Raw genomic sequence first — 222,031 nt, forward strand, 5'->3', positions numbered from 1 at the left:
GCAAGCGCATCGGCCAGACCATCGACGCCTATTATCAGAAGCAGGACCTCAAGCCGCTGCGCGAGACCCTGAAGAAGATCTACGGCGAGGATGAAACCATCAAGTCGCTGAACGACAACGAGCTGGTCGAACTCGGCCGCAATCTGAGCCACGGCGTGCCGATCGCGACGCCGGTGTTCGACGGCGCCAAGGAAGCCGACATCGAGGAGATGCTGAAGCTCGCGGGCTTCGACGCCTCCGGCCAGTCGACCGTCTATGACGGCCGCACCGGCGATGCGTTCGATCGCAAGGTGACGATGGGCTACATCTACATGCTCAAGCTGCACCATCTCGTGGACGACAAGATCCACGCGCGTTCGATCGGTCCGTACTCGCTCGTCACCCAGCAGCCGCTGGGCGGCAAGGCGCAGTTCGGCGGCCAGCGCTTCGGCGAAATGGAGGTCTGGGCGCTGGAAGCCTACGGCGCCGCCTACACGCTGCAGGAAATGCTGACCGTGAAGTCGGACGACGTCGCCGGCCGTACCAAGGTGTACGAGGCGATCGTGCGCGGCGACGACACATTCGAGGCCGGTATTCCGGAATCGTTCAACGTGCTGGTCAAGGAAATGCGCTCGCTCGGCCTCAACGTCGACCTGCACAATTCCAAGGTGGGACCGGCGCCGACGTCGGAAGCGGCCGAGTAACGCTGTGATTTACGCCCGGCGCGAAAGCGCCGGGCCTTCGCGCTCCGCTCGGACGTTGAGTGGGGCGCGCGCTGAATAAAACTCTCGAATTTGCTGCCGGTGACGATCGGCACGCGAGGAGAAGACCATGAACCAAGAGATTATGAATCTTTTCAATCCGACGACGCCGGCTCAGGTCTTCGACCAGATCCGGATTTCGATCGCGTCTCCGGAGAAGATTCTGTCCTGGTCCTACGGCGAGATCAAGAAGCCGGAGACCATCAACTACCGTACCTTCAAGCCGGAGCGTGACGGCCTGTTCTGCGCGCGCATCTTCGGGCCGATCAAGGACTACGAGTGCTTGTGCGGCAAGTACAAGCGGATGAAGTACAAGGGCATCATCTGCGAGAAGTGCTCGGTCGAGGTGACGCTGTCGCGCGTCCGGCGCGAGCGCATGGGCCATATCGAGCTGGCGGCCCCGGTCGCCCATATCTGGTTCCTGAAGTCGCTGCCGTCGCGCATCGGCCTGCTGCTCGACATGACGCTGAAGGATCTCGAGCGGATCCTGTACTTCGAATACTACGTCGTTCTCGAGCCGGGTCTGACCGCGCTGAAGGACCGTCAGCTGCTGTCTGAGGACGAGTATCTGAAGGCTCAGGACGAGTACGGCCAGGACAGCTTCACCGCCATGATCGGCGCCGAGGCGATCCGCGAGCTGCTCAAGGGTCTCGAGCTCGAGAAGCTCGAGGCGACGCTGCGTGCCGACATGGCGGAGACCGACTCCGACATCAAGCACAAGAAGCTCGCCAAGCGTCTGAAGATCGTCGAGGCCTTCCGCGTCTCCGGCAACAAGCCGGAATGGATGATCATGACGGTCGTGCCGGTGATCCCGCCGGACCTGCGTCCGCTGGTGCCGCTCGACGGCGGCCGGTTCGCGACCTCGGACCTCAACGACCTGTATCGCCGCGTCATCAACCGCAACAACCGCTTGAAGCGGCTGATGGAGCTGCGTGCGCCTGACATCATCATCCGCAACGAAAAGCGCATGCTGCAGGAGGCCGTCGACGCGCTGTTCGACAACGGCCGCCGCGGCCGCGTCATCACGGGCGCCAACAAGCGCCCGCTGAAGTCGCTCGCCGACATGCTGAAGGGCAAGCAAGGCCGGTTCCGTCAGAACCTGCTCGGCAAGCGCGTCGACTATTCGGGCCGTTCGGTGATCGTGGTCGGTCCCGAGCTGCGCCTGCATCAGTGCGGCCTGCCGAAGAAGATGGCGCTCGAGTTGTTCAAGCCGTTCATCTACTCGCGGCTCGACGCCAAGGGTCTGTCCACCACGGTGAAGCAGGCCAAGAAGCTGGTCGAGAAGGAGCGTCCGGAGGTCTGGGATATCCTCGACGAGGTGATCCGCGAGCATCCGGTGCTGCTCAACCGCGCGCCGACGCTGCATCGCCTCGGCATCCAGGCGTTCGAGCCGGTGCTGATCGAAGGCAAGGCGATCCAGCTGCATCCGCTGGTCTGCGCCGCCTTCAACGCCGACTTCGACGGCGACCAGATGGCCGTGCACGTTCCGCTGTCGCTCGAAGCGCAGCTGGAAGCGCGCGTCCTGATGATGTCGACCAACAACATCCTGCATCCGGCAAACGGCCAGCCGATCATCGTGCCGTCGCAGGACATCGTGCTCGGCCTCTACTACGTCTCGATCATGCGCGAAGGCCTGCCCGGCGAGGGCAAGATCTTCGGCGACATGGCCGAGCTCGAGCATGCCCTGCATTCGAAGGTCATCCACCTCCATACCAAGATCAAGTACCGGTGGGAGAGCCTCGACGACGAAGGCAAGCTGACCAAGCGGTGGATCGAAACCACCGCGGGCCGCGTCATGCTCGGCAATCTGCTGCCGAAGAGCACCAAGATCTCGTACGACATCATCAACAAGCTGATGACCAAGCGCGAGATCTCGGGCGTGATCGACCAGGTCTACCGTCACTGCGGTCAGAAGGAGACGGTGATCTTCTGCGACCGCATCATGGCGCTCGGCTTCTACAACGCCTTCAAGGCGGGCATCTCGTTCGGCAAGGACGACATGGTCGTGCCGGCGTCGAAGTGGAAGATCGTGGACCAGACCCGTACGCTGGCGAAGGATTTCGAGCAGCAGTACAATGACGGCCTGATCACCCATGGCGAGAAGTACAACAAGGTCGTCGACGCCTGGTCGAAGGCCGGTGAAGAAGTCGCCAAGGCGATGATGAAGGAGATCTCGTCCACCAAGAAGACGGCGGCGGGCGCGGATGCCGACATCAACTCGATCTACATGATGGCGCACTCCGGTGCGCGTGGTTCGCCGGCCCAGATGCGCCAGCTCGCCGGCATGCGCGGCCTGATGGCCAAGCCGTCGGGCGAGATCATCGAGACGCCGATCATTTCCAACTTCAAGGAAGGTCTGTCGGTGCTCGAGTACTTCAACTCGACCCACGGCGCCCGCAAGGGCCTCGCGGACACCGCGTTGAAGACCGCGAACTCCGGCTACCTGACCCGCCGTCTGGTCGACGTCGCGCAGGACTGCATCATCACGCAGACCGATTGCGGCACCACGCTCGGCATCAAGATGCGCGCCATCGTCGACGCCGGCACGGTCGTTGCCTCGCTCGGCTCGCGCATCCTGGGCCGGACGGCCTGCGATGACGTGCGCGATCCCGCCACCAACGAGGTGATCATCAAGCGTGACACCTTGATGGAGGAAAGCCACGTCGATGCGATCCAGCAGGCCGGCATCCAGGAAGTGAAGATCCGCTCGGCGCTGACCTGCGAGCTGATCAACGGCATCTGCGCCAAGTGCTACGGCCGCGACCTGGCCCGCGGCACGCCGGTCAACCACGGTGAGGCCGTCGGCGTCATCGCGGCACAGTCGATCGGTGAGCCCGGCACGCAGCTGACGATGCGCACGTTCCACATCGGCGGCGCCGCCCAGCTCAACGAGCAGTCGTTCGTCGAATCGAACTTCGACGGCAAGATCGTGATCAGGAACAAGGCGATCGCGCGCAACAGCGAGGGTAGCCTGATCGCGATGGTGCGCAACATGGTCGTTGCGATCGTCGATGCCGACGGCACCGAGCGCGCAACCCACCGTATTCAGTACGGTTCGAAGATGCACGTCGACGAAGGCGACACCGTCAAGCGCGGCCAGCGCATCGCGGAGTGGGATCCCTACACCCGCCCGGTGCTCACCGAAGTCGAGGGCACGATCGGGTTCGAGGATCTGGTCGAAGGCCAGTCGATCTCGGAAACGCTCGACGAATCGACCGGTATCGCCAAGCGCGTGGTCATTGACTGGCGCACGACGCGCGGCGGCTCGGACCTGCGTCCGGCCATCGTGGTCAAGGGCAAGGACGGCAAGGTGCTCAAGCTCGCGCGTGGCGGCGATGCCCGCTACATGCTGTCGGTCGACGCCATTCTGTCGGTCGACATCAATGCGAAGGTGATGCCCGGCGACATCCTGGCGCGTATCTCGACCGAGAGCGCCAAGACGCGTGACATCACCGGCGGTCTGCCGCGGGTGGCGGAACTGTTCGAGGCTCGCAAGCCGAAGGATGCGGCGATCATCGCGGAGACCGCGGGAACGATCCGCTTCGGCCGCGACTACAAGAACAAGCGCCGCATCTCGATCGAGCCGATGGACAAGACCGAGGAGCCGCGCGAGTACCTGATCCCGAAGGGCAAGCACATCCACCTTCAGGACGGCGACATCGTCGAAAAGGGCGATTTCATCGTCGAAGGCAATCCGGCGCCGCACGACATCCTGGCGATCAAGGGCATCGAGGAACTCGCTGCCTATCTGGTCAACGAAATCCAGGAGGTCTACCGGTTGCAGGGCGTGCTCATCAACGACAAGCACATCGAGGTGATTGTCCGTCAGATGCTGCAGAAGGTCGAGGTCACCGATCAGGGCGACACCGACATGATCTCGGGCGAGCAGGTCGACAAGATCGAGTTCGACGCGCTCAACACCAAGGCCAAGGAGGAGGGCAAGAAGCCCGCCACGGGTACGCCGGTTCTGCTCGGCATCACCAAGGCGAGCTTGCAGACCCGCTCGTTCTTCTCGGCGGCGTCGTTCCAGGAGACCACGCGCGTGCTCACCGAGGCGGCGGTCAACGGCAAGATCGACCCGCTCGAGGGCCTCAAGGAGAACGTCATTGTCGGCCGCCTGATCCCGGCCGGCACCGGCGCCTCGATGGCGCGGATCCGCGAAGTCGCGGTCAAGCGCGACAAGCTGATCCTCGACGAGCGCGAGAAGCAGCAGGCGGCGATCGTGCCGACGGCCCCGGAAGCGGAGCCGCTGGCGCTGCCGCCCGCGGAATAGGCATCCGCAAGACTACGGTAGTCAACGAGAAGGCCGGCGTTCTGCCGGCCTTTTTGCTGCTTTCTTCTCTTGCTGCGGTGCAGGGACGCAGTTTGTTCATCTTCCCTTCAGGCAAAAAAGTGCCTTTGCTAGGGTGACTTAGACCGGCTGTTTGGCTCGTGCCGGAGACGACGGAATCGATATGCTCGACTTGGCGATTGTAGGCGGCGGCCCCGGGGGGCTGATGAGCGCCTGGTATCTGAAGCGCAAACTCGGCGACCTCTGCCGCATCACCATCTTCGAGGCGTCGAACCGCCTCGGCGGCAAGATCGTCACGCGCAAATTCGACACCGCGCCCGCGATGTACGAGGCTGGCGTCGCCGAGATCTACGATTATTCGATGACGGGACCCGACCCGCTGCGCGAGCTGATCCAGCATTTCGGCCTGCAGACGATCCCGATGGATGCCGAGCAGGTGCAGCTCGACGGCGAGCTGCTGGCCGACGTTCCCGGCATGCGCCGTAAATACGGCGCCAAGACCGCGGCCGCGATCGAGGCGTTCCGCAAGCGCTGCGCCGAGCTGGTGTCGCCCATCGAGTATTACGAAGGCGTCGGCTCCCACGACAACGAACATCCGTGGGCCTACAAGACCGCCGAGCAGATCCTCGACGAAGAGGTCGAGGATCCGACCGCCAAGCGGTTCTTCAAGGTGATGGCGCGCTCCGACCTAGCGACCGAGAGCCACAACACCAACGGCCTCAATGCGCTGAAGAACTACGTGATGGACGTCGACGGCTATATCGGCCTGTATTCGATCCAGAACGGCAACGAGCAGCTGATCGATTGCCTGCGCTCGGAAGTCAGCGCCGACATCCAGCTCAACCATCGCGTCCTCAAGGTCGGCAAGACCGAAGGTGGCCGCTACCAGCTCAACATGATGAACGGCAAGGGGCCGGAGACGCGCGACTTCGACCTCGTGCTGGTCTGCCTGCCGCACTCCTGGCTCGCGACCATGCGCTGGGACGGCGAGCAGCTGCGCAAGTCGATGGTCAAGCACGTCGCCTATTTCGATCGTCCCGCGCACTATCTGCGCGTCTCGATCCTGTTCGACGAGCCGTTCTGGGGCGAGAAGATCCCGGGCGCCTGGTTCATGTCGGAAGCGTTCGGCGGCTGCTGCGTCTACAATGAGGGCGCGCGCCACGACGTCGGCAAGCACGGCGTGCTGAACTGGCTGATCGCGGGCTCCGACGCGCTCGCCTTCGCCAATCTCAGCGACGAGGAGCTGATCGACGCCGCGCTGAAGTCGCTGCCGGCCTCGCTCGGAGATGCGCGCGCGCATTTCCTCGAGGGCAAGACCCATCGCTGGCTGTCGTCGGTCAACGCGCTGCCGGGCGGCCTGCCGGTGCGCGACGTCATGACCAATCATCGCCCCGATCCGAAGCAGCACCCCGGCATCGTGGTGGTCGGTGACTACCTGTTCGATTCGACGCTGAACGGGCTGCTGGATTCCTCCGATGCCGCGACCGACATCATCGTCACCGAGATGATGCGGCTGCGCCGCGCCCGCGCGCAGGACGAGGGCACCCTGTCCGACAAGATCGACCGCGACTATTTCGAGAATTATCGCGGCGCCGGTCCCTACAGCGAAGTCTGGCGCAACTTCACCGATCCGGCCTATCTGACCGACCTGATCAAGACGGTGTGGGGCAGGGCGAAGGGCTACAAGCTGCTGATCGCCGGCTCCGCCAGCGGCGAGCTGGTCGGCGCGTTGCGCGAGCGCGGCATCGATGCCTGGGGCATCGAGAACAACCGCTACATCCACGGCAAGACGCCGAAGGCGCTCAGGAAGTACAACAAGCTCGGCTCGATCGCCGACATGCCGTTCAAGGACGACGAGTTCGATTTCGTGTTCGAGACCTCGCTGTGCCATCTCGGCGAGAAGCAGGTCGTGCGCGGGGTGCGCGAGCTCAACCGCGTGGTGAAGACCGGCGTCGTGTTCGCGTCGGTGACCTCGGACATGGCGCCGGCGGTGATCGATCGCTACGACCTGTTGCGCGGCGTGAAGAAGCTCGGCACCTGGTGGGAATGGTCGGAACTGTTCTTCGGCAACGGCTTCGATCTGTCGATGCACCGCCGCGACTGCACCGATGCGCTGTGGACGTTGACGCTGGCCGCCAACAAGGGGCCGGGGCAGTGGTACGCCGACTCCGACAGCCTGCGATATTCCTTCTTCGACAAGGTCGAGGCCGACCTCGACGACTAGCGGCACCGACTGACCGCGCCGACCGACGACACCTGACGCAAGGCGATCGGCCTTGCGTCAACCAATCGTCAAATGGCGGCAGTGCTGTGATCGCGAATCCACGGCGACGTGCGGTCGCGCGCCGCGCGCGCCAAACGCTTTGCCGAATTCATTGTGATCGCATAGGATTGTACCGGCAGCGTTATCGGCTGCGGTTTCGATTTGCGGTCATGCCGGCCGTGGAGCATCGGTTGGTTTCATGGCGCCAAGACCTCCTGCATCAGACGATCCGAATCGATCGGCGGCGGATGATCCCGAGCTGAAGAAGAAGCCTGCGGCCGCGCCCGGACCGCCCGCGGCAGGCGCCTCCGCCAAGCCGGCTGCCGCGCCGGCCGACGACGAGGATGAAGAGGACGAGGACGACGAGTTCGAGCTCGATGACGATGATGACGAGGACTTCGTCGTCTTCACCGCCAAGGAAGCCGCCGGCGCGCTCTCCACGATCTTCGGCTTCGTCAGGCCGATCCTGGCCAACTACAGAAAGCCGCTCGCTTTCGTCACCATCGGCGTGCTGGTCGAGACGTTGTTCAACGTCATCATGCCGCTCAGCCTGAAATTCCTGATCGACGACGCGCTCGGCGAGGAGGATTTCGGGGCCCTCTACAAGATCCTCGGCGTGCTTGCGGTCGCCGGCATCGTCACCTCGATCATCGCGGTCTGGTACGAGCGCTGGGATGCCCGGCTTGGCGCCGGCATCATCGCCGACGTCCGGACGCGCATCTTCGAGCACGTCCAGAACCTGCCGTCGGCGTATTTCGCCCGCACCAAGCGCGGCGAGATCCTGTCGCGCTTCTCGATCGATCTGTCGGCCTTCGAGGGCTCGATCAAGACCTTCGCCAACAGCGCGGCGCTGCCGGGCTTCGAGCTGGTTGCCGGCATCATCCTGATGCTGTTCTTGAACTGGCAGCTTGCCGCGGTCGCCCTGCTGGTGTTTCCGATCACGCTGATCGGGCCGCGCATCCTGACGCCGAAGGCAGTACAGGCGAACTACGAGCAGAAGCAGAACGAAGCCGCGCTGCTCGGAATGGTGCAGGAGAACGTCGCCGCCCAGGCGGTGGTGAAGGCGTTCAACTTGCAGCGCCGCGCGCTCGGTTGGTTCACGTTTCGCAATCGCGACGTCCGCGCCAAGGCCGCGTCAGCCATGTTCCTGTCGACCATGGTGGAGCGCACCGTCACCATTTCGGTGCTGCTGCTTCACCTCGTGGTGCTGGCGATCGGCGCCTATCTCGCCACCAAGGGCCAGATCACGGTCGGCACCTTCGTGACCTTCGAGAGCGCATTCTGGGAGGTGTCCTACAACATCGCCCATCTGATGCATTTCATCCCGGTGTCGATCCAGTCGGCGGCGGCGGTGCGGCACATCCAGGAGCTGCTCGACGAGCCGACCCGCGGCGCCGACCGTCCCGGCGCGCCGGATCTGCCGCGCATCACCAACGACATCTCGTTCGACCGCGTCACCTTCCAGTATGAGGGCGCGCAGACGCCGGTGCTCGACAATCTCAGCCTCAAGCTCAACGCCGGCAAGAGTATTGCGATCGTCGGCCCCAGCGGCTCCGGCAAGAGCACGCTGATCAACCTGATCCTGCGGCTCTACGTGCCCGACGAGGGCCGCGTCGCCATCGACGGCGTCGACATCCGCCGGGTGACGCGCGAGTCGCTGCGGGCCAGCATGGCGGTCGTGTTCCAGGAGAACATGCTGTTCAACATGTCGATCCGCGAGAACATCCGGCTCGGCAAGGAAGGGGCCACCGACGCGGAGGTCGAGGACGCCGCGAAGAAGGCCGAGATCCATCGCTACATCATGGGCCTGCCGCAGCGCTACGACACGCCGGTCGGCGAGCGCGGCGATACCTTGTCCGGCGGCCAGCGGCAGCGCATCGCGATCGCGCGGGCGATCATCCGCAACCCGTCGGTGCTGCTGCTCGACGAGGCGACCTCGGCGCTCGACCAGACCACGGAAGCGGCGATCAACCGCACGCTGCTCAAGGTCGCCGAGGGCCGCACCATGATCTGGTCGACGCACCGTCTGACTTCGGTGGTCGAGATGGACGAGATCATCGTGATATCAGGCGGCCAGGCGATCGAGCGCGGCTCGCATGAGGAGCTGCTGGCGAGGGGCGGCGTCTATCGCAAGCTGTGGGACGACCAGGGGCACAAGCATCACGACGCGGACGACGAGGACGACGACGACGCGGACGATGATGACGACGAAGATGAAGACGACGAGGATGAGGACGAAGACGAGGAGGCGTGACATCCGCCACGCCGCTGACGACGTCCGAGAGCTACGCCCTGTCCGCGGCGTGCGGACGTTGCCGGAAGTGACTGGCCGGCCGGGTCGCTGACGCCGCTTGCGGGCGTTGCAGCCGGCGCAGCGAGCCCCGGCCGAGATAGCCGAGGAAGCGCGCCCAGCGCTGGGCCTGCCAGTAGGGTCCGCTGCCGATCGACACGTCGCGGAATTTGAATGCCTTGGCATTCGACCAGGCGTCGCATTCCGTCTTGACCGGATCGTTGTAGAACGCCGTGATCTTCTCCTCGCCCATGCCGTCGCTCGCGAGCCAGGCCGGGATGTGGACGTTGCAGAGCTGGGACACGTCGGTGAACACCTTGTCGGTCCCGGTGCCGGTGACAGGGCAGGTGCTGGCGAACGCGTCGCCGACCAGCACGACGCCGGCCTGCCGATAGCCGGTGCTGACATAGACGTCGGCGGGCCTGATCTTGATGTCGCCAGCGACGTCGAATTCGCCGGTGAGCCGGCCCAGCCGCGGAAGGGCGGCATTCAGCGTCTCGACCGGATTGCGCCGCATCGCGCGCAACCAGGGATCGTCGGCCTGGCGATAGGTGAAGAGGTTGGCGCGCATCCGGTTTCCGACCGGAAACAGCGTGATGTAGGGGATGCGGTCGCTCGGCCGCTCCGAGAAATAGGTCATGGCCGCGAACGGGAAGGCGGGGCGGCCCACGGGGACGAAATCGAAGCCGATCGAGATCGAGTGGCAGTGGCTGGTCACCAGCCGCTCGATGCCGAGCATCCGGCGCAGCCCGACATTCAGGCCGTTGGCAAGCACCACGAGGCGCGCGGAGATCTCCTCGCCGCCGGACAGCACCAGCCGCTGCCGCTCGGAGCTGGTCGCGACATTGACGACCTTGTCGTGGATGATTACCGCCGGCCCGGCGATCTCGGCCCGAATCGCGGCGATCAGAGCGTCGTACATGATGCCGTATTGCCGGCTTGGCTGGCGGTCGAGCAGGTGGCCGAATCGCGCGATCCAGTTCTCGCCATCCAGCGTCGCCGAGCGGAGCACGGATTCGGCAAGCCCGGTCCGGGCGAATCGCGCGAGCTGGAGGTCGCCGCTGATCTTCTCGACGCGGAAGTCGAACGGATAGACCTGATGCGGGTCGATCACGGCGGTCGGTATCCCGGCACGGCCGAGCATGGCGGCTGCCGTCGAGCCCGCAAGACCTCCGCCGATGATGGCGATGTCGGTGTACCGCATGAGAGACGCTTTCCGTGGCCGTAGACCGCGATTTTTGCGCTGCGAATGGCAAATAAAGGCTTAGTTTCGAAATTCGCCTTCGGATCCAACTTGGGGAGAATTGTTTCTAATCATATTTTACCCGGGTGTAATAAGATTCCGCGGATGGCTGGGAGATTCGGATAGGGGCGAGGCGAGGCGTGGAGGCTGTCATATTTTGGCGTCCGCCGAGCGTCGCGAAATGCGAAATATGCAAGCGCCAGAGGCGTTTCTTTGCTTGTCGTTTTGCTTGACTTCACTATCTCTCGATTATACAAGGCGCTCACTTAACGACAGGCGGTGAGCTACGCCAGCGTCGGAACGGAACACCCGAAGGCCCTTTTTCAGGCGCCGGACGGGCACCAACCTCGACGAATGCCGCTCAAACGCTGTCGATGATAGCTAGGCAATGCCAGGACGATTTTAGTTCTCTTGAGCACGTCCTCTTGAGAGTGAATTCGGATGCATGACCTCGGTAGCGGACCGGACAGCGAACGCTGAACGGTTCGGAATCGCGGTCCTCTGTGGCGTCGATGCGCTTTCCGCTCAGCGATGAGTGGTTGGCGCGATTTCGCTTTGCGCGGTGGTTTGTTCCGCGTCGAGCGGGCCGTGCGGGACGGCTAGTCCCGAGAAGAAATTTGCGGAGCCATTCAAGGTTTTCGCGCGAACTAAAGGGTGAAGGCTGCATGCCGACGATCAACCAGCTGATCGCAAATCCGCGTGAAGTGCAGAAGTCGCGTAAGAAGGTGCCGGCGCTGCAGCAGTCGCCGCAGAAGCGCGGCGTGTGCACGCGCGTCTACACCACGACCCCGAAGAAGCCGAACTCGGCGCTTCGTAAGGTCGCCAAGGTGCGCCTGACCAACGGCTTCGAGGTGATCGGCTACATCCCGGGTGAAGGCCATAACCTGCAGGAGCACTCGGTGGTCATGATCCGCGGCGGCCGCGTCAAGGACTTGCCCGGCGTGCGTTACCACATCCTCCGTGGCGTGCTGGATACCCAGGGCGTCAAGAACCGTAAGCAGCGCCGTTCGAAGTACGGCGCGAAGCGTCCGAAGTAAGCGGGAAACGATCAGATGTCGCGTCGCCATTCTGCTGAGAAGCGTGAAGTTCTTCCGGATCCGAAGTTCGGGAACGTCATCATTACGAAGTTCATGAACTCGGTGATGTACGCCGGGAAGAAGTCGGTCGCCGAAAACATCGTCTACGGTGCGCTCGGCATGATCGAGGCCAAGACCAAGCAGCCCCCGCTCGGCGTGTTCGAGCAGGCGCTGGAGAACGTGATGCCGACCATCGAGGTCCGCTCCCGCCGCGTCGGCGGCGCGACCTACCAGGTGCCGGTGGAAGTCCGTTCGGTGCGCCGTCAGGCGCTCGGCATCCGCTGGCTGATCTCGGCCGCCCGCGAGCGCAACGAGAAGACCATGACGGAGCGTCTCTCGGCGGAGCTGCTCGACGCCTCGAACAATCGCGGCAACGCGGTCAAGAAGCGTGAAGACGTGCACCGGATGGCGGAAGCCAACCGCGCGTTCTCGCACTATCGCTGGTAAGGCGAACAACGGAATTTAAGGAACAGTCTCATGCCCCGCCAACATGCCATCGAGGACTACCGCAACTTCGGTATCATGGCGCATATCGACGCCGGCAAGACCACGACCACCGAGCGCATCCTGTATTACACCGGCAAGAGCCACAAGATCGGCGAAGTGCACGAAGGTGCCGCGACGATGGACTGGATGGAGCAGGAGCAGGAGCGTGGCATCACGATCACCTCGGCTGCGACCACCGCGTTCTGGAACGGCAAGCGCCTGAACATCATCGACACCCCCGGCCACGTCGACTTCACCATTGAGGTCGAGCGTTCGCTGCGCGTGCTCGACGGCGCCGTTTGCGTTCTCGACTCCAACCAGGGCGTCGAGCCGCAGACCGAGACCGTCTGGCGCCAGGGCGACAAGTACAAGGTTCCGCGCATCGTCTTCGCCAACAAGATGGACAAGACCGGCGCCGACTTCTTCAAGTGCCTGGCCGACATCGTCGACCGCCTCGGCGCCAAGCCGATCGCGATCCAGCTGCCGATCGGCGCCGAGAACAACTTCAAGGGTCTCGTCGACCTCGTGAAGATGAAGGGCGTCATCTGGAACGATGAATCGCTCGGCGCCAAGTTCGACTATGTCGACATCCCGGAAGATCTGGTCGAGCAGGCCAAGGAATATCGCGAGAAGATGGTGGAAGCCGCCGTCGAGCTCGACGACGACGCTTTGGCTGCCTTCCTCGACGGCAAGGAGCCGGACGAGGCGACCCTGAAGCGCCTGATCCGCAAGGCCGTGCTGACCGGCGCGTTCTACCCGGTGCTGTGCGGCTCCGCGTTCAAGAACAAGGGCGTGCAGCCGCTGCTCGACGCCGTCGTCGACTATCTGCCGTCGCCGATCGACGTGCCCGCGATCAAGGGCACCGATGAGGACGGCAACGAAGTCGTGCGCCACGCGGACGACAAGGAGCCGCTGGCCCTGCTCGCGTTCAAGATCATGGACGACCCGTTCGTCGGCACCATCACCTTCTGCCGCATCTATTCCGGTATCCTGCAGTCGGGCACCGGCGTCATCAACTCGACCCGCGAGAAGAAGGAGCGGATCGGGCGGATGCTGCTGATGCATGCGAACAACCGCGAAGACATCAAGGAAGCCTATGCCGGCGACATCGTCGCGCTGGCCGGCCTGAAGGAAGCGCGCACCGGTGACACGCTGTGCGATCCCAACAAGCCGGTCATCCTCGAGAAGATGGAATTCCCGGAGCCGGTGATCGAGATCGCGATCGAGCCGAAGTCGAAGGCCGACCAGGAGAAGCTGGGCGTGGCGCTGGCCAAGCTCGCCGCGGAGGATCCGTCCTTCCGCGTGTCGACCGACCACGAGTCCGGCCAGACCATCCTCAAGGGCATGGGCGAACTGCATCTCGACATCAAGGTCGACATCCTCAAGCGCACCTACAAGGTCGACGCCAACATCGGCGCGCCGCAGGTGGCGTTCCGTGAGCGTGTCACCAAGCGGGTCGAGCACAGCTACACCCACAAGAAGCAGACCGGCGGTACCGGCCAGTTCGCGGCCGTCACCATCATCGTCGAGCCGAACGAAGCCGGTAAGGGCTACGAGTTCGAGTCGAAGATCGTCGGCGGCGCGGTGCCGAAGGAGTACATCCCGGGCGTCGAAAAGGGCCTCGAGAGCGTGCTGTCCTCCGGCGTGGTCGCGGGCTTCCCGATCGTCGACGTCAAGGTGCAGCTGATCGACGGCAAGTTCCACGACGTCGACTCGTCGGCGCTGGCCTTCGAAATCGCCACGCGCGCCTGCTTCCGCGAGGCGCTGCAGATGGGCAAGTCCGTTCTGCTCGAGCCGATCATGAAGGTCGAGGTGGTGACGCCGGAAGACTACACCGGTTCGGTCATCGGCGACCTGAATTCCCGGCGCGGCCAGATCCAGGGCCAAGACATGCGCGGCAACGCCAACGTCATCAACGCGATGGTGCCGCTCATGAACATGTTCGGTTACGTGAACAACCTGCGCTCGATGAGCCAGGGTCGCGCGACCTTCACAATGCAGTTCGATCACTACGCCGAAGCTCCGGCGAACGTGTCGGCTGAAGTCCAGAAAAAGTTTGCTTGATTGTCGTTGGTTAGCAGCTAACGACTGAACGGAGAGTCAAATGGCCAAAGCAAAATTCGAGCGTAACAAGCCCCACTGCAACATCGGCACCATCGGTCACGTCGACCATGGCAAGACCTCGCTGACCGCAGCGATCACCAAGGTGCTTGCAGAAACCGGCGGCGCGACGTTCACCGCCTACGACCAGATCGACAAGGCGCCGGAAGAGAAGGCGCGCGGCATCACGATCTCGACCGCTCACGTCGAGTACGAGACGCAGAACCGCCACTACGCTCACGTCGACTGCCCCGGCCACGCCGACTACGTGAAGAACATGATCACCGGTGCTGCCCAGATGGACGGCGCGATCCTGGTCGTGTCGGCCGCTGACGGCCCGATGCCGCAGACCCGCGAGCACATCCTGCTCGCCCGCCAGGTCGGCGTGCCGGCGCTCGTCGTGTTCCTCAACAAGTGCGACATGGTCGACGATCCGGAGCTGCTCGAGCTCGTCGAGCTGGAAGTCCGGGAGCTGCTCTCGAAGTACGAATTCCCGGGCGACAAGATCCCGATCATCAAGGGTTCGGCGCTCGCCGCCCTCGAAGACAAGGACAAGAAGCTCGGCCACGACGCCATCCTCGAGCTGATGCGCAACGTCGACGAATACATCCCGCAGCCGGAGCGTCCGATCGACCAGCCGTTCCTGATGCCGGTTGAAGACGTGTTCTCGATCTCGGGCCGCGGCACCGTCGTCACCGGCCGTGTCGAGCGCGGCGTGATCAAGGTCGGCGAGGAAATCGAGATCGTCGGTATCCGCGACACCCAGAAGACCATCGTCACCGGCGTCGAAATGTTCCGCAAGCTGCTCGATCAGGGCCAGGCCGGCGACAACATCGGTGCGCTGCTCCGCGGCACCAAGCGCGAGGAAGTCGAGCGTGGCCAGGTGCTGTGCAAGCCCGGTTCGGTCAAGCCGCACACCAAGTTCAAGGCTGAGGCGTACATCCTCACCAAGGAAGAGGGCGGTCGCCACACCCCGTTCTTCACCAACTACCGTCCGCAGTTCTACTTCCGCACCACCGACGTGACCGGTGTCGTGCATCTGCCGGAAGGCACCGAGATGGTGATGCCGGGCGACAACATCGCGATGGAAGTGCACCTGATCGTGCCGATCGCGATGGAAGAGAAGCTGCGCTTCGCGATCCGCGAAGGTGGCCGCACCGTCGGCGCCGGCGTCGTCGCCGCCATCATCGAGTAAGGGTGGATCGGTCAAGTTTGCAGCGGGTGGGTTCGCCCACCCGCCGCTCACCACTCGTTATTCGCTAGTAAGCGACGAAGAAAGAGATACGGCAATGAACGGCCAAAACATTCGCATCCGTCTCAAGGCGTTCGACCATCGAATCCTCGATACGTCGACCCGTGAGATCGTGAACACGGCGAAGCGCACCGGTGCGCAGGTTCGCGGACCGATTCCGCTGCCGACCCGCATCGAGAAGTTCACCGTCAACCGTTCGCCGCACGTTGACAAGAAGAGCCGCGAGCAATTCGAGATGCGCACTCACAAGCGCCTCCTCGACATTGTCGACCCGACCCCGCAGACCGTCGATGCGCTGATGAAGCTCGACCTGGCCGCCGGTGTCGACGTCGAGATCAAGCTCTAAGGTTTTGGATTTTTACGTCCGCCGCTTGCGGACAGAAAGACAGGAAGCACGCCGATGCGCTCCGGAGTGATCGCACAGAAGGTCGGGATGACGCGGGTCTTTACGGAGACCGGCGAGCATATCCCTGTGACCGTGCTGAAGTTGGGCAACTGCCAGGTGCTGGGCCACCGCACGACCGAGAAGAACGGCTATGTCGCGCTTCAGCTCGGCTCGGGCGCCCGCAAGACGGTGTACATGCCGAAGGCCGAACGCGGCCAGTTCGCGGTCGCCAAGGTCGAGCCGAAGCGCAAGGTCGCCGAGTTCCGCGTGTCCGAGGACGCGCTGATCCCGGTCGGCGCGGAAATCCAGGCGGACCATTTCGTGGTCGGCCAGTTTGTCGACGTGACCGGCACCTCGATCGGTAAGGGCTTCGCCGGCGGCATGAAGCGCTGGAATTTCGGCGGTCTGCGCGCCACCCACGGTGTGTCGATCTCGCATCGCTCGATCGGTTCGACCGGTGGCCGTCAGGACCCCGGCAAGACCTTCAAGAACAAGAAGATGCCCGGTCACATGGGCGTCGACCGCATCACCACGCTGAATCTGCGCGTGGTTTCGACCGACGTCGAGCGCGGCCTGATCCTCGTCGAAGGCGCCGTTCCCGGCTCCAAGGGCGGCTGGATCTCGGTGCGCGACGCCGTCAAGAAGCCGCTGCCGAAGGAAGCCCCGAAGCCCGGCAAGTTCAAGGTTGCCGGCGGCGAGGCTGCCGAGGCTTCGGCCGAGAAGGAGGGCGCGTGAGATGGAACTGAAAGTCACGACCCTTGAAGGCAAGGACGCCGGATCTGTCCAGCTCTCGGACGCGATCTTCGGTCTCGAGCCCCGCGCCGACATCATTCAGCGCTGCGTGCAGTGGCAGCTGAACAAGCGTCAGGCCGGCACGCACAAGGCCCAGGGCCGCGCCGACGTCTGGCGCACCGGCAAGAAGATGTACAAGCAGAAGGGCACCGGCGGCGCCCGTCACGGCTCGGCCCGCGTGCCGCAGTTCCGCGGCGGTGGCCGTGCGTTCGGTCCGGTGGTTCGCTCCCATGCGACCGACCTGCCGAAGAAGGTGCGCGCGCTCGCGCTGAAGCATGCGCTGTCGGCCAAGGCCAAGGACGGCGGGCTGATCGTGATCGACAACGCGCAGCTTGAGGCCGCCAAGACCAAGGCGCTGCTCGGTCACTTCTCCGGCCTCGGGCTCACCAACGCGCTGATCATCGACGGCGCCGAGCTCAACGCCGGTTTCGCGACCGCGGCCCGCAACATCCCGAACATCGACGTGCTGCCGATCCAGGGCATCAACGTCTACGACATTCTCCGCCGCCACAAGCTGGTGCTGACCAAGGCTGCGGTTGATGCGCTGGAGGCGCGCTTCAAATGAAGAACATCGATCCGCGCCACTACGACGTCATCATCTCGCCGGTCGTGACGGAAAAGGCGACGCTCGCCTCCGAGCACAACAAGGTGCTGTTCAAGGTCGCCGGCAAGGCGACCAAGCCGCAGATCAAGGAAGCGGTCGAGAAGCTGTTCGACGTCAAGGTGAAGAGCGTCAACACTCTCGTTCGCAAGGGCAAGACCAAGGTGTTCCGCGGCAATCTCGGCTCGCAGTCGGACACCAAGCGCGCGATCGTGACCCTGGAAGAGGGCCACCGCATCGACGTGACTACCGGACTATAAGGCGCAACGACGATGGCATTGAAAACCTACAATCCCACGACGCCGGGCCAGCGCCAGCTGGTCATGGTCGATCGTTCGGCGCTCTACAAGGGCAAGCCGGTGAAGACCCTGACCGAGGGCAAGCTCGGCAACGGCGGTCGCAACAACACCGGTCGCATCACCGTGCGCTTCCGCGGCGGCGGCCACAAGAAGGCCTACCGCACCGTCGACTTCCGCCGCGACAAGGTGGACATGCCGGCGGTCGTGGAGCGGCTCGAGTACGATCCGAACCGCACCGCGTTCATCGCGCTGATCAAGTATCAGGACGGTGAGCTGGCCTACATCCTGGCGCCGCAGCGTCTGGCAGCGGGCGACACCGTCGTCGCCGGCAACTACGTCGACGTCAAGCCGGGCAACGTCATGCCGCTCGGCAACATGCCGGTCGGCACGATCGTGCACAACATCGAGCTGAAGATCGGCAAGGGCGGCCAGCTGGCGCGTTCCGCCGGCACCTATGCCCAGATCGTCGGCCGCGACCAGGACTACGTGATCGTTCGCCTGAACTCGGGCGAGCAGCGTCTCGTGCACGGCCGTTGCCGCGGCACGATCGGCGCGGTCTCGAACCCGGATCACATGAACATCTCGATCGGCAAGGCCGGTCGTACCCGCTGGCTCGGCTGGCGTCCGCACAACCGCGGCGTCGTCATGAACCCGATCGATCACCCGCACGGCGGTGGTGAAGGTCGTACCTCGGGCGGTCGTCACCCGGTCACTCCGTGGGGCAAGCCGACCAAGGGCAAGAAGACCCGCACCAACAAGTCGACCAACAAATTCATTCTCCTCAGCCGCCACAAGCGGAAGAAGTAAGGAACGCCGGACATGGTTCGTTCAGTCTGGAAAGGCCCGTTCGTCGAGGGTTCTCTGCTCAAGAAGGCAGATGCCGCCCGCGCGTCCGGCCGTCACGACGTCATCAAGATCTGGAGCCGCCGCTCCACCATCCTGCCGCAGTTCGTCGGCCTGACCTTCGGTGTCTACAACGGCCAGAAGCATGTGCCGGTGGCGATCAACGAGGAAATGGTGGGTCACAAGTTCGGCGAGTTCTCGCCGACCCGGACCTTCCACGGCCACTCGGGCGACAAGAAAGCCAAGAAGGCTTGAGGAATAGACGATGAGCAAACCAAAGCGCGAACGTAGCCTCGCGGACAATGAGGCCAAGGCCGTCGCCCGCATGCTGCGCGTCAGCCCGCAGAAGCTCAACCTGGTGGCGCAGCTGATCCGCGGCCGCAAGGCGTCCGCTGCGCTCGCCGACCTGCAGTTCTCGCGCAAGCGGATCGCGGTCGACGTCAAGAAGTGCCTGGAATCGGCGATCGCCAACGCCGAGAACAACCATGACCTCGATGTCGACGATCTCGTCGTTGCCGAGGCGCATGTCGGCAACGGTATCGTGATGAAGCGTTTTGCTCCGCGCGGCCGTGGCCGTTCGGGCCGTGTGTTCAAACCGTTCTCGCACCTGACCATCGTGGTTCGTCAGGTCGAGGCCGAGGCAAGCGCCTAAGAAGGGCGCAGGAGAAGACGATGGGTCAAAAGATCAATCCAATCGGGCTGCGTCTCGGCATCAACCGGACCTGGGACTCCCGTTGGTTCGCCGGCAAGCAGGAATACGGCAAGCTGCTGCACGAGGACGTCAAGATCCGCGAGATCCTGCACAAGGAGCTCAAGCAGGCGGCCGTCGCCCGCATCGTGATCGAGCGTCCGCACAAGAAGTGCCGCGTGACGATCCATTCGGCCCGTCCGGGCGTCGTGATCGGCAAGAAGGGCGCCGACATCGACAAGCTGCGCAAGAAGGTCGCCGACATCACCTCGTCGGACGTCGTGATCAACATCGTCGAAATCCGCAAGCCGGAGCTCGACGCGACCCTGGTCGCTGAATCGATCGCCCAGCAGCTCGAGCGCCGCGTTGCGTTCCGCCGCGCCATGAAGCGCGCCGTGCAGTCGGCGATGCGTCTCGGCGCCGAGGGCATCCGCATCAACTGCTCGGGCCGTCTCGGCGGCGCCGAAATTGCGCGCATGGAGTGGTACCGCGAAGGTCGCGTGCCGCTGCACACGCTACGCGCCGACGTCGACTACGGCGTTGCCACCGCGTTCACGACCTTCGGCACCTGCGGCGTCAAGGTCTGGATCTTCAAGGGCGAGATCCTCGAGCACGATCCGATGGCCCAGGACAAGAAGATGGCCGAAGGCGACAGCACGCCGCGTTCGCGCCGCGACGCCGCTTGAGGCAAAGCAGGAATTTGAGGGCTTAAAGCCATGATGCAACCTAAGAAAACGAAGTTCCGGAAGGCGCATAAGGGCCGTATCCACGGCGTTGCGACCTCTGGCGCGACGTTGGCGTTCGGCCAGTTCGGCTTGAAGGCGATGGAGCCTGAGCGCGTCACCGCCCGTCAGATCGAAGCCGCCCGCCGCGCGCTGACCCGTCACATGAAGCGCGCCGGCCGCGTCTGGATCCGCGTGTTCCCGGACGTGCCGGTGTCGAAGAAGCCCGCCGAAGTCCGCATGGGCTCCGGCAAGGGTGCGCCCGAATTGTGGGTGGTCCGGATCAAGCCGGGCCGCGTGATGTTCGAGATCGACGGCGTGCCGGTGCAGACCGCGAAGGAAGCGCTGTCGCTCGCCGCCGCCAAGCTGCCGATCAAGACGCGCTTCGTTGCGCGCATTGCGGAGTAATCGCCATGGCCGAGATGAAAGTTGAAGACATTCGCGCGATGAGCGACGACCAGCGGGAAGACGCGGTCCTTAACCTGAAGAAGGAACGCTTCAACCTGCGTTTCCAGCGCGCCACCGGGCAGCTGGAGAACACGTCGCGGATGCGGGAAGCCCGCCGCGATATCGCTCGTATCAAGACCATCGCCGCGCAGCTGCGCGCGAAGAAGAAGTAAGGGGCAAGCCTATGCCGAAACGTACTCTGCAGGGCGTGGTCGTCAGCGACAAGCAAGCCAAGACCATCGTGGTGCGCGTCGATCGCCGCTTCACGCACCCGATCTACAAGAAGACGATCCGCCGTTCCAAGAACTACCACGCGCACGACGAGAACAACCAGTTCAAGCCGGGCGACATGGTCTGGATCGAGGAATCGAAGCCGATCTCGAAGCTGAAGCGCTGGACCGTGGTCCGGGGCGAACACAAGAAAACGGCCTGATTACTTCGGCCTGGCCGAAGTCATTCAGGGAAATTTTGAGCGCGCTAAAGCGCAGAAAGAGGACGAGGTGCATCAATGATTCAGATGCAGACCAACCTCGACGTGGCCGATAATTCAGGCGCACGCCGTGTCATGTGCATCAAGGTTCTTGGAGGTTCCAAGCGCCGCTATGCCACCGTGGGCGACGTTATCGTTGTGTCGATCAAGGAAGCCATTCCGCGTGGCAAGGTGAAGAAGGGCGACGTGATGAAGGCCGTCGTGGTTCGGGTCCGCAAGGACATCCGCCGCGCCGACGGTTCGGTCATCCGTTTCGACCGCAACGCCGCCGTGCTGATCAACAATCAGTCCGAGCCGGTCGGCACCCGTATCTTCGGGCCGGTGCCGCGCGAGTTGCGCGCCAAGAACCACATGAAGATCATTTCGCTCGCGCCGGAGGTGCTGTGATGGCTGCCAAGATCCGCAAGGGCGACAAGGTGATGGTGCTCACCGGCCGCGACAAGGGTCGCACCGGCGAGGTGTTCGAGGTGCGTCCGGACGAGAACAAGGCTCTCGTTCGCGGCATCAACATGGTGAAGCGCCACCAGAAGCAGACCCAGACCCAGGAAGGCGGCATCATCTCCAAGGAGATGCCGATCGACCTTTCGAACATCGCGTATGTCGGCAAGGACGGAAAGCCGACCCGCATCGGGTTCAAGATTCAGGCCGATGGCAAGAAGGTTCGTGTTGCCAAGAGCTCGGGAGCAGAGATCGATGGCTGATACAGCTTACACGCCGCGTCTGCGCGCGGAGTACGACAAGAAGATCCGCGGCATGATGACCGAGAAGTTCGGTTATGCCAACGTGATGCAGGTGCCGCGCCTCGACAAGGTCGTGCTCAACATGGGCGTGGGCGATTCCGTCAACGACCGCAAGAAGGCCGAGACCGCCGCCGCCGAGCTGACCCAGATCGCCGGCCAGAAGGCGATCGTGACCTATTCGCGGATCGCGATCGCGACCTTTAAGCTGCGTGAGAACCAGCCGATCGGCTGCAAGGTCACGCTGCGCAAGGCCCATATGTACGAGTTCATCGACCGCCTGGTGAACGTGGCGCTGCCCCGCGTCCGCGACTTCCGCGGCCTGAACCCGAAGAGCTTCGACGGCCGCGGCAACTACTCGCTCGGCATCAAGGAGCACATCATTTTCCCCGAGATCGACTTCGACAAGGTCTCGGAAGCGCGTGGCATGGACATCACGGTCTGCACCACCGCCAAGACCGACGACGAGGCGAGGGCCTTGTTGACCGCTTTCAATTTCCCGTTCCGGCAGTGAGTAGCTGAGCCAAAGCCACTCAAACGCGGATACCCAGGAGCCAAGCATGGCAAAGAAGAGTTCAGTCGAGAAGAACAACCGGCGCAAGCGGATGGCGAAGAACGCCGGCCCGCGCCGCGAGAAGCTGAAGGCGATCATCGCCGACAAGACCAAGCCGATGGAAGAGCGCTTCGCGGCGACGCTGAAGCTCGCCGAGATGCCGCGCAACTCGTCGCCGACGCGCATCCGCAACCGTTGCGAGCTGACCGGGCGTCCGCGCTCGAACTATCGCAAGAACAAGCTCTCGCGCATCGCGCTGCGTGAACTCGGCTCCAAGGGCCTGGTTCCCGGCCTCGTGAAGTCGAGCTGGTAAGGGGAGGGTCGGAAAAATGTCTACGCACGATCCGATCAGCGATCTCATCACCCGCATCCGCAACGCGCAGATGCGTTCGAAGTCCAAGGTCTCGAGCCCCGGCTCGAAGATGCGCGCCAACGTGCTCGAGGTGCTGAAGTCCGAGGGTTATATCCGCGGCTACGCCAGCGTCGAGCATGCCTCGGGGCGCAGCGAGCTCGAGATCGAGCTGAAGTATTTCGACGGCGAGCCCGTCATCCGCGAGATCGAGCGGGTGTCGAAGCCGGGCCGGCGCGTTTACGCCTCGGTGAAGAACCTGCCGCGCGTGAACAACGGTCTCGGCATTTCGGTGTTGTCGACGCCGAAGGGAATCATGGCTGACCACGAGGCGCGCGACGCCAACGTGGGCGGCGAAGTTCTCTTCACGGTGTTCTGAGGAAGGATATTGCGATGTCACGTATCGGCAAGCGGCCGGTGGCGATCCCGTCGGGTGTGACGGCGACTGTCGAGGGCCAGACGGTGAAGGTGAAGGGGCCGAAGGGCCAGCTTCAGTTCGTCGTGCATGACGACGTCGAGGTGAAGTTCGAGAACGGCCAGGTCAAGGTCGCTCCGCGCGTCAAGACCAACCGCGCGCAGGCGATGTACGGTACCGCGCGCGCGCAGGTCGCCAACCTCGTCGAGGGCGTCACCAAGGGCTTCGAGAAGAAGCTCGAGATCACCGGCGTCGGTTACCGCGCCGCGATGCAGGGCAAGAACCTGCAGCTCGCGCTCGGCTACAGCCACGACGTGGTCTACGCGATCCCGGAAGGCATCACCATCGCGGTGCCGAAGCCGACCGAGATCACGATCACCGGCAACGATCCGCAGCGCGTCGGCCAGGTCGCCGCCGAGATCCGCGCCTACCGTCCGCCGGAGCCGTACAAGGGCAAGGGCGTGAAGTACGCCAACGAATTCATCTTCCGCAAGGAAGGCAAGAAGAAGTAACGGAGCCGGTCATGTCACTCAAGGTTACGAATGCCCGGCGCAAGCAGCGCGTGCGCCTTGCGCTTCGCCGCTCGGCAGGCGGCCGTCCGCGGCTGTCGGTGTTCCGCTCGTCCAAGCACATCTACGCCCAGGTCATCGACGACCAGAAGGGCGAGACGCTCGCCTCCGCCTCGTCGCTGGAGAAGACCATGCGCGACGCCGGCAAGACCGGCGCCGACATCGATGCGGCGAAGGCCGTCGGCAAGCTGCTGGCGGAGCGCGCGGCGCAGAAGGGTGTCAAGGAAGTCGTGTTCGATCGCGGCGCCTACATCTATCACGGGCGCGTCAAGGCGCTCGCGGATGCAGCGCGTGAAGGCGGATTGAGCTTCTAAACGAATCGAACGATTACAAGGCAAGAGGCGCAAGGCCTCCTAGAGATTGGAAAACACCATGGCAGGTGAACGCGAACGCGGCGGACGCGAACGGAGCAGGGAGCGCGAGGAGCGCGACAGCGAGTTCGTCGACAAGCTCGTCCACATCAATCGCGTGGCGAAGGTCGTCAAGGGCGGCAAGCGCTTCGGCTTTGCGGCGCTGGTCGTGATCGGCGATCAGAAGGGCCGGGTCGGTTTCGGCCACGGCAAGGCGCGCGAAGTTCCGGAAGCGATCCGCAAGGCGACCGAATCGGCGAAGCGCAATCTGACCCGCGTCGCGCTGCGCGAAGGCCGCACGCTGCATCACGACGTCGCCGGTCGTCACGGCGCCGGCCGCGTCTATCTGCGTACCGCTCCGGCGGGTACCGGCATCATCGCCGGCGGCCCGATGCGCGCGGTGTTCGAGACGCTCGGCATCCAGGACGTGGTGGCGAAGTCGATCGGCTCGTCGAATCCCTACAACATGGTTCGCGCAACCTTCGACGCGCTGAAGCATCAGGATTCGCCGCGCTCGGTGGCTGCGCGCCGCAACATCAAGGTCTCCACCCTGCAGTCGCGCCGCGTCGGCGGCGACGCCGAAGTGGTGGCGGAATAACCCGCGCGACCAGCGCTTTCTGGAGTTCAAGACGATGGCCAAGGCCAGCAAGACGATCAAGGTCGAGCAGACCGGCAGCGCAATCCGCCGCCATCACTCGCAGCGTTCGACGCTGATCGGCCTCAAGCTCAACAAGATCGGCCGGGTTGCCGAGCTGCAGGATACCCCTGAAGTTCGCGGCATGATCAGCAAGGTTCAGCATCTCGTCCGCGTCGTCGGCGAGTAAGCAGAGATAAGGAGAAGGGCGATGAAGCTCAGCGATATCGCCGACAACGCCGGCTCGCGCAAGAAGCGCATGCGTGTCGGCCGTGGCATCGGTTCCGGCAAGGGCAAGACCTCGGGCCGCGGCGGCAAGGGCCAGACCGCGCGTTCGGGCGTCCGCATCAAGGGTTTCGAAGGCGGCCAGATGCCGATGCATCGCCGTCTGCCGAAGCGCGGCTTCAACAACATCTTCCGGCTCGACTTCGCCGAGATCAATCTCGACCGTCTGCAGGAAGCGATCGACAACAAGCTGGTCAACGCCAGCGAGACCGTGACCGTCGAATCGCTGGTCAAGGCCGGCGTGCTGCGCCGCGCCAAGGACGGCCTGCGGCTGCTGGGCCGCGGCGAGATCAAGACCAAGCTGACCATTGAGGCGCACGGCGCTTCCAAGTCGGCCATTGCCGCGGTCGAGAAGGCCGGCGGCTCGGTCAAGATCCTGGCCCCCGCCAAGGAAGAAGGCGAGGCGGCGTAACATCTGCGTCATTGCCCGCGCGCGGCGCGGGCAATCCGCAGATCGAATGATGGACTTATCGAGGCCGAGCACCAGATAATGTCCGGTGTCTGCCGACGGCCCCGATAGAACGAGTTCTTGGGGCGTCGGCGAAGCGGGCTCCGGGAGAAAGCCGAACATGGTCTCAGCAGCCGAACAACTTGCCGCCAACCTCAATTTCGGACAGCTGGCGAAAGCCGACGAGCTGAAGAAGCGCATCTGGTTCACCCTGGGTGCGCTGCTTGTTTATCGGCTGGGCACCTACATCCCGCTGCCGGGCATCGATCCCAACATCTGGGAGCAGGTGTTCCGCAGCCAGTCCGGCGGCATCCTCGGCATGTTCAACATGTTCGCCGGCGGCGGCATCCACCGCATGGCGATCTTCGCGCTCAACATCATGCCGTACATCTCGGCATCGATCATCGTGCAGCTGCTGACCACCGTGTCGCCGCAGCTCGAGGCGCTGAAGAAGGAAGGCGAGGCCGGCCGCAAGACGCTGAACCAGTACACCCGTTACCTGACGGTGATCCTGGCGCTGTTCCAGTCCTACGGCATCGCGATCGGCCTCGAAGGCGCCGGCAATGTGGTCAGCGACCCCGGCATGTTCTTCCGGATATCAACTGCGATCACCCTGACCGGCGGCACCATGTTCCTGATGTGGCTCGGCGAGCAGATCACCTCGCGCGGCATCGGCAACGGTATTTCGCTGATCATCCTGTCCGGCATCGTCGCCGAGCTGCCCTCGGCGCTCGCCAACATGCTGGAACTCGGCCGCCAGGGCGCGATGTCGACCGGCCTGATCCTGATCGTCATCGTGATGGCGGTCGCCGTGATCGCCTTCATCGTGTTCATGGAGCGTGCGCAGCGCCGGTTGCTGATCCAGTATCCGAAGCGCCAGGTCGGCAACAAGATGTTCGAGGGCCAGTCCTCGCATCTGCCGCTCAAGCTCAACACCTCGGGCGTGATTCCGCCGATCTTCGCCTCGTCGCTGCTGCTGCTGCCGACCACGGTTGCGAACTTCAACGCCGGCAAGGGGCCGGAGTGGTTCCAGTGGCTCACCACCCAGCTCAGCCACGGCCGTCCGCTGTTCCTGCTGATGTATCTCGCGCTGATCGTGTTCTTCGCCTTCTTCTACACCGCGATCGTGTTCAACCCGACCGAGACCGCGGACAATCTGAAGAAGCATGGCGGCTTCATCCCGGGCATCCGGCCCGGTGAGCGCACGGCGGAATATATCGACTACGTGCTGTCGCGCATCACGGTGCTCGGCGCGATCTATCTGGCGATCGTCTGCCTGATTCCGGAAATTCTGATTTCCTACGCTTCGGTCCCGTTCTACTTTGGCGGCACTTCGCTCCTGATCGTCGTCAGTGTGACGATGGATACGGTGTCGCAGGTGCAGGGCTATCTGCTCGCCCATCAGTATGAAGGGCTGATCAGGAAGTCGAAGCTCAGGGGAGGCCGCCGCCGCTGATCGCGGCGCGGCGCCAAACTCAAAACACAGGTGTGCGGACGTCGCCCACCTAGCCGGGGGGCGAAGCAGATATGAGATTGATCCTTTTGGGGCCGCCGGGCTCGGGCAAGGGAACCCAGGCGCAGCGGCTGGTGCACCGGCATGGCATCGTTCAGCTCTCGACCGGCGAGATGCTGCGCGCAGCCGTTGCCGCGGGCACGCCGGTCGGCCTGCAGGCCAAGGAGATCATGGCCAATGGCGGCCTGGTTCCCGACGAGGTCGTGGTGGGAATCATCGCCGACCGAATCGAGGAACCTGACGCCAAGAAGGGCTTCATCCTCGACGGCTTCCCGCGCACCGTGCCGCAGGCCGAGGCGCTGGACGACCTGCTCAGGAAAAAGCACCTCAAGCTCGATGCCGTCGTCGAGCTGCGCGTCAACGAGAGTGCACTGCTCGCCCGTGTCGAGAAGCGCGCCGAGGAGACCCGCGCGCGCGGCGAGGAAGTGCGCCTCGACGACACGCCGGAAGTGCTGACCAAGCGGCTGGCGCAGTACCGTTCGCTGACGGAACCGCTGATTCACTATTATTCGGAGCGGCGGAAGCTGCTGACGGTCGATGGCATGATGACCATCGAGCACGTCACCCGCGAGATCAACCGGATCCTGACCGCGCTCGGTGCGCTGGAACCCAAGGATCACGAGGATCACGCGCCCAGGGCGGCCAAAAAGGCCTCCAAGACGGCCAAGAAGGTCGCCACGAGGCCGGCCAAAAAGGCAGCCAAATCGGCCAAAAAGGCCGCGAAGGCGACTTCCAGGGCCGTGGGTGCCAGGAAGGCTGCGAAAAAGGCGGCCAAGACGAGTGTCCGCACCGCGAATGCCCGGAAGGGGGCAAAAGCTGCCAAGAAGGCCGCAAAAAAGCTCACGAAAAAGCGAGCTAAACGCTAGGAGCGGTTGACGAAACCGACATGAATCCTTTAATAAGCCCCGCATCCAAGTTGGATAGTTTTATGACGATGCCGGGCCCCGAAGGACATGAGGGGAAGGGCGTCGTGTTCGCGTTTGTGGACACAAGCCCGCAGAGAGCAAGAACTTGAGAAGCCCGTATCCGTGATGGAGCGGCGACAGGAGAGAAGTCCGTGGCCCGTATTGCCGGCGTCAACATTCCTACCAACAAGCGCGTCCTGATCGCGCTTCAGTACATCCATGGTATCGGCCAGAAGAACGCGGCCGACATCATCGAGAAGGTCAAGATCCCGCTGGACCGTCGCGTCAACCAGTTGACCGACCAGGAGGTCCTGCAGATCCGCGAAGTCATCGACCGCGACTATCTGGTCGAGGGCGATCTCCGTCGCGAGGTCGGCATCAACATCAAGCGGCTGATGGACCTCGGCTGCTATCGCGGCCTGCGTCATCGCCGCGGTCTGCCGGTGCGCGGCCAGCGCACCCACACCAATGCGCGCACGCGCAAGGGTCCGGCCAAGGCGATCGCCGGCAAGAAGAAGTAAGTTTTGCGAATTGCAGGTGGGGGGTAGCGAATCGAAAATTCGCTACTCGCCATTTGCGTTTTGAGGTGTAGCCGCTGGCACTACGGCGGCGTTGAGATCACAGGAAAGGTTTGAAATGGGCAAGGAAGCCACCCGCGTACGTCGCCGCGAACGCAAGAACATCGCCTCCGGCATCGCGCACGTGAATTCGTCGTTCAACAACACGACCATCACCATCACCGACGCGCAGGGCAACACCATCGCCTGGTCGTCGGCCGGCACCATGGGCTTCAAGGGCTCGCGCAAGTCGACCCCCTATGCCGCGCAGGTCGCGGCCGAAGACGTCTCCAAGAAGGCGCAGGAACACGGCATGCGCACGCTGGAGGTTGAAGTGGCCGGCCCGGGTTCGGGCCGTGAGTCGGCGCTGCGTGCGCTGCAGGCTGCGGGCTTCACCGTCACCTCGATCCGCGACGTGACCACGATCCCGCACAATGGCTGCCGTCCGCGCAAGCGTCGGCGCGTTTGATCTGTAAGTCGCGGGCGGCTTCTGGCCGCCCTGCGATGGTTTTTGGAATTGACCGCGCGGACTGTTCCGCGATCTCCAACGCCAGGTTCGGCCATTCGACGGGCCCAACGACTGGCACATGGGTGAACAAGTGACGATCCAGAAAAATTGGCAAGAACTCATTCGACCGAACAAGCTGCAGGTGACGCCGGGCTCGGACGCGAGCCGGTTCGCCACCGTGGTCGCCGAGCCGCTCGAGCGTGGCTTCGGCCAGACGCTCGGCAACGCGCTGCGCCGCATCCTGCTGTCGTCGCTGCAGGGCGCCGCGGTGCAGTCGGTGCATATCGACGGCGTGCTGCACGAGTTCTCCTCGATCGCCGGTGTCCGTGAAGACGTCACCGACATCGTGCTCAACATCAAGGACATCTCGATCAAGATGCAGGGCGAAGGCCCGAAGCGCATGGTCGTGAAGAAGCAGGGCCCGGGCGCCGTCACCGCCGGCGACATCCAGACCGTCGGCGACGTCACCGTGCTCAACCCCGACCTGCAGCTCTGCACGCTGGACGACGGCGCCGAGATTCGCATGGAGTTCACGGTCACGACCGGCAAGGGCTACGTCGCCGCGGAGCGCAACCGTCCCGAGGATGCGCCGATCGGCCTGATCCCGGTCGACAGCCTGTTCTCGCCGGTCCGCAAGGTCTCCTACAAGGTCGAGAACACCCGTGAGGGCCAGATCCTCGACTACGACAAGCTGACCATGACGATCGAGACCAACGGCGCGATCACGCCCGAGGACGCGGTGGCCTATGCCGCGCGCATCCTGCAGGATCAGCTCAACGTGTTCGTCAATTTCGAAGAGCCGCGCAAGGAAGTCACGCAGGAGATCATCCCGGATCTGGCGTTCAACCCGGCGTTCCTCAAGAAGGTCGACGAGCTCGAGCTGTCGGTGCGTTCGGCAAACTGCCTGAAGAACGACAACATCGTCTACATCGGCGACCTCGTGCAGAAGTCGGAAGCGGAAATGCTCCGCACCCCGAACTTCGGCCGCAAGTCGCTGAACGAGATCAAGGAAGTGCTGGCCCAGATGGGTCTGCACCTCGGCATGGAAGTGCCGGGCTGGCCGCCGGAGAACATCGACGAGCTCGCCAAGCGCTTCGAGGATCACTACTGATCCGTTTTCACCGTCGTGGCCGGAGAATCTCCGGCCACGATTTTTTTGCGGCACGATCCCGGAAAAGTGCGCAGCGGTTTTCCGACAAGGATCATGCCCAAACCAAGTAGCAAAAGCGCGACGTCGCGCTTTTGCGGGCGAACGCGGGATGCCCACCTGCACTTGTCGCTGAACCACCGCGACAGAATTGAAGAAGGAATAAGTCAATGCGTCACGGCAAGGTTCATCGGAAGCTCAACCGCACCGCCGAGCACCGGCGTGCGATGTTCGCCAACATGGCGGCCGCGCTGATCAAGCACGAGCAGATCGTCACCACGCTGCCGAAGGCCAAGGAGCTGCGGCCGATCGTCGAGAAGCTCGTCACCCTCGGCAAGAAGGGCGGTCTCGCCCTGCGCCGCCAGGCGATCTCGGAGCTGCGCGACCAGGACCAGGTCAAGAAGCTGTTCGACACGCTGGCGACCCGCTACAAGGACCGCCAGGGCGGCTACACCCGCATCATCAAGGCCGGCTTCCGCTACGGCGACAACGCGGCGATGGCCGTGATCGAGTTCGTCGACCGCGACGTCGATGCCAAGGGCCAGGACTCCGGTCCGGCCCAGGACAAGGAAGCCGAGGCGGCGTAAGCTGCTCTTGAGCGAGAGTTTTTGAAAGCGGCGCCTTCGGGCGCCGTTTTTGTTTTGCGTATCTGCCGTGCCGTGGTTGCGGCCGCGCTATAAAGCCCAAATATCTCCTGCGAACCCGACAGGAGAAGACCTCTTATGAAAATCGACCTTTCCGGAAAAACTGCGCTCGTGACCGGTTCGACGGCGGGCATCGGCAACGCCATTGCGAAGGGGCTGGCCGAGACCGGCGCCGATGTCGTCATCAACGGCCGCAGCCAGGCCAAGGTCGATGCGGCGGTTGCCGCGATCGCCAAGGCGGTGCCGGGTGCCAAGGTCCGCGGCATCGCGGCCGACGTCTCGACCGCGGCCGGCTGCAAGGCGTTGCTGGCGGCGCTGCCGGAGGTCGACATCCTCGTCAACAATGCCGGCATCTTCGAGCCGAAGGGCTTCTTCGACATTCCCGACGAAGACTGGAGCCGTTTCTTCGAGGTCAACGTGATGTCGGGCGTGCGGCTGTCGCGCGGCTACATGCAGGGCATGCTGAAGCGCAACTGGGGCCGCATCGTCTTCATCTCCTCGGAATCCGGCCTCAACATCCCGACCGAGATGATCCACTACGGCATGACCAAGACTGCGCAGCTTGCGATCGCGCGCGGCCTCGCGGAGCTGACCAAGGGCACCGCCGTGACCGTCAACTCCGTGCTGCCCGGACCGACGATGTCCGAGGGCGTCGAGACCTTCGTCAAGGATCTCGCCAAGCAGAACGGCCAGTCGGTCGAGGAGGCGGCCGCCAACTTCGTCAAGCAGCACCGCCCGACCTCGCTGTTGCAGCGCTTTGCCAGCACCGAGGAGATCGCCAACCTCGTGGTCTATGTCTGCTCCAAGCAGGCCTCGGCGACCAATGGCGCCGCACTGCGCGCCGAAGGTGGCATCGTCAATACGATCGCGTGAGGCCGCATGCCGGCCTATGTGATCTCGGAGGTCGAGATGCGGAATGCTGCCGCGTTCGAGGCCTATCGCACGCTGGCGGCGAAGACCATCGAGCAATATGGCGGACGCTACGTCGTGCGCGGCGGTGCGGCTGAAGTGGTGGAGGGCGGTCCAGCGCCGAACGCCATTGTCATCGTCGAGTTTCCGACGATGACGCGTCTGCGCGAGTGGTACGCGTCGCCGGAATACGCCGAGGCACTGATGCATCGGCGCACCGCGCTGGAGCGGCGGTTGTTGTTCGTCGAGGGCGTGCCGCCAAGCTAGCCCTTGGCACCATCCAGAAACTCGCTGAACCCTGCCGGACGGTAGGGGCCGAAGCAGATCTGCTCCAGCACGCCGATTCCGGTCTGGCTGCCCTGGCGGGCGCGCACCACCTGTTGCACGTGCACGTTCTCACGGGCAAGCGGATCGAGCGTCAAGGGATCGAACGACTCGCCGCCGATCTCGAGCTCGCCCTTCCACATGCCCTGGCCCCATTGCGGATGACCGTAGCCGAGGCCCTTCATCTGGAATTTCAGGATCGGATCGAGCGCGATGGTCGAGGTATGACCGTCGATGTCGACCAGGTCGATTTCAGCCGATTGCGCGAGCCGCGTGTTCGGCACGTATTTGACGCGGTGCCGCGCGGTCGCCATGCGGCGGTCGAGGCCGTCGACGACGCCGGGAATCTCGGCCTCGCTGCGGTAGAGCGGCGCAATGATGCCTTCGCGGACCAGCGCCTCGCCCTGCGTCCCGTCGAAGAAGATGGCGTGCGAGATGTGGTCGTCCCAGACCAGCGGCGCCCAGAGGAAGAACACGCTCGGCGGCGGCATCGGCGCGCCCCCGATATCGCGTTCGCCGACGTTGCGCACGCCCCAGGAGCGATCCTTGGTGCCGTAGCACGTGCGATCGTCGACCTTGATCCCGCCGTCGGGGTGGTGCACGACCCCGCTCCAGCGGCCGAACTGGTCGAACCGGGTCGAATCCATCGCGCGGCGGTCGCCCGACCAGAGCGTCTGGCGGGCTTCCTGGATCGCTGCCGTGCGCGCGGAGAAGGTCAGGTCGCAGGCAAGGCCGGTGGCGTTGTCGTCGAGCACGACGCGGGTCCGCAGCATCGGTTCGAGCACCTCGAGCCGGAACGGACCGACCTGCATCTCGGTGCGCTCGATCGGCGCGCGCCGCGAACCGTAGAAGCAGTGCTGCCGTCCGCCGCGCTCCACCACGCTGAAGGCGCAATCGAGGATCTTGCGATGCGGGTAGATCGCAATGCCGATGCCGAAATAATACCCACCGTCGGCGGTGTAGCCATTGAACCAGGTCCGATCATAGACGTTGCGGTCGCTGGTCGAGGGAACCGCGATCGGCTCGGGCGTCTGGTGGATGGGGAAGTCGTCCAGTTTGTTGAGCACGCCGATCCCTTTCGATATTAGCCCCGCCAATATGAAAAACTGTCGTGGTCCAGGGCTTGCGCGCAGGCGCCGCGGGTCATCTTCAGGAACAGTGCGTCGCCGCGCTCGGAGCGCTGCACGCTGAGGGCGGAGACGACGCCCATCATGATGCCATGCAGCGTGTAGCGCCGGTAATCCCGCCAGCACTGATCCCAGCCATAGTCCCGCACGCCGCGGCGGATCAGCTCGGAATGATAGAACCGCACCAGATCGGCTTCATGAAGCCGCCGTTCGGACGGATCGATCCCGGCCGACAGGAAATACGCCACGTCGACGATGCCTGGCCCCACCGTCAGCGTCTGCCAGTCGAGCGTCGCCATTGGACTTGTGTTGCCGCGTACCTCGAACAGCATGTTGTCGAGCCGGAAATCCGCATGCTGCAACGTTCGCGGCGTCGATCGATCGGACTGGTAGCGCGGGATCGCGTCCGGAAGCCGGTCGATCAGGTCGAGGAATTCCGGCTCGATCACACCGTGATATCGCTCCTTGTAGTGACCGATAATGGCGGGCAGCACCGCGCGCAGGTCCCTGCGCCGGCTTGCGGCTACCGTGAAGCATTGCACGGCGTCGAGCGTCGGGTCGTTCCACCGGGGCGCATGCAACGCGGCGGCCTCACGCATCGCGGTCAGGCAGTCGGGAATCGCGCATCCGGCGAGCTGGTCGCCCGGGCGAGCGGGCGCGAGGTCTTCCAGGATGAGCGTGAAGTCGTCGGTGGCCGGATCGATCTCGGCGAGGATAGGCCGCGGGGTGTGAATGTCGACCGTGGCGGCCAGCTCGCGATAGAAGGCGACCTCGCGGACGTAAAGCGTGTGCGCGGAACCGGAACGGCGGCTGTCGGCATCCGTGGCCGGGAATTTGCCGACGACGCTTGCGGGCGCGTTCAGCTCATCGCCGTCATAGGTCAGGTGAAATCGGTAGCTGTCGGCGACGAGGCCATTGCCGACCGCCTTGCAGACGAGATCGACGATCCTGACCTGGTCGATCACGCCGGCTGCGCGCAGCGCCCGCGTCATCCACTCCGGATCGATCCGCGACGGATCGGCCGTGAGCAAACTCATCGGTTTCCTCCCATCCCCGTGCGCCACCACCGTTCCGGCCGGGTCTTGCACGGCTGGATTGAGGACGGGGTGATCGTTGCGCAAATCATACAGGCGCTAGCGGCTTTGGCAAAAGCCACCAGCCGGCCCGTGGGGATATCTCGGGAATTGCGTGGTCGCGTAGGGCGGGTTAGCGTCGGCGTAACCCGCCGCTTCTGGTGGGATGGTGGATTACGCCTCCGGCTAATCCACCCTACGCATTTGTGCCTACCAGCCTTCCAGCACGATCTTGCCGCGCGACTTGCCGCTTTCCAGCAGCGCGTGCGCGCGTTTGAGATTGGCGGCGTTGATGGTGCCGAAGGTCTGGTCGAGGGTGGTGCGCAGCACGCCCTTGTCGATCAGGTCGGCAACGTCGTTGAGCAGATGATGCTGCGCGATCATGTCAGGGGTCTGGAACGACGAGCGCGTGAACATCGATTCCCAATGCACCGACACCGCCTTGCCCTTGAACACGGCGACGTTGAATTCGGCGGGATCGTCGATCAGGCCGAACTTCCCCTGCGGCGCGATGAAATCGGCGATCGACTTGTAGTGCTGGTCGGTGAAGGTGAGGCTGGCGACGAGGCCGATCGGCGGCAACTTCAGTTTCTCGATCTGCTCCTTCATCGGCTGCGAGTGATCGATCACCGCGTGCGCACCGAGATCGAGGCACCACTTCTGAGATTCCGGCCGCGTCGCAGTCGCGACCACCGTCAGCCCGGTGAGGCGGCGCGCCAGCTGGATCAGGATCGAGCCGACGCCGCCGGCGCCGCCGGTGATCAGCAGCGTGCGCGGATCGAGGCTCTTGCCCGGCACCGCGCCGAGCCGGTCGAACAGCAGCTCCCAGGCGGTGATCGAGGTCAGGGGCAGGGCGGCGGCCTGCGCGAAGGACAGCGACGCCGGCTTGTTGCCGACGATGCGCTCATCGACCAGATGAAATTCCGAGTTGGTGCCCTGGCGCAGGATCGAGCCTGCGTAGAACACCTCGTCGCCGGGCTTGAACAGGGAAACGTCGGGCCCGACGGCATCGACCACGCCGGCCGCATCGAAGCCGAGGATCTTGTAGCCGCCGTCGGTCGGCGCTGCGCGCTTGCGCACCTTGTAGTCCACCGGGTTGGCCGAGATGGCCTTCACCGCGACGCGGATGTCGCGCCCCTTGGGTTCGGGCTTGGCGATCTCGAAATCGACGAGCGAATCCGCCGCCTCGATGGGCAGCGATTTTTGGTATCCGACGGCCTTCATGCCTGGTCTCCGTGATGGGCGATTGCCTGCCGTGTTACCTGTCGCGCTGGCGTCCTTTTGGCAAGTACTGTAAAATCAGGGAACTAGTCCCTGTTTGTATACTATTGGGAAATATCCGATGAAACGGAAGAATTTTGCGCGCCGGCCGGGTTGCGCGGTCGAGGCCGCGCTCGACCTGATCGACGGCAAATGGAAGGGCGTGATCCTGTATCATTTGCAGGCCGGCACCCAGCGCTTCGGCGAGTTGCGGCGGCGGATGCCCGGCATCACCCAGCGCATGCTGACCAAGCAGCTCCGGGCGCTGGAGGACGACGGCCTTGTGATCCGCAAGGTCTACGCCGAGGTGCCGCCGCGGGTCGAATATACGCTCTCCGAACTCGGCGAGAGCCTGCGTCCGGTGATCGATATTCTGAAAGCCTGGGGCGAGGGCCATCAGGAACGGCTGTCCTGCGCGCCGGCACCCGAGGTCGTCGTGAAGAAGAAGCGCGCGGCCTGACAATCTGCAGTGGAGAAGGCCGGGAGCGTTGTCGCTTCCGGCCTTCCATCGTTGACGACAGTTCAGATCGCCTCAGAACGCGACCTGCGTGCGCAGCGCGACGGCGTCGAACTTCGAACCGGCATCCACGGGTGAGGTCGCCGAGGCCTGCTTGGCGACGTCGCCATGCAGGTAGTTCAGCATGAAGCGGACGTTGTTGTTGACGTACCAGTTCAGCGCGGCGGTGTAGACGGTCTGCCGTCCACCGGCGACGCCGACGGCCTGGCCGACCTGGTCGTTGAGGTTCATCTGGCTGACGCGGCCCGCAATCTCCCACGCGCCCCAGCCGCCGCCGGCCAGCGAGAACGGATCATGCGGCTTGATACCGCCATAGGAGGCCGTTGACGAGTTGTAGGCGTGGTTCTCGCCGGTCAGCACGTAGCCGACCTGCGCGTATCCGCCGTCGAATTTCAGGCTCGGCGCGCCGAACGGCGGCAGCCCGGTATTCGCGGTGCGGTCGATGTTGAACCAGTAGTATTCGCCCTGCGCGATGAACGGACCGTAGGTCGCCGCCGCCTCGACGCCGTAGACCTGCGCGCCGGAGACGTTGGCGATCGCACCGGTCGAGATCAGTGTGGTCGGATCGATGCGCAGCTCGGGCCGGTCGCTCAGGGTGAGGGTCTGCGCCTGCGTCAGCTGGTTGCGCGGCGGCTGCACCAGCCATTCGGCATCGGCGCCGATATGCACCGAGTAGTCCTTGCCGCTGATCGGATTGCCGGCGACGCGGACCACCGCGCCGTACTGCTCGGATGATCCGGCCGGGGTGACGCTGGAGGCCGAATGAATCTGGCCGGTGGTCGGTCCCGTGGCATAGCCGCCGAGCCAGAGCTGGTCGTTCCACCAGCGGGTACCGATCGCGGAACGGAAGTCGCCGGCCGCGACGTTCTGCGCGATGATGCCGGCCGAGGCGCGCTCCATGAACAGGATGTCGTTGGAGCTGGTCGATTCGTCCATGGTCCAGAGCAGGTCCATGATGCCGGCTTCGATCGCCATCTTGCCGCCAAACGGCTTCAAGCCCGTGTAGCTCAGATAGGCATTCTCGACGCCGGAGGTGCCGCCGCCGGGCAGCGAGCCCGCGGCCGCGCCGCCGAAGCCGTCGGACGAGCCGCCGAAGTCGTAGATCAGCGCGTAATTCCAGTCGCCGAAGAATTTGCCGACGATGCCGATGCGGGCGCGGCGGAGGTTCTCGCCGCTGTCGAGCTTCTGCGGCGAGGTGGCTGCGGTGTTCGGACGATAGTCGTAGCCGCCGACATCCCAGTGCACGCGGCTCGTGATCGCAACGCAGTTCTGTTCATCCGCAGTGCAGATCGTCGGCCGGTTGTTCGGCAGCGTCACCACGACGCCCGACGGCGCGACCGGGCCCTTGACCGGGATCGCGGCGTTGGCGCTTGCGACCCGAGCGGCCTTGGCGTCCGCCGCCTTCGCATTGGCGTTTGCGCTGGCCGCGGTCGCGGTATTGGCATTGGTCTGCTTCTGCAACTTGTCGAGCTTCTGCTCGAGCATCTTGAGCTGCTGCTTCAGCAGCGCGATCTCCGCGTCGCTGCCGCCTCCGGCCGATTGCGCATAGGCCGGCGAGGCGGCGAGCGCCCCCGCAAGGCCGATGGCGATTGCACCAACTTTTGTCGCACCCATTGTGCACCCCTGTTGTGTTTGAATTCCCCACTCACTCACTGAAACGTCCTAGGAGTTGATCGTGACTGACACACGACAGCGCCGCCTGGCATCGCAGTTCCGCTTGTTGTCCGCAGGCAACAAGCGGAGCGGCGCAGTGAGATGACAGTCATCATAGATGCTTGGCGGCGCGCTTCAACGCAGCTCGGGCCGGTTTTGCACCGGTCCGTCGGGGGCCAGTTATCCGGCCGGGCGCCCTTCAATTGCCCGGCGAACACGCCTATATTCCGGCGTTTCCACGAGAGGTGAGAATGCTCCGACCCGTCCGCTTCGCTGCCATATCCGCTCTGTGCACATTGGCTTTCATGGGGAATCATTCCCCGGCCGCAGCTCAGGACCGTCGCGTCCCGGCCTCGCAGGCCGAGCTCCAGTTGTCCTATGCGCCGATCGTGCAGCGGGTGCAGCCGGCGGTGGTCAATGTCTACGCCGCCAAGACGGTGCAGAACCGCAATCCGTTTCTGGACGATCCGATCTTCCGACGCTTCTTCGGCGTCCCGGGGCAGCAGCCCGAGCAGATGCAGCGTTCGCTCGGCTCCGGCGTGATGGTCGACGGCTCGGGCCTCGTGGTCACAAACAATCACGTGATCGAGGGCGCCGACCAGGTGAAGGTCTCGCTCGCCGACAAGCGCGAATACGAGGCCGAGATCGTGCTGAAGGACAGCCGCACCGATCTTGCGGTGCTGCGGCTGAAGGGGACCAACAAGGAGAAGTTCGCCACGCTCGACTTCGCCAATTCGGATCAGCTGCAGGTCGGCGACGTTGTGCTGGCGATCGGTAATCCGTTCGGCGTCGGCCAGACCGTGACGCACGGCATCATCTCGGCGCTGGCGCGTACTCAAGTCGGGATCACGGATTATCAATTCTTCATTCAGACCGACGCCGCGATCAATCCCGGCAATTCCGGCGGCGCGCTGGTCGACATGACCGGGCGGCTCGCCGGCATCAACACCGCGATCTTCTCGCGCTCCGGCGGCTCGCAGGGCATCGGCTTTGCGATTCCCGCCAACATGGTGCGGGTGGTGGTGGCCTCCGCCAAGAGCGGTGGCAAGGCGGTGAAGCGGCCGTGGCTCGGCGCGCGGCTGCAGGCGGTCACGCCGGAGATCGCGGAGACATTGGGGCTGAAGCTGCCGACCGGCGCGCTGGTCGCCAACGTCGCGCCGAACAGCCCGGCGGCGAAGGCCGGGCTCAAACTGTCCGACCTGATCGTCGGGATCGACGGCACGCCGATCGACGATCCCAATGCGTTCGACTACCGCTTCGCGACCCGTCCGCTCGGCGGCAACGCGGAGATCGAGGTGCAGCGCGCCGGCAAGCCGGTGAAGCTCACCGTGCCGCTGGAGACCGCGCCCGATACCAACCGCGACGAGATCGTGCTGACCGCGCGTTCGCCATTCCAGGGCGCCAAGGTCGCCAACATCTCGCCGGCGCTGGCCGATGAGCTGCATCTCGACGCCGGCGCCGAGGGCGTCGTCGTCACCGAGCTCGCCGATGACGGCACCGCCGCCAATGTCGGCTTCCAGAAGGGCGACATCATCCTCGCGGTCAACAACGAGAAGATCGTGCGCACCGGCGACCTCGACAAGGTATCGAAGGCGGGCTCGCGGATCTGGCGCATCACGCTGGTGCGCGGCGGCCAGCAGATCAACGTGACACTCGGCGGATGAGCCCTAAACAACCTCGCGAGGCAAGCAACCTGTTCGCCGCGGCGGGGATGGAGCAGGACGCGCCACACCCGCTGCCGGACCGGCTGCGTCCGCGCACGCTGGCCGACGTGGTCGGCCAGGACCACATCCTCGGCCCCGACGGCGCGCTGACCCGCATGCTGGAGACGCGCACGCTGGGCTCGCTGGTGTTCTGGGGCCCGCCCGGCACCGGCAAGACCACGGTGGCGCGGCTTCTGGCCGACGCCACCGAGCTGCATTTCGAGCAGATCTCCGCGGTGTTCTCCGGCGTCGCCGACCTGAAGAAGGCGTTCGATGCCGCGCGTGCCCGGCGCGAGACCGGCAAGGGCACGCTGCTGTTCGTCGACGAGGTGCACCGGTTCAATCGCGCGCAGCAGGATTCCTTCCTGCCCGTGATGGAGGACGGCACCGTGGTGCTGGTCGGCGCCACCACCGAGAACCCGTCCTTCGAGCTCAACGCGGCGCTCTTGTCGCGTGCCCGCGTGCTGGTGTTTCACTCGCTCGACACCGCGGCGATCGAAAAGCTGTTCGCCAATGCCGAGAAAATCGAGGGCAAGGCGCTGCCGCTCGATGCGGAGGCACGCGCCGTGCTGGTGCGGATGGCCGACGGTGACGGCCGCGCCTCGCTGACATTAGCCGAAGAGGTCTGGCGCGCCGCGCGCAAAGGCGAGGTGTTCAATGCCGAGCAGTTGCAGGCGATCCTGCAGCGCCGCGCCCCGATCTACGACAAGTCGGCCGACGGGCACTACAATCTGATCTCGGCGCTGCATAAATCGGTGCGCGGCTCCGATCCGGATGCGGCGCTGTATTATCTCGCGCGCATGCTCGATGCCGGCGAGGACCCGCTGTTCCTGGCGCGGCGCGTGGTGCGCATGGCGGTCGAGGACATCGGCCTCGCCGATCCGCAGGCGCTGGCGGTCTGCAACGCCGCCAAGGATGCCTATGATTTCCTGGGCTCGCCGGAGGGCGAGCTCGCGATCGCGCAGGCCGTGGTCTATCTCGCCACCGCGCCGAAATCGAACGCGGTCTACACCGCGTTTGGTGCGGCGATGCAGACCGCAAAGCGGGGCGGCTCGCTGCTGCCGCCGAAGCACATCCTGAATTCGCCGACCAAATTGATGAAGTCGGAAGGCTACGGCTCCGGCTATCAATATGATCACGACATGCCAGACGCGTTCTCCGGCCAGGACTATTTCCCGGAAGCGCTGGGACGCCAGACGTTCTACGATCCGCCCGACCGCGGCTTCGAGCGCGAGATCCGCAAGCGGCTGGACTATTGGGCGCGGCTGCGCAAAGAGCGGGGCGGGAGCTAGGCCGCGTACTCATACCGCGTGAATCGATGTCCGCTTGTCCCCCAAGAGCGGCGCGAAAGCGGACGTTGCCGAACTTCCGAGAAGGGCCGGGAGCTGACGTTCAGGCCGCACAATTGCGCCGGCCGGCATACACGAGCCGCCGCTGATTACGGTCGGGCTACTCGCTATTCGGGTAGCCCGGCGAGGCGCAATGGCGTGACGAATGCGTCGAGATCCTTCTGGTGCCGGTAAGGCAATCGCTGAGCCCAGCGACTGGCGGTCAGATTGGGGTGGTTGACCAACATTTTCCTTACCATGACGCGCGCCTCATCCTCATTACCGAGGTTCCAGAGCGCCGCCACAAGAACCGATTGCACGGTCAGCCAGCGTGGCTTCTCACTCAGGACGCGGGAGGCAATGTCTCGCGCCGCAACAAGATCGCCGAGGTGAAACTTCCCCCGCGCCGCGTCGACCATCGATTCGTGGCGGCTAAGTGGGCTGAGCCGCTGCGCCTGCTCCTCATATTGGACGGCTTTTCGGAAATCGCCAGCATAGCTGTGAAACACAGCTGCCATATGATAGGAGCCCGCGCTGTTGGGGCAGAGGGCAATCGCCTTCTCTCCGGCAGCAACGGCATCGTCGTGGCGGCGTTGATACAGGCGCGTATAACCCAGCGTCACGTATGCTTCATCACTGTTCGGGTCGACTGCCAGAGCACGAGCCGCGCACCCCAGTGCCGCTTCGTAGGTTGTCGCCTCGTCCTTTTCCCAACCAAAGCGCGCCTGGTCGGTCAATGTGAACCCCAACAGACCAAGCGCCGGCGTAAAAGCGGGGTTGATCTCCAACGCCCGTTCGAGCTCGCTGCGTGCTTGTGCATGAGTGTGCTTGGCAAAGTTGACGTATAGGGTTCGACCCTTGAGGAAATGCTCGTACACTAACGGGCTGCCAGAGCGTTTGCGCCACACCCGCACCTCTTCGCCAAACGTCAACCGGACCTCGAGCGCGGCGACGATGTCCTGCGTTATCCGGTCCTGAAGCTCGAACACGTCGTCGAGGTCGCCCTCGAAACGGTCTGCCCAGACGTGGCCCCCGTTCAGGCTGTCGATCAATTGTGCCGCCAATCTCACTCGATTGCCGGCTTTGCGAACGCTCCCTTCCAGCACATAGCGAGCGCCGAGCATTCGGCCGATTTCACGGATGTCCCGAACCTGTCCTTTGAACACGAAACTCGAATTGCGGGCAATGACCAGCAGCTCCTGAATCTTCGACAATGTGGTCAGCACGTCTTCAGCGATACCGTCGGCAAAATATTCTTGCTCGGGGTCGCCGCTCATATTCTGGAACGGCAGCACGGCGATGGAAGGCTTGTGTGGGAGTGGAGGGGCCGCACTTGGCCTCTCGGTCGACGTGCTATGCGCTTCCGCGCTTACCGCGTAAGCGCGGACCGGCTTGGTGATGTTCTTGAGCTGCTGCTCGCCGCGATCCTCGAAGCCAATGTCCAGCTTGCCTTCGACCTCGCTGTGGACCTTGCCAGAGATCAGGATGCCGCCCGGATCGGCAACGCTTTCGAGCCGGGCCGCGATGTTGATCCCTTCACCGTAAACATCGCCCTGCTCGTCAACGATCACGTCGCCGAGATTGATGCCGATCCTCAGTTGAAGGGTGCTTTCGTGTGAGGCGAGGTGTTCCTGAATTTCCAGCCCGCACTTAACGGCCGATAGCGGGCTCGCAAATTCGGCGAGGATGCCGTCACCAGTGGTCTTGATGAGGCGGCCCCCATGGCAGCCGAAGCTAGGCTCGATCACCTCCCGCCTGAGCCGCCCGATTTTCGTATAGGTGGCCTCTTCGGCCCGTTCCATGAGCGCGGAATAGCCGACAACATCCGCGGCCAAGATGGCCGCCAACCGCCGTTGAACGTGCTCTTGGGGCAAGCCCGCCCCCTGTTCAAGATTAATTAGCGGGCATCAAATCACACCAATGGGTTGCTCCGCCAGCTTCTTTCCGGACCGGAAGTGGTCACGGCCGGGCCAACCCGCACTACACCAGAAGGCAATACCCTCGGGTGACGGCTGTGCTCCGAAAAACAGGACCGCCCATTGCCGGGGACCGGAGCAGGCGTTCGCCATCGGGCAGTCACGCGTGGTGTTAGTCGCGCTTCGGCGCGCGGCGACTGTGGTGTTGTGGAAGGCGGGACGCAACACCACAGTTCCGGTTCGGGTCAATTGCCGCCCATAGCGACCGAACCGGGGGATTTCCGCTTCACCTCGAAGAGCCGACGTCGCCAATGGTCATGCAGATCGTCAGCTATGGGCCAATTCCGGACCTCGAGCCTTACTAGGGATCTCGTTGGAGCCTGAACACTGTCTGCAGGAGTCCCTTCACCGCCTCGCGGGCCGCAGCTGCAGCGGCTTCGTTGTAACTGATGTAAGGATCGGTCTGTACGCAAGGGTCCGCGTACGTAAACGGCTCGCCGGTCTCGGCATTTATGATGATGCCGAGAGGCTGTTCCTTCAACTTACACGCACGTACAGTCTGCGCCCCCTTCAATACGGTCGGTGTCTTCGGTGCGAGCGGGTTATCGAAGACGTGGTGTGCGCCAGGGAATTCGATCAGCCTGGCGTCCTTGCCGGCGGCGCGGAGGCGTTCGAAATAGGAACGGCAAGGAGCTACTGGGTTATAGTCGTCTGCCGTGCCATGGAACTGTCGGATGGGCGCCGTGCTGACTTCGGTGTCGCCGATGATCGCGATACTGCATGACGCATAGAACGGAATGTACGCCGCAAATTCGATGCCTGGATGCCAAGTCTGCTGGAAGCGCGTAAAGCTGGCAGCCAGCACGGCTTGTCCGCCGCGCGAGAACCCCATCGGCACAATGCGTGTCGGGTCGATCCTGGGATGATCGATGAGCACGTCGTAGGCCCGGTACACATCCAGCACCATGTTGAACCGTCCGAGTTGTTCCTGATCGGGATTTACGTCGACCAAACCACGTCCGGAGAAGCTGTCGATCACGAAGGACGCGATCCCCATCTCATTGAAGTACTTCGCCCAGAATTCCTCGCGAGAGCCTGTGCCTCCCGACCCATGTACGAGGATGACCGCCGGCAAACGGTCCGAAGCGCCTCGCGGCAGCCGCAACTCCCCGGCGAGCGTGACGGCCTTTCCGTCCTTGTCGCCTGTGAGAAACTGTTGATCCGTCAGTGTCAGGCTTTCGAACGAGCGCAATTCCCTGCGTGCCACCAAGTCATCGAGTGCAGGCATAGCGCCCTCCCAGATTGTTTGCCTCAGCTACGCACTTACAACTATGTGTTCGGCGGCTATTGATAAAGACTGGGGGCTCGGTTGCGTTGTGTGCATGGGGTATTGCGGCTCAGCCTCCATGTTGGGCAGTCGGCGCAAAATGGTGACCGAATGTCTGCTCGGGGTCATGAACGACAAAACTCAAGGTAAGCATATAGGTCCGCTTTCGGGTGCATAGCGACCAGTTGAGCCTGACAGCCGAGCCATTGACAGGCTCGCCGCCAACTACCTTGCATTTGTTCAACCCGCGTCGATCCGGTTGTGGCTGCGCCTTAATGAGTCCGCGTCCTAGACGAGAGGCTGCGGCCGCGAATAACGCGCGTTCCCGTTCCCGCCCGCTAGCGTGGGAGCGTCAGTTGCAGAAGCCCGCAAATGTGCACGGCCCTGGGCGAGGGACACTTGCGCGACTTCGGAATATTAGAAATGTATCCCTGAGTTGCCCGACGTGTCAAGTTGCTTGATCGAATGCCGGCCCGCGCCGGCTACTTTGCATGGGGTTGTTTTCGATTTTTTGGCAGCGCCCGCTGCGACGGCCCATAACTTCATAGTGCTCTAGCGCGTCACTTGACGCTCTTCACGAAGTCCAGAATCTCATTCGTCAGCCGCGTGTCCGGCGTGTTGATCGCGTAGACCTCCGACGTGTGGCTGTGCTGCGGCAGCATGAAGCTGCGGGCGCAGCCGCTCGGCCGCTTGCAGCTGGCCTGCTTCAACAGTTCGAACTGCTCGACGAAGCGCGGCGGATCGAGCTCGGCGGCGGTGATCAGGAACGGGATCGGGCTTGCGATCAGGCCCTGCAGCGAGGAGCGTTCAGCGTAGCGCGACGGGTCGGAGCCGTAATAGGCGAGCTCGGCATCGCCGGCGGGCGAAGCGGTCAGATCGTAGATGCCCGACACCATGATCGCGCCGGCAAGGCCGCCGCCCTTCACCTTGTGGAATTCGCTGTGGGAGACATAGCTCGCGACATGGACCGCGCCGGCCGACTGGCCCATCAGGAAGATGCGCTTGGGGTCGCCGCCGCGGGCGGCGATGTTCTCCGAGACCCACTGCACGATCGCGCCCATGTCTTCGGCGCCTGCCGGCCACGGAGAGGCCGGCGCCAGGCGGTAGGTGGCATTGACGCCGACAAAGCCGCTCTTGGTGGCCCACAGCATGACGTTGTCGTAGAACGGGCTGCCGGGGTTGCGCTTGTTGCCGGCGACGAAGCCACCGCCGTGGATGTAGATCAGCACCGGCTGCGCCGCCGCCGACGAGTCGGGCGTGAACACGTCGAGCAGATGGCGGTCGGCGGGGCCATACTTGGCGTCGCGCTCGACCTTGACGCCCTGGTAGGGCTCCTTCTGCTGCAGCGGTCCGTAGAGCGCGGCCGTCTTGGGCGGGTCGATGACGCGGCCGAGTTCCAGCAGCTTCCAGGCCAGATCTTCCGGCATCGGGCTTTGCTGGGCCAGCGCGGGGCCCGTGAGCAACAGGGCCGCCGCCAAAGCCGATACTGCCAGTCTCATTCCAGGGTCCCCCTCGATTGCGTGCGCGGCCGAACATGGCCGATGTTGCGCCGGATTGGTACCGATTCGCCGTGACGATTCGCGGCAATTGCGCTAGGCACAATGCAGGTCTGGAGCCGAAAAATCACCATGAGCCGCCGCATCAAGAGAACCACATCGCCGGGCGATCGCGCCAAGGGGCGTGACAAGGGCCGTGACTGGGACCGCGCAGGCGATCGTGGCAAGGAGCGCACCAAGACCGGGTCGGCGCAACGCAGCCGCAAGCCGGACGATCGCAAGTCCGGTGAGCGCAAGTCCAGTGACCGCAAGTCCGGCGAACGTCCGTTCGCGCACCGTGCGCCGGCCAAGCCGCCGCGCTTCGCCGAGCCGCGCCGCGACCGCGAGGTGCGGGTCGAGCCCTCCGCTGCCAAGCAAGCGAACGAGCAGCAATTGCCGACCAAGGTGCAAACCGTCGTCGTCACTGCCGACGAGGACAACATGCGCGTCGACCGCTTCCTCGAGGCGCGGTTTCCGGGCCTGTCGTTCTCCCATATCCAGCGCATCGTCCGGAAGGGCGAACTCAGGGTCAACGGCAAGCGCGCTGATTCCAAGGACCGGCTGGAGGAGGGCCAAAGCGTACGGATTCCGCCGCTGCGGCTCGACACGCCGAAGACGTCAGGCACGCTGTCGGAGGCCGAGGCGAAGACGCTGCAGGCGCTGAAGGACATGACGCTGTACGAGGACGACGACGTGCTGGTGCTGAATAAGCCCGTCGGTCTCGCCGTGCAGGGCGGCTCCGGCATGACGCGCCATGTCGACCAGATGCTGGAGGTGATGCGCGACGCCAAGGGGCAGAAGCCGCGCCTGGTGCATCGTATCGACCGGGAGACATCGGGCTGCCTGCTGATCGCCAAGACGCGTTTCGCTGCATCGTTCCTCACCGGCGCGTTCCGTCATCGCTCCGCGCGCAAGATCTACTGGGCGCTGGTCGCCGGCGTGCCGAAGCCGAAGCAGGGCCGGATCTCGACCTACCTCGCCAAGGAGGAGAGCGAGGAGGACAGCATCATGCGGATCGCCGAGCATGGCGACGAGGGCGCAAGCCACGCCGTGACCTATTACGCCGTGGTCGAGGCCTCGGCGACCAAGCTCGCCTGGGTCTCGCTCAAACCGGTGACCGGCCGCACCCATCAATTGCGCGCCCACATGGCGCATATCGATCATGCCATCGTCGGCGACCCGAAATATTTCAACAAGGAGAACTGGCAGCTGCCGGGCGGCTTGCAGAACCGGCTGCATCTGCTGGCCCGCCGCATCGTGATTCCGCATCCACGCGGCGGCGTGATCGATGTCAGCGCGCCGCTGCCGCCGCACATGCTGCAATCCTGGAATCTGCTCGGGCTCGAGGCCGACCGCTTCGACCCGATCGAGAACGCGCCCGAGGAGTGACGGCGGACGCCGCCTCCCGATATCCGTCGCGGACAGCAAGAACGATCAAAGCGGCTCACTCTGCCGCGGCTATGTTGCCGCGCGCCGGGCACTGCCGGCATGCAACATCAAAGAGGCTGTCCATGACCGGGACCTGGCTACGCGTCGCGCTTTTCCTGATCGGCTCGGCTGTCGCTTCGGCGGCGGCGCATGCCGAGACCCTGGTGCTCCGCGGCGCCACGCTTTACGCATCGGCCGATGCTGCCGCGCTGCCGGATGCGACGATCGTGATTGCGGACGGCGTGATCAGCGCGGTCGGCAAGTCCGGCGACGTCAAGGTACCTTCGGATGCTCGCCTGATCGATTGTAACGGCAAGACGGTTGTTGCCGGGTTCTGGAACAGCCATGTGCACTTCACGGAACATGTCTGGCACAATGCCGGCGAGGCGCCGGCCGCGCCGCTGACGCAGCACATGCAGGAGATGTTGACGCGCTGGGGCTTTACGACGGTCTGGGACCTCGGCTCCGATCCACGGAACACGCTGCCGCTGCGCAAGCGCATCGCAGCAGGTGAGGTCGCCGGTCCCAACATCCTGCTCGCCGGCAACGTATTTCCCAAGGGCGGCCACCCGGTCTACCTGCCGCCCGAAATTCAGCTCCCCGAAGCTGCGACGCCCGAGGAGGCGGCGAAGTGGGCGCGCGACTGGCTCGCGATGGGCGAGGACGGCATCAAGCTGTTCACCGGCGCGTTCATGGGCGACAAGCCGGTCATCAACATGGACCCGGCGATTGCCAAAGCAGCCGTCGATATCGCGCATGCGCAGGGCAAGCCGGTGTTCGCGCATCCGCAGAACAAGGTCGGCGTGGAGACGGTGATCGCGTCCGATGTCGACGTGCTGGCGCACACGACGCCCAGCGAGCGCAGCTACACGGATGACCAACTGGCGCGGTTCAAGGCGCAGGGGACTGCGCTGATTCCGACGCTGGGGCTGTTCACCACCGTCGTGCTGGATCCCAACGTCACAAATCGTCTGGTCGCGGCGACCGTCAATCAGCTCAAGCAGTTCTCGGAGAATGGCGGCACCGTGCTGTTCGGTACCGATGTCGGCTTCACCAAGCAATACGACACCGCGCAGGAATTCCAGCTGATGCACCGCGCTCTGTCGGAACGCCAGGTGCTGGCCTCGCTGACGACCAATCCGGCGCGGTTCTTCAAGGCCGCGAAGAAGGGCAAGGTCGAACAGGGCTTTGACGCCGATCTCGTGGTGCTCGACGGCGATCCGCTCAGCGACGTCGCCAATCTCGCGAAGGTGAACAGCACGATCCGCGCGGGTCACGTGATCTATCAGAAGCCGTGATGGCCGTCGGGTGAGCGGCCGCGTCGATCTATTTGGCAGGAAGGCGCAAGGTGGCGAGATCCGAGCCGACAATCGTCGTGCCGGTGAATCCGCCTGCCTCAGCGGCGGCGCGGTAGTCCGCCTCGGTGAGCGCGCCGCCGGGCACCTTGTAGGGGCCGTGGTGCGTCGCCCCGACTTGCGGCGCGAGGTGGGTCAGCATCAAATATTTGGCGCCGGCGCGCTTTGCCATGGCGCCAAGGTCGGGCGTCAGGCTCTGGCGATAGAAGACGGGCGGCGGCATGCCGCTATCGCGGTCCGGACCCATCACCGGATGCATGGTCGAGTGCACGATCACGTCGGCGCCTTGGGCCAGCTTCTCGACTTGCGCTGACGTCGACGTCGGGCGCGGCGGGGCCACACTGTCATTGCTGGCATCGCCGCCGATCACGACGCTGCCGGCCGGCGTGTCGACGCGATAGGAAGCATGGCCTGCGACGTGGGTCGAGCGGATCGCGCTGACCCTGACGTCGCCCTTCGACCAGATCACCTGCGGCTCGTCCTTCGGCTCGAACGTGACGAGATGCACGAGCTCCGCTGGTCCGCCCGCCAATCGTCGCTTGTCCTCTGAAACCCGCTGCGCGATTTCGCCGGATTGAATGAAGGCGTCGCCGATATGCGCGACAAACTTGCCGCAGCTCAAGGTGAAGCCGAGCGGTGAGGGTGCATCGCTGCTGCAGACGACATCGACCTTGGCCCCGCCGGAACTCCAGTTCCAGCGCGCGAGCAGCAGGTCGACGAGGCCCTCGGTGTGATCCGAGTGCATATGCGTGAGGAAGACGGCGTCGATCTCGCCGGGATCGACGTTCAGTTGCGACAGCCGCAGTTCGGTGCCGCGGCCTGCGTCGAACTGCAGCTTCAGCGTACCGCAATCGGCACTGTCGTCGCCGTAGCGCACAAGCGTGCCGGCGCCCGCAACGCCATTGAGCAAGGCGGGACCGCTCATGGTGCCTGTCAAGGTGACGGTCAGGCAGGGCGCCGATTGGGCGGGAAGCGGCAGCAGCAGCCAGATCAGGGCCAGCAAGGGTATCGGCAGAATGAGGCGCCGCATGTGGTCGGCTCCCGCGTTGTTCCGGTGATCAGCGAGACTGCCAAAGCCGGCGCCACATCACAACGCTCGCTGCGCGGCATCGAGGTGTTGTGATCACGCGGCCCGTTAGTCCCACCGCACGGTACGACGCGCTCAAAGCATCAGCTTGTAGCCGAGATGGCTGCCGACGAATCCCAATCGCTCATAGAAGCGGTGCGCGTCGGGGCGCGCCTTGTCGGTGGTGAGCTGCACGAGATCGCAGCCTCTCGCTCTGCATTGATCGATCGCCCACTCGAACATCTGCTGCCCGACGCCCGAACTGCGATGCGTCTCGGCAATCCGGACCGCCTCGATCTGGCCGCGCCATGCGCCCAGGCGCGCCATTCCGGGAATGAAGCTGAGCTGAAGGGTCCCGATCACCGCGTCGTTCAGGGTTGCCACGGCCAGCAATTGGTTGGGATCGGCGAGGATGGCATCGAATGCGTCGACATATCGCGGGTTGGGCGGCGAGCTCGGATCCTCGCGCTGCTGCCCCAGGACGTCGTTGGCGAGGAGCGCGACGATAGCCGGAAGGTCGGCGGGCTGAGCCTGGCGGAAAACGATTGATGTCATTGAACAGGATTTCCAGAGACGAGGTCGGTGTCGCACGTTACAGGCTCGCGCAGGTCATGAACATCCAGCCCGGCGCAAACGAAATCCGCCGGCCTTTCGGGCCGGCGGATTGTTGTTGCGCAAGGTGCGGTCGTCAGTTGTTCCAGTTGCCGCCCTGGTCGTTGCCGTCACCGTGGTGATGGCCGCCACCGTCGAAGTCGAAGAAGTCGAACAGGTCGCTGAGCGCCGGGCTGTTGACCGGAACATAGGGATTGCCGGGCGTCGCAACCGGGTTCGGGTAGTTGTCGCGGCTGCGGTGCGTGATCGGCTCCAGGCGCCAATTCCGCTCGATGAATTTGATGATCGAGACGTGATCGGCATATTCATGCGAGATGTGGCCTTGCCGCAAGAACGGCGACACCACGATCAGCGGAATACGGGTGCCGTCGCCGAAATAATCGAGCGGCTGCACATAGCCGGAGTCGAAGTAGCCGCCGCCTTCGTCGAAGGTGATGAAGATCGCGGTGTCCTTCGCATAGTCCGAGGCCTGGACCTGGTCGACGATCTTCTTGGTGAAGCCCTCGAACAAATTGAGCTTGGAGGACGACGGGTGACCGTCGGTGAAGCCGCTCGGCTTGACGATGGAGACCGCCGGCAGCGTGTGCTTGGAAAGGTCGGAGTAGAGATCAACCGAATCCTTGATATGGGCTGCGACCTGGTCCGGGTGCGACATGATCGAGGTGTCGTACTGGAACGGGTTGCAGATGTTGCAGTACTCGTCGGCGTTCGGACCGGCTACGCCCCAGTTAAGCTGGTAGGGATCGTTGACGTAGTTGTTCCACTGGTCGCCGTAATACTTCCAGGAGATGTTCCGCTCGTTCAGGCTGTCGCCGATGCTCTTGCGGGTCGACGGCGGAATCGTGAACGGGGTGTTGGACGGATTGGTGTCGGTGTAGGCGTTCTTGCCGTTGCCGAAGTAACCGGGATTGTAGTTGTTCAAGAGATAGTAGTGGCCCGGTTCGCAGTTCGCGTTGATGTGGATCCCCTTCAGGTAGTCCAGGATCGGCTTGACGCCGGGCTGGCCCGGATCCGAGCAGTCGCTGTAGGAGCCGCCGCCGGACACCGGGCTCGTCTGGAAGGGCGGCGGGAAGCCGCCATTGCCGCCGGCGCCGTAACCGTCCTCGGTGTACCAGTTGTTGGTGCCTGAAGCCGGATTCGGATTCTCGATCTGATGGACGATGCCGGCGTCGGGCGTGCCGCCGAACACCTGCGTGCCGTTCGGCGGCACGGCGGCGTTGCCGTAGGTGTCGCTGAAGTAGAGCATGTCGGCATGGCCGAACATGATGTGGTTGGCGCCGGTGCCGCCGTTGACGGACTGGTGGAAGTTGTCGCTCATCGCGTATTTCTGCGCCAGCGACGTGAAGTAGGGCACGTCGCCCTTCTGCACGTTGTAGAAGCCGAGCGCCGTCGAGCCTTCACCCGTGGTCGTCGCCGTCGGCGAATAGTCCGTGGAGAAGTTGGAGGGCTGCGCCGCGCCGTTGGCGCCGGCGCCGACGGTCACTTCGACCCAGGCGAACAGATTGCCGCCGCAGCCGGACGGATTGTCGCGGCTCGCCGCCGAGTGACTGCAGTTGAGCTGCTGCCACATCTGGTAGAAGCGATGCACCGGGCTTGCCGAATAGGAGTCGTAAGGCATCGCATCGGTGTTGGTGAGCTGGAACGGTCCGGCCGGCAGCGCGCTGACATTGGTGATGCGCTGGTCGGGGGTCTGCGAGGTCTGACCGGTGCCGCCGGACAGCAGGAACTGATAGTACTCGGACGGCAGGCCGGATTCCGACTGCTGCGCCAGCACGAGCGACGCCTCACAGGTGGTGATCGGCGAGCTGCCGCATTTGTTCGGGATGTAGGAGACCTTGGGGCCGCCGACCAGCGGAGCCGGCAGTTGATCCTTGGGGAAGTTCTGCTTCGGCGGGCTCAGCAGGAAGGCATCGTTCAGGCCGGTATCCGTCGCTGCCTGCTGGTGCGCCTTCTCGAAATTGGGCCCGGGGATCGCGTTCTTGTTGTGATCGAGCTTGACGATGCCCTGCGAGAGCAGGTTGAACACGCTCTGGTCGTGCCGTTCGGGCACGTAGGTCGCGAACACGTGGTCGAAGCTGCGGTTCTCGCCGATGATGACGATCACGTGCTTGATCGGCGAGCGGGTCCCGTGTCCACCGTGATGATCCCAGTCCTGCGCAAGCACCGGGCCGGCGGTGAACTGGCCTAGCGCAAGTGCGCTGAGGGTGAGGCGGCAACCTTGCAGCCAACGTGACTTGTGCCTGTCGCGCATTAAAGCTCTCCTTTTTGCTGGTTGAGCGGCTTGGTGGAACTTGCGGTGTCGCGCGGCACGACCTTGATCCGTCCCATCATGCCGCCGTCTTCATGCTCGAGGACGTGGCAGTGGTAGACGAAGGTGCCGACGATGTTGGGATCGCGAAAATCCATGCGCAGGCGCACGCTCGGATATTTCAGCATCCGGGTGTTGTAGTAGGGGACGTTGACGGTATCGCGCAGGAACGGCTCGTTGACTGCGACGCCGGACCAGTCGCGCAGCTGGAAGTGAAGCTGGTGGATGTGGAAATCATGCAGCTCCATCGAGCGGTTCTCGATGATCCAGTCCTCGACGTCGCCCTGCCTCACGGTGATGTCGGGAATGTCCGATTGCGGATCGAACGGTTTTGGCGTCTCGCCATCGAGGGTCATGAAGAACTTGGTCGGGCTGTTCGGATCGTTCGGGTTCTCCGGCTGTTCGGAGAAGAACAGTTTTCTGACGCGCACCGGCGCGACGTTCCCGACCCACGGCCGCTCTGGTTTCGGAAGCGGCTCGGCGTGAGCTGGCAGCGCAGCCTGCGGCTCGCCGGCATTGGCCGAGGCCGTGATCGCCAGCAGCGCGCGGTTGGGGTCGTTCTCGCCGGCGGGTCCAGTGTCGACCGCGCGCGTCACCAGCAGGGCCGAGCTGCCGGCCGGCGGTCCTTCGACGATGAATTCGGCGCGCGAGCCCGGCGGCAGGCCGATATGGTTGACCCATTGCACTGGCGGCGAAGGGCTGCCGTCGAACTGTAGCGGCACGCCATCGAGTCCGACGATACCGATCTGTTGCGGCGTGCGGTCGACCAGCAGCGCGAGGTTGAGATAGGTGATCGCGGACGCGTTCAGCACACGCCAGAGCTGCCGCTCGCCCGGCTTCATCGTCAGCCTGGCCGGCGGGTAGGTCGGATAGGGCACCGGCACGAAGTTGACCGAGAGGTCCTTCGACGGTTTGCCGAAGCCGGTGCCGGAGTTGGCGACGTCACCGTCATTGTCGAGCTGGCTCTTGGTCATGACCGGCTCGAACTTCGACGGCGGCGCGTCGGGATTGACGAGATCCTGGTCGCGGATCACGAGCACGCGCTCGGGCAGGCCGGCAAGCTGTGGATCGGCGCGTTCGATGCCCTCGATGATGATGGCGCCGGAGGCGCCGCCGAGCACCTGCGTCTTGCTGAAGCCGTGCAGATGCGGGTGATACCAATAGAGGCCGGGCGGTGCGTCGTCCGGAATCCGCAGGCGGTATTCGAACGGTGCGTCGTCGGGCTGGATCGAGGTCTTCAGCACGCCATCCTGATGGCAGACCGGCGGCACGGTCAGGCCATGGAAGTGCAGATTGGTCGAGATCGGCGTCATCGCGCCGCTCGCGCAAACATCGGCCTGTTTTCGCGTCGTGCAGATCGGCGCGCCGGCGAGCGGGCGGTCGATCGCAGGCGTTGTCGTATCAAGGTCGACGAGGTCGTTCTTGAAATGGATGACCAGCTGATCGCCCGGCCTCACGCGCAGGGTCGGCGACGGCTTGCCGTCCGGTGTCAGATAGCAATAGCGGCTCGTTCCATCAGGCAGCTTCTGATCGTGGATGCCGAGGTCGGTTTCCAGCATGCCGTCGCGGCTGCGCAACTCGGCAGGTTCATCGATCGCGCTTCCGGGCTCGGGCCGTGCGCAGACATCGCGTTGCGTTTGCGGCGCATCCTGAAGGCCGGTTGCGCCGAGCCACGCCATCGCGCCGCTCGCAGCAAGCCCGAGGCAGGCCGCGGCGATGACACAACAAACGGTCGAAAGTCGTCGTGCCACGCCGCCCTGCCAATACGTCGACACAGGCGCGCAAACGCGCACGGACGCCTCACGTGACGTCAGTCCACGTCTTGCGACCGCAATGGTCGACAAATGCTTCTGTTTGGTATCGGGACGCTAGCCGCGCGTTGTTGCCGGAATCTGGCAGGTTCTTAACACGCAGATGACAGAAACTTGCGGCACTTCGACGCGGAGCGAGCGTGCGATGTTCAAACTCGCTGAGCGATCAATCGGATGGATCATTCACGGACCGAATTGCGGAGAAAGCAGGACGCGAAGGCAACCCTCAGATATTTTTCCGTCGCGATCCTGTCGCCTGTCCGGAACCAGGGCAGGGCACGGTCTGACGAACACACGTTGCCCGTGCACGGGACGTGCCGGCCCCGGCAATTTGCGAAGCGGTTCAAAGCGGTCGAATGGGCGAGTCGGTTTGGCTATCCAAACGGACCGCTTTGATTTCGTCGCATGATCTTGAGCGTGAGCAGGACTGCTCCGAGCACAAGAAGCAGGACGCCAACAACGCTTGTGCTCGTGGATTCGAACGTCACACCCACCGCGGTCAACAAGCAGCCAAGAACGATAGCCAAAAGCCCACCAAGCTTCTTTACGAGCAGAAACTGTCCGTCGCTTGCGCGCGCCACCATGATCAACCTCACTCTGCAAGTGATGCGGGCATTCCACCATCGCCGCGTGCCGGTGTTGTTCGGACAGGCAGCAGGTTCACATCCGCACGCGACGATCGTACTCTCGCGCGCCAACGATGGAAATCGCTCGTTGGTGATCCATGACTTCTCTTTTGATTCAATTGCGCCACGGGCGATTGGGCAGCGCTGCTGACATGGCGGCGCTAACGTCGCAGCAGTCGATGAAAATGGCACAACTTGCATAGTGCTGTAATTCTGCGACGCGCAACGCGTTCAGCCCATTTGTCGTAAAGTGCGCCAGACCAACGCAAGCATTGTAAATGCTGTAGGAGCGGATCGTTGACTCCGTGTTTTTTTGGGCGCCTACTTTGGGTTGCCGACTAGAAGACCTGAAGCAGTAAGGTCGAAATCCGGAAGGAGAGCCAATGTGGCGACCTTCGATCGCGGAACAAGCGGAGCGGCCTTTCATCTCGACGGGGCACTTGCCCGATCCCGAGATGGTGCAGGAGCTCGTGTCTCAGGCTCACCTGCGCTTCAAGTCGAACAGCGAAGGCTGCAACTCGCAGGTCTACCCGGCGCTGGCGAGGGTGCCGAGTGAGCTGTTCGGCGTCTGCGTGGCCGGCACCGGCGGACCCGTGCACGGCGCCGGCGATATCGATTACGAATTCTCGATCATGAGTGTATCGAAACCATTCGTGTTCGCGCTGGTGTGCGAGGCGATCGGCCCCGAAGAGGCCCGCGCAAGATTGGGCGCGAATGCGACCGGGCTTCCGTTCAATTCGCTGGCGGCGATCGAGCACGGCGCCGGGCGTACCAACCCGATGGTGAATGCGGGCGCGATCGCGACCACGAGCCTGGTGCCAGGCTCGAGCCCGGAGGAGCAATGGCAGTTCATTCATGACGGCCTGTCGCGCTTCGCGGGCCGCAAGCTTTCGCTCAATGAGGAAGTTTACGCATCGGCTTCGGAGACCAATTTTCGCAATCGAAGCATCGCGCGGCTGTTGGAGAGCTATGACCGGATCTACTGCGACGCCAAGCAGGCGACCGATCTTTACACAAGGCAATGTTCGCTGAATGTGAGCGCCAGGGATCTCGCCGTGATGGGCGCGACGCTGGCTGATGGTGGGGTCAATCCGGTCACCAGGCAACGGGTGGTCGATGCGGCCGTCTGCCATTATGCGCTGGCCGTCATGGTTACCGCCGGATTGTACGAGACGTCAGGCGATTGGCTGTACGACATCGGTTTGCCCGGCAAGAGCGGCATCGGTGGCGGCATCGTCGCCGTGGCTCCGGGAAAAGGTGGCTTCGGCACCTTCGCTCCGCTACTGGATGCAGCCGGCAACAGCGTGCGAGGGCAGCTCGCCGCGAAGTTCCTGTCGCAGAGACTGGGTATGGATCTGTTCGTGTCCCAACCGGACGAATGAACAACAGCACACTCCAGGGATCGGTCGAGCTGTCGCTCGATCGATCGCAAGGCCGGGAAGGTTGGAGGACGCGATGGCAACGCAAGCTATCTCGATCGGCGACATTCAGCAGGACGAACATGCATCATGGGTACCCATGATCGCGATTGCGTGCGGTCAGATGATCATGTCGTTCAACGTCGCATCGCTGCCGGTCGCCATGGGAGGAATGGTGGCGAGCTTTGGAGTGGCGCCGACCACGGTCGCGACCGGGATCGTGGCCTACTCGATGCTGGTGGCCGGGTTCGTGATGCTTGGCGCGAAGCTCGCACAAAGGTTCGGGGCGGTGCAGGTCTTTCGCGCTGCCGTCGTACTTTTCCTGATAGCGCAGATCGCGATGACGTTCAGCCCCACGGCCTCCGTCATGATTTCCGCTCAGGCGCTTTGCGGCGCCGCGGGCGCGGTGATCGTGCCGTCGCTCGTCGCGCTGATTGCCGAGAATTATGCCGGGCGCCAGCAGGCGACGGCCCTTGGTGCGCTTGGCTCGGCGCGGGCTGCCGCCGGCGTGCTGGCATTTGTCATCGGCGGGCTGCTCGGGACCTATATCGGCTGGCGCCCTGCGTTTGCAATTCTCATCGCTGCCTCGGCGATCGCTTTCGCGCTGAGTTTCCGTCTGCGGCCGGACCGCGGGCGCCCGGATGTTCAGATCGATCTGATCGGCGTCGCGCTTGCCGCGAGCGCAATCATTTTCATCAGTTTCGGATTCAACAATCTGAATGGATGGGGCGTGATCCTGGCGACCGCCAACGCACCGTTCGACGTGCTGGGCGTTTCGCCGGCACCGATCCTGATCGTCCTCGGCATTGTGCTCGGGCAGGCATTCCTGATGTGGACGCATCGGCAGCAAGCCGCAGGGAGGACGCCGCTGCTGGCGCTGGAGGTGGTCGATTCGCCGGAGGAGCGGTGTGCCGTCTACGCGCTATTCGCGGTCGTGGCGCTGGAGGCCGCCCTGAACTTTACGGTGCCGCTCTATATCCAGATCGTGCAGGGACGATCGCCGATCGCGACCGCGATTGCGATGATGCCCTTCAACCTGACCGTGTTTGTCGCGGCGATGCTGATCGTCAATCTCTACGACAAACTGACGCCCCGCCAGATCGGACGCTTCGGCTTCGGCCTCTGCACCGTCGCGTTGCTGTGGCTCGCGTCCGTTGTGCGCAACGACTGGAGCGCGATTCCCGTTCTGTTCGGACTCGTGCTGTTCGGCATCGGCCAGGGCTCCCTGGTGACGCTGCTGTTCAACGTTCTGGTCACGGCCTCGCCCAAGCAATTGGCCGGGGATGTCGGGTCGGTGCGCGGAACCACACAGAATCTGGCGGCTGCGGTTGGCACCGCAGTGGCCGGAGCTCTTCTCGTCGGTCTCTTGAGCACGATCGCGCTCGGCAGGATCGCGGCCAGTCCGGTGCTGACCAAGGAGCTTCAGAGCCAGGTCGATCTCAGCAACATCACCTTCGTCAGCAATGACCGGCTGCGCAGCGTGCTCGAGGGCACCAGCGGTACGCCGCAGCAGGTCGAGGAAGCGGTCCGCGTCAACACCGAGGCGCGGCTGCGCGCGCTGAAGATCGGATTGCTGATCATGGCCGGCCTCGCTCTGCTCGCGGTCATTCCCGCAGGCCGGCTGCCGAATTACCGGCCGGGAGAAATACCTGACGACGGAGCGACAGGCGAGGGCGAGCGGTCGGCCTGATTGGATGCTGGCCCCACCGCAGGAAGCTCTCGGCAACAACTGCGAGGAGCCGGGCATGGAAGAAATGGAATGCATGACCGTGCCGTTGCTGCTTGGGATTGAGGGAGGACGAGATGGCCACCTATGAGAACAGTTCCACGATGCTCCGCGGCCTGCCTGGCCCGCCTCTATGGGTCTGCGTACTGCTCGGCCTCGTCATGATCGGCGCGGGCCTGCTGGTCCTGGGGGATGTCGTGCTTTTCACGGTGATCAGCGCCATCTTCATCGGCTGGACCGCGGTCGTCGCCGGTGCGTTCGAGATCGTGCACGCGTTCTGGACCAAGGGCTGGGGCGGATTCGTCTGGCAGCTTCTGCTTGGGGTGCTCTACCTTGCATGCGGCATCGTCCTGCTCAGCCAGCCGGTGGCGAGTGCGCTGCTCCTGACCTATGCTCTCGGCCTCATGCTTTTGATCTCCGGGATTGTGCGCATGCTGGTCGGCATCGGCCATCGGCAGCAGTCCGGCTGGATCATGCTGGCATCCGGGGTGTTTGGCGTCCTCGCAGGCCTCGTCATTCTGACCGGGTTTCCGGTCACCGGGCTGTGGGTGCTCGGGTTGCTGCTGGGGATCGATCTGCTGTCTCATGGCGTGGGATGGCTGACCTACGCGTTGCAGCCTGCCGCCAGGACGGCTCGGTAGGCCGTCAAGGAACTGCAATCAACCATCCTCTGGTCCCGCACACAGCGAGATCAATGACGGTCTCGAACGAGGTCTGATCGGCGGAGAGTGGACATGTCAGGTTTGAGCAAAAGCGTCTTCGTTTCGGCACTGGCTGCGTTGATCGGGGCAGGCCTCGCTGGCTCGCCGCCCGCGCGCGCGCAGCAGGACGCCGGCGTGCTGTTCCAGAATGTCCGCATTTTTGATGGCAGGAATGGCGCACTCTCGGCACCCTCCAATGTGCTGATCCGGAACAACAAGATCGAGATAATTTCGACCGCGGCGATCACGGCCGACGCCCAGGTGATCGCCGGCGACGGACGGGTGCTCATGCCCGGGCTGATCGATGCGCATTGGCACGCAATGCTCGTACGCCCGACGCCGGCGTCCGCAATGGCCAACGATATCGGCTACACCAACCTTCTTGCGGCCGCGGAGGCAACAGCCACGCTCATGCGAGGCTTTACCACCGTTCGCGATATGGGCGGACCGGCGTTTTCCCTCAAGCGGGCGATCGACGAGGGGCTCGTCGTCGGTCCGCGCATCTACCCATCCGGTGCCATCATCACCATCACCGGCGGCCATGGCGACTTTCGGCAGCTGTCCGATCTGCCCAGAACGATCGGCGGCATGCTCAGCCGCATGGAGCGGATAGGCGGCAGCATGGTCGCGGACAGCCCGGATGAAGTCCGCGTCCGCGCGCGCGAGCAGCTCATGCAGGGAGCGACGCAGGTCAAGCTCACGGCGGGCGGCGGGGTGGCGTCGCCGTTCAGTCCGATCGATGTGTCAACGTTCACCGAACCGGAGCTGCGCGCCGCGGTCGAAGCCGCCGAGAACTGGGGCACTTACGTCGCCGTCCACGCCTATACGCCGGTCGCGATCCAGCGATCGATCGCAGCGGGCGTCAAGGTTATCGAGCACGGTCACTTGATGGACGAAGCGTCGGCCCGCCTGATGGCGGACAAGGGAGTTTGGCTGAGCACTCAGCCCTTCCTCGATCCGTCGGGCGCCAGCGCCCTTGGACCTGCGGAGCAGGACAAGTTGCGCCAAGTCATTGCCGGCACCGACAGGGTCTACGGTTTTGCGAAGAAGTACAAGCTGAAGACGGCATTCGGCACCGACGTTCTGTTCTCGAAGGCGCTCGCTGACCGGCAAGGTGCCATGCTGACGACCCTTACGCGATGGTATACGCCGGCCGAAACGCTTGCGATGGCGACATCGACGAATGCCGAGTTGCTCAACCTGTCCGGGCTTCGAAACCCATATCCAGGCAGGCTAGGCGTGGTGGAGGAAGGCGCGCTGGCCGACCTTCTGCTGGTCGACGGCAATCCGCTCGACAACATCAAGCTGATCGAGGATCCGGCAAAGAACTTCCTGGTCATCATGAAGGACGGAAAGGTCTACAAGAACCTTCTCGGTGGTGACCGCAACAAATAGACGCGCCGTGATGACAGGACGGGCCGGGCGGTTGCGTCAAAGCAGTGGTGCGCATCGGGGCGAGACGGCTTGGCCGCTAGCGCCTGAACTGCACGAGAAACATCCACAGCGAATCGTGCGCGCTCTCGACGTCCGAAATCACCCAGCCGTCGGGACTGTTGACGACGATGAAGTTGAGCGTGACCGCGCGGCCTTCATTGTCGAATGTGACCGTTATGTCGGTCTTGTCGAACTGCCGGCGCGGAGTTGCGATCGAGATCGGACCGAGCCGCCAGGTCGGGCTCTGCACCAGGAAATCGTACGGCGCATCGTGCAGGGCGGTCCAGACGCCGCGCAGGGGGGCATCGAAGAATTGGCGTGCCGTTTCGTCGTCGCGCGGCAGGCCGTTGGAAAACGCCGGGCTGCCTTTTCCGTAATGGGCGTAGACGTTGCGGATCAGCGATTCCGGCGAGCGGAACCCGGCATCGGCGCGGGCGGCCCCGATGGCGGCCGCAACGAGCAGGAAACCGGCGAGGATTTGGGCGCGTTCCATGAGCTTTATTTGCCGTAGTCCCTGACATATCTTGCAGGGAAATCCTTCCGAACGAAAGCCGGCCGGCGCGATGCGCGAACTCTTCGACGACGTCCCTGAACAATCCCCGCTCGATCCGCAGGAGGCGGTGCGGCGCCATATCCGCACGCCGCAGCGCAAGCGGTTCTACACCAGCGCCGGCGTCGCCGAGGCCGACGGCGGATTTTCGGTCACGCTCGACGGCAAGCAGATCCGTTCGCCGTCCGGCAAGCCGATCGTGGTGCCGACCCGCGCCATTGCCGATGCGGTTGCGGCCGAATGGAATGCGCAGGGCGAGACCATCGATCCCATGACCATGCCGCTGACGCGGCTTGCCAACAGCGTGATCGAGGGGGTGATCGATCGCGTCGACGAGGTCGCCGACGATGCGGCCAAGTTCCTGGGCAGTGACCTCTTGTTCTACCGTGCCGGCCATCCCGAGACGCTGGTGGCGCGCGAGGCGCAGCAATGGGACCCGATCCTGTTCTGGGCCGCCGATGCGCTCGGCGCCCATTTCGTAATGGCCGAAGGGGTGATGCACGTCGGCCAGCCCGAGCCGGCGATCAGGGCGGCGCGCGCCGCGTTTCCGACTGATCCGTGGTCGGTCGCGGCACTCCATGTGGTGACGACGCTGACCGGCTCGGCGCTGCTGGCGCTGGCGCTGGCCCATGGCGTCCGCGACGAGGACCAGGTCTGGGCCGCCGCCCATGTCGACGAGGACTGGAACATCGAGAAATGGGGCGTCGACGAGGAGGTCGCCGCGCGCCGCGCCGCCCGGCAGGTCGATTTCAAGGCCGCCGCCGGCGTTCTCAGGGAGCTGCGGCCGGCTGCCGGTTAACGGGGGGTTTACGGCGCCGGGCTAGCCTGCGGCACGTCCCTCGCGTCTGGCCGAGACCTCCGACATGGCTATCGCCATCAATCCCGTGCTGCCGGTGCTCGCCTCGAAGGAGGCGGACAGCGTCGCGCCTGATCTCACGCTGGAGGCCGGTAGCGTCGTCAATGCGCAGGTGCTGAAGGTCCTGTCTGCCGATCTGGTGCGGATCGCGATCGCGAGCCTGTCGATCGACGTCCAGACCGAGGTGCCGCTGCAGCAGGGCCAGAACCTGCAGCTTGCGGTCTCGCAGACCAATGACGGCATCCGCCTGCAACTGGTCGGGCCGGGGGCCGACAGCGGCGATGCCGTGCAATTGTCGCCGGCGGCGACCAACGTCACCGCCGCTCCGCAACCCGTCGCCACGGCGCCCAAGGCTGCACTGACGCCGCTGGAGCGTGTCACCATCACGGCTGTGGCGCAGCATGCGGCCGCCGTGCAGGGCAGCCAGGCGCCGCTGTTTGCCAATCTCACGGCAGTCGCCGCGGCCAATCTGCCGCCGAAGTTGCAGGCCGCAATTGCACAGGTGCTGGCCCAGCAGACCGGCCTGACCGAGAATTTGAGCGGCGATGCCGTCAAGGCCGGCTTCCAGAAATCCGGCCTGCTGCTGGAGGCGACGCTCGCCTCGGGCGTAGCGCCGGCGAGCGGCAGCGTGCCCGACCTGAAGGCCGCGCTGATCGTGCTGCGCCAGGCGCTGACCTCGCTCGGTGCTGGCGATGCCGCAAGGCCCGCATCCACGTCGCTGCAGCAACCGGCGCTCGCCAGTGCCGGCACGGCGCCGAGCATTGTGCCGCCGTCGATGCCCGAGCTCGAGGTTCAGGAGATCTTGCTGCCGCAGGCGCGCGTGCCGGTTGCCGAAGATATCGCTCGCGGCGGCGCCACCGGGCTCGCTGGCGCACTCGCCGATGCGCTCGATGCCGGCCCGTCATCCGGCGGCGCGCTCAATCTCATCCAGGAAGCGCTGCACGAGCTCGGCAACCCGGCGCGGCAGGGTGCCGCATCGAGGGAGATGCTGCCCGGCGATGTGCCCGCGCGCGGCAGCACGCCGCCACCGCCGTTTCACGGCGCGCTGCCGTCGGCGCAAGCCGTTGCCGAGCCGTCGATTGCGTCAGGCACGCCGCTCGCTGCCGCCGCGCACCGCCTGTTGGAAAACACCGACGCGGCACTGGCGCGGCAGACGCTGCTGCAAATCGCTTCGCTGCCGGATCGCAGCGACGGCTCGCGTCCGCAGCTCGATGCCATGGTGCCGCGCTGGAATTTCGAGATCCCGTTCCTGACCCAGCAGGGCACGGCGATGGCGCAGTTCGAGATTTCCCGCGACGGCAGCGGCACTGAAGTCGAAGCCGCCAAGCGGGTCTGGCGGGCGCGCTTCACGCTCGACGTCGAGCCGGCCGGTCCGGTGCACGCGCTGGTCTCGCTGAACGGCGAGCGCACCTCGGTGCGGATGTGGGCCGAGCGTCCCTCGACCGCCGCGCAGCTGCGCGCCGGCGCCTCCGAATTGAGCCAGGCGCTGACCCGCGCCGAGCTCACGCCCGGCGATATCGAGATCCGCGACGGCAGCCCGCCGCAACCTGTGCCGGCACGCGCCGGCCACTTCCTGGACCGTGCCTCATGAGCGATGCGCAGAACCAGCTCGCGGTCGCGCTGCATTACGATCACGCCGGTGCGCCGCGCGTCGTGGCGAAAGGCAAGGGGGCGATCGGCGCCAAGATCATCGAGGTCGCCAAGGCCAACGACATCCCGATCGAGCAGAACGAGGTGCTGGCCGGCGCGCTCTCCAATGTCGAGCTCGGCGACGAGATCCCGGCCGAGCTCTACAAGGCCGTCGCCGAGGTGCTGGTATTCGTGCTGCGGATGTCGGGACGGGCGCGGTAGCTATAGCGTTTTCAAGCGAAGTGAGGACCGGTTCGCGCGAAGAAAACGCGTCAGACAAGAGAGCCTTATTGCCATCCTTTTACCACGATGGCATCCACCATCCTCATCGATGCGAACCAACCCAAGGTCCCCGTGATCCATCGCCGCCATGCGCTCGGTCTGTTCGCCGCCGCAGCCATCCTGCCGTCGCGCAGCTTTGCCAACGTGTCCTACCAGCGCAGCGAGTTTCGCGAGGACCTGCAAAAGCGGTTCTTCGATCTCGGCACCGAGGGCACCTTCGTCGGCTACAAGATCGAGGACTATCTGATCATCGCGAGCGACAAGGTTCGCTCGGGCGAGGGCAAATTGCCGGCTTCGACCTTCAAGATCCCGAACGCGCTGATCGCGCTCGAGACCGGCGTGGTGCAGGACCCGGACAAGGACGTCTTCAAGTGGGACGGCACGACGCGCAGCATTGAGGCCTGGAACAAGGATCACACGCTGCGCTCGGCGATCGCGGTGTCGGCATTTCCGGTGTTCCAGGAGATCGCCCGCCGGATCGGCGAGGAGCGGATGCAGAAGTATCTCGACATCATCGACTACGGCAACCGCGACATCGGCGGCGGCATCGATCAGTTCTGGGTCTCGGGCAATTTGCGGATCGATCCGGTGCAGCAGATCGACTTCCTCGACCGCCTGCGCCGCGGCGTGCTGCCGGTCGGCAAGCGGAGCCAAGAGGTGGTGTGCGACATCCTTCCCGTCACCAAAGTCGGCGACGCCGTCATTCGCGCCAAGACTGGCCTCACCGACAAGGAGCACGGCTCGCTCGGCTGGCTGGTCGGCTGGGCCGAGAAGGGCGGCGACGTCACGGTGTTCGCGATGAACATGGATTGCAAGACGCAGGCGCAGATCGACGCGCGGATGAGCGTCACGCAGCAATGCCTCACCGATATCGTCGCGCTGTGACGAGCTGATCCGCGTGTGCTGCGGCTGGTGGCCGCCGCGCTGCTCGACTAGCATCCTCCGATAAAATCATATGCGGAGGAAATCATGCAATCAGCATCCGTCTGGCTCTCGTCGCTCACGCTGGCCGCGGCCGGCGGCTGGCTCGCGGCCACGATGTTTTCGGCGCCGGCCACCAGCAAGGAGCCGCGTTTCCCGCAGCTCACAATGGATCAGCTGAGCGACCAGCAGCGGCCGCTCGGCGAGGCGATCATGAAGGTGTCGAGCGTCGGCATCGGCGGTCCCTACAATCCGATGATCAGAAGCCCGGTGCTCGGCCAGCGGCTCTATGATCTGTTCTATTATCTGCGCTGGCAGACCTCGGTGCCGACGCGGCTCAACGAATTCGCGATCCTGATCATCGGCCGGCAGTGGCGCTCGCAGGTCGAGTGGTTCGCGCACGCGCCGCTTGCCGCCAAGGCCGGACTGTCGGCTGACGTGATCGCCGAGCTGAAGGCCGGCAACCGGCCGACGAAAATGACCGACGACGAGGCCGTGGTGTACGATTTCGTCACCGAGCTCACCACCACCAAGAAGGTCTCCGACGAGACCTATGCGCGGGCGAAGAAGGTTTTCAACGACCAGCAGATCGTCGACCTCACCGCGGTCGCCGGCAATTACGTGATGGTCGCGATGATCCTGGCGATGGCCGAGGAGACCGTGCCGCCTGGCAAGGAGGAGCCGTTCAAGGTCGGCGAGAAGTAGGGCGCGGCCTCCGCTTCACCTTGCCCCGCGTGCGGGGAGAGGCAAAGGCCGCCTCCGGCGGCCGTTCTCAAGAACGCCGAAGCGGAGCTTCGGCTATGTCGCATCGCCAGATGCGATCCGGGTGAGGGGGACTCTCCGCGAACGCAGCTATCACCGAATGTGCGGAAGCAGCCCCTCACCCCAACCCTCTCCCCGTAAGAACGGGGAGAGGGAGCGCAGTGGCGATCGGTTCTGCTAGCGCCCGATCGCGCGTTGTAGCGCCGGCATCAGTTTCGGGTCGCGGCATTGCGCGACGTTGAAGCGCATGAAGCTTGAGGCTGATTGCGTGGTGCTGAACACGTTGCCCGGCGCCAGCACGATGTTGTCGGCGAGCGCCGCGCGCGCAACGTCGGCGGAGTCGCAGCCGTCGGGAAGGCGGCACCAGAGCTGGAAGCCGCCGCGCGGCATCAGCCACGGCTCGATGCCGATGCGCTGCAATTTCTCGCCGACGTCGCGGCGGGCGCGCGCGAGCCGCCGGCGCAGCTCCTCGACATGCTTGCGGTAGAAGCCGGTCGCGAGCACGCTGGCGATGATCTCGGTCGCGACCGCGCAAGGGCCGCCGAACCCGGTCGCGACCTGGAGGTCGGCGAGATCCTCGATCCAGTCGGCGCGCGCCGCGATGAAGCCGCAGCGCAGCGACGCCGACAGCGTCTTGGAGAAGCTGCCGATCCGGATCACGCGGTTCAGCCCGTCGAGCGCGGCGAGCCGCGCCGACGGCTCCGGCTCGAAATCGGCAAAGATGTCGTCCTCGACGATGGTGAGGTCGAAGGCTGCGGCCGCGTTCAGCACGCGGTGCGCGGTTTGCGGCGACATCGTCGCCCCGGTCGGATTGTGCAGTCCGGAGACCGTGATGTAGAGCCGCGGCCGCTCGGCTTCGAGCACCGCCTCGAAGCTTGCGACGTCCGGGCCCGATGGAGTGTAGGGCACGCTGACGAGCTTGACCTGATGGGCGCGCAGCAGCGCGCGGAAATTGAAATAGCAGGGGTCGTCGACCAGCACCGTGTCCCCGGGCCGCAGCAGGAAGCGGCAGATCAGGTCGATCGCCTGGGTGCCGGACATCGTGAGCAGCACCTGCTCGGGCGACACTTCGAGGCCCTCGTCGGCGAACCGCGCCATCAGCATGCGGCGCAGCGGCAGTGCGCCGCGCGTCGCGCCGTAATCGGCGAGCACCGCGTCCTCGGCCCGCGCCAGGCCGCGGAACGCGCGCCGCAGCGCCTCGGTCGGCATCCAGTCGGCCGGCAGCCAGCCGCAGCCCGGCTTCAGCGCGCCGCTCGCGGCGTCGAGCGATTGCCGCGACACCCAGAACGGATCGACGGCGCGGTCGCGCTGCGGCTGGTCCTTGGCCAGCGCGAGCGGCGGCAGCGCCGCGGACGAGACATAGAAGCCCGAGCCCGGCCGCGCCCGGATCAGCCCCTCGGCGGCGAGCCGGTCATAGGCCTCGACCACGGTCGAGGGCGAGACGCCCATGGTCGCGGCGAAGCTGCGGATCGAGGGCAGGCGGTCGTCGGCGGCGAGCGCGCGGCTCGCCACCTTGGCGCGGATCGCGTTCATCACGTCGGCGGTGCGGGTCGCCTTCGGCCCATTGGATGGCTGTCGCAAGTGTATGCCTACCTTCACCAATACAGTTTGTCCGTATTGTACTGATCCGTAGCTGCCTTGGCCAGCCTGCCGTCGCTATCTTCGCCCGCGACAGACGAGGTGTGCGATGAGCGATTCGAAGACATGGACAGGCGAGGCGAGCGGCGGCGCTTCGCTGGAGGGCTGGGGCAGCGGGCTGCTCGGCGTGATCATCTTCAGCGGCTCGCTGCCGGCCACCCGCGTCGCGGTCGCCGGGTTCTCGCCGCTGTTCCTGACCTCGGCACGGGCGGCGATCGCGGCCCTGCTCGGCGCCGTGCTGCTGGCGGTGCTGCGGCAGCCCCGGCCGCAGCGCAAGGATCTGGTGTCGCTGACCATCGTCGCCCTCGGCGTCGTGATCGGCTTTCCGCTGCTGACCGCGCTCGCGCTGCAGCACATCACCTCGGCGCATTCGATCGTGTTCATCGGGCTGCTGCCGCTGTCGACCGCGGTGTTCGGCGTGCTGCGCGGCGGCGAGCGGCCGAAGCCGCTGTTCTGGCTGTTCTCTTGCGTCGGCAGCGCGACGGTCGGGGCGTTCGCTCTGTCGAGCGACGGATCGGCGTCGCTGACCGGCGACTTGCTGATGGTCGCCGCCATCATCGTCTGCGGCCTCGGCTATGCCGAAGGGGCTGCGCTATCGCGCCGCCTCGGCGGCTGGCAGGTGATCTCCTGGGCGTTGGTGCTCTCGGTGCCGGTGGTGCTCGTGATGACCATCATGACGCTGCCGCCGAGCTGGCAGGGCATCGGCGTGCCGGCCTGGCTCGGGCTCGCTTACGTCTCTGTTTTCAGCATGCTGGTCGGCTTCGTGTTCTGGTATCGCGGGCTTGCGCTCGGCGGCATCGCCAGCGTTGGCCAGTTGCAGCTGTTGCAGCCGTTCTTCGGCCTCGCGCTGGCTGGCCTGCTGCTGCATGAGCCGGTCGCCTGGTCGATGATCGCGACGACCATGCTGGTCGTCGTCTGCGTCGTGTTCGCGCGCCGCTTCGCGTAACCTCAGCGAGCTCAGCTTGAACAGCGTCTGCAGGAAATCGCTGGCCGCCTTGCGGGCCTCGCGCGCGGTGGCCGGGTTGCCGCCGACAAGGCGAGCGAGATAGGCCTTGCAACTCGCCACCGGGTTATGATCGGCCGGCTTGTAAAGCGCGCACTAACCATGCCAAGCGCTAATTCGTGCCGCCGGCCGTGCGGTCCAGCAGTGTTACGGATCGGCTTTCAGTGATCCTTAAGCAGGGTTTCCCACCATGCGCGCCGACGCGACACGAGAGGGGCTGATGACCTTCAGGTTCATTGCGCCTGACGCGATCAGGTCCGCAAGCCAGCGCGCGCTGCTGGTGCATTGGGATCAGCTGTCGGCCGGCCGGCCATTTCCTGCTTTCGCCGAATTGAGGCCCGACCCGGCGATGCATGATCCCCGGCAACTCGTGGCATGGGCGGTCGAAGGTGAGGGACGCCTGCGCAAATTTCGCGCGATGTATCAGGGCGAGAACGTCGCCGAGGCGTTCAACTCGGCCTGGGCAGGCAAGACCATGGAGCAGGTGATCTCGATGTCGCTCCGGCGCATCACGCTCGGACCGGCCAAGGAATGTGCCGCGAGCGGCTGCGCGGTGTACATGGTGTTCTCCACCATCGATGCCAACGACCAGCAAGTCGATTGCGAGCGGCTGCTGCTGCCGTTCGGCGGCGGCAACAAGGTCGAGCACCTGCTGGCGTCGCTGCAACTGACCGTGTTCGGAAGCAGGCCCCGCATCGTCAAGCATTTCGACATGCAGGCGGACGTTCGGTTGCAGGGCAAGATCCGGTCCGGCTTCTCGGCGGTGACGAGCGCCGCTGCCGGCGGTGACAAGCGCAGGGCCGCCAGGCGCAACGTCGCGCGCGCGGCGCGGCTCAGCTTTGCCCGGCGCAGCATGACCTGCATCGTCCGCAACCTCTCCGCAACCGGCGCCGCGGTCGAGGCGACCGATCCCGCCGCGATCCCCGACAGCTTCCGTCTCGTGCTGGAGATGGAGGCGACCGAGCGGCGCTGCCGCGTCGTCTGGCGCAGGAAGGGCCGGATCGGCGTCCAGTTCAGCTGAGCTTTCCGATCCGCCCCAGATGGGTGTAGCCAAAGCCCGTAGAATATTTCAGCCCGTAGCCGAGCGCGCGGTCGATGCCGATATGAGCAAGCCAGATCATCGCGATCGAGAGCACCAGCGGTCCTTCGCCGGCAAAGCCCAGCGTCATCAGCGCCACCGGCGCCAGATAGGTGTGGGCGGCATTGTAGGCGATGGCGCCGGCCCGCGGGTTGATCAGGTAGGCGGCAAAGCTGATGTCCGGCACCAGGAACAGCAGGACGTAGACCAGCCAGGAACCCTCCCACTTGTAGTAGAGCACGGTCATCCCGACGAACAGAACCAGGCCCTCCAGCCGGAGCAGGGTGCGCACCCCGCCGGTCGCGGCGCCGGTCTCAGCCGTGGTCGTATCAGTCATCGCTGTCTCCCCAGATGTCGGAAAATCCTACCGTTTTGGCGCCTAAACCTGCCCACAAGCGCCTTTCCGGTTCCGAAATGGCCGTGCTAAAGCCATTCCGAACGAAGCGGACCCGGCTCGCGCCGGGATGCGGACTGTAGCTAACACGGGCGGAAACAAATGAAAGATATCCTCGACACCCTCGAAGAGCGGCGCGCCGGCGCCAAGCTGGGCGGCGGCGAAAAGCGCATCGAGGCGCAGCATGCCCGCGGCAAGCTCACAGCCCGCGAGCGGATCGAGCTCCTGCTCGACAAGGGCTCGTTCGAGGAATTCGACATGTTCGTCGAGCACCGCTCGATCGAGTTCGGCATGGAGAAGACCAGGATCCCCGGCGACGGCGTCGTCACCGGCTGGGGCACGGTCAACGGCCGCAAGACTTTTGTCTTTGCCAAGGACTTCACCGTGTTCGGCGGCTCGCTGTCGGAAACCCATGCGCTGAAGATCACCAAGTTGCAAGACATGGCGATGAAGGCGAGGGCGCCGATCATCGGCCTCTACGACGCCGGCGGCGCGCGCATCCAGGAGGGCGTCGCGGCGCTTGCGGGTTATTCCTACGTGTTCCGCCGCAACGTGCAGGCCTCGGGCGTGATCCCGCAGATCTCCGTCATCATGGGACCGTGCGCCGGCGGCGACGTCTATTCGCCTGCGATGACCGACTTCATTTTCATGGTGAAGAACACCAGCTACATGTTCGTGACCGGCCCCGACGTGGTGAAGACCGTCACCAACGAGGTGGTGACGGCGGAAGAGCTCGGCGGCGCCTCGGTGCACGCGACGCGGTCCTCGATCGCCGACGGCGCGTTCGAGAACGACGTCGATGCGCTGCTGCAGATGCGCCGGCTGATCGACTTCCTACCCTCGAACAATTCGGATGGTGTGCCGGAATGGCCGAGCTTCGATTCCATCGAGCGGGTCGACAATTCGCTGGATACGCTGATCCCCGACAATCCGAACAAGCCCTACGACATGAAGGAGCTGATCCTGAAGGTCGTCGACGAGGGCGACTTCTTCGAGATATCGGAGACCTTCGCCAAGAACATCGTCACCGGCTTCGGCCGCATCGCCGGCCGCACCGTCGGCTTCGTCGCCAACCAGCCGATGGTGCTGGCCGGCGTGCTCGACTCGGACGCCTCGCGCAAGGCCGCGCGCTTCGTGCGGTTTTGCGACGCCTTCAACATCCCGATCGTCACCTTCGTCGACGTGCCGGGCTTCCTGCCGGGCACCGCGCAGGAATATGGCGGCCTGATCAAGCACGGCGCCAAGCTCTTGTTCGCCTATTCGCAGTGCACGGTGCCGCTCGTCACCATCATCACCCGCAAGGCCTATGGCGGCGCCTTCGACGTCATGGCGTCGAAGGAGATCGGCGCCGACATGAACTACGCCTGGCCGACCGCGCAGATCGCGGTGATGGGCGCCAAGGGCGCGGTGGAGATCATCTTCCGCTCCGACATCGGCGACCCCGACAAGATCGCAGCAAGAACCAAGGAATACGAAGACCGCTTCCTGTCCCCCTTCATCGCCGCCGAGCGCGGCTACATCGACGACGTCATCATGCCGCACTCGACAAGGCGGCGGATCGCCCGGGCGCTGGCGATGCTGAAGGACAAGAAAGTCGAGATCCCCGCGAAGAAGCACGACAATCTGCCGTTGTAAGGGAGCGGGTGGGTTAGGCGAAGCCGTAACCCACCGTCTTCGTTTCGCGCGGTCCGCGGCGGGTTACGGCTACGCCCAACCGGCTTACAGGTTTCAGCATGATGACCGAAGACGAGCCGACCGACGAGATTTCCGAGATCGAGGCGCAGATCGAGGAGCTTGCCGAGAGCGCCGAACGATCGCGCAGGATCATTCTCGGGTCGAAGGTGGCGATTGCCGGCGGGTTCGTCTTGTTGTTCGCTGCGCTGCTTGGCCTGCTGGGCTCCGGCCAGACCGCAGCGCTCGGATCGATCGCGCTGGTGCTCGGCGGCATCGTGTCGCTCGGATCGAACGTCAGCACGTTGCGGCAGACCGAGGCCGCGATCAGCACCGCCGAGGCGCGCCGCGCGCGGCTGATCGGCAACATCGATCTGCGTCTAGTTCACGATGCACCAATGAAACTGATGTGATGGCTCGAGTGGGCGAGGGCGCGCGCATGATCGAGACGCCGCGCCTTCGACTTCGCCAAAGCTCGGACAGATCGTGTCGCGAGAATGTGGAAGCATGACTCACAGGTGGCGTAACAAACTCAGTGTCGTCCCGGCGAAGGCCGGGACCCATTACCACCGACGGTGATTGTTACGCGACGCTGGGGCCACAGCTTTACTCACCAACGCAACCCTGTGGTTATGGGTCCTGGCCTTCGCCGGGACGACGTGGTGGAGGAGCGGTGGGGCCTCGTTTCCTCTGGTGCCACGCCTGTGCATGCGAGCATCCAGCACGCCGCGGCCTCTCGGTTCAAGCACAGCCGTCTCTGGAATACTGGATCACCCGCTTTCGCGAGGGCTTTGCGAAAGTCGAACAGCTCGACGGGGCCGGACGGCTGTTGTTTGGGCCGGTTAGCGGCTGGACGGGCCAGCCATGATGGCGGTGCCTCGTTTGGTTAGGCGATGTGGGGTGGCGTCCTGGCCCATCGCTGGAGATTGATCGCGGTCGCGGCGAGCTGGAAAGCTGCGGCATTGCGTATCAGGCCCCGATAGCGGGCACGCGCAAGGCCGTAGACGCGCTTGAGCAATGCGAACAACGGTTCGATCGGCGCGCGTCGATGCGAGATGACCGCGTTACGACGCACCGCCCAAGGCCCCAAGCGAAGCCAGCGGTTGTGTCTGCGCATAATGCCGTCGCGAATATCCATCTGCTTCAGCCGCCCACGTCGCGCGATGGTATCGTAGGCTTTGTCAGCGTAGACTGTTGCCTCGTCGCCGCAGATCAGCTCGTCGGCGGGCACGGTGTCGTTGACATTGGCTGGCGTAAAGGCAAGGCGCCGGATGATGCGACTGCCTTGGTCCATCGCCACGTGCATCTTGTAGCCGAAGGCATATTTGCCGTCCGTCCTGGTCCAGGCGGCGTCAGGATCGTGAGGGCTTTTGACCAGCTTGCTGGCGGGGCGCCCGTCCGCATCCGGGGGCAAATCGGGATCCGGTGGTTCGGGCGGATTAACCGCCGAGCGGATCAGCGAAGCGTCAATCAATGTGCCGCGCTTCAAGACGAAGCCGGACTTCTCGATCTGCGCCGTAATCAGGGCAAAAGCGCGCTCCGCCAGCCCGCTCCTGGCCAGTTGTTCGCGGAAACGCCACAGCGTGGAATGATCCGGTACCGGCTCACTCAGCGACAGGCCCAGGAAGCGCCGGAACGACAGGCGGTCCACCAGCGCCTCCTCAAGGCCCGGATCGGACAACCCATACCATTGCTGCAGCAACAGCGCCTTAAACAGCGCCAGCGACGGGTAAGCGGGCGCTCCCATCGACCCGCTACGCAAGCCGCTCAGCAGCGCTTCAATCGCGCTCCAGTCGACCAGTTCCGATACTCGCTGCAAAGGCGCGTTGGCTCGAGCCGCGTCATTCACCAGCCCGTCGGTAAAGCTCAATTGACCAATCTGCCGCTCCGCCATCCGTTCCTCCGGCGAATCCTTCACCAAAGAGAATCATCCCGGCAGACTTCTGCAAAGCCCTCGCGAAAGCGGGTGATGACGCCATGCACGAAGTTTGAGAAGTGAATCGGTGTCGGTACCGCCATCCCGAGGAGCGCGTAGCGCGTCTCGAAGGATGCACGGCCTGGCTGGTGGCCGTGCATCCTTCGAGGCTCGCCCAGCGGCGGCAATTGCGCCGCAAGGCTCGCGCCTCAGGATTGCGGTACTGGCAGCAAGCGCGCCTGTTAGCTCGACGCCAACGGCACGTAGTCGTATTCCCCGACGCCTTGCAGAACCAAAAAAGTCAGCGACGTCGTGCCGGCGTTGGTGACGAGGTGAGGGCGGGTTGGGCGGACGGCATAGACCTCGCCAACCCCAAGGTTCACCTCTTCCTTCGGCTCCTGCAGGAACAGCCGCATCCGGCCCTCGAGCACGTAGAACGTGTCGGAGATGTTGCTGTGGGTGTGCCACGGCACCTTCTGGGTCGGCGAAAGCTGCAACTCCATGATGCGGAAGCCGGGGCGGGCGGCGTGCTGGGCGCGGCGCTCGACTTCGTAGAGGTGGCTGGCATCCTTGATCGGTTGTCCTGACTTCATGGCGGCCTCCCGGAGATGTTCTTGTGCCGTGATGCTAGTTCCGTTCCGTCGCGTGAGACATCATCGGAATTGGCATGACGGCCAAGATGAAGCGGCTGGTCGCCGACTTCAACCGTGACTGGCCGGAAGGGACGCGCACGCGCGATCTGCTGCTGCCAGTCGAGGAGGCTGTGGCGTCGTGATGATTGCGTGATGTCACAACGTTGCGAACGCAACCCTGCGACGTCGGGTTCCGCACGCGGTTCAGCGAGCGTTCAGGTCGCGGGGCAAAAACTGGTGCGGCAGTCGGTCCAACCCAGCAACAAAGGGAAACGCTCATGGAACGCCGGGACTTTCTGAAGATAGCCTTCGGTGTCGCCGCCGGTGCGGTCACGTTCGCCGCGACGGCCCAGGCGGCGCCACTCGCGCCGCTGCCGCTCAAGGGGGATGGGCGTTCGCCGGCGGGCAACGATGCACATCCGGCCGTCACCACGGGCGACGAGGTTGGTCGGCTGAAGCCCGAGGAGGTGCGCTGGCATCACCGTCACTGGGGTTGGCATCATCGGCACTGGCACCGCAGGCACTGGGGCTGGCGCCGCCGCCATTGGCGCAGGCGTCACTGGCGCCGCTGGTGATTGAACCGCGTGATGTTTGAGTGAGACGTATTTTCGAGTCCCCTCGTTTCGACGGAAAGGTCCTTTCATGAAAATGCTCGCTGCTTCCATGCTTGCGTTAGGTCTCACTCTGGCGGCGATGTCCGCGTCATCAGCGATGCCGGTGGCACCGCTCGATCAGGCGCAGGCCGCATCCGACAACGCCATTCGCGTCGCCGGTGGCTGCGGTCCGGGTTGGCATCGCGGTCCCTATGGCGGCTGCCGCCCGATGTATAATTGCCCGCGCGGCTGGCACTCGGGCCCGTTCGGCCGCCGTTGCTTCCGCAACTGGTAGGCCACAGGTCGCGGCGAGCACCATCGCTAACGCCCGCCGCGCTTGTCAAAAAAGAAAAACCCCGCGCGAGGCGGGGTTTTGTTTGCGCGAGCGTGCCGCGATCAGATCGGGCGGCAACGGCCGTAGCGCCAGGCGAAGCCGTACGGGCAGGCGCGGACGCGCGGCGCCACCACGACGGGGCGCTCGACCACGACCGGCGGGCGAACGACAACGGCGCCCGGAGCGACGACGACAGCGCCGCGGTTTCTTACGCAGCCGCCATAGGGGCCGCGGTGCCAGCCGGGGCCGCAGCCACCGGCAGCATCAGCGGCGCTGATGCCGGCGAAAGCGGTCGTCACCAAAACTGCTGCTGCAAAAAGATACTTCATGACTTCTCCTTCTTAATGGGCCGCGCGCTGCGGCACCGCAACAAACTTGAGATTACCGATTCGCCCGGCCGGATCATTGCAGAAGCCGTGCCCGATGTCGTCGACCATAATGTTGCGGACTGAATGCGACATGAATGTTGCGCATCACACCTGCGTCAGTGCGTCGCAAGCACGCTCAGCATCGTTTCAAAATATTTCGCAAGGCGCGCGTCGGACGAAGCGCACAGCGGCGAGCGCACCAAATGTATCGGAGAGCGAGACAAGCGAGACCGGAGCTTCGCGAATGGCCGTGACTTGAACGCGCGATCCTACTCGCCTGCGCCGAACAGCGCCGCGAACCGCTTCTCGCCGTTGCGCGAGAAATTGACGACACGGCTGCCCGGTGTCGTGTCGCGCGCGGCCCATTTCAATTCGGTGAAGCGGTCCATCATGGCCGCGCCCAGCGTGCCGGCGAGATGATGCCGCCGCTCGCTCCAGTCGAGACAGGCCTTGCACACCGGACGGCGCGGATGCGTCAGCGCGTCCGCGTCGATCTGCAACTCCTCGGCCATGAAGCGCTTGCCTTCGCCGGTCAGCTCGATCGCCTGCTTGCTCTGGCGCACCAGCTTCTGCCGCTTCATGCTGTCGAGCATCTGTACGCCGAGATCGCCGGCGAGATGGTCGTAGCAGATGCGGGCGCGGCGCAGCGCCGGATCCTTCGGTCCGGTGCGCACGCGCATATGGCCGGCGCGGGCGGCAATACCCTGCAGGCCCTCGAGCACATCGGCGACGTCGGGGTCGGAGAGGCGATAGTAGCGGTGGCGGCCCTGCTTCTCGGGCTCGATCAGCCCGCCGGCCTCGAGCTTGGCGAGATGCGAGCTCGCCGTCTGCGGCGTGATGCCGGCTTCCTGGGCCAGCTCGCTCGCGGTCAGCGCGCGGCCGGTCATCAGCGCGGTCAGCATGTTGCAGCGTGCGGGATCGCCGACCAGAGCGGCGATCCGGGAGATGTCGGGTCCTGCTTTCATAGTTCGATGATAGCCGAAGCATCGAGGTCGGGCAAGGCGATATGGTGGATGTCGGAAACTGATCGTCATTGCGAGCCACCCGGTCGGCGCGAAGCGCCGCCGGATGACAGGCTTCGCGAAGCAATCCATAGTTCCGCTGGCTCGGCATGGATTGCTTCGTCGCTGTCGCCCCTTGCAATGACGACAATCATTGGAGCTCCGCTAATGACCATCACCGTCTTCATCCGCTACCAGCTCGATCCGTTCAAGCGCGCGATGTTCGAGGAGTATTCGCGGAACTGGCTCTCGATCATCCCGCGCTGCGGCGGCGATCTGCTCGGCTACTGGATGCCGCACGAGGGAACCAACAACATCGCCTTCGCGCTGATCTCGTTCGAGAGCCTCGCCGCCTACGAGGCCTATCGCGCGCGGCTGCGCCAGGACGGCGAGGGCATGGCGAACTTCAACTTCGCCGAACAAAACCGCTTCATCCTCGCCGAGGAACGGACATTTCTGCGCAAGGTCGAGCTATAGTCGCTCGACAACAACAATGCGCGGAGGCGCCCATGATTGCCGTGATCTTCGAAGTCTGGCCGAAGGCTGAGCACCGGCAGCTCTATTTCGACCTTGCCGGCGAGCTGAAGCCGATCCTGCAGGAGATCGACGGCTTCGTCTCGGTCGAACGGTTCGAGAGCCTCACCGAGCAGGGCAAGTTCGTGTCGCTGTCATTCTTCCGCGACGAAGCGGCGGTAGAAGCCTGGCGCAACACGATCGAACACCGCCGCACCCAGGCCAAGGGCCGCGCACGAATCTTCGAGAATTATCGGCTGCGGGTCGCGAGCGTGATGCGGGACTACGGCTTGAACGAACGCGATCAGGCACCGAAAGATAGCCGCGCGGTGCACGAGCCGCATTGAAGCGTTTTCAAGCGAAGTGGATACCGGTTCGCGTGAAGAAAACGCGTCAAGACGAGAATCTGGAGCTTTGGTTTAATCAGAACCAAAGCTCTAGCAGCACGAGTTGCGCGTGCCTATCTGTGCGCGGCCAATGACCTCAGGGAGCGACCCATGCCACTGCCAACTGCTGACAAACGAGCCGCCTTCAAGAAGCTGCACGAGAGCGGATGCTTCATCATCCCGAACCCGTTCGATGTCGGCAGCGCCCGCGCCTTGCAACATCTCGGCTTCAAGGCGCTGGCCTCGACCAGCGCGGGCTTTGCCTGGACCATCGCCAAGGCCGACAACCGCGTCACGGTTGACGACGTCTGCGATCACCTCACCGCGATCTGCGCGGCGGTCGATATTCCCGTCAATGCGGACTTCGAAGGCGGCTTTGCCGTCGAGCCCGAGAAGGTTGCGGTCAATGTCGCGCGCGGCGTCAAGACCGGCGTTGCCGGGCTGTCGATCGAGGACTCCACCGGCGATGCCGCCAACGTGTTGTTCGAGCACAAGCTCGCGGTGGAGCGCATCAGGGCGGCGCGCAAGGCCATTGATGCTGACAACAGCGGCGTGCTGCTGACCGGCCGCTGCGAGGCGTTCCTGTGGGGCAAGAAGGACCTCAGCCTGGTGATCGAGCGGCTGCAGGCCTATTCGGAGGCCGGAGCCGACGTGCTCTACGCGCCGGGCATCTCGACCAAAGAGGAAATTTCCGCGGTCGTGAAGGCGGTGGCGCCGAAGCCGGTCAATCTCCTGATCGGCGGCGCGTCCGACCTGACGCTGCAAGCGGTCGCCGACCTCGGCGTGCGGCGGATCAGCGTCGGCGGCGCGCTGGCACGGATGGCCTGGACCGGCGTTATGAAGGCAGCGAAGGAAATGGCCGAGAAGGGCACCTTCACCGAATTCGCCAACGGTTATCCCGGCGGCGAGCTCAACAAGATGTTCAAGTAAGCCTGACGCGAAAAAAGCAGCGGGCCGCTGAGGCCCGCTGCTTGCGCCTGGTCAGTGTCGTCACGTGTCACTTCGCATTCTCGGCCGGCGGGGCGGCCGGCTTGTTCATGTCGGACTTGTTCATGTCAGACGGTGGGTTCGCCGGCTGTGCCGGCGCCGCGCCCGTGGTCACGCCGGGCTGGCTGTTCGGCTTCGGCGTCACGTCGCGCATGCCCGGGGGTGGCGCGGCCGGATTCGGATTGGCCGGCTGCTGCTGCGCGGTCTGCGTCGACGGCGTCGTGCCGGCCTCGTGCACCGACGTGTTGTTCAAGCCGTAGAACAGCGCGCCGAGCACCACGGCCACCGCAACTGCGAACATCGCGACCTTGGTGGTGCTGGCCGGTCCTTCCTGGAGTTCCGGATCCGGCTGCAGCTCGTTGTCCAGGCTGTTGAAGCGCGCCTGACGGCGGACCTCGTCCTCGGTCAGGTTGGCGCGATACGGATCGTCAGGGTTGTAAGCCATTGTAAAGTTCCTCCGTTAGCACCTCAAAGCTAAACGCAGGGGACAATGGCTGGCGCGTGAGGATGTTCCGCGCCAATGTTGCAACCTGTTCATGCAGGAACCGCCGATCCCTGGAGCGTTTTCGAGCGCTGCGGATACCGGTTCGCGTGAAGAAAACGCGTCAAAACAAGAATCTAGAGCCCCGTTCCGATTCGATCGGAACGGGATAGGCTCTAGGTTCCGAACCTGTTCCATGAGGCCTTTTCAATGTGGACCATGCCGCCCACCGATTCGGTGCTGCACGTGCTCTCGTTCATTGCCGTCGCGGCGCAGTCGATGACGGCGGCGCTGGCGGCCGGCCGGCGCAGCATGGATTGGGCCGGCGTCTGCATGTTGGGGGCGATCACCGCGCTCGGCGGCGGCACCATCCGCGACGTGCTGGTCGGGCATTATCCGCTGCTCTGGGTCAAGCACCCGATCTACCTTGCGGTCGCAGCCGCCGGCGCCTTCGCGACCATCCTGCTGGCGCGGCTGGTGCACCGGCTCAACCTCGCATTCCTGGTGCTCGATGCGATCGGGCTCGTGGTGTTCACCATGGCCGGCTGCGACGTCGCCTGGCAGGTCGACGCCTCGCTGCCGATCGTGATCGTCGCCGGCATGATCACCGGCTGCGCCGGCGGCGTGCTGCGCGACATCCTTTGCAACGAGGTGCCGCTGCTGTTTCGTAGCGAGCTCTACGCCAGCGTCTCGGTCGTGACAGGGCTGTTCTATGCGATCGGCGTCGGGCTGCACTTGAACGACCAGCTCTGGACCGTGCTGACCTTCGTGGTCGGCCTGACGTTCCGGATGCTTGCGATCCGATACCGATGGGAGATGCCGAAATTCGTATTCAATGCCGAGGAGGAGTGATCAACTATTTCGCCGTCCGCGCCTTAGCGACCTCGTCAGCCGTCACGGCCGGCGCGGCGTTGCCCCAGGAATTGCGGATATAGGTCGCAACGTCGGCGATCTCCTGATCGCTGAGCTTCGGATAGGCCGGCATCGAGCCTGAATTCGGCGCGCGCGGCGTGGTCAGGCTCTGAGCGCCGTCGAGGATGATGCGCAGCGTGCTCGCCGGGTTGGCTGACTGCAGGTTGGCGTTGCCGGGCAGTGGCGGATAGATCCGCGGCGCGCCGGAGCCGTCGAGCTCATGGCAGGAGACGCAGGCGCCGCGATAGATGCGCTCGCCGTTGCTCATCTGCGCCGGCGAGGGCGGGGTGACCTGCGGCTCCGGCGCGCCGGCGGGCAGGCCCTTCAGATAGACCGCGATCGTGCGCACATCGGTGTCGCTCATCTTCGAGGTCGAATTGACCACCACCTCGGACATCAATGGACCGGCATGGCTATGCCGGTTGCGGCCGCTCTGCAGATATTCGACGATGTCCTCTGCGCTCCAGGACTTCAGCCCGCTGCGCGCGGCGCCGTCGAGCCTTGGCGCGAACATACCCTGGACCATGCTGCCGCTGAGCGCCTGGTCGCGCCTGTCGGCGCCGAGTGCGTTCTTCGGCGTGTGGCAGGCGCCGCAATGGGCGAGGGCCTCGACGAGGTAGCGGCCGCGATTCCATTCCGCGGTCTTGCCCTGGTCCGGCTGGAGGATGCCCGGTGCGAAGAACAGCGCATTCCAGACCCGCATCAGAACGCGGTAGCAATATGGCCAGCGCAGCTGCGGTGGCGGCGCCCTGTTGCTGACCGGCGCCAGCGTCGCGAGATAGGCGCGGATCGCCAGAATGTCGTCGCGGATCAGTTTGGTGAAGTAAGGGTAGGGGAAGGCGGGATAATAATGCTTCCCGTTCGGTGAGGCGCCGCTGCGCAGCGCGCGGAGGAAATCGTCGTCGCTCCAGCTGCCGATGCCGGTATCGCGATCGGGGGTCAGGTTCGGCGAGAACACCGCGCCGAATGGTGTGTCGATCCGCTTGCCCCCGGCGAAGGGCTTTGCCGGATCGGCCGTGTGGCAGCTCGCGCAGTCGCCGGCGATCGTGAGCGCCTTGCCGCGGGCGATGGTGTCGTCGGTCGGTGCAGCGGCGCATTCGCGAGCCGCGAACGCACCGCACAACAGCACACCGGCCAGAATCGCACCGGTCGTTCGAAATCGTCGCCGCATCCATTCACCTTCTGCACCTTCCGGTCCACAAGACGCGTTACGCCATTTCGCCGCGGGCCTGTCCTGCGACAGAAACCGAAACGGCCCTGCAATATTCCCGGCACGAAATTGCGATTTTTGAGCGACGGGCTCGGTCGCCCAGAATTGTGCTGCGCGGCCCGGAAAATCCGACATAGACTGGTTCTAACAAGCTCGCATGACTAGCTAAAAGGCAGCCGTCGCGACCAGCGCAAAGAGGGCTAAATGGGAATCAACCAAGGGCCTATCAGCCTCGACCAGAAATACACCCAAGGCACCGGCCACGTCTTCATGACCGGCATCCAGGCGCTGGTCCGCCTGCCGATGGCGCAGATCAGGCGCGACCGCGCCGCAGGCCTCAACACGGCAGGCTTCATCTCCGGCTATCGCGGTTCCCCCCTCGGCGGCTACGACCAGCAGCTGTTCGCCGCCCGCAAGCATCTCGAGCAGTACAACATCAAATTCCAGCCCGGCGTGAACGAGGATCTGGCGGCCACCGCGATCTGGGGCTCGCAGCAGCTCGGGCTCTCGGCCGGCGCCAAGTATGATGGCGCGGTCGGCATCTGGTACGGCAAGGGCCCCGGCGTCGACCGCTGCGGCGACGTGTTCCGCCACGGCAATGCGGCGGGCTCCGCCAAGCATGGCGGCGTGCTCTGCCTTGCCGGCGACGACCACGGCGCAAAGTCCTCCACCGTCCCGCATCAGTCCGACCACGCCTTCATCTCCGCGCTGATGCCCTACCTCTATCCCTCCAGCATCCACGAAATGATCGAGATGGGCCTCCTGGGTATCGCGATGTCGCGCTACTCGGGCTGTTGGGTCGGCATGAAGGTGATCACCGAGACGGTCGAGACCACCGCCGAGATCGACCTTACCGACGAGATGACGCCGTTCATCATCCCGGCCGATTTCGAGCTGCCGCCGGGCGGGCTGAACATCCGCTGGCCCGACGACCGCTTCGAGCAGGACCGCCGGCTGCAGGACTACAAGGGCTTTGCCGCGATCGCCTTTGCCCGCGCCAACAAGGTCAACCGCATCACCATGGATTCGCCGAACGCGCGCTACGGCATCATGGCCTCGGGCAAGAGCTACGAGGACATCCGCCAGGCGCTGCGCGAGCTCGGCGTCACGCCCGAGATCGCCGCCAAGATCGGCCTCCGCCTCTACAAGATCGGCATGCCCTGGCCGCTGGAGCCGGAAGGCGTGCGCAATTTCGCCGTCGGCCTCGAGGAGATCTTCATCGTCGAGGAACGCCGCGAGATCGTCGAGAACCAGGTCAAGCAGGAGCTGTTCAACTGGCGTGACGACGTGCGCCCGCGCATCGTCGGCAAGATGGACGACCACGACAAGCGTTTCCTGACCTTTGCCGCCGAGCTCAGCGTGGCCTCGCTTGCGAGCTCGCTCACCGAGCGGCTGCTTCGACTTAATCTCAACCCTGAGATCGCCGAGATGCTGCGCGCCAAGGCCGACTGGTTCAACGGCCGCCAGTCGTCGCAGATGCAGGCGACAGCACCGGTCAGCCGCACGCCGTATTTCTGCTCGGGCTGCCCGCACAACACCTCGACCAAGGTGCCGGAAGGCAGCCGCGCGCTCGGCGGCATCGGCTGCCACTTCATGGCGCTGTGGATGAACCGCTCGACCGAGACCTTCACCCATATGGGCGGCGAGGGTGTGCCGTGGGTCGGCATCGCGCCGTTCACCAACGAGAACCACATCTTCGCCAATCTCGGCGATGGCACGTATTTCCACTCCGGCATTCTCGCGATCCGCCAGTCGATCGCCTCCAAGGCCAACATCACCTACAAGATCCTCTACAACGACGCGGTCGCCATGACCGGCGGCCAGCGCCACGACGGCGACCTGTCGCCGCAGCAGATCACCTTCCAGCTCCACGCCGAGGGCATCCGCGAGATCTATCTGGTCTCGGAAAATCCCGCCGCCTATCCGGCCGATACCATCGCGCCCGGCGTCAAGCTGTTCCACCGCGACGAGCTCGAGAACGTCCAGAAGATGTGCCGCGACACCAAGGGCACCTCGGCGATCGTGTTCGTGCAGACCTGCGCCGCGGAAAAGCGCCGCCGCCGCAAGCGCGGCCAGATGGAGGACCCGGCGCGCCGCGTGCTGATCAATCCTGCCGTCTGCGAAGGCTGCGGCGACTGCTCGGTGCAGTCGAACTGCATCTCGGTCGAGCCGCTGGAGACGGAATTGGGGCGCAAGCGCACCATCAACCAGTCGACCTGCAACAAGGACTATTCCTGCGTGAAGGGCTTCTGCCCGTCCTTCGTCACGGTCGACGGCGGCACGCTCAAGCGTCGCGCGCCGACCGAGCTCGGCGACATCGGCGTCCTGCCGGAGCCGGCTTCGAAGCCCGCGCTCGACCGGCCCTACAACATCGCGGTCGGCGGCGTCGGCGGCACCGGCGTGCTGACGATCGGCGCGCTGCTCGGCATGGCCGCGCATATCGAGGGCAAGGCCTCGATGATCCTCGACATGTCGGGCCTCGCGCAGAAGGGCGGCGCGGTGCTCAGCCACGTCCGGCTCTCCGAGCACACCGCCGACGTGACCTGCTCGCGCATCGTGACCGGCACGGCCGATCTCGTGCTCGCGGCCGACGAGGTCGTCGCGGTGTCGAAGGACACCATCACGCTGTGCGAGGCGAGCCGCACCGTCGGCATCATCAACAGCCACATCATCCCGACTGCGGATTTCATCCTCAACCGCGACTTCAACTTCCAGAGCCGCAAGGTCAACAGCGTGCTGGAGACGGAGCTGCGCAAGGACTCCGCGTTCTTCGACTTCACCAAGCCGGCCGAAGCGCTGCTCGGCGATAGCATCGCCACCAACATCATGATGATGGGCTTTGCCTATCAGCGCGGGCTGCTGCCGTTGTCGGCGGACTCGATCCAGCAGGCGATCGAGGTCAACGGCGTCTCGATCAAGATGAACACCCAGGCGTTCCAGCTCGGGCGTCTCGCCGCCGCCGATCCGGCGCGCCTCGCCGCGATGATGAAGGGGCAGGATGACGACGCGGCACCGGTCAGGTCGCTGGATGCGATGTCGCTCGACGAGATCATCACCCATCGCATGGGCCTTCTGACCGACTATCAGAACGCGCGTCTGGCAAAGCGCTACCGCAAGCTGGTCGACCAGGTGCGCGAGGCCGCTACCAAGGGCGGCTATGGCGAGGCGCTGCCGCGCGCGGTCGCGATCAATTACGCCAAGCTGCTCGCCTACAAGGACGAGTACGAGGTGGCGCGGCTATTCACCGATGGCCGCTTCGAGAAGCAGCTGCGCGACCAGTTCGAGGGCGACTTCAAGTTCAACTTCAATCTCGCGCCGCCGATCCTCGGCGGTGGGCTCGATGCGCAGGGCGGTCCGAAGAAGCGCGCCTTCGGGTCGTGGATGATGTCGGCCTTCAAGGTGATGGCGCGATTCCGTTTCCTGCGCGGGACGCCGCTCGACGTCTTCGGCTACAACGCCGACCGCAAGCTCGAGCGCGATCTGATCGCGGGCTACGAGAAGGATGTCGCGACGGTGCTGAATTTGCTGTCGCCGCTCAATCACGACATCGCGGTCGAACTGCTGTCGCTGCCCGACCGCATCCGCGGCTACGGCCCGGTGAAGGAGAAGGCGATCAAGGAGGCAAAGGTTCGCTACGCGCAACTCGCCGCCGACCTCGCCAACCCGCCGCCCGCGCCGCGGCAGATGGCGGCGGAGTAGGGCTGGCGCGCAAGCTGCGCGAATTCGTCAAGCCATACAACTTGCGGTGATGTGGCCCGCCGGGTACAGAAGCAGGCGAGGGTAACGGTCGGATGCGAGTACAGCATGACGGTACGTGGTCTTCTGATCCTGGGCTTCATTGTGCCCGTGCTGGTGGTATTGGGACTCTACTGGAACCAGCACGGCATCGAGCGCGTGATGCGAGACGGCTATGTCACGACGGGAACGATCACGTCGGCGGCGCAAACGTCTTCAAGGTTTCCCATCTCATTTGACGACGGATGGCCGCGCTATGTCGACGAGCCTTTGTCCGTTGGATTGCGCTGGATCGGAAAGGACGGCGTTGAGCGAACGCGGACGGGCATCGGAGTGAGCGGTGCCTTTGCGGCGCGCATTCTGGTCGGCAATCAAGTCAAGCTCGTTCCGGCAGCCATTCGCACGATCGACGACGAGTCGTCTCTCCCGGTCGTGATCGAGGATGCGAATGACCGCTTGCAGGATATCCGATCAAAGTCCGGCTTCATGGAGAAATTGGCGGCGTTTTTCGCCGTCGTGCTCGTCGCGTTGATTGCCTGGCAGAAGTGGTCGGCGCAACAGTGCAGTCCCGGCCCGGCGGAAGCCGGGCAATGGCAACCACGCCGATTTCCCGTCTATCTGGCGCTGATGACAGCCGTGTCGCTTCCGTTCGGAGCTTATATGATCGTCAGCTCATATTTGGAGCAGGGCGCGGCCGCAGAAATGCTCGACCACGGTGACGAAGCCAGCGCCGATATCACCCGTGCGGTCGCTGAGGTGCAGAAGGCAGGGGCCGCCCCGAGCTATCTCGTTACGTTGGCGTGGACCGACAAGAGCGGACAGCGGCAAACGTTCGGGCCTACTCATATCAGCGCCGGGTTCTGGCAGCAGATTACGCGCAATGACGTCCAGACGGTCACGAAGACGAAGATACGTTATCTTGAAGGTCGACCGACTGTTCGCCCGCTCATCGTCGGCGACACTGCCGAACGGCTCTTTCAAGACCGCGTCGGAGTGACGAGCGGAGCGGTTTTCCTTGTCCTTGGTTTGGTCCTGGCCGGGCTGACGACGTGGCGTTTTCGCGCGAACGCGCATGCCGCTTCTTTGCCGCCTGCCGGAACATAGCCGCGGGCGGGCGGGGAGCGTTTGCGCCGCTCCCACGATGTGCACTCGGATCGCGATGACCGCATGCTCCGCGTTACCCACGCGCCGAGCGCGCGGGCCGACACGACTGCCAACCACGATCGCATCCGCGCAGCCTGAGGATAACAGTCTCGCCTGACGGAATATTTCCGCGCTTGCCAAGGTCGCGCCGCCGGTTCAGAAAAACGCTGGAGCGAGAAACGCCAGCGGAGAGCGATTTGACCATCAAGGGCAAGGCCTACATTGCCGGGATCTACGAACATCCCACCCGGCATGCACCCGATAAATCAACAGCACAGCTACACGCCGAGGTCGCCAAGGGCGCGATCGAGGATGCCGGGCTCACCAAGGACGACATCGACGGCTATTTCTGCGCCGGCGACGCGCCGGGCGGGCTGTGGCCGATGGTCGATTACCTCGGCCTCAACACCAAGAAGCTGCGTCACGTCGACTCCACCGAGACCGGTGGCTGTTCCTACCTGATCCATCTCGGCCACGCCGCCGAGGCGATCGCCGCGGGCAAGTGCTCGGTCGCGCTGGTCACGCTGGCGGGCAAGCCGCGCACCGGTCCGATGCCGCCGCGCGCCTCCGGCGCCGAGGCCGATTTCGAACTGGCCTACGGGGCTACCACGCACAATGCCTATGGCATGTGTGCCATGCGCCATATGCACGACTACGGCACCACCTCCGAGCAGCTCGCCTGGATCAAGGTCGCGGCCTCGCATCACGCGCAATACAATCCGCATGCGATGCTGAAGGAGGTCGTCACGGTCGAGGACGTGCTGAACTCGCCGATGATCTCCGATCCGCTGCACCGGATGGATTGCTGTGTCGTCACCGACGGCGGCGGCGCGATGATCGTCACCACCCCGGAGATCGCCAAGAGCCTGAAGAAGCCACTGGTGCGCTTGATCGGCCACGGCGAGGCGGCGAAGGGCCCGCGCGGCGGCAAGGATCTCGATCTGACTTACTCCGCCGGCGTGTGGTCCGGCCCGCGCGCCTTCGAGGAAGCCGGCGTCACGCCGAAGGACATCAAATACGCCTCGATCTATGACAGCTTCACCATCACGGTGCTGATGCAGCTCGAGGATCTCGGCTTCTGCAAGAAGGGCGAGGGCGGCAAGTTCGTCGCCGACGGCAATCTGATTTCGGGCGTCGGCAAGCTGCCGTTCAATACTGACGGCGGCGGCCTGTGCAGCAACCATCCCGTCAATCGCGGCGGCATGACGAAAATCCTCGAGGCGGTGCGCCAATTGCGCGGCGAGGCGCATCCGAAGGTGCAGGTGAAGAACTGCGACCTCGCGATCGCCCACGGCACCGGCGGTCTGCTCGGCGTTCGCCACGCCGCCTCAACCTGCATTCTGGAGCGTGCGTGATGTCTGAAGCCAAGAAGTACAATGCCCCGGTGACCAACCCGGAGACGGCGCCGTTCTGGGAAGCGGCGAAGGCGGGCAAGTTCATGATCAAGCGCTGCACCACCTGCGGCGAAGCGCATTACTTCCCGCGCGCGATCTGTCCGTTCTGCTTCTCCGACAAGACGGTGTGGGAAGAGTCGAGCGGTGAGGCCACGGTCTACACCTACAGCCTGATGCGCAAGTCGCCGACCGGTCCGTATGCGATCGCCTATGTGACGCTGAAGGAAGGTCCGTCGCTGCAGACCAACATCGTCGATTGCGATCTGGAGCAGGTGAAGATCGGCCAGAAGGTCAAGGTGGTGTGGAAGCCGACTGACGGCGCGCCGCTGCCGTTCTTCACGCCTGCCTAAGCCTAAGAAGTACCTTCTCCCCTTGTGGGAGAAGGTGCGGCCGAAGGCCGCCGGATGAGGGGTTCTCTCCACGAGAGAGATGTATCTGCGGAGGCAACCCCTCACCCAAACGAGTTTGTGGCTGATGTCCGTGCAGCCCTCTCCCACAGGGGGAGAGGGCGTAGTAACGGGCGCCGCGCCGATAAGAATGCATTCGGGGAGAAAACAACAATGCCAATCGTGTACGAACAGCTGATGGCCCTGAAGAATCTCGGCCAGAAATACAGCTACGCTGATCGCGACGTGATGCTCTATGCCTACGGCATCGGTCTCGGCGCCGATCCGATGGACGAGAAGGAGCTCGCCTTCGTCAATGAGGGCGTGCTGACGCCGCGCCCGCTCAAGGTGGTGCCGACGTTTGCCTCGGTCGCGGCCTGGGGCGCCGGCCCCGGCGAGATGAACCTCAACCGCGTGATGGTGGTCGACGGCGAGCGCGACATCACCTTCCACAAGCCGTTCGCGACCGCGGCCCACATCACTGCCGACTCGACCGTGCTCGACGTGTTCGACAAGGGCAAGGACAAGGGCGCGGTGATCCGCCACCAGACCGTGCTGAAGGACGAGAAGGGCGACAAGCTCGCCACGCTGGTGGCCTCGCGCTTCGCCCGAGGCGATGGCGGCTTCGGCGGCCCGTCGGACGGTCAGCCCGAGCCGCACAAGGTGCCGGAGCGCGCGCCGGACAAGGTGGTCGACATCACGACGCGGCCCGATCAGGCGCTGATCTACCGCTTGTGCGGCGACCGCAACCCGCTGCACTCCGATCCGGAGTTCGCCAAGAAGGCCGGCTTCCCGCGGCCGATCTTGCACGGCATGTGCACCTACGGCATCACCTGCCGCGGCGTGCTGCAGACCTATGCCGATTACGATCCATCCGCCTTCAAGCAGCACGCGGCGCGGTTCTCCTCGCCGGTGTTTCCCGGCGAGACCGTGACGATGGAATTGTGGAAGGACGGCAACGTGGTGTCGTTCGAGGCCAAGGTGAAGTCGCGCGGCGTCACCGTGATCAAGAGCGGCAAGACGGTGCTGGCGTAGCTCTCGTGCCCCGGACGCAGCGCAGCGCGCAAAGCGGTGCGGTGCAGAGCCGGGGCCAGTCGCCGGGCGTGGGTCCCGGCTCCGCGACGCAGCGTTTCACGCTGCATCGCGTCCGGAACAACGATAAAAACGGAGAAACGACCATGGGATTACTCGACGGCAAGGTAGCGCTGATCACGGGCGCCGGCGGCGGACTTGGTGAGGCCTACGCAAAACTGTTTGCGCGCGAGGGCGCGGCCGTGGTGGTCAATGACCTCGGCGGACCGCGCGACGGCTCGGGCTCGGACAAGTCGATGGCCGACAAGGTGGTCGATGCGATCAAGGCCGAGGGCGGCCGCGCGGTCGCCAACGGCGCCGACATCTCGACGCTCGCCGGCGGTCAGTCGGTGTTCGACGACGCCATCAAGCATTTCGGCCGCGCCGACATCCTGGTCAACAATGCCGGCATCCTGCTCGACGAGACCTTCCACAAGGCCAAGGAAGCCAACTGGGACAGGGTGATGAAGGTGCATCTGAAGGGCACCTTCTGCTGCACCCAGCCAGTGTTCAAATGGATGCGCGACAATGGCGGCGGCGTCATCGTCAACACGTCCTCGACCTCGGGCCTGATCGGCAATTTCGGCCAGACCAATTACGGCGCTGCCAAGGGCGGCATCTGGGGCCTTTCCAACGTGCTGGCGATCGAGGGCCGCAAGTACAACATCCGGATCTGGACGCTGGCGCCGGGTGCCTTGACCCGCATGACGGCAGACCTGCCCCGCTACAAGGAGAATCCGGGCGCCGCGCTCGGGCCCGACGGCATCGCGCCGGCCGTGCTTTACATGGTCAGCGATTTGTCGGGCGACCAGACCGGCAAGGTTCTCGGCGTCTCGGGCCCACGCGGCGTCCGCGAGATGCGGATGATGGAAATGGAGGGCTGGAAGCCGCCCTTTACCGGCTGGAAGGCCGAGGACATCGTCGCCAACGCCAAGGACATCTTCTTCTCCGAAGAGCAGATCAAGATGGGCGCGCGGCGGTTCTGATGTATACCGTCATTCCGGGGCGACGCGTCAGCGTCGAACCCCAATGCGCAATCGCGCATTGTGGAATCTCGAGGTTCCGGGCCTGGTGCTGGCGCACCATCCCGGAACGACGGACCAGAGGATAGATGCCCAAATGACAAAACTCACCGCCCAGGCCGCAGGAACCTTTGCGATCGCGCCGACCCCGTTTCACGACGACGGCCGGATCGACGAGACATCGATCGACCGGCTGACCGATTTCTACACCGAGGTCGGCTGCGACGGCGTCACGGTGCTTGGCATTTTGGGCGAGGCGCCGAAGCTCGACGCCGCCGAGGCCGAGCAAGTTGCGCTGCGCTTCGTCAAGCGCGCCAAGAAGCTTCAGGTGATCGTCGGCGTCTCGGCGCCGGGTTTTGCCACGATGCGCTCGCTGGCCAAGAAGTCGATGGATGCCGGTGCCGCCGGCGTCATGATCGCGCCGCCGCCGCATCTGCGCACCGACGACCAGATCATCGGTTACTTCAAGCAAGCGCAGGAAGCGATCGGCGACGACGTTCCGTGGGTGCTGCAGGATTATCCGCTGACGCTCACCGTCGTGTTCACGCCCGCAGTGATCCGCAAGATCGTGATGGATTCACCGTCCTGCGTGATGCTTAAGCACGAGGACTGGCCGGGCCTCGAGAAGATCTCGACCTTGCGCAACTTCCAGAAGGACGGCTCGCTGCGGCCGCTGTCGATCCTGGTCGGCAATGGCGGGCTGTTCCTCGATTTCGAGATGGAGCGCGGCGCCGACGGCGCGATGACCGGTTACGCCTTCCCCGAACTCCTGATCGACGTCGTCAATCTGTCCAAGGCAGGCAAGCGCGATGCGGCGCATGATCTGTTCGACGCGCATCTGCCGCTGATCCGCTACGAGCAGCAGCCCGGCGTCGGCCTCACGGTGCGCAAATACGTGCTGCAGAAGCGCGGTATCATCTCCTCCAGCGCCCAGCGCAAGCCGGGTGCCGTGATCACGGCGCAGGCGAGGGCGGAGGTCGACTATCTGCTTTCCCGCGTGGCGCGCGTCGATCGCCGCGCCAATCTGCAACCGCAATCCAGTGCAGCAGGATAATCATGACCGAGATCGTTGCCCCGCGCCTTGCGTCGACCGTTTTGCTGCTGCGTGACGGAGCGCCGTCCGATGTCGACGGCAAGAGACGCGACGAAATCGAAGTCTTCATGATGGTCCGCCATCACCAGATCGAGTTCAACTCGGGTGCGCTGGTGTTCCCAGGTGGCAGCGTCGACAAGAACGACAAGGAGATCGCCGCCGATCCCGCGCTCTATTCGGGCGGGGAAGGTCTCGACGGCGACGCGCTCGGCTTCCGCATCGCGGCGATCCGCGAGACCTTCGAGGAGAGCGGCATCCTGCTGGCGCGGCCGCTCGGGTCGAAAGACCTGGTCGATGCAAAGCGCGCGAACGAGATCGCGACCGCGCATCGCGCGGCGCTGAACGAAGGCAAGATCAGCTTCCTCAAGGTGTTGTCAGACAACGGCATGGTGCTCGCGCTCGACGAACTCGTGCCCTATGCGCACTGGATTACGCCGGAAGGCATGCCGAAGCGCTTCGACACCTGGTTCTTCCTCGCCGCCGCGCCGCCCGAGCAGCTCGGCGCCCATGACGGCAAGGAATCGACCGACTCGATCTGGGTGTCGACGCGGGAGGCGCTTGAAGGTGGCGAGACCGGCCGCTTCAAGCTGCCGTTCCCGACCACGCGAAACCTTATCCGGCTCGGCAAGCAGCCGAACGTCGGCGCCGCGCTCGCCGACAGCAGGGGCAAGCCGATCGTCACTGTCATGCCCGTGATGACCAAGACCGCCACCGGCCGCCAGCTCCGCATCCCCAAGGAAGCCGGCTACGACGGTGAGGTATTCGACGTCGGAGCGCTGGGGTAGTTCCGCGATCGGTCATCCCGAGTGCTGACGCGTGCGTGACTTACAGGCGGCGCAACAAATTCGGTGTCGTCCCGGCGCAGGCCGGGACCCATAACCACCAATCCGCATTGTTGTGCGAAGCTGGGACCACAGCTTTCTCTAACAACACAACCCTGTGGTAATGGGTCCCGGCCTTCGCCGGGACGACGTTGGAAGGAGAAGCGCTTCCCCCACACTTCGGCCTGAAGCGAAGTATCGCCGCCTCCCACCGATGTAGCTTCTGTCTCAACCATCGAGACGGAATCCGCTGCATGACCACCACGCCCCGCCAGCCCGGCATGGCCTTCGAGCTGGCGCTGCTGCTCGCACTCGCCACCCTCTGGGGCGGCTCCTATACCTTCATCAAGCTTGGCGTCGCGACCATACCGCCGATCACGCTGATCGCGGCACGCACCGCGATCGCGGGGATCTTGCTCCTCGTCATCATGCGGATGCGCGGCGTGACGATGCCGGCGGATGGCGCGACCTGGCGCCGCTTCATCTTCCAGGCTTGCCTCAATAGCGTGATCCCGTGGACGCTGATCGCCTGGGGCGAACGCTTCGTCGATGCCGGGCTCGCCACCATCCTCAATTCGGCCTCGCCCATCTTCACCTTCCTGTTCACCGCCGCGATCACCCGCCATGAGGCGGCGAGCCCGCGAAAACTGTTCGGGGTGATTGCCGGCATGGCCGGCATCTGCCTGATCGTCGGCGTCGATGCGTTCCGCGATCTCGGGGAGGGCATCGCCGCCGAGGTCGCGATCGTCGCCGCCACCATCTGCTACGCCTGCGCCGCGATCTTCAGCCGCGGCTTCAAGGGGCTCGATCCGATGGCGCCGGCGGCGGGCTCGCTGCTCGCGGGCGCCGCGATCCTGATTCCGCTCAGCCTTGTCGTCGAGCGGCCCTGGACGCTGACGCCGTCGACCAACTCGCTACTCGCCCTGCTGGCGCTTGCGGTGTTCTCGACGGCGATCGCCTTCGTGATCTACTTCCGCCTGATCCAGACTCTCGGATCGGTCGGCACCACCGCGCAGGCTTACTTGCGGGTGCCGATCGGGGTTGCACTCAGCGTCGCATTCCTGGGCGAGCGACTGAGCCCGACGGCGTGGATCGGGCTCGCCTGCGTCGTGATCGGCGTCGCCGCGATGACGATACCTGCTCGAAGGATCTCCACGGCTTGAGGTCATCGCCGCGATGACAATTTCTGTTCGAAGGAAGTCTACTGCCTGACGTCATCGCCGCGATGACGATCCGGGCGCGGATGGCTGCCGCGCCTGATGTCCCGTCTCAAGAAACCGACTGCCGGCTGGATGGCGCCGGATGCGTTAGGGAGGCCGGCATCCCGCCGGACCAGGTCTGACCTTAACCTGTGCCGGAATCGGTCACTGGCGCCCCCGGGGTGATAGACGTCACACCGCTGGCCGGCTCGAGGCTTCAGCATGTTTCCCCAAAGCCCGTAATTTCCCGTATATTGGGGCGTATTGGACCCCGGCCTTGATGACATGACCGCTGAATTGCCGCCGAACTCGCAAGCGCCGCGTGCGTTCTCCCTCTCGATTGGCCAGCTCACGTTCGGCAGCTTCTTGCTGGTGCTGGCTGTGATCATCATCACATCCACCGCCAGCGTGATCGCGATCCGGCACATCGACACGACGTTTGCCGAGCTGCAGCGGCTGCAGAGCGTCGGCGACATCGCCGAGGACATCGATCGTCGCACCAACGAGCTGCGGCTGGCGGCGCGGGACTTCGTCACCGAGCCCGGCAGCCAGTCGGCCCAGGTCGCGGAGGCGGCCCAGTCATTGAGCGAGATCCTGAAGAAGACCCGGATCGAGCTGGCGCCCGAACAGCAGGACATGATCGACGGTGTCACCCAGCGGCTGGCGACCTATCGCAGCGGGATCGAGCGCATCTCGGCGCTGCTGAGCCGCCGCGCCGAGATCGTCGCCGGGCTGCCGCCGCTGCGCGACGCGTTCGACAAGGCGGTCGCCGGGAGCAATGACGCGGCGCTGGCAAACACGCTGTCGCTGGCCCAGAGCCGCATTGCCACCGCGCTGCTGGCGCACAACACGTCGGCCGCCGAGCAGGCCGCGCAAAGCATGCGGGCGATGACCATCGCCGATCCCGCCTTGCGCAGCGCGGTCGACAACTATGCCGAGGCGATCAGCGCGATCTCGGTGCGCGAGGGCCAGATCGCCGACATCGACCGCGAGGTGCTCGGCGCCGAAGGCCGCCTGATCCAGAAGGTCACCGAGCTGTTGCGCGAGCTCAGCTCGCGCCGCGGCCATGTGCTGTCGCGCGACTTTGCGCGGACACTGGCCGAGGCAAAATGGCAGAGCATCGTGCTCGGCACGGCGGGGGTGCTGATTGGCCTGTTCGCTTCGGTGCTGGTGGTTCGCCGCACCGTTCGCCCGCTCGCCAGGATCGCTGGATCGATTCGCAAGGTCGCGGGCGGCGAGAAGAGCGCGTTCATTCCAGGCGCCGACCTCGACAACGAGATCGGCGACATCGCGCGCGCCGCCGAAGTGTTCCGCCAGACCCTTGTCGACGCCGACAGCGCGCGCGAGGCTGCACTGCGCGCGCTCGCCGAGCAGCGGCTCGCCGAGGAGAGCTACCACAAGCTGTTCGAGGCATCGGTCGACGGCATCTACGTCACGACGCCGGGCGGCGCGCTGCTCAACGCCAATCCGGCGCTGGCGCGGATGATGGGCTACGCCACGCCGCAGGACCTGATCAACGGCATCGGCGACATCGCCTCGACCGTCTATGTCGATGCGGCGGCACGGGAGCAATACCAGCAGCTGATGCTGCGCGACGGCACGGTGCGTGACTACGAGTATCAGGTGCGTTCACGCGACGGCACCGTGCTGTGGCTGTCCGATTCTGCGACCGTCGTACGCAACGACGAGGGCGAGGTGATCCGCTACGAGGGCACGGTGCGCGACATTACCGACCAGAAGCGCGCCGAGGATGCCATCGCCGAAGGCCGCCGGCTGTTGCAGATGGTGATCGACACGGTGCCCGCCGTCATCAACGTCAAGGAACGCAATCTGCGCTACGTGCTGATGAACCGCTATATGGCGGGCATCTTCGGCATCGAGCCGCAGGACGCGATCGGCCAGACCACCGCCGAGCTGATGGCGCGCTATGGTGCGGCCAAGACCGACGAGAACGACAAGCGCGTGCTGTCGGCGCGGCGCGAGCTTGGTTTCTATGAAGAGGAGTACAGGGACGCAGCCGGCAACATGCGGCAATGGCTGGTCAACAAGCTGCCGATCCTCGATGCCCAGGGCGACATCGAGAACATCGTCACCGTCGCGCTCGACATCGGCGAGCGCAAGCGCTCCGAGCAGGAGATGCGCAAGGCGCGGGACTCCGCGGAGGCTGCGCTGCGCAACCTGCGGGAAACCCAGAATTCGCTGATCGAGGCCGAGAAGCTCGCCGCGCTCGGCCGCCTGGTGGCGGGCGTCGCCCATGAGGTCAACAACCCCGTCGGCATCAGCCTGACGGTGGCGTCCGCGCTTGAGCGCAAGACCGCGAATTTCGCGACACAGGTAGAGCGCGGCGACTTGCGCCGCTCGAGCCTCAACGACTTTCTGAACACGGCGCGCGATGCCTCCTCGCAGCTCGTCGCCAATCTGAACCGCGCCGCCGAGCTGATCCAGTCGTTCAAGCAGGTCGCCGCCGACCGCAACTATTCGGACCAGCGCACCTTCGATCTCGGCGATCTGACCGAGCAGGTGGTGATGAGTCTGCGGCCCGGCCTGCGCAAGCACAATCTGACGCTCAACGTCGATTGCGAGCCGAACCTGATCATGAATTCCTATCCCGGACCGTATGGCCAGGTGCTGACCAACCTGTTCCTCAACGCGGTCGCGCATGCGTTCCCGGACGGCAAGGCCGGCGAGGTCGAGATCCAGGTCCACGCCTCGGGCAACGACTATGTCGAGGTGATCTTCGCCGACAATGGCTGCGGCATGAGCCTCGACGTGCGGCGCCGCGCCTTTGATCCGTTCTTCACGACGCGGCGCGACCAGGGCGGCACCGGGCTCGGGCTGCATATCGTCTACAGCATCGTCACCAACCGCCTCGGCGGCCGGCTCTCGCTGGATTCCGCACCGGGCAATGGCACCCGCATCCAGATGATCCTGCCGCGCGTCGCGCCGCTGGAGCAGGCCGCGGAGTAGGCACGAAGCGTGATGGCTGGCCGCGGGTTCGCTCTCGGTCCGTCAGCCTGAGGAGCGCGCAGCGCGTCTCGAAGGATCGACGGCCACCAGCGTGGCCGTGCACCCTTCAAGACGCGCGCAAGAGCGCGCTCCTCCAGCGACAAAGGCGAAGCCTTTGCGCGGGGGTGACGAATCTAGCAGCGAGTCTCGAACGGCTAATTGATATCGGCGAGCTTGTGCAGGGTGGCGCCGAAGATCAGGCTGGCCTTGCCGACCAGCGCGGTTCCGCTCATGGTGCCGCGGGTGTCGGTGAAAGTCCCGGAGACGCCGATGCCGACCGGTGCGGGCCCGCCGAACAGCGGGTTGTCGGTGTCGCGCGGCGTGGTGTGGCGTTGCACGAGGACCTCGCCCTTGAACGCGTCACCCTTCACCGTGTAGCTGCCGGTGTAATACAGGTAGGCATCGCCGCCGAGAATTTGCCCGTCGCGGAAGAGAATCACTCCGCTGCCCTTGCCGACGCGTCCATCCAGCAGGGTGACGTGGATTGAGTACAGCCCGTTCTTCATAACGTCCCATCGACCGGCTGCCGCGCCCGCAGCAATCCGGATTGGTTTTTTATGCCAAAGCGAGCAACCTCGTGCAATGCGGCAGGTTGATTCCGGGGGTGTCCGGAGTGACCGTGGACCCTCGGTTCCTGCCAGTCGGTGTGACGGCGCGATGACAGCGGACCGTGCGCGCGAATCGAACTGGCCCGCGAAATGCATAGCTCTGGTTGCACTGGCCGGTGAGTGCTGGAGCAACATACATGACAGACAGGATGGAAGCTGGCGGCCGCTTTGCGGGCAGGTATGACGATCCCGGAACCTTGGTTGGCCGCCGCCGCGGCCGGATGCGCGTATCTCTGCCGCTTGGTCTGGTCGCGCTGTTGTCGGTCGCCGCTGCGCAGCTTGCGCAGGCACGCGATCCCGACGGCCGCTACGCCAATTCGCCGCTCAAGGAATGGTTCGACGGTCTGCGCAGTGGCAAGGGGCCGTGCTGCTCGGATGCCGACGGCAGCGCGGTCAGCGACGTCGATTGGGAATCGAAGGACGGGCACTACCGCGTGCGCCTCGACGGAGCCTGGATCGACGTGCCCGATGAAGCCGTGGTCACCGAGCCCAACCGGGTCGGCCGCGCCATGGTCTGGCCGATCAAGAGCTACATGGGCGTGACGATCCGCTGCTTCATGCCGGGCAGCATGACGTAGCGCACCGGCCGTCGGCTCACGCGTATTTCTTGTCGCGCTCGAGCAGCTCGATCGAGATGCCCTGCGGGCCGCGGATGAAGCAGATCCGTACGCCGGGACGGATCGTGGTCGGTTCCTTGGTGAACTCGACGCCCTTGGCCTTGATCTCGGCCGCGACCGCGTCGATGTCCTTCACGGTCAGCCCGAAATGATCGAGCCCTTGATAGGGCGTCACCGGCGCGGCGTTGACGCCGTCGCCCTGTGTCACCTCCGCGATGAAAACCTTGGCCCCGCCGAGCTGAACGTCGATGCGGCCGGGGCCGCGGATGATTTCGCCGCCGAGGATGTCGCGCAGCCAGGTCGCGGTGGCCTCAGGATCGGGGCTGCGCAGATGGACGTGGTCCCAGGTGACGACGGGCATTGCGGTCTCCTTGTTGTTCTCGCGCCGCTTGGGTGCGCGGCACTCGCTCTCGGGCGGCGCAAATCTAGCGAGCGGCGGGCTGTGATGCCACCCCGTGCAGCCCGTCGCAAGATTGTCGTCCCGGAATGAAACCATTCCGGCCCTCGGTGATTGTTCTCGCGTGGCCGCTCGACCTGCGGCCGTCCCGGATGCCGCGATGCTTGCGGCGACCGTGCCGGGATGGTGGGCTTGATCGGGCGAGGGTGAGGGCACGATGATGCGGATCGGCCTGGCGTCGTTTCGAAGGTTTGCCGCCGGACGTCTCGGTGAGGGCGGCTTCTACGCCAGCCTGCTGCTGTCGGTGATCGCGGTCGGCGGGATCGCGGCGTGGTTCATGCTCCCCGAGCCGAGCGATGCCGGAGACCGGGATGTCTGGCCGGTGTCTTCCACCGTGATCCGCACCGTGCAGGATGCATCGACCGGGGCGCAGCCTGCCCAAATCGCAAAGGACGCACCTGCAGATGAGTCAGTCACGGTCGGCGTGGCCACTGCCGGGCAGCCGGCCGAGGCGGCCAAGGCGTCCGAACCCGGTGCCGGAAGATCGCCGCTGGACCGGCTGCGGATCGCCTCGCAGTCCTGGCAGCGTGGCGGGCTGGGTTCCAAGGTGCTGGTCACCCTGACGCTGCGTAACGCCAATGATTTCGCGGTGAAGGATATCGAGATCGCCTGCGCCTTCATCCGTAGCGACGGCAGCCCCGTGACCGAACGCAAGCGGCTGATCCCGGACACCATCGCCATGAAGAGCCGCAAGACCTACCCGCGGATGCTGATCGGATTCGTCAACGTTAACGCAAACAAGGCGAAATGCTCTGTCGTGACCGCTAGCCGGGTCTAAACCCTGCATCCCGAAAAAGTGACCGGGAATTGACTTGCCGGGTGAACCGTAACGGCCAGGCAGGAACTAACTAATAAGCCGACCGTTAGAGAACGACCCGGAAGCGCTGGATGGCGACTGTCCGGGTGATCTTGCGCAAACGATGAGTTCGTTGCGCGACAACTGTTGTTGTCGCGCCGAGATGAACCGCGCCCGTGGTGCGGGGGGAGCTACCAAATGCCTGTGGCGCGTTATTTCCTGTTCGTTGGTGGCGTGCTGCTCGCGCTGCTCTTCGTCGTTAGTGCCATCGTGCCGCAGGAGGCCGTGGTCGCCACCCAGGGCCTGTCGTCGCCCGGCGTCGACAACAAGACCGTGGTCCGCATCAAGTCGACCCAGAAACTGCCCGAGCGGGTGGTGTACGACACCAACCTGCCGACCATCGTTCCGGCGCAGGTGAACGCGGTTGCCGCGGCGACCCCGCCGGCTGCCGGCGATGCCTCAGCACAGGCCCGCGTCCGCAACACGTTCGCCCAGTTCATCCCGCCGGAGAAGGCCGACGCGCAGAAGGGCGCGGTCGTGGCCGAGGCGAAGCCGGCCGAGCAGCCGGCGCAGGCCCAGCCGCAGGCACCGAAGAAGCGCAAGGTTGCGCGCTATCACAGCCATCCCCAGCAGCCGATGCGGCTGGCCCAGCCCGGCATGTATCAGCCCTACCGCGTCGCGCAGCAGCAGCCGCGGATGGGCTTCTTCGGCGGGTTCGGGACCTGGTAGGCTGCGACACGCCGCAGCCGGTAATCGATATGCCGCCGCAAACACTCGCGGCGGCATTTTCATGTCGGCGATCGCAGACGGGTAACCAGCCGCAGGAAACCGCCCCGGGTGGTGGTTAGCGCGGCAGGCGCGGAATCTTGTCGGCGAAGCCGTTGTAGCAGGTCAGCCGCTCGTCCTCTTCCTTGACGAACCGGCATTCGTTGACGCCCTTGGCAGGGGCGGCCTTCGGCTTAGGCTGCGGCTTGAAGATCTCGTCGTAGCACATCAACCGCTCCTTGGTGGCGTCGTCGATGTCCTGGCAGGCCTGGAGCTTCTGCGCGACCGATTGCGGCTTGCCGGGGGCCGCTGCCTTCTCGCCCTTCTTGGCCGCCAACTTCTTGCCGACCTGGACCAGCGGCTTGTCGCCGACCATCGGCTGCGAGGCCGCCGCGGGTTTGTCGGCGGGCGCCGGGGCCGGAGTGGTGCCTTGGGCAAGCGCGGCAGCCGGGCAGAGGAGCGCCAGCGCGAGGATGATATGTCTCATGTTGAAAATGTCCGAAATGGCGTGATGACCGGAAGGATGGCGCCGGGGATCGGAAAAGCCCGGCAAGCCCCGAGGCTTATCGCAAGTTCTGTCCGAATCCTACCCCGGAGAGGGCCCACCCGGCACCGATCCACCGGCAAAAACAGGGCTATTCGTCGCCGGTTCGGCCGCAAGCGGGCGTGATTTGCGTTTGCCGGGCCGGCCAGCTATGACGACGCCATCTGCGCGACTGGCGCTTGGATGGACCACCATCGGGGAGCGCAGAGACTGAACGCCGCGCGCCTGGGCACCGCTTCGAAACGGAGGTGCCATGACGGCGAACATTCTTGACGGGCATGCACATGCCCAAATTGTCATCGACAAGGTTGCGAACGATCTGGACCGGCTGCCCCGCGCGCCCGGGCTCACAGTCGTGCTGGTCGGCTGTGACCCGGCGAGCCAGATCTATGTGCAGAGCAAGGTCAGAATGGCCGAGCGGCTTGGCCTGCGCGGCGAGGTTGAACGGCTGCCGGATGACGCCAGTGAGGCCGATCTGCTTGCCAGGATCGAGGTGCTCAACGCGCGCGACGATATCGACGGAATCCTGATCCAGCTGCCGCTGCCGACGCATATCGACGCCTTGCGCGTGATGGCGGCGGTCGATCCGGCGAAGGATGTCGACGGCCTACACGCGCTCAACGCCGGCCGGCTGTTTCACGGCGACGATGCCCTGGTGCCGTGCACGCCGCTCGGCTGTCTCAGGCTGATCAAGGCGATCCGGCCCGATCTCACCGGCGCGCATGCCGTGGTGATCGGCAGCTCCAACATCGTGGGCAAGCCGATGGCCGCACTACTGCTGCAGGAGCAGGCGACCGTGACACAGACCCACATCCACACCCGCGGCATCAGCAACATCTGCCGCCAGGCCGATATCCTGGTCAGCGCGGTGGGCAAGGCCGGCCTCGTGCGCGGCGACTGGATCAAGCCGCAGGCCATCGTCATCGACGTCGGCACCACGCGCGTCGAGAAGCCGGACGGCGGCTACGCGGTGTGCGGCGATGTCTTCTTCGACGAGGCGGTGCAGGTTGCCGGCGCGATCACGCCGGTGCCGCGCGGCGTCGGCCCGATGACGATCGCCTGCCTGATGGAGAACACCGTGAAGGCCGCGAAGGCGAGGGCCGCGCGGCTGCAATAACGCGGCAGGCCTGGTGCGAGGCGCGAGCGGCCGGGGCCGCACGCGTCTCTCCTTCACCCACCGAGGTCCCGTGCGCGAAGATCATGACGTCGGAGGTAATGGAAAGCCCGCAGCGTTGGTCTATCGTCGCGCGACAGACGGAGGCACGCGATGCTCTATGCGGACGATCTCACCGAGGGCCAGACATTCCAGCTCGGGAGCTACACGATCGGCGAGACGGAGATCCTGGAATTCGCCGGCAAATATGATCCGGTGCCGATCCATACCGATCCCGTCGCGGCCGCGGCGGGCCCATTTGGCGGCCTGATCGCGAGCGGCTTCAACACCATCGCGATCTATCAGCGGTTGGTCGTGGAGGCGATCTGGACCAAGGTGGCGGGCATCGTCGGGCGGAGCTTCGAGATTCGCCTGCCGAGCCCGGTCCGCCCGGGAGCCACGCTCACCGGCCAATCCCAAATCCAGAAAATCACCCTCAGGCCGGAGCGGCGTGACGCCGTCGTGATCTTCAGGACGGAGCTGGTCAACGATGAGCAGCGTCTCGTTCTTGTCCTGGTTCTCGATGCGCTGATCCATATGCGGCCGGCGGAGCAACGGCCGGCATAACCTCCGCCCGGATCGATCTGGCCGCCCGGCAAAGCTGCGGTTACCATAGCCTATCGATGGCGTCGTCTTGATATGGCCAGGGCGACAAGTTCGCCGATGCGGTGCAAGACGGATGGTATGGGCGTGAAGCGCAGCAAGCAGAAGCCCGGCGAGATCGAAGCCGGACAGCGCAAGGCCGAGCAATGGCACCGCTTGCAGGCGCAACGCGCCGCCGAACGGCAACGTCTTCGTGATTACAAGATTGCGCTGGCGCGCGACGAGGTTCCCGTGGATACAGCGCGGCTGGCGCCGTCGAACAGCTATTCGATTCCTGATTTCGTCGAACGCGGAACCTATCGGCCCGAGCCCTTCGTCTGCAAGGATTGCGGCGTTGCCGAGGTCTGGACGCCGTTGCAGCAGAAATGGTGGTACGAGACCGCAAAGGGCGACGTGTTCACCAAGGCCGTGCGCTGCCGGGCCTGCCGCACCAGGGAGCGCGCACGCAAATCTGCCGCGCGCCGCGTGCATCTGGAAGGACTCGCCAGGAAGACGCCGCCTGCCTCGTAGAGGTACGCCGGCGCCACATTTCACACAGCGGTGGATCTGGAACCCGCGCACACCTCGGTCAATGCGTCGCGCGTGCGGAACGTTTCGTGGCCTGATCGGTTCGAGACTTCGAAGCCCCCGGCGAGGGGTGCGGGCGGGGAGGAACCAGCCAAGGATACCACGCGGCCGGAACCAACAAGAAGGAGCAGCGGATGAAGCTTAATTCCACGCAAGTCAAACAGACCATGACGCAGTTGAACGCGCAGGTGCTTCCGGATGATCATCCGGCGGTGGCGCAACTGAACAGCGTGTTCGGCGAGCACACATTCTTCGTCGACACCAGCGGCCTCAAGGTCCTCGAACCGGCGCAGAGTTCCGACATGCCGGGGCAAACCGGTGAAGTGGTGAGCCTTGCCGAGTGGAGCGATCCGGAGCTGACGTCGCTGCGGCCGCACGAGCCGGAACCGACCGGCGTGCTCATCACGCTCGAACCCAGCAAGCACTGAAGCGAAACGCGACCGCACAAAGAGATTGGAGCATGATCCGATTCAATCGGATCGTGCTTCTGAGCGCCGCATCGGACGGCACCGCAATCGGCCTTCTTGATGGCGACAATTTCCAACGTCACCTCAAGAGGTGCCGAAAGTCACATAGCAAATCAGCGCCGCCTGCGTATGCATCGGTTCGAGATGGGTATCCAGGCGGTGAGGGGCAGATGGGGATCGTGCGGCGCTGGAGCTCTGACGAGGACGAGAAGCTCAGAGAACTCGCCAGGGCCGGCAAGAACGCTCTCGAGATCAGCAACGAACTGACCCGCAGCGCGTCGGCCGTGCGCCGGCGCGCCGAGGTGCTGTCGGTCCTCATCATGGCAAAGGCGTTCCGCGCGCGCCCCTCGCACGTCGCCACCCATCTGGAGCGGGTCGCGATCGACGCGATCCGGCATCGTCGGCCGTTTCCCGCGGGTGTCGGGCCGAGCACCATTGCCGGAATGATCGAGAAGGGCTGGATCCTGCCGGAGCTGGGCCGGAAATACCGCGTCACCGATGCCGGCGTGGAGGCCGTGCGGCGGAAGATCCCGAGCGGGTGAGGCGGGCAGCGGCAAGACGGGCCATGGACTGACGCGCGATCGGCGCGGCGGGATGCAAGATTCTCCGCCCGGGAAGGGCGCTCGCGCCGTTCAAGGAGGACGAGACTTGCCGCCGGCGCTCTCCCGTCCGTCCAACCATCCGACCCGATCGCACCGATGCTCAACGTCCAGCAAGCTCCTGAAGACCGATACCAGCGTTTCGCCGACCTTGCGCCGTTCGTTCGTGAAGCGATCAGCACCATCGCCGCATTGACGCCGTCTCAGCGGCTCGATGTCGAATTCCTCGAACGTGAGTTCATCCCTGCGCTGGGGCTCAATGACGAATTGCTTCACGAGCAGCCGCCGGAGCTTGCGCCGAGCTTCGGCAAGGGTCTCCACCTCTGGCAATATCCGAACCAGCTTGCGCCTTACCTCGCCTGGCTCGCGCCCATGTCGACCGGCTGAAGCCGGACTTCGTCTTCATCGACGGCGACCACAGCCTGCGCGGAGCGATGCAGGATCACCTGCTGGTGCGCTCCCACGCCAGCATCATCGTGCATCATGACGTCCACTCCCAGGCCTGTCCGGACACGACGCTGCTCTGGAAGGCGCTGAAGCAATTCGAGGCGCCGGGCTTCGATACGTTTGAATTCATCAGCCAGTATCCGTCCGTCAACGGAACGTTCCTCGGCATCGGCGCGATGAAGCGGCGGTCCGTCTAAGCTTCGGCAGTGTCATGCGCCCGCTGCCGAGCAAGCGCGCGGCAATAGCCGCCGTGCAAAGCGTGACGGCGCCGCTGACGATGAACACGGCGCTCAAGCCTCCCCGATCAGCGATCCAGCCCAGCAGCGGACTTCCGATCGCCATGGCGACGTCAAGAAATGCCGTGTAGAGGCCCATCGCCAGGCCGCGATTTTCGGGCGAGACGCCCCGAACGGCCTCGACACCCAGCCCGGGAAAGACGAGCGAATAGCCGAGGCCGGCGAGCGCGGCGCCGATGGATGCAGTCGCGCCACCTCCCGCGAGCCCCATCAGGACCAGTCCGGCTGATTGCACCAGCACGAACCAGAGTGCGACCCTGGCACCGCCGAATTTGTCCGGCAGATGACCGCAGATCACGCGGACGCCGATCAGCGCGACGCCGAAGGCTGTAAAACCGAGCCAGATCGGTTCCCAATGCCTGATGGCGTAGAGCAAGGAGCCGAAGGCGAGGATCGCTCCGTAGCCGATGCTGCTGAGCGCCGCGGCAACGCCCGGCAACCACACCGCGCCGATCACGGACCCGACGTCGGATTTCGCCGTCCGTGGCCGGGGCAGGGGCCCCTTCGCCCACACCAGCAGCAAGAGGACGAGCAACGGCAATACGGAGCTGAAGGCGCCGATCGCAACAAAGCCATGCGACGCGAACAGCATCGGACCGAGCGGACCGCCAGAGGCGAGCGCCGCGAACATCGCCGTTCCGACCCAGGCGATGACTTTGCCAGCGTGTGCGGGATCGACCAGGGCGAGGCCCCAGCTTACACCCCCGGTGATGATGAAGCTCTCTGCACCGCCGAGCGCCGCGCGTCCAACGAGAAGGATCGCTATTGAAATGATCGGCACACTCTCGAAGACCGACGACAGAACATACAGCAGGCCGGCAACCAGCGCCGTGACGAGACCGGTTACGACGGCGCGTTTTCCTCCCTTCGTGTCGGAATAAGCGCCGGACCACACCCGGGACAGCAGGGACGCCGCGAATTGTGTGCCGGCCACCATGCCAACAACGATGCTTCCGAAGCCGAGATGGTTCACATGCAGCGGAAGCACCGGCAATGCTGCGCCGACGACGAGAAAGCCTGCCAGAACGGCAGCCATAACGGGCAGCAAGGTGATCGCGACTGAGCGTGCCGCCTTGGATGGCGAGAGCGAATGCGACATGTCGTGACTGGCCGTCTTCATGGGTGCACGCGGCGCATTTGGACTGATCAGTTGGCGGAGCGCTTCTCGAATACGGCGCGGGCGACGGGCGCGGCCGAAAATGCGTTCGGCCATCCCGCATAGTAGGCGAGATGGCTGATCACCTCCGACGCTTCAGCGCGTGTCAGCCCGTTATCCATCGCCCGGTTGAGATGATAGGGGATCTGCTCAACTTGGCCGGTGGCGATCAATGCACTGACGGTCACCAGGCTGCGATCGCGTGGCGCAAGGTCAGGACGAAGCCAGAGATCGCGGAACAGGACCTCCGCGGTGTCGCGCACGAGGCCTGGTGAAGCTGGTCCTGTGCCTTGCTCCACCCGGGCCGCCCGGGCGGCCTCGGACGTCTCGTCCAGCGGCAGCAAAGTGACCGAAGCATCGGGAAGCTGATCCGGGCCAATTCCGCGTGCCGCGAACATGTCCTTGGCGATCGCCGTCGCGGCCATTGCATTGCCCCAGCCGGCATAGAAGGCGAGATGGGTGATGATCTCGGAAATCTCGCCGGGTTTGACGCCATTGTCGAGTGCAAGGGTCAACTGCTCGGGCAGAAGGATGCCCTGGTTGCGGGCGATGACCGCGGCGACCGTGACGATGCTGCGATCGCGCGGTGTCAATCCGGGCCGCTTCCAGAGATCGCTGGCGAGCTTGTTCGTGGCGTAGCGTGCGAGCGCCGGCGACACCGCCCGCACGTCGTCGCGCGACAGGGGCCCGGTTTGCGCGCCTGCTCTCGTCTCTGCATCAACGGCTCCCATGGATAGCGCGAGTGCCAGGATGGTCGAAGTTTTCATGGCGAACCCATTCAATGTTTGCTCCCGCTTATCGGTACTGCTCGTCGGAAACCGGTTCGAGCCAGTCGACATTCTTGCCGTCCTGCATGTAGCTCACCGCGATGTGGGCCATCGGACTGGTGGCGGTCGCGCCGTGCCAATGCTTGACGCCGGCCGGAATCCAGACGACATCGCCCGTATTTATCGTGCGCTTGTCCTTGCCGTCTTCCTGCACCCAGCCCTGGCCCGTCGTGACGATGAGCAACTGACCGGCGGGATGCGTGTGCCAGACGGTGCGTGCTCCCGATGCGAAGTTGACGAGGCCCGTGCTCGCACGGGTGAATTCCGTCGCTGGATACAGCGGACTGATGACCGCCCGACCGCTGAAATTGTCCGCGGCGCCGAGCATCGCGGGCGTGCTGCCGTTGAGATGGATTTCGATGCCATCCGCTTGCGCAGACACGACGCCGGTTGCGCCGATGGCCGCTGCTGCAAGGACCTTCTTCATTTGCGTATTCCTCCGGTTCTTTCGTGAGGGATCAGGACAGGGATACGATGCGGAGAGGAAACTTTCCGCGCATCAGCAGGGCATCGAAGTTGCCGTCGATGTGGCCGAGCCGGATCAAGCCTTGCGACCAGCGGTAGCCCGTATGGAACAATGCGAGGTTGCCCCAGGGCACGTAGTAGCAAAGATCGCCTGGCCGTTCGTTGCCGAACGGTCCGCTGCCTTCCTCAGTGAGCTTGCGCGGCAGGTAGCTGATCTTCTCGTTGTTCGCGTAATCGTCGATCTTGAGGCCAACGAGCGGGAGCATCGACGCGAAATCGCGCGCCGACGGATTGTCTTCTAGCGTCGCCGCCATGGTCTGTTCGTTGAAGGAGATGCCGACTCTCATGGACGCTGGTCCCTGTGCGTATCCCCGCGACGATGCGAGGTCGCCGAATGGTGCGGCCGTCGCGGAAAGCAGAGCGCTCCGCAGCACGGTGCGGCGATCGATGATACGGAACGTCATGGCGCCGGCCTTCCATGGTCTATGGCGGCCGCGGTTGCGGCGAGCGCCGAACCGAGCAGCAGGGCCCCGCCGAGCGCGAGCGGGCTCCACCATCCGAGCGCGTCGAACAGAAATCCGCCGGCTGCTGCGCCCAGCGTAATGGCGAACTGGATGATGGCGACCTGCAGTCCGCCGCCGGCTTCGGCGTCATCAGGGAGCGTGCGGCTCAGCCATGTGCCCCAGCCGACCGGGGCGGCCGTACCGAAGAAGCCCCAGCCCAGCAGCAGGCTTGTGACTGCTGCCGGCATCGAGCCGAGCGCGATCAATGCGGCAGCGAGCGACGCCATGACGAGCGGAATCGCAATGACGATGCTGTAGAGCCTCGTTTTCAGCAGCTGGCCGATGGCCCAGGTGCCGGCGACGCCGGCAATCCCCATCAGCAACAGGATCGCCGACAGGGCGGAGATACCAATGCCGGTGACCGTTTCAAGGAATGGGCGCAGATAGGTGAACACCGCGAACTGGCCCATGAAGAGCAGGAAGATCGCGGCCATGCCAAGCGCCACCTGACGGCGCAATAGCAGCTTTAATACATTGCCCGCGCCATCGCGCCCGCACGGCGGCAGCGCGGGAAGGCCGATCCACTGCCAGATGAGCGCAAGCAGTGCCAAAGGCACCACGAGGAAGAAGGCGCCGCGCCAGCCGACGTGATCGCCGAGCAGGCTTCCGAGCGGTGCCGAGACGGTTGCAGCGATGGCGTTGCCGGCGTTGATCATCGCGAGCCCCTTCGGCACGGCGTCGTGCGGCACCAGACGCATTACGATTGCGGTGGACATCGACCAGAAGCCGCCGATGGCGATCCCGAGCAGGGCGCGGCCGATCATCAGCACGGCATAATTGGGGGCGAAGGTGACGACGAGGCCGGAGACGACAAGCAAGAGCGAGGACGAGGTCAGCACCAGCTTGCGGTCGATGCGCTTCACGAGATTGGCGATGCACAGGCTGGTCATGACTGCGAAGATGCCGGAGACCGAGATCGCCTGACCCGCCCGGCCTTCGCTGATGCCGAGACCCTCGGCGATCGGCGTCAGCAGGCTGACCGGCATGAATTCGGAAGCGATCAGGACGGCGACGCACAGCGCCATCGAAAGCACGGCGCCCCACGCCGCGTGTGGCCGCACCAATCCGTCGTCGTAGGTCGTGTCCATCCGTTTCCACCGCACAAGGGGTCCGGTTCAAATCCGGCAACCCGTCTGCGTGGGAGGTAGCACCGGCGGATTGCTGTGATTAGGCGGTGAAATCTGTTTGAACTTATCGACTGTGCCCATAAATAAGGGTGGCAGTGGAGACTGAGGGTGCGCGAAAACTTCAACGATCTGTTGTGGTTCCTTGTCGTGGCGGAGGAGCGTAGCTTCACCAAGGCGGCGGCGAAGGTCGGCGTCACGCAGTCGACCCTCAGCCACACCATCAAGCGGCTTGAGGCGCGGTTGGGAATCCGGCTTCTCGCCCGGACCACACGAAGCGTTTCGACCACGGAGGCCGGCGAGCGGCTGCTGCAATCGCTCGCGCCGCGCATCGCCGAGATCGAGACGGATATTGCGGCGCTGACCGCATACCGCGACAAGCCTTCGGGCACCGTGCGCATCACCCTATCGGACCACGCGCTGGACAATCTCGTCTGGCCGAAGCTCGAGCCGGTGCTCGCGGATTATCCCGACATCAAGCTCGAACTCAGTCGCGACAACGGCCTGCGCAATATCGTGGCGGATGGTTTCGACGCCGGCGTCAGGCTCGGAGAAAGCGTCGAGAAGGACATGATCGCGGTGCGCATCGGGCCCGACTGGCGTCTGGTCGCTGTGGGCGCGCCTGATTATTTCGCCAGGCACGGTGTGCCGAAGACCCCGCAGGATCTGGTCGGCCACAGCTGCATCAATCTGCGCTTGACGACGCGCGGCGGTTTCTATGCCTGGGAATTCGGCAAGGCCGGGCGAAACGTGCGGGTGCGCGTCGACGGTCAGCTTGCTTTCAACTCGACCCAGCCGATGGTCAAAGCCGCAATCGCGGGCTACGGCATCGCGTACGTGCCGGAGGAGACGGTGACTGAAGCTATTGCGTCGGGCCGCCTTCAGCTCGTGCTTGACGATTGGTCGCCGAAGTTCTCCGGCTATTATCTCTATTATCCCAGCGGTCGTCAGAACTCACCGGCGTTCAAGGTCATCGTCGATGCGCTCCGGCATCACGGCAAGTGACGACGGTTGCGCGTCGACGTCGGGCGTGGAGCCGTGGATCACGAATTCGCCGGTCGCTCGCCGAGATTCAGCTTGCTCTTGTCGCCGCCGGCCCACGCTAATGTCTTCGGGTCCATCACGCGGAACCAGAGCGGCGGGATCGCAGCCAGCCCGAACATGCCGGTGTAGCCGTTCGGCAGCCGCGGGATGTCGTCGAAATCGCGCAGCGACTGGTAGGGGCGCATCGGGTTGGCGTGGTGGTCGGAATGACGTTGCAGGTGGAACGTCATCAGGTTCGAGACGATGTGGTTGGTGTTCCAGGAGTGGCGCGGCTCGACCGCCTGGTAACGGCCATTCGGCAGCTTCTCGCGCAACAGGCCGTAGTGCTCGACATAGTTGGCCTGGGTCAGCGCATACCAGCCGAGGAAATGGTGCGCGACGATGAACGGCGCGACCTTCCAGCCGAACAGCGCAATCAGGATGGCCGCGACGACGAGCGTCAGCGCAAAGCCTTGCAGGATCTCGTTGTTGACCGACCAGACCGGCTCGCCGCGCCGGGTCAGTCGTTCGGCCTCATTGCGCCAGCCACGCTTGAACGCGCCGGGCAGTTCGCGGGTGGCGAATGCATAGATCGATTCACCGAACCGCGCGCTTGCGGGATCTTCGGGGGTCGCGACCCAGGTGTGGTGGCCGCGATTATGCTCGACGCGGAAATGGGCGTAACCCACCGCGCAGTTGGCGAGCATGCCGAACAGGATGTTGAGCCGGTCAGGCTTGTGGCCGAGCTCGTGCCCGATCAGCAGCGCACCGCCATTGATGGTGCCGACGCCGAGCAGCAAGGCGACATAGGACCACCAAGGCAGCTCCTGCGTGCCGAAGAAGGCGATCAGGGCGACGTAGTTGATCCAGGGAAACACCACGGTGATGCGCGCCAGCCGCAGATAGTACGGATCGGCCTCCATCGCCGCGACCACTTCGGCCGGCGGATTGTGGGTGTCCTCGCCGATCAGGACATCGAGCAGCGGGATCAGGATGAAGATGAAGACGAACGGGATCAGCGTCACCAGCGGATTGTGCGTCCGTAGGAACAGCCAGTAGGATAACAGCGGGATCAGCGGCGGGATGAACGAGAGCATCCACAGATAGCGCTTGCCGTCCCGGTAGGTGATCGTCTCGCCAGCGGCATTGGTGCCCGTGAAGATCATCGCATTCCCTCCAGCATCTCTTGTCGAGGCGGCGTTCGCCGTTGTTGTGTGGAGGATGCCGCGAGGCGGGCCTGCGCCGCCAGTTCCCAACAGGCCAATTTTGTGGCATTTTGCGCCAAAGCTGTTCGGCTGCACGTTCGCGAGGGAGGGCGCCAACGCAATGCAGGGATCGGAGGCGGATGCCCTTCGCATGCCGGTGTCCGTGAGCTATGCGCGGGCGCTGGTGCGGGCGTTCGGCAAGACGCGTGGCGAGCGCGATGAGCTGCTGCAGGGCACCGCAATCCAGCAGGACACACTCGACCAGCCCGGCGCGCATATGCCGGTGTCGTCGCTGGTGATCCTCGCCGCCAACATCACCCGCCGGCATGGCGAGCTGTGGCCGCTGTCGGCCGCGGCGGTCTGGTCGACGTCGCTGCAAGGGGCGCTCGACGTTGCGACCAGGACAGCGCCGACCATCGCGGATGCGCTCAACACCGGCGCGCGCTTCGGGTCGACCCGCGCACCCTTCATACGCAACCGGCTGCGCACGACGCCGCGCTCGATCCAGATCGAAATCTCTCCTGCGGTTGCCATGGACGGCGCGCTGTGGCGCGCCGTGGCGCTGGCGGTCAGCCTCAACGTGCATGCGGTGTATGTGCAGCTGCTCGAGGATACGATCGGCCAGGCGACCCTGCAGTTTCCCTGGCCGCCGCCAGCGGGCGCGGAGCGGCTGATGCAGCATTATTCCTGCGCGGTGAAGTTCAACGCGGCCGCCTTCATCTTCGACGTGCCAAAGGCCTTGTGCGCGCGACCTTCGCCGTTTGCGGATCCGGAGTTGCATGCCAAGGCGATCGAGGCGCTGGAGGAGATCGAGAAGCCGCGCTCGGACACCGCGGCGTTGGCGCGGATGGTCGAGAGCCTGATTGCGGCGCGGCTGCCGCAGCGGCTCGGCGAAGAGGAGGCCGCGCGCCTCGTCGGCACCTCGCGGCGAACGCTGGTGAGGCGGCTCGCGGAGGCCGGCTGCGCCTTCCGCCCGCTGCTTGACGGCGTGCTGCGCGAGCGCGCCCGGACAATGCTCGCGGCGGGCACGCAATCGCGCGACGAGATGGCGGCAGCGCTCGGCTACACCGACGCCACGAGCTTCAGCCGCGCCTGCCGGCGATGGTTTGGGGAGAAGAGTTTGCGCAGCTAGCCCAGCGGCGCGCTTTGGCGCGGCTGCGCAGGATCTCCAGCTTGCGAGATGTGAGGTTGGATGGCTGGCGCGTCGCTGCGTTGACGCTTCGAGACCCACGCGACAAACGGGTAGGCCAGCAGCGCCAGATAATTTGTGGGCATCGGATGATCGACGCCGAATGCCTTCGGATTCTGCCCCTTCGGAAGATAGGCGCTGCCGAACAGCACGTCGTAGAACGAGAGGCATCCGGCGAAGTTCTTGTCCCTGGCTGCTGTGTCGCTGCTGTGGTGCCAGTGGTGAAATTCCGGCGACACCAGGATGCGGCGCAGCGGTCCATAGTTCAGGCGGACATTGGCGTGAACCAGCCAAGTCTGCCAGAAGTAGATGAGAAGGTAGGTCCCGATCGCTTCCGCCGAGAAACCGAGCGCGTAAAGCGGAAACAGTGCCCCGGCCTTCATGAACATCACGTCGAGCGGGTGCTGGTGAATCGCCGCGAGCCAATCCAGTTCTTCGACCGCGTGATGGACGGAATGGATTTCCCACAGGGCAGGCACGACGTGCAGGATGCGATGCGTCCAGTAGACCCCGAGGTCCGCGATCAAGATCGCGATGGGCACTTGCACCAGATAGGGAAGATCGCCGATCGTCTGTGTCACCGCTGCTGGCAGGATCGACTGCTTGACCAAAGTGGCCACCGCCATGATGGCGATCACGCCGGCCAGCACCAGCCAGCCGTTGAGGAACAGGAAGGCCATGTCGGTCAGCAGGCCACGCCTAAGAATCTTCTGGGGCCTTGCGGCGAGCAGTCGCTCGAAAGGCACGAAGATCAAAACCACCAGCAAAAGCTGCTTCAATCCCGATAAATCGTTCATTCAAGATAGCCGCCTGAAATGGCAGTAGCCTATCACCCCGGCGCCCAACAGCGTCAAGAGGAAGGAAAGCCTAAGCCCAAGAAGCGTTAAGCGGGAACGTTAATCGGCCCGAATCCAGTTCGCCGGCGGGCGACCTCCGGCCGGGACCTCGATCGGCTTTCGGGGAATGAGCATGCCAAAGGGAGATAGGGACCCTGGCTTTCGTCGATAGTCGCGCGTGAGCGGTGAACGTTGTTGTGGCTCGCTACAGACCAATCGTGCCAGGCCTATCTGCCGGTCAGTGCATGAAAGCCACCATCAGCGCAATCGTGACCAAGGCGTATGTGCTGGTAACGGTGATGCCCAGATATAAGCGCTCCATAACGGCCTCGCTGCCTTTCAAGGTGAGGTGCCGCCCCCTCGTGGTTCATCGTAGCGCTTGCTGCGCGGCGCGAAGTTGGAATTTCGACTTACGGTGGCTCTACGGAAAGCACCATCGGGATTAGTCCTTGTGGGCCACCCGGTTTGCGCCGATCCCGCCTGTCGCTGACGCGCGCGATGGGCTAATTGAGCGACGGTGCATCCAGGGCACCACGACTTGGAAATTGTTGCTTGCTTGCATCAAGGATCAGGACGTTCGGAATGGTCATTGGCTGGCTAACGCTGGCCTTTATTGCGTTTGCCACACTGTCCCCGATCCAGGACCGCCCCTCGTTTGCTTCCGATCCGCACGTCGAGCATTTCGCCGCGTTCGCGGTGATGGCGTTGGCCTTTGTGTTAGGCTATCCCCGGCGCGGCATGCTGGTCGTGCTCTTGGTCGTTTTCAGTGCGTTCACGCTCGAAGCAATGCAATTGCTAACCCCTGACCGGCACGGCCACTTGGCCGACGCAATCTTCAAGGTTGCAGGAGGCCTCGCCGGCATCGCAGCGGGCCACCTGCTACTGCTGCTCGTTCCGCGCAACCAGTCCAGCCGGTGACTTTGACCGTTGAACTTCGCGAACGGCCAAGCAGCTTCTCCAGCCGTCGAGAAAAAGGCGCCTTGCTGAAGCGAGCACGACAGTCAGATGCTACGGCCTCCGTGTTTATGCAGCGTTGTCATAGTGCGCGACACAGGCGGTCAGCAATTTGCTCGTGGCAAATACACCTCCGCCATCCAACGCATGGTAGTTCAAATGAGGCATTCATTCGGAGTTTGATGCCGCGTCTGCGCCCTTCCTAGCTTCGCTTCAGACGAGCGATCCTTTTGTAGTCGATCCACAACTCGACGAATTCGTGCTCGTCCAAAAAACTCTCGGCTCGGCGCTTTGCCTCTTCGTCGTCACTGCAACGAAGTTCATACGTTGCGCGTGCGACGCCGGCCGGGTCTACTCCAAATGCCACGTAAGGTTTGCGTTCTTCAATCATCTTGTCCTCACGAACTAATGGCAGTCCGATTGACGCAACTCGGCGTCATTGCAAATCGATGAATCTCAAATAACGAAAGAGGCCGCTGGCCGCTGAACAGCGGCCTCCTGGACCCCGATTTCAAGTGAACGTCTTGGCAATAAAATCGCCGCCGAAGGTCCGATATTAGTAGAGGGCAAATGCGTTACGCAGTGAAGTCGAAACACGCCCATCCACACAGGGAACTGTTGTGACGTTGCGAGCGCGACACACTTCTGTGACCTCGGAGCGATCTACATCGCGGCGAATCTCGGTCGGAGCCCGGACGGATTATCGATTTCGTGCGCGCCAGTCGGTAGCAAAGCCGATCGCTGTTAGCGAAATCAAATCCATCAAGATTTTGAGTGGCTCGTGCACGACGGTAGTCCGAATCCGCGGAACCATGTTCGATGCAATCGGTGATCCGCGGGTTCGATATTTTCACGAGCCTGCGCCGATAGCGATTGGAGCGAAGGGGAAGCTCTATGTCGGGCTGTGCAAGGCTGGATAAATAGTCCGGTTCGACGACGATGATTACGCGCCGCACTACGTTGATCGGATGCTGGTCTTTGTGCAGGGGCGTGCTGCGGATTTCGTGCAACCTTTCGGCTTTCGCAACGGCCATATGGCCGAAAATGCTTCCGACCTTTTGCTGACCCGCGGATGCTCTATTGCGCTTGATCGGATCGGACTCGGCGTATCAGCATCGAACTTGCACGGCGAACCTCGGGCGGGCGGCATCGGTCGAAATATCGACATGTCGAGTCCGGCTGCGTGTGTGCAAGTTCACAGAAGCATCGAAAATCAAGTGCTATGTTTAAGAAGATATTGCGGTCGTTCATATTGCTGACGGAGTCTACGATGAATTGCACGGCGCCGATACAGGCAAGGTTCCTCGTTCGAAGAGGAAGCACCGACTGGATGGTCTACGATCGACAACGCAAGGGGGCGGCCCAATTGAACGATTACAGTTTGGCTGAGAAACTGACGAAGGAGCAGGCCGAGCAGATTAAGCAAAGGCTGGCGACTTGGAACCCTCAGTCTACTTGAACTAGCCCGAAACGCCCTTCGCGAAGTTTGATTGCCTCGCCCCCGTGACTGTTGCGGCGCATAGGCTGATTTTAGGAAAGAGGAGCCGGCGCCAGGGCCTGAACGCCAGCTCCTCCGAAACGGAGACCGTAAGACGTTCCCCAAACCGGTCCCGTCCCTCTGAAAAGCCTGCGCCGACCTGCTTGCTGATTTGCTAACGGCGTCGCTCGGCTCGCCCCCGACATGCGGTGAATGGATATCGTTTTCCGGCAGGCCGGGCGGGAGTAACCCTTAATGCCGTTGCTTAGGGGCGGAGCGAGCGGCGGTATTGGAGGTAGCCTGTCGGCTCCCGGCCCTTACACCCCCACCCGGTCGGGAGTTGACAGAATGGCGACCTCGGCGCGCCGTCCGCGTCGGGGTCGTTCCTCGTTGCGCACATCGCATTCAGAACAAGCGTCAAACCGCCCTGCTGCGTTGAGCTGCTCGCAACACGAAAACGATCATCCAGAGCGAAATCGGCTCGTCCTAAACCATTGTATGATCGATGAAAAACGATGGCGCGCTCGGAGAGATTCGAACTCCCGACCCTCGGAATCGAAATCCGATGCTCTATCCAGCTGAGCTACGAGCGCCGCGGGGGTCGATTATCAGACTTGAGCGGGGAGGGCCAGCAGCCTCGCGCGTCACTGGGGCGGTGTCCGCGCTCTGCGCCGGCGGTGTCCCGCGCAGCCGTCAGAAGCAGGGATGCCGGCGATGGTCTTGGCCGATATAGGCGGACGAGCCCTGATAGCACTTGTTGGTCGACGGGCCGTCATAATAGGCGAAGCTGCCGGCGGCCTGGCCGGGGCCGTAATTGTGCAGGTAGCTGATGTGGTAGGGCAGCCCCCAATAAGCGTGGTGGTGGTGATGCCGGTGGTGGCGCGGGGTGACCGAGAGGTCGGCCGCGGCAGCCGGGGTCAGGGCCGGGATGGCCAGGGCAACGGTCACGGCGAGGGCGGCGAAAAGCTTGGTCTTGGTCATTGGCGGCCTCCGGGCATTCACGCTGGAATCGGCCTCCGTAGCCGGTCCAAAGTCCTCTAATGGTTCATTTAACCCGGATTCCGGCCAAAAGCTGCGGGAAATCGGTCACAGCGCGCCAAATTTTGCCTTTTTGCGGATGCTTAACGGATTGCCAACACAGTCCGGCCAGAGTCTTGCGGTCAGGTCCGCCCGGGCCGCCTTTCCCTTGGTTTCGAACATTTCATGCGCATCACGCTCCTAGCCGCCTTGCTGCTCTCGGTTCTGGCTGCGACGCCCGCGCGGGCCGTGCTGCACATCACGCGCGACCATGGCGGCTATGTCGAGGAATACAAGGCCAAGTACAAGCTGATCCGCGAACGCCGCGAGCGCGTCGTGATCGACGGCATCTGCAACTCGGCCTGCACGCTGGTGTTCGGCATCGTGCCGCTGAACAAGATCTGTGTGACGCCGAAGGCCAGCATCGGCTTCCACCAGGCCTATTACGACAAGGCGTTCACCTTCGGTATCAAGGTCACCAGCCTCGAGGGCACCTCCGACCTGATGTCCTATTACCCCGATACGGTGAAGGATTGGATCCGCCGCAATGGCGGGCTCACCACCGAGATGAAGAAGATCAAGAACGGGATCGATCTCTGGAAGATCGTCGATCCCTGTCCGGAAGAGTGGTAGGCGCGGGCGCTCCCGCGCTCCGGACCTTGTTCCTCAGGTCTTAGTTTTCAGTCCTTGGGCCTGACGTCGCCGTCCGACACCAGCAGCACCGACGCCTTCGACTTGCCGAGCACGGCGGCTGCAACGCTGCCGAAATTCAAGCTGTCGCCCTGGATGCGGTCGACGCCGATCACGACGAGGTCGGCCCGGCTGGCCGCGATCTCCTGCAGGATCGCGACCTCGGGCGCGGTGTTGGCGCGCAGCCGCGTCGCGAATTTGATGTCATAGCGCGCGGCGGTTGCCGCGATGTCCTTCAGGATCGCTTCCTCCGGCGCCAGCGACATGCTCGGGCTGGTGCGGCGGGCGCCCTTGTCGCGCGTGGTCGAGACATAGACCACCTGCAGCGGTTCGCTGGCGAGGCGCGCCAGTGCGATCGCGACCTCGGCGCCGCGCCGCGAGACGTTGCTGCCCGACACCGGCACCAGGATCTTCCGTGCATTCGCCGTCGGCTCCCTCGCGTGCACACCCTTGGCGGCTGCGATCGCCAGCGGGCCGTCGAAGCTCGAGGTCAGCTCGTCAATCCGGCGGTCGAAGCCGCCATCGGGGCCCGCGACCTCCTCCATGCCGACCACGAGCAGGTCAAAACCCTTTCTGGCTTCCTCGGCGATCGCCTCCGCCGCGGTCTCCTCGCGGGCGCGGCTAATGACATCGACATTGCCGCTGCCGTCGGCCTCGGCCTCGGCGCTGGCCTTGGCGGCATTGATTACCGCGGCCTCGGGGCTTTCCTCGCCGGCGCGGTTTTTTTCCTGCAGCTTGGCGTGGACGCCGACATGCAGCACCGTGATCGGCAGGCCGCGCCCGCCGGCGAGCACGCCGGCGAGATGCGCAGCGAATGTCGCGTTGCTGCTCTCGTCGACCGCAAGCAGCAGCCGCTCAAGATTGGCGACGAAGCCGCGCTGCTCGTATTCCTCGCGCTCCAGCCGCTCGTTTTCCTCCTTGCCGAGCGGCAGCCGAGCCAGCGCGCTGCGCAGCATCGGCGGCATCGCCATCGTGGTCAGGATCGCCATGGTCACGATCATCGAGAACAAGGTCTGGCTCAGCACGCCCATCGACAGGCCGATGGTGGCGATGATCACCTCGGTCGAGCCGCGCGCGTTCATGCCGCTCGCCAGCGCGTAGGATTCCTGCCGCGTCAGTCCGCCGAGCGCGCCGCCGACAAAGGCGCCGCCGAACTTGCCGATGCTCGCGATCAAGACCAGCGCGGCGGTGAGCCCCAGCACCGCTGGGTCCTTCAGCACGGTAAGGTCGGCGCTGAGCCCCGCCAGCCCGAAGAACACCGGCATGAACAGGCTGGAGATCAGCCCACGCAGCCGCTCGTCGATCTGCCGGGTCAGGATCGGGGATTCCCCGACCAGTACGCCGGCGATGAAGGCGCCGAGCACGGTATGGACGCCGATCAGATGCGTGATCATCGCCATCACGCTCATCAGCAGCAGGATCGCGGTGATAACCGCCGCCGAACTCACCAGATTGTCGTTGGCCCAGCGGATCATGCGGAACACCAGCCGGCGGCCGATCGTGAAGCTGACCGCGAGGAAGGCGAGGGTGCCAAACAGCGCCTGCGCGATCGAAAGCAGATCGAGGCTGCCGCGCGAGGCGAGGCTGAAGATCACAGCGATGATGATCCAGCCGAGGGTGTCGTCGATGATCGCGGAGGCGACGATGATCTGGCCGACATTGCGGCGCATGAAGTTCATCTCGCGCACCACGACGGCAACGATCTTCACCGAGGAGATCGACAGCGCGGTGCCCAGAAACAGCGCGGCGATCAGCCGCGCTTCGGGATGCGGCAACAAGCCGTCGGGGAGGAATTCGCCAAGCACGAAGCCGCAGACGAACGGCACCGCGATGCCCGCGACCGAGATCGTCATGGCGGCGCGGCCGACCTTGCGCGCCAGCTTGAGGTCGGTCTCCATGCCGGTCAGCAGCAACAGCAGCAGGATGCCAAGCTGCGCGATGCCGTCGAGCAGCGCTTTCTGCTCGCCGGACGGCGGAAAGACGACGTCATGCGCCGACGGCCACAGCCAGCCGAACAGCGATGGGCCGAGCAGCAGGCCGCCGAGCAGTTCGCCGATCACGGAGGGCTGGCCGATCCGCTGCATCAGCTCGCCGAGGCCGCGGCCGACCGCGATCAGGAGCGCGATCTGGACGAGCAGGATGAACTCGCTGGGCTTGCTCGCTCTATCGCCTTCGGCGCCGGCCGCCGTGGCGGTCGCAAGCAGGATGATGACCGCCCAGATCGTCGGTTGAAGCCGCCCCCAGCGGATCACCATTGCGTCTCCGATTGCCTAATTCCAGCGCGGCTCGGCCCGTCTGCCGCATGCGGTCAACGCCCCCGTTCCGAAAGCGATCCACCTGCGTCAGAATTTGGAACCGGGGCGCGGGGCCGATCGTTTTGCTCATGATGCGTTCATCCTCATGATGCGATGGTGGTGCCCGGAGCAAGCGCGAGCACCGCCGGAGCGGACGGGCCTCGGCTCGCACGCACAGGAGGTTGTGATGGCAACCAGATCCAATCTTTCGAAGGCCGAACTGGCGCGTAGCGTTGCCGGCGCAACGTCAGCGTTGGTGTTGAGCGCGCTCGTCCTGTTCGCCGCCGCACATCACCTGAGCGGCGGCTAGCCCCGGGCGGCAGGTCCGCCAGGCCGAGTCCATCATCAGAGTAGGAAGGTCCCGATCAGCAGGCCGGCCGCAAACGCCCAGAGCCCGAGCGTGCAGGCAGATATCACCCGGACGAGATTACGCAGATCCACGTCCTGCCAGCTGCTATGGGACCGATAGGTCAATTGCAGGCACCCCCTGCGGCGGCCGCCTTTGCTTTTTGCCAGGCAAGCCTGTTCCCGATAGGTGCCCAAATGAAGGCAACCAGCGGTGGCGCCCGTTCACGCCTTTGCGAGGTGCCGCCTCCAATGCCCGGTATTGCCTTCCCGCTGGCGGGGTGATGCCCGCCCCGATCAGGCTGCCCGCCGCTTGCGGGTCTGCGCGGCCTTCTTGGCCGAGCGCGACCTCGCCGCCGCCGGACGTTTCGCGGCCGCCTTGCCGCCGAGCTTGCCGCCCTTGCGCGAGGGGGAATGGTCTTCGCGCGTCCCGCGGCCGGAGCCGCTCTTCTTGCCGCCATGAGTCTCCTTGTTGACGGTCGCCCATGCGCGCCGCTCGGCCTCGCGATCCGGAATGCCCCGCTTCTCGTAGCCTTCCTCGATATGTTCGGCCTGCCGCTTCTGCTTGTCGGTGTAACTCGACTTGTCGCCTCTGGGCATCGCGCTCTCCTGTCTATCTTGATCGAGACATCAGCCGGACTTCGACCTAGTCGTCGTTCGGCTCCACGACCTCGAATCTGGATCGACTGAAGCGGCCCAATCCGCCGAGCTCGTAATAGCCGTCGCGTTCGATATCCCTTGTCACTTCATAGACGCGACCGAGTGAGAGCGTGTCCCGCTGCAACGTGTTGTCGACGCAACGAACGTGAAAATGCTTGCCGGTGTCTGCCATGCGCTCATCCTGAATTGTTGGTCTGGTTCGGCGTTACGTATCGCGCAACGCCGCGATCGCAACCGGTGTCCCCGCCGTGGACCGATCACGAAATTTCGTTCGGCAATCTCCACTCGGGCGCCGGCTCGCAGACTTCACCGTCGCCGGGAATCTGTTTCATGTGATAGCCGGCCGGAATCACCTGGCCCGGCGCCTCGTCCGCGACGGGAACATCGAAGATCAGCCCGGAGATCAGTGCGTGTTCCCAAGCCTGCTTTTCCGTCGGAAAAGCCTGGTCGATTTGTTTGTCATGATCGAACAGCGCGTAAGGCATCTCGCGTCCTCGAGCATTGGCGGGGCACGGACGGCTTGCGGCCGGCGCACCAGATAGCTTGAAAACGCCTGCTCCTGGTGGGCGTTCCTAATCTTGGCGATGCCGGCGGCGCATATCACACCGCGAAGCCCGAACCGCCGCCTTGCGCGATGCCGGCAAGATATTTCGCCGGCGGCTTGCCGAGCGCCTTCTTGAACATCGTGATGAACGCCGTGACGGATTCATAACCGAGCGCGGTCGAGACCTGCTGAACGCTCATACCGGCCGACAGCTCGCGCAGCGCGACGATCAAGTGCAGCTGCTGGCGCCAGCGGCCGAACGTCAGGCCGGTCTCGTTCAGGACGAGACGCGCAAGGCTGCTTTCGCTCATCGCCATGCGGTCGGCCCATTCGGCCATCGTGCTGCGATCGGATGGATCGTCGGCGAGGTCAGCCGCGATCCGTCGCAGCCGTGCTTCGCCCGAGATCGGCAGATGTAGCTGCTGCACCCGCATGCGCGGCAATTCGTTCAGCAGCAATTGCGTGACCAGCGTTGCATCGCCGACGTCATGCTGCATGCGATCCGACAGCGCGACGATGAGCTCGCGCAGCAGGGGCGAGATCGACAGCGTGCAGCAGCGGTCGGGCAACTCGGCGGCGCCAGGCTCGATGAAGACGAAGAAGATCCGCGCATTGGCGGTTGCGATATTGGTGTGGGGTGTGCCGCCGGGAAGCCAGACACCGCAATGCGGCGGCACCATCCACAGTCCGTTCGGAACGCGGCACATCACGCCGCCGCCGAGCGCAAACACCAGCTGTCCCTTGCGGTGCGCGTGCTCGGCCGCCTCGACCTTGTTCTCGGTGACGTCGAGGCGCACGGCAAGGGCCGGGGCCGCAACATCATCCGGATCGAGGTCCGGCCAGGGATAGCGAAGCTGAAAACCCATAGCGAAGCTCGAAGCCTTGGAGTGACTGAATTTAGCGATCAATAGAATAGATATGTAAATTCTTCCGGCGGCTAAGTCGATAGTTTCCGCGCGGGCGGATAGCCGGGAGCATGTGATGACGATGATTGCGCCGATGCGGACGTTTGGCGGGCAGGGGCTCCTGGTCGTGGGGATCCTGCTGACCGCCTCGGCGCTCCGTGCGCCCATTACCGGCGTCGCGCCGATGCTCGGCATGATCCGCGAGAGCAGCGGGGTCAGCGCGGCGGAGGCGGGATTCCTGACGACACTGCCGTTGCTTGCGTTCGCCGTGATCTCACCGGTTGCGGCCATCCTCGGGCGCAGATGCGGCCATGGAGCGGTCGCTGTTCGGCGCGCTGCTGGTCATCGCCGCCGGGATCGCCTTGCGCTCGTCGGGTCCGGTCTGGGCGCTGTTCGCCGGCACCTCCACCATCGGTGCGGGGATCGCGGTTGCAAATGTGCTGCTGCCGAGCCTGCTCAAGCGCGACTTCCCGACCCGCATCGCCAGCCTGACCGGCGCTTACGCGATCACGTCTGCATTGGCCCAGGCGTTCGCATCCGTCGTGGCGATCCCGCTCGCCTTGTTGCCCGGATCCGGCTGGCACCTTTCGCTTGCGAGCACGCTGATCTTTCCGCTGGTGGCGTTGATGGTCTGGGTCCCGCAGCTGGGGATGCATTCGGTCCCGGCGATCGAGCCTGACGCGCTGGCGCATCGCGGGCGCATCTGGCACTCGCCGCTCGCCTGGCAGGTCACCGGTTTTCTCGGCCTGACCTCGCTGGTGTTCTACGTCATCGTCGGATGGCTGCCCGCCATTCTCGCGCAGGCAGGCTACTCCGCGGCGGCGGCGGGCACGCTGCACGGCGTATCGCAGCTGGCGACGGCGATTCCCGGCCTGATACTCGGTCCGATGGTCCGGCGCATGAAGGATCAACGCGGCATCGCGATCGCGGTGTCGCTTGCGACCTGCGCCGCGCTGCTCGGATTGTGGCAGCTTCCGTCGCTTGCGCTGGTGTGGGTCGCGCTGTTCGGCTTCGGCGCGGGCGCTGCCTTCATCCTCGGCCTCACATTCGTCAGCCTGAGGACTGCGCACAGCCAGCAGGCGGCGACATTGTCGGGCATGGCGCAGTGCCTCGGCTATTCGCTGTCGGCCGCTGGTCCGCCGCTTGCCGGATTTGCTCATGATGCGACCGGGGGCTGGGAGGTTGCGCTCGCGTGCTGCGCCGTGCCGACCGTGCTGATGGCCATTCTCGGCAACTTCGCCGGACGCACGTCAACGATCTGATGCTTGCTCTGTGCGGTCTTACGGCCTGTCGAATCGACTTTCGCACCGGTCACGTACAGGCGATGGCGGATGTCCATCGGTTGTATGCGATGAAGCCGCGCGCTACAGAGGCGCCTGGCAAGCAAGAGCCCGGAGGGAGAGCCGTTGAGGATGTCAGCAAATACGCGCATCGTGATCGGATCGACGCTTTTTGCCCTGGCGTCGAGTGCGTTGCTTTATCTGGTTCCGCCGAGCCCGATCGATCGACAACTTCTTCGCGGCACTTTTCACTTTTATCAAGGACACGCGTTTCTCGTCCCCGTCAAATACGTCGATGGCGATATCAAGACTGCCCGCCTGTATGAAGATGACAGGCTGCTCGGCCCGGCGAACAGCACCCAGCAAGAGATCATCGACGAGGGTGCCGGCCGCTTTGGACTTTACCGGGATCGCTGGGGTTATTTCGGACCGGCCTTGATGTTCTCGACGAGCGACAACACCAACCCGAACACGAACGGCAGGAAATATCACCTCAGGTGACGATCGGCGTGATGCGACGGTCGGCCGAGACCCGCACGGGTCACATGAAACCCGGATTGCGCGGCAGATACTGGTTCCAATTGCCGAATTCTCGCGACGACATCAGCAGCATCGGACACTTGATCCGCATTCCCAGCGCCATTGCGGTATCAAGCGCCGCCTTGCTCGCACCAGGCAGGAATGCCGATATCCGTGACGCGCCGGTATCGGCCGCTAGGTACAACGCCGTTCTCAAGGCTGGAACGACCGCGTGCGGCTCCGTGACCGCGAGCGGTCCGATATGACCACCGGTGTCCACGTAGGCATAGCCGATCCAGTCGTTTCCATCGTGGAGATTGAACCCGGTCGCCGCGCCCTCATGGAGCAGATAGCGATGATGCTTTTCGCGCGAGACACCAAGGGTCCGCTCGTCTGCCTGCGCGAGACGACGCAGGGTCGAGGCCTCCGGCTTGAGCGGCGTGACGTCGTATTTTGGACCGTGCAAATGACCGATCAACTGCTCGCGCGATGCGCTGATACTGTAGATGGGGAATCGCGGAAGCAGTCCGTGTCGGATGTAAAGCCCCTGCGATACCGTGTTGAAGCTGAAGGTGATGAGCACCCGGTTGGACGCCCCTGACTTCTCGGCGTGCGCGATGGTCCGCTTGATCAGTTCGTTGCCGATGCTCCGTCCCTGCTGATCGGGCGACACGAACAGCTGTGCCAGAAACCACATGTCGCCGCAGATCCAGCTCCAGGCGAAGCCGAGGATCCGCTCGTTCTCCTCCGCCACCCAGAGACCGTCGGGATCGTCCCTCATGGAAAACAACTGGAACTTGGGCGGAGACGAAACCGCCATCGGGCCGAAGCCGTGCCGTTCCGTGAGATCGTTGATGCTGGAGACGACGAGGGCGTCGGCGAATTCCAGGTCCTGCGCGCGTGCCGGCCGGCAGATCACTGACATGGGCAACTCCGTTGGTGGCCGGACAATGTTCAAAACCTCGTCGTGCCGGGATCGAGCCCAAGCGTCAGCCGGCCGGCCGTGATGTAATTGTTCGGGCTCATCGCGATATGCTTGGCCGCGGCGCGCACATCGCCGACCGCACGCTCCAGGGCGCAGGTGTCGAAGATGGCGACGGCGCCCGCGCTGGTGGCCAGCATGTCGGTGATGGACGTGGCAGTCTCCGCCGCATGCGCGTTGGCGATCCGAATGTCCGCGCGAGCCTCCACCAGCCGTTGGCCGCCCGTGTCGGTTGCCGCCATCAATTCGGTCATGGCATCGATCAGAAGCGCGCGGGCGGCGCGAAGCATCGCTCTCGTCCGCCCGACCGTCGCCTGAACGATCTCGCGATCGCGGAGCGCGGCGCGCTTTCCGGAGCGGCCCTTGGCGAGCTCCGTGAACGAGGTGATGGCGCCGGATGCGATGCCGAGCGGCACTCCGCAGATGCTCCACGCGAACACCGATGACGGCGGCATGCGATAGAGCAGCCCGGGCTGGGTCGGTTGCAGGCCGAGAAAGGGATGAGCGTGGGCCGCCGGCACGAAAACATCCCGCGCCTCGAAATCGCAACTGCCGGTGCCACGCAGTCCGGACACATGCCAGTTGTCGAGGACGGTCACATCCGCCCGCCCGAGATAGCAGCAGAGAAGGGGCGAAGCAGGATCGTCGGGCCTGACGCTGGCCAGTACCATGAAGCGGGTCGCGTGATGCGCGCCGCTGCCGAACGGCCAGCGCCCGGACAGGCGATAGCCGCCTGCGACGGCCGTCGCCGTACCGACCGCACCGGTCGCGCTTGCGACAAAGGCGCGCAGGTCGGCATACCAGTCACGAGCGACGGCCTCATCGAGGTAGCCGCCGATCCGGCTCATGCCGGCGCCATTGCCGACCAGCCAGCCGACGGAGCCGTCGAGTGCCGAGGCGGCTTCGACGACGCGCATGAACGCGACGGGTGACAGTTCTGGTCCGCCGAGCGCTTGGGGCAGCCATAAGCGGAACAGGCCGGCGTCCGCCAGCGCGGCGAAAACCGCGTCCGGCAGCCGCCGCCCGCTGTCAAACTCGTTGCGCTGCGCAGCGATCAGCGGCGCCAACGCCTGGACGTCCTCGAGTATGCGGCAAACGCCGGCCGGGTCACCGGCATGCACGTCCGGACCGGGACGGGCCATCGGACCGTCCGCTTTCGCCGCATAGCCTGGATCGCGCATCGGATTCTCCTCGAGGTTCGGCACCGCTGCAGCCTGATCGTCCGCTTCCCCGAGGTCCTGAATCGGTTCCGAAAAAGTTGCAAAAAATGTAGTCTGCGCAGCCATGGCGATGATCCACGAATTCGGTCCCTTCCGCCTCGACGCCGGCGCCGAGATGCTGTTCCGGGAGTCCGAACCGGTCGCGCTCGGACGTCGCGCGGTGGTGCTGCTGCGGCTGCTTGTCGAGCGGGCCGGAGTGCCGGTTTCCAAGGATGCGTTGATGGAGGCGGCCTGGCCGGGGCTCGCAATCGAGGAGAGCAACCTGACGGTGCAGATCGCCGCCTTGCGGAGGGCATTTGCCGACATCGACGGGGGCGCGACCTGGATCGAGACGCTGCCGCGCCGCGGCTATCGCTATGTCGGCCCGCCGGTTGCGGTCGTATCCGAACCGGGCTCCTCCGTAACGCCCGAGCCGGCGCTGTCCGACAAGCCGTCGCTCGCGGTGCTTCCATTGTCGAATCTGAGCGGCGATCCCGCGCAGGAATATTTTTCCGACGGGATCACGGGAGACATCATCGCCGAACTGTCGCGGTTCAGGTCGCTGTTCGTCGTCGCCCGTCACTCCAGCTTCGCTTACAAAGGCAGGACACCAGAGATCAAACAGGTCGGCCGCGAGCTCGGCGTCCGCTACGTGGCCGAAGGCAGTGTGCGCAAGATCGGCAGCCGTGTGCGGGTGACGATCCAGCTGCTCGACGCCGTGAGCGGTTACCATCTCTGGACCGAGCGCTACGACCGCGATCTCGATGACATCTTCGCACTGCAGGACGAGATTGTACGGGCGATCGTCGCGGCGCTGCCCGGCCGGATGGAGGATGCCGGCCGGGAGGTCGCGAGGCGTAAGCCGACCTCCAGCATCACCGCCTATGATCTGGTCCTGCTCGGAAACGAGCGATGGCGTCAGCTGACCGTGAAGGCCATGGCGCAGGCCAGGGACTATTTTCGAAGCGCCGTCGCGCTCGACCGGCAATATGCCCGCGCCCACGTCAACATCGCCTGGACCATCATCTGTGACGTGTTTCTCGAATCGCCCGCCGCCGCGACCCTGGACGAGGCGCGGCGCGAGATCGAGCACGCGCTCGATATCGAGGACGGCGACGCCTGGTCTCACGGCGTGTTCGCCCAGCTGCTGTTCCTGCTGAACGATGACGCCAAGGCCGAGATCCATTTCGGCCGCGCGCTCGCGCTCAATCCGAACGATGCCGATGTCGCCGCCGTTTTCGCCAACATCCTGGTCTACTGGGGACGGTGGCGCGAGGCGCTGGTGTGGATCGCGACGGCCAAGCGGCTCAATCCGTTTCCGCCCAACCTGTACCACTGGTATCACGCGCTTGCCCTCTATTCCGGGCGCGAGTACGAGCAGGCGGTCAAGGCGGTGATGGAGGCGCGCTCGTTCGACAGGTGGTCGCACGGCCTTCTTGCGGCCTGCTATGCGCAGATGGGACGACTTGGCGAGGCGCAGGCAGAGGCCGACGCGTTCGTCAGCCAACGGTGCCGCGAACTGAATGCAATCGGCAACGCCGTGCCGACGAAAACTCTCGACCTCGCCCGGGCCAGGGCTGAACGATATCGCAATCCCTCCGACCGCGAACATTTCCTCGATGGATTGCGCAAGGCGGGTTTCACCAGCTGACACTCATAGCCGCTCGTTGCTCGCCCCGCGATCTGACCTGAGTTGTGTCCGGGTGCCGTCAGGTCGTGCGTATCACGCCCAGTTCCTTGGACCGCTGGAGCAGGGCCGGGCGGTAAGGCGGGGAGGGATCGTCGTCATCGTCGTCAGGGATGGCGCAATAGCCGAACTCCTGCTGGATGCGGTGGATCTCCGTGACGCGGTCGTTCAACCGCTGGAAATGCTCGAGCGACCTGGCCTTCCAGTAGCGGAAGGTATCGAAGGTGATCGGCACGACGGCGGTGCCGAACAGCGTTGGATCGGGAACGATGGTCCGCCCCAGCAGCAAATAGCGATCGTGACCGACGATGACGAGGGTGGCATACGGTCGCCCTTCGCTTACCCGGAGGCCCTTCAGCGATAGTTCGCACAGTTTGTTGAAATAGGGTTGCTCGCGCCAGCGGTCGGGATCATCGAGGTCAACCTGCACATTGAGCGTATCGAGCCCGAAATGCGGCACCATGCCCGCCGACTCGGGAAACCAATCATCATCGAGATGGCCTTGCAGCCAGGCGCAGCTGAATGACCGGCACTGCCGGGGACGCTCGTGGTAGATCTCGCATCCGCCGCCGGCCAGGATGTGATTGCAGACCGTGTTCACCGGTTTGCCGAGATCGGTCACCTCAAGCACCTTGCAGCAGAGTGTGCATGATCCGCATTGCCTGACCGTCGGGGCCACGGGAAAGCCGAGGGCCCACGAGCCTTGTCGTTCGCGGACGAGCAGTTTCTGCTTCTCCAGCGTGCCCAGCGCACGCTCGACCTTGAGGCGCGACAATCTGGTCACGCCGATAATATCTTTCGTCGTCGTCGCGCCGCTCTCGACCGCCCGAACGACGACCAACGCCACTTGGTCCATTGTTTTTCTTCTTGTCCGGCTCGCGGCCGGTTCTTCTTCTGCAGTGTTCTTGGCCGCCGGTATCCGGCGGCGGCAATCCCGGTTCTATTCGGAACACGCCGCGACCGACGGCTGCGAAATTGCGGTTGAAGCGTATCGACGTGGAGCGGACGCCGCATCCGACAAACGCGCATGGCATCCCTGAGGACAAATCGTCGTGATTGCAGCGAACAGGCGTTGGATCCGCGAGCGTCTGCAAGGTCAGTGTGGTCTCATGTCATCGGCAATGTTGCGAGAATGCGAATGTGTGACTAGCAGACCGTGCAACACGTTCAGTGTCGTTCCTGCGAACGCAGGGACCCATAACCACCGATGGTCATCGTTGAAGGTCGCTGGAACGACGAGTCCCTTTCGCGACATCCGCCGCGGAGTATGGGTCCCTGCTTTCGCATGGACGACACTGTGGGTGAGACGCCATTTGCTTACAGCGGTGGGCTTGCCCGCCATCCCCGCACAAATTCGCGATTGCCGGCTGCCTCGTCTTCAGGCAATGACGGCCTGCAATGAACAAGTACTTCGAGGAAACTGCCGCTCGTCTGGCGCCGGCGATTTTTGTCGTGCTGTGGAGCACGGGATTCATCGGCACCAAATACGTCATCAACAATGCGGAGCCGTTGACCTATCTGGCGATCCGGATGGCGTTCGTGGTGGTGGTGATGATGATCATCGCCGCGGCCGCTCGGCCGAAATGGCCGGACCGGATCGGCGTTGTCCACAGCGTGGTGGCCGGCATCCTGGTGCACGGCTTCTATCTCGGCGGCACCGCGATTGCGATCGCGCATTCGATTCCCGCGGGGCTGTCGGCGTTGATCCCGGGCCTGCAGCCGATCCTGACCTCGACCATCGCCAACCGCTGGTTAGGGGAGCGCGTCACGCCGCTGCAATGGGGCGGGCTCGCGCTCGGCCTCGCCGGCGTCGTGCTGATCCTGCACAACCGGCCGATGACCGGCGAAGCAGGGTGGGGCTGGCTTGCCTCGGGCGTCTCGCTGATCAGCATCACTCTGGGCACGCTGTACCAGCGCCGCTACTGCAACCAGATCGACTGGCGTGCCGGCAATCTCGTGCAGTATATCGCGGTGACGATCTTCTTCAGCATCGGTGCCTGGCTGTTCGAGACCAATGTCGTGCATTGGACCAGCGAGTTCGTGCTGGCGATCGCCTGGCTGGTGTTCGCGCTGTCGATCGGCTCGATCGGGTTATTGTACTGGCTGATCCGTCACCATGCCGCGACCTCGGTCGCGAGCCTGTTCTATCTCGTGCCGGCGGTGACCGCGCTGATGGCCTATGTGCTGTTCGGCGAACGGTTGGATTATGTCGCGATGGCCGGCATGGCCGCCTGCGCCGCCGCGGTGCTGGTGGTCAACCGCCGCGTTTAGTTCTTGCCGCGGATCTTGGCGTAGGCGGCGAGCGCACGTTCGCGGCCCTGCTTGTGATAGACGATCGGCTGCGGATAGGTCTTGCCGAGTTCGACGCCGGCGCTTGCGAGCTCGATCGGCGTTGCGGTCCAGGGCTGATGGAGCAGGTCGTCGGAGAGCTGCGCGAGCTCCGGCACCCAGCGCCTGACATAGGCGCCGTCCGGATCGAACTTCTCGCCCTGCAGGATCGGATTGAAGACACGGAAATAGGGCGCGGCGTCGGCGCCGGAGCCGGCGACCCATTGCCAATTCGCGGGGTTGGAGCCGGCATCGGCATCGACCAGCGTGTCCCAGAACCATGCTTCGCCGGCGCGCCAGTCGATCAGCAGGTGCTTCACCAGGAATGAGGCGACCACCATCCGCACCCGGTTGTGCATCACGCCGCTGTGCCAGAGCTCGCGCATGCCGGCATCGACGATCGGATAGCCGGTCAGGCCGCGCTGCCACGCCTTCAGCGCACGAGCGTCGCGCTTCCACGGAAAGGCGTCGAACTGCTCCTGCAGATTCCGATCCGCCAGATCAGGCACATCGAACAGCAGGTGACGGCAGAACTCGCGCCAGCCGAGCTCGCTGAGGAACTTGTCGATATCGCCGGCAAGGCGCGGATGCTCGGCCGCGGCGAAACGGGCCGCGTGCCACACTTGGCGCGGGCTGATCTCGCCGAAGCGGAGATGTGGCGACAGACGTGAGGTGCGGTCACGGTCCGGCCGGTCGCGGTTGCCGGAGTAGCCGCTGATAATTTCGTCGAGAAATGTCTTCAGCCGCGCCTGCGCCGCGGCTTCGCCCGGCGTCCAGCTCTCGCGCAGGCCGCCGGCCCAATCCGGCCGTGTCGGCTCGAGCTGCCAATCGTCGAGGGCTTCGCTTGTGATGCCGCTAAGGGATGTCAGCTTCCTCGGCGCCGGCAGCGGCTTTGGCGGATCGCCGAGGCCCTGCACGCGCCGCCAGAACGGCGTGAAGACGCGCAGGGCCCGGTTGTCCTTGTTGCGGATCGCCTGGGGCGCGACGAGCAGGTCGCCAGCAAAAATTTGCGAGTCCACGCCGTCACTTGCGAGCGCGGATTCAACGTCTGCAGCAATCGCTTGATGCGGCGCCTGCGCGATGTCGTTCCAGAACACGGCGCCCGCGTCGATCTCGCGTGCCAGCGCAGCGATCACGGAAGCGGCCGGTCCGGTCCGCAGCACCAGCGTTCCGCCGATCGCCTCAAGGCTTCTGCCGAGCGCGCGCAGCGACTGCGCCAGCCACCAGCGCGTCGCGCCCCCGAGGGGGCGCGCGGCTGGAGGTTTCAGGGCACGGCTTTCTTCGTCGCGGACATAGAGGCCGACCACGGGCGCGCCGCGGCTGGCCGCTTCACGCAGGGCCGGGTGATCCGACAGCCGCAGGTCGTCGCGGAACCAGACGACGACAGGCTGTGCGCGGGCCACCCGGACGCTGCGTGCCAACAGTTACTTCGGCTGCGGCACGATGCGGATGTAAGGCTTCGGCTCCTTCCAGCCCTGCGGATAGATCGTCTTGGCCTCGTCGTTGCTGACCGAGCCCGCGATGATCACGTCCTCGCCCTGCTTCCAGTCAGCGGGGGTGGCGACGCGGTGCGTGGCGGTGAGTTGCAGCGAGTCGATGACGCGCAGGATCTCCTGGAAGTTCCGGCCCGTGGTCATCGGGTAGACCAGCACCAGCTTGATCTTCTTGTCGGGGCCGATGATGAAGACGTTGCGGACCGTCTGATTGTCCGCCGGCGTGCGGGTGAGGGGATCGCCCGAGGTCGAAGCCGGCAGCATGTCGTAGAGCTTCGACACGTTAAAATCGGTGTCGCCGATCATCGGGTAGTTCGGCGCGGCGCCCTGGGTCTCCTTGATGTCCTCGGACCATTTCGCGTGGCGGTCGACCGGATCGACCGACAGGCCCATCAGCTTAACGCCGCGCTTGTCGAAATCGGGCTTCAGGCGGGCGAGCGTGCCGAGCTCGGTGGTGCAGACCGGGGTGAAGTCCTTGGGATGGGAGAACAAAAGCGCCCAGCTGCTGCCGATCCAGTCGTGGAACTTGATCTTTCCTTCGGTGGTCTCGGCTTCGAAGTCGGGGGCGACGGCGCCAATCTGAAGTGCCATGATTTTACCTCATCTCTTTGAAGTTGCAGCTAAATCTGTGTTTGAGGTGGTATGTTCCAGTATAGGACGCGGGAAGGCTTAAGTGAACGGGTTCTGAAAAAAGGTGAAACATTTCTCCTTGAGGCTGGAATTCCAAGCAACTTGTTTTGATCCAAACCCCTGCGACGAAACATCAGCTGCGGCACAAAAGCTTGGAAATGCCCAGATAAAGCCGCTTATCGCCGTCATCACGCCGGCCCCGGCTGCTATAGGACTGAACCATGACAGCTTCCAAAGCGACCAAATAGCAACCATCTAAAAATCTCGGAACCCAAGTTCCGAATCATTAACCACTCGTTTACGCCCGCATGGAAAAGCTGGCCTGAGATAGGAATTGAAAGCTCCCACAATGTCTACCCCAAGTACCAAGACCGCTGAGGCTCTCAGCGGTGCGTTGCATCCGTCCTGCCGCAAGACCGCCGCCCACGCGCTGACCATCGTGCGCGACGGCGTCATCACCGGCGAAGGCCCGACCACCAAGGGCCGCATCCATTTCTCCCGGTCGCTCGATGCCGATGATGCTGCCTGGTGCGCGCGCATCCTGACGGCGGCCGCGGTCGAACATCAGCCGGTCAGCCGGGCCGAGATCGAGGCGCTGCTCGCGATCAACGAGGCGGCTGCCGAGCGCAGCGATGGCGGCCGGTTCGACGACCTGCTCGCCAAGGCGATCGCCCATCATGCCGCCTCCGAGTCCGGCCTGCCGGTGCCGCCGCGCACGGTGGCGCTGTCGCCCGACACCGACATCGGCCGCTGGGCGCCGACGCAGGGCAGCAACATGGACACCAAGGTTCTCGAGTGGATCGCCGGTCGGATGCGCGGTCAGCGCCGCACCGGTCGTGCGCTGGCGGCAATGGTTGCGACGCTGGTCGGCGCGACTGCGCTTCCGCTCGCGGCGCAACTGCCCAACGTGTTCGACATCGGGATGATGTGATCAATCGGGATGATGTGGCCTGCATCATCCCGGACCAACGGCTTCAGGTGAGAGCAGCGGGGATCACTTCCCCGCCGTTTTCTGTTTGCCGTCGCTCTCCTCGAGCCCGAGCGTCCGCCCCGGAAACCCGGCGACGTCGAAATAGCGGGTCGAGAGCACACGCTGGAATTTCAGCACCGTGCGCAGGCCATTGGCCGACGGCTTCTTCGACATGATGGTGCCCTCGGCCATCTTCGGCACGATGCCGTTCGGCAGCGCTTCCGACATCACCCGGCCGATCAGCCCGCCATTGTTCGGCGCGCGCAGGCCCAGTAGCTGGGCCGCGGTCATGCCGACATCGGCGTTGCTGACCGGCAGCGGATCGACATAGCCCGCCTTGAAGTCGGGGCCGATCGCGGCGGTGAAGTTGTAGGTGTCCCCGCGGCTGAAGCTGCCATGCATGCCCTGGCCCTGGCGCAGCACGGTGTCGGCGATCTGCACCGAGCAGTTGGTCGGGATCTCGCAGCCGCTCGACCAGGAGCGGAAATTGACCACGATCGACGGATTCGGCGTCACCGCCTTGCCCTTCAGGTTGAGGTTCGACATCGGCAGCGTGCCGGGGAAGTTGCCGAGCTTGTCGTCGACGAAGAGGCCAGAGACATAGTCCTGCTCGAGCAGCGCCTTGATGACGCGGTCGGCGAGCTTCTTGTCGCGGTTCGGCAGGTAGATCAGGTCCGAGCCGCCATTGGTCGCGACCACGACGTCGGGCTTGGTCGGATCCTGGCCGAGCACGCCGTTGCCGGCCTTCGGGTGGGCGTTGTCGGCGACCTTGGCATTCTTGTCGTTGGGGTCGAACAGCGGCAGGTCCAGCGCCTTGGCGAGATCGATCGCCAGGAAGCCCATCGGGAGGAAATCCTTCGGCGTGTCGTCGTAGCTGATCTTGGCCGACGGGCTGATCTTGCTCTCCTTCGAGATCGTCGAGAAGCCGTGGTCGGAGGAGACCATGATGTTGGTGGTGGCGGACAGCCCAAGCTCGTCGAGCGCCTTGCGGAGCTGGGCGAGGTTGTTGTCGGCATTCTTGATGCCGGCCATCGAGGTCGGACCGTTGATGCCGGGGGTGATGGTGTTGAGGCTGTCGCCGGTGTTGTGCTGGCTGCCGTCGGGATCGCGCGACCAGAACACCAGCACGAACGGCTTGTTGCGCGCCTTGAACATCGGCAGCACGACCTTGGTCGCGACATCGGCCATGTAGGCCTGCTGCGCGACGTTGGCGACCGTGGTGCCGGGCGTCTTGGCATCGCCGGCCTTGGCATTGTCACCGCGGCTCGGGGTGGCGAGCGGCAGGCCGGCCTTGGTCAGCGCGTCCTTCATCTCGTCGGAGAGCGGCACGCCGGTCTTGCCGCCGGTGGAATCGTCGATCACGATCGTGTTCTTGCCGCGATCGGTGTGGTCGAACAGCAGGGTCGGACCGACCTTGCCGATAGCGGCGGTACTGAAACCCTGGCCGCGGGCCATCTTCAGCAGCGTCTCCTCGTTGAGGTAGTCGCCGTTGAAATGATCGTCGATGTCGGCGAGCACGGCGTCGTTCTCGATGAAGGGGACCACGGTGTCGCCGGCGGGCACCGAGGTGTAGCTGGTATAGATCGTGTTGGAGAAGGTGCCGGTGTCGCCGAGATAGTGGCCGGTCGACAGCGCCGAGCTGTTCGCCATGGTGAAGGTCGGGAACAGCGAATGCGAGTTCTTGAAGTGGACGCCCTTGTCGCGGATCTCGGCCATCGCCGGCGCCGTCTCCGGCGTCACGATGCCGCCGCGCAGGCCGTCGGGGACGAACAGGATGAGGTTGCGGGGTTTTGCATTCTGTGCGGAAGCGGCGCCGGCTGAAAGCGCGATCACGCTCGCGGACAGTAGTGTAATGGCACGGCGCATTTTGTTATTCCCCCTGATGAAGCCCCGCGGCAGCCCGCCGCCGTCTTCGTTTAGTTTTGCCATATGACAGAAATGTTACAGCGCCCGCCGGGCGCTGTAACTGCCAGATTTTTCTTGGGCGGCTGCGGGCCAACACACCGTCATTCTGCGGGCTGAATCGCGGTCCTCTCATCGCGCGCGGCTCTGCCGGCATGCCCGTACCGTGCATAGAGCGCGGGCAGCACGGCAAGCGTCAGCAGGGTCGCGCTGATCAGGCCGCCGATCACCACGGTGGCAAGCGGCTTCTGCACCTCGGCGCCGGTGCCGGTGGCGAACGCCATCGGCACGAAACCGAGCGAGGCGACCAGCGCGGTCATCACCACGGGCCGGAAGCGGGTGAGGGCGCCTTGCTCGATGGCCTCCCGCATCGGCACGCCGCGTTCCCGCAATTGCCTGATGAAGCTCAGCATCACGAGCCCGTTCAGCACCGCGACGCCGGACAGCGCGATGAAGCCGACCGCTGCCGAGATCGAGAACGGCATGCCGCGCAGCCACAGCGCGGCGATGCCACCTGTCAGCGCCAGCGGCACCGCGCTGAACACCAGCAGCGCATCGCGCACTGATCCCATCGCCGCCAGCAGCAACAGGAAGATCATTGCAAAGCAAGCCGGCACCACGACCGCAAGGCGCTGGCGCGCCGCGGCGAGATTCTCCGACTGGCCGCCCCAGGTCATCCAGTAGCCCGGCGGCAGCTGCACCGATTGCGCGACCTTTGCTTGGGCTTCCTCGACCACCGAGCCGAGATCGCGGCCGCGGACGTTGGCCGTCACCACGATACGGCGCTTGCCGTTCTCGCGGCTGATCTGGTTCGGTCCCTCGGTGAAGGAGAATTGCGCAACGCGGTTAAGCGGCAGGCTCTGCACCGGCGAACTCGGTGTCGCCTTCGGCAAGGCTACCGGCAGATTGCTCAACGCCTCGAGATCGGAGCGCACGCTCTCCGGCAGCCGCACCACGATGTCGAAGCTCCGATCGCCCTCGTAGACCACGCCGGCATCCTGGCCGCCGACTGCGGCACCGATCACGTCCTGCACCTCGGAGACGCTGAGGCCGCGCCGGGCGATCGCCGCCTTGTCGACCTTGATCTCGAGCACGGGCAGGCCCCCGGCCTGTTCGACCTTGACGTCGGTCGCGCCGCGCACGCCACGCAGCGCTGATGCAATCTGGTTGGCGGCCTTCTGCATCGGCTCGAACTCGTCGCCGAACACCTTGACCGCGATATCGCCGCGAACGCCGGCGAGCAGTTCGTTGAAGCGCATCTGGATCGGCTGGGTGAATTCATAGACGTTGCCGGGCAACCGGCCGGCCGCCTTCGAGATGTCCTCGATCAACTGCTCCTTGGTCAGCGACGGATCCGGCCACTGCGCGCGCGGCTTCAGGATGATGAAGGTGTCGGATGCGTTGGGCGGCATCGGGTCGCTCGCCACCTCCGCGGTGCCGGTCTTGGAGAACACGAACGATACCTGCGGGAAGCGGCTGACGGCCTTCTCGACCGACAGCTGCATGGCCTGCGACTGCGATAGCGCGGTGCTCGGGATCCGGAGCGCGTGCATGGCGATGTTCTTCTCGTCGAGCGAGGGGATGAACTCCTGGCCGAGACGGAAGAACCCGAACAGGGCGGCGGCGAACAGCACCACCGCCACGGCGATGACGGGCAGGGGCGTTGCCACCGCACGCCGGAGCAGCGGGCTGTAACCGCGCTTCAATGCGGCAACGAGCCAGTTTTCCTTCTCCTGGACGCGGCCGGTGATGCCGATCGCGATCAGCGCCGGAACCAGCGTCAGCGACAGCACGAAGGCGGCCGCGAGCGCCAGGATCACGGTCAGCGCCATCGGCTCGAACATCTTACCCTCGACGCCGGTGAAAGTGAGGAGCGGCACATAGACCAGCAGGATGATGGCCTGGCCGTAGAGGCTCGGCTGCACCATTTCCACGGTGGACGCCCGCACCGTTGCCAGCCGTTCGTCCCGGGTCAGCACGCGGCCGAGCGCATGCTGCTTCTCGGCGAGGTGACGCAGGCTGTTCTCGGTGATGATGACGGCGCCATCGACGATCAGGCCGAAGTCCAGCGCGCCGAGGCTCATCAGATTGGCGCTGATGCGGCCCTGCCACATGCCGATCGCCGTCATCAGCATGGCGATCGGGATCACCAGCGCAGTAATGAGCGCCGCCCGGAAATTGCCGAGCAGCACGAACAGCACCGCGATCACGAGCAGCGCGCCTTCAGAGAGGTTGCGCGCCACGGTGCCGATGGTCGCATCGACCAGCTGGGTGCGATCGAGCACGGTCTCGACCTGGACGCCTGTCGGCAAGGACGGCGTGATCGCGCGCAGCTTGGCATCGACCGCGGCCGATACCGTGCGGCTGTTGGCGCCGATCAGCATCAACGCCGTGCCGACCACGACCTCGCGGCCGTTCTCGCTGGCGCTGCCGGTGCGCGTCTCGCCCCCGATCGAGAGCGTGGCGAGGTCGCGGATCCGGACCGGAACGCCGCCACGGGTGGTGACGACGACGGCGCCGAGTTCCTCGATATTCTCGAGCCGTCCGCCGGACCGAACCACGAATCCTTCGCCGTTGCGCTCGATATAGCGCGCACCGCGGCTGACGTTGTTGGTCTCGATCGCCTTGGCAACGTCGGCGAAGGTGAGGCCGAGCGCGATCAGCTTCGCCGCATCGGGATGGACCTGGTACTGCTTGAGATAGCCGCCGATCGAATCGACGCCGGCGACACCAGGCACCATCTTGATCTGCGGCTTGATGATCCAGTCCTGCACCGTGCGCAGATAGGCGTCCTTCTCGACTTCACTCTGCAGCACTTGGCCGTCCGCCGTCAGGAAGCGGCCGTCGCTCTGCAGGCCCGGCGCGCCGTCGGTCTGCACCTTCTGGCCTGAGTAGTGCACGGTCCACATGTAGATCTCGCCAAGACCGGTCGAGGTCGGGCCGATCCGCGGCTCGATGCCCTGCGGCAGGCGCGCGCGAACTTCGGTCAGACGCTCGCCGACCTGCTGGCGGGCGAAATAGATGTCGGTGGCTTCGCTGAACACCGCGGTGATCTGCGAGAAGCCGTTACGGGAGAGCGACCGCGTGCTTTCCAGCCCCGGCGCACCCGCCAGCGCCGTCTCGATCGGAAAGGTGATCTGCTTTTCGATTTCCGCCGGCGACAGCGCCGGGGCCACGGTGTTGATCTGGACTTGCTTGTTGGTGATGTCGGGCACCGCGTCGATCGGCAGCTTGGCCAACGCGAGGCCGCCGAGGAACATCAGGACCGCCGCCAGGGTGACGACCACCCAGCGCCGCTGGATCGCCAGACCGATGATGCGCTCAATCATGGCCGTGCTCCGCTTCGTCCTTCTCGACCTCAGCTTTCAATGTGAAGGTGTTCTGCACCGCGATGGTCTCGCCGGCGGCAAGGCCTGACAAGATTTCGATGTCGTCGTCGTCCTCGCGGCCGGTTCGCACCGACCGCGCCTCGAAGCCGTCGGTATCACGCACGAATACGGTCGGCGTTCCCTTGATGGTTTGGATGGCCTTCTTCGTGACCATCACGCTCGACGGCGCGCCGGACAGCGGAACCTCCGCGGTGACGAAAGTGCCGGGTTTCCAGCGGTGGTCTTTGTTGGGCATGGTCGCGATCACGCGGGCGTTGCGGGTCTCGCGGTCGAGCAGGGGGCTGACGAAGATCACGCCGGCATTGGCTTCATCCTCGCTGCCGATGGCGCGGATTTTCACCGAAACGCCTTCGTGGACCGCGCCGATGTCTTCGGGCGAAACCGCCAGATCGACCCAGATGTCGTCGAGATTGACGATGACGTAGAGCTCGCTTTCCTGGCCCTCGCGCCCGATCAGCCCGCCGAGGTCGACACGCCGTTCAGACACCCGGCCGCTGATCGGCGCGCGCAAAAATTGCGTCCGCAGGCTTTCCGGCGGCTGATTGGGCAGGTCGGCGATCTCGCTTTCCGACAGGCCTAGCGCAAACAGCTTCTGCCGCGCGCCGTCGAGCTTGATCTGGGCGTCGTTCGCGGTCAGCCGCGTGCGCAGGAACTCGTTCTCCGAGACGATGCGGGTTTCGACCAGCGTCTTCTGCCTGGCATAGAGCGTCTGCTGCAGATCGTTGGTGAGCCGCGCCGCGAGGTATTCGCTCTTGGCGTCGGCGACCTCGCGGCTTTCGATCGCGGCGACGATCTCGCCTTTCTCGACCACGTCGCCGAGTCGCTTGCGCAGTTCCGTGACCGTCGCGAGCACGCGCACCGAGACGCGGCCGATGTGGTCGGCGTCAGGGATCAACGATCCGGGCGCGAGGAAATGCCGCTTCAGCATGCCGCCGCTGGCTGGTGCGAGCGTGATGCCAGATTCACGAATCTGGTCTTCGCTGAGCCCGACATGTCCGGGGGCCTCATGCTTGGCCTCGGTCTTCGGTGGATCTGCGGTCGCAGTCTCCTGAATCGCGGCCGGGAACTTGACCGGCCAGCCAATCCATCCGGCCGCGACAACGACCAACGCGATGCCGGCGGCCACGCCGGCGAAAAATAGAACAACCCGTTTCATATGCGCCTCTCCGCAGCGCGAGCCGATGACCCTGCGCTGTCGCGACCTCGATCTGTGCGGAAGCCTGCGCGCTGCCGAATGGCAGCGGCGCATGGCCGGTCATGCCGACCGGATCAGGCGCGGGGTGGTTTGAAAGGAGAGAGGCGATCGGCCGACGCTGGCAGCCCGATGCTGCCGTGGCCATAGCTATGCGGCGCATAGGCGATCGGGAAAGCCGTTTCCTGCGGCGCCACCGAGGCGACGTGCGTCAGGCAGTGATCGCCATGCAGTGAGGCCGGATGCGCGGGCGCTTTGCCGCCGGCGTCGTTGATCGACTGTGCGATCGAGAAGGTGGGGGCGGCATCGTCATCGCCGTCGAAGGCCCAGCCGTGGAAGAACGACAGCACCAGCGCAAGCGAAATCAGCCCCGCAAGCAGGCTACGCCAGCGGCGCGATCCTTTTGCGTGGGCGGAAGGCTGAATCATGGTGCGCGATGCGTCCATGGGCCCTAATTAGCGCCGTGACCGCGCGCATTCAAGTTCGGCGCCGCGACAGATTGGCCGTGGATACTATAACGTTACACGCTCTCAGCGGCTCGGCGCATCAGCCAGCGGCGCGCTGCGACGACGGCCCAGATCGCCTCGACCAGCCCGAACGGCCAGGCGCCTTGTAGGAAACCGTAGGCCGAGCCGAGCGCGCAGGAAGCCGCGAAGGCCAGGATGAACCACGGACTGCGATCTTCGGCGGCGTAGCAGACCAGCATCATCGTGACGGCGAACAAACCGAACAGCGTCAGCGCATCCATTCCGAAGCAGAACTCCTGTTGTAACGCTGTTGATATCTGAGCATGCTTGGGATGGAATATCCATCCAGCGTCGCCGCCCGAAAGGACCGCCTCATGAAGCGCATGCATGTTCACGTCGCTGTCAAGGACATCCCGCAATCGGTCGGCTTCTACTCGGCGCTGTTCGGCGCCGAGCCGACGGTCGTGAAATCCGACTATGCCAAATGGATGCTCGACGATCCGCGCGTCAACTTCGCGATCTCGACCCGCGGCCGCGAGCCGGGTCTCGATCATCTCGGCATTCAGGTGGAGAGCGCCGAGGAACTCGGCGAGGTCTATGGACGGCTGCGCAAGGCGGGCGGCGAGGTGATCGAGCAGGGCCAGACGGTGTGTTGCTACGCCAAGTCCGAGAAGTCGTGGATCGACGATCCCGCAGGGATCGCGTGGGAGACATTCCACACGACCGGCGAGAGCATCGTCTATGGCGACGGTAGCGGCGAGCGGACCGCGCGCGTCGCGCACGAGAAGCAGGACGCCAAGCGGAGCGCCGGTTGCGCCCCTCAGACCCAGGCTGCGCCGCCCGAGGCTTCGGCTTGCTGCAATTCGTGAGTCCGAGGCAGTCGCACACACCAGGGTCGAACTTCTTGTAGCCCGGATGAAGCGCAGCGAAATCCGGGAGCTGCGCCCATCGCGGATACAGTTCCCCCGATTGCGCTTCGCTTCATCCGGACTACACATCGCCGGGGGCGGTCGCCATGTCGGCGCAACCGGCTACCGCTGTAAGCAAAGGCTTAATGCCTGCGACATAGTATCGCTCCGATCAAGGCCTTCCCGCTAACCGCCGGTTAATCATGCGGCTCCTGCCAATCAAGGATCCTGAGCGGTCCTGGCGTCTCATCAAGGCACAATGGAAGAAGGACGCTGAAGGCGTCGGAGAGGATATTGCGACCTTTGGCGGCATCGGTGCATTTGAAGCGCTGACCGCGAGGGAAGGCGATAGCCAGGGGCTGTATCATCTGACCGACGGCGAGCGGGTTCATGCGGTCTGCCAGGTCAGGCGTCTTTTGATGAGCCGATATTCGGCGCCGGCTCTCAGTGCGCGTTTCGTCAATGTGTCGCCGGCTTACGATCTCGGCCTCGCCGATGCCGGCGATTACGCGCAGATGCTTGTGGCGCTGTTCTCCGGCGTCGTCTGGTTGTCGCGGGATGCGCTGTCGGCGAACCACATCCGGTTTCTGCTGAAGAGCCCCGGCGACTCGCAATTCTTCGCCGCGCTCAAGGCCGTCACGCCGTTCTCGCCATTCTCGAAATTCACCATCGAAGGCGCATTGATCGAATGCAGCCTGAAATAGACGATGTCGTTGCCGCCCGTAGCGGTCGCGTCTTGGCGTCGATCGCGTTCACCTGCGCAACCGCCTTAACTGTCCGATAACTGATTTTCCTAACGACCCCTTGGGTTGTGTTCCCGTAGAAGGGCACCCGCAGGGGCAGGAAAAATGTCGGTTGTATCAACGAACAGCGTGAAGCCGGGGCACCGGCGGCTGTCGATCAAGGGTGTGTTGCGCGCCACCAGGATGGGCGCCATTCAGTGGCTCGTCCTGAGCGCCGCGCTGCTGGTGCTCGCCATCACGCTTGGCACAGGCTATCTCGCGTTGCAGTTTCGCGAGCGCGCGCTGGAGATGTCCGAGCGCGAACTCGACAACACCGCGCTGCTGCTGTCGCGGCATTTCGACCAGCAGCTCAGCGACCTCCAGCATGTCCACGACGACATCGTGAACTATCTGCGATCGGAGCAGGTCGAGACTGCCGATCAGTTCGAAAAGAACATGTCGCTGCTCAGCGCGCACGAGATGCTGCGCACGCGGCTGGCCGCGCTCCCGCATGTCGGCGGGCTCAATCTGTTCAACGCCAAGGGGTGGCTGATCAACTCGTCCGAGATGTGGCCGGTGCCCGACATCAGTGTTGCCGACCGGCGCTATTTCCAGGAGTTCACCTCGGGGCGGCCGACGTCGCCTGTCATCGTCGAGCCCGCGATGAGCAAGGTGACCGGCAACTGGACCACGATCTTTGCGCGCAAGATCACCGGGCGCAACGGCGAGATCATCGGCTTTGCGAGCCGCGGCGTCGAGCCCAGCCATTTCGAGGACTTCGTCGCCTCGCTGGCATTGAGCGGCGATACCGTGATTTCGATGATCCACCGCGACGGCACCATCATCGCACGCTATCCGCAGGATGCCGGCGTGATCGGCCGCAACATCATCAATCTGCCAGTGTTCCAAAAGGTCATCAGCTTTGGCGGCAACACGTCAGGTCGGTTCGTTGGCGCTTCAGGCGAGGAGAACGTCGGTGCGGTCAGATCGCTGTCGCACTTTCCAATCCTGATCCTCGCCACCACGAAAACCTCGAGCGCGCTGCAGGACTGGCGCGCCCAGACCAAGCTGCAATTCTGCGCGGCCGTGTTGGCGGTGCTGATCATCAGCTTCGCGGTCTTCCTGATCGTCCGCCAGTTGCAGCGGCAGCACGATGCGGCGCAGCGCCGGCTGTCCGAGAAGAGCCAGCATCTCGACACCGCCATCAACACCATGACGCAGGGGCTGCTGCTGTTCGATGCCTCGGCGCGGCTTGTGATCTGCAATCAGCAATATATCGACATGTTCGGCCTCTCGCCCGACATCGTCAAACCCGGATGCCATCTGCGCGACCTGATCTTGCACCGCCAGGCGATCGGCTCCTTCGTCGGCGATGTCGATGAATACTGCGCGCGGTTCACCAATCCGAGGGGTGACGAGGTCCGCGATTCCGTGATCATGACGCCGGACGGCCGCAGCATCCGCCTGGTCTACAAGCGCGCACCTGACGGCGGCTGGGCCACCACGCTCGAGGATGTCACCGACGGACGGCGTGCGCAGGCGCGGATCGAGTATCTCGCGCATTACGATGCCCTGACCAATCTGCCGAACCGGACGCTGTTCCAGCGTCACGCGGAAGAATTGTTGCGCGAGGCTGCGGTCCACGCCTTCGCGATCCACTATATCGATATCGACGAGTTCAAGCGGATCAACGACACGCTGGGCCATCTGATCGGCGATGAATTCCTCCGGCGCGTGGCCGAGAAGCTGCGCCAGTCGGTCGGATCGGACGACTTCATCGCGCGCCTCGGCGGCGATGAGTTCGCGATCGTCCAGCATGACATCAGGTCGGACGACGATGTCAGCGATCTGGTGGCGCGCGTCTATCAGTCGCTGCGCACGCCGTTCGACTGCCTCGGTCATCGGCTGTCGAGCGACGCCAGCATCGGTATTGCGATCGCGCCGCGCCATGGCTCGGACCTCTTCGGCCTGCTCAAATGCGCCGATCTCGCCATGTACGCGGCCAAGGCTGCCGGCCGCAGGACCTATCGCTTCTTCGATCCCGCGATGGAGAAGCAGGCCAATCTGCGCCGCGCGCTGGAGGCCGATCTGCGAACCGCGTTGGCCGACGGCGGCTTCGAACTGCACTACCAGCCGCTGGTCGACCTGCGCAGCGACGAGGTGACCGGCTGCGAGGCGCTGCTGCGCTGGCGCCATCCGGTGCGCGGCATGATCTCGCCGGTCGACTTCATACCGGTTGCCGAGGAGACCGGGCTGATCGAGGAGATCGGGCAGTGGGTGTTGCGCACCGCCTGCATCGAGGCAGCGGCCTGGCCGGCGCATGTGCGCCTTGCGGTCAACGTCTCGCCGATCCAGTTCAAGTCGGAGACGCTGGCGCTCAAGGTCGCCAACGCACTCGCCGAGAGCGGGCTCGACCCGCGCCGGCTCGAGCTCGAGATCACCGAGGCGGTGCTGATCGCCGATGACGATGCGGCCCTGGTCACGCTCGGCCAGCTTCGCGCGCTAGGGGTCCACATCGCGCTCGACGATTTCGGCACCGGCTATTCGTCGCTGCAATATCTGCAGCGCTTCCCGTTCGACAAGATCAAGATCGACCGCAGTTTCGTCAAGGAAGTGACCCGCAACAGCGGCTCGGCCTCGATCATCCGCGCTGTGGTCTCGATCGCCGCCGACCGCAACATGATCACGACCGCCGAGGGCGTCGAGACCGATCAGCAGCGCGATACCGTGCAGATGCTCGGCTGCACGCAGATGCAGGGCTATTTGTTCAGCAAGCCGGTTCCTGCGCAGGACCTCCGGACGCTGCTCGCCGCCGATAGCGTCGAGAACGCCGCCTGAGCGGCTCTTGAGCCCGTCAGGAACAATCCGCGCCGTCTCCGATTGGAGTGAAAGCTCCCACAGGCGAGGCGGCTCGATGAAAAGCAAGCTCGTATCCGATGCACCGAACGCGCAGGTTCACGTCGTCGTGCTCGACAGCGGCGAGGAAGCGTTCGCGGCGCTGACGAAGTTCGCCAATGATGCGAAGCTGACGGCGGCATCACTCACCGCGATCGGCGCGTTCGAGCGCGCGATGGTCGGCTGGTTCGATTTCGCGTCGAAGAACTACCGCAAGATCGAGATCAACGAGCAGTGCGAGGTGCTGTGCGCGGTCGGCGACATCGCGATCGGTGACGACGGCAAGGCCAGTCTGCACACGCATATCGTGCTCGGATTGTCTGATGGCTCGACGCGCGGCGGCCATTTGCTTGCCGGCGTCGTGCGTCCGACGCTCGAGGTCGTGGTCACGGAAGCGCCGGCCAGCCTTCGGCGCCGGAAACGGCCTGAGTTCGGCATCGCCCTGATCGACCCCGCTGCTGGGTAGGGCTGACCGCCTCAGCCGTCCCGCCGAAAAGTTCCTAAAAATCGACCTGCCGGCGTGTCGGACACGGAACCGAAACCATGGAACCGCGTTCCCTTGCGGGGCTCGACCGGCAGGCGATCAATGAAAACCGCAGCAACGTCCGCGGCTATGCTGCTGTTTGCCTCGTGCATGGCAAACGCAGAGAGTGGCCTTGCGTCCTATTATCGTGGCATCGGCAGGAGTGGCGAGATGACCTGCGCGCATCGCAAGCGGCCATTCGGCAGCATGATCACCGTCTCCTATCTGGGAAAATCGATCCGGTGCCGCGTCAACGACCGCGGGCCGTTCGTTCGTGGGCGGATCATCGATGTCTCGACCACGGCGGCCCGCGCGCTCGGCATCCTTCAGCTCGGTGTCGCGCATGTCGTGATCCAGTAGAGCGGCAGGATCAGGGCTTGGAAGCGGTCGCCCGCTGTTCGGCGATCGCCTTGCGGAGCGTCCGCGACAGCGCCTCGACCGAATAGGGTTTCTGGATCAGCTCGAAGCCGCTGTGCGCGTTCTCGGCGAGCACGTTGCTGTAGCCGCTGGTCAGCACCACCGGCAGGCCGGGAAAGCGATCGCGGATCACGCCGGCGAGCTCGACGCCGTTCATGCCGGGCATGATCACGTCGGAGAACACGAGGTCGGCGGCGAATTCGTTCTCCGAGAGGATCGAGAGCGCAGCATTGGCGTTGGCCGCGCGCTTCACCGAATAGCCGAGATCCTCGAGCAGCTCGGTGGAGAACTGGCCGACATCGTCGTTGTCCTCGACCACGAGGACGCGGTAGCCGCGGCCGATCGAAGCCTGCTCGGTGCCCGCGCTGGCAGCGACCTTGGCGTCCGCCGGGCGCATCGCCTGCGGCAGATAGATGGTGAAGGTCGCGCCGTGCCCGGGCGTGGAGGTCACCTCGATGTCGCCGTCGGATTGCTTGACGAAGCCGAAGGCCTGGCTCAGGCCGAGACCCGTTCCCTTGCCGACCTCCTTGGTCGTGAAGAACGGCTCGAAGATCGCGTCGAGATTTTCCGGCGAGATGCCGGTGCCGGTATCCTGGATCGAGACCGTCACGAAATCGCCGCTGCGCGAGGCCTGCGCGCGCAGGGCAGGGATGTGCTTGACCTTCCTGACGCCGATCGTCAGCTGGCCTTCGCCATTCATGGCATCGCGGCCGTTGACCGCAAGGTTGATCATCGCGGTCTCGAACTGGCCGATGTCGGCGATCGCATAGCAGTCGGGATCCTCGATCCTGACCTCGATGTGAATCCGTGCGCCGACCAGCGGGCGGATCAGCTGCGCCACGCTGTCGACCTGCGTTCCGACATTGAAGACTTCCGGATTGAGCGGCTGCCTGCGCGCGAATGCCAATAGCTGCGCGGTGAGCTTTGAGGCCCGCTCCACCGTCTCGGAAATCGCGTCGATATAGCGGCGCCGGCGTTCGTCCGGCAGCTCGCGGCGGCGCAGGAAGTCGGTCGCCGAGCGGATGATGGTGAGCAGATTGTTGAAGTCGTGCGCGACGCCGCCGGTGAGCTGGCCGACCGCTTCCATCTTCTGCGATTGCCGAAGCGCTTCCTCGCCGCGGCGCCGCTCGGTGATGTCGACGGCCTCCGGTACCGCGCCGACGATCGTGCCGTGCTGGTCCTGCAGCGGCCGCATCGCGAAATCGAAATAGCGCTCGCCGATCGGCAGCTGCAATTGCAGCTCGATCTTGACCTCTTCGCCGCGCATCACGGTCGCGAACGCATTCTGGATCACGCGCGGCATGCCGTCGGTTGCAGTGAACCACGGCGTATCCCAGAACGGCTTGCCGACGACATCCGCAGCCTCGGCGCGGATGCCGGCCAGCGCGGTCTGGTTGGTGTAGAGCAGGCCGCCATCGCGGTTGAGCAGCATCTGGTATTGATGGCTGGTCTCGAGGATCGCGCGCGTCTGTGCCTCGCGGGATTCCAGCTGTGCGGTGCGCTCCAGGATACGCCGTTCCAGCGACTCGTTGAGCTTGCGCAGCTCGATCTCGGCTTCCTTGGCCGCCGTGATGTCATGGGCGACGCCGATGAAGCCGATGTGCTTGCCGTTCGGGTCCCAGCGCGGTTGCGATTCCGAGCGCAGCCAGCGCCAGTCGCCTGCGGCATTGCGATAGCGTGCCTCGAGCACGAACGGCTTGAGCGACAACTCGCCGGTGATCTGCTCCTGCAGAATGTTCGGCAGATCATCTGGATGCAGGGCCTTGCGCCAGTCGAACACGACCGCTTCCTCGAACGGCAGGCCGAGGAAATCCAGATAGGCCTGGTTGGCGAAGGAGCGGGTGCGGTCGAGCTTGGTCACCCAGATCGGCACCGGCGCGCTGTCGGCGATCAGGCGGAAGCGTTCCTCGCTCTCGCGCAGGGTCTCCTGCGCCAGCATCTGATCGGTAACGTCGAGATCGGCGCCGACCAGCCGCAGCGCGCGGCCGCTGCGGTCACGGTCGATCTTGGCGACAACGCGAATCCAGCGGCTCTCGCCGTCGTTCGGGCGGATGATGCGGTACTCGGCGGTGTAATCCTCGCCGCCGGCCTTGAGCACGCCGAACAGGTGCTTGATGATTCGCTCGCGATCGTCTGGATGGATGCGCGCAATCCAGTTCTCATAGGTCTCGTTGACCTCCTCGGGCGGCAGGCCATGCACCAGCAGATATTCGGGAGAGCGGCGGTTGCGCACGCCGTCGCGGAAATCGATCTCGAGCCCGCCGACCCGGGCGATGCGCTGGATCCGCGCCAGCTCGGCCTCGCGCTCCTGCAGCTCGCGATGGGCGCGGTCGCGTTCGCGCGCGATCTCTTCAAGGTGCTGCCGCAGCCGTTCGGCTGCCGCAGCTTCGGGAAGCACATCAGAGGGATCGGGTGGGGTCATTCGCGCCGGCAGCCTCTGGGTGTAGTTTCACACAGGAGCGGGCGGCTTTGCCAGCGTGATTTAGCACGATCACTTGCTCTTCACTTGCTCCTAACTTGCCCTTCACTTGCTTTGGGCGTGCGGCAATTATAGGCCCTGCGGAACCCGGCGGCCTGCGCATCCTCCTCGGAGCAGAACCAGCGATCCGGATTGCCGAGGCCCGGGTAGCTGCGGCACGCCTGCAGGTGATAGATGCCGACATTGCCGGTGACGCGGGCGCGCACGGCGTATTTACCCTTGATGTTGCAGCTTGCCGGCATCGGCAGGTCGTCCGGGAAGAGCGCATTGCGGATCTGCGTGTCGCGATCGGCGGGGCAGGCGTTGCCGAGCAGGGCGCCGTCCTTCTTGCCGAGACGAAAATCGCGCGGCGCCACGAAGCAGCCCTTCCACAGTCCGGCACGACTATCCTTGGCGGTGGCTTGGTCCGGCTTGAATCGGCCAGTGGCCGACGTCTCGACGTTGAGGGCGTAGCCCTTCTGTACCAGCACCTGGCTGAGACTGGTCGGATCGCCCTCGATCTTGCAGACGCCGAGGCGGCGCTTCTTGAAGGTCGGATCGACGCCGATATCGTCGCAGTGAATTGGCTTGCCGCCGATCAACTTGGTCAGCTGGTCGCGTGCTTCGATCCCGCAGGTCCAGACGTCGGCGTGCTCGTCGATGCAGAGCTGGTCGGCCGCCGGGGCATCGATGCCGTCGAGCCGGTAAACCGTGTTGCCGAGCTGAACGGTGCCGGCGTCCTTGACGATCGCCGCGGCCGCCGGGCCAGCGGTCGCAGACAGGGCAGCCGTCGCAGAGAGGACGGGGCTCGCGGACAGGCATGTCAGGAGAAGCGTCGTGATGACCGGATTGCGAAACCGCATTTTTTCACTTCAGATATTTGGCGGGCAGCTGAACTTCTAGCACAGGCAGGTACGATCCAACCAAGTCCTGTTCGCGAGATGATGCGTGCGCGCCGTCACATCCCGATCGGCATTCCGCGGCGTAGAACGGCCGGACATTGCCACCGAAGGGATGCTGGTATGGCCGAGTTCATCATCACCATCATCGCCGATGTCGTCACCGACATCTGGACCCTGCAATGCGTCGCGCGCTGGCGATGGAAGAGGAAGGCGTCTCAGGAGACAGCTTCCGATCAAAGATCCGATTGACTTGATGAGAACAAAATAGGAACATCATGTGCCAACTGAATCCCGGATGCCCCATGATGTCTGCACGGCTCGAATCTGATGACGATGACGGGCTGGAAGCGGCTGTCGATCAGGCCATCTCCGCCTGCGGCGGCAACATGCGTGCGACCATTCGGGCGCTGATCGTCGCCAATGAATTCCTGGAGAATGAGGTCAGCGAGCTGATGAAAGCGGTCGCGAAGGCCCACTCGCGCGGCCGCTTCAAGACCTATTCGGGCTGAAGTACCCCTCGGGCTACCGTCAAGGACTAGCCAACAACTGGCCAGGCGCCGGGCCGGGTCTGCATTAGACCGTTGCCTCCGGGTCAATTTGCTGTACCAACGGAGTGGCCCGTGCCGGATTGCGCGGGGAGGAATCCTGCCAAAGCCCAAGTTCTAAGAAGCCCAGTCCTAAGAAGCCCAAGCAAGAAGAGCATGTTCAAACGAATCCTGATCGCCAACCGCGGCGAGATCGCCTGCCGGGTCATCAAGACTGCGCGCCGTATGGGGATTGAGACGGTCGCCGTCTACTCCGAGGCTGACCGCGACGCGCTGCATGTCGAGATGGCGGATGAAGCCGTGTTGATCGGCCCGCCGGCCGCGGCCGAGAGCTATCTTCTGATCGACAAGATCGTCGAGGCCTGCCGCAAGACCGGCGCGCAGGCCGTGCATCCCGGCTACGGCTTCCTGTCCGAGCGCGAGGCGTTTCCGCGCGCGCTGGAAGCCGCCGGCATCGTCTTCATCGGCCCGAACCCCGGCGCCATCGCCGCGATGGGCGACAAGATCGAATCCAAGAAGGCCGCTGCGAAGGCGAAAGTCTCGACGGTGCCCGGTCATCTCGGCGTCATCGAGGACGACAAGCACGCCGTCCAGATCGCCGACGAGATTGGCTATCCCGTGATGATCAAGGCCTCCGCCGGCGGCGGCGGCAAGGGCATGCGCATCGCGCATTCGAAGGCGGAGGTCGCCGAAGGCTTCAACCTCGCCAAGGCCGAGGCGAAGTCGTCGTTCGGCGACGACCGCGTCTTCATCGAGAAGTTCATCGTCGATCCCCGGCACATCGAGATCCAGGTGCTGGGCGACAAGCACGGCAACGTGATCTATCTCGGCGAGCGCGAGTGCTCGATCCAGCGCCGCAACCAGAAGGTCATCGAGGAAGCGCCGTCGCCGCTGCTCGACGAGCAGACCCGCCGCAAGATGGGCGAGCAGGCCGTCGCGCTGGCCAAGGCGGTCAACTACGATTCGGCCGGCACCGTCGAATTCGTCGCCGGCCAGGACAAGAGCTTCTACTTCCTGGAGATGAACACCCGTCTGCAGGTCGAGCATCCCGTCACCGAACTGATCACCGGCATCGACCTCGTCGAGCAGATGATCCGCGTCGCGGCCGGCGAGAAGCTTGCGATCGCGCAGAAGGACGTCACGCTGACCGGCTGGGCGGTCGAGTCCCGCGTCTATGCCGAGGATCCGTTCCGCAACTTCCTGCCCTCGATCGGCCGCCTGGTGAAATACCGTCCGCCGGCCGAGGCCAGCCATGACGGCATCACGATCCGCAACGACACCGGCGTGCAGGAGGGCGGCGAGATCTCGATCCACTACGATCCGATGATCGCCAAGCTCGTCACCCACGCCCCGTCGCGCGCCGCCGCGATCGAGGCGCAGGCGACCGCGCTCGACGCCTTCTATGTCGACGGCATCAGGCACAACATTCCGTTCCTGTCAGCGTTGATGAACCATCCGCGCTGGCGCGAGGGCCGGCTCTCGACCGGCTTCATCGCGGAGGAATTCCCGAAGGGATTTTCGGCGCGCGCGCCCGAGGGCGAGATCGCACGGCGGCTCGCGGCCGTCGGCGCCGCCATCGATCACGTGCTGGGCGAACGCAAGCGGCAGATCTCCGGCCAGATGGGCGGCCGCGTCGTGCTGCGCGAGCGCCGCCGCGCGGTGTGGCTCGATCATGCCGAGATCGCGCTCGATGTCGCGCGCGAGGACGACGCGATCGCGGTGCGCTTCATCGGCGCCGACGGGCTGCCGGGTAACCCTCATAACCTCGTATCGAGCTGGGTGCCGGGCGATCCGGTCTGGCAGGGCACCATCGACGGCAATTTCGTCGCCGTGCAGGTGCGGGCGATCAACAACGGCTTCCGCCTCGCGCATCAGGGCTTTGAGGTGCCGGTCTACGTCTTTACCGAGACCGAGGCGACCTCGGCGCGGCTGATGCCGGTGGTCTCGGCCGCCGACACCGGCAAGAAGTTGCTGTGCCCGATGCCAGGGCTCGTGGTGTCGATCGCGGTGACCGAAGGGCAGGAGGTCAAGGCCGGCGAGACCTTGGCCGTGGTCGAGGCGATGAAGATGCAGAACGTGCTGCGCGCCGAACGCGACGGCACGGTGAAGAAGGTCCACGCCGCCGCCGGCGCCACGCTCGCGGTCGATGCGCTGATCCTGGAGTTCGTCTGAAATTGTCATTCCGGGGCGATGCAAAGCATCGAACCCGGAATCTCGAGATTCCGGGTTCTCGCTTCGCGAGCCCCGGAATGACGTGAGTGAAGGGTATGCCCATGGCCTTCCGCAAACGCCGCGAAGCACTGCGATCGGTTCTGAGAGGATCAACCTGCATTCGCCCGGGCTCGGTCTATGACGCGACCTCGATCCGGATCGCGGAAGATCTCGGTTTCGAGCTCGGCATGTTCGGTGGCTCGGTGGCCTCGCTCGCCGTGCTCGGCGATCCCGACATTGCGCTGATCACGCTGACCGAATTCGCCGAGCAGGTACGCCGTATGTCGCGGGCGTCGCCCCTGCCGGTGCTGGTCGATGCCGACCATGGTTACGGCAACGCGCTCAATGTCCGTCGCACCGTCCAGGAAGTGGAAGCCGCTGGTGCGGCCGGCCTGACCATCGAGGATACGCTGCTGCCGCAGGCGTTCGGCCAGGCCAAGGCGCAGCTGATCTCGCTCGAGGAGGGCGTCGGCAAGATGAAGGCCGCGCTTGACGGCCGCAGCGATCCGTCGCTCGTCATCCTGGGCCGGACCGGCGCCGTCTCGATCACCGGTCTCGACGACGCGATCGCTCGAGCCAAAGCCTATGAGGCAGTCGGTGTCGATGGACTGTTCTTCACCGGCATCAAGTCGCGCGGCGAACTTGAGGCGCTCTCGGCGGCGACGACGCTGCCGATCGTGCTCGGCGGCGCACCGGAGGAGATGACCGCGCTGGACTATCTGGCTAGCCAGCGCGTCAGGATCGCGCTTCAGGGCCACGCGCCGTTCGCGGCCGCGACCCAGGCCGTCTACGAGACGCTGAAGGCGCTGCGCGAAGGAACCCCGCCGAAGAACCTCCAGGGCATTGCCTCGTCCGAACTGACCGGCCGCGTGATGCGCGAGGCGGAGACCAGGGCGCGCGGCGGCAAGTTCCTTGGCCTGAAGACATGAGCGGCGTGATCCGCCATGTCACCATCAGCGGCCGCGTGCAGGGCGTCGGCTACCGTGCCTGGGTCGACGAGCAGGCAAACTCGCGCGGCCTCGAAGGCTGGGTCCGCAACCGCCGCGATGGCAGCGTCGAGGCGGTGTTCGCCGGTCCGGACGACGTGGTCGCCGACATGATCGCGGCCTGCCGGCGTGGGCCATTCTCGGCGCGCGTCGACAGCGTGCAGGTAGATGCCGGCACGTCCGATCTCTTGAACCTACGTGGGGCAGGCGAGCGGTTCGCGTTCCTGCCGACGCTTTAAGCCGCCGAGATCACCAGCGCCTGAATCTTTCCCTCGATGGGACCGTTGCCGAAGCGGCGTGCCAACGCCTCTGCCACGCGCTGCGTCGCAGCCTCGAGGTCCGGTTGACCCTGCGCCTCGATCTCACCGCGCGTCGGCGTGCCCTGGCAGTAGGCGATGGCGGCATCCTGTGCCGAGCCCGCGGGACTGCGATGGGTGACCAGCTCGATCGCAATGTCGCGAAAGCCCGCGGCGGTCAGGTCGGCGCGAATGCACGCGGGATCGTGATAGCCGTGCGGCGTCCGCGCCATGAATTGCGGCGGATTGCGCGGAAACACCTGGTGCATCGTCTGCTGCATGACGTCGGCGAAATCGTTCTCCTCGATCTTGTCCCAGACGTTGAAGAAGAACCGTCCGCCGGGCCTGATCACCCGCCGCGCCTCGGCATAACCCTTGACGCGGTCAGGGAAGAACATCGCGCCGAACTGGCAGGCGACGATGTCGAAGCTCGCATCGGCAAACGGCAGTGACAGCGCGTCAGCCTGCTGCCAGCTGATGTTCGCGTTGCCCGCCAGGTGCGTCTTCGCCTGCGCCAGCATCGGTTCGTTGAGGTCGGTCGCGGTGATCCTTGTATCGGGCAATTCCATCGCCAGGACGGTCGTGACGGCGCCGGTGCCGGCCGCAATCTCCAGCAGGTCACGCGGCCGATGGCCCTTGATGCGTTGCGCGAGGTCGCGCGCATACGGCGCGAAGATCATCGGCACCATGAGCCGGTCGTAGAGCTGCGGGACGGATCCCGCGAATACCTTGTCGGAAAGGGGGGCCGTCATCATGCATTCCTTTGCAAAAAGGGAGAGCCGGTCAGGGCTGTCACGGGCAGAAGCCGCCTGCGAAGTATGGACCAGCGATCTGCCCGCGCCAACGCCGCGAATGATGCCGCAGCCCCTATGGAGCGGGACCTTGCCGTCGCCCTTGACTTCCGCTCCGTATTGCCTGATATTTCTGTTATGACAGAAATAACCGCCAGGAAGAAACTTCCCGCCGTCGTCGAGCGCTTCATCCTGCATTGGGGCGACATGGGCGACGAATGGGGCGTCAATCGATCGGTCAGCCAGATCCACGGGCTGCTCTACCTCGCCGAGGCGCCGATGACCGCGGAGGACATCGCGGACACCCTCGGCATGGCGCGCTCCAACGTCTCCAATTCGATCAAGGAGCTGTTGTCCTGGGGGTTGATCCGGCGGGTGCCGATCCTCGGCGACCGTCGCGACCATTTCGAGGCCGAGACCGACATCTGGGAAGTCGCCGCCAAGATCGCGGCCGGGCGCAAGGAGCGCGAGATCGATCCCGCGCTGGCGGCGCTGCGCGCCTGCGTCTCCGACGCGGCCGACGATCCCGCCATCAGCCCGCTCGCCAGCAAGCGGCTGAAGGAGATGCTGACATTCACCGAGCTGGTCGACCGCTGGTACACGCAGATGCTGAACGTGCCGCGGCCGCGCCTCGTCGCATTGGTCAAGCTCGGCGAGAAGATCGTTAGTTTCCTGCCGACAGGCAGAGCCAAATAGGGGCCGCGGCGTAACGGGAGTGTGCGATGGCGTCAGCAAGGATATCCACCTTAAAGACAGCGCCGGCTCCCGATACGAAACTGCTCGACGACCATCGCTTCCGCGCGTTGCTGTCGGACGAGGATTGGGGCCGCCTGCCGGTCGCGATCTGGCGGCGTTTCTCGAAGCGGTTCGAGGACGGCAACACCGTCGTCTATGTCGGCGAGGTCGAGGAAGCCTCGAGCAGCCGCGCCGGCTGGTGGCTGGCGCAGGTCGCACGGCTGATCGGCGGGCCGCTTCCGACGGGCACGGAGACCGGCGTGCCGATGATCGTCACCGTCACCGAGGACGCCGCCAGCGGTGGCCAGATCTGGACCCGGATCTGTGCGCGCCGTAACGGCTTCCCGCAGGTGATTCATTCCGCCAAGCGTTTTGCCGGGCCGACCGGGCTCGAGGAGTATGTCGGCTTCGGCGTCAGCATGGCGCTGCAGATCGCGGTCGAGCACGAAGCGCTGGTGTTTCACAGCGTCGGCTATTCGCTGCGGCTCGGGCCGTTTCGGATGCAATTGCCCGAATGGCTCACCCCCGGTGACCTCACCGTGACCCACTCCGATCTCGGCTGCGGCGACTTCCGCTTCACGCTCCAGATCATCCACCCGCGTTTTGGCCGGCTGATCCGTCAGTCCGCCGTGTTCAGGGAGGCTTCGTCATGACGCCGCTGCTTTGGACCCTCGTCGCCATCCAGATCGCGATGGGCGCCTTCGACACCTTCTATCACCACGAGTTCACCGAGCGACTCGCCTGGCGTCCCTCGCAGCGCGATGAGCTTCAGCTGCACAGCGTACGGAACATGCTTTATGCGCTGCTGTTCCTGGTGCTCGGCTGGCTCGAGGTGCACGGCATTCTCGCGATCGCCGTCATGGCCGTGCTGGTCGTCGAGGTCGTCATCACCTTGATGGATTTCGTCGAGGAGGATCTGAGCCGAAAGCTGCCGCCGAGCGAGCGGATCAACCATACGCTGCTCGCGATCAATTACGGCGCCATCCTTGTGCTGCTGGTACCGGTGCTGATCGGCTGGGCGATGCTGCCGACGGCTGTCGTGCCGGCCTATGCGGGTCTGCTCAGCCTGTTCGCAACGGCTGCGGCCTTCGGCGCCGCGCTGTTTGGTGTGCGCGACTTCGCCGCCGCCAGGCGGTTGGGACGGATGTCCAGCGTGCCGGCCGCCAGCTTGGTCGAGAAATTGCCGGCGCGGCAGACCGTGCTGGTCACCGGGGCGACCGGTTTCATCGGCAGCCGCCTGGTCGCAAGCCTCACCGCATCGGGCCATCAGGTGATTGCGCTGATTCGCAATCCGGCGAAGACCGAGACGCTGCCGCCGCCGGTGACGCTGATCACGAGCCTCGACCAGCTGTCTCCCGGCACAGGGATAGACGCCATCGTCAATCTCGCGGGCGAGCCGATCGGCAACGGTCTTTGGACGGAAGTCAAGCGCCGCAAGATCATCGCCTCGCGTATCGACATGACGGCCGAGGTCGTCAGGCTGATCGCACGGCTCGAACGCAAGCCGTCGGTACTGGTGAGCGGCTCCGCGATCGGCTGGTACGGTCTCTGGCAGGACCAGGTGCTGACCGAGTCGGCGAAATCCCATGCCTGCTTCAGTCACGAACTGTGCGAGGCCTGGGAGAATGCGGCGAAGGCGGCCGCCGATCACGGCGTGCGCGTGGCGTATTTGCGGATCGGTCTCGTGGTCGGCACCGACGGCGGCTTCATCACGCGGATGCTGACGCCGTTCGAGTTCGGTCTCGGCGGTCCGCTCGGCTCGGGCAAGCAGTGGATGTCGTGGATCGAGCGTGACGATCTGGTGCGCCTGATCGCGCATGTGGTCGCCAAGCCTGAGCTGTCCGGTCCGATCAACGCGACCGCGCCGATCCCTGTGACCAACACGAAATTCACCGAGGAGCTGGGGCGGCGCCTGCATCGGCCCGCGATCTTCCGTGTGCCGGCCTCGCTATTGCGTACCGTCGGCGGTGACTTCGCGAACGAGCTGTTGCTCGGCGGCCAGCGCGTGCTGCCGAACAAGGCGCTGAGCAACGGTTTTGTGTTTCGGCACGAGACTTTGCGCAGCGCGTTCGAGGCGATCTTGTAGAGGAGGGCGAGATGTCTGATGACGGTTGCCGTGCATTTGGAGGTTGGCTCGCCGGATGCGGAGCCGCAACAGCGGTTCTCTCTGGCGTTGCCCAGACGCTCCTGATGGTCGCATCCGGCGGCGACATCATGAGGCTGCTGGGGGGCGTCGTCGTGCTTCTGCTTCCCTCATCCCTGGTCTTTGTCACGACATGTCTGCTGACCGCGATTCCCGCAGCGATCGCGATCTGGCTAAGCGAGGAGTTCGAAATCCGATCCGCCGGGTTCTTCGCCAGCGCGGGCGCTGCGATCGGTGCGTTGAGCATCACGGTGCTGCTGCGGTCTCCGGCCGTCTGGACATCCGGACTTGTCTGGCTGTTCGCCGTAGCCGGATTTGTCGCGGGCCTGACCTACTGGTTTGTCGTGCGGGAGCTGGAAGCCGCCGAGCATTCCTTGTGATGCCACAGAGCCTGCCGCGCTACGTTGCAGACGCCACGCTCCGGAACGTCGCAGCCAGCGCCCGCAACGCCGCGAGCTTCGCGGGATCGCTGACCTTGGAATGCAGCATCACCTTTGACGCGCCGAGCCGCGGCAGCTTGTGTGTAGGTCCGATGTCGATCAAGCCCGGCGGCGCGATGCGGCGGACGAGCGGAGCGACGGCAAGGCCAGCGAGCGCGGCAGCCGCTACTGCGGTGACGCCGCCGCCGACGAAGCTTTCGGTCCACGCGATGCCGGCCTTGTCGAGCGATCGCACGGCTGACGCGCGCACCCCGCAGGGCGGTGCCAGCGTCGCGAGCGGCAGCGCATCGCCGCGCGGCCAGACGAAGCGCCTGGCGGCGAACCAGCCGAATTCGTCTTCAGTCAGCTTCTCGCCGCCGCGCCGGCTGCCTTCCTGGCGCACGATTACAGCGTCGAGCTCGCCTGCATCGTAGGCATCGAGCATCTCGCGCGAGAAGCCGATGGTCACGGCGAGCGCAAGCTGCGAGGCCATCGCGTGCAGCCGCTCCAGCAGCGGCACCAGCTCCGGACCCGCAGCGTGATCGCTGATCCCGAGCGTGAGCTGTTGCCGCGCCGGCCTCTCGCCCGACAACGCACGGTCATGCACCTCGATCAGCGCGCGGGCGTGGTGCAGGAACGCTGCGCCGTCGGCGGTCAGCCGCACCGCGCGCGGCGAGCGCTCGACCAGCCGCTTGCCGAGCACGATTTCGAGTCGTTGCAGTTTCATGCTGATCGCCGCCTGCGTGGTGCCGAGCGCTTCGGCTGCACGGGTGAAGCCCTGCAGCTCGGCGACGAGGAGGAAAGCCTGCACGGTGTCGATATCGAGCGTCGTCGTCATGATCAAGGATCGTTATCATTGCTATCCACATGGATAAGATACCAAGATGATGCGCAAAGGTCTAGCTAGAGGGGGCGCGATTGACCGCGCCAACCGAGTTTCAAGGAGACTGATCATGCCCCTCATCACCGTCACCTATGCGACCTCCCGCGAGAGGCCGTCGCTGAAGTCCGACATCGCCGCCGCCGTGTCAGAGTTGACCGCAGGGATCCTGCACAAGGACCCCAAGGTCACCGCAATCATCGTGAAGTCTGCCGATGCTGCCGACTGGTTCGCCGGCGGCAAGTCGCTCGCCGAGCAGGGGCTCGCGAGCTACTGGCTCGACGTCCATGTCAGCGAAGGCACCAACACGAAGGACGAGAAGGCGGCCTATCTTGCCGCGCTGTTCAAGCGGATGGGCGAGCTGCTCGGGCCGCTCCACACCGAGAGCTACGCCCATGTCGACGAGGTGAAGGGCGATGCCTACGGTTTCGGCGGGCTGACCCAGGAGCGCCGCTACATCGCCGGCAAGCTCGAGGTCGCGCCGCAGAAGGCGGCGTGAGCCTTAGACTGTTGCTTCCGGCAGGCGCGCCGCGGTGTCGCCGAACACCTCGGCAAATGCCTGCCGGAGCGCGATGTCGACATCGGCCATCGTGACCGGCAGCCCGAGATCGACCAGCGAGGTGACGCCGTAGCGCGGATCGACCACGCCGCAGGGCACGATGGCCTGGAAATGCGAGAGGTCGGGCTCGACATTGATCGCAATGCCGTGGAACGAGACCCAGCGGCGCAGCCTGACGCCGATCGCGCCGATCTTGTCCTCATGGCCCGGCCCCTTGTCAGGGCGTTTCACCCAGACCCCGACGCGGTCCTCGCGGCGCTCGCCGCGGACGTTGAAGGCGGCCAGCGTGCGGATGATCCATTCCTCCAGCGAAGCCACGTAGGCGCGCACGTCCGGCCGGCGCCGCTTGAGGTCGAGCATCACATAGGCCACGCGCTGGCCCGGGCCGTGATAGGTCACCTGGCCGCCGCGGCCGCTCTGGAAGGTCGGGAAGCGTGGGTCGAGCAGGTCGTCGGCCTTGCCGCTGGTGCCGGAGGTGTAGAGCGGCGGATGCTCGAGCAGCCAGACCAGTTCAGGCGCCGCGCGCTCGGCGATTGCCGCGACCCTTGCGTCCATTGCGGCGAGAGAATCGGGGTAGGGCACCGGCTGGTCGGAAATCCGCCACTCGACCGCTTCGCCGCCCGAAGGGCGCGCAAACGTCAAATCGAGGCTTTGGCGGTCGTTAACCATTAGCTAACCCTAACGTGGTCAGGTGAACCCACAATTTAGTTCCCGTTCGGCGGTTCAGAAGTGCCCACCCTCGATAAAGTCAGCGTAGATCTCATGGTGGTTCTCGGCACCACCACCATGCCGATTCACCAGGTCATGCGGCTGTCCCGCGGCGCCATCATCGAACTGGATGCCACCGAGGCCGACGAGGTCAAGATCCTCGCCAACAATCTGCCGGTGGCCAGCGGCGTCGTCTTGGTCGACCGCAACCGGATTGCGGTCGAGGTCAAGCAAATGCTGCCAAAATCTCCCGGCGTTCGCAGTTAATTCGCGCATTAATCGCCTTGTCCCTGCATGCATGATTTGTTACATGGCCCCGTCGATGCGGCGGCGCCTTAGGGTTCCATCCGGCATCCTAGCGCTCGTGGCGGAATTGGTAGACGCGCTGCCTTGAGGTGGCAGTGGGTAACACCGTGGGGGTTCGAGTCCCTCCGAGCGCACCACACCTCAGCTAATCCTTGAAATCGCTGGATTTTTCGGAGCGCGGCCGCTTGCTGGCCGTGCCGTTCCGGGCACGTCCCAGGGCAGTGCCGATGGGTGAGGTGAAGGGCATCCATCGATGCGGTCCTGTAACAGCAGTCAGGTAGATTCGCGGATGCATGGCCTTGCCGGTTTGGTGCTGCCGACCGGAGCCCGGCCGCTTCCCCGATCGCGCGGCCGCAAGCCTGCCTCACCCGGAGCCCCTGATGATCTTTGCCAGCTACGCCTACCGTGTCCTTTCCAACTTCGTGTTCCTGGGGCTGGTCTATTTCACGCTGAACCTGCTGGAGAAATACGAGCAGCGCGCGACGGTCGCGATTCTGGTCCTGGTCTATGCGACGATGCATGCCTTGTCGGGCCTGCGCTCGTTCTATTTCTTCCAGCGAATCGAGCGCCTCGAGGGCGAGACGCGGCGGCTCGCGGCTGCGGCCGGCGAGGGGCCCAATGCCGTGGCCTCGCGCAAGCAGATCGTCGCCGATGTCACCGAGCTCAGGCATGCCGGCGAGATCAAATCCTATATCGACATCTTCTTCCTGGCGCTGGTGATCCTGCTCTGCGTCGCCAAGATCGTGGCCAGCTAAAGCGCGATGAGATTGGGTCGAATCGTCATCGCGCCTTAGCTTGTTATTTGAGCATGATCTTTTCGGAAAACCGCTTCGCACTTTTCCGGATCATACTCTAGATCGCGCGCTAGTCGGGCACCCGCTTGCCGGCCGCCGAGGCCTCGGCGCGCGGGGTGCGCTTGGCGACGTGGAGCGACGCATTGCTCGCGGCCGGCGGCACGACACGCAGGGGCGCGCCGTGAAGCCGGCCATGCGCCGTAGCGGGGATTTGATGCGCGGCCTGCTTCGGATGCCTGGCCTGGCGCGCCGAGATCGCCTGCGCGCGCGGCGCGCCGACGCCGGGGACAGCTGTCGCGCGCTGGGCGAGGCGGCGGTTGGCAGCGGAGCGGGCCGCGAGCAGGGTCAGGTCCAGCGCTTCGGGAACGCGAAACACATCAGCCGCCGGGACCGGCAATGTCGAGACCGACGCGAGCTGGGTGAGCTGCGGCTGCGGCCACGGTGTGCGGACGGATGCGCCGACGCGCGCGCGCTGCGCGTGATCGAGGATGTCGGCATCGCGCCAATCCATGTCGGCAAACACCGGGGCCGGCAGTGTCCGCGTCGCGGTGAACACGAAGTTCGGAATTTTTGGCCAGCGGGTGATCGCGACATTCTCGGTCGGCGGACGCATGAACCATTGCTGCGGCTCGGTCGGCGTCGGCGGGCGGTCCGCCGTGGCGGGCACGACATGGACGATGCGGTAGCCGCGCTCCTTGAGCGTGTTGAGGATGCGCGGCAGCGCCGCGACGGTGCGCGGCTGGATGTCGTGCAGCAGCAGGATGCCCTTGTGCTTGGCCTCGATCCGCTGGATCGCAAGATCGTAGACCCGCTGCGGCGAGATGTGGCGCCAGTCGTCGGCCGGGAAGTCGGCGCTCCAGACCTGGATGCCCTGTGACGCCAGATAGGCTTCGGGGATCTCGGCGCGCATCAGGCCGGGGATCCGGAAGAACGGCGCCAGCTTGCTCCTGTCGCCGTTGAGCGCCGCGAGCGTCGAGGCGATGCCGTCGTCGACTTCCTGCCGCACCCGCTCGAGCGGCATCTTGTTCATCGTCAGTGGATGGTTCTGGCTGTGCGTGCCGACGGTATGCCCGGCGGCGATCAGCTTGCGCACGCCCTCCGGATTGAACCTGGCCTGGGAGCCGATGGTGAAGAAGGTCGCCTTGACGCACTGGCTGGCGAGAATGGCCAGCACCTGGTTGCTGTATTTCGGCAGCGGTCCGTCGTCGAAGGTCAGCACCACCTCGTGATCGGCGAGCGGCAGCGTCTCCGGATACTGCATGGTGCCGATCCGCGGATGCGCCGTGGGATCGACGACGAGGGTCCGCGAGGTGCCGAGGGCGTTGGGGTTACCCGGGCAGTCCGCGGCGAGGCCGGCCTGCGGCGCCATGAAGCAGCAGCCCAGCAGCGCCGCGCCGATCGCGGTCCGCGACCGCTTCCAGATCATCACCAGGACGTTTGCAATCATCGAATCTCGGCCGCAATCCAAACGCACTGACGAATCCTTAGGTGCGGCCCCATGAATGCCGCCTTAACGGTCTGTAATCCACCTTGGGTCCCGGGTTCAATGTGTCCGGTCAGACACGGTCTTCATCGCCGCCGGGACGATGTGGACGATGTGATAATTATGCTCCTGCAGGTACCGTAAGAAGGCGGGCAGCATCTCGGCCGTCCGCATTTGCGGATCATGCAGCAGGATAATTCCCTTGCGATGGCCCTCGAGCCGCCCGGTGAGCAGCTTGAGTTCCTCCTCGGGGGTCATCTTGTTCCAGTCGCTGGCCCAGAAATCGGCTCCGAACACCGCGATACCGCGCTTTTCCAGGTGGCCCAGCAGGGCGGGCGTCGACTCGAAATACGGGAACCGGAAGAACGGCGTGCTCGGGACCGTGCTTGCGGTGCCGCGCAGGGCCGTCTGGACCGCTTCGATTCCTCGGTTGATGTTCGCCTCGGCGTGATCCGCCGGCATCTTGTTGAGATGCGGGTGGTCCCAGCTGTGATAGCCGATACTGTGGCCGAGGCGCGCGATCTTGCGGACCATATCGGGATGATCGGCCGCATTGCGGCCGACCATGAAGAAGGTGGCCTGCACGCATTCGGTCGCCAGCGCCGTCAGCACCTTGTCGGTGATGCCAGGTGTCGGCCCGTCGTCGAAGGTCAGCACGACCTCGCCATCCCGTAGCGGCAGGGTCTGCGGAAAGCTCTTCAGCCCGACGCGCGGATAGGTCGCAGGGTCGACCTCGAGCACACGCGAGGTGCCGAGCGCGTCCTTGCGCGGGCATTCGGCGGCCTGCGCCGAGCCGATTAGCGCTACAGGTGCGAGCGCGATCAGCGCCGCGACAATGTTCAGGATCGGTCGCGGTGCGCTCGACATCTTTCTCATTGCACTGGGCCCCACCGATTAGGTAATCCGTTCCGCACTCATCCAACCAGTTTTTCTCCTCCTGTCAAACCGGCGAAACACGGCATGGCCGAGAATATCGACGTTGCCGAACCCGCCGAGGCCGACCCGCTGGCTCAGATGCCGATGCGGGACGAAGAGGGCCAGCTCCGCCCCGAATTCGTCGCTGGCATCACCCGGGCCATCCATGCCGCGGACCGGCCCCTGTTGTGCGAGGTGGTGGCGGAACTGCATGAGGCCGATCTCGGCGACCTGATCGCGGCGCTGGAGCCGGACGACCGCGTCACGCTGGTCGAGATCACCGGCACGGACTTCGACTTCTCGGCGCTCAACGAGGTCGACGAGACGGTCCGCGAGGAGATCCTCGAGGAGCTCGAACCGGAGACCGTTGCAGAAGGCGTCCGCGAGCTCGAATCCGACGACGCCGTCGAGCTGCTGGAAAGCCTCGATGAGGAGGACCAGGAAGAGATCCTGGAGAAGCTGCCGGCAGCCGAACGCGAGGACATCGAACGCAGCCTGCTGTATCCGGAGAATTCCGCCGGCCGGCGGATGCAGACCGAATTCATCGCGGTGCCGCCGGACTGGAATGTCGGGCAGGCGATCGACTACATGCGCGACACGCCCGACCTGCCGGACCGCTTCTACGAGATCTATGTGGTCGACGCCGAGAGGCACCTGCTCGGCGCGGTGCCGCTCGACGCGCTGCTGCGCACGCGCCGCCCGGTTCCGGTCAAGGACCTGATCGACGAGGACCGTCGCCGGGTCTCCGCGCTGGAGGACCAGGAAGAGGTCGCGCGGATGTTCGGCAAGTACAATCTGGTCGCAGCGCCCGTGGTCGACACTACCGAGCGGCTGGTCGGCGTGATCACCATCGACGACGTCGTCGACGTGATCGAGGAGGAGGCCGACGAGGACCTCAAGGCGCTCGGCGGCGTCACCCATCCCGAAGAGCTGTCCGACACGGTCTGGACCATCGCGCGCGGCCGCTTCAACTGGCTCCTGGTCAATCTCGCCACCGCGTTCCTGGCCTCCTCGGTGCTCGGCCTGTTCGAAGGTCAGCTCGAGAAGATGGTGGCGCTCGCAGTGCTGGCGCCGATCGTAGCGAGCCAGGGCGGCAATGCCGCGACCCAGACCATGACGGTCGCGGTGCGCGCGCTCGCCACCCGCGAGCTCGGTGCGTTCAACGCGATGCGCGTGGTGCTGCGCGAGACCATGGTCGGGCTGGTCAACGGTGTCGCCTTTGCCGTCATCACGGGCGTTGCCGCGGTGGCCTGGTTCAAGATCCCCGGCCTCGGCATCGTGATCGGGCTTGCCATCATCTGCAACCTGGTCGCCGGCGCACTCGGCGGCATCCTGATCCCGATGGTGCTGGAACGGGTGCGCGCCGATCCCGCGGTCGCCTCCGGCACCTTCGTCACGACCGTTACCGACGTGGTCGGCTTCTTCTCATTCCTCGGCATCGCCACGCTGTGGTTCGGGCTGAAATGAGCCAGCACGCGCGGGCGGGCTTATCGTTAATCGCGCCTTAACGGGGTTGGCGGATGATGCTCCTATCTCCAAGGGGGCCATCACGGGGGCCATCATGCAGCGGTTGCGGCTCAAGGCGGACGGACGGATCGTCGAATTGCGCGACGGGCAGGAAATCCCGCTCGTGCCGCACCCGGCCGAGGCGGCGATGCAGCCTTCGACCTCGCAACCGGCCGTGCGCGATCTGCGCCGCCGCGCCCAGCTCACCCAGCTCGAATTCGCCGCCAAGCTCGGCGTGCCGGTTGAGACCATCCGCAACTGGGAGCAGGGCAAGCGCGCCCCGCGAGGACCGGCCCGCGCGCTGCTCGCGGTGATCGCCCATTCACCGGAGACGGTGTTCGCCGCGCTGTCGAGCGAGCCGACGGCGGCTTAAACTGGCGCGGCGTTCTTCGCCATCATTGCCGCAAACTCGGTGTCGTCCCTGCGAAAGCAGGGACCCATACTCAGCGGCCCGTGTTGTGAACGGGACTCGTCGTTCGAGCGTGGCGCAACAACACCGATCTGTGGTTATGGGGCCCTGTTTTCGCAGGGACGACACGGAGTGTGTTCACGATCGGTGAGTCAAATTTCTCGAAGAGGGCGCAGGGAAAGCCGGGTGCCGATCGCTGCGTCATGGGACTTGCCAGCAAAGCGGTTTGGCCGTTTTAATCAAGGGATTGCAGCACGTTATTTTTGAACCGTGGATTTCCCATGAAGGCGATCGAGCAGATTATTGCCGGCTATGTATTGTTGAAGAATCGTCAAGCGCTGGAAGAGCTCAGGGACCACCGCCAACGACTGTTGGACGGTGTTCAAGCCTACAGCGTCCCTGGCTTCAAGCCGTCGGTCGTGAATGACACGCTTCGCGAGGAGATCGAGCTCATCGAAGCGGCTTTGGCTCGCTTCGACGGGGACGCATAATTGCGACCGCGCGGAGCGTTTGCGGTGAAGGTCCCCAGGCTGCCTTAGGAGCGCCGGCTTCTGCCGACGACAGCCTGATGGCGTCGCGACGGCGCGGGCGCCCGCGAGTGACCGGCGCGGGCCCGCGATGCGGTCACATCGATCAGCCGCAGCAGGGCTGTTCGGCTTTCGGGGCGCAGCAGGATTGCTGCTCCCGCAGCCATCGGTCGCGCGGCTTGCAACTCGACGGACGCGCCGAGAGATAGACGCGGATCGCGGTGTCGCCGGCTTCCATGCGCTCCGCGCGATAGATTTGCATCGGCCGCACGCCGTCGCTCACCTCGAAGGTCAGCTTGGCCTGCGGATCGAAGCCGACGGCCTCATCGACCTTGCGGATGATCGCGAGGAATTTTCCAGCCGGCATGTGACCGCGGTTTTCCTCCTCGATGTCCCAGAGCTGAATGAAGGTCTCGCTCCAGCTCTCGGGGTTCGCGCCGCAATCGAGCCCTCTGAACGAGCCGGTCTTGACTTCGGTCACGTGATAGCTGGGGCGGACATCCCGGCCGTCGTAGCTGAAGATCAGCGGCTTCTCCTTGTGCGCCTCGAGGCTGGAAAGCAGCGCCGCAGCTGACAGCTCGTCCACCGGGAGCAGGGCGCCGACGAGCGATCGGGTATTGGCAAGCGTGTTCATGGCTGCTATCCTCATTTCAATGATTGTTGAATTGTAGGATTATCGAAAGATGGAGGAGCGTCAAGCCCGAACCGCCTTCGCCGCACTGTCGCAGGAAACGCGGCTGCGGATCGTGCGGCTCTTGGTCCAGGCCGGTCCCGATGGAATGGCGGCAGGGGCGATTGCCGAGGCGGTCAATGTATCGCCATCCAACGTCTCGTTCCATCTGAAGGACCTCGAGCATGCCGGCATGATCGTGCCGCGTCGTGAGGCGCGTTCGATCATCTACTCGGCGGATTTCACCGGTCTGCGCGATCTCATCGCCTTCCTGATGAAGGATTGCTGCGCGGGCCACCCGGAAATCTGCGCGCCGGCGCTCGCCGATGTTCAGTGCCGGCCCTCCACGGCCAAGAAGAAGGCGCGCGCCTGATGCCTGGCTTCGACCTGCCGCGGCGGCTCGTGGCCGAGGGCCTCGGCACCTTGCTTCTGGTCGCAACCGTCGTCGGCTCCGGCATCATGGCCGAGACCTTGACCAGGGACGTGGCGTTGGCGCTGCTCGGCAACACCCTTCCGACCGGCGCCATTCTGGTGGTGCTGATCACGATCCTCGGACCGATATCCGGCGCGCATTTCAATCCGGCGGTCACGCTGGTGTTCATGCTCAGGGGCGAACTCCGTCCACCGCACGCCGCGCAGTATCTCGCAGCGCAGGTGCTCGGCGGAATCCTCGGCGCAATGATTGCGCACGCCATGTTCGGCCTGCCGCTATTGGAGTTCTCGGCCAAGGCAAGGACGGGATTCCCGCAATGGCTTGCCGAGTTCGTCGCGGCGTTCGGGCTGGTCGCAACGATCATCGGTGGCCTGCGGTTTCGTGAGGCCGCGATTCCGTGGCTGGTCGGGCTCTACATCACGGCCGCGTACTGGTTCACCGCATCCACGTCTTTCGCCAATCCGGCGGTTGCCATCGCGCGGTCATTCACCAATACGTTCTCCGGCATCCGTCCGCAGGATCTGCCGGGATTTATCGTCGCCGAAATTCTCGGGGCCATGGTCGCGCTCGCACTGACGACATGGCTGTTGCGGCAGACCGAAACGAAGATGGAAGAAATCCGATGACGATCACGATCTACCACAATCCCGATTGCGGGACGTCGCGCAACACCCTGGCCATGATCCGCCAAAGCGGGGAGGAGCCCGAGATCGTCGAATATCTCAAGACGCCGCCTTCGCACGACACGCTGGTCTCGCTGATCGCTGCGATGGGTATGACACCGCGCGCGCTGCTGCGCGAGAAGGGCACGCCCTATGCCGCGCTCGATCTCGCCAATCCGAAATGGAGCGACGACGAATTGATCGACTTCATGATGGCGCATCCGATCCTGATCAACCGGCCGATCGTGGTCTCGCCCAAGGGGGTGAAGCTGTGCCGGCCGTCCGAGGCCGTGCTTGATCTTCTCGCCACTGACATTGGCCAATTCGTCAAGGAAGACGGAGAAGTGGTTCCACCCCGGACGTCGGGTGCGCGCGCCGGATGAGCCGCCGTGCAGACAATGTCCTGATCGTCGCGCTCGGGACCACGCAAACCCTGGCCTGGGCGTCGAGCTACTATCTGCCCGCGATTCTCGCGGACCCGATTGCGCGCGACCTCGGCATATCCACGAACTGGCTGTTCGCCGCGTTCTCGATGGCGCTGGTGATCTCAGGACTGCTCGGTCCGCGCGTCGGCCGCCAGATCGACCGCATGGGCGGCCGCGAAGTGCTTTGCGCCTCCAATCTGATTCTGGCATCCGGCCTGATCCTGCTCGGGCTTTCTCAGGGCGTCGTTCTGATGGCTGTGAGCTGGCTATTGCTCGGCGTCGGCATGGGCCTCGGCCTTTATGATGCGGCGTTCGCCGCGCTTGGGCGGATCTACGGCAACAGCGCGCGCCGCTCCATCACGGGCATTACCCTGATCGCGGGATTTGCCAGCACGATCGGCTGGCCGCTCACCGCGTGGGGCCTCGCAACCATCGGCTGGCGCTGGACCTGCTTCGGCTGGGCGGCGGCGCACATCCTGATTTGCCTGCCGCTCAACGCCTTCATGGTCCCCAAGCTGAAGAGCGAGCACCGGATCGCAGCCGACGCGCCGAAACCGCATATCCCAATCGACCGCGCGATGGTGCTGCTGGCCTTTGCCTTCGCGGCCGCCTGGAGCGTCACGTCGGCGATGGCGGTTCACTTGCCGCGAATTCTTGAGTCGTTGGGCGCGACGCAAACCCAGGCGATCGCGGCGGGTGCATTAATCGGCCCGGCGCAGGTGGCGGCGCGCATTGTCGAAGCGAGCCTGTTGAAGCGCTTCCACCCACTCTGGTCGGCGCGGCTCGCCTGCATCACGCATCCCTTGGGAGCCTGCGTCATCGGCCTGTTCGGCGGAGGCTTCGCCGGCATCTTCGCGCTGCTGCATGGCGCCGGAAACGGCATCCTGACGATCGCGCGCGGCACGCTGCCGCTCGCGATCTTCGGTCCAAAGGATTACGGCTACCGGTTGGGGCTGCTCGGCGCGCCGTCGCGATTGTCCCAGGCGATCGCGCCCCTGCTATTCGGTTTCCTGATCTCACCGCTCGGCGGCTATACGCTCGCGGTCACATCGGCGCTCAGCCTAGCCGCGCTGCTGGCGTTGTTCGCACTCAAGGCCGAACCGCAGGCCCCCTCGCTGTAGCGTCGCGCCCTTTCATCCGCCGAACCGTTTCGATGAAGGCCTTGATGATCGGGGAGTGGCCGCGCCCGCTGTGATGGGCGATGCTGTACTGGGTCTTGATGGTGCGGTCGCTGATCTCGAGCGCGCGCAGGTTCGGGTGCGGCACGAATTCGAAGTCGGCGACCACGCTGATGCCGAGGCCGCGCTCGACCGCCTTCCAGACGCCCTCGCGGCTCTCGATCTCGAACACCGGCTCGATGCTGATGCCCTCGGCCTGCATCGTCGCCTCGAAGGCGCGCCGGGTGGTCGAGCCGCGTTCGCGCAGCACGATCGGCTGGTCGGCCAGCTCGCGCAGTTTCACCGATTTCCGCTTGAACCAGGAATGGTCGCGGTTGACGAACACGATCACGCGGTGGGTGCGGTAGGGGATCATGGTGACGCGCGGATCCTCCGGCACTTCCGCCAGGATCGCGACGTCGGCCTCGAAGTCGACGATGTGGCGAAGCGTGCGTTCGGAATTGCCGAGCAGGGTCGAGATCTGCACCTCGGGATGATCGCGCTTGAACGCGGCGATGATCTCGGTGGCGTGAAACGGCCCGACGGTTGCGACCCGCAAATGGCCCTTGGTCGCCTTTCCATGCGCGGCCAATAGCTCGTGCGCCTCGTCGCAGAACGTCATGATGCCGCGGGTGATCTCGAACAGCGCGCTGCCTGCCTCGGTGAGCTCGGTGTGCCGCGGCTTGCGGATCAGAAGCTCGACGCCGTAGGTCTCCTCCAGCTCCTTGACCTGGATAGTCAGCGTCGGCTGCCCGACATTGAGCACGCGCGAGGCCGCGGTGAAGCCGCCATGGGCGGCGACCGCATGGAAGGCGCGCAGCTGGCTGAACACTATTGACATAATCAATAGAACGCATCCGTAGAATGAATTTGTCAATAGCAGCCGGCGCCGTACCTTCGCGCCAAATGGAGGACGCGTGGATGGCCTGGACTTATTCAAACCCGGTAAGAGTTGAATTCGGAGCCGACAGCTTCGACAAATTACCGGCGCTGATCGGCAAGCGCGCCTATGCGCTCGTGACCTACAGCGAGCCGTTCTTCGACGAACTCGAGCGGCGGCTGCGCGCGGCGGCGGGCGCTTCCGTCCTGACCATCCGCGATGTTGCGCCCAATCCGGACTATCGCCTGCTCACCGAGCAGACCGCGCGCTTTGCCGGGCTCGCCAAACAGCCCGAGGTGATCGTCGCGCTCGGCGGCGGCTCGGTGATCGATTCCGCAAAAGTGTTCGCTGCGGCCGGCGGCGACTTCTCGACCGTCAAAACCTATCTGGAGACGCAGCAGGGCGCCGAGCGGCTTTCGGCGATCCCGATCATCGCGGTGCCGACCACCGCCGGCACCGGCAGCGAGGTGACGTGCTGGGGCACTGTGTGGGACGAGGCCAGTGGCAAGAAATACTCGCTGGCGCGTCCGTCGCTCTATCCGACCCATGCGGTGATCGATCCGCGCCTGATGCTCGGCAAGCCGCAGCTTCTCACCATCAGCACCGGGCTCGACGCGCTGTCGCATGCGCTGGAGAGCATCTGGAACGTCAACAACAATCCGGTGTCGGCCAACCATGCGGTGGCGGCGGCGCGCGGCGTTCTCGACGTGCTGCCCAAGCTCGCCAATGATCTCGGCAATCTCGAGCTGCGCAGCCGCATGGCGCAGGCGGCACTGTTTGCGGGGCTGGCGTTCTCCAACACCAAGACGGCGATCGCGCATTCGCTGTCCTATCCGATCACGCTACGGCACGGCGTGCAGCACGGCATTGCGTGCTCGTTCTCGCTCCCGATGGTGCTGCGCAGCGTCAAGGGGACGGGCGGTCTCTGCGAGGACAGCTTGAAGCAGATCTTCAGCGCCGACCTGGCGCGGGCCGCCGACGATCTCGAGGATTTCATGGCGCGGCTCGGCATCTCCTGCAATCCGGCCGCCTACAGGATCGAGCGCAGCGAGTGGCACGCGCTGATCGCGGACTCGCTTGAGGGCGAGCGCGGCCGCAACTTCCTGGGCTCGAAGGAACGGCTGATCGAGGCATCGCAGACGCTGCGCATGCCGAGCGCGGCGAGCGCGTGACGACGGCGCGGCGACAAGGAGAGACATCATGCAAGACAACCGAAAGATCATCGCCGTCAACGGGCGCAGCTACGACGCGCCGACGCGGCCGACGGTCGTGATCTGCCTCGACGGCTCGGAGCCCGGCTATATCGAGCAGGCGATCGAGGCCGGCGTGGCGCCGACCTTCGCGCGCTTCATGAAGGAGGGCGCGCATGTCCATGCCGCCAGCGTGATCCCGAGCTTCACCAACCCGAACAACCTCTCGATAATCACCGGACGGCCGCCCGCGGTGCACGGCATCACCGGCAATTATTTCTACGACACGGCGAGCAATGCCGAGGTCATGATGAACGATCCGAAATTCCTGCGCGCGCCGACCATTCTGGCCGGTGTCCATGACGCCGGTTACAAGGTCGCCGCCGTCACCGCCAAGGACAAGCTGCGCACGTTGCTGGCTTTCGGGCTCGACTATGCGAGCGGCCGCGCCATCGCATTCTCGTCGGAGAAGGCCGACCAGGCCACCAGAGCCGCTAACGGCATCGACAATGTGCTCGACTTCGTCGGCCTGCCGCTGCCCGAGGTCTACTCGGCCGACCTGTCGCGCTTCGTGTTCGCGGCCGGCGTCAAGCTGGTCGAGCGCTATCGTCCGGACCTGATGTACCTGTCAACCACCGACTACATCCAGCACAAGGTCGGGCTCGGCACCAAGATCGCCAACGATTTCTACGCGATGATCGACGGCTATCTCGCCAGGCTCGACGCGCTCGGCTGCAACATCGTGGCGACCGCCGATCACGGCATGAACGACAAGTTCTTGCCCGACGGCAGGCCAGACGTGATCTACCTCCAGGACGTCATGGACGACTGGACGGGCAAGGGCGCCGCGCGCGTGATCCTGCCGATCACCGATCCCTATGTCGCCCATCACGGCTCGCTCGGCTCGTTCGCGACGATCTATACTCCCGCGGCCGCCGACGTCGACACGCTGCTGATGCGGCTACGCGACATCAAGGGCATCGAGGTGGCGCTGCCGCGCAACGATGCCTGCGCCAGGTTCGAGCTGCCGCCGGACCGGATCGGCGACATCGTCGTGATCTCGACCAGGCACAAGGTGCTCGGCACCAGCGAGTCTCGCCACGATCTGTCCGGGTTGACCGAGCCGCTGCGCTCGCATGGCGGGCTGACCGAGCAGCGGGTGCCGCTGATCGCCAACCGCAGGATCGCGCTGCCGGCCGGTCACGCCTTGCGCAACTTCGACGCCTTCGACGTCGCGCTGAACCGCATCCAGTGACATCCCGGACCTTAAGGACACCACCATGAACATCCAGAGCCCGGCCGTTCGTCATGAGCAGATGCGGATCGCAGGCAGCCTCGTCGACACTGACGAGCATGTCGAGGTCTTCAATCCCTATACCAACAAGGTGGTCGGCACAGTGCCGGCGGCCCGCCCCGAGCATGTGCGCAGCGCGTTTGCCAGGGCGGCGGCATTCAAGCCGAAGCTGACGCGCTACGAGCGCCAGCGCATCCTGCTGCGCACCGCCGAGATTTTGGCGGGCCGCAAGGAGGAGTTCGCGCGGCTGATCACCGCCGAATCCGGGCTGTGCTGGAAGGACTCGCTCTACGAGGCCGGCCGCGCCTACGACGTCTACTCGTTCGCCGGGCAGCTTGCGATCCAGGACGACGGCGAGACATTCTCCTGCGACATCAGCCCGCAGGGCAAGGCGCGCAAGATCTTCACGACGCGCACGCCGCTGCTCGGCGCGATCTCGGCGATCACGCCGTTCAACCATCCGCTCAACATGGTGAGCCACAAGATCGCGCCCGCGATCGCGACCAACAACCGCGTGGTGCTGAAGCCTACCGAGCTGACGCCGCTGACCGCGCTCGCGCTCGCCGACGTGCTGTACGAGGCCGGGCTGCCGCCGGAGATGCTGTCGGTGGTGACGGGCAATCCGCATTCGATGGGTGATGCGATGATCACCGATCCGGACGCCGATCTCGTGACCTTTACCGGCTCGGTCAGGGTCGGCAAGCACATCGCCGACCGGGCGGGCTACAAGCGCCTGGTGCTCGAGCTCGGCGGCAACGATCCCCTGATCGTGATGGAGGACGCCGACCTCGAGAAGGCGGCCGAGCTCGCGGTCATCGGCGCGACCAGGAATTCCGGCCAGCGCTGCACGGCGGTGAAGCGCATCCTCTGCGTCGAGGCGGTTGCCGACGATTTCGCTGCGCTGGTGCTGAAGAAGACGCGCACCCTGAAGTGCGGCGATCCGATGGACCCGACGGTCGATGTGGGCACGGTGATCCATGAGGGCGCGGCGAAGGAATTCGAGCGCCGCGTCAACGCGGCCGTTGCCGACGGCGCCGAGCTCCTGCACGGCAACGATCGCAACGGCGCGCTGTATCCGCCGACGGTGGTCGACCGGATTCCCTACACCACCGAGCTGGTGATGCAGGAGACGTTCGGGCCGGTCATTCCGATCATCCGCGTGCCCAACGACATCGAGAGCGTGATCCGGATATCGAATGCGACCGCATTCGGCCTGTCGTCCGGCGTCTGCACCAACCGGCTCGACTACATCACGCGGTTCGTCAACGAGCTCGATGTCGGCACCGTCAACGTCTGGGAAGTGCCAGGCTACCGGATCGAGATGTCGCCGTTCGGCGGGATCAAGGACTCCGGCCTTGGCTACAAGGAAGGCGTGCAGGAGGCGATCAAGAGCTTCACCAACGTCAAGACCTATTCGCTGCCCTGGCCGGTGTAGGGACGCGCGTCGATCCGAAGCAGGGCCGCACGCGCACAACAACAGCGCGGCGGCCGAGGGTGAACAACAAAACATTCATCAGGGGAGGCTGCAATGTCGATCACGTTCAGTCCGTCGAGCGTCGGCTCGGTCGGAGTCCAGAATCCGGAGCTTGCGACGTCGTTCCGCCGCGCGCAGTGGCGAATGTTGTTCGCGGCGATGTTCTGCTATCTGTTCTTCTACACCGGGCGGCAAACGTTCGGCTTCGCCATTCCCGGCATCCAGGCCGAGTTCGGCGTCACCAAGGAGGCGCTGGGCTGGGCCAGCGCGGCGCTGCTCTGGTGCTACGCGGTCGGGCAGGCGATCAACGGCAATCTCGGCGACAAGTTCGGCGGCCGCCGCGTCATGAGCGCGGGCGCGATCCTCTCCTTCATCATGAACTGGGCCACCAGCCTCTCGACCGGCATCGTCAGCCTCACCGCGTTCTGGGGCATCAACGGCTACTTCCAGTCGATGGGGTGGGCGCCGGGCAGCCGCCTGCTGTCGAACTGGTGGGGCCGGCACGAGCGCGGCACGGTCTACGGGCTCTACACCTTCGCGGCCGGGCTCGCCTCGGTGCTGTCGTTCGTCACCTCGCTGGTCGTGGTCGGCTATTTCCAGCTCGACTGGCGTTGGATCTTCCGCATCCCTGTGGTGCTGCTGCTGCTCGGCGGCATCGCGTTCTATCTGATCGCGCGCGAGAAGCCCGAGGACATGGGCTATGCCTCGCCGCATGACGAGGCCGACGACGTCGCGGCAACGGAGGCCGCGGTCGACGCCAATGAGGGCTCGCTCGCGCGCTACAAGGCGGTGCTGTCGAACTGGCGCCTGCTGGTCGCCGGCGTCTCGATCGGCTTCCAGAACGCGGCGCGCTACGGCCTCCTGGTCTGGGTGCCCGTGCACTTCCTCGGCAGCAATTGGGCCAAGGCCGGTGCCGCCTCGGTGATCGATCCGCGCTGGATCAGCATCGCACTGCCGGTCGGCATGGCGGTCGGCGCCTTCAGCAACGGCTGGGTTTCGGACAAGGTGTTCGGCTCGCGCCGCTACCTCGCCATCGTGCTCTATATGGTGCTTGCCGCAGCCACCTCGCTGTGCATGTACGCGATCCCGGCGACCGACATCTATCTCGGCATGACGGTGCTGTTCCTGTGCGGCTTCTTCACCTATGGCCCGCAATCCTCGTTCTGGGCGCTGTGCCCGGATCTGGTCGGCCACAAGCGGGCAGGGACCGCGACGGGGGTGATGAACTCCTTCGCCTATCTGTTCGCAGGTCTCGGCGAGCCGATCATCGGCCATTTCATGGACAAGCATAACCAGACGTCGCTGGTGTTCCTCGTCGTCGCGGTGTGCGCGACCTCCAGCGCGGTGGTGGCAGCCTTCATCCGGCGCTGACGCACTATCCATATCGGTGGCCCACGATAGGTCCGCGCTTCCCGGGGCGACTTTCCCGGGACGCGCGGACTGATCGTGTTTGGAGAGCGCGACCTGCTCCAGTAGCCCGGGGCTGCAGCGGTCCAGATATCGCGCCGCTCATGCGGGCTACGCGCCCTCTGATGCCCAATCCCCGATCACCGGCTGCTCAATCGCTGTTCAATGATTAGAAAATATATATACATATCAATCTATTATAAAAAGTTGCATGCAGAATGCAAAATGTGCTTGTCGCGTCGGCCGCCTTGAAGCAGACTTTGCTCGGGGCAGGAGAGGGCCAATGACCTTCGATGACGAAGGTCGCGCCAGGGGCAAACAACAATCTGCCGGCAGAGGAGCGTGCAATGAGCGAGCAGGTGTCCACCATCGCAATGGCAGATACGGCGAAGCCTTCCGGCGTGCGCTGGAAGATCTTCCTGCTGATGCTGTTCCTGATCTCGATCAACTATATCGATCGCGCCTCGCTCTCGGTCGCAATGCCCGTCATCGCCAAGGAGTTCGACATCGATCCGGCGATGCAGGGCCTGATCCTGAGCTCGTTCTTCTGGACCTATGCGCTGATGCAGGTGCCGGGCGGCATGCTCGCCGACCGCTTCAAGCCGCGCATCGTGATCGCTCTCGCGACATTGTTCTGGGGCTTCTTCCAGGCGCTGGCGGCGCTGTCCACCAGCTGGATGCTGCTGCTGTTGACCCGGCTCGGGCTCGGCGCGTCGGAGGCACCGATCTATCCGGCCGGCGGCAAGCTCAACGCGATCTGGATGACGCAGACCGAACGCGGCCGCGGCGCCACGCTGCTGGACGGCGGCGCGCCGCTCGGCGCCGCGCTCGGCTCGATCGTGATCGCCTGGCTGATGGCCGCGTTCAGCTCCTGGCGCGTCGCCTTCGTGATCGCCGGCATCGGCACCATGCTGTGCGGGCTGTGGGCCTGGTACTACATCCGCAACGTGCCGCGCGAGCATCCGTCGGTCAATGAAGCCGAGGCGCGCTATCTGGAGGAGGCGCATGCGATCGAGGACGCGGCGACGCCGCCGTCGTCGGGCGCCAGCGGGCTGGCCTATTTCCGCTTCCGCTCGGTCTGGTGCATGTGCCTCGGCTGGATGTTCTTCAACACCACCTTCTACGGGCTGTTGACCTGGATGCCGACCTATCTGTTCAAGGTGCACGGCTTCGACATCAAGGCGCTCGGCGGCGCATCCTTCATCATCTTCTTCGCGGGCTTCGTCGGCGAACTGGTCGGCGGCTGGATCGGCGATGGCTGGCGTGCGCGAGGCGGGGCGCCCAACACCGTGTTCCGCACCCTGTTCGGCATCGCTGCGATCATGGCGACCGTGTCGATCTTCCTCGTCGCCTACGTCACCAACCCTGTTGTGGTCGTGGTGCTGCTCTCGACGACGCTGTTCTTCCTGCGCTGGTGCGGCATGTACTGGGCGATTCCGTCGGCGCTGGCGGGCCGCGGCAAGTCCGGCTTCCTCGGCGGCTGCATGAATCTCGGCGGCAACATCGCCGGCATCACGACCCCGTTGATCGTCGGCTTCATCGTACAGGCCACCGGCTCCTACTTCCTCGCGCTGATGTATTTTGCTGCCGCGGGCATTGCGCTGTTGATCTGCTCGACCCTGATCGACTACAGCCGCAAGCTCCCGGTCTAGAACCAGACGGCCGAATCCTGCGAAGGGTTCGGCCGGTTGATGAGGCCTCGCGAATGACACATCCTATCCGGCTCGGCATGCTGACGCCGTCGTCGAATACCGCGCTCGAGCCGATCACCTATGCGATGCTCGGTGGGATCGACGACGTCACCGCGCATTTCGCGCGCTTCAAGGTGACGGAGATCGCGCTGTCGGAGCAGGCGCTACGCCAGTTCGACGCCACCGAGATTCTTCGCGCAGCCGAGTTGCTCGCCCATGCCAAGGTCGATGTCATCGCCTGGAACGGCACCTCGGCAAGCTGGCTCGGCTTCGATCGCGACGAGAGCCTGTGCGAGCAGATCACGGCGGCAACCGGGACCAAGGCCTGCACCACGGTGCTGGCCTATCGCGACCTGCTGCGCCGGATCGGCGCCCAGCGCATCGGGCTGGTGACGCCGTACCGCCAGGACGTACAGGACAGGATCATCGGCAACTGGAATTCGGCGGGGCTGCACTGCTTCGCCGAACGGCATTTGTCGCTGCAGGACAACTTCTCGTTTGCCGAGGTCAGCGAAACCGAGGTCGCGGGGCTGATCGAGCAAGTAGTGCGCGAGGGTTGCGATGCCGCCGTCGTTCTCTGCACCAACATGCGCGGCGCCGGTGCCGCAGAGCGGCTGGAGCGCGGCTTTGGCGTGCCGGTGCTGGATTCGATCGCGGTGACGCTGTGGGCATGTCTCACAGCTGCGGGCTGCGATCCGTCGCGCGTGCACGGCTGGGGCAGCCTGTTCACGAACCCCGATCTTCGCGCGGCGACCGCGAGCTCCAATCAGAATAATAAAGGCGTGCGGTGACCGAAGCCAAACCGATCAGACGGAGCAAGGAACCCAAGCGCGCGATCACGGCGCTGCAACGGCGCCGCCTGCGTGTGCCGCGGGTCGGACTGCACGAGCAGGCCGCGGCGCGGCTGCGCACCATGATCGTGCGCGGCGAGCTGGCGCCGGGGCAATCGCTGGGAGAGGCGGATCTCTCCGATGCGCTCGGCATTTCGCGGACCCCGCTGCGCGAGGCGCTGAAGCAATTGGCGAACGAGGGCCTGGTCGAGCTCAGGCTCAACCACAGCGCCGTGGTGGCGCCGTTCCGCCGTGCCGAGCTGACCGAATTGTTCGAGGCGGTCAGCGGCATCGAGCGCTGCGCCGCCGAACTCGCCGCACTGCGCATGGAGGACGCCGACTTCGAACGGCTGGATGCGCTGCAGGACAAGATCGAATGGCATCACGGCCGCGGCGAGCTGCGCGAGTATTTCCAGGCCAACCAGCAGATCCATTCGGCGATCGTCGGTTTTGCGCGCAACGCGGTGCTGAAGGCGACGCATGAGGCGCTGCTGGCGCGTGCCGAGCGGGCGCGCTTCTTCGCGTTGTCGGTGCTTGGGCGCTGGGATGAATCGGTGCGCGAGCACCAGGAGATCTTGGCCGCGCTCAGGCGCCGGGACGCGGCGCGGGCCGGGCAGATTCTGGCCCACCACGTGCGCCGCACCGGCGAGATCGTGGCCGAGACGCTGGATGGCAAGGGGGATGAAGCTGCGGCGCCGGACGTTCCCGCAAGGCCGCGTGGCCGCAAGACGAGGAACGCTGTGTCATGAAGATCCTGCTGCTCAATCCCAACACGACAGCGGCGGTTACCGACCTGCTCCACGCCGCCGGCAGCAAGGTGGCATCAGCCGGCACCGAGCTCGTGCCTGCCACCGCGACGCGCGGCGTGCCTTATATTGCGACCCGTGCCGAGGCGCAGATCGGCGGTGCGATCGCGCTGGAGATGCTGGCCGAGGCTGGCCCCGGCATCGACGCCGCCATCATCGCCGCGTTCGGCGATCCCGGCCTGTTCGGTGCGCGGGAGCTGTTTGCGTTTCCCGTGGTGGGATTGGCCGAGGCCGCGATGCTCACCGCCTGCATGCTCGGCCGGCGATTCTCCATCGTGACCTTCGCCGGGGCGCTGGCGCCCTGGTACGAGGAATGCGTCGCCATGCACGGGCTCGCCGCGCGCTGCGCCGGCATCCGCACGCTCGACGGCAGCTTCCAGTCGATCTCCGACGTGCAGGCCGAGAAGGAAGAGCTCTTGGTCGCGCTCGCCAACCAGGCGGTCGCGCAGGACGGCGCCGACGTTGTCATCCTGTCCGGCGCGCCGCTCGCCGGGCTTGCCGCAAAGGTCCGCGACCGCATTCCGGTGCCCGTGGTCGATCCGGTTGCTGCCGCCGTGCGTCAGGCGGAGACGCTTGCCGTGCTCAAGCCGCGCAAGGCGGTCGCCGGTACCTTCCGGCGGCCCGATCCGAAACCGACGATCGGGCTCGCCGGGCCGCTTGCCGCCATTATCGAACATCGCTCATCGAAAGAGGGGACAAACTGATGTCCTTCGACACCATCATCCGCGGCGGCACCGTGGTCACAGCTGCCGACACCTTTGCCTGCGACGTCGGCATCCGCGACGGCAAGATCACGGCGCTCGGTCATGATCTCGGCGATGCGGCCGAGATCATCGACGCCACCGGCCGGCTGGTGCTGCCCGGCGGCATCGACAGCCATGTCCATTTCGCCCAGCCGTCGGGCGACGGCATCATGATGGCCGACGGCTTTGCCAGCGGCACCCGCTCGGCGGCGTTCGGCGGCAACACCACCGTGCTGCCGTTCTGCCTGCAGGAGAAGGGGCAGACGCTGCGCGAGGCGCTGAAGCACTATCATTCGCTGGCCGAAGGCGAATGCCATGTCGACGTCGCCTTCCATCTCATCGTCACCGATCCGACCGAGCACGTGTTGGGCCAGGAGCTCCCGGCGCTGGTCGAGGACGGCTACACCTCGCTCAAGGTCTTCATGACCTATGAGGGGCTGGCGCTGTCGGATCGCGAGCTGCTCGAGACCATGTCGGTGGCACGCGAGACCGGCGCGATGCTGATGGTGCACGCGGAGAATTTCGACGCGATCCGCTTCCTGACCGATCGGCTTGAACGCGCCGGCAACACCGCGCCGCGCTTCCACGCGACCTCGCGGCCGATCCCGGTCGAGCGCGAGGCCACCCATCGCGCGATCTCGCTGTCCGAACTCGTCGACGTGCCGATCATGATCGTGCATGTCTCGAACCGCGGGGCGATGGAGGAGATCCGGCGCGCGCAGCAGCGGGGCCTCAGGGTGATGGGCGAGACCTGTCCGCAATACCTTGTCCTGACCGAGAAGGACCTCGATCAGCTCAACATGGAGGGCGCAAAGTACGTCTGCTCGCCGCCGCCGCGCGATGTCGCGAGCCAGCAGGCGTGCTGGGAAGGCCTGCAGCAGAAAGTGTTCTCGGTGTTCTCGTCGGACCATTGCCCGTTCCGCTACGACGACCCGCAAGGCAAGCTCGCGCCCAAGGGGCGCACCAGCTTCCGCTGGGTGCCGAACGGCATCCCCGGCGTGGCGACGCGGCTGCCGATCCTGTTCTCCGAGGGCGTGGTGAAGGGCCGCATCGACCTCAACAGCTTCGTCGCCTTCAGCGCCACCAATCACGCCAAGATCTACGGCCTCTATCCGCGCAAGGGAACGATCGCCGTCGGCTCCGATGCCGACATCGCGCTGTGGGACCCCAAGCGCAAGGTGACGATCCGCCACGAGCTGATCCACGACGGCTCGGACTACACGCCCTATGAAGGACTCGAGGTCACGGGCTGGCCGGTGATGACCATGGTGCGCGGCAAGGTGGTCGTCGACGACGGTACTCTTGTCGGCAGCAAGGAGCACGGCACATATCTGCCGCGCGCCAAGCCGCCGTCTGCCGCAACCATTCCGTGATACGAAGGAAGTAACCCGCGAACCAGAAGGCAGGAGACCACCATGCCCTACGCGACAACAGATGACGGCGTGCGGCTCTATTTCGAAGAGACCGGATCCGGCCATCCGTTGATCCTGGTCCATGAATTCGCCGGCGACCTGCGCAGCTACGAGCCGCAGATGCGGCATTTCGGCAAGCGCTTCCGTACCATCGCCTACAATGCGCGCGGCTTTCCGCCGTCCGACGTGCCCGAGCAGGTCGTGTCCTATTCGCAGGCGCGCGCCGCCGACGACATCCTGGCCGTGCTCGATCACATCGGCGTGCCGAAGGCGCATGTAGTCGGCCTCTCGATGGGCGGCTTTGCGACCTTGCATTTCGGATTGCGTCACCCTGATCGGGCGCTGTCGCTGTGCATCGGCGGCTGCGGCTATGGCGCCGAGCTCGACAAGCGCGAGACGTTTCGTGCCGAGGCCGACGTGATCGCGGGCATGATCCGCAAGGAAGGCATGCCGGCGTTCGCCGAGCGCTACGCCTATGGCCCGACGCGCGTGCAGTATGAGAACAAGGACCCGCGCGGCCACGCCGAGTTCAAATCCATGCTGGCCGAGCACTCGGCGGTGGGATCGGCGAACACCCAGCAGGGCGTGCAGAAGGAGCGCCCCTCGCTCTACACGCTGGTCGACGAGATGAAGCGCATCACGGTCCCGACCTTGATCATCACCGGTGACGAGGATTGGCCGTGCCTGCTGCCGGGCATTCTGATGAAGCAGAGCATTCCGTCGGCCGCGCTCGCGGTGATGCCGAACTGCGGCCACGCCATCAACATCGAGGAGCCCGACGAATACAACCGCATCGTCGGCGATTTCCTGTCGCAGGTCGAAAGCGGCCGCTGGCCGCAGCGCGATCCGCGCGCGGTGAGTGCCTCGATCACGGGGATGAAGGACTAGGTGGCTTCGGCCGAATAGGTCGCATTGAACTGCGCGACTACGGGTATCGTCGCGCATCGTGCGTACATGAAGATGCGATACGCGCGAGAGCAGGTCTCGTCATGACGCCCGTGCCGGCGTCATTGAGATCGCGATCGATTCGATGACATCGATTCAACATCCGTTCGCTCACGCCGCAACCGCCGCGTAAAATCGAACGCGCGACGATCACGTTGCGATGATGCGTCAATCGCAAAACCGACACAGAGCTGTTACGCGCGCTGGCTAATGTGTCGCATATCGACGTCATAAATCCTTAAAAAATGGGGCAAGCAGTGAAGGCGAAATTCCTTTCAACGGTCGGATTCTGTCTGATCGCGGCAGCGATCGCGAGCAGCGCTCCGGCTGCGCAAGATGACCATGACCGCGATCATCGTCATCCGCACGACATTCAGACGGCAACTCCAATCAAGCATCTCGTCGTCATCTTCAACGAGAACCGCTCGTTCGATCATTATTTCGCAACGTACCCGAACGCGGCCAATCCGACCGGCTCGATTCCGTTCATTGCGAAGCCGCATACGCCGAAGGTCAACAACCTTGTCAGCGCCAATCTGCTGACCAACAACCCGAACCTCAATGCGGCCAACGGTACGGGCGCGACCAATCCGTTCCGGCTCGACCGCACGCAGGCCAACACGCGCTCGCAGAATCACGCCTATACGCCCGAGCAGCAGGCTGTCGACAACGGCAAGGAAGACCTGTTTCCGGAGTTCACCGGTCGCGGCACCGCAGGCGGCGTCGGCGCGTTCGGCACCAACGGGCAGGTGATGGGTTATTTCGACGGCAACACCGTCACCGCGTTCTGGAATTACGCGCAGAACTTCGCGATGAGCGACAACAACTGGACCGACACCTTCGGTCCGTCGACGCCCGGCGCGCTCGAAGTGGTGTCCGGCCAGACCAACGGTGCGCAGAACATCGTCGGCACGTCGTCGTCGATCGCCGACGGGCAGGGCGGCCTGACGCTGATCGGCGATACCGACCCGGCTTACGACTCCTGCTCGAGCACGACCAGCCAGGTCCTGATGACCAGCAAGAACATCGGCGACCTGCTCAATGACGAGCGGATCAGCTGGGGCAGCTTCATGGGCGGCTTCGACCTGACGCTCAAGAACAGCAACGGCACCACCAATTGCGGCCGCAGCACGTTCTCGAGCAACGTCAACGGCACCATCGTGGACTACATCCCGCACCACGCCTGGTTCCAGTACTACAAGTCGACCGCCAACCCGACCCATGCGCGACCGATCTCGGTCAATGCGATCGGCCACACCTACGTGCCCGGCAGCAAGACGCTCGATCCGGCCAATCACGCCTACGATCTCGAGGACTTCTATGCTTCGGTTAAGGCCGGCAACCTCCCGGCCGTCTCCTACATCAAGATGCCGGCCTATCAGGACGGTCATCCCGGCAACTCCGATCCGCTCGACGAGCAGGCCGGCAATGTCGAGCTGATCAACTTCCTGCAGAAGCAGAAGGAGTGGGGCGAGACCGCGGTCATCATCACCTATGACGACTCCGACGGCTGGTACGACCACCAGTACACTGCGCCGATCAGCGCCTCGTATGATCCGACCGCCGACCAGGTCAACGGTCCCGGCCAGTGCGGCCGCGGCATCGGCAAGCAGACGCAGCCGAAGGGCCTCAACGGCCAGCCCGTGAACGGCCGCTGCGGTCCCGGCACGCGGACGCCGTTCATCGTGATCTCGCCTTTCGCCAAGAAGAACTTCGTCAGCCACACGCGCATCTCGCAGGCGTCCGTCGTGCGCTTCATCGAAGACAATTGGCTGCACGGCCAGCGTCTCGGCGGCGGCTCGTTCGACGACAGCGTCGAATCGATCACGGACATGTTCGACTTCGACCATGGCCATGATCACGACCGCGACGATCAGGCGAACAAGCTGTTCCTCGATCCGACCGCCGGCACGGTTGTCGTCAGCTCTGACGATCATCACCATCACTAAGGCTCTCGGATCACTGGACGTCATATGAACGGCCGCATCTTGTGGCTTCTCGGTGCCGGCCTGCTCTGCATGGCCGGCGCCGTTGCGGCAGTGGAGACCCAAGGACTTCCGGCGACGAAAGGGCTTCCGGGGACCAATCCGAACCCGGTGCAGCTCAGGCGTCCGCCGGTCGCCCCGCTGTCCGGCATGGCGCAACTCGGCCAGAAGATCTTCTTCGACGCGTCGCTGTCCTCATCAGGCGCATTGTCCTGCGCGTCCTGCCACAGTCCGGACCACGCCTACGGTCCGCCCAACGATGCGGCGGTGATGTTCGGCGGGCCCGCGCAATCGCGGCAGGGGACGCGCGCCGTTCCGGGGCTGACCTATCTGGAGCGCCAGCCGAATTTCAGCATCGGACCCGAAAAGGACGAGGACGACAACGTCGTCGACTTCGCGCAACTGGCCGCGGCCGGCCAGCAGGCTACGCGTGCGAAAAAGGTCGCGACCGGGACTGCGGCGTCGGCGGTCAACATCGTGCCGCAGGGCGGACTGTTCTGGGACGGCCGCGCCGATACGCTCCAGGACCAGGCGATCTTCCCGCTACTCGATCCCAACGAGATGGATGGCGGCAGCATCGAGGTGGTGGCGCAGAAGCTGCGCAAGGCGAGCTATGCCCCACGCTTTGCCGAACTGTTCGGCGCTCAGGTGTTCGACAATACGCGGCTTCTGGTCGCGGAGGCGATGTTCGCGGTCGCGCGCTATCAGGTCGAGGAGCCGAGCTTCCATCCCTACACCAGCAAGTTCGACTACTGGCTGGAAGGCAAGACGCGGCTGAGCGACAGCGAGCTGCGCGGCCTGCAATTGTTCAACGATCCGGACAAGGCCAATTGCGGCGGCTGCCATACGTCGCAGCCGACCCGCGACGGCCTGCCGCCGCTGTTCACCGACCATCAGTATGAGGCGCTTGGCGCTCCGCGCAACGCCGCGCTCGCAAGCAACCGCGATCCCGAGCATTTCGATCTCGGGGTCTGCGGCCCGTATCGCACCGACATTGCCGAGCAGACCCAATATTGCGGAATGTTTCTGACGCCGACCTTGCGCAACACCGCGACGCGCCGCGTGTTCTTCCACAACGGCGTGTTCACGAGCCTCGAGCAGGTGCTCGATTTCTATAACTTCCGCGATACCAATCCGGAGAAGGTGTTTCCCCGCGGCGCCGACGGCACGGTGCGCAAGTACGATGACCTTCCGGAAAAGTATCACGGCAATGTCGACGTCAGCGATCCGCCGTTCGAGCGCCATCTCGGCGACACGCCGGCGATGACGGCGCAGGATGAGGCCGACATCATCGCCTTCCTGAGGACGCTGACCGACGGTTACCAGCCGGAACATTGAGTGGTCGCAACGGCTCACCGGCGGAACCCATAGGTGAGTTGGCAGGTCCTCGCCATGCGCGCATAGTGGGCGGCATGAATGTCGTCGAAGGCAACGGCGCCAGAATCCCCGTGATCGGGCTCGGCACATGGGAGCTGCGCGGGCGGACTTGCGCCCGCATCGTCGAGCAGGCGCTGCGGCTCGGTTACCGGCACATCGACACCGCCCAGATCTATGACAATGAGCGCGAGGTCGGCGAGGGGCTGCGCGCCTCCGGCGTCAAGCGCGACGACGTATTCCTGACCACCAAGATCTGGACCACGCATTTCATGGCGAAGGATCTCGAACGGTCCGCCAAGGAGAGCCTGGCGCGGCTGCGGATGACCGAGATCGATCTGTTGCTGCTGCACTGGCCTCATCCGCACGTGCCGCTCGCCGAGACGCTCGGCGCGCTGGCGCGGGTCAGGCAGGCGGGCCTGGCGCGGCATATCGGGATCTCGAACTTCAACGTTACGCTGATCGAGGAGGCGGTGGCGGCGTGTCCCGAGCCGCTCGCCTGCGATCAGGTCGAGTACCACCCTTATATCGACCAGGCCGATGTGATCGGGGCGTGCACGCGCCATGGCATGGCATTCGTCGCCTACAGCCCGATCGCGAAAGGGCGCGTCAAGGGCGACCGCGCGCTGGCGCGGATCGGCGACCGTTATCGCAAGACGCCTGCCCAGGTCTGCCTGCGCTGGCTGGTGCAGCAGAATGTCGCCGCGATCCCGCGCACCTCGAAGCTCGAGCGGCTCCAGGAGAATATCAACATCTTCGATTTCGAGTTGTCGGATGAGGACATGCGCGAGATCTCCGCGATAGCTGGTACCGGCGCACGTTGATCGGCCGATGCGCCGCTTGCCCGGGCATCATTGCGCGGAAAATCGCTGGGCAGCGGCCCGGATCATGCTATTGCCCGCTGGCCGATTGCGGTTCTGGACCGAATGGGGATTGAGGCAGGCGGGTTCCGGCCGGTATTGTGACCGGCGGGGAGACGACACTGATGTGATCGAGTGGGATGAAGTTTCGGCCAAACGCGGATATGTTGGCGTCGGTGTTCGTGCACCTGATGCTGCTCGCGCTGATTTTCCTTTATTCGGAGGTGCATCAGTTCGATCCCGTCGCCGCTGACACGGTGCCTGTTGAGATCGTGACCCCGCAGGAGGTCGCCAAGAGCGAGGTTAAGGCCGAACCCGATCCGGTGCCGAGCCCGTCGCCGACCCCCGAGTTGCAATTGCCGTCGCTCGACAAGCCGGTGGACTCCGCCAAGCCCGAACCAGCAGCGCAGTCGCCCGCGCCACAGCCGCAGAAGCAGGCGACGTCGCCGGCGCCCAAGCCCAGTCCGGCTCCGCAGCGTGCCGCGGTTGAGCCGCCGCCGGCGCCTCAGATACCACCGATGCCTCAGCAGCCAATGGCGCAGCAACCGGCGCCGTCACAGCCTGCCTATGCGCAGCCCGAGCCCGACTTGTCCGTCAAATACAATGTCATGCTCGGCTTGCCGCCCGACATCTCGGTGAAGCCGCCGGCCGATGCGCCGTCGGGTCCCGGTCCCGGCAAGGATAATTTCGACGCCGCGGCCACCGAGCAGGCCGATGTCGGCTCCAGCGTGGCCGCGGAATTCCGGCGCCACCTGAAGACCTGCTTGAAACTCCCGGCCAAGGTGAGCATGAGCGACGATGTGAGGATCAAGCTCCGGGTGTTCATGACGCCCGACGGCAAGCTCGCCTCGTCGCCGTTGCTGATCGAGGCCACCGCGTCGGAAAAGGGGCCGCTGCTGCTGAAGGGCGCGACCGAAGCGCTGCAGGCTTGCCAGCCTTATGCGATGCTGCCGCGGGATCGCTACGGCGAATGGAAGGTGCTCGACCTCGACTTCACGCCGCGCGATTTTGCGTCGTGAGCCGGGGCAAGTCTCAGCTTCCCATCGCCTGCCAGGCGTTCGAGGCGAACTGCCGGCGCCAGATCACGATGACGACCGCGGCGGTCGTGGCGAACAGCACCCAGGGGCTGACGAACCAGCCGAGATAGCCGAGCGCGAAGAAGAACGCGCGCTGGCCGCGATTGAAGTGCCGGCCCGCGGTCTCGAACAGCCGCGTGGTGCGGATCACGTGAGCCTCGGCCTCTGGCGTGTCGCGTTGGCCGGCCGGCGGCATCGCGCCGAACAGGATCGCAACATAGTTGAACAGGCGATAGGCCCAGGCGAATTTGAAGAAGGTGTAGATGAAGATCAGGATCAGCCCGATGCACTTGATCTCCCACAGAGCGGGCGAGGGCGTCAGGTTGACCGGCAGTGCACCGAGCACGGCGAGGGCGTCACTGGTCGCACGCAGCAGCGCCAGCGCGCCGCCGATCGCGATCAGGCTGGTGGAGGCAAAGAACGCGGTGCCGTTCTGAAGCGAAGCCATGATCTGCATGTCGACCATCCGTGCATCGCGGTTGAGCAGGTTCCTGACCCAGATCTCGCGATAGACATGCATCCGCGCCGACAGGCTGTCGCGCCCATAGGCGGTGTGCTCCAGCGTAATGGCATAGACCAGCCATTCCAGCGCAAAGAAGCCGACGGCTAGGATGTCGACCCAATAGCCGGTCATTGGTGCATTCCTTCGTCAATACGCGGCAGGTCCGCGCCGCGATGCATCCCGCGTCATGTACAGGTTGAACGCGTGCAATGCACTATGGCAAACTGACGAGGCAACAGGATTCACAGGCATGCTCAAGCTCGTCATCGGCAACAAGAACTATTCGTCATGGTCGATGCGGCCCTGGCTGGCGCTGCGTGCCAACGACATCCCGTTCGAGGAAATCTTCGTTCCGCTCTACACCGACAAGGCCGACAAGGACCGCATCCTCTCTTTCAGCAAGGCCGGCAAGGTGCCGACGCTGATCGACGGCGACATCACCGTGTGGGATTCTCTGGCGATCATCGAATATCTCGCCGAGAAGTTTCCCGAGGCGAAGCTGTGGCCGTCGGATCGCGCCGCGCGCGCGCATGCCCGCGCGATCTCGGCGGAGATGCACTCCGGCTTCGTGCCGCTGCGCGGCGAATGCGGCATGAACCTGCACCGGCCGATCCGCGCCGTCGCGCTGTCGGACGATGCGCGGGCCAATGTGGCGCGGATCGAGGAGATCTGGGCCGACTGCTACGCGCGCTACGGCAAGCAGGGCCCGTTCCTGTTCGGCGCGTTCTCCGGGGCGGACGCGATGTACGCGCCCGTGGTGCATCGCTTCCGCACCTACGCGATCCCGGTGAAGCCGGAGGCGCAGCATTATGTCGATGCCATGATGCAGCTTCCGGCGTTCCAGGAATGGACCCGCGATGGCCTCGCCGAGACGCTGCGGATCGCTCGATTCGAGGACGCCTGACCTGGATTCTTGTTTTGACGCGTTTTCTTCACGCGAACCGGCATCCACTTCGCTCGAAAACGCTTCTTGCACTGCCGAATTGTGACAATGGCGACAAAGATCGCGGCTTGACGCCGCGGGGCCGAAGGCGTCGAATCCGAAATACCGGTTTCGCAAGTCGTGAAAGGACTTAGACCATGGGCATTCTGGATTCCCTGGAGAACTCGCCGGAGCTGAAGGGCATGCTTGGCCAGCTCGGGGCGGCGGTCATCCCCGTCGTGCTCGGCCAGGTGATGGGCAATGGCGGGCAGGGTGGCCTGTCGGCGATCGTCGCCAAGCTCGAGCAGGCCGGCCTCGGCGAGCAGGTCAAATCCTGGATCGGCACCGGCCAGAACCTGCCGATCACCGCCGAGCAGCTCCAGGAGGTCTTGGGCAGCGACACAGTCAGGCAGCTCGCCGCCAAGTTCAACATTCCGGTCGACCAGCTGTCCAAGGTGCTGGCCCAGCAGCTTCCGGCTGCCGTCGACGGCGCAAGCCCGAACGGAAAGTTGCCGCATACCGCCTGAGCCGGTGGAACCGGGTTCCGGCCGAGGTCGGCGGGCAAATTCCGGCTGGCACGTAAATTGCTGCCTATCGCTCTGAAAAACCTGCAATAATCGTACCTTTGCCATGCCCCAATCTTGCTGGATTTGGGGCGGTGCGATGTGCTAGCTTGCCGCAGGGTTCTCAAAATGCCGGCTTGAGCTATCGGGACTGTCAGCTCGGCCAGCAATCTCTAAAAAAATGGAGAGGGCGTTGAAGCATAAGTACTCGATTGGCGAGATCGTCTATTTCACGGCCAGCAATGTGGCGCGCCCCGCTGCCAGCGGCACCTATGAGGTGATCCGCCTGCTGCCGACCGAGGGTGACGATTGCCAGTATCGCATCAAGAGCTCGACTGAAGCTTTCGAACGGGTGGCCAAGGAGAGTCAGCTGGCGCTGTCCTGAACGCGCTGTGCGCAAGGCGGCGGCTGGTGCAGGTTTCGCGCCGTCGCCGTCAAAAGGCCCTGTTCGCAGACCCATTGTGCTGAAGGTTGGACGTCGGGATGGCGGCGTTCGCCGTCGCTGGTTGTGCTTACGCTGCGTTGAGGGACATCGCGCATGAATTGGGCTTCCTCGCTGGACCAGATCTGGCGCTCACCGACCTTCCCGATGTGGCTGACGCTGGCCGCCGCGGGCTTCTTTGGGATCGTCGTTCTGGTCACGCTGCTGCGCGCGGAAAAATCCGTCGCCAACGGCGCGCTGACCGTCATTACGCTGCTGTCGATCGCGGTTGCGGTCGCCGCGACGATCCGCGGCTTCGGGCCGGGCGGGCAGGCGGCGCCCGCCGACACGCGGACGGCGCAATTTACCAGCCAGACTGCGCCGGCGCTGGCCTGCGTCGACGACCTCGCCGGAGACGCCGTTCTCAATGCCTGCGAGAAGGTGCTGTTCGGCTCGTCCGACACGGCCGCGGCGGCGGTCAGCTATGCCGCCACGCAGATCTCGCGCCTGACCGCGCTCGGCGACCTCGCAACCGCGGAGCGCAATTCGACCACCGAATTGCAGGCGTTGCGCCGCGCCATCGAGCACGACCGCTACGGTCTGGTGGCCTACGCACTGATGGCGCGGGACCACTGCACCCCGACCGCGTGCCCCGCGTTCCGCTCGCTTGGCGACAACCATCAGATCATCAACAACATGAACGAGCGGACCTACGAGAACCTGGTCACGCGCTACGCGGCGTCCTGGAACGCCCCAGCCGGCGCGCAGGCCGCGGCCGCCAATGGCCTGGTCGCGGCGTTGCCGCCGTCGATGCCCACCGGCAAGCCGACCAATGCGGAGTTTCCGAGCGCGTCGTCGACGCCGCCGGTCAGCATCATGACGCCCGAACCGGCGAAGCCTGCCGCGGCGGCCTCGCCGCCGGCCGCACGCGCTGCCGCGGCACCTCCAGCTGCCCCGAAGCGGCCGCCCGCAGCAAAGCGCCCGGTCCAGATCGCGCCGGCGGCGGCGCCCCCTGCCGCGGCGAGCGCGCCGGCGGCTGCGAGCCAGGATTAAGCGTGTACCGAGCATGATGACGGCTTGAGCCGTCATCATTGCGCTGTTCGGTGCGGTAAGTCCCGATATCCACTGCCGCCGCTATCGGTCCCTTTCCAAAGCGCTCGCCGGCGGCTACATCCGGCGCATGCCGCTTCATCTCATCAAGCTCGCCGTCGGTTGCGACTCGGTCAAGGAACTCAAGGGCTGGGTCGCCGAACGGATGGCGACCGCGAAGAAAAAAGGCCTGCCGCTCCGTCACGTCCACATCACGCGGATGACGCCGAAGCGCGAGGAGGAGATCCTCGCCGGCGGGTCGCTGTATTGGGTGATCCGCGGCGAGATCGCCGCGCGCGAGAAGATCATCGCGATCGAGCCGTTCCGCGACAAGGACGGCATCGGCCGCTGCCGCATCGTGATGCAGCCCAAGGTGATCGCTGTCTCGCCGCGGCCGATGCGGCCGTTCCAGGGCTGGCGCTATCTGACTGCGGACTCCGCACCAGCGGATCTCACCAAGTCGAGCGCCGCCAGCGTGGCGTCGATGCCGGAACCCATGCGCCGCGAATTGCGCGACCTCGGATTGCTATGAGCAATCGGATTGCTGTGAGCAATCGGATTGCTGTGCGCAATTACTGAGTGACAAGATGCAGCCGGCCCCATTCGGACGCCGGTATCTCGACATAGCGACCGCCCCCCGCATTGCTGACGGCGACGTCGAGCAGTTCGTGATCGATCCCCATCTCGCCGAGATAGCGCCGGAACTGGTCGGTGAAGATCGAGGTCAGGCTTTCGCGATGCTCGGCCGAGACGTTGGGCGCGAGCCGGTTGTGGATCGCCATTCCGCTCAGCACGACGCGGCTGCCCGGCGGCAGGCTGCGATGCACGCCGCCCGACAGCACCAGCACACAGGCAAGATCGCAGGCAATGCCGGACGGCTTCTCCTTCGCGTCCAGCGGTCCGCCGGGCCGCTTGAGCGCAAAGCATTCCTCCTCGGATTTGCCGTTGCAGGCCTCGACCTCCGTCGCCGCGACTGCGGCATCGATCCCGCGGTCGCGCAGGATCCGGCCGAGGCTGGAGGCGACATTGAGGTTGGAATCTCCCTTGATATTGATGACCACCGGGAGCTTGCGTCCTGCCTGCCGGTCGAGGATCGCCAGCAGCCGCTTGTAGGTGTCCCATTGCACCGAGCCCTCGGCGGCGATCCAGTCCGAGCAGCCCGGGCCGCAGGCATCGGGCGCACCATGCGCGACGTAGAAGATCATCGCGCCGGGCGCGGAATTGACCCCGCCAATCGCCGGCCGGGTCTGCGCCTGCGCCACGCCGGTGGCGAGCAGCGCGATGCCGAGAAGAATGCCTCGCATGAGATGCCTGATCATTCCCGATCGCCCCTGAATGCGGCGATCATCCCTGCGTCACGGGTGCGGCGCAAGCACGACCCGGCCGCACAGATGAGCCCAGGCCCTCATTACAGGCTCGCATTCGGTTTGCGCATGAACCGTTTCACACTTGTCCGGATCGTGCCTTAAACCGCGATGTTGTCGATCAGGCGCGTGCTGCCGAGCCTTGCCGCTACCAGCATCCGCATCGGGCCGTCCTTCAGCGAGCCGATCGGCGCCAGGGAGGCGGCGTGGCGGACCTCGAGATAATCCAGCGCGAAGCCGGCCTTGGTGATCTCAGCGGCGCCGGCGGCCATCGTGGCTGCGGTGTCCTCGCCGGCGCGCAACCGGCCTGCCGCTTCCTTCATCACACGGTTGAGCGCGGGGGCCGTGCGGCGTTCCTCCGCCGAGAGGTAGACGTTGCGCGAGGACATCGCGAGGCCGTCGCGTTCGCGCACCGTTTTGGATCCGATCACCTTGACGCCGAGATCGAGGTCCGCGGCCATCTGGGTGACGACCCGGAGCTGCTGAAAGTCCTTCTCGCCGAAGATCGCGACATCGGGCCGGACCTGCGTGAACAGCTTGCCGACCACGGTGGCGACGCCGCCGAAGAAATGCGGCCGGAACCGATCTTCGAGCCCGGCGGTGGCCGGTCCCTCCGGCACGATCCTTGTCGCGAAGCCGTCGGGGTACATCGCTTTCACCTCGGGGTGCCAGATCAGGTCGACGCCCTCGGCGGCGAGCTTGGCGACGTCCTCCTTCCAGGTGCGCGGATACGAACCGAAGTCTTCGGTGGGGGCAAATTGCGTCGGGTTGACGAAGATCGAGACCACGACCCGCTTGGCGCGGCGCTTGGCAAGCCGCACCAGCGACACATGGCCGTCATGGAGCGCACCCATGGTCGGGACCAGCGCGACGGTCGCCTTCTTGGCGCGGAAGGTGTCGACGGCGCGACGAAGGGCAGGGACGGTACGGACGACGGTGGGATTTCTCGGCATCTGGTCTCGACTCGCGGGGCAATCTGGGTGGGGTGTTTGGCGTTCGGCAGGTAGCGGAGCTTACCAAGTCCGAACCGCTATCGGCAAACCGCGCGCAAGCATTACCCGAGCTCGCATGCGCATGGATCGCAGGCCGCGTGCTGCCGATCGACGCAGCCGGCTTGCGCGTTCGATTCATCATTAAGGGCGGCTGCAATTGATTTCGTGTCGCGGTGATGCATTTCACTTGACCGCGACCGTGCGCGATTTGAAGATCATTGCGGGGATTGAATCATGTTGGTGCAGGCTAGTCAGGGTCAATCTGGCTCCGCACATGTCGTGGTGCTGGGCAACGAAAAGGGTGGTTCGGGCAAGTCGACCACCGCCCTGCATATCGCCGTTGCGCTCCTGAAGGCCGGACAGCGCGTTGCCAGCATCGATCTCGACTGCCGCCAGCAGAGCTTCACCCGCTACATCAACAATCGCGAGGCCTGGGCGCGGCGCTCCGGGCTCGATCTCGAACTGCCCGCGCATTACTGCATCAAGTACGGCGAGACGATGCAGATCGAGGAGAACGAGAACGCCGAGTTCCAGCAGTTCATGGCCGCGGTGAGCACGGTGGAACGTGCCTATGATTTCATCGTCATCGACACCCCGGGCTCGGACAGCTACCTGATGCGGCTCGCGCATTCGATGGCCGACACGCTGGTGACGCCGATCAACGACAGCTTTCTCGATTTCGACGTGCTGGGCACCGTCGATCCCGCGACCTATGCGGTGATCGGCGAGAGCCACTATGCGGAGATGGTGCGCGACACCAGACGCAAGCGCCGCCAGCTCGACGGTGCCTCGACCGATTGGATCGTCGTGCGCAACCGGCTGTCGATGCTCGGCTCGCGCAACAAGCAGCTGGTCGCCGACGGCTTGAAGCAGCTGTCGCTGCGGCTCGGGTTCCGTGCGGTCGACGGCTTTGCCGAGCGGGTGGTCTATCGCGAATTCTTCCCGCGCGGGCTGACCGCGCTCGACGACATCGACGAGGCGACGCTCGGCACCCGCCCGAGCCTCGGGCACGTTACCGCCCGCGAGGAGGTGACGGGCCTGTTGCGCCAGCTCAAGCTGCCGCTCGACGAGCGCGGCCGCCGCCGCGCCGCCAACCGGGCCGAGTGGTTCAGCCAGGTCGACAAGCCGCTGGAAGTCGACGACATCATCGGCAATTAGACCGCTCTCGAACGAAGGGGCGCCCGGCTTGGTGTCGGCGCGCTCCCGGCCTATCGCTTCGGTTCCAGCACCGTCATCCTGAACGGCCCGCCATTGGCGGCGGCATGCGCGACCGCGTCGTTGGCGTGGTCGAGATCGAAGGTCGTGACCTCGAATTGATCGAGCCGCAACAGGCCGGCGCGGGCGAGATTGACGAGGCCGAAGGTCGCCTCCGGCGGATACATCCAGACACCGTGAATGCTGATGCATTCGCGCATGATCCATGGGTAGGGCAGGTCGAGCCCCGGTCCGCCCTGCATGCCGACGCCGCCCATCAGCACGATCCGGCCATAGGGACGCACCGTCATGATCGCTGCGCGGACAGTCGGTGTCGTCACCGATGGCGGCATCAGGTCGAGCACGCAGTCGATCGGACCATGCGCGGCCTGCCGCATGCGCTCGCGGTCGTCGTCTTCGTTGCCGCTAAGCCTGACCGGGCGCACGCGCGGGCCAAAGCGGCGGACCAGATCGGCCAACACCTTCTCGTTACGGCCGGGCGCAACAACGCAGGCGGCGCCCATCGCGATCGCGACGGCAACCGCGGCGCTGCCGAAATTGCCGGTGGCGCCACTCACCAGCACGGTCTCGCCCGGCTGCAGCCGCGCCGCCAGCCAGCCGCCATAGGGCACGAGGCAGGTGCCGAGCGCGCACCATGATGGCGCCTCAGCCGGATCGATCGTGCCGATCCGCTTGACGTTCTCGGTCGGCACCAGCGTCTGCTCGGCAAACGAGCCGTGGCGGAAGTGGCGCTGCAGGCGCAGCCCGCCTTCACCGCGCGCGCTCCAGCCCTGCAGGGTGATGTCGGGCGAGATGCTGTCGTCGCGCGAGCGGAAGGTCGGATCGCAGTACACCCAATCGCCGGCGGCGAGATGGGTGGCATCCGGCCCGACGGCGCGCACCCGTCCGATCGCGCCGGGACCTGGAACGGCCGGCAGCTCGAGCAGGTAGCTGCGCGCGCCGCTGAAGACCTCGTTGGCATAGGACAGTACGCGCGTCGCAGCCACATCGACGAGGACTTCGCCCGTTCCCATCACGGGTGCGGGAATCTCCTCGATCGCGAGCGGCGCGCCGAACGATTTCAGGATTGCTGCTTTCATCTGGTCTCATCCGTTGCTGAGATCGGCATCATCCCGCGCTCCGTTGCGCCCAGGAAGACCTGGTATTATCCTAGGATCGTCAGACCTACTCAGGAGCCCGGTGATGGCCACTGCGCGGCAAAGCGAACTTGGTGATTTCCTGCGGTCGCGGCGGCAGAGGCTGACGCCCAAGCTCACCGGCACTCAGGCCGGGCGAAGGCGCCGAACGCCCGGCCTGCGCCGCGAGGAGGTGGCCGAGCTCGCCGGAATTGGGGTCGATTGGTACATCCGCCTCGAGCAGGGCCGTTCCGTCAGCCCGTCCGCCACCACGATCGACGCGCTGGCGCGGGCGCTGCGCCTCAGCAAGGCCGAGCACGCGCATCTGCGCGCGCTTGCCAGGGATGGCGACCGTCGCCCGTTCACCGCCGAGACCGTGCCGCCTGCGATCCGTCGCGTCGTCGAAAGCCTCAACCAGCCGGCCTATGTCACGGGGCGACGATGGGATGTGCTGGCCTGGAACGCGGCCGCGGAGGAGGTCTTTGCCTTCGGCCGCCTGCCCGAGGACGAGCGCAATACGTTGATCTACGTGCTGACGAACCCTAAAAGCCGACAGCTGTTCGGCGCGAGCTGGCCCGAGGAGGCGCGCCGCATCGTGTCCCAGTTCCGCCGGACCCACGACCTCTGGGCCGGCGATCCGGCGTTCCTCGATCTGCAGGCGCGGCTTCGCGAAGGCTGTCCGGAGTTCGACGGCTGGTGGGGGACCCACGACGTCAGCGTCAGCGTCGCCGGTAGAAAGGAGTTCAGCCACCCCAAGCGCGGCCGGCTGACCTTTGAGTACGCCACCTTCCAGGCCAATGACGATCCGGGCCTAAAACTGATCATCTACACCGAAATTCGCTGAAATCCGTGGTTTTCCGGTGATTTTGGTCACAGCACCGCCAAAATGCCGGAACAAAGCAGCCGGCATCCAGTTTCCCCTCAACGTCGATCCAAGGCTCGAACGCAACCTTGGGAACTGACGTCGAAGGGTAGAGGAGAGCACGAGCCGTCATGGCAAGGCGTGTGCAACTGCACAAAGTATAGGTGCAACGCACAACGTTATGCCACGGAAGCCACAATATTTGGACTTCCTGTCACGGCGCTGTGACATATATTCTCACAAGGAGGCCGAAGAGCCTCCAGCCAAAATCGCCCTGTCAAAGGCGGGCACCTCGAGGACGTCATGAAGCGTGGAATTCTCGTTCTGCTTTCGCTCTCCGTGGTGATCACGGGTGCCTATTTCACCGCGAGCAAGTGGGCGATCCGTCACGAAACTCTCATGTTCAAGGATCCGACCCGCGATGAGCGGCCGGTCGCGGTCGACGTTGCCGTGCGCTTCGACAAGGAGATGCAGGCCGACGCTGGCATGATCAAGCTTCCGGTTGCGATCCTCAATCATGGTAATACCGTCAAATTTACCGAATATTCCTTCCTCGCGAACGTGTTCGCGGCGCGCGGCTATCTGACGATCAGCATTCAGAACGACCTGCCGTCGGATGGACCGATGGTGACCAAGGTCGGTGAGCTCTACGTCGGGCGCCTGCCGCAGTATCAGCGCGGCATCACCAACATCAAGTTCGCGATCGAGGAGATGAAGAAGCGTCAGCCGAACGCCGACTACAGCAAGCTGACGATGGTCGGCCATTCCAACGGCGGCGACATCGCGATGTATTTCGCCAAGCAGTATCCTGACGAGATCAAGAAGGTCGTCACGCTGGACAATCTGCGCGTGCCGTTCATGACCGACGGCAAGTTCAAGATCCTGTCGTTCCGCTCGCATGATCAGCAGTTCAAGCCCGATCCCGGCGTGGTGCCGGACGAGGAGGAGTGCGAGAAGGCCGGTATCACCGTTGTGAACACCAACTTCCAGCACAACGACATGCGCGACACCGGACCCGAGAAGGCCAAGGACTCGATCCAGGCGATGCTTGATAAATTCCTGGCCGACACCGACAGCGATGTCGCAGCGGTCGACACCAGGAATGCGCCGCCGAAGATTCTGGAGCCGGGTCCCGTCTCGCTTTACGTGCCGGTCGAGAAGCCCCTGACCTTCGGTGAGAAGGTCAAGAAGTCGCTCTCGCTGACCAAGACCGAGACCAAGAAGGACCCGTCGGTCACGAACTGACGAGGCTGCCCCGGATTCGATCCGGGCAGGCGGTCGTCACGTTGACCAATCCGATACCGCGGCCCACATAGTGTTTGCTGTACGAGGCAAGCGCTGATGGCTGGCAAGACGATCAAACCGACATCCGGCAGCGACGTGCGCCCGGCCGATGCGCTTGGCGTGCCGACGTCGAACTCCAACGACATCGCCGCGTTCGTGGCGAAGGCGCGCGCGATGTCGCCGCATCGCGCCGGCGCGCGCGGCAGGCTGGTGTTCGCACTCGACGCCACGATGAGCCGGCAGCCGGCATGGGACATGGCATGCACGCTGCAGGCAGACATGTTCCGCGAGGCCGGCTCGCTCGGCAGCCTCGATATCCGTCTCGTCTACTATCGCGGCTTCAACGAGTGCCGCGCCTCGGGCTGGATCTCCGACAGCGCGCAGCTCGCGCGGCTGATGAGCAAGATCGATTGCCAGGGCGGCAACACCCAGATCGGCAAGGTGTTGTCGGAGACCCGCCGCGAGGCGGTTGCGGCAGGGGTGCGCGCGCTCGTGTTCGTGGGCGATGCGATGGAGGAGAACGCCGACGCGCTGTGCGCCAGCGCCGGTGAGCTCGGGCTGCTCAAGGTGCCGGTGTTCATGTTCCAGGAGGGCGCGGACGGCACCGCCGAGCAGACGTTCCGGGAGATCGCGCGGCTGACCGGCGGCGCATGGTGCAGGTTCGACCCCGGCGCGGCTGCACAGCTCCGCGAGCTGTTGCGCGCCGCCGCGGCCTATGCCGCCGGCGGTCGCGAGGCGCTGCTGCAGCTGGCGAAGACGACGAGCGGCGCGGCCAAGCTGATCGGCCAGATGAAGTAGGCGGCCGCCGGGTCAGCCGCCGCCTGACGTCACGGCTTTGGCAATCGCGCCGAGCAGCGCCGACATGTTGGCCGTGACCTGTCCGGTGGTTTCCGCGACGCCGTGCCGTCCGGCGAGCCAGGCCGGATCATTGTAGGAGAACCAGCAGTCGCCGGCGTCGTCCTGCCAGACCAGCGCCTTGAGCGGCAGATCGATCCCGATGGTCTGCGCAGCCTGCATCAACGGCGTGCCGCCCTTCGCGTTGCCAAAGACGAAGAGTTCGGTCGGACGGAGCGCAAGGCCGGCGCTGGCTGCGCCCGCGGCGTGATCGATCTGCGCGAACAACGTCAGCCCGCGCGCCTGCAATTCGGATTTGAGCCGGTCGGCCGTCTGCTGCGGCCCGACATGACTGCGAAGGCTGATCAGTCCGTCAATCGCCATCGGGCTTGCTCCAGCGAGTTTGCCGCAGGCTACTCAATCGCAATGGGCGGCGCCACGCGATGCGCCTTCACGCTCCGGTGAGACGAAGCTTCGCATGCTTTTTGTCGCGGGGCCGCTTATATTCCGCGCATGCCAACCCTGATCGCCGGCGTCGTCGCCGTAGTCGTCCTTTATTCCGCGCTGCAGATGTTCCGTGCGGCCAATCCCGCCGTGCTCGCGCGTGCGATCAAGATCGGCGGCGGGGTGCTTGCGCTTGCCGTTGCGGCCTTCACCGGCGTGCGGGGCGAACTGGCGGTGGCAATCCCGCTCGGCATCTTCGGCGCCGGACTGCTCGGCTGGTCGCCGTTCGGGAGCACCGGCTTGCCCAATTTCGGCGGCATGTTCGGCGGTTCGCGCAATCAGGGACAGAGCTCGCGGGTACGCTCGCAATATCTCGACATGAGCCTCGATCACGACAGCGGCGTGCTCAGGGGCCAGATCGTGGCGGGACCGCAGGCCGGCCGCATGCTCGACGAGTTCGATCTGTCGCAGCTTCTGGCGATGGTCCCGAGCTTCGACGCCGAAAGCGTCGCGCTACTTGAAAGCTATCTGGACCGCCGCTTTCCCGCCTGGCGTCAGGACGCACAGGGCGACCGGGCAGGGGGGCAGAGCCGCCCGGCGACGAGTGGCAAAATGACGAACGAGGAGGCCTATCAGATCCTTGGCCTGCAGCCGGGAGCGTCGCGTGACGACATCAGCCGGGCTCACCGCACCCTGATGAAGAAACTGCATCCCGACCAGGGGGGCTCGACGTATCTCGCTGCCCGTGTGAACGAGGCCAAGGATACTCTGCTTCGCACGCATCTCTAACTCCGGCTACGCGACTGACGCCACAGCCGAGAGCTGCCTTCCGTTCCTGGTTGATGCCCCGTCTGGCCCGCCGCTGTCCGGCGTGGCCGATCGTTCTTTCGGGAAAACTTAACCGTAAAATCTTGACGAGAAGTTTCATGGTTGTGCCGCGGCGCAAAGGCCGGTCGTTCGGGCAGCTGCCTGCAAAGCAAAAGGGCCGGCGCTTGCGGCGCCGGCCCTTTGAAATCAAGAGATCGTGTCGATCAGTTGCGAACGGTGATGCAGGAGATCTCGGCGCGCTTCAGCGTCTTGCACGCCGCCTCTGCCTGATCGCGCTCGAGGCCGGCAAAGCGCGCGCGGTAGAGCTTGCGATTGTCCTTGGCCACGACCTCGGTGAACGGGTCCGCCTTGCTGAGGAGGCCGCGGGCCGAGCTGCGCGCGAGGTCGATACGCTTGTTGGCCTCGCCTTCGGACTCGAGCGCGCCGACCTGGATGATCCAGCCGGAGTGCGCGGCGCCCGGCTTGACGGCGCTGGTCTGCGGCGCGGCCTGCAGGCTGCGGGTGGGTTCGTTCGACGCCACGGCCTGCGGTGCGGGGGCGGGTGCCTGCACGGCGGAAGCCGGCAGCACGCCGAGGATGCCGTTGCCGGTGCCGAAATGGGCCGGCTGCGGCGGCATATCTGGCCTCGAGGTCTCGGCAGCCCGCGCCATCATCGCATTGGAGGTCTCGGGAACTTCGCCTCGCGACGGGATGGTGCTGGTGATCGGCGGCGCGGACTGGGCCGGGCCGGCGGCGGCGAGCTTGATCTGGCCGGCCTTGACCTGCACGGTCTTCACCTTGACCGGCTTCATCGGTTCGGCCGAGCCGGGGATCGCGGCGATCGGTTGGGTCTGGATCACGCCTGAGGTCAGCGGGGCCGGCTCAGGCTTGGCTTGCGGCTCAGGCTTCGCCGGGGGCGGCGGCAGCGCGGCGGCGACGGCCGCCATCAGCGAGGGCTTGCTGGCCGGACGCGGCGGCTGCACCGCCGCGGCTGCGGCGGCGGGCTCCGATGCTGCGACCGGCGCCGTGTCCGCGCTGCGGGCGTCGTCGGCATCGGCCACCTCGACATTGGCGTCGGCCGGGTTGCGCTCGCTGATCGCGGCAGCGGTGCGGGTGGTCGAGCCCTTGCCGATGTTCTCGGCCAGCAGGTTACGCATGATGGCATCGCGGGAGCCGCCGCTGCGGCCGCCGAGCACGACGCCGACCAGGAAGCGATTGCCGCGGTGGATCGAGGTCACGAGGTTGAAGCCGGAGGCGCGGGTGTAGCCGGTCTTGATGCCGTCGACGCCCTCGACGCTGCCGAGCAGACGGTTGTGACCGGTGATGGTGTGGCCGCGGAAATTGAACGCCGTGGTCGAGAAGTAGCGATAGTAGCGCGGGAAGCGATCCTGGATGGCGCGGCCGAGCGTCGACTGATCGCGCGCGGTGGTGATCTGCTCGTCGTTGGGCAGGCCGGAGGCGTTGCGATAGGTGGTCCGGCTCATGCCGAGCGCACGCGCCTTGCGGGTCATCATCCGCGCAAAATCGTCTTCGCTGCCGCCGATCGCTTCGGCGATCACGACAGCGGCATCATTGGCGGAGCGGGTGACGAGGCCCTTGATGGCGTCTTCGACCCTGATGGTCTGGCCCGGCCGCAGGCCGAGCTTGGTCGGGTCCTGCTCGGAGGCGTGCTCGGAAACCGGCATCTCGGTGTCGAGCTTCATCTTTCCGGAATCGAGGCGCTCGAACAGCAGATAGAGCGTCATGATCTTGGTGAGTGAGGCGGGGTGCCTGAGGCCGTCGGGACTGTTTGCCGTCAGCACCGAGCCGGTATTGCCGTCGACGACGATCGACGCGAATTGCGGGCTGTAGCTTTCGCGCGCGGCCTCGCTGTGGTGGTGGCGGGCGGCGTGGCGCCGGTGGCGGCGCGCCTCGGCGTTGTCGCTGGTGATCAGGATCGCCGTCGTGACGGTCACGAGCCCGAGAACGCCAACTCGCAGCGCCCGCGAGGAGGCAAAGGTTGTTCGAAGCATCTACTTCCCCGTCCCAATTTCTATCTAGATCACTGGGCCGTGAGGCGAAATTGTGCCCGGCGGCCGTCGATCCTTGCCTGCGCAACAGACCATTTCGGGCAGAACCTTCGGCCCTCGTGGCGGCTCAGGTCGCTCTTCTAGCTAAGGTGTTGTTCACAAACAGCTTTCAGGGCTGTCTGTCGGAAGGCGAACAAAAGTCCGGGAATCAGGTTAGGCGGCCCGAGTTTCCAAAAGATTAAGCAACCGTTGCGTAGTCCCCCGGGGTTTATCGCAAATGCCGAAGATTCGGGCAAACGCAATTGTGCGTCGCACAATATTCGTTGACTTTATTGTGCGATGCGGTATTCGTATCGCCGTCAGGGGGCCGGGTGCTTCCCGGCAATGGGAATTTGCGCCTTCAAGTCTGGGAAAAGGAATTCCATCCATGGTCAAGATCGAAGACATTCAGAACTACGGCAAAGAGCATTTCGAGTCCGTCACTGCGTCTGCGAACAACCTGCAGAGCGGCGTCCAGGCGATCGCCACCGCCTATGGCGACTACGCCAAGAAGTCGTTTGAGGACACCAAGTCGTTCGTCGAGAAGCTGTCGGGCGTGAAGTCGCTGGACAAGGCGCTCGAGGCGCAGACCGAGTACCTGCGCTCGTCCTACGAGACCTTCGTCGCGGAATCGCAGAAGATCGCCGGCCTGTACAGCGACTGCGCCAAGCAGACCTTCAAGCCCTATGAGGGCCTGGTCTCGAAGTTCGCGCCCGCTCAGTAAGCGCCGCTGATCAAGACAAACGAAAAGCCCGGCCGTTTCGGCCGGGCTTTTTTGTTGCGCCGGAAGCGGGCGGCTATTTCGCCAGCCGCAGCTTGCTCAGCGCCGTGCCGATCGTGTTGAACGTCGTCACGATCTGGGTCGAGCTGGTCAGCATGAAGAACTTGTCGGGGCTGCTGGCGCAGTTCTTCAACACGGTCGAGGTCGGATCGCCGCTCGTGTTCACCTGGATCGTGTAGATGGTGAACATCGGCGCGCCATTGGCATCCTTTGCGGCTTGCAGATTTTGGCACTGAAGGGTCTGCCTTGCGTCGATCGGATTGCCTGAGGCCTGCGAACTGCCGTCGCCGTAATCGGGCCAACGGTCTTGGGTATTCAAACCGTCGGACAGCAGGATGATGACCCGGTTGTAGGTGGTGTTGGAGTCCTCCGCCGGTGTATTCAGCGGACCGCCCACCAGAAGGGACTGCCACGCCACGGCCAATCCGATCGACTGGTCGGTGCCGCCGGTCGGCTGCATCGCATTGACGGCGGTCTTGAGCGCACTCCAATTGTAGCTCAGCGGAATGACGGGCTCGAGCGGTGTAGATGCGCTGCTGCTGCAAAAGGCGTTGTTACCCCAGGTGTCGAAATACTCGTTGGCCGGAAACAGCGTCGTAACGTCGGATGACGCCGGCAGCACGCCCGTCGCATCGTTCGGCTGGGTGCGGTCTGCGACGCAGCCGGTCCAAGTGCTGATCGGGTTGGTGGAAGGCTGGCGCCAGTCATTTGCGACCCCCACAGCGTTGGGGGTCCAGACGTGGTCCTTGTTCGGCGTATTGCTGTTGTCCTTGAAACCCACGATGGCGGAAACTCTGGGTTGATTCGGATTGTCCGTCAGGTCGTTAGGCCCAGGCTGTGTCCAGTTGTGAACATAGGTCCAGCCAGTGCAGGACTTGCCGCTGCCGGTGCCGGTGCAAGTGCAACCCGAGACGCTGGAACCAGAGGAGTTCTTTGGACAGCTGCAGTTCGAGCTTCCGCTGCAGAATTTCTCCTGCAGGCCGGTTGGTTCGCTGCTCCAGCAGCCGTTGTACTTTGCCTGGGTGTTGTTATCAGCGGTCGGGCAAATGGGATTTTGGACGGATGCGCTGTTCACTGTGATTGTCGTCGACGGGATCGTTGACGTAGTCGAGCTGTTGCTTGCTGTGGGACCCGTTTTACAAACGAAGCCACCGTTTGCGGCGCCATTCGTATTGCCGGTGGTGTTGGTGAACGGGCATCTCGCACCAGGTCCCACGGCATGCCAGTTGATGGGAAGCGTCGCGAGACTCTGTCCGTTGGCGGGCTGGGTAGTGGGCGGATTTAGCCAGTCGGTCCAGTCGATCCAGCTCTGGCCGTAGTTGCTGGAGCCGACATTGACGGCTTTGGCGAACGGGATAACGGAAATATAGACGTCGCCGTTGTTCTTGCTCAGGGCGCTGAGCTGATCGATCAGGCCGCCGGATCCCGCCACCGCGTTGCGCAGCGCGGTAATCTTGCCGTTGTCCGCCATCGACCCCGTGTTGTCCAGGGCCAGCGCAACGCGCATCTTGACGTTGCCCCAGGTTGTGGTCGTCGAGGTGCCGAAGTTCATTTTCTGGAAATTGCCGCCGGACAGATCGGCGAACTTCATGAAATAGGTGTTGATGTAGCCGGACCCGCTCAGGAGAATGGTCGCCGCTGCGGTCGCGGTCGGGGTCGTATAGGTGGCCGAGATGGCAATGCCCTGGCCGTCCTTGTTGGTGAAGAGGCTGTTGAAATAGGTCTGCGCCTTGCTCGGGATCTGCGCGGCCGTGATGGTGCCCATGGTCAGATCCTTGGACAGCATCAGCGCGGTGGAATCGAGCGCCGATTGCATCGCGGTGCGGGCGTTGTTGGCGCGGGTATAGTCGACCGCTGCGCCCACGAAGGCGAGGATCGGCAGGATTGCGAAGGTGAAGATCACCGCGACATTGCCGTCGGTCGATCCGGAAAACCGGCGGAGAGCCGCGCGGACGCGATTGGAAATGGCTGAACCAAGCATGGCACTCTCGTCAAAATGGATTGCGCGGCCATCTCTACGTGCGCGGCTAAACAGATGGTGAATCGGGCCGGGGAAACCCTGCGGGGGGCTCGGGGGAAGCTCAAAAGCGGGGCAAAAGCGCGCGCTATCCTCAATGCCGTCTAAATTGGATACCCTGGTCCTTTGTCAAATCAGCCAGAAATGATTAACCTTCCAAGGGTTGCCGCGCCGGGAAACGGACCGGTGGGCTACGGCGGGTCTGCGCTTGCGGCAGGGCGTCGTGAGGCCCATATTCGGGAGGTCGATCCGGCCGCCGGATCGGACCGGGAGCGGCAATCTGGAAAGCATTGCTGGGGGTTCCGCGATCAGTCTTGCGGCAATCGCGACCACCCTCCAATCGCCAACCGGTTTCCCGCCGGCCTCCCTTGGGGAATTCGAACGCCTGAGCCATGTTGCGACCCACGTTGACAGTCCCGATCTCCGAGCCGGTTTCGGCCATGCCCGCCACGCCGGTGCCGACAATGAGCAATGACGATAACCGCAATGGCGCCGGCAGCGGCCCGTCCACCTCGGTCATCACCAAGGTCAAGCCGAAGACCAAGCGCCCGAACCTGTATCGCGTCCTGATCCTGAACGACGACTACACGCCGATGGAGTTCGTGGTTCACGTGCTGGAACGCTTCTTCAACAAGGACGCGGAAGCTGCGACCAAGATCATGCTGCACGTCCACCATCACGGGATCGGTGAATGCGGCGTGTTTACCTACGAGATCGCCGAGACCAAGGTGACGCAAGTCATGGACTTCGCGCGCAAGCATCAGCATCCACTGCAATGTGTGATGGAAAAGAAGTAGCCGGCGGGAACGACTGACCTGCCGCGGGGAGCGGAACGGGTCTTGCATCGCGTTTTGTGACGGTGGTGAACCGCGTTCCCGTATGATCACGGGGCGCGGCCGGGCGATGTTCGGACGCCCGAAATTTAGAAGAAAACCATCACCGCGGGACCGGTCTTTCGCCACGATCCGTCGTAACTATATCAATGGCGATCACGAAGGTTGTTATTGCCTGACCCGGTAATGGCGATCATGATGGCCGGGGGCCATAGAGGACGCGAATGCCAACTTTTTCCCAAAGCCTTGAACAATCGCTGCACCGTGCATTGGCGATCGCAAACGAGCGTCATCATCAGTACGCAACGCTCGAACATCTGCTGCTGTCGCTGATCGACGACTCGGATGCGGCGGCGGTGATGCGGGCTTGCAGCGTCGATCTCGACAAACTGCGGACCAGCCTCGTCAATTATCTCGAGACCGAATTCGAAAACCTGGTGACTGACGGCGCCGACGACGCGAAGCCGACCGCCGGGTTCCAGCGCGTGATCCAGCGCGCGGTAATTCACGTCCAGTCGTCCGGTCGCGAGGAAGTGACCGGCGCCAATGTCTTGATCGCGATCTTTGCCGAGCGCGAGAGCCATGCGGCGTATTTCCTGCAGGAGCAGGACATGACGCGCTACGACGCCGTCAACTACATCAGCCACGGCATCGCCAAGCGGCCCGGCGTCTCCGAGGCGCGGCCGGTGCGCGGCGTCGATGAGGAGACCGAGACCAAGGGCAACGAGGACGCCAAGAAGAAGGGCGAGGCGCTCGAGACCTATTGCGTCAACCTCAACAAGAAGGCGCGCGACGGCAAGATCGATCCGGTGATCGGCCGCAATGCCGAGATCAACCGTGCGATCCAGGTGCTGTGCCGCCGCCAGAAGAACAACCCGCTGTTCGTCGGCGAAGCCGGCGTCGGCAAGACCGCGATCGCCGAGGGCCTCGCCAAGCGCATCGTCGACAGCGATGTGCCCGAGGTGCTGGCGGCCGCGACCGTGTTCTCGCTCGACATGGGCACGCTGCTCGCGGGCACCCGCTACCGCGGCGATTTCGAGGAGCGGCTGAAGCAGGTCCTGAAGGAGCTGGAGGCGCATCCGAACGCCATCCTGTTCATCGACGAGATCCACACCGTGATCGGCGCCGGTGCCACCTCCGGCGGCGCGATGGATGCCTCCAATCTGCTGAAGCCCGCGCTGGCTTCGGGCACCATCCGCTGCATGGGCTCGACGACCTACAAGGAATACCGTCAGCACTTCGAGAAGGACCGCGCGCTGGTGCGGCGCTTCCAGAAGATCGACGTCAACGAGCCGACGGTGGAAGACGCGATCGCGATCCTCAAGGGCCTCAAGCCCTATTTCGAGGATTACCATCGGCTGAAATACACCAATGAGGCGATCGAGGCGGCGGTGCAGCTGTCGTCGCGCTACATCCACGACCGCAAGCTGCCCGACAAGGCGATCGACGTGATCGACGAGTCCGGCGCGGCGCAGATGCTGGTCGCCGAGAGCAAGCGCAAGAAGACGATCGGCATCAAGGAGATCGAGACCACGATCGCGACCATGGCGCGGATCCCGCCGAAGAGCGTGTCGAAGGACGATGCCGAGGTGCTGAAGCATCTCGAGCAGACCCTGAAGCGCACGGTGTTCGGCCAGGACAAAGCGATCGAGTCGCTGGCGGCGTCGATCAAGCTGGCGCGCGCCGGCTTGCGCGAGCCGGAGAAGCCGATCGGCAGCTATTTGTTCTCGGGTCCGACCGGCGTCGGCAAGACCGAGGTGGCCAAGCAACTCGCGGCGTCGCTCGGCGTCGAGCTGCTGCGCTTCGACATGTCCGAATACATGGAGCGGCACACCGTGTCGCGCCTGATCGGCGCGCCTCCCGGCTATGTCGGCTTCGACCAGGGCGGCCTGCTCACCGATGGCGTGGACCAGCATCCGCATTGCGTGGTGCTGCTCGACGAAATCGAGAAGGCGCATCCGGATCTGTACAACGTGCTGCTGCAGATCATGGACCATGGCCGGCTCACCGACCATAACGGCAAGCAGGTCAACTTCCGCAACGTGATCCTGATCATGACCACGAATGCGGGCGCGGCCGATCTCGCGCGGCAGGCCTTCGGCTTCACCCGTTCGAAGCGGGAAGGCGACGACCACGAGGCGATCAATCGGCAGTTCGCGCCGGAGTTCCGCAACCGGCTGGACGCGATCGTCTCGTTTGCGCACCTCAATGCCGAGGTGATCGGCATGGTGGTCGAGAAGTTCGTGCTTCAGCTCGAGGCGCAACTCGCCGACCGCGACGTTACGATCGAGCTGTCCGAGCCCGCCAAGGCCTGGCTGATCGAGCACGGCTATGACGAGCAGATGGGCGCGCGTCCGATGGCGCGCATCATCCAGGAGCACATCAAGAAGCCGCTCGCGGATGAAGTTCTGTTCGGCCAGCTCAAGGGCGGCGGACATGTCCGCGTCGTGCTGGTCAAGGACGAGGCGGCCGCCAAGGACAAGATCGGCTTCGAATATGTCGAGGGCCCGGTCACCCCGAAGCCCGAGAGCCTGCCGCCGCGCAAGCGCAAGCCGCCGAAGGGCGGTCCGAACAACGGCGGCGGAGGCGGCACCAAGGGGCCGGTTTCGAAGGGGCCGATGGTCAAGGCCTGAGGCGCGAGCGAGCAATCAAATGAAGAAGGCCGGCTGAACAGCCGGCCTTTTTGTTGTCGCCGTTGGAGTCGCGCGTCGCGTGCGCGCGGCCTCACTCGCCCTTGAGCCGCTGACCCTCATGGACCCGCACCTGATCGGCGCCGCGGCTGCCGGCCGAGGACAGCCGCAGCGTGCTGAGCACGGCGCCCACGACGGCGAAGCCGACGCCGACCATCAGCGAGATCCTGGTGCCGTCGACCGGATAGCGCGCCAACAGCATCGCCACCAGGGCCGCGCCGATGGTCTGTCCGAGCAGGCGCGCGGTCCCCAGCATACCGCTGGCGCCGCCCGAGCGCTCGCGCGGGGCCGCGGCGATCATGGTGCGGTTGTTCGGGGTCTGGAACAGGCCGAAGCCGGCGCCGGCGAGCGCCATGCGCCAGATCACGTCGATCGGCGTCGCATTGGCCGGCATCAGCGCTAGCGTACCCAGACCCAATGCGAACAGCAGCAGGCCGATGCCACCGAGCAGGCCGGCCGGATAGCGCTCGACCAGCCAGCCCGCGATCGGCGCGGCGAACGCGACTGCGATCGGCCATGGCGTGATCAGCAGACCGATCTGCACCGCCGAATACCCGAAGTGGTTCTCGAGATAGAACGGCATCGCAACGAAGGCCAGCATCTGGCCGCAGAACGAGGCGATCGAGGTGCCGATCGACAGCGCGAAGATCGGTATCCGCAAGAGGTCGACCGGCAGCAGCGGGGAGGGCAAATGCTGCTGCCGCCGGTACAGCAGATGCGAGGCGACCGCGGCAATCGCGAACTCCAATGCGCAGAGATACAGCGCCCCGCCATGGCCGGCGCTGTCGATCGCGCTGATGCCGAACCCGAACGCGATCGCGCTCATCGCGGCGCTCTGCCAGTCGAAGGCATGAACCGCGGGCCTGGTATGCGGCAGGAAGCGCCAGCCCAGTGCCAGCGTGACGATGCCGAGCGGGACGTTGATGGCGAACAGATACGGCCACGTCCCGACCGCGAGGATGAACGAGGCGATGGTTGGGCCGACCGCGGCCGAGATCGCGACCACCAGCGCATTGACGCTGATGCCGCGGCCGAGCTGCGAATGCGGATAGATGAAGCGGACCAGTGCCGTATTGACGCTGAGGATTCCGGCGGCGCCAAATCCTTGCAGGATGCGCGCGACCGTCAGCAGCGGCAGCGTATGCGACAGCGCGCAGAACAGCGAGGCCAGCGTGAACAGCAACAGCCCAGCCAGATAGACGCGGCGATAGCCGATGATCTCGCCGAGCGAGGCCAGCGGCAGCAGCGAGATCGTGATCGCCAGCTGATAGCCGTTGACGATCCAGATCGAGAAGGCGGGGCTGGCGTCAAGATCCCGGGCGATGGTCGGCAGCGCGACGTTGGCGATCGAACCGTCGACGACGGCCATCACGAGGCCGAGCGCGATCGTGAGAATGGCCCAATTGCGCTGCGGCTGCGGCAGCCCGTCGGGATGCTCGATGATCGCGGACGACATGTCGTGGAGTGGCTCTCGGTTCCAGCAATGGCGAGCCTACCGGATGCTGGATTAACCTGGCCTTTGCAACCCCCGAAATGACAGATGCCGGCCGCGATGCAAACGCGGCCGGGAGCCTGAGGACGCTCAGCCCTGGCCGAGCAGTTCCTTGATCCGACGTTGCAGCTGCCGCTTCTTGATCTCGCTGCGGCGGACCCGCTCGTCGAGATCGCTGACCGGGGTGTCCGAGGTCATGATCCGGAACGCGAGGCCGACCTTGTTGGCCTGGCGCCAGATCATGCGCGCCAGGAACGAGCGGCCCTTGCGCGCGACGTTCAGATTCATCTCTTCGGGCAGGTGTGCGGCGTCGCCGAATTCGACGCAGGCGCCGCCCTCGCTGATGTTGCGGACGACGCAATCCATCGTCGAGCCGCGCTCATTGATCTCCGCAACCGCACCGTAAAACACCTTGTCGCGTGGGCTTTGGCGCCGGTCCTGCATGGGAAATCCTCCTAAATGAACGGCAGGACTGTACCGGTCCGGACCTGCGAAAAGAAGGGTACCGACGGAACCCGTTGCAGTTAGTGTAAATTGTTTGCACCTGTGAAGGCCCGGATTCCCCGCTATTTTGCGCCGCAAACGCCCCGCGAAGTCAGTTCGGCAGCCGGCTGTGCCGCCAATCGCGCGGCGACAGGCCGTAATGGTCGCGGAACACGCGGCCGAAATGCGAGAGATCGTTAAAGCCCCAGGCGAACGCGATCTCGCCGATGTGGCGATGCGCGTGCGCCGGCGAGGCGAGGTCGCGCTTGCAGCGCTCCAGCCGCTGCGCCAGCACGAAGCGCTGGAACGAGGTGTCCTCGTCGGCCAGCAGGCTGTTGACGTAGCGCGGCGAGATGCCGAGCGCCGCGGCGGTTTCGCCGAGGCTGAGCTCCGGGTTCGGCAGATGCGCGAGCACATGCGCCTTCAGCCGGTAGAGCAGGGCGGAACGATGCGTCGAGGCCGCAAGCGTCACGCCACCGAGCCGCTCGCTGATCGCCATCGCGAGCAGATCGGCGGCCTGATCGGCGAGGCGGATCGCATTATCAGGATCGAGCTTGTCGGCGATCTCCGAGAGCCCGCTGATGAACTGCCAGGCGAGCCGCTGCACCGGGCGATCCGATGTGAACGTGGTCGCGGTCAGGCCCTGGGTGCCGGCAAAGCGCCGGTGCAGCATCGCGCGCGGCACCTGGAAGATGGTCTGCGTGAAGTCGTCGTTGAAGCGCAATTCATAGGGCCGGGTGGTGTCGTAGAACGCGAACTCGCCCGGCTGGATCACGGTCTCGCGGCCGTCCTGCAGCACGGCGCCACAGCCGCGCTGGCCGAGCGCGAACAGGACGAAGTCCTCGCTGGTGCGCGCGATCCGAGATGGCGTGCGCAGCACGCGCTGCTGGCCCGACGAGACGACCGAGCATTTCACCGCGCCGAGCTGCGCGCTGGTGATGGCGCCGTGGAAGGCGGAGCCGAGATCGGACTTGCAGTCGAGCTGCACGAACACGTCGCAGACGATGTCCCGCCAGAGCGCGAGGCGCCGATGCGTGGGCGCGTTGTCCGTGGTGAACAGGGCCGGCATGATTTCCTCCCTTCACGAGTGCAAACGCTGGCCACGCAAACAAAGCAAGCTTCGTACCGGGGACGGCCGGGGGAATCTCCTCCGCAGTCGAATTTTCCTTCCGTCCTGGTCGAACGGGGTTCCCGGTCCCGGGGCAGCATGATGTCAGAGGCCGCTAGGCCCGATCAAGTACGAACCGGCCCGCATCGCCGGCCGCGAGGAGGACATCATGGGCATCGAACATCCGAAATATCGCGTCGCGGTGGTGCAGGCGGCCCCTGCCTGGCTCGACCTCGACGCCTCCATCGGCAAGAGCATTGCTCTGATCGAGGAGGCCGCCGCGAAGGGTGCAAAACTGATCGCATTCCCCGAGGCCTTCATCCCCGGCTATCCCTGGTACATCTGGCTGGACTCGCCGGCCTGGGCGATCGGGCGCGGCTTCGTGCAGCGCTATTTCGATAACTCGCTGAGTTACGACAGCCCGCAGGCCGAGAAGTTGCGGCTCGCGGTGAAGAAGGCCGGCATGACCGCGGTGCTCGGCCTGTCCGAGCGCGACGGCGGCAGCCTCTATCTCGCGCAGTGGCTAATCGGACCCGACGGCGAGACGATTGCAAAACGGCGCAAGCTGCGGCCGACCCATGCCGAGCGTACCGTCTATGGCGAGGGCGACGGCAGCGACCTTGCGGTGCACGACCGCCCCGGCATCGGCCGGCTCGGCGCGCTGTGCTGCTGGGAGCATCTGCAGCCGCTGTCGAAATACGCGATGTATGCCCAGAACGAGCAGGTGCATGTCGCGGCCTGGCCGAGCTTCTCGTTGTACGATCCGTTCGCGCCGGCGCTCGGCTGGGAGGTCAACAACGCGGCCTCGCGCGTCTATGCGGTGGAGGGCTCGTGCTTCGTGCTGGCGCCGTGCGCCACCGTCTCGCAGGCGATGATCGACGAGATGTGCGACCGCGACGACAAGCACGCGCTGCTGCATGTCGGCGGCGGACACGCCGCGATCTACGGACCTGACGGCAGCTCGATCGCCGAGAAGCTGCCGCCCGATCAGGAAGGCCTGCTGCTCGCCGATATCGATCTCGGTGCGATCGGGATCGCCAAGAACGCCGCCGACCCGGCCGGGCATTACTCGCGGCCCGACGTTACGCGCCTGCTGCTGAACAAGAAGCCGTCGAAGCGCGTCGAGCATTTCGCGCTGCCGCTCGATATCGAGGAGATCGACGCGGCCGCAACCTGAACGCATCAGACCAACCGGAGGCGACTGCCATGGAATCCGCGATTCCCCCTCACTTGCAGACTGCGCGCTCCCGTCATCGTCGCGTGCCCGACGATTATGCGCCGCCTTATCCCTCGTTCGTCGCGCGCCACAAACCCGCGGTCGCGCGCGTGATCATGGCCTATTTCGGCGTGCAATTTCGTGGCGAGCCGACTGCCGCGGTGGCCGAGGCGCTGGCATCGATCGCAAAACGCTTTGCCGGCGGGAGCGGCCCGACGCATTGGGATCGCGCGCAATGTGTCGACCAGGCCGGCTTCACCAACGTCGTCTCGGTCGCCTATTGGGACGATGTCGGGCGGTTCGATGCCTGGTTCGACGGCGCGCGCGAGGCCTGGACCGGCGGCGCCAGCGATGGCGTCGGCCGTTTCATCGAGGTGCTGCGGCCGCATGTTGCGCGCTACGAGACGCTGTTCTCGTCGCTCGGCCGGCCGGAGGGCGTCGCGGTGCTTGCCGACGGCATGAGCGGCGAGGTGCAGGAGCACGCCTATTGGGGCGGCATGCGCGACCGCATCCCGCTGTCGCAGACCGACGCGATGTCGCCGAACGGCGAGCCGCGGGTGATCCGCGACGGCGCGCGCATCCGCGTGGTCGCGCACGACAATCTCTGCCTGATCCGCTCCGGCCAGGACTGGAGCGACACCGAGGCGTCGGAGCGCAAGATGTATCTCGACGATGTCGAGCCGGTGCTGCGCGAGGGCATGGACTTCCTGCGCGACGACGGCGGGCCGATCGGCTGCTACGCCAATCGCTACATGCGCGTCGTCGACGCGGAGGGAAGGCTGACGGAGAAGTCCTACGGCCAGAGCTGGTGGAAGAGTCTTGCGGCACTGGAGCGCTGGGCGGAGTCGCACCCGACCCATGTCAGGATCTTCGGCGCGGCGATGAAGTATCTGTCGACCCTGGGACCCGCCGCAAAGCTCAGGCTGTATCACGAGGTCACGGTGGTTGCCGCCGACGAGCAGTTCTTCGAATATCTCGGCTGCCACGAGCGCACCGGCATGCTGGGTGCGGTGCAGGTCGCGGCGGCGCCCTCCGCCTGACGCTGGCCTCCTGGCGGGCGCCCGGCCAAAATATCGAAAACAACCCCATGCACAGTAGCCTGTGGTTGCTGGCGGACACGGCGACTTGACTCGTCGGGCAACTCAGCGGTAGCCTTCTATTATTCCGAAATCGTGCAGGCGGCTCGGTGCCGTCGCCCGGCTTGACCGGGCGATGACGGCGTGGACGGATGTAGCTTCACTTCCTCTATATTTCTACGGCCGCAGCCGGCCGCCGCGTTCCGTGATGGCTTGCGCCAGTTCGACCGCCGGGCCGCGTTTGGTCCGGCGGGCGGTGCGGACCACGAATTCGACGTTGCCGAGCGGCGGCAGGCCTGTCGCGGGGAACGCCTCCAGTCCGTCCGGGATCAGGCCCTGCGCCTGCGGGGTGATGCCGAGACCGGCGAGCGCCGCGGCGCGCAGGCCGCTGAGGCTGCCGCTGGAGCAGACGATGCGCCAGGGTCGTCCAAACCGTTCCATCGCCTCCAGCACCACGCTGCGGCTGACGCTCGGTGGCGCATAGAGGATCAGCGGCAGCGGCTGGTCGGGATCGAGCCGCATGCCGGGCGCACCGGTCCACACCAGGCGGTCCTGCCACACCAGTTGCCCGAGCGCGTCGCCGGGCCGGCGCTTGCCGAGCACGAGGTCGAGCTCGCCGGCGTCGAGCTGCTGGTAGAGCACGGCGCTGAGGCCGATCGTCAATTCGAGATCGACCTGCGGGTGGCGGCGGACGAAGTCGCGCAGCAGATCGGGCAGGCGGGAGCTCGCAAAATCCTCCGCGGCGCCCAACCGGACCTTGCCGCGCACCTGCGACCCCGCGAAGTAATCGCGGGCGCGCGCATTGGCCTCGAGGATCGGGCGCGCAAAGCCGGTCATCGCTTCGCCGTCGGCGGTGAGCACCACCGAATGGGTGTCGCGCACGAACAGGCGACGCCCGGCCGCGGCCTCGAGCTTGCGGATGTGCTGGCTGACGGTCGACTGCTTCAGGCCGAGGCGGCGCCCGGCCTCGGTGAAGTTCTGGGTCTGCACCACGGTCAGGAAGGTTTCGAGCTGGGTCGGATCGAGCATGGCCGTCGGCCCGTCATTTCATAACGTAATGACAATAACACCGGTAAGCGCGGTTCACAATCGGCGTTGGCGAAGCCATTTTCCGGTCAAGGAAAGGAAGCCACCATGACCATCAGCCGCCTGCGCTCATTCGTGCCTGTCGACCCCTACATCGCCGCCATCGTCGGCATGGTCGGCCTTGCCACGCTGCTGCCGCTGCACGGGCAGGGCACCGTGATCGGCGGCTACGCGACCGATGCCGCGATCGCGCTGCTGTTCTTCCTGCACGGCGCCCGGCTGTCGACGACGGAGGCGCTGGTCGGCGCCCGGCACTGGCGGCTGCACCTCGTGATCTTCCTGTCGACCTTCGCGCTGTTCCCGCTGCTCGGGCTCGCCGCGCATGCGCTGGCGCCGCATCTGCTGACGCCGGCGCTGTGGGCGGGCGTGATCCTGATCTGCATCCTGCCATCGACGGTGCAGTCGTCGGTCGCCTTCACCTCGATCGCACATGGCAACGTCTCCGCCGCGCTGTGCTCGGCTACCGCCTCCAATCTGCTCGGCATCGTCGCGACACCGCTGCTGGCAGGTGTGCTGCTCTCGAGCCATGGCGGGTTCTCCGGCAATGCCGCGTTCGACATCGTCGTGCAACTGTTGCTGCCCTTCGTGGCGGGGCAGCTGTCGCGGCCGCTGATCGGCCGCTGGGTCGAGCGGCACCGTGCGATGCTCGGCCTGGTCGACCGCGGCTCGATCCTCCTGATCGTCTACACCGCGTTCAGCGACGGCGTCAGCCACGGCATCTGGCATCAGGTCAACGCGACGCAGATGGCCATCGTGCTCGGCCTCGATGCGCTGCTACTGGCGACCGTGCTGCTGATCACCAATTTTGGCAGCCAGCTGCTCGGCTTCTCGCGCGCCGACCGCATCGCGATCATGTTCTGCGGCTCGAAGAAGAGCCTGGCGAGCGGGCTGCCGATGGCGAGCGTGCTGCTCGCCGGGCAGTCGGTCGGCCTGATCGTGCTGCCGCTGATGCTGTTTCACCAGATCCAGCTGATGACCTGCGCCGCGTTGGCGCGCCGTTATGCGGGCGGTGAGGAAGGGGCATCACATGATGCTGCGCCGGTGTTGGTCAAGGCGCACTGAGCGCGGCCACTCCGCTGTCGTCCCCCGGCTTGACCGGGGGACCCAGTACGCCGCGGCTTCTCCGTGACCGACTGGCGTCTCTGGAATACTGGATCGCCCGGTCGAGCCGGGCGATGACACCGAAAATTGGCTAGGCCTTACGCCACACGCAGGCCCTTCGCGATTTCCTTCTGCGCGTCGAACTCGCGGCGGCGGCGCGCCAGCTCATCGGCGCTCAGCGCAGCTCCTCCGCTGTCGTCCCCCGGCTTGGCCGGGGGACCCAGTACGCCGCGGCTTCTCAGTGACTCACTGACGTCTCTGGAATACTGGATCGCCCGGTCGAGCCGGGCGACGACAGCGTGAGTGGGGTAAGGGATCGTGTCCAACGCCCAGCGCTAAGCGACGCGCAAACCCTTCGCGATTTCCTTCTGCGCGTCGAACTCGCGGCGCAGGCGGGCGAGCTCCTCCGCGCTCAGTGCATCGGCATTGCTGTAGTCGCGCTTCCAGGACGCGTCCTCGCTCCAGCGCAGCGGCGACTGCACCGTGGTCTGCGGACCGGGCGCAGTTTCCAGCACGCGTAGCGCGAGTTTCAGCGTGAACGCCTGCGAGGCCCCGTCATGCGGCTTGCCGGCGGAGTTGCCGAGCGGGAAATCGGAGAACAGGAAGCGCGGCACCGCGGCGTGCTCGACGATATCCTTGGCGCAGCCCATCACCACGGTCGGGATGCCGTTGGCTTCGAGATGGCGCGCCACCAGGCTGACGGTCTGGTGGCAGACCGGGCAGTTCGGCACCAGCACCGCGGCGTCGACCTTGTCGTCGCGGCAGCGCTTCAGGATCTCGGGCGCATCGGTCTCGATGGTGACGCGGTGGCTGCGGTTGGTCGGGGCACCGAAGAAGCGCGGGGCGACTTCGCCGATCTTGCCTTCCGCGGCGAGGCGCTTGAGCTGCGCCAGCGGGAACCAGGTGCCGCTGTCGGTCGCCGTGGTGTGGGTGCGGTCATAGGCGATATGCGAGATCCGCAAATCGTGTGGCTGCGACGTGTCGCCGTCATAGACCGAATAGAACTTGGCCCCGCCATTGTATTTGGCGCCGGGGCCCTGGTCGCCGCGGGCAGGATCGAACGGCGCGGCTGTCGTGATGATGGCGACCCGGGACTGGTTCAGCGGCTTCTTCAGCGGCTGGAACGGCGCGGAGGTGTAATGCGCCCAGCGGTAGGGGGTGGTGTAGCCGATCGCCTCGTAATAATCGCGGGTCCGCTTCATGTAGCCGATCGGGGCGTCGTCGTCGGAGGCAAAGCCGAGTTGATCGTCCGTAGCTGCGGCCATTTTGCGCTCCCTTTTGCGCGCCATCATTTCAGTCCATAGCTAGACCACGAGCTTGCGGTGTCAAGCCACGCCGCGCGGGAGCAGATTTGCGATGCGAACGGGTCTTTGCGCCGCATGGGTCATGCTTGTGTTGCTGGTGCCGCAGGTCGGCGCCGGCGCGGAGGACGCGCCTGCCGCAGCCCCGGCGACGCCGCCGAGCGCCGAGCAGCCCGCAATGCCGCCCGCGGACGAGCCCGCCGCGCCCGCCGAGAAACCTGCCACAGCGCCGGCGGAGCAGCCTGCGCCGCCGCCGGGAGAGCAGGCCGCGCCATCGGCCGAGAAACCTGCACCCCCTGTGGATACGCCGGCGACGCAGGCCGAGAAACCTGCGGCAACGACCGAGAAACCGGCAGACGACGCGCGCGAGAGCGACACCCGCGAGGCGATGTGCCTGATGATCGAGTCGGCGGCGCGGGCCAACGATCTGCCGCTCGAATTCTTCGCGCGCGTGATCTGGCAGGAGAGCCGCTTCCAGGCCGACGCGATCGGCCCGATGACCCGGAGCGGCCAGCGCGCGCAAGGCATCGCGCAGTTCATGCCGGGCACGGCGAACGAGCGCGGGCTGCTTGATCCGCTCGATCCAGTGCAGGCGCTGCCGAAGTCGGCTGAATTCCTTAGCGAGCTGCGCAACCAGTTCGGCAATCTCGGCCTTGCGGCCGCCGCCTACAATGCCGGCCCGCGCCGGATCCAGGACTGGCTCGCCGGCTCCGGTTACATGCCGCAGGAGACGCGCAACTACGTCTCAGCGATCACCGGCTCCAGCGTCGACGACTGGGCCGCCGCCGGCCGCAACGGCAAGATGCCACAGCGTGCGCCGACCACGAGCTGCCGCGAGCTGATGGCGCTGCTGAAGCGTGCGCCGAATCCGTTCGTGGCCGGGCTCGAGCAGCACATCACGCTGTCGGCGGCCAAGGTGTGGGGCGTGCAGCTCGCCGCCGGCTTCAGCCGCGACAAGGCGCTGGCGATGTATGCCCGTGCCATCAAGCGGCTGTCGAGCGTGATCGGCGATCAGGATCCGAGCCTCTTGAGCTCGCGGCTGCGCACCCGCGGCAGCGCGACGTTCTACCAGGTGCGCATCGGCGCCGACACGCGCCCCGAGGCCGACGGCCTGTGCAGCCGCATCCGCAAGGCGGGCGGGGCGTGCTTTGTGCTGAAGAACCGGGCTTGATTGCGTAGCTCCCGTAGCCCGGATGAAGCGCCAGCGAAATCCGGGGCTGCTCGTGCAGTGGGTCAGAGCTGTCCCGGATTACGCTTCGCTCCATCCGGGCTACTGCATAGCAGCGCTGTGCACCCGCTTGCTTGACCCTGCGTCGCGCGCGCCCTAATCCGCCGCGATTGCAAAACCATCCGGCTTCCCGTGGCGCTTCCTCCGCTCGATTCCCCGCAATGGCAGACCTCGTTCCGCGCCTTCCTGTGGGGCGCGCGGTCGATCGGCGCGACCGTGCTCACCTTGGTGCTGTTTGCGACCTATCTCGGCATCGGCGCGCTGGCGCATGATAGCGGCTTCTCGCTGGGCTGGACGCTCGCAAGCACCGCGTTCGTCTGGGCGGGGCCGGCGCAGATCATCGTGATCACGACGCTCGGCTCCGGCGCCACTGTGCTGCAATCGGCGATCGCGGTCACGGTCAGCGCGATCAGGCTGTTTCCGATGGTGGTGTCGGTGCTGCCGTTGATGCGCACCGAACAGACCAAGCGGCGGCATCTGATCCTGGTGGCGCATCTGACGGCCGTGACGCTGTGGGTCGAATGCTACCGCTTCCTGCCGCAGGTGCCGCGCAACCGGCGGATCGCCTTCATCCACGGGCTCGGTCTGGGGCTGGTCTCGGTCTGCCTGATCGCCAACACGATCGGCTACACGCTCGCGGCCAACCTCACGCCGCTGCTCGCCGCCGGCATGTTGATGCTGACGCCGCTCGCCTTCCTGTTCTCCACCGCACGCAATTGCCGCGAGCTCGCCGACGTGATCGCGCTGGTGCTTGGGCTGTTGCTGTTCCCGCTGGCCGCGATGCTGAACAGCGGCGTCGACATCCTGGTCAGCGGCGTCGTCGCGGGAACCATCGCCTATGGCGTGCACCGCGCCAGGGCAGGCATGGTGAAGGCGCGCGCATGAGCAGCTTCATCGGCGACTGGCACGCGCTGGCGGTTCTGTTCGTGGCAGGCGTCATCCCCAACCAGATCTGGCGCATGCTCGGCCTCTGGTTCGGCGGCGGCATCGACGAGAATTCCGAGCTCCTGGTCTGGGTGAGGGCAGTCGCCACCGCGATCCTCGCCGGGATCATTGCGCAGATCGTGGTGCAGCCGCCGGGCGCGCTCGCCAGCGTGCCGGACTGGCTGCGTTACGGCGCCGTCGCCGCGGGCTTTGTGGCATTCATGCTGGCGAGGAAATCGATCTTCGCCGGCGTGATCGTGGGCGAGATCGTCCTGATCGCGGGCAAATACTGGCTCGGCTGATTGCGGCAGCCGCATTATCCGTTACTCTCGTTTCCCAACAACAAGACAACGGGGAAACGTCATGCAGCGGCGCGCATCATCGACCTTCATTGCGGCACTGACTGCCTTGCTGGTGGCGGCGCTGCCGGCGCGTGCTGCCGACTATCCGACGCGTCCGATCAAGCTCGTGGTGCCCTATGCCGCAGGCGGACCGACCGACGTGCTCGGCCGCCTCGTCGGCGAATATCTCGGGCGCGATCTCAAGCAGGTGGTCGTGGTCGAGAACAAGGCCGGCGCGCAGGGCGCGATCGGCGCCGAGGCGGTGGCGCGCTCCGATCCCGACGGCTACACGCTGTTCGTGACCGCGGCCTCGATCTTCGTGCTCAATCCGCTGCTCTACAAGAAGCTGCCTTACGATCCAGCCCGGGATTTCCGCCTGCTGTCCGTGATCACGGACGCGCCGATGATCATGGAGGTGCATCCGTCCGTGCCCGCGAAGACGATCGCGGAGTTCGTCGCCTACGCCAAGCAGAATCCCGGCAAGCTCAATTTTGGATCGGCCGGCACCGGCGGTACCGTTCATCTCGCCGGCGAGATGTTCAAGCAGATGGCCGGCGTCGAGATGACCCATGTGCCGTACAAGGGCGCTGGACCCGCGCTGCAGGATTTGCTGTCCGGCAACATCCAGCTGATGTTCGACACGCTCGGCACCGCGCTGCCGCCGGTCAAGTCAGGCATGCTGCGCGCGCTCGCCGTCAGCTCCACCGAGCGCATCCCCGATTTGCCCGACCTGCCGACGATCGCCGAGAGCGGCTATCCCGATTATGCGGTCAGCGTCTGGTATGGTATTGCAGCGCCGTCGAAAGTGCCGGACGAGATCGCGGGCAAGATCAAGGCGAGCCTCGACCGGGCCTTGAACGACGAGGCGTTTCGCGCTTCGCTGGTCAGGATCGGTTTTCCGCCGCTGCGCGTAAAGAGCCAGGCCGAGATCGACAAATTCGTGGACACCGACCGCGCGCGGTGGGCGGGCGTGATCAAGGCGCTGAACATATCGCTGGACTGACACATGGTACGTGAAATGGAATTGCGCCAGGGCGAGGTCGCCGTCGACATGCCGACGGCGCGCGACGCCGGGCTGGTCTTCATCGGCCGCATCCGCACGCCCTGGACCTCGCGGCTGGCGACGCCGCGGCAGGGGCGGCATGATGGGCCGGTGTGCCGGCTCGAGATCTTCGAGCCCTGGGTCGCCGCGATCAAGGGCGTCGATTTCTACTCGAACCTCGAGGTGCTGTACTGGCTGCACCAGTCGCGCCGCGACATCGTGCTGCAAAGCCCGAAGAACAACGGCAACACCCGCGGCACCTTCTCGCTGCGCTCGCCGGTGCGCCCGAACCCGATCGGCACCTCGATCGTCAAGCTGGTCGGCGTCGAAGGCAACGTCATCCTGGTGCGCGGCCTCGACTGCCTCGACGAGACGCCGCTGATCGACGTCAAGCCCGACCGCTGCGAGTTCACGCCATTGGCTGCGCCGCAGGCGGGGGATTTCGAGACGGAGTAGGGTTTTCAGCCGTCATTGCGAGGAGCGGAGCGACGAAGCAATCCATCGCTCCACATGCACTGAAGCATGGATTGCTTCGCTTCGCTCGCAATGACGAGGAAAGGCCGCTACTTCAATGCCGCGATCAGTTTTGCCGCATGCGCTTCCAGCACCTTGCCGTCTTCCTTGCGGCTGGCGGGCGGCAGCAGCGCGACGCCGTCCTTGCGCGGCATCACGTGCATGTGGAGATGGAACACGACCTGGCCGCCGGCGGGCTCGTTGAACTGTTGCACGGTGATGCCGTCGGCCTCGAACGCCTTCATCGCAGCGGCGGCGATCTTGTGGGCGGCGCGCGCGACGTGCGCGTAGTCGTCCGGCGTGATGTCGAGGATGTTGCGGGCAGGGGCCTTCGGAATGACCAGCGTATGCCCGGGCGAGCGCGGCATGATGTCGAGGAAGGCGAGCACGTGCTCGTTCTCATAGACCTTGTAGGACGGAAACTCGCCGCGCAGAATTTTTGCGAAGGGGTTGTTGTTGTCATAGGCGGCGGGCATGGGGGCGGCTCCCTGGATTTTGTAGGTTTAATGTCTGGGTCACGGTCCAAACGTCAAGCATCGTCGTCGACGGTCTTGCGGAACGGGCCGGCCTCGGTGAGCTCGCGGCCGACCTCGGCGACATAATCGCGCTCGCGCTTGAGGTAATCGGCGATCGCCCGGCGCAATCCGGGATCGGCGATGAAATGCGCCGAATAGGTGGTCTGCGGCAGGTAGCCGCGCGCCAGCTTGTGCTCGCCCTGCGCGCCGGCCTCGACCACCTTGAGGCCGCGTTGAACCGCGAAATCGATCGCCTGATAGTAGCAGACCTCGAAATGCAGGAACGGGTGGTGCTCGATCGCGCCCCAGTTGCGGCCGAACAGCGTGTCCGAGCCGATGAAGTTGATGGCGCCCGCGATCCAGCGGCCGTTGCGCTTGGCCATGACCAGCAGCACGTCCCGGCTCATGCTCTCGCCGATCAGCGAGAAGAATTTTCGGGTCAGATACGGCCGGCCCCATTTGCGTGAGCCGGTCTCCATGTAGAACTCGAAGAACGCGTCCCAGGCGTCCTCGGTGATATCGGAGCCGGTCAGCCAGTGGATGGTGATCCCGGCGGCAAGCGCCTCACGGCGTTCGCGCTTGATGCCCTTGCGGTGGCGCGAATTCAGCGAGCCCAGAAAGTCGTCGAAGGTCTTGTAGCCTTCATTGTGCCAGTGGAACTGCTGGTCGGTCCGTTGCAGGAAGCCATGCGCGCCGAGGAATTTGGCTTCGTCCTCGCGGGCAAAGGTCACGTGCACCGAGGAGGCCTCGGTGGCGTTGCACAGCGCGCGCAGGCCGCGCGCCAGCGCCGAGCCGATCACCTCACGGTCGACGCCGTCGCGGATCAACAGCCGCGGCCCGGTGGCGGGCGTGAAGGGGACGGAGACCTGCAGCTTCGGATAGTAGCTGCCGCCGGCGCGGTGATAGGCCTCGGCCCAGCCGCGGTCGAACACGTATTCGCCCTGCGAGTGCGATTTCAGATAGCAGGGCACGACGCCGACGATCCGGCCATCGAGCTTTGCCACCAGATGCCGGGGGCCCCAGCCGGTCCGCGGGCAGGCCGAATTGGAGGCTTCGGCGGCGGCGAAAAAGGCGTGGGAAACGAAGGGGTTGTAGCTCGAACCTGCAGTCGTCTGGCAATCGCCTGCGGCAGCGGGCGAGGCCAGCGTGTCGAGGTTGTGAATGCTGTCCGCGCCGGCCTTCGGATTGGCACAGGCATCCCATTCGGCGGCGGGAATGCCGCCGATGTCAGCCACAGCCTCTAGGGTGATTTCAGACGACGCCATCGAGAGTGAAGACCGGTGCCTCTTCTGAGCATGATCGTTCCGGAACAGCTGGCTCCACTTCCGGATCATGCTCCGCATTCCGCCATCGCCGATGACGACCAACTCCCGACAACATCGTGCGTCGCAGCGACGAGTTCAAGACTGCCGGCGACATCTTAGGTTCCCGGCACAAACCCCTCGAAAATCATCTGGTCGGCGAAGCGCGCGGCGCGCGCGCGCTGTTCCACTGTCCGCACGGTCCAGGCCAGCAACGGGCAGCCGAATATGTTGCGGGCGATCCAGGGCGCTGGCGCCGGCAGCTGGTTGACCCAGAAGGCGACGAAATGCGGCTCGGTCTTGAAGCCGTGGCGCAGGTACAGCATGCCGTCGCGCTGGGCCGGCGTCAGCTTGGTCCAGGAACTGTCGTCATAGGTGCGCTGGGCGGTGATGCCGCGCGGCAGGCTCGGCATGATCTCGCGCAGTGCCAGCACCTGGTCGGGATCGAACGACATGCCGACAACAGGGCCGGAATAGGACGCCAGCACCTCGGACATCCGCCGAACCAGCTTGCGGTCGCCGTCGAAATGGCTCTTCACCTCGACCACCAGCGGTACGCGGCCGGCGACCAGCGCGCAGAGGTCACCGAGCGTCATCATCTGCTCGGAGGTGCTCTTGAACTTCACCGCCTTCAGCTCGGCCGCGGTCTTGGTCGAGAGCAGGCCCGAGCCTTCGGTGAGGCGGCCGAGCGCATCGTCGTGATGCACCATCGCCTCGCCGTCGGCGGTGAGCTGGATGTCGCACTCGATGGCGAAATTGCCCGCGACCGCGGCGCTGGCCGCGGCCGGCATGTTCTCGATGATGCCGCGTGCGGCATCGTGCAGGCCGCGATGGGCGACCGGCCGCTTCGTCAGCCAATCAGGCGCGCGCATCGATCAGGCGACTTCGAACACGCCTTCGACCTCGACGGCGGCATCGGCGGGCAGCGAGGCGACGCCGACGGTGGTGCGGGCATGGCGGCCCTTGTCGCCGAAGGCTGCGACCATCAGGTCGGAGGCGCCGTTCAGCACCTTCGGTCCGTCGAAGAAGTCGGGGGCCGAGTTGATGAAGCCGCCCAGACGCACCACGCGCACAACCTTGTCGAGATCGCCGAGGGCTGCCTTGACCTGGGCCAGGAGGTTGATCGCGCAGCCCTGCGCCGCGGCGACACCTTGCTCGAGCGTGACGCCGGCCCCGAGCTTGCCCTTGGCGATCAGCTTGCCTTCGGCGTTGAAACAGACCTGGCCCGAGATGAACAGCAGGTTTCCGCTGCGGACGAAGGGGACGTAGTTCGCGACCGGGGAGGTCGGCTCGGGAAGTGTGATGCCCTGTGACGCCAGTTTCTGTTCGACGGTACCCGCCATCTTTTTTGTCCCCAAGTTGGATTGCACGAAGCCTGAAACGCGGTCAGGGCCAGATTTGTTTCGATTGTTTCGCGCATCGTGCCGCCGGTTGCAAGCGACAGGAAGGTGCCGGCTGCGCGGCCAAGACATTGCGGAATCGCACGGAAAACTGCCGAAAACGACGGAATTTTCGCTGCATATATTGCGATTTTGTCAGACTTGCCCCAGTTGCGGCGCAATACCACCGTCACTATTGTGGGGAATCCCTGCCTCCCTGAGGACAACACATGACCCTGCCGTTTCGGAATCCGTCGCGTGCCCTGGTGCTTACGATCGCCGTCGCCGCAGGATCCGGTCTGGTTCAAGGGTCGGCCGCTGCCGCGGCTAGCGGGCCGTTTCTGGCGCATCAGGCGTTGTATGATCTCAGCCTCGTGAAGTCGCGCGGCTCCAACTCGGTCAGCGATGCACGCGGGCGCATCCTCTACAATTTCTCCGGCAGCTCCTGCGAAGGCTATACCTCCGAATTCCGCCAGGTGTCCGAGCTCGACAGCGGCGAGGGCAAGGTGACGCTATCCGATCTGCGCTCTACGTCCTGGGAGGACGCGTCGGGCAAGAGCTATCGCTTCAAGATCGACACAAGGATGAACGACAGTGACTCGTCGCCGGTCGACGGCATCGCCGAGCGCGTCGGCGATCATATCACCGTGAAGCTGACCCAGCCGGTGAAGAAGACGTTCAACCTCGACGGCAAGATCGTGTTCCCGACCGAGCAGATCCAGCACATCATCGCCGCCGCCCGCGACGGCAAATCGGTGCTCGAGCAGACCGTCTATGACGGCTCCGACAATGGC

226 protein-coding genes, 2 tRNA genes and 1 riboswitch (2 of these 229 cut by a window edge) are annotated in these 222,031 nt (G+C 64.8%); of the genes, 153 read left to right on the forward strand and 75 right to left on the reverse strand.

The genetic code is table 11. From position 1 onward, the window contains the following. The 4 genes from rpoB to XH92_RS20720 form a co-directional block, all read left to right on the forward strand. On the forward strand, positions 1-683 hold the end of the coding sequence (rpoB, locus tag XH92_RS20705; RefSeq protein ID WP_194460831.1) for a DNA-directed RNA polymerase subunit beta. The gene continues 3,436 nt to the left of window position 1, outside the view; the window shows 683 of its 4,119 coding nt (coding positions 3,437-4,119); its start codon lies off the left edge, out of view; its stop codon occupies positions 681-683. Positions 684-810: 127 nt separating this feature from the next. Beyond that, positions 811-5,013 (forward strand): DNA-directed RNA polymerase subunit beta', encoded by a 4,203-nt coding sequence (rpoC, locus tag XH92_RS20710; RefSeq protein WP_194460832.1) that lies wholly within the window; start codon positions 811-813, stop codon positions 5,011-5,013. Between the two features lie 181 nt (positions 5,014-5,194). After that, positions 5,195-7,255 (forward strand): FAD-dependent oxidoreductase, encoded by a 2,061-nt coding sequence (locus XH92_RS20715; RefSeq protein WP_194460833.1) that lies wholly within the window; start codon positions 5,195-5,197, stop codon positions 7,253-7,255. Positions 7,256-7,493: 238 nt separating this feature from the next. Further along, positions 7,494-9,548, forward strand: a complete 2,055-nt coding sequence (locus XH92_RS20720) for an ABC transporter ATP-binding protein (protein WP_194460834.1) — start codon at positions 7,494-7,496, stop codon at positions 9,546-9,548. Between the two features lie 31 nt (positions 9,549-9,579). Here the strand turns inward: XH92_RS20720 and XH92_RS20725 are convergent, their stop codons facing one another. Then, positions 9,580-10,788, reverse strand: coding sequence for an NAD(P)/FAD-dependent oxidoreductase (locus XH92_RS20725; RefSeq protein WP_194460835.1), 1,209 nt, complete (start codon positions 10,786-10,788; stop codon positions 9,580-9,582). Between the two features lie 704 nt (positions 10,789-11,492). Here XH92_RS20725 and rpsL point away from each other — a divergent pair. The 33 genes from rpsL to XH92_RS20890 all read left to right on the forward strand — a co-directional run bounded on the left by rpsL (position 11,493) and on the right by XH92_RS20890 (position 31,798). Further along, entirely contained in the window at positions 11,493-11,864 is a 372-nt protein-coding gene (gene rpsL / locus XH92_RS20730) for a 30S ribosomal protein S12 (RefSeq protein WP_006611834.1), read from the forward strand. Between the two features lie 15 nt (positions 11,865-11,879). Continuing rightward, positions 11,880-12,350, forward strand: coding sequence for a 30S ribosomal protein S7 (gene rpsG, locus XH92_RS20735; protein WP_050402248.1), 471 nt, complete (start codon positions 11,880-11,882; stop codon positions 12,348-12,350). A 30-nt stretch (positions 12,351-12,380) separates the two neighbouring features. Next, the gene (gene fusA, locus XH92_RS20740) at positions 12,381-14,453 is read left to right on the forward strand and encodes an elongation factor G (protein ID WP_194460836.1); all 2,073 of its coding nucleotides are present in this window, start codon (positions 12,381-12,383) and stop codon (positions 14,451-14,453) included. A gap of 40 nt (positions 14,454-14,493) precedes the next feature. Then, positions 14,494-15,684, forward strand: coding sequence for an elongation factor Tu (tuf, locus tag XH92_RS20745; protein WP_028339316.1), 1,191 nt, complete (start codon positions 14,494-14,496; stop codon positions 15,682-15,684). A 94-nt stretch (positions 15,685-15,778) separates the two neighbouring features. Beyond that, complete coding sequence (gene rpsJ, locus XH92_RS20750) at positions 15,779-16,087, forward strand: 30S ribosomal protein S10 (protein WP_002712302.1); 309 nt, start codon at positions 15,779-15,781, stop codon at positions 16,085-16,087. 54 nt (positions 16,088-16,141) lie between these two features. Then, entirely contained in the window at positions 16,142-16,861 is a 720-nt protein-coding gene (gene rplC, locus XH92_RS20755; RefSeq protein WP_194460837.1) for a 50S ribosomal protein L3, read from the forward strand. Between the two features lies 1 nt (position 16,862). Further along, the gene (gene rplD, locus XH92_RS20760; protein WP_194460838.1) at positions 16,863-17,483 is read left to right on the forward strand and encodes a 50S ribosomal protein L4; all 621 of its coding nucleotides are present in this window, start codon (positions 16,863-16,865) and stop codon (positions 17,481-17,483) included. After that, positions 17,480-17,779, forward strand: coding sequence for a 50S ribosomal protein L23 (locus tag XH92_RS20765; protein WP_016843746.1), 300 nt, complete (start codon positions 17,480-17,482; stop codon positions 17,777-17,779). Before rplD ends, XH92_RS20765 begins: the two co-directional genes overlap by 4 nt. Positions 17,780-17,791: 12 nt before the next feature. Beyond that, positions 17,792-18,625, forward strand: a complete 834-nt coding sequence (gene rplB / locus XH92_RS20770; protein ID WP_021081655.1) for a 50S ribosomal protein L2 — start codon at positions 17,792-17,794, stop codon at positions 18,623-18,625. Positions 18,626-18,637: 12 nt separating this feature from the next. After that, positions 18,638-18,916: a 30S ribosomal protein S19 gene (rpsS, locus tag XH92_RS20775; RefSeq protein ID WP_018272137.1), complete on the forward strand. Its 279-nt coding sequence runs from the start codon at positions 18,638-18,640 to the stop codon at positions 18,914-18,916. Positions 18,917-18,926: 10 nt separating this feature from the next. Next, positions 18,927-19,313, forward strand: coding sequence for a 50S ribosomal protein L22 (gene rplV / locus XH92_RS20780; RefSeq protein WP_018272136.1), 387 nt, complete (start codon positions 18,927-18,929; stop codon positions 19,311-19,313). 20 nt (positions 19,314-19,333) lie between these two features. Further along, entirely contained in the window at positions 19,334-20,035 is a 702-nt protein-coding gene (gene rpsC, locus XH92_RS20785) for a 30S ribosomal protein S3 (RefSeq protein ID WP_097675076.1), read from the forward strand. A gap of 30 nt (positions 20,036-20,065) precedes the next feature. Continuing rightward, entirely contained in the window at positions 20,066-20,479 is a 414-nt protein-coding gene (rplP, locus tag XH92_RS20790; protein WP_016843752.1) for a 50S ribosomal protein L16, read from the forward strand. 5 nt (positions 20,480-20,484) lie between these two features. Continuing rightward, positions 20,485-20,691 carry a 50S ribosomal protein L29 gene (rpmC, locus tag XH92_RS20795; protein ID WP_021081654.1) on the forward strand — a complete coding sequence of 69 codons (207 nt, stop codon included), beginning with the start codon at positions 20,485-20,487 and terminating at the stop codon, positions 20,689-20,691. 11 nt (positions 20,692-20,702) lie between these two features. Continuing rightward, positions 20,703-20,951 (forward strand): 30S ribosomal protein S17, encoded by a 249-nt coding sequence (gene rpsQ / locus XH92_RS20800; RefSeq protein WP_016843754.1) that lies wholly within the window; start codon positions 20,703-20,705, stop codon positions 20,949-20,951. 75 nt (positions 20,952-21,026) lie between these two features. Beyond that, on the forward strand, positions 21,027-21,395 hold the full coding sequence (rplN, locus tag XH92_RS20805) for a 50S ribosomal protein L14 (protein WP_011473865.1): 369 nt from the start codon (positions 21,027-21,029) through the stop codon (positions 21,393-21,395). After that, positions 21,395-21,709 carry a 50S ribosomal protein L24 gene (gene rplX, locus XH92_RS20810; RefSeq protein WP_016843755.1) on the forward strand — a complete coding sequence of 105 codons (315 nt, stop codon included), beginning with the start codon at positions 21,395-21,397 and terminating at the stop codon, positions 21,707-21,709. The genes rplN and rplX overlap by 1 nt, the downstream gene beginning before the upstream one ends. Next, positions 21,702-22,259 carry a 50S ribosomal protein L5 gene (gene rplE / locus XH92_RS20815; RefSeq protein ID WP_050420398.1) on the forward strand — a complete coding sequence of 186 codons (558 nt, stop codon included), beginning with the start codon at positions 21,702-21,704 and terminating at the stop codon, positions 22,257-22,259. Before rplX ends, rplE begins: the two co-directional genes overlap by 8 nt. 46 nt (positions 22,260-22,305) lie before the next feature. Then, complete coding sequence (gene rpsN, locus XH92_RS20820; RefSeq protein ID WP_016843757.1) at positions 22,306-22,611, forward strand: 30S ribosomal protein S14; 306 nt, start codon at positions 22,306-22,308, stop codon at positions 22,609-22,611. Between the two features lie 16 nt (positions 22,612-22,627). Beyond that, positions 22,628-23,026, forward strand: a complete 399-nt coding sequence (rpsH, locus tag XH92_RS20825; RefSeq protein WP_021081651.1) for a 30S ribosomal protein S8 — start codon at positions 22,628-22,630, stop codon at positions 23,024-23,026. A 14-nt stretch (positions 23,027-23,040) separates the two neighbouring features. Then, a complete protein-coding gene (gene rplF / locus XH92_RS20830) occupies positions 23,041-23,574 on the forward strand; it encodes a 50S ribosomal protein L6 (RefSeq protein ID WP_024578581.1) in 534 nt (177 codons plus the stop codon). Positions 23,575-23,585: 11 nt separating this feature from the next. Further along, positions 23,586-23,945, forward strand: a complete 360-nt coding sequence (rplR, locus tag XH92_RS20835) for a 50S ribosomal protein L18 (RefSeq protein WP_016843760.1) — start codon at positions 23,586-23,588, stop codon at positions 23,943-23,945. A 58-nt stretch (positions 23,946-24,003) separates the two neighbouring features. Continuing rightward, positions 24,004-24,579: a 30S ribosomal protein S5 gene (gene rpsE / locus XH92_RS20840; RefSeq protein ID WP_021081649.1), complete on the forward strand. Its 576-nt coding sequence runs from the start codon at positions 24,004-24,006 to the stop codon at positions 24,577-24,579. A gap of 34 nt (positions 24,580-24,613) precedes the next feature. Next, complete coding sequence (gene rpmD / locus XH92_RS20845; RefSeq protein WP_024578582.1) at positions 24,614-24,805, forward strand: 50S ribosomal protein L30; 192 nt, start codon at positions 24,614-24,616, stop codon at positions 24,803-24,805. 21 nt (positions 24,806-24,826) lie between these two features. Further along, positions 24,827-25,312 (forward strand): 50S ribosomal protein L15, encoded by a 486-nt coding sequence (gene rplO, locus XH92_RS20850; protein WP_194460839.1) that lies wholly within the window; start codon positions 24,827-24,829, stop codon positions 25,310-25,312. 157 nt (positions 25,313-25,469) lie between these two features. Then, positions 25,470-26,804 carry a preprotein translocase subunit SecY gene (gene secY / locus XH92_RS20855; RefSeq protein WP_021081647.1) on the forward strand — a complete coding sequence of 445 codons (1,335 nt, stop codon included), beginning with the start codon at positions 25,470-25,472 and terminating at the stop codon, positions 26,802-26,804. A gap of 71 nt (positions 26,805-26,875) precedes the next feature. Next, on the forward strand, positions 26,876-27,727 hold the full coding sequence (locus XH92_RS20860) for an adenylate kinase (RefSeq protein ID WP_194460840.1): 852 nt from the start codon (positions 26,876-26,878) through the stop codon (positions 27,725-27,727). Positions 27,728-27,918: 191 nt separating this feature from the next. Continuing rightward, positions 27,919-28,287 (forward strand): 30S ribosomal protein S13, encoded by a 369-nt coding sequence (gene rpsM / locus XH92_RS20865; protein ID WP_057019544.1) that lies wholly within the window; start codon positions 27,919-27,921, stop codon positions 28,285-28,287. 115 nt (positions 28,288-28,402) lie between these two features. After that, positions 28,403-28,792, forward strand: coding sequence for a 30S ribosomal protein S11 (gene rpsK / locus XH92_RS20870; protein ID WP_006021048.1), 390 nt, complete (start codon positions 28,403-28,405; stop codon positions 28,790-28,792). A 118-nt stretch (positions 28,793-28,910) separates the two neighbouring features. Further along, complete coding sequence (locus XH92_RS20875) at positions 28,911-29,942, forward strand: DNA-directed RNA polymerase subunit alpha (protein WP_050402259.1); 1,032 nt, start codon at positions 28,911-28,913, stop codon at positions 29,940-29,942. A gap of 206 nt (positions 29,943-30,148) precedes the next feature. Next, positions 30,149-30,565, forward strand: a complete 417-nt coding sequence (rplQ, locus tag XH92_RS20880; RefSeq protein ID WP_021081645.1) for a 50S ribosomal protein L17 — start codon at positions 30,149-30,151, stop codon at positions 30,563-30,565. Positions 30,566-30,700: 135 nt separating this feature from the next. Beyond that, positions 30,701-31,495 carry an SDR family NAD(P)-dependent oxidoreductase gene (locus tag XH92_RS20885; protein WP_194460841.1) on the forward strand — a complete coding sequence of 265 codons (795 nt, stop codon included), beginning with the start codon at positions 30,701-30,703 and terminating at the stop codon, positions 31,493-31,495. Between the two features lie 6 nt (positions 31,496-31,501). Continuing rightward, positions 31,502-31,798, forward strand: coding sequence for a DUF1330 domain-containing protein (locus XH92_RS20890; RefSeq protein WP_194460842.1), 297 nt, complete (start codon positions 31,502-31,504; stop codon positions 31,796-31,798). Here XH92_RS20890 and XH92_RS20895 read toward each other — a convergent pair. From XH92_RS20895 to XH92_RS20905, 3 genes are all read right to left on the reverse strand, one after another. Beyond that, positions 31,795-32,922 (reverse strand): hypothetical protein, encoded by a 1,128-nt coding sequence (locus XH92_RS20895; protein ID WP_194460843.1) that lies wholly within the window; start codon positions 32,920-32,922, stop codon positions 31,795-31,797. The two genes, XH92_RS20890 and XH92_RS20895, sit on opposite strands and share 4 nt — an antisense overlap. A 17-nt stretch (positions 32,923-32,939) precedes the next feature. Further along, complete coding sequence (locus XH92_RS20900) at positions 32,940-34,019, reverse strand: phosphotransferase (protein ID WP_194460844.1); 1,080 nt, start codon at positions 34,017-34,019, stop codon at positions 32,940-32,942. 246 nt (positions 34,020-34,265) lie between these two features. Next, positions 34,266-35,279: a zinc-binding alcohol dehydrogenase family protein gene (locus XH92_RS20905; RefSeq protein WP_194460845.1), complete on the reverse strand. Its 1,014-nt coding sequence runs from the start codon at positions 35,277-35,279 to the stop codon at positions 34,266-34,268. Positions 35,280-35,397: 118 nt separating this feature from the next. Between XH92_RS20905 and XH92_RS20910 the strand changes: the two genes are divergently transcribed. Next, positions 35,398-35,775 carry a helix-turn-helix domain-containing protein gene (locus XH92_RS20910; protein WP_021081638.1) on the forward strand — a complete coding sequence of 126 codons (378 nt, stop codon included), beginning with the start codon at positions 35,398-35,400 and terminating at the stop codon, positions 35,773-35,775. Between the two features lie 72 nt (positions 35,776-35,847). On the opposite strand, the gene XH92_RS20915 is transcribed toward XH92_RS20910, so the two are convergent. Further along, the gene (locus XH92_RS20915; RefSeq protein ID WP_194460846.1) at positions 35,848-37,446 is read right to left on the reverse strand and encodes an OprO/OprP family phosphate-selective porin; all 1,599 of its coding nucleotides are present in this window, start codon (positions 37,444-37,446) and stop codon (positions 35,848-35,850) included. 344 nt (positions 37,447-37,790) lie between these two features. Between XH92_RS20915 and XH92_RS20920 the strand changes: the two genes are divergently transcribed. Both XH92_RS20920 and XH92_RS20925 read left to right on the forward strand, forming a co-directional pair. After that, a complete protein-coding gene (locus tag XH92_RS20920) occupies positions 37,791-39,149 on the forward strand; it encodes a DegQ family serine endoprotease (protein WP_194460847.1) in 1,359 nt (452 codons plus the stop codon). Next, positions 39,146-40,480, forward strand: a complete 1,335-nt coding sequence (locus XH92_RS20925; protein ID WP_194460848.1) for a replication-associated recombination protein A — start codon at positions 39,146-39,148, stop codon at positions 40,478-40,480. Before XH92_RS20920 ends, XH92_RS20925 begins: the two co-directional genes overlap by 4 nt. A gap of 164 nt (positions 40,481-40,644) precedes the next feature. Here XH92_RS20925 and XH92_RS20930 read toward each other — a convergent pair whose 3' ends face one another. The 3 genes from XH92_RS20930 to XH92_RS20940 all read right to left on the reverse strand — a co-directional run bounded on the left by XH92_RS20930 (position 40,645) and on the right by XH92_RS20940 (position 45,258). Beyond that, positions 40,645-42,351 carry an adenylate/guanylate cyclase domain-containing protein gene (locus XH92_RS20930; RefSeq protein ID WP_246788508.1) on the reverse strand — a complete coding sequence of 569 codons (1,707 nt, stop codon included), beginning with the start codon at positions 42,349-42,351 and terminating at the stop codon, positions 40,645-40,647. A gap of 442 nt (positions 42,352-42,793) precedes the next feature. Next, positions 42,794-43,720 (reverse strand): dienelactone hydrolase family protein, encoded by a 927-nt coding sequence (locus tag XH92_RS20935; protein WP_194460849.1) that lies wholly within the window; start codon positions 43,718-43,720, stop codon positions 42,794-42,796. A gap of 599 nt (positions 43,721-44,319) precedes the next feature. After that, positions 44,320-45,258: an alpha/beta hydrolase gene (locus XH92_RS20940; RefSeq protein ID WP_194460850.1), complete on the reverse strand. Its 939-nt coding sequence runs from the start codon at positions 45,256-45,258 to the stop codon at positions 44,320-44,322. A 129-nt stretch (positions 45,259-45,387) separates the two neighbouring features. Here XH92_RS20940 and XH92_RS20945 point away from each other — a divergent pair, with 129 nt between their 5' ends. Then, complete coding sequence (locus tag XH92_RS20945) at positions 45,388-46,683, forward strand: RluA family pseudouridine synthase (RefSeq protein WP_194460851.1); 1,296 nt, start codon at positions 45,388-45,390, stop codon at positions 46,681-46,683. Positions 46,684-46,805: 122 nt separating this feature from the next. Beyond that, complete coding sequence (locus XH92_RS20950) at positions 46,806-48,020, forward strand: amidohydrolase family protein (protein ID WP_194460852.1); 1,215 nt, start codon at positions 46,806-46,808, stop codon at positions 48,018-48,020. A gap of 28 nt (positions 48,021-48,048) precedes the next feature. Here XH92_RS20950 and XH92_RS20955 read toward each other — a convergent pair whose 3' ends face one another. The 4 genes from XH92_RS20955 to XH92_RS20970 all read right to left on the reverse strand — a co-directional run bounded on the left by XH92_RS20955 (position 48,049) and on the right by XH92_RS20970 (position 53,814). Then, positions 48,049-49,107 carry an MBL fold metallo-hydrolase gene (locus tag XH92_RS20955; protein WP_194460853.1) on the reverse strand — a complete coding sequence of 353 codons (1,059 nt, stop codon included), beginning with the start codon at positions 49,105-49,107 and terminating at the stop codon, positions 48,049-48,051. Positions 49,108-49,239: 132 nt separating this feature from the next. Next, positions 49,240-49,698 carry a GNAT family N-acetyltransferase gene (locus XH92_RS20960; protein WP_194460854.1) on the reverse strand — a complete coding sequence of 153 codons (459 nt, stop codon included), beginning with the start codon at positions 49,696-49,698 and terminating at the stop codon, positions 49,240-49,242. A 133-nt stretch (positions 49,699-49,831) separates the two neighbouring features. Next, complete coding sequence (locus XH92_RS20965) at positions 49,832-52,006, reverse strand: alkaline phosphatase family protein (RefSeq protein ID WP_194460855.1); 2,175 nt, start codon at positions 52,004-52,006, stop codon at positions 49,832-49,834. Beyond that, positions 52,006-53,814, reverse strand: a complete 1,809-nt coding sequence (locus XH92_RS20970) for a multicopper oxidase family protein (protein WP_210345567.1) — start codon at positions 53,812-53,814, stop codon at positions 52,006-52,008. The genes XH92_RS20965 and XH92_RS20970 overlap by 1 nt, the downstream gene beginning before the upstream one ends. A 531-nt stretch (positions 53,815-54,345) precedes the next feature. On the opposite strand from XH92_RS20970, the gene XH92_RS20975 reads away from it, so the two are divergent. From XH92_RS20975 to XH92_RS20995, 5 genes are all read left to right on the forward strand, one after another. Next, positions 54,346-54,651, forward strand: coding sequence for a hypothetical protein (locus XH92_RS20975; RefSeq protein ID WP_194460856.1), 306 nt, complete (start codon positions 54,346-54,348; stop codon positions 54,649-54,651). Between the two features lie 232 nt (positions 54,652-54,883). Beyond that, positions 54,884-55,882 carry a glutaminase A gene (gene glsA / locus XH92_RS20980; protein ID WP_194460857.1) on the forward strand — a complete coding sequence of 333 codons (999 nt, stop codon included), beginning with the start codon at positions 54,884-54,886 and terminating at the stop codon, positions 55,880-55,882. Between the two features lie 73 nt (positions 55,883-55,955). After that, a complete protein-coding gene (locus tag XH92_RS20985) occupies positions 55,956-57,608 on the forward strand; it encodes an MFS transporter (protein ID WP_194460858.1) in 1,653 nt (550 codons plus the stop codon). A gap of 113 nt (positions 57,609-57,721) precedes the next feature. After that, positions 57,722-58,285 (forward strand): HdeD family acid-resistance protein, encoded by a 564-nt coding sequence (locus XH92_RS20990; protein WP_194460859.1) that lies wholly within the window; start codon positions 57,722-57,724, stop codon positions 58,283-58,285. A 93-nt stretch (positions 58,286-58,378) separates the two neighbouring features. After that, positions 58,379-59,740, forward strand: a complete 1,362-nt coding sequence (locus tag XH92_RS20995) for an amidohydrolase family protein (protein WP_194460860.1) — start codon at positions 58,379-58,381, stop codon at positions 59,738-59,740. Between the two features lie 76 nt (positions 59,741-59,816). On the opposite strand, the gene XH92_RS21000 is transcribed toward XH92_RS20995, so the two are convergent. Further along, entirely contained in the window at positions 59,817-60,272 is a 456-nt protein-coding gene (locus XH92_RS21000) for a hypothetical protein (RefSeq protein ID WP_194460861.1), read from the reverse strand. 70 nt (positions 60,273-60,342) lie between these two features. On the opposite strand from XH92_RS21000, the gene XH92_RS21005 reads away from it, so the two are divergent. The 5 genes from XH92_RS21005 (at position 60,343) to XH92_RS21025 (ending at position 64,722) form a co-directional block, all read left to right on the forward strand. Then, on the forward strand, positions 60,343-61,128 hold the full coding sequence (locus XH92_RS21005) for an ATP12 family chaperone protein (protein WP_194460862.1): 786 nt from the start codon (positions 60,343-60,345) through the stop codon (positions 61,126-61,128). 64 nt (positions 61,129-61,192) lie between these two features. Next, the gene (locus tag XH92_RS21010; protein ID WP_194460863.1) at positions 61,193-62,776 is read left to right on the forward strand and encodes a flagellar hook-length control protein FliK; all 1,584 of its coding nucleotides are present in this window, start codon (positions 61,193-61,195) and stop codon (positions 62,774-62,776) included. After that, positions 62,773-63,036: an EscU/YscU/HrcU family type III secretion system export apparatus switch protein gene (locus XH92_RS21015; protein ID WP_194460864.1), complete on the forward strand. Its 264-nt coding sequence runs from the start codon at positions 62,773-62,775 to the stop codon at positions 63,034-63,036. The genes XH92_RS21010 and XH92_RS21015 overlap by 4 nt, the downstream gene beginning before the upstream one ends. A gap of 132 nt (positions 63,037-63,168) precedes the next feature. Then, entirely contained in the window at positions 63,169-63,981 is an 813-nt protein-coding gene (blaOXA, locus tag XH92_RS21020; RefSeq protein WP_194460865.1) for a class D beta-lactamase, read from the forward strand. A gap of 84 nt (positions 63,982-64,065) precedes the next feature. Continuing rightward, positions 64,066-64,722, forward strand: coding sequence for a carboxymuconolactone decarboxylase family protein (locus XH92_RS21025; RefSeq protein WP_194460866.1), 657 nt, complete (start codon positions 64,066-64,068; stop codon positions 64,720-64,722). 234 nt (positions 64,723-64,956) lie between these two features. Here the strand turns inward: XH92_RS21025 and XH92_RS21030 are convergent, their stop codons facing one another. Beyond that, entirely contained in the window at positions 64,957-66,312 is a 1,356-nt protein-coding gene (locus tag XH92_RS21030) for a PLP-dependent aminotransferase family protein (RefSeq protein WP_194461356.1), read from the reverse strand. Between the two features lie 154 nt (positions 66,313-66,466). Here XH92_RS21030 and XH92_RS21035 point away from each other — a divergent pair, with 154 nt between their 5' ends. After that, positions 66,467-67,363 carry a DMT family transporter gene (locus tag XH92_RS21035; protein WP_194460867.1) on the forward strand — a complete coding sequence of 299 codons (897 nt, stop codon included), beginning with the start codon at positions 66,467-66,469 and terminating at the stop codon, positions 67,361-67,363. A gap of 277 nt (positions 67,364-67,640) precedes the next feature. Beyond that, entirely contained in the window at positions 67,641-68,441 is an 801-nt protein-coding gene (locus XH92_RS21040) for a PilZ domain-containing protein (protein WP_194460868.1), read from the forward strand. Here the strand turns inward: XH92_RS21040 and XH92_RS21045 are convergent. After that, a complete protein-coding gene (locus tag XH92_RS21045; RefSeq protein WP_194460869.1) occupies positions 68,434-68,835 on the reverse strand; it encodes a DUF4260 domain-containing protein in 402 nt (133 codons plus the stop codon). The two genes, XH92_RS21040 and XH92_RS21045, sit on opposite strands and share 8 nt — an antisense overlap. 159 nt (positions 68,836-68,994) lie before the next feature. On the opposite strand from XH92_RS21045, the gene XH92_RS21050 reads away from it, so the two are divergent. Both XH92_RS21050 and XH92_RS21055 read left to right on the forward strand, forming a co-directional pair. Further along, on the forward strand, positions 68,995-70,527 hold the full coding sequence (locus XH92_RS21050) for an acyl-CoA carboxylase subunit beta (protein WP_194460870.1): 1,533 nt from the start codon (positions 68,995-68,997) through the stop codon (positions 70,525-70,527). A 101-nt stretch (positions 70,528-70,628) separates the two neighbouring features. Beyond that, complete coding sequence (locus tag XH92_RS21055) at positions 70,629-70,976, forward strand: hypothetical protein (protein WP_194461357.1); 348 nt, start codon at positions 70,629-70,631, stop codon at positions 70,974-70,976. Positions 70,977-71,449: 473 nt separating this feature from the next. On the opposite strand, the gene XH92_RS21060 is transcribed toward XH92_RS21055, so the two are convergent. Together XH92_RS21060 and XH92_RS21065 are read right to left on the reverse strand one after the other, a co-directional pair. After that, on the reverse strand, positions 71,450-72,457 hold the full coding sequence (locus tag XH92_RS21060) for an IS5 family transposase (RefSeq protein ID WP_194460871.1): 1,008 nt from the start codon (positions 72,455-72,457) through the stop codon (positions 71,450-71,452). Between the two features lie 263 nt (positions 72,458-72,720). Further along, entirely contained in the window at positions 72,721-73,071 is a 351-nt protein-coding gene (locus tag XH92_RS21065) for a cupin domain-containing protein (protein WP_194460872.1), read from the reverse strand. 317 nt (positions 73,072-73,388) lie between these two features. Here XH92_RS21065 and XH92_RS21070 point away from each other — a divergent pair, with 317 nt between their 5' ends. Together XH92_RS21070 and XH92_RS21075 are read left to right on the forward strand one after the other, a co-directional pair. Beyond that, complete coding sequence (locus XH92_RS21070; protein WP_194460873.1) at positions 73,389-73,685, forward strand: twin-arginine translocation signal domain-containing protein; 297 nt, start codon at positions 73,389-73,391, stop codon at positions 73,683-73,685. Between the two features lie 67 nt (positions 73,686-73,752). Continuing rightward, positions 73,753-73,998 carry a GCG_CRPN prefix-to-repeats domain-containing protein gene (locus XH92_RS21075; protein ID WP_194460874.1) on the forward strand — a complete coding sequence of 82 codons (246 nt, stop codon included), beginning with the start codon at positions 73,753-73,755 and terminating at the stop codon, positions 73,996-73,998. Between the two features lie 101 nt (positions 73,999-74,099). Here XH92_RS21075 and XH92_RS21080 read toward each other — a convergent pair whose 3' ends face one another. Both XH92_RS21080 and XH92_RS21085 read right to left on the reverse strand, forming a co-directional pair. Further along, complete coding sequence (locus XH92_RS21080) at positions 74,100-74,366, reverse strand: GCG_CRPN prefix-to-repeats domain-containing protein (RefSeq protein ID WP_194460875.1); 267 nt, start codon at positions 74,364-74,366, stop codon at positions 74,100-74,102. A 308-nt stretch (positions 74,367-74,674) separates the two neighbouring features. Beyond that, positions 74,675-75,370 (reverse strand): helix-turn-helix transcriptional regulator, encoded by a 696-nt coding sequence (locus XH92_RS21085; protein ID WP_194460876.1) that lies wholly within the window; start codon positions 75,368-75,370, stop codon positions 74,675-74,677. Between the two features lie 204 nt (positions 75,371-75,574). On the opposite strand from XH92_RS21085, the gene XH92_RS21090 reads away from it, so the two are divergent. From XH92_RS21090 to XH92_RS21100, 3 genes are all read left to right on the forward strand, one after another. Next, positions 75,575-75,883 carry an NIPSNAP family protein gene (locus XH92_RS21090; RefSeq protein ID WP_194460877.1) on the forward strand — a complete coding sequence of 103 codons (309 nt, stop codon included), beginning with the start codon at positions 75,575-75,577 and terminating at the stop codon, positions 75,881-75,883. A gap of 32 nt (positions 75,884-75,915) precedes the next feature. Continuing rightward, positions 75,916-76,266, forward strand: coding sequence for an antibiotic biosynthesis monooxygenase (locus XH92_RS21095; protein ID WP_194460878.1), 351 nt, complete (start codon positions 75,916-75,918; stop codon positions 76,264-76,266). A 150-nt stretch (positions 76,267-76,416) separates the two neighbouring features. Beyond that, positions 76,417-77,235 (forward strand): oxaloacetate decarboxylase, encoded by an 819-nt coding sequence (locus XH92_RS21100; RefSeq protein WP_194460879.1) that lies wholly within the window; start codon positions 76,417-76,419, stop codon positions 77,233-77,235. A 67-nt stretch (positions 77,236-77,302) separates the two neighbouring features. Here the strand turns inward: XH92_RS21100 and XH92_RS21105 are convergent, their stop codons facing one another. Continuing rightward, positions 77,303-77,737, reverse strand: a complete 435-nt coding sequence (locus XH92_RS21105; protein ID WP_194460880.1) for a hypothetical protein — start codon at positions 77,735-77,737, stop codon at positions 77,303-77,305. Positions 77,738-77,983: 246 nt separating this feature from the next. On the opposite strand from XH92_RS21105, the gene XH92_RS21110 reads away from it, so the two are divergent. Then, positions 77,984-78,625 carry a trimeric intracellular cation channel family protein gene (locus XH92_RS21110; protein ID WP_194460881.1) on the forward strand — a complete coding sequence of 214 codons (642 nt, stop codon included), beginning with the start codon at positions 77,984-77,986 and terminating at the stop codon, positions 78,623-78,625. Positions 78,626-78,629: 4 nt separating this feature from the next. Here XH92_RS21110 and XH92_RS21115 read toward each other — a convergent pair whose 3' ends face one another. Next, positions 78,630-79,856 (reverse strand): cytochrome c, encoded by a 1,227-nt coding sequence (locus tag XH92_RS21115; RefSeq protein WP_194460882.1) that lies wholly within the window; start codon positions 79,854-79,856, stop codon positions 78,630-78,632. A gap of 243 nt (positions 79,857-80,099) precedes the next feature. On the opposite strand from XH92_RS21115, the gene XH92_RS21120 reads away from it, so the two are divergent. The 10 genes from XH92_RS21120 to XH92_RS21165 all read left to right on the forward strand — a co-directional run bounded on the left by XH92_RS21120 (position 80,100) and on the right by XH92_RS21165 (position 94,726). After that, positions 80,100-83,594, forward strand: a complete 3,495-nt coding sequence (locus XH92_RS21120) for an indolepyruvate ferredoxin oxidoreductase family protein (protein ID WP_194460883.1) — start codon at positions 80,100-80,102, stop codon at positions 83,592-83,594. Positions 83,595-83,699: 105 nt separating this feature from the next. Next, a complete protein-coding gene (locus tag XH92_RS21125; protein WP_194460884.1) occupies positions 83,700-84,734 on the forward strand; it encodes a DUF3592 domain-containing protein in 1,035 nt (344 codons plus the stop codon). Between the two features lie 236 nt (positions 84,735-84,970). Next, the gene (locus tag XH92_RS21130) at positions 84,971-86,128 is read left to right on the forward strand and encodes a thiolase domain-containing protein (RefSeq protein WP_050420450.1); all 1,158 of its coding nucleotides are present in this window, start codon (positions 84,971-84,973) and stop codon (positions 86,126-86,128) included. After that, positions 86,128-86,517: a Zn-ribbon domain-containing OB-fold protein gene (locus tag XH92_RS21135; protein ID WP_194460885.1), complete on the forward strand. Its 390-nt coding sequence runs from the start codon at positions 86,128-86,130 to the stop codon at positions 86,515-86,517. The genes XH92_RS21130 and XH92_RS21135 overlap by 1 nt, the downstream gene beginning before the upstream one ends. Positions 86,518-86,727: 210 nt before the next feature. Continuing rightward, positions 86,728-87,588 carry a MaoC family dehydratase gene (locus tag XH92_RS21140; RefSeq protein ID WP_194460886.1) on the forward strand — a complete coding sequence of 287 codons (861 nt, stop codon included), beginning with the start codon at positions 86,728-86,730 and terminating at the stop codon, positions 87,586-87,588. Between the two features lie 143 nt (positions 87,589-87,731). Next, entirely contained in the window at positions 87,732-88,610 is an 879-nt protein-coding gene (locus tag XH92_RS21145) for an SDR family oxidoreductase (RefSeq protein WP_194460887.1), read from the forward strand. Between the two features lie 133 nt (positions 88,611-88,743). After that, positions 88,744-89,700: a dihydrodipicolinate synthase family protein gene (locus XH92_RS21150; RefSeq protein WP_194460888.1), complete on the forward strand. Its 957-nt coding sequence runs from the start codon at positions 88,744-88,746 to the stop codon at positions 89,698-89,700. Positions 89,701-89,702: 2 nt separating this feature from the next. After that, positions 89,703-90,524 (forward strand): NUDIX hydrolase, encoded by an 822-nt coding sequence (locus tag XH92_RS21155; RefSeq protein ID WP_194460889.1) that lies wholly within the window; start codon positions 89,703-89,705, stop codon positions 90,522-90,524. Positions 90,525-90,814: 290 nt separating this feature from the next. After that, complete coding sequence (locus XH92_RS21160; protein WP_194460890.1) at positions 90,815-91,723, forward strand: DMT family transporter; 909 nt, start codon at positions 90,815-90,817, stop codon at positions 91,721-91,723. A gap of 321 nt (positions 91,724-92,044) precedes the next feature. Continuing rightward, positions 92,045-94,726 carry a PAS domain S-box protein gene (locus XH92_RS21165; RefSeq protein WP_194460891.1) on the forward strand — a complete coding sequence of 894 codons (2,682 nt, stop codon included), beginning with the start codon at positions 92,045-92,047 and terminating at the stop codon, positions 94,724-94,726. Between the two features lie 194 nt (positions 94,727-94,920). On the opposite strand, the gene XH92_RS21170 is transcribed toward XH92_RS21165, so the two are convergent. Beyond that, positions 94,921-95,271, reverse strand: a complete 351-nt coding sequence (locus XH92_RS21170; RefSeq protein ID WP_026192881.1) for a GrlR family regulatory protein — start codon at positions 95,269-95,271, stop codon at positions 94,921-94,923. Between the two features lie 323 nt (positions 95,272-95,594). On the opposite strand from XH92_RS21170, the gene XH92_RS21175 reads away from it, so the two are divergent. Continuing rightward, positions 95,595-95,951: a hypothetical protein gene (locus XH92_RS21175; RefSeq protein ID WP_194461358.1), complete on the forward strand. Its 357-nt coding sequence runs from the start codon at positions 95,595-95,597 to the stop codon at positions 95,949-95,951. A gap of 16 nt (positions 95,952-95,967) precedes the next feature. Here the strand turns inward: XH92_RS21175 and XH92_RS21180 are convergent, their stop codons facing one another. Continuing rightward, positions 95,968-96,351, reverse strand: a complete 384-nt coding sequence (locus XH92_RS21180; RefSeq protein ID WP_194461359.1) for a VOC family protein — start codon at positions 96,349-96,351, stop codon at positions 95,968-95,970. 256 nt (positions 96,352-96,607) lie between these two features. Here XH92_RS21180 and XH92_RS21185 point away from each other — a divergent pair, with 256 nt between their 5' ends. Further along, entirely contained in the window at positions 96,608-97,225 is a 618-nt protein-coding gene (locus XH92_RS21185) for a hypothetical protein (RefSeq protein ID WP_194460892.1), read from the forward strand. Between the two features lie 216 nt (positions 97,226-97,441). Next, on the forward strand, positions 97,442-97,972 hold the full coding sequence (locus tag XH92_RS21190; protein ID WP_194460893.1) for a hypothetical protein: 531 nt from the start codon (positions 97,442-97,444) through the stop codon (positions 97,970-97,972). 115 nt (positions 97,973-98,087) lie between these two features. On the opposite strand, the gene XH92_RS21195 is transcribed toward XH92_RS21190, so the two are convergent. Further along, a complete protein-coding gene (locus XH92_RS21195) occupies positions 98,088-98,495 on the reverse strand; it encodes a hypothetical protein (protein WP_194460894.1) in 408 nt (135 codons plus the stop codon). 215 nt (positions 98,496-98,710) lie between these two features. After that, positions 98,711-98,790: riboswitch (ZMP/ZTP riboswitch) on the forward strand. Positions 98,791-98,805: 15 nt separating this feature from the next. On the opposite strand from XH92_RS21195, the gene XH92_RS21200 reads away from it, so the two are divergent. From XH92_RS21200 to XH92_RS21230, 7 genes are all read left to right on the forward strand, one after another. Then, positions 98,806-99,669: a bifunctional 5,10-methylenetetrahydrofolate dehydrogenase/5,10-methenyltetrahydrofolate cyclohydrolase gene (locus XH92_RS21200; protein ID WP_194460895.1), complete on the forward strand. Its 864-nt coding sequence runs from the start codon at positions 98,806-98,808 to the stop codon at positions 99,667-99,669. A 150-nt stretch (positions 99,670-99,819) separates the two neighbouring features. Continuing rightward, a complete protein-coding gene (locus tag XH92_RS21205) occupies positions 99,820-100,272 on the forward strand; it encodes a MaoC/PaaZ C-terminal domain-containing protein (protein WP_194460896.1) in 453 nt (150 codons plus the stop codon). Positions 100,273-100,395: 123 nt separating this feature from the next. Then, entirely contained in the window at positions 100,396-100,818 is a 423-nt protein-coding gene (locus tag XH92_RS21210) for a zinc-ribbon domain containing protein (protein WP_210345568.1), read from the forward strand. A gap of 191 nt (positions 100,819-101,009) precedes the next feature. Beyond that, entirely contained in the window at positions 101,010-101,303 is a 294-nt protein-coding gene (locus XH92_RS21215) for a hypothetical protein (protein WP_095735203.1), read from the forward strand. Between the two features lie 209 nt (positions 101,304-101,512). Further along, positions 101,513-101,884, forward strand: a complete 372-nt coding sequence (locus XH92_RS21220; RefSeq protein ID WP_194460897.1) for a hypothetical protein — start codon at positions 101,513-101,515, stop codon at positions 101,882-101,884. Between the two features lie 156 nt (positions 101,885-102,040). Then, positions 102,041-102,328 (forward strand): hypothetical protein, encoded by a 288-nt coding sequence (locus tag XH92_RS21225; RefSeq protein WP_194460898.1) that lies wholly within the window; start codon positions 102,041-102,043, stop codon positions 102,326-102,328. Positions 102,329-102,375: 47 nt separating this feature from the next. After that, a complete protein-coding gene (locus tag XH92_RS21230; RefSeq protein ID WP_194460899.1) occupies positions 102,376-102,585 on the forward strand; it encodes a hypothetical protein in 210 nt (69 codons plus the stop codon). Here XH92_RS21230 and XH92_RS21235 read toward each other — a convergent pair. From XH92_RS21235 to XH92_RS21255, 5 genes are read right to left on the reverse strand one after another with little or no spacing between them, the layout of a single operon-like run. After that, positions 102,536-103,897: an arabinose transporter gene (locus XH92_RS21235; RefSeq protein ID WP_246788509.1), complete on the reverse strand. Its 1,362-nt coding sequence runs from the start codon at positions 103,895-103,897 to the stop codon at positions 102,536-102,538. The genes XH92_RS21230 and XH92_RS21235 overlap by 50 nt on opposite strands. Next, positions 103,831-104,607, reverse strand: a complete 777-nt coding sequence (locus XH92_RS21240) for a carboxymuconolactone decarboxylase family protein (protein ID WP_194460900.1) — start codon at positions 104,605-104,607, stop codon at positions 103,831-103,833. Before XH92_RS21240 ends, XH92_RS21235 begins: the two co-directional genes overlap by 67 nt. A gap of 28 nt (positions 104,608-104,635) precedes the next feature. Continuing rightward, complete coding sequence (locus tag XH92_RS21245; protein WP_194460901.1) at positions 104,636-105,094, reverse strand: cupin domain-containing protein; 459 nt, start codon at positions 105,092-105,094, stop codon at positions 104,636-104,638. A gap of 31 nt (positions 105,095-105,125) precedes the next feature. Continuing rightward, positions 105,126-105,596, reverse strand: coding sequence for a cyclophilin-like fold protein (locus XH92_RS21250; protein ID WP_246788510.1), 471 nt, complete (start codon positions 105,594-105,596; stop codon positions 105,126-105,128). After that, entirely contained in the window at positions 105,593-106,783 is a 1,191-nt protein-coding gene (locus XH92_RS21255) for an MFS transporter (RefSeq protein ID WP_194460902.1), read from the reverse strand. Before XH92_RS21255 ends, XH92_RS21250 begins: the two co-directional genes overlap by 4 nt. Before the next feature lie 147 nt (positions 106,784-106,930). Between XH92_RS21255 and XH92_RS21260 the strand changes: the two genes are divergently transcribed. Beyond that, positions 106,931-107,824 carry a LysR family transcriptional regulator gene (locus tag XH92_RS21260; protein ID WP_194460903.1) on the forward strand — a complete coding sequence of 298 codons (894 nt, stop codon included), beginning with the start codon at positions 106,931-106,933 and terminating at the stop codon, positions 107,822-107,824. A gap of 38 nt (positions 107,825-107,862) precedes the next feature. Here XH92_RS21260 and XH92_RS21265 read toward each other — a convergent pair whose 3' ends face one another. After that, positions 107,863-109,008 carry an alkane 1-monooxygenase gene (locus XH92_RS21265; protein WP_194460904.1) on the reverse strand — a complete coding sequence of 382 codons (1,146 nt, stop codon included), beginning with the start codon at positions 109,006-109,008 and terminating at the stop codon, positions 107,863-107,865. Positions 109,009-109,198: 190 nt separating this feature from the next. On the opposite strand from XH92_RS21265, the gene XH92_RS21270 reads away from it, so the two are divergent. After that, positions 109,199-110,179, forward strand: coding sequence for an AraC family transcriptional regulator (locus tag XH92_RS21270; protein WP_194460905.1), 981 nt, complete (start codon positions 109,199-109,201; stop codon positions 110,177-110,179). Here XH92_RS21270 and XH92_RS21275 read toward each other — a convergent pair. Beyond that, positions 110,176-111,015: a sterol desaturase family protein gene (locus XH92_RS21275; protein WP_246788511.1), complete on the reverse strand. Its 840-nt coding sequence runs from the start codon at positions 111,013-111,015 to the stop codon at positions 110,176-110,178. The genes XH92_RS21270 and XH92_RS21275 overlap by 4 nt on opposite strands. Before the next feature lie 639 nt (positions 111,016-111,654). Between XH92_RS21275 and XH92_RS21280 the strand changes: the two genes are divergently transcribed. Then, on the forward strand, positions 111,655-111,990 hold the full coding sequence (locus tag XH92_RS21280; protein ID WP_194460907.1) for a VanZ family protein: 336 nt from the start codon (positions 111,655-111,657) through the stop codon (positions 111,988-111,990). Between the two features lie 238 nt (positions 111,991-112,228). On the opposite strand, the gene XH92_RS21285 is transcribed toward XH92_RS21280, so the two are convergent. The 3 genes from XH92_RS21285 to XH92_RS21295 all read right to left on the reverse strand — a co-directional run bounded on the left by XH92_RS21285 (position 112,229) and on the right by XH92_RS21295 (position 114,484). Then, positions 112,229-112,417: a hypothetical protein gene (locus XH92_RS21285; protein WP_194460908.1), complete on the reverse strand. Its 189-nt coding sequence runs from the start codon at positions 112,415-112,417 to the stop codon at positions 112,229-112,231. A 1,602-nt stretch (positions 112,418-114,019) separates the two neighbouring features. Beyond that, positions 114,020-114,096: transfer RNA gene (locus XH92_RS21290), tRNA-Arg, on the reverse strand. A 100-nt stretch (positions 114,097-114,196) separates the two neighbouring features. After that, complete coding sequence (locus tag XH92_RS21295) at positions 114,197-114,484, reverse strand: hypothetical protein (RefSeq protein WP_194460909.1); 288 nt, start codon at positions 114,482-114,484, stop codon at positions 114,197-114,199. A 222-nt stretch (positions 114,485-114,706) separates the two neighbouring features. Here XH92_RS21295 and XH92_RS21300 point away from each other — a divergent pair, with 222 nt between their 5' ends. Continuing rightward, on the forward strand, positions 114,707-115,153 hold the full coding sequence (locus XH92_RS21300; protein ID WP_194460910.1) for a hypothetical protein: 447 nt from the start codon (positions 114,707-114,709) through the stop codon (positions 115,151-115,153). A 47-nt stretch (positions 115,154-115,200) separates the two neighbouring features. On the opposite strand, the gene XH92_RS21305 is transcribed toward XH92_RS21300, so the two are convergent. Further along, the gene (locus XH92_RS21305) at positions 115,201-117,465 is read right to left on the reverse strand and encodes a cation:proton antiporter (RefSeq protein ID WP_194460911.1); all 2,265 of its coding nucleotides are present in this window, start codon (positions 117,463-117,465) and stop codon (positions 115,201-115,203) included. Positions 117,466-117,691: 226 nt separating this feature from the next. Here XH92_RS21305 and XH92_RS43635 point away from each other — a divergent pair, with 226 nt between their 5' ends. Further along, the gene (locus tag XH92_RS43635) at positions 117,692-117,814 is read left to right on the forward strand and encodes a hypothetical protein (RefSeq protein ID WP_256437673.1); all 123 of its coding nucleotides are present in this window, start codon (positions 117,692-117,694) and stop codon (positions 117,812-117,814) included. A gap of 332 nt (positions 117,815-118,146) precedes the next feature. Here the strand turns inward: XH92_RS43635 and XH92_RS21310 are convergent, their stop codons facing one another. The 4 genes from XH92_RS21310 to XH92_RS21325 all read right to left on the reverse strand — a co-directional run bounded on the left by XH92_RS21310 (position 118,147) and on the right by XH92_RS21325 (position 119,919). Continuing rightward, the gene (locus tag XH92_RS21310) at positions 118,147-118,449 is read right to left on the reverse strand and encodes a plasmid stabilization protein (RefSeq protein WP_194460912.1); all 303 of its coding nucleotides are present in this window, start codon (positions 118,447-118,449) and stop codon (positions 118,147-118,149) included. Positions 118,450-118,495: 46 nt separating this feature from the next. Next, positions 118,496-118,681 carry a hypothetical protein gene (locus tag XH92_RS21315; protein WP_194460913.1) on the reverse strand — a complete coding sequence of 62 codons (186 nt, stop codon included), beginning with the start codon at positions 118,679-118,681 and terminating at the stop codon, positions 118,496-118,498. A gap of 85 nt (positions 118,682-118,766) precedes the next feature. Further along, positions 118,767-118,994 (reverse strand): hypothetical protein, encoded by a 228-nt coding sequence (locus XH92_RS21320; protein ID WP_194460914.1) that lies wholly within the window; start codon positions 118,992-118,994, stop codon positions 118,767-118,769. Positions 118,995-119,109: 115 nt separating this feature from the next. Beyond that, positions 119,110-119,919, reverse strand: a complete 810-nt coding sequence (locus XH92_RS21325; RefSeq protein WP_194460915.1) for a helix-turn-helix domain-containing protein — start codon at positions 119,917-119,919, stop codon at positions 119,110-119,112. Between the two features lie 350 nt (positions 119,920-120,269). On the opposite strand from XH92_RS21325, the gene XH92_RS21330 reads away from it, so the two are divergent. Both XH92_RS21330 and XH92_RS21335 read left to right on the forward strand, forming a co-directional pair. Then, a complete protein-coding gene (locus XH92_RS21330; protein ID WP_246788512.1) occupies positions 120,270-121,220 on the forward strand; it encodes an MFS transporter in 951 nt (316 codons plus the stop codon). 150 nt (positions 121,221-121,370) lie between these two features. Then, positions 121,371-121,739, forward strand: a complete 369-nt coding sequence (locus XH92_RS21335) for a hypothetical protein (protein ID WP_246788513.1) — start codon at positions 121,371-121,373, stop codon at positions 121,737-121,739. Positions 121,740-121,779: 40 nt separating this feature from the next. Here XH92_RS21335 and XH92_RS21340 read toward each other — a convergent pair whose 3' ends face one another. Both XH92_RS21340 and XH92_RS21345 read right to left on the reverse strand, forming a co-directional pair. Next, positions 121,780-122,682 (reverse strand): GNAT family N-acetyltransferase, encoded by a 903-nt coding sequence (locus XH92_RS21340; RefSeq protein WP_194460916.1) that lies wholly within the window; start codon positions 122,680-122,682, stop codon positions 121,780-121,782. A 29-nt stretch (positions 122,683-122,711) separates the two neighbouring features. Continuing rightward, positions 122,712-123,920, reverse strand: coding sequence for an acyl-CoA dehydrogenase family protein (locus XH92_RS21345; protein ID WP_194460917.1), 1,209 nt, complete (start codon positions 123,918-123,920; stop codon positions 122,712-122,714). A gap of 109 nt (positions 123,921-124,029) precedes the next feature. Between XH92_RS21345 and XH92_RS21350 the strand changes: the two genes are divergently transcribed. After that, the gene (locus tag XH92_RS21350) at positions 124,030-125,589 is read left to right on the forward strand and encodes a winged helix-turn-helix domain-containing protein (protein ID WP_246788514.1); all 1,560 of its coding nucleotides are present in this window, start codon (positions 124,030-124,032) and stop codon (positions 125,587-125,589) included. Between the two features lie 58 nt (positions 125,590-125,647). Here the strand turns inward: XH92_RS21350 and XH92_RS21355 are convergent, their stop codons facing one another. Further along, positions 125,648-126,481, reverse strand: coding sequence for a YkgJ family cysteine cluster protein (locus tag XH92_RS21355; RefSeq protein WP_194460919.1), 834 nt, complete (start codon positions 126,479-126,481; stop codon positions 125,648-125,650). 542 nt (positions 126,482-127,023) lie between these two features. Between XH92_RS21355 and XH92_RS21360 the strand changes: the two genes are divergently transcribed. Next, positions 127,024-127,896 (forward strand): DMT family transporter, encoded by an 873-nt coding sequence (locus XH92_RS21360; protein ID WP_194460920.1) that lies wholly within the window; start codon positions 127,024-127,026, stop codon positions 127,894-127,896. Here XH92_RS21360 and XH92_RS21365 read toward each other — a convergent pair. Both XH92_RS21365 and XH92_RS21370 read right to left on the reverse strand, forming a co-directional pair. Beyond that, positions 127,893-129,374, reverse strand: a complete 1,482-nt coding sequence (locus XH92_RS21365; protein WP_246788515.1) for a deoxyribodipyrimidine photo-lyase — start codon at positions 129,372-129,374, stop codon at positions 127,893-127,895. The genes XH92_RS21360 and XH92_RS21365 overlap by 4 nt on opposite strands. Positions 129,375-129,377: 3 nt before the next feature. Further along, complete coding sequence (locus XH92_RS21370) at positions 129,378-130,037, reverse strand: peroxiredoxin (RefSeq protein WP_194460921.1); 660 nt, start codon at positions 130,035-130,037, stop codon at positions 129,378-129,380. A gap of 388 nt (positions 130,038-130,425) precedes the next feature. Here XH92_RS21370 and XH92_RS21375 point away from each other — a divergent pair, with 388 nt between their 5' ends. Then, positions 130,426-131,007, forward strand: coding sequence for a hypothetical protein (locus XH92_RS21375; protein ID WP_194460922.1), 582 nt, complete (start codon positions 130,426-130,428; stop codon positions 131,005-131,007). Positions 131,008-131,070: 63 nt separating this feature from the next. On the opposite strand, the gene XH92_RS21380 is transcribed toward XH92_RS21375, so the two are convergent. The 5 genes from XH92_RS21380 to XH92_RS21400 all read right to left on the reverse strand — a co-directional run bounded on the left by XH92_RS21380 (position 131,071) and on the right by XH92_RS21400 (position 138,277). Beyond that, the gene (locus XH92_RS21380; protein WP_194460923.1) at positions 131,071-132,912 is read right to left on the reverse strand and encodes an alkaline phosphatase family protein; all 1,842 of its coding nucleotides are present in this window, start codon (positions 132,910-132,912) and stop codon (positions 131,071-131,073) included. Between the two features lie 140 nt (positions 132,913-133,052). Further along, complete coding sequence (locus XH92_RS21385; RefSeq protein ID WP_194460924.1) at positions 133,053-136,277, reverse strand: efflux RND transporter permease subunit; 3,225 nt, start codon at positions 136,275-136,277, stop codon at positions 133,053-133,055. Next, positions 136,270-137,493, reverse strand: coding sequence for an efflux RND transporter periplasmic adaptor subunit (locus tag XH92_RS21390; protein WP_194460925.1), 1,224 nt, complete (start codon positions 137,491-137,493; stop codon positions 136,270-136,272). The genes XH92_RS21385 and XH92_RS21390 overlap by 8 nt, the downstream gene beginning before the upstream one ends. A 113-nt stretch (positions 137,494-137,606) precedes the next feature. After that, the gene (locus XH92_RS21395) at positions 137,607-137,975 is read right to left on the reverse strand and encodes a hypothetical protein (RefSeq protein WP_194460926.1); all 369 of its coding nucleotides are present in this window, start codon (positions 137,973-137,975) and stop codon (positions 137,607-137,609) included. Positions 137,976-138,049: 74 nt separating this feature from the next. Next, positions 138,050-138,277 carry a hypothetical protein gene (locus XH92_RS21400; RefSeq protein WP_194460927.1) on the reverse strand — a complete coding sequence of 76 codons (228 nt, stop codon included), beginning with the start codon at positions 138,275-138,277 and terminating at the stop codon, positions 138,050-138,052. Positions 138,278-138,370: 93 nt separating this feature from the next. On the opposite strand from XH92_RS21400, the gene XH92_RS21405 reads away from it, so the two are divergent. The 5 genes from XH92_RS21405 to XH92_RS43935 all read left to right on the forward strand — a co-directional run bounded on the left by XH92_RS21405 (position 138,371) and on the right by XH92_RS43935 (position 143,404). Continuing rightward, entirely contained in the window at positions 138,371-138,865 is a 495-nt protein-coding gene (locus XH92_RS21405) for an ArsI/CadI family heavy metal resistance metalloenzyme (RefSeq protein ID WP_194460928.1), read from the forward strand. A gap of 242 nt (positions 138,866-139,107) precedes the next feature. Beyond that, entirely contained in the window at positions 139,108-139,608 is a 501-nt protein-coding gene (locus XH92_RS21410; protein ID WP_194460929.1) for a hypothetical protein, read from the forward strand. Positions 139,609-139,752: 144 nt separating this feature from the next. After that, the gene (locus XH92_RS21415) at positions 139,753-142,464 is read left to right on the forward strand and encodes an EAL domain-containing protein (RefSeq protein ID WP_194460930.1); all 2,712 of its coding nucleotides are present in this window, start codon (positions 139,753-139,755) and stop codon (positions 142,462-142,464) included. A 76-nt stretch (positions 142,465-142,540) separates the two neighbouring features. After that, positions 142,541-142,987, forward strand: coding sequence for a PPC domain-containing DNA-binding protein (locus XH92_RS21420; protein WP_194460931.1), 447 nt, complete (start codon positions 142,541-142,543; stop codon positions 142,985-142,987). Positions 142,988-143,215: 228 nt separating this feature from the next. After that, positions 143,216-143,404: a septal ring lytic transglycosylase RlpA family protein gene (locus XH92_RS43935; RefSeq protein WP_310885847.1), complete on the forward strand. Its 189-nt coding sequence runs from the start codon at positions 143,216-143,218 to the stop codon at positions 143,402-143,404. Positions 143,405-143,414: 10 nt separating this feature from the next. On the opposite strand, the gene XH92_RS21430 is transcribed toward XH92_RS43935, so the two are convergent. Then, positions 143,415-145,883, reverse strand: a complete 2,469-nt coding sequence (locus XH92_RS21430) for a PAS domain-containing protein (RefSeq protein WP_246788516.1) — start codon at positions 145,881-145,883, stop codon at positions 143,415-143,417. An 80-nt stretch (positions 145,884-145,963) separates the two neighbouring features. After that, positions 145,964-146,782 (reverse strand): thermonuclease family protein, encoded by an 819-nt coding sequence (locus tag XH92_RS21435; protein ID WP_194460932.1) that lies wholly within the window; start codon positions 146,780-146,782, stop codon positions 145,964-145,966. 159 nt (positions 146,783-146,941) lie between these two features. Here XH92_RS21435 and XH92_RS43640 point away from each other — a divergent pair, with 159 nt between their 5' ends. The 5 genes from XH92_RS43640 (at position 146,942) to XH92_RS21455 (ending at position 150,802) form a co-directional block, all read left to right on the forward strand. Next, positions 146,942-147,070 (forward strand): hypothetical protein, encoded by a 129-nt coding sequence (locus XH92_RS43640; RefSeq protein WP_256437674.1) that lies wholly within the window; start codon positions 146,942-146,944, stop codon positions 147,068-147,070. Between the two features lie 53 nt (positions 147,071-147,123). Beyond that, positions 147,124-147,330, forward strand: coding sequence for a hypothetical protein (locus XH92_RS21440; RefSeq protein ID WP_194460933.1), 207 nt, complete (start codon positions 147,124-147,126; stop codon positions 147,328-147,330). Between the two features lie 192 nt (positions 147,331-147,522). Continuing rightward, entirely contained in the window at positions 147,523-149,538 is a 2,016-nt protein-coding gene (locus tag XH92_RS21445) for an acetyl/propionyl/methylcrotonyl-CoA carboxylase subunit alpha (protein ID WP_194460934.1), read from the forward strand. A gap of 101 nt (positions 149,539-149,639) precedes the next feature. After that, positions 149,640-150,506, forward strand: a complete 867-nt coding sequence (locus XH92_RS21450) for an oxaloacetate decarboxylase (RefSeq protein ID WP_194460935.1) — start codon at positions 149,640-149,642, stop codon at positions 150,504-150,506. After that, complete coding sequence (locus XH92_RS21455) at positions 150,503-150,802, forward strand: acylphosphatase (protein WP_194460936.1); 300 nt, start codon at positions 150,503-150,505, stop codon at positions 150,800-150,802. The genes XH92_RS21450 and XH92_RS21455 overlap by 4 nt, the downstream gene beginning before the upstream one ends. On the opposite strand, the gene XH92_RS21460 is transcribed toward XH92_RS21455, so the two are convergent. After that, complete coding sequence (locus XH92_RS21460) at positions 150,799-151,611, reverse strand: class I SAM-dependent methyltransferase (protein WP_194460937.1); 813 nt, start codon at positions 151,609-151,611, stop codon at positions 150,799-150,801. The genes XH92_RS21455 and XH92_RS21460 overlap by 4 nt on opposite strands. A 177-nt stretch (positions 151,612-151,788) precedes the next feature. Here XH92_RS21460 and XH92_RS21465 point away from each other — a divergent pair, with 177 nt between their 5' ends. From XH92_RS21465 to XH92_RS21480, 4 genes are all read left to right on the forward strand, one after another. Beyond that, positions 151,789-152,346 (forward strand): GbsR/MarR family transcriptional regulator, encoded by a 558-nt coding sequence (locus XH92_RS21465; protein ID WP_194460938.1) that lies wholly within the window; start codon positions 151,789-151,791, stop codon positions 152,344-152,346. A gap of 26 nt (positions 152,347-152,372) precedes the next feature. Continuing rightward, a complete protein-coding gene (locus XH92_RS21470; RefSeq protein ID WP_194460939.1) occupies positions 152,373-153,038 on the forward strand; it encodes a DUF4166 domain-containing protein in 666 nt (221 codons plus the stop codon). Further along, on the forward strand, positions 153,035-154,471 hold the full coding sequence (locus XH92_RS21475; protein ID WP_194460940.1) for a TIGR01777 family oxidoreductase: 1,437 nt from the start codon (positions 153,035-153,037) through the stop codon (positions 154,469-154,471). The genes XH92_RS21470 and XH92_RS21475 overlap by 4 nt, the downstream gene beginning before the upstream one ends. 104 nt (positions 154,472-154,575) lie before the next feature. Then, positions 154,576-154,908: a hypothetical protein gene (locus tag XH92_RS21480; RefSeq protein ID WP_194460941.1), complete on the forward strand. Its 333-nt coding sequence runs from the start codon at positions 154,576-154,578 to the stop codon at positions 154,906-154,908. A 19-nt stretch (positions 154,909-154,927) separates the two neighbouring features. Here XH92_RS21480 and XH92_RS21485 read toward each other — a convergent pair whose 3' ends face one another. Next, positions 154,928-155,785, reverse strand: a complete 858-nt coding sequence (locus XH92_RS21485) for a LysR family transcriptional regulator (RefSeq protein ID WP_194460942.1) — start codon at positions 155,783-155,785, stop codon at positions 154,928-154,930. Positions 155,786-155,900: 115 nt separating this feature from the next. On the opposite strand from XH92_RS21485, the gene XH92_RS21490 reads away from it, so the two are divergent. Beyond that, positions 155,901-156,326 carry a 4-oxalocrotonate tautomerase family protein gene (locus tag XH92_RS21490; RefSeq protein ID WP_194460943.1) on the forward strand — a complete coding sequence of 142 codons (426 nt, stop codon included), beginning with the start codon at positions 155,901-155,903 and terminating at the stop codon, positions 156,324-156,326. Positions 156,327-156,329: 3 nt separating this feature from the next. Here the strand turns inward: XH92_RS21490 and lipB are convergent, their stop codons facing one another. Beyond that, complete coding sequence (gene lipB, locus XH92_RS21495; RefSeq protein ID WP_194460944.1) at positions 156,330-157,055, reverse strand: lipoyl(octanoyl) transferase LipB; 726 nt, start codon at positions 157,053-157,055, stop codon at positions 156,330-156,332. A gap of 60 nt (positions 157,056-157,115) precedes the next feature. Between lipB and XH92_RS21500 the strand changes: the two genes are divergently transcribed. The 3 genes from XH92_RS21500 to XH92_RS21510 all read left to right on the forward strand — a co-directional run bounded on the left by XH92_RS21500 (position 157,116) and on the right by XH92_RS21510 (position 158,155). Then, complete coding sequence (locus XH92_RS21500; protein ID WP_021080574.1) at positions 157,116-157,361, forward strand: FliM/FliN family flagellar motor switch protein; 246 nt, start codon at positions 157,116-157,118, stop codon at positions 157,359-157,361. Between the two features lie 91 nt (positions 157,362-157,452). Further along, positions 157,453-157,537, forward strand: a tRNA-Leu gene (locus XH92_RS21505). Positions 157,538-157,780: 243 nt separating this feature from the next. Then, on the forward strand, positions 157,781-158,155 hold the full coding sequence (locus tag XH92_RS21510; protein WP_194460945.1) for a hypothetical protein: 375 nt from the start codon (positions 157,781-157,783) through the stop codon (positions 158,153-158,155). 109 nt (positions 158,156-158,264) lie between these two features. Here XH92_RS21510 and XH92_RS21515 read toward each other — a convergent pair whose 3' ends face one another. Then, positions 158,265-159,641: a polysaccharide deacetylase family protein gene (locus XH92_RS21515; protein WP_194460946.1), complete on the reverse strand. Its 1,377-nt coding sequence runs from the start codon at positions 159,639-159,641 to the stop codon at positions 158,265-158,267. A 96-nt stretch (positions 159,642-159,737) separates the two neighbouring features. After that, positions 159,738-160,553 (reverse strand): polysaccharide deacetylase family protein, encoded by an 816-nt coding sequence (locus tag XH92_RS21520; RefSeq protein WP_194460947.1) that lies wholly within the window; start codon positions 160,551-160,553, stop codon positions 159,738-159,740. An 84-nt stretch (positions 160,554-160,637) separates the two neighbouring features. Here XH92_RS21520 and mgtE point away from each other — a divergent pair, with 84 nt between their 5' ends. From mgtE to XH92_RS21535, 3 genes are all read left to right on the forward strand, one after another. Then, complete coding sequence (mgtE, locus tag XH92_RS21525) at positions 160,638-162,059, forward strand: magnesium transporter (RefSeq protein ID WP_194460948.1); 1,422 nt, start codon at positions 160,638-160,640, stop codon at positions 162,057-162,059. Between the two features lie 94 nt (positions 162,060-162,153). Continuing rightward, entirely contained in the window at positions 162,154-162,471 is a 318-nt protein-coding gene (locus XH92_RS21530) for a DNA-binding transcriptional regulator (RefSeq protein WP_194460949.1), read from the forward strand. Between the two features lie 317 nt (positions 162,472-162,788). After that, on the forward strand, positions 162,789-162,998 hold the full coding sequence (locus XH92_RS21535; RefSeq protein WP_194460950.1) for a hypothetical protein: 210 nt from the start codon (positions 162,789-162,791) through the stop codon (positions 162,996-162,998). A 142-nt stretch (positions 162,999-163,140) separates the two neighbouring features. Here the strand turns inward: XH92_RS21535 and XH92_RS21540 are convergent, their stop codons facing one another. Beyond that, complete coding sequence (locus XH92_RS21540; RefSeq protein WP_194460951.1) at positions 163,141-163,668, reverse strand: DUF6428 family protein; 528 nt, start codon at positions 163,666-163,668, stop codon at positions 163,141-163,143. Between the two features lie 49 nt (positions 163,669-163,717). On the opposite strand from XH92_RS21540, the gene XH92_RS21545 reads away from it, so the two are divergent. From XH92_RS21545 to XH92_RS21560, 4 genes are read left to right on the forward strand one after another with little or no spacing between them, the layout of a single operon-like run. Further along, complete coding sequence (locus XH92_RS21545) at positions 163,718-164,077, forward strand: helix-turn-helix transcriptional regulator (protein WP_194460952.1); 360 nt, start codon at positions 163,718-163,720, stop codon at positions 164,075-164,077. After that, on the forward strand, positions 164,077-164,763 hold the full coding sequence (locus tag XH92_RS21550) for an MIP/aquaporin family protein (protein WP_194460953.1): 687 nt from the start codon (positions 164,077-164,079) through the stop codon (positions 164,761-164,763). The genes XH92_RS21545 and XH92_RS21550 overlap by 1 nt, the downstream gene beginning before the upstream one ends. Next, on the forward strand, positions 164,760-165,182 hold the full coding sequence (arsC, locus tag XH92_RS21555) for an arsenate reductase (glutaredoxin) (RefSeq protein WP_194460954.1): 423 nt from the start codon (positions 164,760-164,762) through the stop codon (positions 165,180-165,182). The genes XH92_RS21550 and arsC overlap by 4 nt, the downstream gene beginning before the upstream one ends. Next, positions 165,179-166,345: an MFS transporter gene (locus XH92_RS21560; RefSeq protein ID WP_194460955.1), complete on the forward strand. Its 1,167-nt coding sequence runs from the start codon at positions 165,179-165,181 to the stop codon at positions 166,343-166,345. Before arsC ends, XH92_RS21560 begins: the two co-directional genes overlap by 4 nt. Here XH92_RS21560 and XH92_RS21565 read toward each other — a convergent pair. Further along, positions 166,314-167,222, reverse strand: coding sequence for a LysR substrate-binding domain-containing protein (locus XH92_RS21565; protein WP_194461366.1), 909 nt, complete (start codon positions 167,220-167,222; stop codon positions 166,314-166,316). The two genes, XH92_RS21560 and XH92_RS21565, sit on opposite strands and share 32 nt — an antisense overlap. Positions 167,223-167,302: 80 nt before the next feature. On the opposite strand from XH92_RS21565, the gene psrA reads away from it, so the two are divergent. The 14 genes from psrA to XH92_RS21635 all read left to right on the forward strand — a co-directional run bounded on the left by psrA (position 167,303) and on the right by XH92_RS21635 (position 184,291). After that, on the forward strand, positions 167,303-168,433 hold the full coding sequence (gene psrA, locus XH92_RS21570) for an iron-containing alcohol dehydrogenase PsrA (protein ID WP_194460956.1): 1,131 nt from the start codon (positions 167,303-167,305) through the stop codon (positions 168,431-168,433). A 28-nt stretch (positions 168,434-168,461) separates the two neighbouring features. Further along, on the forward strand, positions 168,462-169,706 hold the full coding sequence (phnA, locus tag XH92_RS21575; protein WP_194460957.1) for a phosphonoacetate hydrolase: 1,245 nt from the start codon (positions 168,462-168,464) through the stop codon (positions 169,704-169,706). A gap of 25 nt (positions 169,707-169,731) precedes the next feature. Beyond that, positions 169,732-171,180 carry a phosphonoacetaldehyde dehydrogenase gene (gene phnY, locus XH92_RS21580; protein WP_194460958.1) on the forward strand — a complete coding sequence of 483 codons (1,449 nt, stop codon included), beginning with the start codon at positions 169,732-169,734 and terminating at the stop codon, positions 171,178-171,180. Between the two features lie 93 nt (positions 171,181-171,273). Further along, positions 171,274-172,590, forward strand: a complete 1,317-nt coding sequence (locus tag XH92_RS21585) for an MFS transporter (RefSeq protein ID WP_210345569.1) — start codon at positions 171,274-171,276, stop codon at positions 172,588-172,590. A 383-nt stretch (positions 172,591-172,973) separates the two neighbouring features. Beyond that, a complete protein-coding gene (locus tag XH92_RS21590) occupies positions 172,974-174,278 on the forward strand; it encodes an MFS transporter (RefSeq protein WP_194460959.1) in 1,305 nt (434 codons plus the stop codon). A 53-nt stretch (positions 174,279-174,331) separates the two neighbouring features. Then, positions 174,332-175,108 carry an aspartate/glutamate racemase family protein gene (locus XH92_RS21595; protein ID WP_194460960.1) on the forward strand — a complete coding sequence of 259 codons (777 nt, stop codon included), beginning with the start codon at positions 174,332-174,334 and terminating at the stop codon, positions 175,106-175,108. Beyond that, positions 175,105-175,896: a GntR family transcriptional regulator gene (locus tag XH92_RS21600; protein ID WP_246788517.1), complete on the forward strand. Its 792-nt coding sequence runs from the start codon at positions 175,105-175,107 to the stop codon at positions 175,894-175,896. Before XH92_RS21595 ends, XH92_RS21600 begins: the two co-directional genes overlap by 4 nt. Then, a complete protein-coding gene (locus XH92_RS21605; protein ID WP_194460961.1) occupies positions 175,893-176,657 on the forward strand; it encodes an aspartate/glutamate racemase family protein in 765 nt (254 codons plus the stop codon). The genes XH92_RS21600 and XH92_RS21605 overlap by 4 nt, the downstream gene beginning before the upstream one ends. Continuing rightward, entirely contained in the window at positions 176,657-178,069 is a 1,413-nt protein-coding gene (gene hydA, locus XH92_RS21610) for a dihydropyrimidinase (protein WP_194460962.1), read from the forward strand. Before XH92_RS21605 ends, hydA begins: the two co-directional genes overlap by 1 nt. A 42-nt stretch (positions 178,070-178,111) precedes the next feature. Then, the gene (locus XH92_RS21615) at positions 178,112-178,996 is read left to right on the forward strand and encodes an alpha/beta fold hydrolase (RefSeq protein ID WP_194460963.1); all 885 of its coding nucleotides are present in this window, start codon (positions 178,112-178,114) and stop codon (positions 178,994-178,996) included. Between the two features lie 314 nt (positions 178,997-179,310). Further along, the gene (locus tag XH92_RS21620) at positions 179,311-181,002 is read left to right on the forward strand and encodes a phospholipase C (RefSeq protein WP_246788518.1); all 1,692 of its coding nucleotides are present in this window, start codon (positions 179,311-179,313) and stop codon (positions 181,000-181,002) included. A gap of 24 nt (positions 181,003-181,026) precedes the next feature. Further along, complete coding sequence (locus XH92_RS21625; RefSeq protein ID WP_194460965.1) at positions 181,027-182,376, forward strand: cytochrome-c peroxidase; 1,350 nt, start codon at positions 181,027-181,029, stop codon at positions 182,374-182,376. A gap of 74 nt (positions 182,377-182,450) precedes the next feature. Further along, positions 182,451-183,236 (forward strand): aldo/keto reductase, encoded by a 786-nt coding sequence (locus XH92_RS21630; RefSeq protein ID WP_194460966.1) that lies wholly within the window; start codon positions 182,451-182,453, stop codon positions 183,234-183,236. Between the two features lie 176 nt (positions 183,237-183,412). Beyond that, positions 183,413-184,291 (forward strand): hypothetical protein, encoded by an 879-nt coding sequence (locus XH92_RS21635; protein ID WP_194460967.1) that lies wholly within the window; start codon positions 183,413-183,415, stop codon positions 184,289-184,291. Between the two features lie 13 nt (positions 184,292-184,304). Here the strand turns inward: XH92_RS21635 and XH92_RS21640 are convergent, their stop codons facing one another. Then, positions 184,305-184,982 (reverse strand): DUF599 domain-containing protein, encoded by a 678-nt coding sequence (locus tag XH92_RS21640; protein ID WP_176530791.1) that lies wholly within the window; start codon positions 184,980-184,982, stop codon positions 184,305-184,307. A gap of 118 nt (positions 184,983-185,100) precedes the next feature. Here XH92_RS21640 and XH92_RS21645 point away from each other — a divergent pair, with 118 nt between their 5' ends. From XH92_RS21645 to XH92_RS21665, 5 genes are all read left to right on the forward strand, one after another. Further along, positions 185,101-185,754: a glutathione S-transferase family protein gene (locus XH92_RS21645; protein WP_194460968.1), complete on the forward strand. Its 654-nt coding sequence runs from the start codon at positions 185,101-185,103 to the stop codon at positions 185,752-185,754. A gap of 176 nt (positions 185,755-185,930) precedes the next feature. Beyond that, positions 185,931-186,299 carry a YidB family protein gene (locus XH92_RS21650; protein WP_194460969.1) on the forward strand — a complete coding sequence of 123 codons (369 nt, stop codon included), beginning with the start codon at positions 185,931-185,933 and terminating at the stop codon, positions 186,297-186,299. Between the two features lie 217 nt (positions 186,300-186,516). After that, positions 186,517-186,720 (forward strand): hypothetical protein, encoded by a 204-nt coding sequence (locus XH92_RS21655; RefSeq protein ID WP_094194249.1) that lies wholly within the window; start codon positions 186,517-186,519, stop codon positions 186,718-186,720. 153 nt (positions 186,721-186,873) lie between these two features. Beyond that, positions 186,874-187,809 (forward strand): hypothetical protein, encoded by a 936-nt coding sequence (locus XH92_RS21660; RefSeq protein ID WP_194460970.1) that lies wholly within the window; start codon positions 186,874-186,876, stop codon positions 187,807-187,809. 127 nt (positions 187,810-187,936) lie between these two features. After that, entirely contained in the window at positions 187,937-188,377 is a 441-nt protein-coding gene (locus tag XH92_RS21665) for a DUF1489 family protein (RefSeq protein WP_050399784.1), read from the forward strand. A 40-nt stretch (positions 188,378-188,417) separates the two neighbouring features. Here the strand turns inward: XH92_RS21665 and XH92_RS21670 are convergent, their stop codons facing one another. Further along, on the reverse strand, positions 188,418-189,164 hold the full coding sequence (locus XH92_RS21670; RefSeq protein ID WP_194460971.1) for a hypothetical protein: 747 nt from the start codon (positions 189,162-189,164) through the stop codon (positions 188,418-188,420). 146 nt (positions 189,165-189,310) lie between these two features. Next, complete coding sequence (gene panC, locus XH92_RS21675; RefSeq protein WP_194460972.1) at positions 189,311-190,162, reverse strand: pantoate--beta-alanine ligase; 852 nt, start codon at positions 190,160-190,162, stop codon at positions 189,311-189,313. 273 nt (positions 190,163-190,435) lie between these two features. Here panC and XH92_RS21680 point away from each other — a divergent pair, with 273 nt between their 5' ends. Continuing rightward, positions 190,436-191,359, forward strand: a complete 924-nt coding sequence (locus tag XH92_RS21680; RefSeq protein WP_194460973.1) for a division plane positioning ATPase MipZ — start codon at positions 190,436-190,438, stop codon at positions 191,357-191,359. Between the two features lie 50 nt (positions 191,360-191,409). Here the strand turns inward: XH92_RS21680 and XH92_RS21685 are convergent, their stop codons facing one another. Next, entirely contained in the window at positions 191,410-192,495 is a 1,086-nt protein-coding gene (locus XH92_RS21685; protein WP_194460974.1) for a zinc-binding dehydrogenase, read from the reverse strand. Between the two features lie 103 nt (positions 192,496-192,598). Here XH92_RS21685 and XH92_RS21690 point away from each other — a divergent pair, with 103 nt between their 5' ends. The 3 genes from XH92_RS21690 (at position 192,599) to XH92_RS21700 (ending at position 195,475) form a co-directional block, all read left to right on the forward strand. After that, a complete protein-coding gene (locus XH92_RS21690; RefSeq protein ID WP_194460975.1) occupies positions 192,599-193,375 on the forward strand; it encodes a helix-turn-helix transcriptional regulator in 777 nt (258 codons plus the stop codon). Positions 193,376-193,696: 321 nt separating this feature from the next. After that, positions 193,697-194,638, forward strand: coding sequence for a S9 family peptidase (locus XH92_RS21695; protein ID WP_194460976.1), 942 nt, complete (start codon positions 193,697-193,699; stop codon positions 194,636-194,638). A 96-nt stretch (positions 194,639-194,734) separates the two neighbouring features. Next, positions 194,735-195,475, forward strand: a complete 741-nt coding sequence (locus XH92_RS21700) for a VWA domain-containing protein (protein ID WP_194460977.1) — start codon at positions 194,735-194,737, stop codon at positions 195,473-195,475. A gap of 12 nt (positions 195,476-195,487) precedes the next feature. On the opposite strand, the gene XH92_RS21705 is transcribed toward XH92_RS21700, so the two are convergent. Then, complete coding sequence (locus XH92_RS21705; protein WP_194460978.1) at positions 195,488-195,895, reverse strand: DUF302 domain-containing protein; 408 nt, start codon at positions 195,893-195,895, stop codon at positions 195,488-195,490. A gap of 129 nt (positions 195,896-196,024) precedes the next feature. Between XH92_RS21705 and XH92_RS21710 the strand changes: the two genes are divergently transcribed. After that, complete coding sequence (locus XH92_RS21710; protein ID WP_194460979.1) at positions 196,025-196,744, forward strand: DnaJ domain-containing protein; 720 nt, start codon at positions 196,025-196,027, stop codon at positions 196,742-196,744. A gap of 242 nt (positions 196,745-196,986) precedes the next feature. Here the strand turns inward: XH92_RS21710 and XH92_RS21715 are convergent, their stop codons facing one another. Then, on the reverse strand, positions 196,987-198,774 hold the full coding sequence (locus tag XH92_RS21715) for a D-alanyl-D-alanine carboxypeptidase (RefSeq protein ID WP_194460980.1): 1,788 nt from the start codon (positions 198,772-198,774) through the stop codon (positions 196,987-196,989). Between the two features lie 424 nt (positions 198,775-199,198). On the opposite strand from XH92_RS21715, the gene XH92_RS21720 reads away from it, so the two are divergent. Beyond that, a complete protein-coding gene (locus XH92_RS21720; protein WP_021078275.1) occupies positions 199,199-199,534 on the forward strand; it encodes a phasin family protein in 336 nt (111 codons plus the stop codon). Between the two features lie 73 nt (positions 199,535-199,607). On the opposite strand, the gene XH92_RS21725 is transcribed toward XH92_RS21720, so the two are convergent. Further along, the gene (locus XH92_RS21725; protein ID WP_194460981.1) at positions 199,608-201,572 is read right to left on the reverse strand and encodes a pilus assembly protein; all 1,965 of its coding nucleotides are present in this window, start codon (positions 201,570-201,572) and stop codon (positions 199,608-199,610) included. A 500-nt stretch (positions 201,573-202,072) separates the two neighbouring features. On the opposite strand from XH92_RS21725, the gene clpS reads away from it, so the two are divergent. Together clpS and clpA are read left to right on the forward strand one after the other, a co-directional pair. Beyond that, positions 202,073-202,405 (forward strand): ATP-dependent Clp protease adapter ClpS, encoded by a 333-nt coding sequence (clpS, locus tag XH92_RS21730; RefSeq protein ID WP_106318898.1) that lies wholly within the window; start codon positions 202,073-202,075, stop codon positions 202,403-202,405. Positions 202,406-202,665: 260 nt separating this feature from the next. Continuing rightward, the gene (gene clpA, locus XH92_RS21735) at positions 202,666-205,074 is read left to right on the forward strand and encodes an ATP-dependent Clp protease ATP-binding subunit ClpA (RefSeq protein ID WP_194460982.1); all 2,409 of its coding nucleotides are present in this window, start codon (positions 202,666-202,668) and stop codon (positions 205,072-205,074) included. 91 nt (positions 205,075-205,165) lie between these two features. Here clpA and XH92_RS21740 read toward each other — a convergent pair whose 3' ends face one another. The 3 genes from XH92_RS21740 to XH92_RS21750 form a co-directional block, all read right to left on the reverse strand. Next, positions 205,166-206,587, reverse strand: coding sequence for an MFS transporter (locus tag XH92_RS21740; RefSeq protein ID WP_194460983.1), 1,422 nt, complete (start codon positions 206,585-206,587; stop codon positions 205,166-205,168). Positions 206,588-206,713: 126 nt separating this feature from the next. Next, positions 206,714-207,067, reverse strand: a complete 354-nt coding sequence (locus tag XH92_RS21745) for a PilZ domain-containing protein (RefSeq protein WP_194460984.1) — start codon at positions 207,065-207,067, stop codon at positions 206,714-206,716. Between the two features lie 151 nt (positions 207,068-207,218). Beyond that, positions 207,219-208,175: a helix-turn-helix domain-containing protein gene (locus XH92_RS21750; protein ID WP_194460985.1), complete on the reverse strand. Its 957-nt coding sequence runs from the start codon at positions 208,173-208,175 to the stop codon at positions 207,219-207,221. A gap of 208 nt (positions 208,176-208,383) precedes the next feature. On the opposite strand from XH92_RS21750, the gene XH92_RS21755 reads away from it, so the two are divergent. After that, positions 208,384-209,391 carry a carbon-nitrogen hydrolase family protein gene (locus XH92_RS21755; protein ID WP_194460986.1) on the forward strand — a complete coding sequence of 336 codons (1,008 nt, stop codon included), beginning with the start codon at positions 208,384-208,386 and terminating at the stop codon, positions 209,389-209,391. Between the two features lie 29 nt (positions 209,392-209,420). Further along, positions 209,421-210,470: a phenylacetaldoxime dehydratase family protein gene (locus tag XH92_RS21760; RefSeq protein WP_194460987.1), complete on the forward strand. Its 1,050-nt coding sequence runs from the start codon at positions 209,421-209,423 to the stop codon at positions 210,468-210,470. Between the two features lie 213 nt (positions 210,471-210,683). On the opposite strand, the gene XH92_RS21765 is transcribed toward XH92_RS21760, so the two are convergent. After that, positions 210,684-211,535 carry a LysR family transcriptional regulator gene (locus tag XH92_RS21765; protein WP_194460988.1) on the reverse strand — a complete coding sequence of 284 codons (852 nt, stop codon included), beginning with the start codon at positions 211,533-211,535 and terminating at the stop codon, positions 210,684-210,686. A gap of 105 nt (positions 211,536-211,640) precedes the next feature. Here XH92_RS21765 and XH92_RS21770 point away from each other — a divergent pair, with 105 nt between their 5' ends. After that, the gene (locus tag XH92_RS21770; RefSeq protein WP_194460989.1) at positions 211,641-212,654 is read left to right on the forward strand and encodes a bile acid:sodium symporter family protein; all 1,014 of its coding nucleotides are present in this window, start codon (positions 211,641-211,643) and stop codon (positions 212,652-212,654) included. Positions 212,655-212,791: 137 nt separating this feature from the next. On the opposite strand, the gene XH92_RS21775 is transcribed toward XH92_RS21770, so the two are convergent. Then, complete coding sequence (locus XH92_RS21775) at positions 212,792-213,019, reverse strand: hypothetical protein (protein ID WP_194461731.1); 228 nt, start codon at positions 213,017-213,019, stop codon at positions 212,792-212,794. Positions 213,020-213,028: 9 nt separating this feature from the next. Continuing rightward, a complete protein-coding gene (locus tag XH92_RS21780; RefSeq protein WP_194460990.1) occupies positions 213,029-213,958 on the reverse strand; it encodes a glycine/sarcosine/betaine reductase selenoprotein B family protein in 930 nt (309 codons plus the stop codon). 91 nt (positions 213,959-214,049) lie between these two features. Between XH92_RS21780 and XH92_RS21785 the strand changes: the two genes are divergently transcribed. The 5 genes from XH92_RS21785 to tsaA all read left to right on the forward strand — a co-directional run bounded on the left by XH92_RS21785 (position 214,050) and on the right by tsaA (position 217,985). After that, on the forward strand, positions 214,050-215,165 hold the full coding sequence (locus tag XH92_RS21785; protein WP_246788519.1) for a lytic transglycosylase domain-containing protein: 1,116 nt from the start codon (positions 214,050-214,052) through the stop codon (positions 215,163-215,165). A gap of 189 nt (positions 215,166-215,354) precedes the next feature. Continuing rightward, a complete protein-coding gene (locus tag XH92_RS21790; RefSeq protein ID WP_194460991.1) occupies positions 215,355-216,107 on the forward strand; it encodes an AzlC family ABC transporter permease in 753 nt (250 codons plus the stop codon). Next, positions 216,104-216,448 (forward strand): AzlD domain-containing protein, encoded by a 345-nt coding sequence (locus XH92_RS21795; protein ID WP_194460992.1) that lies wholly within the window; start codon positions 216,104-216,106, stop codon positions 216,446-216,448. The genes XH92_RS21790 and XH92_RS21795 overlap by 4 nt, the downstream gene beginning before the upstream one ends. A gap of 61 nt (positions 216,449-216,509) precedes the next feature. Beyond that, positions 216,510-217,490 (forward strand): tripartite tricarboxylate transporter substrate binding protein, encoded by a 981-nt coding sequence (locus XH92_RS21800; protein ID WP_246788520.1) that lies wholly within the window; start codon positions 216,510-216,512, stop codon positions 217,488-217,490. 3 nt (positions 217,491-217,493) lie between these two features. Next, a complete protein-coding gene (gene tsaA, locus XH92_RS21805) occupies positions 217,494-217,985 on the forward strand; it encodes a tRNA (N6-threonylcarbamoyladenosine(37)-N6)-methyltransferase TrmO (protein WP_194460993.1) in 492 nt (163 codons plus the stop codon). A gap of 107 nt (positions 217,986-218,092) precedes the next feature. Here tsaA and XH92_RS21810 read toward each other — a convergent pair whose 3' ends face one another. The 4 genes from XH92_RS21810 to XH92_RS21825 form a co-directional block, all read right to left on the reverse strand. After that, entirely contained in the window at positions 218,093-218,518 is a 426-nt protein-coding gene (locus XH92_RS21810; protein WP_194460994.1) for an HIT domain-containing protein, read from the reverse strand. 53 nt (positions 218,519-218,571) lie between these two features. Then, positions 218,572-219,822 carry a GNAT family N-acetyltransferase gene (locus XH92_RS21815; RefSeq protein WP_194460995.1) on the reverse strand — a complete coding sequence of 417 codons (1,251 nt, stop codon included), beginning with the start codon at positions 219,820-219,822 and terminating at the stop codon, positions 218,572-218,574. Between the two features lie 155 nt (positions 219,823-219,977). Further along, entirely contained in the window at positions 219,978-220,730 is a 753-nt protein-coding gene (locus XH92_RS21820) for a glycerophosphodiester phosphodiesterase (RefSeq protein WP_194460996.1), read from the reverse strand. Positions 220,731-220,733: 3 nt separating this feature from the next. Beyond that, on the reverse strand, positions 220,734-221,201 hold the full coding sequence (locus tag XH92_RS21825; RefSeq protein WP_194460997.1) for a RidA family protein: 468 nt from the start codon (positions 221,199-221,201) through the stop codon (positions 220,734-220,736). A 266-nt stretch (positions 221,202-221,467) separates the two neighbouring features. On the opposite strand from XH92_RS21825, the gene XH92_RS21830 reads away from it, so the two are divergent. Continuing rightward, positions 221,468-222,031: the 5' portion of a cell envelope integrity EipB family protein gene (locus XH92_RS21830; protein WP_194460998.1), read on the forward strand. 303 nt of this gene lie beyond the right edge of the window; the window shows 564 of its 867 coding nt (coding positions 1-564); the start codon lies at positions 221,468-221,470; the stop codon falls past the right edge of the window.

The sequence above is a fragment of the Bradyrhizobium sp. CCBAU 53421 genome (assembly GCF_015291625.1).
Taxonomy (GTDB): Bacteria; Pseudomonadota; Alphaproteobacteria; order Rhizobiales; family Xanthobacteraceae; genus Bradyrhizobium.

Excerpts from the sequence above, each read along its gene's own strand:
- rplB (WP_021081655.1), top strand. The coding sequence starts at position 17,792 with ATGGCATTGAAAACCTACAATCCCACGACGCCGGGCCAGCGCCAGCTG.
- XH92_RS21250 (WP_246788510.1), bottom strand. The coding sequence starts at position 105,596 with ATGACGTTCCGTATCATCGATCGCCGCACCGTGCTGCGGAGCGCTCTG.
- XH92_RS21705 (WP_194460978.1), bottom strand. The coding sequence starts at position 195,895 with ATGGCGATTGACGGACTGATCAGCCTTCGCAGTCATGTCGGGCCGCAG.
- XH92_RS21405 (WP_194460928.1), top strand. The coding sequence starts at position 138,371 with ATGAAGCGCATGCATGTTCACGTCGCTGTCAAGGACATCCCGCAATCG.
- XH92_RS21030 (WP_194461356.1), bottom strand. The coding sequence starts at position 66,312 with ATGAACGCGATCCGCGCCAAGGTGGCGAGCCGCGCGCTCGCCGCCGAC.
- XH92_RS21480 (WP_194460941.1), top strand. The coding sequence starts at position 154,576 with ATGGTCGCATCCGGCGGCGACATCATGAGGCTGCTGGGGGGCGTCGTC.
- XH92_RS21695 (WP_194460976.1), top strand. The coding sequence starts at position 193,697 with ATGAAGCGTGGAATTCTCGTTCTGCTTTCGCTCTCCGTGGTGATCACG.
- XH92_RS21780 (WP_194460990.1), bottom strand. The coding sequence starts at position 213,958 with ATGGCCGCAGCTACGGACGATCAACTCGGCTTTGCCTCCGACGACGAC.
- XH92_RS21175 (WP_194461358.1), top strand. The coding sequence starts at position 95,595 with ATGCGCGTATCTCTGCCGCTTGGTCTGGTCGCGCTGTTGTCGGTCGCC.
- rpsE (WP_021081649.1), top strand. The coding sequence starts at position 24,004 with ATGGCAGGTGAACGCGAACGCGGCGGACGCGAACGGAGCAGGGAGCGC.
- XH92_RS21360 (WP_194460920.1), top strand. The coding sequence starts at position 127,024 with ATGAACAAGTACTTCGAGGAAACTGCCGCTCGTCTGGCGCCGGCGATT.
- XH92_RS21230 (WP_194460899.1), top strand. The coding sequence starts at position 102,376 with ATGCAGGATCACCTGCTGGTGCGCTCCCACGCCAGCATCATCGTGCAT.
- XH92_RS21335 (WP_246788513.1), top strand. The coding sequence starts at position 121,371 with ATGTCAGCAAATACGCGCATCGTGATCGGATCGACGCTTTTTGCCCTG.
- rplN (WP_011473865.1), top strand. The coding sequence starts at position 21,027 with ATGATTCAGATGCAGACCAACCTCGACGTGGCCGATAATTCAGGCGCA.
- XH92_RS20765 (WP_016843746.1), top strand. The coding sequence starts at position 17,480 with ATGAAGAACATCGATCCGCGCCACTACGACGTCATCATCTCGCCGGTC.
- XH92_RS21180 (WP_194461359.1), bottom strand. The coding sequence starts at position 96,351 with ATGCCCGTCGTCACCTGGGACCACGTCCATCTGCGCAGCCCCGATCCT.
- XH92_RS21140 (WP_194460886.1), top strand. The coding sequence starts at position 86,728 with ATGCCAATCGTGTACGAACAGCTGATGGCCCTGAAGAATCTCGGCCAG.
- XH92_RS20915 (WP_194460846.1), bottom strand. The coding sequence starts at position 37,446 with ATGGGTGCGACAAAAGTTGGTGCAATCGCCATCGGCCTTGCGGGGGCG.
- XH92_RS21310 (WP_194460912.1), bottom strand. The coding sequence starts at position 118,449 with ATGCCCAGAGGCGACAAGTCGAGTTACACCGACAAGCAGAAGCGGCAG.
- rpsK (WP_006021048.1), top strand. The coding sequence starts at position 28,403 with ATGGGCAAGGAAGCCACCCGCGTACGTCGCCGCGAACGCAAGAACATC.
- XH92_RS21815 (WP_194460995.1), bottom strand. The coding sequence starts at position 219,822 with ATGGCGTCGTCTGAAATCACCCTAGAGGCTGTGGCTGACATCGGCGGC.
- XH92_RS21125 (WP_194460884.1), top strand. The coding sequence starts at position 83,700 with ATGACGGTACGTGGTCTTCTGATCCTGGGCTTCATTGTGCCCGTGCTG.
- XH92_RS21050 (WP_194460870.1), top strand. The coding sequence starts at position 68,995 with ATGAAAGATATCCTCGACACCCTCGAAGAGCGGCGCGCCGGCGCCAAG.
- rpsG (WP_050402248.1), top strand. The coding sequence starts at position 11,880 with ATGTCGCGTCGCCATTCTGCTGAGAAGCGTGAAGTTCTTCCGGATCCG.
- XH92_RS21010 (WP_194460863.1), top strand. The coding sequence starts at position 61,193 with ATGGCTATCGCCATCAATCCCGTGCTGCCGGTGCTCGCCTCGAAGGAG.
- XH92_RS21090 (WP_194460877.1), top strand. The coding sequence starts at position 75,575 with ATGACCATCACCGTCTTCATCCGCTACCAGCTCGATCCGTTCAAGCGC.
- XH92_RS21000 (WP_194460861.1), bottom strand. The coding sequence starts at position 60,272 with ATGGAACGCGCCCAAATCCTCGCCGGTTTCCTGCTCGTTGCGGCCGCC.
- rpmC (WP_021081654.1), top strand. The coding sequence starts at position 20,485 with ATGGCCGAGATGAAAGTTGAAGACATTCGCGCGATGAGCGACGACCAG.
- XH92_RS21390 (WP_194460925.1), bottom strand. The coding sequence starts at position 137,493 with ATGAAACGGGTTGTTCTATTTTTCGCCGGCGTGGCCGCCGGCATCGCG.
- XH92_RS21770 (WP_194460989.1), top strand. The coding sequence starts at position 211,641 with ATGACCATCAGCCGCCTGCGCTCATTCGTGCCTGTCGACCCCTACATC.
- XH92_RS20945 (WP_194460851.1), top strand. The coding sequence starts at position 45,388 with ATGAGCCGCCGCATCAAGAGAACCACATCGCCGGGCGATCGCGCCAAG.
- XH92_RS21520 (WP_194460947.1), bottom strand. The coding sequence starts at position 160,553 with ATGAGAAAGATGTCGAGCGCACCGCGACCGATCCTGAACATTGTCGCG.
- XH92_RS21105 (WP_194460880.1), bottom strand. The coding sequence starts at position 77,737 with ATGGCTTACAACCCTGACGATCCGTATCGCGCCAACCTGACCGAGGAC.
- XH92_RS21740 (WP_194460983.1), bottom strand. The coding sequence starts at position 206,587 with ATGTCGTCCGCGATCATCGAGCATCCCGACGGGCTGCCGCAGCCGCAG.
- rplX (WP_016843755.1), top strand. The coding sequence starts at position 21,395 with ATGGCTGCCAAGATCCGCAAGGGCGACAAGGTGATGGTGCTCACCGGC.
- XH92_RS20910 (WP_021081638.1), top strand. The coding sequence starts at position 35,398 with ATGAAACGGAAGAATTTTGCGCGCCGGCCGGGTTGCGCGGTCGAGGCC.
- XH92_RS21245 (WP_194460901.1), bottom strand. The coding sequence starts at position 105,094 with ATGAAGAAGGTCCTTGCAGCAGCGGCCATCGGCGCAACCGGCGTCGTG.
- XH92_RS21280 (WP_194460907.1), top strand. The coding sequence starts at position 111,655 with ATGGTCATTGGCTGGCTAACGCTGGCCTTTATTGCGTTTGCCACACTG.
- glsA (WP_194460857.1), top strand. The coding sequence starts at position 54,884 with ATGTGGCGACCTTCGATCGCGGAACAAGCGGAGCGGCCTTTCATCTCG.
- XH92_RS20890 (WP_194460842.1), top strand. The coding sequence starts at position 31,502 with ATGCCGGCCTATGTGATCTCGGAGGTCGAGATGCGGAATGCTGCCGCG.
- XH92_RS21110 (WP_194460881.1), top strand. The coding sequence starts at position 77,984 with ATGTGGACCATGCCGCCCACCGATTCGGTGCTGCACGTGCTCTCGTTC.
- XH92_RS21605 (WP_194460961.1), top strand. The coding sequence starts at position 175,893 with ATGAAGATCCTGCTGCTCAATCCCAACACGACAGCGGCGGTTACCGAC.
- tuf (WP_028339316.1), top strand. The coding sequence starts at position 14,494 with ATGGCCAAAGCAAAATTCGAGCGTAACAAGCCCCACTGCAACATCGGC.
- XH92_RS21075 (WP_194460874.1), top strand. The coding sequence starts at position 73,753 with ATGAAAATGCTCGCTGCTTCCATGCTTGCGTTAGGTCTCACTCTGGCG.
- XH92_RS21455 (WP_194460936.1), top strand. The coding sequence starts at position 150,503 with ATGAGCGGCGTGATCCGCCATGTCACCATCAGCGGCCGCGTGCAGGGC.
- XH92_RS21200 (WP_194460895.1), top strand. The coding sequence starts at position 98,806 with ATGACGGCGAACATTCTTGACGGGCATGCACATGCCCAAATTGTCATC.
- rplD (WP_194460838.1), top strand. The coding sequence starts at position 16,863 with ATGGAACTGAAAGTCACGACCCTTGAAGGCAAGGACGCCGGATCTGTC.
- XH92_RS21040 (WP_194460868.1), top strand. The coding sequence starts at position 67,641 with ATGACCTTCAGGTTCATTGCGCCTGACGCGATCAGGTCCGCAAGCCAG.
- XH92_RS21725 (WP_194460981.1), bottom strand. The coding sequence starts at position 201,572 with ATGCTTGGTTCAGCCATTTCCAATCGCGTCCGCGCGGCTCTCCGCCGG.
- XH92_RS21035 (WP_194460867.1), top strand. The coding sequence starts at position 66,467 with ATGAGCGATTCGAAGACATGGACAGGCGAGGCGAGCGGCGGCGCTTCG.
- psrA (WP_194460956.1), top strand. The coding sequence starts at position 167,303 with ATGGCCTGGACTTATTCAAACCCGGTAAGAGTTGAATTCGGAGCCGAC.
- XH92_RS21190 (WP_194460893.1), top strand. The coding sequence starts at position 97,442 with ATGCCTGTGGCGCGTTATTTCCTGTTCGTTGGTGGCGTGCTGCTCGCG.
- XH92_RS21355 (WP_194460919.1), bottom strand. The coding sequence starts at position 126,481 with ATGGACCAAGTGGCGTTGGTCGTCGTTCGGGCGGTCGAGAGCGGCGCG.
- XH92_RS21155 (WP_194460889.1), top strand. The coding sequence starts at position 89,703 with ATGACCGAGATCGTTGCCCCGCGCCTTGCGTCGACCGTTTTGCTGCTG.
- XH92_RS21375 (WP_194460922.1), top strand. The coding sequence starts at position 130,426 with ATGTCTACCCCAAGTACCAAGACCGCTGAGGCTCTCAGCGGTGCGTTG.
- XH92_RS21385 (WP_194460924.1), bottom strand. The coding sequence starts at position 136,277 with ATGATTGAGCGCATCATCGGTCTGGCGATCCAGCGGCGCTGGGTGGTC.
- XH92_RS21450 (WP_194460935.1), top strand. The coding sequence starts at position 149,640 with ATGGCCTTCCGCAAACGCCGCGAAGCACTGCGATCGGTTCTGAGAGGA.
- XH92_RS21380 (WP_194460923.1), bottom strand. The coding sequence starts at position 132,912 with ATGCGCCGTGCCATTACACTACTGTCCGCGAGCGTGATCGCGCTTTCA.
- rpoC (WP_194460832.1), top strand. The coding sequence starts at position 811 with ATGAACCAAGAGATTATGAATCTTTTCAATCCGACGACGCCGGCTCAG.
- XH92_RS20720 (WP_194460834.1), top strand. The coding sequence starts at position 7,494 with ATGGCGCCAAGACCTCCTGCATCAGACGATCCGAATCGATCGGCGGCG.
- tsaA (WP_194460993.1), top strand. The coding sequence starts at position 217,494 with ATGGTACGTGAAATGGAATTGCGCCAGGGCGAGGTCGCCGTCGACATG.
- XH92_RS21760 (WP_194460987.1), top strand. The coding sequence starts at position 209,421 with ATGGAATCCGCGATTCCCCCTCACTTGCAGACTGCGCGCTCCCGTCAT.
- XH92_RS21645 (WP_194460968.1), top strand. The coding sequence starts at position 185,101 with ATGCTCAAGCTCGTCATCGGCAACAAGAACTATTCGTCATGGTCGATG.
- XH92_RS21535 (WP_194460950.1), top strand. The coding sequence starts at position 162,789 with ATGAAGGCGATCGAGCAGATTATTGCCGGCTATGTATTGTTGAAGAAT.
- lipB (WP_194460944.1), bottom strand. The coding sequence starts at position 157,055 with ATGGTTAACGACCGCCAAAGCCTCGATTTGACGTTTGCGCGCCCTTCG.
- rpsL (WP_006611834.1), top strand. The coding sequence starts at position 11,493 with ATGCCGACGATCAACCAGCTGATCGCAAATCCGCGTGAAGTGCAGAAG.
- XH92_RS21435 (WP_194460932.1), bottom strand. The coding sequence starts at position 146,782 with ATGCGGTTTCGCAATCCGGTCATCACGACGCTTCTCCTGACATGCCTG.
- XH92_RS21665 (WP_050399784.1), top strand. The coding sequence starts at position 187,937 with ATGCCGCTTCATCTCATCAAGCTCGCCGTCGGTTGCGACTCGGTCAAG.
- XH92_RS20965 (WP_194460855.1), bottom strand. The coding sequence starts at position 52,006 with ATGCGCGACAGGCACAAGTCACGTTGGCTGCAAGGTTGCCGCCTCACC.
- XH92_RS21475 (WP_194460940.1), top strand. The coding sequence starts at position 153,035 with ATGACGCCGCTGCTTTGGACCCTCGTCGCCATCCAGATCGCGATGGGC.
- XH92_RS21485 (WP_194460942.1), bottom strand. The coding sequence starts at position 155,785 with ATGACGACGACGCTCGATATCGACACCGTGCAGGCTTTCCTCCTCGTC.
- XH92_RS21330 (WP_246788512.1), top strand. The coding sequence starts at position 120,270 with ATGGAGCGGTCGCTGTTCGGCGCGCTGCTGGTCATCGCCGCCGGGATC.
- XH92_RS20950 (WP_194460852.1), top strand. The coding sequence starts at position 46,806 with ATGACCGGGACCTGGCTACGCGTCGCGCTTTTCCTGATCGGCTCGGCT.
- XH92_RS21115 (WP_194460882.1), bottom strand. The coding sequence starts at position 79,856 with ATGCGGCGACGATTTCGAACGACCGGTGCGATTCTGGCCGGTGTGCTG.
- rplC (WP_194460837.1), top strand. The coding sequence starts at position 16,142 with ATGCGCTCCGGAGTGATCGCACAGAAGGTCGGGATGACGCGGGTCTTT.
- XH92_RS21370 (WP_194460921.1), bottom strand. The coding sequence starts at position 130,037 with ATGGCACTTCAGATTGGCGCCGTCGCCCCCGACTTCGAAGCCGAGACC.
- XH92_RS21550 (WP_194460953.1), top strand. The coding sequence starts at position 164,077 with ATGCCTGGCTTCGACCTGCCGCGGCGGCTCGTGGCCGAGGGCCTCGGC.
- XH92_RS21345 (WP_194460917.1), bottom strand. The coding sequence starts at position 123,920 with ATGCGCGATCCAGGCTATGCGGCGAAAGCGGACGGTCCGATGGCCCGT.
- XH92_RS20925 (WP_194460848.1), top strand. The coding sequence starts at position 39,146 with ATGAGCCCTAAACAACCTCGCGAGGCAAGCAACCTGTTCGCCGCGGCG.
- rplF (WP_024578581.1), top strand. The coding sequence starts at position 23,041 with ATGTCACGTATCGGCAAGCGGCCGGTGGCGATCCCGTCGGGTGTGACG.
- rplE (WP_050420398.1), top strand. The coding sequence starts at position 21,702 with ATGGCTGATACAGCTTACACGCCGCGTCTGCGCGCGGAGTACGACAAG.
- rpsH (WP_021081651.1), top strand. The coding sequence starts at position 22,628 with ATGTCTACGCACGATCCGATCAGCGATCTCATCACCCGCATCCGCAAC.
- XH92_RS21430 (WP_246788516.1), bottom strand. The coding sequence starts at position 145,883 with ATGACCCCACCCGATCCCTCTGATGTGCTTCCCGAAGCTGCGGCAGCC.
- rpmD (WP_024578582.1), top strand. The coding sequence starts at position 24,614 with ATGGCCAAGGCCAGCAAGACGATCAAGGTCGAGCAGACCGGCAGCGCA.
- XH92_RS21305 (WP_194460911.1), bottom strand. The coding sequence starts at position 117,465 with ATGGTGATCCGCTGGGGGCGGCTTCAACCGACGATCTGGGCGGTCATC.
- fusA (WP_194460836.1), top strand. The coding sequence starts at position 12,381 with ATGCCCCGCCAACATGCCATCGAGGACTACCGCAACTTCGGTATCATG.
- XH92_RS21395 (WP_194460926.1), bottom strand. The coding sequence starts at position 137,975 with ATGGACGCATCGCGCACCATGATTCAGCCTTCCGCCCACGCAAAAGGA.
- panC (WP_194460972.1), bottom strand. The coding sequence starts at position 190,162 with ATGCCGAGAAATCCCACCGTCGTCCGTACCGTCCCTGCCCTTCGTCGC.
- secY (WP_021081647.1), top strand. The coding sequence starts at position 25,470 with ATGGTCTCAGCAGCCGAACAACTTGCCGCCAACCTCAATTTCGGACAG.
- XH92_RS20920 (WP_194460847.1), top strand. The coding sequence starts at position 37,791 with ATGGGGAATCATTCCCCGGCCGCAGCTCAGGACCGTCGCGTCCCGGCC.
- XH92_RS21795 (WP_194460992.1), top strand. The coding sequence starts at position 216,104 with ATGAGCAGCTTCATCGGCGACTGGCACGCGCTGGCGGTTCTGTTCGTG.
- XH92_RS21635 (WP_194460967.1), top strand. The coding sequence starts at position 183,413 with ATGAAGTTTCGGCCAAACGCGGATATGTTGGCGTCGGTGTTCGTGCAC.
- XH92_RS20960 (WP_194460854.1), bottom strand. The coding sequence starts at position 49,698 with ATGACATCAATCGTTTTCCGCCAGGCTCAGCCCGCCGACCTTCCGGCT.
- XH92_RS21265 (WP_194460904.1), bottom strand. The coding sequence starts at position 109,008 with ATGATCTTCACGGGCACCAATGCCGCTGGCGAGACGATCACCTACCGG.
- XH92_RS21070 (WP_194460873.1), top strand. The coding sequence starts at position 73,389 with ATGGAACGCCGGGACTTTCTGAAGATAGCCTTCGGTGTCGCCGCCGGT.
- XH92_RS21595 (WP_194460960.1), top strand. The coding sequence starts at position 174,332 with ATGACACATCCTATCCGGCTCGGCATGCTGACGCCGTCGTCGAATACC.
- XH92_RS21625 (WP_194460965.1), top strand. The coding sequence starts at position 181,027 with ATGAACGGCCGCATCTTGTGGCTTCTCGGTGCCGGCCTGCTCTGCATG.
- XH92_RS21285 (WP_194460908.1), bottom strand. The coding sequence starts at position 112,417 with ATGATTGAAGAACGCAAACCTTACGTGGCATTTGGAGTAGACCCGGCC.
- XH92_RS21660 (WP_194460970.1), top strand. The coding sequence starts at position 186,874 with ATGAATTGGGCTTCCTCGCTGGACCAGATCTGGCGCTCACCGACCTTC.
- XH92_RS21150 (WP_194460888.1), top strand. The coding sequence starts at position 88,744 with ATGACAAAACTCACCGCCCAGGCCGCAGGAACCTTTGCGATCGCGCCG.
- XH92_RS21560 (WP_194460955.1), top strand. The coding sequence starts at position 165,179 with ATGAGCCGCCGTGCAGACAATGTCCTGATCGTCGCGCTCGGGACCACG.
- XH92_RS21015 (WP_194460864.1), top strand. The coding sequence starts at position 62,773 with ATGAGCGATGCGCAGAACCAGCTCGCGGTCGCGCTGCATTACGATCAC.
- XH92_RS20885 (WP_194460841.1), top strand. The coding sequence starts at position 30,701 with ATGAAAATCGACCTTTCCGGAAAAACTGCGCTCGTGACCGGTTCGACG.
- XH92_RS21220 (WP_194460897.1), top strand. The coding sequence starts at position 101,513 with ATGGGGATCGTGCGGCGCTGGAGCTCTGACGAGGACGAGAAGCTCAGA.
- mgtE (WP_194460948.1), top strand. The coding sequence starts at position 160,638 with ATGGCCGAGAATATCGACGTTGCCGAACCCGCCGAGGCCGACCCGCTG.
- XH92_RS21160 (WP_194460890.1), top strand. The coding sequence starts at position 90,815 with ATGACCACCACGCCCCGCCAGCCCGGCATGGCCTTCGAGCTGGCGCTG.
- XH92_RS21120 (WP_194460883.1), top strand. The coding sequence starts at position 80,100 with ATGGGAATCAACCAAGGGCCTATCAGCCTCGACCAGAAATACACCCAA.
- XH92_RS21410 (WP_194460929.1), top strand. The coding sequence starts at position 139,108 with ATGCGGCTCCTGCCAATCAAGGATCCTGAGCGGTCCTGGCGTCTCATC.
- XH92_RS20860 (WP_194460840.1), top strand. The coding sequence starts at position 26,876 with ATGAGATTGATCCTTTTGGGGCCGCCGGGCTCGGGCAAGGGAACCCAG.
- rpsJ (WP_002712302.1), top strand. The coding sequence starts at position 15,779 with ATGAACGGCCAAAACATTCGCATCCGTCTCAAGGCGTTCGACCATCGA.
- XH92_RS21820 (WP_194460996.1), bottom strand. The coding sequence starts at position 220,730 with ATGCGCGCGCCTGATTGGCTGACGAAGCGGCCGGTCGCCCATCGCGGC.
- XH92_RS21080 (WP_194460875.1), bottom strand. The coding sequence starts at position 74,366 with ATGAAGTATCTTTTTGCAGCAGCAGTTTTGGTGACGACCGCTTTCGCC.
- XH92_RS21350 (WP_246788514.1), top strand. The coding sequence starts at position 124,030 with ATGATCCACGAATTCGGTCCCTTCCGCCTCGACGCCGGCGCCGAGATG.
- XH92_RS21670 (WP_194460971.1), bottom strand. The coding sequence starts at position 189,164 with ATGATCAGGCATCTCATGCGAGGCATTCTTCTCGGCATCGCGCTGCTC.
- XH92_RS21565 (WP_194461366.1), bottom strand. The coding sequence starts at position 167,222 with ATGTCAATAGTGTTCAGCCAGCTGCGCGCCTTCCATGCGGTCGCCGCC.
- XH92_RS21300 (WP_194460910.1), top strand. The coding sequence starts at position 114,707 with ATGCGCATCACGCTCCTAGCCGCCTTGCTGCTCTCGGTTCTGGCTGCG.
- XH92_RS20985 (WP_194460858.1), top strand. The coding sequence starts at position 55,956 with ATGGCAACGCAAGCTATCTCGATCGGCGACATTCAGCAGGACGAACAT.
- XH92_RS21655 (WP_094194249.1), top strand. The coding sequence starts at position 186,517 with ATGGAGAGGGCGTTGAAGCATAAGTACTCGATTGGCGAGATCGTCTAT.
- XH92_RS21685 (WP_194460974.1), bottom strand. The coding sequence starts at position 192,495 with ATGAAAGCAGCAATCCTGAAATCGTTCGGCGCGCCGCTCGCGATCGAG.
- XH92_RS21650 (WP_194460969.1), top strand. The coding sequence starts at position 185,931 with ATGGGCATTCTGGATTCCCTGGAGAACTCGCCGGAGCTGAAGGGCATG.
- XH92_RS21490 (WP_194460943.1), top strand. The coding sequence starts at position 155,901 with ATGCCCCTCATCACCGTCACCTATGCGACCTCCCGCGAGAGGCCGTCG.
- rpsS (WP_018272137.1), top strand. The coding sequence starts at position 18,638 with ATGGTTCGTTCAGTCTGGAAAGGCCCGTTCGTCGAGGGTTCTCTGCTC.
- XH92_RS43640 (WP_256437674.1), top strand. The coding sequence starts at position 146,942 with ATGGCCGAGTTCATCATCACCATCATCGCCGATGTCGTCACCGACATC.
- XH92_RS21540 (WP_194460951.1), bottom strand. The coding sequence starts at position 163,668 with ATGAACACGCTTGCCAATACCCGATCGCTCGTCGGCGCCCTGCTCCCG.
- XH92_RS20995 (WP_194460860.1), top strand. The coding sequence starts at position 58,379 with ATGTCAGGTTTGAGCAAAAGCGTCTTCGTTTCGGCACTGGCTGCGTTG.
- XH92_RS21225 (WP_194460898.1), top strand. The coding sequence starts at position 102,041 with ATGCTCAACGTCCAGCAAGCTCCTGAAGACCGATACCAGCGTTTCGCC.
- XH92_RS21240 (WP_194460900.1), bottom strand. The coding sequence starts at position 104,607 with ATGAAAACTTCGACCATCCTGGCACTCGCGCTATCCATGGGAGCCGTT.
- XH92_RS43635 (WP_256437673.1), top strand. The coding sequence starts at position 117,692 with ATGGCAACCAGATCCAATCTTTCGAAGGCCGAACTGGCGCGTAGCGTT.
- XH92_RS21135 (WP_194460885.1), top strand. The coding sequence starts at position 86,128 with ATGTCTGAAGCCAAGAAGTACAATGCCCCGGTGACCAACCCGGAGACG.
- XH92_RS21195 (WP_194460894.1), bottom strand. The coding sequence starts at position 98,495 with ATGAGACATATCATCCTCGCGCTGGCGCTCCTCTGCCCGGCTGCCGCG.
- rplR (WP_016843760.1), top strand. The coding sequence starts at position 23,586 with ATGTCACTCAAGGTTACGAATGCCCGGCGCAAGCAGCGCGTGCGCCTT.
- XH92_RS21710 (WP_194460979.1), top strand. The coding sequence starts at position 196,025 with ATGCCAACCCTGATCGCCGGCGTCGTCGCCGTAGTCGTCCTTTATTCC.
- rpsQ (WP_016843754.1), top strand. The coding sequence starts at position 20,703 with ATGCCGAAACGTACTCTGCAGGGCGTGGTCGTCAGCGACAAGCAAGCC.
- XH92_RS21145 (WP_194460887.1), top strand. The coding sequence starts at position 87,732 with ATGGGATTACTCGACGGCAAGGTAGCGCTGATCACGGGCGCCGGCGGC.
- XH92_RS21315 (WP_194460913.1), bottom strand. The coding sequence starts at position 118,681 with ATGGCAGACACCGGCAAGCATTTTCACGTTCGTTGCGTCGACAACACG.
- XH92_RS21270 (WP_194460905.1), top strand. The coding sequence starts at position 109,199 with ATGCCGGTGTCCGTGAGCTATGCGCGGGCGCTGGTGCGGGCGTTCGGC.
- clpA (WP_194460982.1), top strand. The coding sequence starts at position 202,666 with ATGCCAACTTTTTCCCAAAGCCTTGAACAATCGCTGCACCGTGCATTG.
- XH92_RS21025 (WP_194460866.1), top strand. The coding sequence starts at position 64,066 with ATGCAATCAGCATCCGTCTGGCTCTCGTCGCTCACGCTGGCCGCGGCC.
- XH92_RS20955 (WP_194460853.1), bottom strand. The coding sequence starts at position 49,107 with ATGCGGCGCCTCATTCTGCCGATACCCTTGCTGGCCCTGATCTGGCTG.
- XH92_RS21680 (WP_194460973.1), top strand. The coding sequence starts at position 190,436 with ATGTTGGTGCAGGCTAGTCAGGGTCAATCTGGCTCCGCACATGTCGTG.
- XH92_RS21295 (WP_194460909.1), bottom strand. The coding sequence starts at position 114,484 with ATGACCAAGACCAAGCTTTTCGCCGCCCTCGCCGTGACCGTTGCCCTG.
- XH92_RS21825 (WP_194460997.1), bottom strand. The coding sequence starts at position 221,201 with ATGGCGGGTACCGTCGAACAGAAACTGGCGTCACAGGGCATCACACTT.
- XH92_RS20990 (WP_194460859.1), top strand. The coding sequence starts at position 57,722 with ATGGCCACCTATGAGAACAGTTCCACGATGCTCCGCGGCCTGCCTGGC.
- rplP (WP_016843752.1), top strand. The coding sequence starts at position 20,066 with ATGATGCAACCTAAGAAAACGAAGTTCCGGAAGGCGCATAAGGGCCGT.
- XH92_RS21785 (WP_246788519.1), top strand. The coding sequence starts at position 214,050 with ATGCGAACGGGTCTTTGCGCCGCATGGGTCATGCTTGTGTTGCTGGTG.
- XH92_RS21185 (WP_194460892.1), top strand. The coding sequence starts at position 96,608 with ATGCGGATCGGCCTGGCGTCGTTTCGAAGGTTTGCCGCCGGACGTCTC.
- XH92_RS21630 (WP_194460966.1), top strand. The coding sequence starts at position 182,451 with ATGAATGTCGTCGAAGGCAACGGCGCCAGAATCCCCGTGATCGGGCTC.
- XH92_RS20715 (WP_194460833.1), top strand. The coding sequence starts at position 5,195 with ATGCTCGACTTGGCGATTGTAGGCGGCGGCCCCGGGGGGCTGATGAGC.
- XH92_RS21750 (WP_194460985.1), bottom strand. The coding sequence starts at position 208,175 with ATGCCGGCCCTGTTCACCACGGACAACGCGCCCACGCATCGGCGCCTC.
- XH92_RS21445 (WP_194460934.1), top strand. The coding sequence starts at position 147,523 with ATGTTCAAACGAATCCTGATCGCCAACCGCGGCGAGATCGCCTGCCGG.
- XH92_RS21415 (WP_194460930.1), top strand. The coding sequence starts at position 139,753 with ATGTCGGTTGTATCAACGAACAGCGTGAAGCCGGGGCACCGGCGGCTG.
- XH92_RS20900 (WP_194460844.1), bottom strand. The coding sequence starts at position 34,019 with ATGAGTTTGCTCACGGCCGATCCGTCGCGGATCGATCCGGAGTGGATG.
- rpsC (WP_097675076.1), top strand. The coding sequence starts at position 19,334 with ATGGGTCAAAAGATCAATCCAATCGGGCTGCGTCTCGGCATCAACCGG.
- XH92_RS21640 (WP_176530791.1), bottom strand. The coding sequence starts at position 184,982 with ATGACCGGCTATTGGGTCGACATCCTAGCCGTCGGCTTCTTTGCGCTG.
- XH92_RS20935 (WP_194460849.1), bottom strand. The coding sequence starts at position 43,720 with ATGCCTGCACTCGATGACTTGGTGGCACGCAGGGAATTGCGCTCGTTC.
- phnY (WP_194460958.1), top strand. The coding sequence starts at position 169,732 with ATGAACATCCAGAGCCCGGCCGTTCGTCATGAGCAGATGCGGATCGCA.
- XH92_RS21465 (WP_194460938.1), top strand. The coding sequence starts at position 151,789 with ATGACAGAAATAACCGCCAGGAAGAAACTTCCCGCCGTCGTCGAGCGC.
- XH92_RS21530 (WP_194460949.1), top strand. The coding sequence starts at position 162,154 with ATGCAGCGGTTGCGGCTCAAGGCGGACGGACGGATCGTCGAATTGCGC.
- XH92_RS21585 (WP_210345569.1), top strand. The coding sequence starts at position 171,274 with ATGTCGATCACGTTCAGTCCGTCGAGCGTCGGCTCGGTCGGAGTCCAG.
- XH92_RS21745 (WP_194460984.1), bottom strand. The coding sequence starts at position 207,067 with ATGCAGGACCGGCGCCAAAGCCCACGCGACAAGGTGTTTTACGGTGCG.
- XH92_RS21235 (WP_246788509.1), bottom strand. The coding sequence starts at position 103,897 with ATGGCCGAACGCATTTTCGGCCGCGCCCGTCGCCCGCGCCGTATTCGA.
- XH92_RS21340 (WP_194460916.1), bottom strand. The coding sequence starts at position 122,682 with ATGTCAGTGATCTGCCGGCCGGCACGCGCGCAGGACCTGGAATTCGCC.
- rplO (WP_194460839.1), top strand. The coding sequence starts at position 24,827 with ATGAAGCTCAGCGATATCGCCGACAACGCCGGCTCGCGCAAGAAGCGC.
- rplQ (WP_021081645.1), top strand. The coding sequence starts at position 30,149 with ATGCGTCACGGCAAGGTTCATCGGAAGCTCAACCGCACCGCCGAGCAC.
- XH92_RS21460 (WP_194460937.1), bottom strand. The coding sequence starts at position 151,611 with ATGACGGCCCCCCTTTCCGACAAGGTATTCGCGGGATCCGTCCCGCAG.
- XH92_RS20725 (WP_194460835.1), bottom strand. The coding sequence starts at position 10,788 with ATGCGGTACACCGACATCGCCATCATCGGCGGAGGTCTTGCGGGCTCG.
- arsC (WP_194460954.1), top strand. The coding sequence starts at position 164,760 with ATGACGATCACGATCTACCACAATCCCGATTGCGGGACGTCGCGCAAC.
- XH92_RS21515 (WP_194460946.1), bottom strand. The coding sequence starts at position 159,641 with ATGATTGCAAACGTCCTGGTGATGATCTGGAAGCGGTCGCGGACCGCG.
- XH92_RS21095 (WP_194460878.1), top strand. The coding sequence starts at position 75,916 with ATGATTGCCGTGATCTTCGAAGTCTGGCCGAAGGCTGAGCACCGGCAG.
- XH92_RS21810 (WP_194460994.1), bottom strand. The coding sequence starts at position 218,518 with ATGCCCGCCGCCTATGACAACAACAACCCCTTCGCAAAAATTCTGCGC.
- rplV (WP_018272136.1), top strand. The coding sequence starts at position 18,927 with ATGAGCAAACCAAAGCGCGAACGTAGCCTCGCGGACAATGAGGCCAAG.
- XH92_RS21715 (WP_194460980.1), bottom strand. The coding sequence starts at position 198,774 with ATGCTTCGAACAACCTTTGCCTCCTCGCGGGCGCTGCGAGTTGGCGTT.
- XH92_RS21085 (WP_194460876.1), bottom strand. The coding sequence starts at position 75,370 with ATGAAAGCAGGACCCGACATCTCCCGGATCGCCGCTCTGGTCGGCGAT.
- XH92_RS21045 (WP_194460869.1), bottom strand. The coding sequence starts at position 68,835 with ATGACTGATACGACCACGGCTGAGACCGGCGCCGCGACCGGCGGGGTG.
- XH92_RS21215 (WP_095735203.1), top strand. The coding sequence starts at position 101,010 with ATGAAGCTTAATTCCACGCAAGTCAAACAGACCATGACGCAGTTGAAC.
- XH92_RS21800 (WP_246788520.1), top strand. The coding sequence starts at position 216,510 with ATGCAGCGGCGCGCATCATCGACCTTCATTGCGGCACTGACTGCCTTG.
- XH92_RS20940 (WP_194460850.1), bottom strand. The coding sequence starts at position 45,258 with ATGAGACTGGCAGTATCGGCTTTGGCGGCGGCCCTGTTGCTCACGGGC.
- XH92_RS21765 (WP_194460988.1), bottom strand. The coding sequence starts at position 211,535 with ATGCTCGATCCGACCCAGCTCGAAACCTTCCTGACCGTGGTGCAGACC.
- XH92_RS21615 (WP_194460963.1), top strand. The coding sequence starts at position 178,112 with ATGCCCTACGCGACAACAGATGACGGCGTGCGGCTCTATTTCGAAGAG.
- XH92_RS21100 (WP_194460879.1), top strand. The coding sequence starts at position 76,417 with ATGCCACTGCCAACTGCTGACAAACGAGCCGCCTTCAAGAAGCTGCAC.
- XH92_RS21065 (WP_194460872.1), bottom strand. The coding sequence starts at position 73,071 with ATGAAGTCAGGACAACCGATCAAGGATGCCAGCCACCTCTACGAAGTC.
- XH92_RS21470 (WP_194460939.1), top strand. The coding sequence starts at position 152,373 with ATGGCGTCAGCAAGGATATCCACCTTAAAGACAGCGCCGGCTCCCGAT.
- XH92_RS21055 (WP_194461357.1), top strand. The coding sequence starts at position 70,629 with ATGACCGAAGACGAGCCGACCGACGAGATTTCCGAGATCGAGGCGCAG.
- rpsN (WP_016843757.1), top strand. The coding sequence starts at position 22,306 with ATGGCAAAGAAGAGTTCAGTCGAGAAGAACAACCGGCGCAAGCGGATG.
- XH92_RS21690 (WP_194460975.1), top strand. The coding sequence starts at position 192,599 with ATGGCCACTGCGCGGCAAAGCGAACTTGGTGATTTCCTGCGGTCGCGG.
- phnA (WP_194460957.1), top strand. The coding sequence starts at position 168,462 with ATGCAAGACAACCGAAAGATCATCGCCGTCAACGGGCGCAGCTACGAC.
- XH92_RS21165 (WP_194460891.1), top strand. The coding sequence starts at position 92,045 with ATGACCGCTGAATTGCCGCCGAACTCGCAAGCGCCGCGTGCGTTCTCC.
- XH92_RS21255 (WP_194460902.1), bottom strand. The coding sequence starts at position 106,783 with ATGGACACGACCTACGACGACGGATTGGTGCGGCCACACGCGGCGTGG.
- XH92_RS21440 (WP_194460933.1), top strand. The coding sequence starts at position 147,124 with ATGATGTCTGCACGGCTCGAATCTGATGACGATGACGGGCTGGAAGCG.
- XH92_RS21700 (WP_194460977.1), top strand. The coding sequence starts at position 194,735 with ATGGCTGGCAAGACGATCAAACCGACATCCGGCAGCGACGTGCGCCCG.
- XH92_RS21720 (WP_021078275.1), top strand. The coding sequence starts at position 199,199 with ATGGTCAAGATCGAAGACATTCAGAACTACGGCAAAGAGCATTTCGAG.
- XH92_RS21420 (WP_194460931.1), top strand. The coding sequence starts at position 142,541 with ATGAAAAGCAAGCTCGTATCCGATGCACCGAACGCGCAGGTTCACGTC.
- XH92_RS20905 (WP_194460845.1), bottom strand. The coding sequence starts at position 35,279 with ATGAAGGCCGTCGGATACCAAAAATCGCTGCCCATCGAGGCGGCGGAT.
- XH92_RS21510 (WP_194460945.1), top strand. The coding sequence starts at position 157,781 with ATGATCTTTGCCAGCTACGCCTACCGTGTCCTTTCCAACTTCGTGTTC.
- XH92_RS21400 (WP_194460927.1), bottom strand. The coding sequence starts at position 138,277 with ATGGATGCGCTGACGCTGTTCGGTTTGTTCGCCGTCACGATGATGCTG.
- XH92_RS43935 (WP_310885847.1), top strand. The coding sequence starts at position 143,216 with ATGACCTGCGCGCATCGCAAGCGGCCATTCGGCAGCATGATCACCGTC.
- XH92_RS20875 (WP_050402259.1), top strand. The coding sequence starts at position 28,911 with ATGGGTGAACAAGTGACGATCCAGAAAAATTGGCAAGAACTCATTCGA.
- XH92_RS21205 (WP_194460896.1), top strand. The coding sequence starts at position 99,820 with ATGCTCTATGCGGACGATCTCACCGAGGGCCAGACATTCCAGCTCGGG.
- hydA (WP_194460962.1), top strand. The coding sequence starts at position 176,657 with ATGTCCTTCGACACCATCATCCGCGGCGGCACCGTGGTCACAGCTGCC.
- XH92_RS21545 (WP_194460952.1), top strand. The coding sequence starts at position 163,718 with ATGGAGGAGCGTCAAGCCCGAACCGCCTTCGCCGCACTGTCGCAGGAA.
- XH92_RS21320 (WP_194460914.1), bottom strand. The coding sequence starts at position 118,994 with ATGCCTTACGCGCTGTTCGATCATGACAAACAAATCGACCAGGCTTTT.
- XH92_RS21590 (WP_194460959.1), top strand. The coding sequence starts at position 172,974 with ATGAGCGAGCAGGTGTCCACCATCGCAATGGCAGATACGGCGAAGCCT.
- XH92_RS21005 (WP_194460862.1), top strand. The coding sequence starts at position 60,343 with ATGCGCGAACTCTTCGACGACGTCCCTGAACAATCCCCGCTCGATCCG.
- clpS (WP_106318898.1), top strand. The coding sequence starts at position 202,073 with ATGAGCAATGACGATAACCGCAATGGCGCCGGCAGCGGCCCGTCCACC.
- XH92_RS21170 (WP_026192881.1), bottom strand. The coding sequence starts at position 95,271 with ATGAAGAACGGGCTGTACTCAATCCACGTCACCCTGCTGGATGGACGC.
- XH92_RS21060 (WP_194460871.1), bottom strand. The coding sequence starts at position 72,457 with ATGGCGGAGCGGCAGATTGGTCAATTGAGCTTTACCGACGGGCTGGTG.
- XH92_RS21325 (WP_194460915.1), bottom strand. The coding sequence starts at position 119,919 with ATGGGTTTTCAGCTTCGCTATCCCTGGCCGGACCTCGATCCGGATGAT.
- XH92_RS21755 (WP_194460986.1), top strand. The coding sequence starts at position 208,384 with ATGGGCATCGAACATCCGAAATATCGCGTCGCGGTGGTGCAGGCGGCC.